Source organism: Metabacillus sp. KJ11-3, assembly GCF_055808295.1.
In genome coordinates this window covers 1,787,813-2,018,498 of sequence record NZ_CM147865.1, presented here as the reverse complement: position 1 = coordinate 2,018,498, position 230,686 = coordinate 1,787,813, and the positions used below count along the sequence as shown (strand labels likewise).

The following is a 230,686-nucleotide window of genomic DNA, read 5'->3' as shown; positions in this document are numbered from 1 at the left end:
CTGGAAAATCCATCTTTTAAGCATCTTTTGACAAACCCGATATCCTGGCCGTGATCTAAGTTGATCGCAACCTCCACGCTTGCTGCATTTGCCATCTCAATGATTGGCTGTGTCAGAAGTTTGCTGCCTAAGTGGGCCATCAGATGATCTTGAAGTAAATCAATGATAATCGGTGCCCTTAATTCCTGAGCTGCATCGATCACAGCTTTAGCCGTTTCCAAGTTAAAACAGTTAATCGCCATGACCGCATATTTGCCGGTATTTGCACGAGAAAGCATGCCTTTCATTGATACATACATAATTATCGCTTCCAATCTATTAAATTGTTATTTTTATATCTGAAAGATCCATCTCTTCTTCCTCTGTCATATCCTCGGCCAATTCATTTGCAGGTTCTTTCTTCCATAAAAACAACATGACACCGGTAACAACCGATCCAATCAGTAATGCTAATAGGAAAAGGAATGGATGTGTCATTGCTGGTACGATAAACAATCCACCTGATGGAACAGGTGATCCCACACCCCACATCATCGAGAATCCGCCACCGATTGCAGCACCAGTGGTACAAGAAACAACAACTCTTACGATATCCACAGCAGCAATAGGAATGACACCTTCTGTAATCATACACACTCCCATCGGAAATGCGATTTTAATGTTGTCTTCTTCCGATTTGGTGTAACGCTTTTTCCGAAGTGCTTTTGATAAAACCCAGGATATCGCAACTCCGAACGGAGGTACCATAGAAGCTAGAATTTTTACTGCTTCAGGTTCATAAATCCCCTCGAGTAAAAGCCCATCGGCAAACAGTGAAGCCACTTTATTAACCGGTCCCCCAAAATCAAATGCTGCCATTCCACCTAAAATAGCTCCAAAAACGAATCTCATCGACCCTTGCATACTTGTTAAAAAGGAAGTTAATCCATCTGTTGCCCATACAATTGGAACTCCAAGGATAAAGAACATCAGTAACCCGACCACAATACTGGAAATCAGCGGAATAATCATCATTGGCATTAAGCCCTCTGCCCATTTTGGTACTTTTAAATGTTTCTTCAGGAACAAAACAAAGTAACCTACGATAAATCCACCCAGCATACCGCCTAAGAATCCGGCCCCTATTGCATTTGCAATAAGCCCCATTAAGAGCCCCGGAGCGATACCCGGCCGATCAGCTATCGAGTAGGCAATCGCACCTGCAATAACAGGAGCCAGCAACCCCATTCCAATAACACCTAAAGACACAAGTGCTGATGGAATTGAATAAGCTTCCTGATAATTTTCAATGACCGTTCCACCGGTTAAATTTCCAATCGCAATTAGTAGTCCTGATGCGACAACAAGCGGTAACATAAAGGATATAGCGGTTAAAGCATGCTTCTTAATTTGAAGTTTTTTTAACATATAACAGACCTCCCTTATTGTTGTGTGTTCAGTTCAGCCTCAATCTTTTTGTATAATTGCTTCGGTGCCTTGATCGCAATATTTGTTGAGATTTCAATGATTTTCTTACCTTTAAAACGTTCCTTCCCGCTAACTTTGATATCAGCAGCGATTATGACCAAATCTGCTGCCGCAATTTCCTCTTTTGTTAACTCGTCTTCGATACCAATTGTTCCTTGTGTTTCGATCCGAACTTTATGCCCGAACTCATGCCCTGCTTTAATTAGTTTTTCTTTGGCGATATACGTATGGGCAATACCGGATGTACAAGCAGAGATTCCAACAATATTCATATCATTTCCCCCTAATTATGTTTGGATAATAGATGTAAAAACTCTTTTTTTGTTTTCAATGTTTGAAACTGTTCAATGGTTTCTTCATCTGATAATAAGACGGCTACCTTCTGAAGCAATTTTATATGTGTTGTCGTTTTATCTGAGTTTTTTACCGCAAATAAAATGATAAGATTGATAGGATTTCCATCCATAGACTCCCATTCCACAGGCTTCTTTGTTCTTCCAATCGCAATAGATGTCTTCAAAACGTAATCTGACTTCCCATGAGGAATGGCGATCCCTTTCTCTAAACCTGTAACTCCCTCATTTTCACGGTACATCACATCCTGAATAAACCCATCTTCATCACTAATGCAACCGTTTACAAATAGGAGGTTTGTTAGTTCCTTGATGACTTCTATCTTCGATGTTGCTTGTAAATCCAATTGAATGAGCTCTTCTGATACAACTTTACTAAAATCTAATTCTTCCATCTTTATTTCCAATCTAGGAGCCTCCTTTTCTACTGATTAGGTTTGGGATAAAATCACTTGTTGTTTGTAATAATTTTTTATAAATTCATCGATCTTGTACTTATCCTCATCGTTTAAAATAGGACTGACAAGAATCGTTGGTTTATCAATAATACTGTGAGTTTTGACTGTGGATATCACAAGTTCAATATCGTCATAGTCACTTTGTTTAATCCGCTGTTGAGCGATAATCTTTTTCACAAGGATATTCGGAAAGCTTTTCTTGATTTTCCCGCTTAACAAATGAGAAGTGCCAATGCCACTTGTACACTCGATAAGGATTGGAATCTTATTTGCAAATCGTTCATCATAAGAAATTTGAAAATAAAGTGTGATATAGCCAATTTCTTCATCTGTCAATTCTTTATCGTAGATTTCATCTTTAATTAGTTCTTCTGTGCTGTGTTTGACCAAGTTGAATATATTGGAAAAATTCGTTTTAATAGATTTTAAGATCGGGTTAATAATGTAAATGTGATGATCCAGACGATATACCATACTGTGAAGATGCAGGGTCAAACGCTCTATTAAATCATCATCCTCTATAAACTGATAGCCACTGTTTTCAGTCACTTTTAAAATTAACTGTTGTGCAAGTATCTCAACTTTTTTATTCATGATCTTTTCAGTATCTTGATTTAATAATAAACGTGAATTGAGTTTATAGGCTTTTAAAATATAATAAAGATGATAAATTTCAGTTTTCCTTAACTGAATGGAATAACATGATTCAAGTTTTTCAACAAGACTCATCGTTATATCATAGATGGGTGAGTGTTGGTCCATTTCTTCATAAATCTTTTCTTTTTTAGTTACAGGTTGAACATTATTCGTGTGTTTTTCAATAACGGAAAGAAGTGAACAAAACAAAGTTAAATAGTATGGCTGATCTAATACCAAGTCATGGTCCACTTGTATTTCATGCAGTATCTCTTTAATTTTACTCAGGCTTTTGTTTATGACTTTGATATTCCGGATCGAATCAGGTATATCATATTGATTAAACGGATCTCCTGATTGTTTCAAATAACTTTCTATAATAACTGACATGATCCGATAGATAGAAAGTTGATTTCCTTTCAAACAAGTGCCGTCATTTTTTCTAGATAAACGTAAGCTATACGGGTTAATTTTGTTTTCAATATGCTTAAAATCATTCATAATGGAGCTTTGACTAACAAAGTAACGTTCTGATATTTTCTGGATGGATGTTTTACATGGTGTAATAGAAAGGAGAAATAGTAATAAATTTAGACGTCTTTCCTCGGGATGTTCAATTTGATCTTCTTCATTCCATTTCCTTTCCGTAACCTCTTCCAGGCAGTATCCGGAATTCTCTTTTTTCTTATTTTATACTGGGAAGAAGCCATGTCTAATAACTCCTGCATATCCCGGTAAATCGTTTTAGCTGATACAGAAAGCTCCGAAGCCAATTCAGCAGCTGTAACATATCGACTCTCCTTTCGCAGAATTTCAATGATTTTACTCTTACGATCATTCAAGAAATTCTCACCTCATTTCGTCCTTGCTATGATCTTATCTTATCAGCGTGTAAACGCATACACAATTACAAAAATGGTTTGGGATTTGTGTCCGTATTGGTGTGGGGGTGGGATAATTTTTATAACAATATTTTTATGTAAGTATCTTCACTTTGATTTTATAGGAATTTATAATATATTTTAGAGGACAAAAATTGGACAAACATGGATATGGTACAAATCGCTAGAAGACAGGTGCACCATATATTTTTGATCAAGTTGAGTGTTCGAAATGTAAAGCTTGTGTTTGAAGAGTATCACCTGCGGAAGAGAAAGGGTGGGAATGAAATATAATGCAGAACAATAGAACTTTTTGGAAGAATTACTTAGCAAATGCACAGTTTGAGTTATCGATTGCAGACAAAACAAAGGTACCTCTAACATGGAACGAAATCAATTACGTACCAGACTTTAATAAAATCTATTTTATTTTGGATGGAGAGGGATTCTTAGAAATCAATGGTCAGAGGTATTTTCCACAGCCTGGAGAGTTATATCTTTTACCTGCCGAAACGAAACAATCCTATGGTGTAGTAAATGAAAACACCTTTTTAAAATATTGGTGTCATTTTACTGCAAAGCTAGGTGAATTACACTTATTTCATATTCTAAAGGCACCTGTATGTATTAAATCTACCAACAAACAAGAATTACAAACGATTTTTAAACAACTTATTTATCATTCAAGACAGGATTCCCTTTCAAGTGAATTTCGAGTGCATGCTTTACTATTACAATTGATTGCCAACATTCTAGAACATTATGAAATAGAGAGATTAGCGATTAACGATCATCCTTCATTCCAAAAAATGAATAGTGTGCTAAATTTTATTGAAACTAATTTGGATGGAAATGTCACAATTGAACAATTGGCTCAAATTGCAAATTTCCACCCAAACTATTTCATCAAAGTATTTAAAGAGTTTACTAGCTATTCACCCATTCAATATATAAATCGTCGTCGAATGGAGAAGGCGAAGCATTTATTAACAACAACTGATTCTACCATATCAAACATTGCTGACACATTAGGTATTGAGGTTGCCTATTTTTCAAGGCTGTTTCGTGAATATACCGGTTTTACTGCAACTGCCTATCGTGACATGGTGATGAAGTCTTCTGACATTCTTCGGCTTACGGATAAAATGTATTAACCTTGGTTGTTGTTGGACACCAACGACTATTAAATAAAAATTTAATCAATACATCTTTTGCTTCTTCTGTATTTATATAACGTAATGCTTCTGCTGCATGAGCACGTACATAACGGTTTTCATCGTTCAATGCAATCTCCAACTGAGGAATGGCCTTCTCTGCCGAAGCTCTAAGACGTGATAAGGATAGACCTGCCATAAATCTAACTTGGACATCCTCATCCTGTAAGCAATGACAAAGTCCTTCGACTACATCATCTGTTGGTTGTTGAATCATCCCTAACGCTTCAACAACAGCATTGCGTACCTTTTCAGAAGGATGTTTCAGCAATTTATTAAGAGCAGGTACAGCTTCCTTTGCCTGTTCGCGCTGTTCTCCAAGTGCAAAAATAGTGTGTATTACTGTCTCCTCCCGGCGGCTTTCCAAATTACCAATTAATCCAGGTATTACTTCTTTACTCGAAACTGATAAGCCATAGGCTGCAAGACGAGATACCTTGATATTTTCACTTTGAATGGCATCAGATAATTCCTCATGCATCCCTCTTCTGGCAAGCTCATACGCTGCATTTAGTGCGATTGGTTCAAACTGATCCTGCAATTCCATCGTTAACTCTTTTATACTTGCTTCGTTGTTTGATTTTATAACAGAAATACTGCCAGTTTTTCCAGATAACCAATTCCAAGTTTCCTCCCACATCACATCATGTTCTGCAAAAGGTGAATTCACTGTTTGTGGTTTTCTCCACGCAGTTTCAGCAGTATTCCAGCTCGGTGCTTCAGGTGCTATTGTTCTCATAAACTCAAATTTTAACATGTAACGTGGCTTCCCTAACAAATTGGGTGTGGAGCGATGCCATATATCGTAATGAATGAGTGCAAATGTTCCTGCATTTCCACTCGCTAATACTTCTGTTTCCATTTCATCCGCATCAAATACGCGAGATTCATAATTTTGCGTTCCAGGCATAATTCCAGTTGGTCCTAATTCCACTGGGGTATCTTGGGGGAAATACATAATCATCGCCCACCAAGGATGGTGGTTCCTCATTCGTTCATAGCCCCAATAGCTGTCCTTATGCCAGCCACCTGGAGTTGAAACCGCATTAAAATGTCCATGTCTGTGGGCATGGAGCATATAATCCGGACCAAGTACACTTGTTAATGCACCTGTTATAACCGGGTGCTGAAATACACGTTGTAGCTCTGGTACACGAGGTAATAAATTATTACCTGGATTTCCCTCTTCCTCATAAACATGATTTAAGCTTTCCATTAGCTTATTATGAAAGTCCTTTGAAAAATCGGTATTAAGAATTAAGAATCCATCTGTAATAAACTTTCGCATTTGCTCATCTGTTAATAATAACGGTGAATTTGCTGCCATTTATAACTATTACCTCCTTTTTTTATCTCCATTTGAGTATAAAATATTAATCTATGGACCAACAGTCACAAAACTAAGTATTATTTGTAGAATATTAAGAATATTATTCAGGCGTATTTCAAGCTTCCTACCTGATAATTTACTCACCTTATCAAAAATAGAAAAAGGACACATTTTCATGTGTCCCATAAAATAGCACCAGCACCACCTGCGCTGATTACTAATTATGATTGTTTTAATTTTGATACTAGTTCAGAATTGATTGATTTACTTTTTTCTTCTACAAACGTATTTGTTAATGCACCAAGATTTTCAATTTCAACTGTTACTTTATCACCTGGTTGAAGATACACTTGTTTGTCTTACGGATAGGCCTAGCACGACGCCTTCAGGTGTACCTGTTAAAATAAGATCTCCTGTTTCTAATGTCATATGTTGTGAAATATAGCTTACAATTTCAGCTACTGTAAAAATCATATCTGATGTATTTGAATTTTGTCTTACTTCACCGTTTACAATTGTTTTTAAGTTTAAATTTTGCGGGTCAGCAATTTCATCTGCTGAAACTAAATATGGTCCTACTGGACTAAAGTCATCACATGTTTTTCAAAAGCACCCATTGTGGTGTTTTTAATTGAAGATCACGTGCCGACAAATCATTAACTATACAATATCCAAAGACATGATTAAGGGCATTTTCTTTTGAAACATATTTTGCCTTTTGTCCAATGACAACACCTAGTTCAACCTCATAATCTAGTTTTTAGTTAATTTGGGAACAGCTATATTTGCGCATTGACCTGTTAATGTGTCATTATCTGAAATTCCAGCTTGTTTTAATTCTTTTAACTTTTCAGGATTACCCGCAAGAGATTTCATCAAATCTTTCCTAACTTTATTAAATTCCCTTCGCAATTGAGCTTTTTCATTTGGATTTCTTTTGTTAAAAGTAACCTTTTCTGTTTTTACATTTGGCAGTGTGACATCTTCACCCTTTAATTTACCGATAAAATCAGGACGAACATCCGTCGTTTCAACACCCTTTGTAACAACCCCCACAAAATCTCCTGAACCATTAGTACTACCAATATTCTTCCCAAAAGAAAACCTCGAAACAACCTCTTCAATCCTCTTCTTAATTTCCTGAGAATTCATCACATTGGACAGTATCGGCTTTACCCCATCTACCCCAGCATACGCAAAATTCATATTCTGATTTCCAAAGTGAACCTGCATGCCATCTCTTACTTCATCATATACATACACCGCACCAGACTTCGTTTTTGTCGCTAGTTTATGCATCTGGTTAAGTGTTTCCTCTTTTACTAGTTTACCATTTTTTACGAGTGCTGGCACGAATGGTGAAGCGACTAAAGAAGCTCCTAAAATACTATTATATAAACTCGCTTGTCTTTGAACATCTGTTAGTTCATTCCCAAACATATCTTTTCCTGTGATATATTCACTAAGTCCGTTTGCGGAAGCGAGACCGTAGATTCCTAGTTCTGCTTTTTGGAGATTTGAGAACGTGCTGGTTGTTTTGTACACACTTAGTGCTTGTTCGGCGGAATTCATTCCTTTGGCGGTTTTGATGATCGTACTTCCACCCTTGAGTATTCTTCCTCCCCAGCCGACAACCGGGATGAATCCTGCGGCCCCCATGGCGCCAACTGCTACTCGTTGGCCTTCTGATAGTACTTCGCCGGTAACGGGATCAACGCCATCTTTTGCTCGGCGAAAATCGTAATAACCTGATGCTACTCCTGCGAACGTTTTGATGGTATCCCATGCTTTTTCATATATCGGACGGTTTTCTATTTCTTCGGCCTTTTTTAACTCTTCTCTAATCTTTTCCTGTTCTTCTTTGAATGAAAGGTAGTCATCAGCGTATTGCTGGAATTCATCTGAAAGTTGATAGGCTTCACTTGCTTTATATGCTTGGGCATTAAAGTTGATCGGATAAATTGTGTTGCCTTGCGCTGTTGCTTCTAATAGTTGTTGAAAAAGAGCGCCAATATGGAATTCAACACTTTCTGATACCTTGTATTCTTCTAATAATTGCTCATCCAATGCATCAACGTCCTTGATGGTGTTTTCTCTCTTTTTCTTTGCATCATCCATTGCATTGTTGAAATCATCTGTTGAAAATGCTTCGAGAGAAATAATATCTTCAATGCCATCAAAAATTTTCTATAGATCCTCTCGTTGACTTTCCACCATAAACGAAAACAAGGCTTCTGCAACTTCAATTTGGGTTTGAAAACCCTTTGATTTCAAGCATAAAATTTAATACAAAAAACACTTGTTGTCTTTTCGGACAATCAAGTGCTTTACTGAGAACTTTAAAAATTGTATTACTAGATAATTAGTGTTTAGTTGTCGTTCTATTTCTTATTTTCTCTCATCTAACTTTTGCTTTAAATATTCAGCAATTTCAGTTTGACCAAATTCTCTAGCATATTCATAAGCATCCATATTCTTCATACTTTCTCCAGTATAACGTACTGAAATATCTATTCCAGAATCAACTAATAACTCAACTACTTCTTTATGCCCACCATAAATTGCTCCAAACAATGGATTCCTTTTAGCTAAGCTCTCATCTAATTCTGCGCCAGACTCTATTAGATATTTTACTATTTCCAATTGTCCTGCTCCTGCTGCCAAATTTAATGCCGAAGCATCAAAAGTACCACCTTTGGCATCAATATCTATACCTTTATCGATTAGAAATTTAACTATTTCAAAGTGTCCTTGCTTTGCAGCTACGTGTAACCAAGTACCGAATGCAGTCATTGTATTTAATATTTCTTTATCATCTCCTATTAATTCCTGGACTTCCTTTAAATCCCCTAACTTAATGGCACTCCTTATTGCTTTGTTTAAACTTTTTTTATCCAAAACATTCCCTCCACAATTTAAATTATCTTCTACTCGCTAATACACCCAATTCTTCCAGGGCTTCAACAATATCCTCAAAGTCACCACCCTCAGCTTCCACAGTCTTTAAATGATTCACCACATTCTCCAAAGCGTCCAAACTATGTTGCCCTATTACAGCATTTGGTGCCCAAACTAGGTTCTCCTTACCAATAATTGGGTCTATACCATACCTTCTTAATAATTCTTGACCCTCATGGACAAGTTGTTGTTGGGCTTCACCAAGACCTTTTTTAAATAGAATATGATGTGCATGTGGATTGATCATTCCTGCAGGTGGATCACCAACTAACTTTCTAAGATACTTACCAAAATCAATCTTCATTAAAGCTTCATTATATTCTTTAGTAATGCCTAATTCAGACATTTTTTTACTTATCTCCGAAATCTCATCTACACTAAATCTGTTATTTTGAATAGCATTTTTCAGCTTATTCATCTTAACATTATCCACTTTCCCGTTCACAATTATATCATCAAGGTAATCATTTACGGTATAAACCGTACCCTTAGCAAAAGAAAACCTCGAAATAGTCTCTTCAATTCTATTTCTAACTTCCTTTGAGTTCATTACATTGGACAGTAGTGGTTTTATTCCATCTGCCCCCGCGTAAGCAAAATTCATATTCTGATTTCCAAAAAGAACCTGCATGCCACCTCTTACTTCATCATAGACATACCGCGCACTAGCTTTCGTATTTGTCGCTAGTTTATGTAACTGGTTAAGTGTTTCCTCTTTTACTAGTTTACCATTTTTTACTAAAGATGGCACGAATGGTGAAGCGACTAAAGAGGCTCCTAATATACTATTATATAAACTCGCTTGTCTTTGAACATCTGTTAGCTCATTCCCAAACATATCTTTCCCTGTGATATATTCACTAAGTCCGTTTGCGGAAGCGAGACCGTAGATTCCTAGTTCTGCTTTTTGAAGATTTGAGAACGTGCTGGTTGTTTTGTAAACACTTAGTGCTTGTTCGGCGGTATTCATTCCTTTAGCCGTTTTGATGATTGCACTTCCACCCTTTAGTATTCTTCCACCCCATCCTACAACCGGGATGAATCCTGCGGTTGCCATGGCGCCAGCGGCTACTCGTTGGCCTTCTGTTAGTTCTTCGCCGGTTACGGGGTCAACGCCATCTTTTGCACGGCGAAAATCGTAATATCCAGATGCTTCTCCCGCAAAGGTTTTGATGGTATCCCACGCTTTTTCATATATCGGACGGTTTTCTAATTCTTCTGCCTTTTTTAACTCTTCTCTAATTTTTTCCTGCTCTTCTTTAAATGAGAGGTAGTCATCTGCGTATTGCTGGACCTCATCTGAAAGTTGATAAGCTTCACTAGCTTTATATGCTCGAGCATTAAAGTTTATTGGTGAAATTGTGTTACCTTGTGCTGTTGCTTCTAACAGTTTTTGAAAAAGAGCACCAATATGAAATTCTGCACTTTCTGAAACCTTGTATTCCTCAAGTAATTGCTGATCCAATGCATCAACATCCTTGATGGTGTTTTCTCTCTTTTTCTTTGCATCCTCCATGGCGGTATTAAAATCATCCGTTGAAAAAGCTTCGAGAGAAATAATATCGTCAATTCCATCAAAAATTTTCTGTAGATCCTTCCGTTGACTCTCCACCATTGCGATATTATTAGAAGCATGGATGGATAAATCACTTTCAAGGAAGTTGACGTCTACCACTGTATCACCGGATAAATCAACATCCGATATTACTCCGGACACTCCATTTAGAAAAGCAATTTGCATGTCAATTAAACGCAGCAAGGCTTCTGCCACGTCAACTTGGGCCTGATAAAACCCTTTTATGGCCTCTGCTCCTTTACCTTGCAGGGCGTCATCCAACTGAGTAATATCAGTAAATTCCTTTTTTAACGTGTCAATTTTATCCCGAAAATCTGTGTACACTTTCGCCCTATCTTCCATTGATTCTATTAATGTCTTTGTTTCTAATACTTTCAAGTCGCCATCATCCCTCACTTCCTGGTTTTTTATGTATAATCATGACTAGTGAGTTAGTATCGTTTTATATTCGTCTTTGATCGAAATGTCACACTTATTACATATAACATATTTATCCATTTAAGTGGATAATTTCATATAAATGTAAATGAAATCGAAACTTTTTACTTACATAGCTTTTTGTAACCAGGAAATAAATCACATATTAAACATAATAAAACCAGTGATATAGTACTAAGATAAAGGGAAATCACTAAGAATATGAGGACTCTAGGGAGTGTATTAAAAAATGGACTGTGTATCCCATTTTTCAATAGAAATAATAAAAATAAACATCATATTTTCTCACACAAAATTAACAAGGGACTTAGAATGGTGAAGGTGTTTGAACCGAATACTTTAGCGATTAAGGTGTTTACTAATATTAGGGAGATATACAAGTTGGCTTTTAACAATAATCTTGCCATTCATTACATACGTGCATGCAATAGCACCCTTGCCTTTTTCAGTAGCAATAGAAGTATCACAATATATGTATAAAACGTCATTACTCAAATACTATTCGTATATCCATTCCTTTTTATCCTCTTGTATTCGGTGAGCATACTTCCCCCAGAAATTTAGTTTTCCCACCTGAGCATTAGAAGATCTACTTTTACTGTTCATTTCACACCTCTTTTTAAAGATTACTCATTTTTGCTTGGTGCTGCTGCTTCCTGCTCATTATTCTTCTATTCATTGTGATCACATAAAGTTAGTTCTATATTCTTACAAATTTAATAGCACCATAGAATTACCGTCCCTAAATAAAATAGGAAAATAAAAAGGATAAAACCCAAAACATTTGAAAGTTCTAGGTCAAATATTTAAAGAGGTGGTTGTCGTTAAATAGTTTTTCAGGTTCAAAGAATGCAACTTAACTTATGATCTTCTGATGCTCAAAGCAATATACTTTACCATTAAACTTTTTATTGGATAAACAAAATGTCTTTACTTTATCTGATACATTTTTATTAAGTTTCATGGTTGTCTCCTCTATACTAATAACTAATTTATAAATTATGGAATAAAAAGTAGAGCTCATGAGTTTTATCGACTCATGAGCTCTATTTTTAAGTATTTTATTTTACTATAAAAACAACACGAAAAATTCAAGTCTTTGATAATGACTTACTTCAAGGAATAATATGATTCTCTTCTAGAAATCTTTTCGAGTAAAAAGATTTAAGTTAATGCAAAAAATATCATCAAAAATAAAAGGGGTATGCTCATTACTCTCTTCTACTAATTGGATCCTTAAGGTAATTAAGTTTAAAAATTTATTGATATTAAAAATAATAAGATCAACTGTTCGATTTTTTTAATTTGTAATTTTTATGATTCACAATAGTTTTAAGCGGTTCATTTTTTTCTTTTGACATGCCGTAATCGACCATAACAGAATTTTCCCTGATCCCTGATACGACTCCTTCAAAGGTTTCACCCTCGCGTTTAAAAGAAATTACATCACCAATTTTTGCAGTCGCCATTTCCATCACCTCGCATTTATAATGTCCAAAAAGGGCGAAGAAATACAGAAACAGTTTCTTACATCTTGTAATGAAAATCGAGATATTCTTTCTTTACCAATATAAAATTTTAAGATTCCGGGTATCATATGGACATATACTTTCTCCATTGTTATTTTCTAATAATTCATTAATATTATATACAGATCCCCTATAAATAACTTATTTTGTATAACTGAGAGAAAAAAGGATAAAAAAGAAGGGAACCTCAAAGATTAGTTCAATGAGGGTCCTCTTCTTATAAACTAATAATTCGTCTACTGGTGGTCAGGGTCTAACTAAATTCTAATTACAACCATTTAGTTACTCTAGCAGTTTGATAGGTACATGATGCAATGAAAAGAAATAACTGTAAAAGTAATATCTTATTTTATTGGGGCAGATCTAACCTTTACTCTCTACCTTTAGTGCGCTGATTTATTGCATCGATATCATAAGGATAGCTAACAAACAATTCACTCGCTTTATTTAAACGTTCTAGTTGATCATTTGTTAAAGACCAGCCAGCAGAACCTAAGTTAGCTTCAAGTTGTTCCATTGTACGTGCTCCGATAATTGGGGCCGTAACACCGCGGCTGTTTAGAAGCCAGTTGATTGCTGCCTGAGCTGGAGTCTTTCCCGCTTCTTCTGCAACATTATATAACGTATCTAACAAATTCCATGTGAAATCGTTATTGTACTTATCCCATGTCTCACTATAGCCTTTTTCTTCAGCAACAGATATCCGAGATTTTTCTGGTGGCTTGACCATGTCTCGTGTAAACTTACCGCTTAGCCATCCTCCGCGAAGTGGACTCCATGGGATCACGCCCAGTCCCTCATTTTCACAAACATCAATTAATTCGTACTCGGTAGCGCGACATAGCAAATTATATTGAGGTTGTAGGCAAACAAACTGTTCCCACCCTTTTTGGTGACTTAAGTCTATTGCTTTTTGAAGCTGCCAGCCTTTAAAGTTACTTGCTCCAATGTATCGAACAAGGCCTTCACGAACTAGATCATTTAATGTACTTAACGTTTCTTCTAAAGGTGTTCGAGGATCCCATGCGTGAACCTGATAAAGATCGATGTAATCGGTTCCAAGTCGGCGTAGACTTTCTTTAACACCAGAGATAATATGTTTTCTGCTTAGCCCTACATCATTCGGCCCTTCCCCCATAGGGAAACGAACCTTTGTTGCAATAACATAATCATCACGATTTTGGTTGTTTAGCCACTTACCGACGATTTCTTCTGAAACACCACGAGTATAGACATCAGCAGTATCTATAAAATTTCCGCCTTCTTCAACATACCGGTCTAATATACTGAAACTATCTTTTTCACTCGTTTCACGACCTAATGTCATCGTCCCAAGACAAAGCTCACTTACTTGTAAACCCGTTTTCCCTAGATAGCGATATTCCATTGAATCACCACTCCTAATATAATAGTTAATGTAAAACCCAATTTTTTCAAAAAGATGCCAAAACTGGAATGAATGCCAGTTGGTTCACCCTTTTACCAAATAGGTACAAATCCATCAATTTCTCTTAAAATGGCTTCGATTTCAGTTAATACATCATTAGAAAGTTCAACTTCAGCGGCTTTCGCATTTTCAATTACCTGTTCCGGGCGGCTTGCTCCGACAATTGCAGAACTAACACCAGGCTGTCTTAATATCCAGGCAACGGCTAATTGGGATAATTTAATTCCTAAATCATTTGCAATTCCTTCCAAGCGGGCAACTCGTCCTAAAACATCATCATTTAAGTAGCTTTTAATCCAACGATTGATGTTATCATTGGCTGCACGAGTGTTGGAAGGGATATCCTGACCTGGTTTATATTTACCAGTAAGAATTCCTTGGGCTAAAGGTGAAAAGACAACTTGTCCAATCCCTTCTTTTTCAGAAACTGGTAAAACCTCTTTTTCGATATAGCGTACAAGCATGTTATAGATTGGTTGATTTGAAACGAGTGGTCGTAGATTTTTTTCCTTTGTTATATGTACAGCATCCGTAATCTGTGCTGCTGTCCATTCACTAACACCGTAATATAAGATTTTTCCTTGCTGAACTAAATCATCTAATGCACGTAATGTTTCTTCTGTTGGTGTTTCTTCATCAAATCTATGACATTGATAAAGATCAAGATAATCAACACCTAATCGTTTTAAGCTAGCATCGCATTGCTCCATGATGTGCTTTCGTGAAAGACCTCGATCATTCGGACCATCTCCCATAGGAAAAAACACTTTTGTTGCAAGCACATAGCTTTCTCTAGAATAAGATTTAAGGGCTTCACCAACCACTTTTTCAGCCTCGCCTCGATTGTATGCGTTTGCAGTGTCAAAAAAATTAATACCAAGCTCATAAGCCTGATGAATACAATCAATAGCGTTTTGGTTCCCTACTGTATCTCCATAAGTTAGCCAGCTACCAAGTCCAATTTCACTAACTTTTAACCCACTATTCCCTAAACGACGATATTTCATTTTGAATCACTCCTGCTATGATTTTAGTTTATTTTCGAAAAATTGTTTCAAGAAAATGGACGAGTTATCTATTATATGATTATATTTTTTTGATAAGACTGAGCACGATCAGTGAGAACCATTTGTTTTTATGTAAAAGATTAGAAGAGATATTTCCTTTTACAAAACTTTAATTCTTTTTTACTTCGATTCCTGCTAATTCTTCATACAATTTTATTACTGCACTCATATCTTCGCCCCCATAACCTTTAGCTCTTGCCATTTGAAACATTTCTTTTACTAAGGATAATACTGGGGTAGGTAGTTCAAGTTCTTTTGCAACATCAGCTGCTAATCCTAAATCTTTATAAATAAGATCAGTCTTAAAGTTAGGTGAGAAATCTCTGTTCAATACTTTCGGGCCTTTATTTACCATCATTCCGCTACTAGCACCACCACCACTGACGACTTTAATAAATAGCTCAGGATCGACCCCAGATTTTGCTGCCATCGTTATGGCTTCTGAGAAAGACAATAGATTAATAGCACCCATCGTATTATTAGCTAGTTTTGTATATGAACCTGATCCAGTTTCCCCCATATAATAAGATTGTTTCCCCATTATATAAAATAGAGGCTCACACTTTTCATAAATTTCTTTCTTTCCACCAACCATAAAAGTTAGAATACCTTCAATTGCTTGAGGTTCACTGCCTGTAACAGGTGCATCTAACATTTCAATACCCTCGATTAAAAGGTTTTCTGCTATTTTTTTAGTTGTATTCGGCGAAATTGTACTGCTATCGATAACAATTAAGCCAGGGTGTGCTCCTTTAATAATACCTTTTTCACCTAAAATAACCTCTTCAACAGCCTGATCCGCAGTTAGCATAGTAAAAACAATTTCGCTTTTTTTCGCAACTTCTTCAGGTGAGGATACAATGAATGCGCCTTCTTTTTCAAGGACTTCAGCTTTATTTTTCGTACGATTATACGCAATAACTTCATAGCCATTTTTTAATAAATGACCAGCCATTGGAAGACCCATTGTACCTAAACCGATAAAGCCAATTTTTTTCATTTCATTATCCTCCTTGTATTATTGTATTAAATTAACAAAGTTCTATTTTTAGTATAAAATGTAACGCTATTCATTTAAAGTACTGAAATATTTTTGATATAATAATAAATCAGTTACTTACTATAAAATTTATAGGAACTTTACTCAGGGTGTGTAGGGAATTCTTAAAAACACGGGGACGGATCCACTGTTTCCTTTGGTAAACTTTTTGAAACATACGAACCGTCACGGTGTTTCTCCTAGCTTTTGTCGTTCATCCGCCTTATGAACGACAGTAAAGCCTTTATTTTCCTCGCTTTTATTGTCTCCAACATTATAAAGAGCCTACCATCCAACTTGCTTGCCCCAATCATACTATCAAAGCTGCCACAGAAATAAACGCTATTCTTTTTACCAAGCTCCATTTCCTTTCATATTTTCAAACAAAAATCAAATACTCTCTTGTTTCAACCCATCAATGATGTTCTCTTTTTTAATTTTTTGAATCGAGTAAAGCATAGACAATCCAACAATGATGAACATAATGACAATGACAAATGCCACACTCATCCATGGGATCGCAAACCCGTATTCAAACGTTTGGCGTAGTCCAAGGTACATCAAATACATGATGATTCCGCTAATGGGGAGTCCGTATGTTAGTGCTTTCATTCCATAAAAGATACTCTCGTAGTTTATCATTTTATTGAAGCCTTTTGGTGTCATCCCTACTGAACGTAGCATAGCGAATTCTCGTTTACGGAGGGAAATGCTTGTTGAGATGGTATTAAAAATATTGGCTATAGATATTAACGAGATTAATGTGATAAATCCGTATGTGAAGACTGACAACAAAAGGACCATTTGCTCTTGTTCTTGTCTTCTTTCATATACGTTATAAGCATACATATTTGATGATAGTGCATCATCCAATACTTTCTGTGTGCCAATTGGGTCAGATGAATTCATATACAAATATGGTTGAACTTCACTTTTTAGCTGCTTATTTGTTCCGATTATTTTGTCGAGCGTTTTTTGTGTGACAATAAGATCAATTCCACCGACGCTTGCTGTTTGGACGCCCATTGGAACTTGGTCTGTTAATCCAGCAATTTTTACCGTGTTTAAAAATTCTTGATTTCCATTACCTTCATAATCCATCGTAACTAAATCAAGCATCTGACCAACTTCGCTAAAAATCGTTTTTGATACAATGATTTTACCGGTTTCGGGATCTTCATATGATGTTTTTTCTATAACAATCGCACTAGGCTGATCGACATTTTCCAGTATGTCATGATCTGCTCCAATTCGATTTGCATATTCTTGAAAACTATCAGTATCTAGTGCATGTATCGTTGCGTAATAAGGATATTTTCCGTCCTTAAGACTAGAATTGTCCTCTTTAACGAAGTCACGTACTTCTTTTGATGCCATTTTTACATCGATCATCGCATTCACATTCACTTCATTTAGCAATATTGAATCCGTAACATAGTCAATGTTTCTAAGCGGTCTTAGTTCCTCTATGCTTATCCCGGATCCATGAACCTGGATATCGTAGCTAACATCGCCTTGAGCTAGCTCTAGTGATTTTTTAATATTGTCTGTGAAAAATGAAACCGCTAAAAATAAGACAATACTAATAACCAATGAAAACACAGTTGCTTGATATCTGCGTTTATTTCGTTTTAAGTTTTTAAGACCTATTTCAGCTTCTATCCCGAACAAACGGCGAACAAACTTAGACGTTTTCACTGCTTTTTGCGTTAATTTCACATCCTGCGTTTGACGAATTGCATCGATTGCTGACACTTTTGAAGCTCTTTTAGCAGGGTAAAACGTTGAGATGAAAATCGTTACGACAGAAACAATACAAGCGACCATTATAGAAGCTGGCGTCACAATGACCTCTAGATTTACCGATGTATTAAGTGCATCGTGTAGATACGCATTAATAAAGGCAAATGTGACCATCATTCCACCAATTCCAGAAAGTAAGCCAAGAGGAATACTAATAGCTCCGATGATGAACCCTTCAAAAAATACAGAATTACGTTTTTGTTTTTTCGTAGCCCCAACACTCGAGAGCATTCCCAAATGTCTAGATCGTTCAGAAACACTTATCGCAAATGCATTATAAATGAGTGCCACTGAACCAACAATAATAACAAGCATGATGATTCCCAAAAGTGTGAACAATGTGATAAATAAGTTTTCATTTTTCGTTACGCCATAAAATCGAAGTAATTCCGTATTATAACTAATTGTTTCAATGTTTATATTATGTTGTTTAGCAAGTTCTTCCGCATGCTTAAATAGTGACCTTTTCACCTTTTTTACATTAACGACTGCATCTACTTTTTCAGCATTGCTTACTACACTTTTATCGATATAGCTTATGATTGTATAGCCTGGTGCCCATGAAGGCTCCCATTTTGGTCGTTTAATCTTACCAACGATGGTAAAGGTTTCTGTTGATTGAATCTTGAGATCTTCCGCTACTCCATTTTCATCTATTGTTAAACCATACGATTGATCTAATCCCTCTTCTTGATTGTTACTAACACGAGTTCCAATATCAAGAGTAAGCTTGTCACCAATTTCATACTTTACTTTCGCATTTTTTTCAATCTCATTAGAAATCACTACCTCGTTTTCAGCATGAGGTAGACGTCCTTCCGATACCTCAATCGGAAATTGCTTGAATGCAGTTGTGTCATATTTTTTTATAAACAAATAGGGCTTACTATCATTTTCAGAATCTGGTAAGTGTGCATATCCAACGTCTTTTGATAGCATGATCTTTTCGGTTTCATGATCCTTTTCAATGGCTTTTAGTTGTTCTTTATTTACGTCCTTATATTTAACATGCCATTCACCATTTTGTGCGATATTCTCGCGAACCGTTAAGTTCAAAAACGATACACCTAGTGTTGCAACCGCTGTAATCATAGCAACCGATATGATTACACCTATAATGGTTACGAGTGTTCTTCGTTTATTTTCTTTAAGATGTCGAATCGTAAGTTTGTTGATAATGTTCATGGACGGATCACCTCATCCTTAGCAACCCTTCCATCTTCAATGGAAATGACACGATCCGCTTGTAGAGCAATACGTTCATCATGTGTAATAACGATCAGTGTCTGGTTAAACGTTTTATTGAACATTTTTAAAAGCTCAATAATCTCCGCACTGTTCTTACTATCTAAATTGCCAGTTGGTTCATCTGCTAACATAATGGCCGGATTACTGATAAGAGCCCGTCCGATTGAAACGCGCTGTTGCTGACCACCAGAAAGCTGGTTAGGTAAATGAGTTAATCGATGTTCTAATCCTAATGTTGTGACGATGTTTTTCATTTGCACTGGATCGACTTTATGCTCATCCAGCAGCATTGGGAGAGTAATATTTTCCTCTACTGTTAAAATCGGAATCAAATTGTAAAACTGATAAATAAGTCCGATTTGTCTTCTTCTAAAAATTGCAAGTTGCGTTTCATCCAGGTCATAAATATCTGTTGAATTAATGAAAACCTTCCCGCTTGAAGGTCGATCAACACCTCCAAGAAGATGTAGCAGCGTCGACTTCCCTGAACCTGAAGGACCAATAATCGCAACAAACTCCCCTTTTTTCACTGAAAATGAAACATTATCAAGTGCTTTAACCGCTGTATCACTCTTGCCATATACCTTAGACAGATTTTCAATTTGTAAAATATTCATTTTCTTTTTCCTCCATATATCAATCTTACATTTAGTTTATCTGTCTAATATGACAATAAAGTGACTAGCAAAGTGACAATTTATTCACATTAAAGGGACAGGCGGTCAGGTCCGTTGCCCCTTTAAATAACCTGTTTATAAAATTTAATAATAAATTGTGTTCCTTTTCCAACTTCACTTTTTACTTCAATATCACCTTGCTGACTTTTGATGATGCTATATGACATTGCAAGGCCAATTCCAACGCTGTCTTCACCAGCATTTTTTCCTTTATAAAACCGTTTGAATAGATAAGGCAATTCTTCCTTTAGAATTCCCTTGCCATTATCAGTAAGAAGTATCTCGGTAAATAATGCGTTTTCAGTAAACGATATGGTCAACTTTCCGCCTTGCTGTGTATGCTCCACACTGTTTTTCAAAATATTGAGTATCGCCTCAGCTGTCCAGTTGAAGTCACCAATAAACGATACTTCTTGATCGCCTATTACCTCTATAGTTTGCTGCTTAATATCCATCGGGATTAAAACAGGTTGAATAGCCCTTTCAATTAACTCGGAAATAAAAATCGTGTCTTTTTTAAAAGGAACCGTTCCAGCGTCAATTTTCGAGAGTTTTAATAAAGAAGATACAAGCCAATCAATTCTTTCTAGCTGAACTCGTATGTTATTGGTGAACTCTTCTCGTTTTCCTTCATCAAGCTTTGCGTCACCTAAAAGATCAGCCATCACCATCATCGATGTTAATGGGGTTTTAAGTTGGTGCGAGATATCTGAAATGGCATTCGTTAACTTCACTTTATCCTGCTGTAACAGTGAACGATGCTCAGATAGCATTAACGTTACTTTATAAATATCACTTTTTAAAATACTAAGTTCACCTTCATAATTATCACGAAGATCAAGTGTATAGTCACCACTTGAGATTTTACGTAAATATCCCGACAGCATTTCAATTTCACGGTATCTCCATTTTGTAAAAAGTAGGCTACAGGTAATGAGCAGAACGGAGGTTAGAAAAACCAATAAAGCTGCTTCTACGCCCGAAATAAGAAAGTACGTAACCACAGTAGATACTATCGTAATAAAAAGTAACGCTAGTAGAAAAATTTGAATCTCTCTGTTTCGTAGCATCCTAGTCACCAACCTTATAGCCCATACCACGTATCGTTTTTATAATGGTTGGATTTTGCGGTTCATCTTCTAGCTTTTCACGTAATCTTTTTATGTAAACCGTTAATGTATTATCATTGACAAATTCACCTGCTACATCCCAAATTCGATCAAGCAATTGAGTTCTGGTGAGAACCTGTCCAACATGGTTCCCAAAGATTAGAAGAAGACGATATTCCAATGCAGTGAGCAGCACCTCCACCCCATTTTTATACACCTTGCCTTCTAATGTATTGATGCGGATGTTTTTGATATCAATGATATTTTTTGACTGTGCTGTTGCTTGCTTATTGTATCGACGTAACACTGACTTAATTCTAGAAAGCAATTCTCGTATTCGAAACGGCTTCGTAATATAATCATCAGCCCCCATATCAAGTCCCATCACTACATTGACTTCATCATCCAAGGCTGTTAAAAAGATAACCGGCTTATCTGAGCTTTTCTTCACCAACTCACATAGCTCATAGCCACTTCCATCTGGTAAAGACAAATCAAACAAGCACAAATCAATATCATGTAGCTGCTGCATAATCACTTTATTTGCCTGTTCAGTATTGTAGCAAACAACAGTTTCGAACTCCTCCTGCTTTAATGAGTAATCTAGACCCATTGCAATTGTTTTATCATCCTCGACAAGTAATATTTTCATATCTAACACCTTTTCTTGATTAGTTTCAATCTTTATTATTTAAAAACTGAACTATTTTTTAACGATACTCACGTCTTTGTTTTTTCTATTCCTTACTTCTTCCATCTTCTGATAAAAGCTTTCCTCTAAATCAATGTCGAAGTAATTAGCAAATTTAGTGATGTAGGCAAGACAATCAGCAAATTCATTCCCGAGTTCATTTTTTACGCTAGCCTTCGCCATTTCAAATGCTTTCTCTTCATCCATTCCCTCATTAATAAGTGTATTCGTCATATTAAAAGCTTTACGTAATTCCTCAGCTATCTCAGCAACCTCAGTGGTTAGTAGCATGTAATTATTTAATAGAGAAGCTTTTGTTCTTTCATAATGATCCGTTTTGACTTCCCAATTCATCTCGTTTTGATATTGCTTTGAAAACTCTTGTAGTTTTTTCATCTCTGTTATCCCTCTTTTGTTATTGTGTATTAGTATGATTATATAACTTATTATCATTGTAATATAGAATAAGTTACTTTCACCGCTATACTAGCTGATCGCTATAGATGGTCTTTTTTAATAAGAAAAAACACTTTATTCTTATTATTTCTAAGAAGAATGAAGTGTCCTTTAACTATTCACTAAACGCTTAGCTCAACCTTAAAACCCACTACAAACATTTGTTCTTACGCTAGTTTTAATTTTTTAAACATATGAACCGTCCCGGTGTTTCACCGGTGTTTCATTCTATCTTTCTGTTCATCATTATTTTTTGATTTTAAAAATAAAATACCGCTCACTACTATACAAGAGTAGGAGCGGATTTCAATGTTATACCGATTTAGTTTTAAAGCCTTTGTTTAGTTATATTAAGGAACTCCGAAACTTTCTTCTTTAACTCATCTAAATTAGGAGAGTTCACAGCAAGGAAATTCCACAATTTATTAAGAATATCAGTTGAATTAATTCGAGATACATCTTGTTTTATAGCTTGAGTTTCGGAATCGTCAGCAGGCACTTTGTGATCAATTAAATAGTTAATATCTTTTTTCCTTTGATTCTTAAAACTCTCCTCTTCTAACTGTTTGAATGCATCTGTCATTTGGAACACCTCCAACATTTTTTGTTGTATATCTTTTGAAACAATTGTGTTTGTTAACCCTATTATAGCACCGATTATATATCCGCGGTCTTCTTTTAATTTACTAGCTAATTCAACTGATTGCAAAGCCCTATTTTCTCTTTTTTCTTTTGTACCCATTAATGGACTTAAAATGAGGTTTACTTTATCTGTATCTGTTAAGGGTTCATCAGTTTCAACCTTTTGATAAAGGTGATTAAAGACATTATCCCCATCAATCTTATCAAGATATATATGCTCTACATTATATGAAAAAGAACCAGCTTCGATGTTGCTTTTAGGATTTCCTGTTTTAGGTCCGTATATTACTACAGTACGAATTTTGACATTATCATCCACGGAATCCCTAACCAATTCATATAGTCTTGCATCATAAATCAAGAAACGCGAGAGGTCTGTTTTTTTATTAGTTGTTTGAAATTCAAGGTGTAGAAAACTTTTATCTTTTAATCGAAATACCATATCCATTTGATTTTCTTGAATGTCAATGATGGGTTGTTCCGTATCTATTAATGTATCAATTTCTTCACTGTTAATATCAAGAGCCTTGAGCCCTCCTTCTTTAAATACGGAAGTTATGTTTTTGAATACAATATCATAGTTATTATGCGGAATCTTTATTTCTCCCATTCTATTCTCCCTTCATTGCGCCCATACCAAAGTAATGATCAAATAATTTAAACATATCAAAATCTACTTACAATATATTTTTGTTCGCCCTCGGTACCAAATAAGACGGCATTTCTTCATGCAACTCCCAAACAAAGCTCACTGGCTTGCTGCCAGAGTGTTTCACATAATCAACTAATCCTAGAAAGATAAAGGATGATGTTAAACCATGTTCTTTTTTGTATTCTCTTACAAACAGTGCTAACTTGTGCCCATTTCTCTTATGAGTGCGGTAACGGTTTGCTGTTTCGCTTTCTTCTGCTACCTTTGATTGAGTTTGCCAATGGAACAATGTTTCGTTAATCGCATAGTCATCATAAAGAGTTGATGGAGAAAAATCTTTTTCTGATTTGTTAAGAGTTGTGAAGAAAACATCTAGATTTTTCTCTTTAAAATGCTTAACACCTTCTCTAAAAGATGGACTAGCAGATTCATTGAAGTATCCTAATGCTGCTAATACTTGTGCTGTCGAATATCGACTGTGAACGGTTAAAGGACAAGGAAAATCAAATTCATTTTCAATTTCCATTGTTTCAAGCGATGAGTATAAGTACTCAAGAATTTCTACTATTTCATTTTTAAACTCATTGATAGAAAGTATAGCCCTCAGCCCGTCCTCTATAGAAGAAAATCCTTCCTTTTGAGGATGATGCTGATAAAAGCTATAATAAAACATCGATAGCATGAGTCTTTCTTCTTCTGTTTTTGCAGTTTCACCATTTATATAACGTATATAAAATTTGATTAATTTCGCTGAGTTAAGATGAAATAAATTCGATAACCGACTTGTGATGAATTTTTCATTTTCAACCTCAAAGTCCTCTTTAACGCCAGCATGTACCATGAAGCGAGCAAAACTACGATCCCTACTCTTCCCGAAAAAGTCATAAAGTGATAGATTGTAATGCTTTAGAAAATTAGTTAGCTTTAGCTTTAATCCAGTATCTTCTTCAAAATATTTCATCTTTGATAGTAAATTCACCTTAGTGTTCGCACTAGATTTAATATTCCTTAGGATGTATTCCTTTGCTTGTTTCTCCAACTGTACGAAGCACCCTTTAGGAAGATTAAAGAATCCATTTTCAACATAATGCTCAATTGAATGTTTTGTTTTTCCTAAGAGAGCTCTGAATTTTTCTTCAAAGTTATACTCTTTATGAGCTTGTCCAATGAAGTCTAAAACGGTTAAACAATCCTTCCCCTCAGCTAGACGAAGTCCCCTACCAAGCTGTTGTAAAAAGACAGTTAAGCTTTCTGTAGGTCTTAAAAATAAAATGGTATTAACATCAGGAATATCAACACCCTCATTATATAAATCCACTACAAATATAAATTTAATCTCACCTTTTGTAAGCATATCCTGAGCATCATTACGTACCGTGTGACTAACATTTCCATGTAGTGCGATAGAAGGAATACCAGATTTATTAAAATACTCAGCCATATATTTTGCATGTTCCACTGAGACACAAAAACCTAGACCTTTAACATCGTCAATGGATGTAACATACTTATAAATACTTGTTATGATTTGATTGCTTCTCATATCATTAGCCGTATAAACATTCTCTAGCTCTTTTATATCGTACCCTTTCCTGCTCCACTTTAACTTGGATAAGTCCACAGTATCACTCACACAAAAGTACTGAAAAGGGGATAATAATTTCTGGTTGACCGCTTCTGTTAAACGCATTTCAGCTGCAATTGTATGATCAAAATAATGCAGAATATCTTTCCCATCCATTCGCTCAGGGGTTGCTGTTAGCCCAAGTAAGATCTTAGGGGTGTAATGATTAAGAAGTCTTTGATAGGACTCAGCTGCTGCATGATGAAATTCATCAACAATAATATAATCATAAAAATCACTTGTTGTTTTTTCATATAACTTCTTACTGTTAAAGCTTTGAATACTTGTAAATAAAGTATCTAGTGAAGATGGTACATGGTTCCCTACAAGCATTTCACCAAAATTAGGGTCTTTTAAAATGCCTCGAAAGGTATCTAAGCTTTGTTTTAAAATTTCCTCACGGTGTGCAACAAATAAAAATCTTGCTCTATTTTGATTACTCGTATAAAATCGTTTAAAATCAAATGCTGATATAACTGTCTTTCCAACCCCGGTTGCTGCGACAACGAGATTTTTAAACCGACCAAACACCTTACGTTCAACCTCTAATTTTTCAAGAATTTCTTTTTGGTAATGAAATGGTCTTATATCAAAGACAAAATGCATATCTTTCTCATTTGTTTGTTTTTTAGATAATGCTTTCCTTAGCAACTCCTGATCGTGTTTATTCTCGTGATCAAAAAGTTGAAATTCTTTATCATTCCAATAGCTTTCAAATGTAGCTTCAAATTTTCTCACGATATCAAATGAATCCTTCTCGGTCACTTTCAAATTCCACTCTAGCCCTGAAGTTAACGCAGGATTCGATAAATTAGAAGAACCGATATAAGCCGTTGTAAATCCTGTATCCCGTTTAAAAAGATAGGCCTTCGCATGAAGTCTAGTCCGTTCAACATCATACGATACCTTAATGACTGTATTTGAAAGTTTACTCAATTCTTCAATCGCTTTAAAATCAGTCGCTTCCATATATGATGTCGTAATTACCCTTAATGCTCCACCTCTATCTGTAAATTCCTTCAATTCTTCAATGATGCACCTGACTCCACTCCACTTAATAAAAGAAACAAGCATATCGATTTGATTTGAGGTTAGGATCTCTTTCTTTAACTCCCCAAACATATTTGGTTCATAATTTGATCCAGTGAATAAGGAGCTTTGAGAAATTGGTGTGACTGGGCGAACAACTTCATTCTTTCGGATACTTTTTATTGAGTTAAGGCGAGAATAGATGGAAGTAAGAACCTCACCTTCTTCCTCGATTTGAAGGCTTTTGAACTCTTCATCATCTAGCTTGATACTAAGAAGGTCAATTATTTCATTACATACTTTTATTTGTTGAAGTAACGCTTCAGAGTCTTCACTTTGATTTTCTCTAAGGTATTTTAGTGCTTTTCTTGTAATGGTTGATATGTATGATGAAAGAACTTTTCTTGCTTCCTCAACGTCGAGCTTTTCTTTTCCTAGTTCAAAAGTATTATAATCTAATTCAATTAGTTTGTTTTTAAGTTTTTTGTTTATTATTTCTTCGTAGATTCCTTGTTTGAGCATGGGGGCACCTCGGATAAAAATACTTATTATCCTTATTTTAGCAGAAACTGTTTTATTTAATCTGATTTTATTGAAGATAAACTCAAATTCTTAATCAATAGCTATAGTTACAATTGAGTGAAGGGTAAAAGAGGTAAACTCTCTTTTCTTTGTGGGCTTTATAAATGAAAGTGATAAATAAAAATACTATAAATGCAGGACAGAGTACCTAATATGGTACCCTGCATAGGTGTTTGATACTGGTGGTCGGGGTTGAAAACAACTTAGAAATATTATTGTTATAATGTTTTACTCAATGCGTGTGTAAAATTTGTGTAAAATCCAACACACTTAACATTAATTTTTAATAGTAAAGTAGATATCCTTGTAAATATAAAAGGATATCCCTATTTATCATTTTAGCACCTAAACACGGTACTATTTATTTTTTAATTTAATAGAAAATCAAGCATAGACGTTCTTCTTTTGTACATTTTTAATCCTATAACAGAAAATAATCAGTTATACTTAGGTAAAAAAATCATTATTGAAGTGATTTTAAATTAGTTCAACAACTTTTAAATAAAAACTATTTTTTTCTCACCAGTTTTATTATTGATATACCAATACTGTCCGTTATATAGATTAAGTAATGTATCAAAATTGTTGATTTCAAAAAATATTAAAGATGGATCTTTTACAATTTCTTCATAGCTTATATGAACTCTCCCTCTCCCTTTTACAAATATTTCCTTTAGTAGATAGGGAAATATCTCCTCACTTAGTTTTAATCTATTTGAAAATATATATTCTTTATGATTTTCTGATTCCACAGTCTCGAATATTCCAAAATAATACAATGATTTAAAGAAACTACTTACACTTCTGCGAATAACATCACGATCACCATATTCTCGTTTAATATAAGTAATAAATTTTGAAACTTCGATTGTATCCAATAAATCATAACGAGATGAGATTAATTTAATTATTTCTTGTATTACTTCCACCTTTGAGATGATTATTGCCAAATACAATGGTTTTATTTTATCGAAAGAGATTGATTTAGATAACTGCACTAAGGAATCTTCACATACGGTTTTTCTAGCAGTTCCTTTTCCTGTAAAAGTAATGAAATATCTAACAATATTAGTTCGAGCTTTCCTTCTCGCTTCTTTCCCAGATACTTGCCAAGCTATCGAATCGAAAATAGCATTAAAATCCGATATTGGCATTTCAGGTTTCCACTGTTCATGTAATTCATATACCCATTCAGGTCTGATCGGTCGATCATAACCTATCACTTGTTAATCACCTCAATAAAAGGAACAATCATTTCTTCTAAAGTTAACCCACCATGAGAAATTTCATATGATTTCTCCTTAGTAAACAGTTCCTTATTATTTGTATAAACTGGAAAGACATTATCAGGTAATAAATTGGTCATCAGCATATTTAAATCTCGTTTTTGAGCAAAATCTTCAGCAATATTCTGTTTATCAAAAAGTACACATCTTTTGGCGTATGATTCAATTAAATCTTTTGGGGGTTTAATCCCATTTCCAATACCATCAATATTACCATGATCTGATGTAATATAAATTTTATAACCCTTTGACATAAGGATACTGAGTAATTCAACCAGTTTACTATTTTCAAGGTAAGAACGAATAGAATCATAAAAAAATTTCTTTCCATTTTTAATATCTTTTGCTGAATGCATTAAGTCATCAATAAAATTTATTACTATACCAAAGACTTCATTTTTACTATCAGCAATTTCTCTAATTTTAGACAAATCTTGGGTTAATTTTGTATTTAAATACTCAATTCTTTTAGGTCTTACACCTTTATTGGTCCAGTATTGTTCCCAATGTTTTTTTTCCATATTTGTTGTATATATTGAGTCTTCAAAATATCGTGGTAACTTACCAGAAAACAATGATTGCCTTGATATAGATGTAACAGTTGGTGCAATCGCATAACATCTGTTGTCATTAAATTCTATATTACAATGCCTATAAATAAAATCTTTTACAATGAACCATTGGTCTAACGCCATTCCATCTAAAACTAATAGTGCCGTTTTTTGTTTTTCTTTCCTATTTTTGTCAATAAATTGATTAACTTTAGCTAAACTAATCGGTCCTTTATTATCTGAAAAGAAAGAGATAGCCGAGTAAGATTTTTTAAGAAAGTCCAAAAATTTTATGTTTATTTCTTTTCGTATACTTTCGAAGTTTTCTTTTATACCTTTATACTTCTCTGTAGGTAAGGATGTTACTTGATATACAATTTGTGAAAACTCATATCCCCTGTTGAGCCAATCTCTTAAAGTAAAATCATTATTATCGTTTACAACTTTTTCAAGTTGCTCTATTTTCAAGTGCAACGAATACAAATCAATGGTATTGTCTTCATTTACCTTAGAATAAGAATTTCTATTTGTTGTTATACCTATTGAAATTAATTTGTAGTCGTCCCTAAGGTTAATTAATTCAATCTCCTGTTCATAAGATATATTGTACTTCTTAACAAAACCTTCTTCAAATAGGTTATCCATTACAAAAAATAATTCAAGAGATTTAAAATCGATTATCGGATTGTAATCATCTTTAAAATGTAATATCCCTTCTACATATTTATACCATTGGTCTTGAAGCCACAAATAAAAATAACTTTTATTTTCAAACGCTTCGTGCAAATCGATAACAAATCCCGTCTTATGATTTATTAAGGCATTTATTAATTCTTCCTGTAGCTCTAAAGGGATTGCCACAGATGCATAATGTTTTTCAATCAACATTTTAACAATGTTTTCATTGCTATTGATTGCAAATGGATCTATATTAAACACACTACGTAAAAGAAAATGTATAGTTTCTTTTGGAGATTTTTGGAATGACTTATTCTGCTCTCTTAATTTTTGTTGCGCAGCAAAAAGTTTTTGATAAAATATTTTATCTAGCTTTTGTAGAACTACATAGTTCAACAAAGGAAAGATATCCGCTAAACTTAAACGAATTTCTTTACTCTTCACTACAATATCATAGGGTAAATACTCAGAATCCTTGAAACTTTGTACAATTATAACTGTTTGTGTTTTCAGTCCATTATCCCAGTGATTTCTATAACTTTCTTCAAATTCATATCTAAATGATACCTCCTTTGAAAAGTTTAAGATATCATACTTTCTTTGCTGAAGTTGGCTAATCAAATAGTCATCGTGCATCAGATTATCTTGATCAATAACAACCACACTCTGATAATCATATATTTCAATAAATTTATTTATAATAATATCCTGCCATTTCTGCATAACATCACCCAAAAGTAACAGCAGCAACTTGTTGAAGTTCTAGGTGAGGTACTAACGTTGCTCTCTGTATTATTTTTTCAATTTCTTGTTCATAATTTTTTTCTAATTCATTGAGTTTACTTTTCCTAATGTTATCAATAGCTACTTTGTTCACACTTTTAATTTGGTTCTCATGGTAACTTTTTAACCTTACTTTTTCTTGGATTAGTTGATTTTCCCAAATTACTAATTCCTCACTTAATAAATTATTAGCCATTACATAGGCTTCTTTATAAGCAATGGTTTTTGAATGATTAATATCCATTAAATTGAGATCAACCTTATGTTCACCTATTCGTTCATTAGAAATTCTAATTAATAATTCTGAAATTTCACGTTGGTACATTCCAAATTCATCAATAAAAATTGATAAATTCTCTTTCTTTCGAAAATCAACCTTATTCTCAATTGTTAGCGAAAACATTACCCAAATACCACCTTGATTATATAATCGGGTATCATCTGTTTTAATTTTCAAACTACAAACGTTCCCCGAAATGTATAAACTTTTATCATCTAGGATACCTTTAATAAGTGGATGGTTATAATTTAAAAATTCATAGCTTTCTTCTTTGGTTGCAAGATTACGTTCAAACACAACATTTTTATATTTTTTATTTACACCTGATTCACTTACTTCAAAGAAGTAAACTCTTTCCTTTTTAGAATACTGATTCATTCTTTTTCCTTGAAGAAGTAAATAATTATTTAACAATGTTTTTGTATGTTCCTCAGTTAGTTTAATTACTTTATCTTTATAATTGTTATAGTTTTCTTTAACTTGAGGTAATAACATTTCGTCTTTATTTAAAATTTCTATTGCTTTTTCATATATTTGCAGTGCTATACTTTCTAACTCTTTCGCCTCTTTTTCCCGTTTTACTACAGCGTCAATATATAACTTTTCAAAATTAAAATCATCTTGTAATGTAGACAAAATATCTGACAACTTATCATCACCAAACTGGTCGCTAATAATGTTTAATTTTTCTTCCAAAATATTTCTTACTTTTTCTTCAACAGTGTCTTTAATTATAAAATTAAAAACTAAAACATTATGTTTTTGACCAATTCTATCTAGTCTTCCAATGCGTTGTTCTAATTTCATCGGATTCCAAGGTAGGTCATAATTTACTATCACATGGCAAAACTGTAGGTTTATCCCTTCTCCTCCAGCATCAGTTGAAATGAGAAATTGAGCATTCCCTTTGAAAACATTTCTGGAATTCATCTTTTCCTCAGTATTCATCTTTCCATTTAAAATCATAGTTGAATACCCACATGTTTCTAGTACTTCTTTTATATAATATTGTGTCTCAACAAACTCGGTAAAAATTAAAAATTTAGTGCTAGGATTATTCTCTCTTCTGCATATTTCATCGATAATGTCTAAAAGGCATCTTATTTTTGAATCATGTCTTGAAAAACTAGCTGTTTTTGCTAAGTTAACCAAATTCTCTAATAATAGGATTTCAGATTGAAGGCCTTCACTGTTATATACACCTGATATATTATTCTCTAATTCTAATAAAACAGTTTGTGCATCTTTTTCCAAAGCCTCTTCCTCGTCAAAGCTTTCTTCAATTATAAATTGGTTATTTGAAAACAGATTAAACTTTATTTCTTTTAATTTATCTAATCTTGATTGAAGAGCTTTTAAAGTTGCTCTGCTACTACTGGAAACTAGTCTTTGAAAGAGTATCATTAGAAAACCAAAAGCACGATCATTCATACCAATTGATAAATTATAGTTTTTTGAAACATAATCAGTCACTGAATTGTATAATTCTATCTCAGCCAAATCATCATATCTATCTCTGATAATTGGATATACATCAGTTATTCTTTGTTTAAATAATCTTTTCCCATTCTGGTCTACTACAGCACGTTTTTTATTTCGTATAATATATTCACTTATATTTTGTGGATTAATATCTTTTATATTTGAAAAGGCAAAGGGATCAAGTAATTTCAATAGGTGAAAAAATCTAACTGCATCACCTTGATGAGGTGTAGCAGATAATAATATAAAAATAGGGGTAACCTCTCCTAAAGCTTTACCTATTTTGTAACGAGCTGTTTCAGATCCATCACTCCCTTTGCTTAACTTATGTGCTTCATCAAATATTACAACATCCCAATCTGCTGCAATAACCATTTCAAAAACAAATTTGTTATGTCTTTTCCGTCTTTCAATTTCTTTTTCACTTAATGATGGTGAGGTTAGTGATTTAGGTTTAATAAAATCCAATGATGTAATCACCATATTAAATTTTGTCCAAATATTCGATTCTTTTCCATGTAAATCTTGTATTGATTCAAACATCGGCTTATCTATAACAACAAATTCTTCATTAAATTTATGAAGTAATTCTTCTTTCCACTGAGTTGTTAATCCCGATGGGGTAACTATTAATACCCTTTTAGCTAAACCTCTTAATTTTAACTCTTCAACTATCAATGCAGCTTCTATTGTTTTTCCTAACCCAACTTCATCAGCAATTAGACATCGTGTTCGCATTTTATTTAGAACAAAATCTACAGTTAAAATTTGATGTGGCAAAGGGGTTATTCTAAAATTCCCTGCAGAAATTACCCCTTTTGCAGTCATCAGCGAATCAATTTCATTTTTACTTTTTTTAAGAATAAAAGACGGAAAATTATCATAGTTTTGTTTACTCAAACGTTCAAAAGGATCTTGTAGCTTTAATACATCATTTTCAGGAAATCGAATTACCTCATTCGTTTCAGTAAAAAAAACATCTACATAGTTTTGGTTAAAAAACGACTGTTTTCCTATTAATTTTCCTATACCTTTTTCATTTTGACGTTTGATAATAACCAAATCATCTGTTTGCATCCTTCCCCCTCCTTATTCTATTTAATACCCCTCAATTTTTGACTCAGCAATTTCAATATAATCAAAAATTTCTGTACTACTATCAATTACGTTTTGCGGTAATCTTTTACCTACCTTTAAAATTTCATCAAATCGTTTTGACATGTAACATTCTGTAAAGCCTACAATGACCGCTTCTTTCCTAACACTCTTTAATTTTTTATTTGATTTAGATGCAAGTTCAAGAATTAAATCAAATTCTTTTAATAACCTTTTTTGTCTTCTTTTTTCAATATCTTTTCTTTCTAGGATTAAAGGTCTCCGATATAAACCATTCTCTGTAATAAAGTTTTCTTCAAGTAAATCCTTTAATTCAGGTATTTTGTCATCGTTAGTTAACAAAGCCTTTGTATAACCCAGGTAGATATCATTATATGATTTTGGCTCATCAAGAAAACTATTCACCCATACAATTGCTGTTCTCTCATCCATTATGAAAAAGGAACCTTTTTCAAGATCTTCCTTATCTACTTTTATTATTTGCTTATTGTTTTCATACTCTTGTATCTCTTCTTCTGTAAACCAATAACCATCTCTCTCATAAAAGAATTGCTCTAGCAAATTATAGAAATCATTAGAATTCATATTTATTTCGAAACCATGTTGTATATAGTATGCGAGCATTTTTGAATATAACATTTGACTTGTTCTCTCAACATTTTTCTCCACTCTAATGAATGAGAGGTGCTGCTCAACAAATTCTTTTTCAAAGCCTAAGCCTAACTTAGTAAGAAATCTTTCTACGAAATCTCCTGCAGGTTTATAAGCATTTATGACTAAATCATTTTTTACAGACCCTGGAGAGGCGAGTTGTTTAAATGTACCTGATCCTTTATCTAGAACCGCTACCTGAGCTACAATAAATCCTGCTTTTACTATGGCCTCCTGTATTGCATTCCAAATACTGGCACTTTTATTATGAAACTCTATTGTTATCCATCTTTTTGGCTTTAATATTCGGAAGTATTCCCTAAAGGCACTACACATTAATCTATAGTAATCATCACGGTTTTTATTTTGAGATCTATTAACAATAGCCTCTTCTTTATTGTTTGTAAAAACCTTTAGCCAACCTTCATTAATAAAATTTAATTCTGAATACATCAGATTCCTTCCAAAAGGGGGTCTGAGAAAATGTAGTCTATTGAATTTTCAGGAATATTAATTAAATTTGTACAGGATTGAGTAGAAATCCTATAGTTATTGGCTATACTGTTTCCTTTTAAATTTTCAGCTTCGACAACTCTTTTTATTTTTCTCAATAGCACATCAAAGACATTCTTTTCTTGAATTACATCAGAGATAGTAAGTGTACCTGGTTGTCCACCTCCACCTCCAAAATATGATTGCTTTTTATTTAAATAGTTCTGTACTGATAAAAAGCTCCACATTAGCTTAATTTTGTATTCATATTCTTCAATTTTGTTTATTTTGTTCCATATAGCACTAAGAGCCAGCAATGTTCGTTTGTAATAAAAATGATCTATTGCATAAACTCCAAGATGCTGTTTGGGGACATACATATCTCCCCAGCCTCTTCCTTTAAACATGATCTTCTCAGTAGGATACCAATAGGGAATTTCAGTATTCTCAATTTTATTCCACAGGGTCTCATCGTAACTATTTACCCTTCTTTTATATTTCTTCTTTCCATTTTTGACATATGCTACAACCATTTTTTGTAGGATACTGCCATGATTATCTCGAATTTGCGTAATATCATTTTTAGTTAAATTTGCATTGCAGGTTGGACAATTAAATTCTTTTAATATTTCCTCATTTTCATTAACTGCTAAATCCCAAAATGTATTTTGTGCTGAACAATAGTTACATTCATAAATATCACTCCATACAGTAAATATTATCTCAGATTTGGATTGATCATCCTCTCTAGTCTCATATAACCATGACAATTCGTTTTTCACTTCATTAATTAACTTAACGGCTAATTTATTAAATTTTGCAGTATCTAAATTTAACAAGTATCCATTACCAATGAAAGTTGCGTATGGACTTAGATCACTTATAATAGCTTTTCTGTTTAGTGTAGTTGCTGCAAGTGCTGTCATACCAGTACCAGAAAAACCGTCAAAAATTAAGTCTCCTTCTTCTGTATAGTGTTCAATAAATTTCTGTATTGCTTTGTATGGGACCTTAGTATGGTACGAATGAGCTTGATACAATTTATCATTTCTACCCTCGCTAATGTCTCCTACGTATGGATTTTTATGGTAATCATCACTATCGCCGTTATATTTTTTTCCGATTTTATCTACGAAATCTTTTAGAAACATATTTGGATACGCAGTATAAAATGGAGAGTTAGATAGGGAGAGAATATTATCATCTTCTCCCAATGGGAAACCATCAATATTTCTTGCTTTATCCAAAATACTATTATCAATGTCATTTAAGTAAGACATTCTGTCTCTCTCCTTCAACAATACGTATACGTACTTTATCATTTTCTTGACCTTGAATAAGATCATGTTTAAATTCAAGAAAAACTTCATCCAAATCCTCTATGGTAAGCACGCTCGATTTTTGTACTAATCTTTTAGTAAATTCATTTATATTAAAATCAATTTTCTTTAAATCAGATGCTAACTCTAATAGAGCAGGTATAAGGAATTCATTTAATGGTACTGTTAGTTCCTTTTGATTTATAAGGTTCTTTATTACCTCTTTAAATTCTGCTTTTGATAATAGCTCAATTTTATCTTTTAATACTTCTAATTCGGCCATTAAACTCTTTTCCCACTTTTTCCATATAGTTTCCACAGACTCAACTTGATTATTAATAAGATGTCCCATACCTTCCTTTTCTGAAAACTGTAGGGGGAAACGGCAATTTGGACAAGTGACATTTGTTTTAAGAGATTCAACATCAAATGTCAAACATTTTTGCTGATTTAATGCATTTATTTTTAAAACGATTGTATTAAATTCCTGTGGTGAAAAGAATGGTAGACTCTTCAATTGGCTTAAAGAGCGATATTTTTCACTTCGTGTAAGTTGTTCAAGAATACCCCAGTTTATGTTATTACCTACTGCATTCTCATGTGCGATATAATAAATTCTAGAATATTTCTCTTTAAATTGGATGAATTTACCTTTTAATGGTCTTCTGTAATCCTCTTTTAACAACTTATTAATGTCTTGATATATTTCCTTTTGTTCATTTTCGATTACTTCTAATTCAAGTATTTTCGAGTTATCAACAAAAGGACTTAATTTAGACAATTCCTGGTGTACTTGTCTTTGATAATCCAAGCCATTTTTTATTTCTTCAAATTCATTAACTAGCATAGTAAAACTGACAATTAACTTTACTGAGTTCTCAATCTTACTTATATCTATTTCATTTTCTCTTATCTTATTTAAATCAGTCACTTTTCTAATCTCATTTAAGGTTAGTAAATAAGGTTCAATGGCAAAGATGTCATTTGCACGTTCTCTTAAATCCGTCCATGGAAGTTCAGGAAGATTACTTTCATGATATCGATTCAAGTTATTTTTAATTAGATTTATTTCTTGATTTAATTGTACTATTCTGCTGTTTAGTTGTCTTACAGCTTCAATTCGGGTATTCTTATTCTTTAATAAAGCACTTTGAAGTTCTAATGCCTCAAACACTTTACTAATTACAACAATATTAAGTTCTTTCTCTTCCTCAATATACCTTACATTTTCAAAAAACTGTAAATTACCTTTGAATTCTTTACTAAAATCATTAGCATAAAGTCTTGCTCCACCATTTTTAACGAAATTAATTTCGCCATTATATAACAATGAAACAAGTAAGAAAAAAACTAATTCTCTTTGTAAACCAAAAGGTTTCTTTGATAAATTTTCAATAATTTGTTCTAGTTGTGTCATCTCACCATTTTTTGAATTTGTACGTACTACTTCAAGGATAAATTGAAGATATTCAGAACTATCAGTTGCTATTTTACCGTCTTTTTGAGCTTGAAAACTAGTTAAATAACTTAAAGTATTATCGTCAATTCCAAATAAAGAGGTTACCTTATCTAAATTTGTGATCGAGCGTGCTATTTCACTGCCTATGTTTTGTAAAGTAATATCTCTTTTAAACACTGGGTACTTAGGATATAAGTCCTTAAAGTAGTCTCCAAAATAATATGACTTAAAGTGCTCAAGTACTTCTAGAACATGATCAAAACGACTCACAGGTAAATCTCGTAGGAATTCTTTTTTCCAGCGTGTATAGCGTATCCTTTTGAGATAAGTAATTGAAGATAATTATTATAAAAAAGGTGTATCTCTTTAGTTTGTATTCCTTTTAAATCTTGTCTAAATACACCATCACTAATTAAAGCTTCTGTTGCAGAAATGCTTTTGAGTTTTTGGAGTAAATCCTCACTAAACTCAACTCCAATAATTAGCTCGTCATTAACTGTTTGTTTAGTATCGTGGTTAGCAAACGGTGAATGTAGAATCAATTTATAATCTCTTCTAATTCCATCCTTATCCTTTGTCGGGAAAATTGAAGGTCCACTATTTCTTTGACCTATAATAATATATCCTTGCCGATAACTTCTCCTACTTGACCAAAATGTTGTGTCCTCATAAACTGATGGAAATGATTTATCATATTGTTTTTTCTCGTCAAGACCTAAGTGACCTACAATGAGTTTTTTAAAGGTTTCTTTCCAATCATCAATATCTTGTTTTTCTATTTTCTTTTCTATTAAGACGTCAAAATCCTGAACTTTATTAATATTAATAAAAAAGTAATCACTTTCTTTATCATGATCAATAAACTGCCCATTTGTTATTTTTATTACATTGTAAAGAATTCGACGAACATTATCTTCTGTCATCTCTTCACTGATAATTGTTCTACTAACAGGTTTGATAAATAAAGTATTTGCAAGTTCCTGAACAGTTGCTCCATTCAAATGAGTTTTTGACATCATTTTTAATACAGCTAATGCCTTTATTATTTTTATTGCTGGTTCTTTTAATCGATCTTCCATTACGTCCATCTTGGAATGTAGTGTTTTAACAATCGATACAATTTCTGAAACATCATCTAAATTTCTAATTTCATGGGTTTCTTCAATTAAATCGTAAATTCTATCATACGTTATAAAATATGGTACCTCTTTTTCAAGGCTTTCTTTTACATTCTTTGAAGAAAAATGGATTATTCCCCGATTTTCAAAATAAGGGAGTTGCTCAAATACATTAATTACATATGGATGAATTGGATAAAGATTTATATATTTTTCAATTTCTGCACCAAAGTTTGTAAAATATTGCTGAAACTCTTTAAGAGTTTCTTCTAATTCAATTCTTTGGTTCCCGTTCTTAGATACAATTCGCTGAGATATAACGCGATTAATATCTTCTTTTGTTATAGTTATATCGACATAGCGCTCACTGATTCTGGCTATATTTTTTGCTTGTTCAATATACTTTGGATCGGTAAACACATGTTCCTGCATAGCTCCAATATATAGAAAATCATATTCTTGTGATGCTTCTCCTATTTCCCTCAAAAAGTTTAAATCATAAGTCATGTCATTTTTATCTTTTTGTTTTAGAAAATCGGAAATTTCGTCAACTACAACTAATAATCCTAATTCAGGATTTTCCTCTTTTACTTGATCCACAATCCACCCAATATTTTTTTTATTATCATAATGAGTTTCTAGGTCAATATCATCAATATCTATGTCATACTTTTCCTCTAGTTGTCGTTGAACGTTATCGTAAAAAATTTTACGCAAAGGTACTTCTTTTGCTGCAGGACATTCAAATTTAACAACAACAAATTCTCTCTCAAATTTTAGAGATGCCTCCTTTACATCTGGATCTGAGATTAAGTTTCTTGTTTCTTTTTTTCTAATAATGCTGAAATAAATGCTAGGAAGTGCGATTTACCAGTTCCATAATTACCAATTACGTTGAATGATTTATGTGTATCACCATTTAAAAGTTCAAACATATAAAGTAAATGACTTTTTATTTTGTCTGAAATAACATACTTGGAAACAATAGTTTCCTCTTGTTGCTTTTTTCGTATTTTTATTACTTCTTCAACTTCTTCAAAATTTATCAAATCACGAATTTTCTTTACCATAATAATTTACTCCTCCATGTTAATTACAGTTAATCCCGAAACGTCCATCAATTTATAGTCATTTCTATCCAAAGTCGAATATTCTATCTTATCACCTTTTAATTTTCCCGGAAGAGAAAGAATGATTATCTTATCTCTTGCCAAATTTTTAAATACCTCAACAGGATTTAAACTAGCGACTTCATTTGAAAACAATAATTCAATATTATCAACTAAAATAATTGAATCCTTTATTTCATCAAATATTTCTTTTATTACATCTTGTGATTGAGTAACATAAGAATCTTCCTTTATTTGCAATAGTTTCTTACTTAGAGTTAAGTTCAAATTAATGTACTTATACTTAAATTCCTCTGAAACGTTTTTCATGAGGTGTGTTTTCCCTGTTTTGAAACCACCAGAGATTATAATTAATTTAAAATGGTCATTACTTGCACCCTTAATGGCTTTTGACAGCCTCTCTATTTTCAAAAAAGCCATCTCCTCTTGTTAAGATTTTTTATATAGTAATTAAAATTCCCCTATATACTATTTTACAATATTTTGATGGGTAAATTAGTTTTAATCACAAAAGTAATGATGATGTTAACGTAAATAAGGACATTTTTGAATTAAAAATAAAAAAACCAAATAGAAATTCAATTCCTATACTTTAAAAGGATTTCCAGTAATAACAGAAGGAAACAATTATTGATAAAAAATAATGTTTTTATAAAACCTTTTGTATATCATTTTATTATTTACGCGGTGAACTTTTATTCTTTAAAACCTTCTGCTATAATCCTAATTTCCCCACTTTCAGCTGCTCTAATTAAGTGATGTTTATAAACATTTATCTTTTGTTCAACTAATGGTTCTCTATTTCTATAAACATACTTCTTCTTTAGAATTCGTTTTTTCTGATTATAGTAGAGTACTAATCTTATAAGGGGGAAGTCCTTATTTGTATTAAACCAACGAATTTTAAAGGATGTCACATCTTCCCATTCCTCAACTGTTAACATTTGAGAAAGGATTCTTAATTGTTTTAAATTGAAATCAGGATTAAGTCTTATCTCTCTTTCTAGCAATAACGTTGGTTCACCAATTGAAGGATCCTTTTTGAATTTAAGGCTGTTATCTTCTTTAATGTAGTTTTCCAAATCCATAAAACGAATTAAAGGAAATAATTCTCTAAATGACTTTTCATAATTTCTAACATTAACATCTAATCCTATATTTTGAAGAATAAATTGCCGAACTTTATCAGAAATCTCCGCTATGTCGTTACCAATAGGATAAATCTTTTGATGAATATTTTTTAATAATTGCCCTAATTCTTTCCTTTCATTTCGAATAGAATGAAAGTTCTCAAATGTATTGATTATGTAATGTTCTTTTATATATATAGTCCCTAATGACTGAATTAGCAAGGCCCTTACATCTTCTCTAGAAGTATCCAGAATGTTATTTTCACTATATTTAACAATTGCGTTTACCATTTGAAGGCATTCATCTACTAATTCTTCTCCTGATAAGAAATTTTCACCTAGTTTCTGTTTTAACTTAAACAAAAAGCCAGAAGATATTGTCAGATTTTTTATTAGCACATCAGAATCGACAATTTCTAAATACTGTTGAGATGTGATTCCACTAATAAATTTATTGGTAAATCTCCTCATACGTCTTTGAAGTTGATCTCTTATATCCTTTGGTATCTCATCATATTGTCTTTTTAATGTTGGTTCTTCTGTTTTTTTACCGGTAATCTCAATAGAATCACCAGATGTTTTATAAAAGTCATTTAACATGATTGAAATCAAGCTTCCAATAACATCAACACTTCCAATTGAACCATACATTTGTATTTTTTCTTCACCGATGTAATAATCTTCTTTGTTGTCACTGACACCGACCTCTGTTTGCCCTAGTTCGGCTTGTTCGTGTATTGAATTCAACCTGTTTCGACTTTGCTCAGATTGTTCCAAATCGTGTTCATTTAAGATCAACCTGTTATGTAAATCATCCAATAATGCCATGATATTATGGTAGTCTTCTAGATATGGATCCTTAGACAGATTGGAGTAAACAGATTGATTCATGTTATTAAACGTATTATGTAAAGATAGTGAATCGTGTAACCATCCTGTAATTAAGATACATTTGTTCTCGAAATATCCTTCCAAAGTTATTATCGAACTTACATGGATATCACTTTTATTAAAGGAATAGGTAAATAAAGTTCCACTTGTATGAATGAGAACCCCTATTTCTTTTTCTAATTTAATTATTTCTATTGGTATACTAGATTTTATCTTAACTATTATTTTATTATCTTTGGCAATTCCATCGATAAATTGTAATCTCTCATCACCCGATTGATGATCATCTGGTTCATCAGATTCCATCGTTCCAAAACTATCTGGTAGAGGTATAGGCAAATCAGTTATTGAAATACTGTTCGTAAAAAAGCTTCCAAATTCCCCCTTATACCCACTCTCAACAACAATTGCTTCTGCATTCCCACCATTCATAAATGATTTCAATAAAGCCTGACGACTACAGTTTGCACTTCCATAAACCATTACTTCCTCATTTTCACCAATGAATCGAAATACCTTACCATGATACCTCTTGTTTTCATCTTCCAAAAACACAGCTTTGAATAATGATATATTAGGTTCATAATCTTTATGACGTGGAAAATTGGTGTTTTGGTCTTGTAAATATATTTTTATTTTGTCTGGCTTATATAGCTCATTCCACTTAGTAAATACAGATAATGATTGATCAAAATATGGGACAAAACACTCTATTTCTTTGACTTTTTTTGGTAATAGGCTATTCAATTGAGTTTGCAAAGATATTTCATGATTAAATAACAAAGTACTCTGTCTATTAATTTCATTCCCTATGTACGAAAATTCTTTAACCTTCGAAAATAATTCTTGCGATAACATGTTATCTTGTTTTTGATGTAATGATTGAAATAACCTAAATGCAGCCTGGATCTCTGCTAAACCTTCAATATCCACTTTTTCCTCATAAGTAAACTTATTAAATAACTCATAATTTGTAATGAAACCAGCAGGCGTCAGATTCCCGCTGCCAATCAGGACTTTTGCTTTTGTTTCACCCAAAAGAAGAAAAACCTTAGGATGAAAAGCTTGATTTGTTTCAATTCCTTTGACGATATAACCTTTACCTAATTCTGTAATATTCGGTTTTGTGATGGCTTCAATTAGGTTTTTCTGATCAATAAACAGACCAATATAGGTACAATTATTTTCTAATAAGTGCCTAAGAATCATTTTTTCAAAGAAAACTAGGTCAGTTGAAAAGGTAGTAAATAACGCGACTTTAAATCCTGGCTCACTTAATTCGTCAATTAAATTAATTCGTTCCATTTAACATCACCTGACCTAAAGATGTAACTTCGTATTTCCCCTTGTGTTCCTTTATAAGCCCTAAATCCTCTAAGATTGATAGACCTTGATTTACTCGAAAAGTATTAAAAACTGGTCTGTCATCTTTAATAAAATGAAGCTTCCCATCATTTTCAATAAAATGATATGTTTCATTTTTTGTGGTAATCATTTTATTTAATGCAACCTTCTGATGCTGTTCTAAAATAAAATATCGAAGAATATACCTAATAAAATCCCTAATCGTTTTGTCCTTGTAGGACTCCACGAATAAATCCCAGACTTTAAATGAAATACTGTCTCTCCCACCTAGTTCTAATAGCTTATTATGTATCATCTCAAAGTCATTTCTATTTTGCAGACGGTAACCCACTTCTAGCATAACAATTATAGGTTTGTATATATGATATTTACTATCTTTTTGGTCCATCCCCATTTTTTCTATCGCATCTTTGCGAACTTCTTGTGGTAGAGGTATTTGGCTGATTAACTCTGTCACAGGCAACGAGAGGTCATATCCCTGATTTTCTAATTCTGTCAGTAACGTAGTAATTAATTCAGCTGTTGTTACAACTTTTCTAGACATTCTATCTAATAAATAAGACCAGATAGTGTCTAAACTAAATGTAAAAAACTGTCTTGCCTGATAAATCTCCCATCCAACTGCCACCCCTTGGAGTTCTTTAGGGACAATGAGTTGTTTATGATAATACCCGTCATACATTATTTCCTGAAAATAACTAAAAGACAGTTTTCTATCATTTGATTGTTTAATAATAGTCATATAGTAAAGAAATGACTGTTTTCTAAGTTCATGTCTTGGCTGTTTAGTTTCATTAGGCATAAAGAGTTCTCTTAGTAGTTTGTAATCTTTGCTATTGGCATCTTTCAATCTATCAAGTGAGGCAACCTGGCCATACTCCATTAAAACTGATCTTGGCACTCGATTGTTTGTTAATCTATACTTTTGATAGTACTTTGTACCTTGGATAGATTGCTCAAATGCTTCAGCCAACTGTATCCCTGATGGTTTTGTCACTCTATCAATTTGAACCCCTTGGGCTTCATCGCCAACCATTGTTACGCCTACTATTTTCATTACATTTCGATATGTTCCATATCCACCAAAACTATCTTTCACATATTCATAGAATGGTTCAAAGCTATCTTGTGGTTTCTTCCAAACATCAATTCCCTTCGTACTTCCAATAACACCACTAGTTGTTACTCCTCGCTCCTCTGCCTCTGCAATGTTAGCTAAAATAAAGAACCATTCTTGCTTTTTCAAATATTGTTTGAAGTTTTTTATCGTTTTTTCCATTGGAACATGTTGAATAAAATCATGGAGTACCCATGAAAAAAAGCCCAATACCTAGCTCTAGGTGTAATACTTGTAACCCCTGACTGTAAATGATCTGCTATTGAAATTCCAACTGAACGAATTCCTAAGTGATCCTCACCAGCAATATTTCTGACACTGGAGGTTGTATACTTCGGACCCTTATTCCTAATAAGTGACATATATTTTTCCTCCAAATACTCTAATAATTTTTTTATTAATAAATCTATTTGATGTATTAAATCTTGGAATTGGTATAAATTACCCATTTAATTAAGTTTATCATTTAAGTTATTTATTCTCATTATTATATTTCAAGGAAAAGCAGTTTCTAAGAGTATAATTTTAAATTATTTGCAATCTCCAAACAAAAAAAGATCCACCCGACGATCCCTGTGGAAGAGTGATTCGGGTGGATACTGCCTATATCCCACAGTGAACGCCTTCACTGCTAACTATATTATAACGGAAAATATTATTTGTGGATATTTTTTACATCATCGTTCTAATGACATTTTATAAAAGCTTCCTGTACCCCCTGACCAATTCGACACCTACCTTGCTTTCAATTAATCTCATTTTATAGAGTTGCTAACTCTAAATAACAACTAAGAAGGTGAAGCATTTTGAAATGCGTGAATAAAAAGAACATATTCCCGAAATTTAGAGATGACCTTGATAAGAGAAGTAGAAATGTAGTGTTTAAAAACCTCGCTAAGATTATTGAAGCGGAGTATCCTAAATTATATGAGGAGGTAGTATATATGATTGATAGAAATATAGATAAAAAAGCTTTAATTGATAAAGTAAGCCTTCTTGTAAGCATCTATAAAGTAAATGAAGAATTTGAAGAGAGATTATTCCATACCATACTAACTCATTTTGAAACCATCTATGATGAAAATGGCGAACCAAGAATATAATATTATTTGTTATTTATTTCATCAAATAGACTAGCAATTAAGACTATATTTCTCCCTTAATACCGTATATTACCATTATCATTAAGGTCAAGTATTGTATATAATTTAATTATATTCATTTCTTTTAATCTTTTATTCTCATTTCTATCAAAAGATAGGATGTATCGTTGCTGCTATGCAGTAAAACTGGACAAGTCCTGTATGTAAACCTAGGCTAACCATGCCAAAAAATGCAAATGCATGATTGTAAGATTAATCTTAAAAGTCGATAACAGCCATATAGGCCTGTGTAAAGACTAGTGTAACCTACTCAACGAACTGAGTGTGTTTACCTATGTCCTTATACAGGCCTTTTTGTTTTTTGAAAAAGAGGAGTTTAGCTAATAACCATATTTATTGGGAATTAAGAGGATGATAAGACAAGTCATCCTCTTTGTTGTACATCGGATCCATAATCTATGAGGACCTTAAATAGATTGAAGGATATTAAGGTTAATGGAATTGCAGGCAGCCATTTAAATTCGAGAGCCGATCGCTTCCCTGGGCGGTTTAAAAAAAGCAGGGATCGTTTTATTGAGTGGTGCACTAATCGATACAATTTTGCACTTGGCAAAGACATTAGTCACCTGTATTTACGGGTTCATATTTGATTTGCTACGTCGATGGAAGATGATAAAAATCAACCACTTGCATTTGCAGGTGTCGACATTCGTACTTAATCACTTACAAATATATAAACTGAGATAGATTTTATAGATTACTAATTTATCAATGGTTCTCCCTGGAAGTTGCCATGAGTTAGACATGAAATCAGTCATTTTGTCAGTGGGTTAAGTATGCACTTTTTTAAAAATAATGGAAATGGAGCTGAAAATAATGCAAATAAAAAATGAAGTAATACAAATACCGGTTGAGGAAATTAGAGAGCATAAAAACAACTTTTCGCTATTCTCACCTCTAACTGATCATTTATACAATGAACTTAAAGAAAATATCAGAGTGCATGGGATTTTTCAACCATTACTGATTACAGAGGAGTCAATGTTATTATGCGGTCATAATAGATTAAGAATTGCAAAAGACTTAAATTATCCCACTGTCTCTTGCAAAGTGGTTCAAGGTAGTACAGCAGAACTAGTACAATTTATGATTGTAGATAATTCCTTGCGACGTGGGACGGAGAAGAACATTCTACGATTAATTGAACAGGCTTATCAGCTGTCCCTAACTGGGATAATACGGGATGGAGCCAATACTATGGGAATCAGCAAATCAAAATTCGAGCGATATAGAAAATATCCAACTTAAGTGATGAATTTAAGGATTTACTGGGGTGTAATAAGTTAACAATGGGGGCTGGGTATGAACTTGCTACAAAAGATTTGGAAACTCAGAAAAAATATTATCTTCAGTTAGCCCATTTACCTAAGATCACTGAAAATCATGTCAGATATATTAAAGAAGATTCTCATGTGAAAGAAGCACAGTCATGGATGGCCTTGAAGAAGAAGATTCAAAAGCAAAACAAGAAGTATTTATCGGAAATAGAAAATCTCTGCCATCAATTTAGGGATAGTGAAAGCATAAATGATGCACAGGATATCATTAAACTATTAACAACACTAATAACGAACTACCAACTACAGGAGGATTAAACATGTCACAGAAACGCAACTGGAAACTTACCGCAAAAGAGCAAGCCTTTTTTAATAATCTATGGAGTCAGATAGTGGCAATTTTTAATTACACTAATCATCAACAAGGTTACAGAGGAACCGAAAGATATAGAAATGGGCTAAGGGCTTTTTGTAAACATCTTGCTATTAAATACCGACCTCAAAACTTCAGAAACTTACAAGATAAGCATCTTATTAGCTTTATTGAAGAATCTATCGCAGCTGGAGTAGATATATCAACATTAAAGACCGATCTATCTGCAATCAGGAAGCTTCACAAACTTATTCCTAAAACAAGGTATCAGCTAACAATTGGAAATGATTTGTTGGGTGTTGAAAAACGAGCGAAAAAACAAATAGATCGTGCTTGGAATGAAAAAGAGTACAATACCGCTATTAATCTAGCACTTTTAATGAATCGAAATGATGTTGTGTGGTCTCTTAAGCTAGCTAGGAATTGTGGTGTCCGATTAGAAGAATGTACTGCTTTGACTAAAACTCAACTTAAAGAAGCTTTAGCTCAAGGATTTTTATCCTTGAGAAATACTAAGAACGGAATATTAAGAGATATTCCTCTCGATTCAGAAGCTAAATTGATAATCTCTAACATTTTAAAAGAAGCATCATATGAAAGAGTTTTTGTTCACCATGGACGCAATCATATGCAAGCTAAGAAAAGTATTCAAAATTGGATTATCAATAATCGTTCTAAATTTACAGAGGAGAGTGAACCAGTACAAAGCCAATTGGATAGTAATAATGATTATATCGTACAATCAAAACTAACATACCATGGCCTCCGCCATTCTTTTGCCAGAGAAAGATATCAAGAATTTATTGGTAAAGGTTTTTTACGCCAAACGTCTCGTAAACTAGTAGCTGAACAATTAGGCCATGGACGAGATGATGTAACTCGAATTTATCTTGGGCCGAATTCTGATCCTGATAATGATTAATATAAATTCCCCCTCCTATTACGGAGGCCACTGAAAAACTTACGTTTTTTATTTTTGTATTCTCAATTCAATACAAAAAGGCAATTTGCCGTCTTATTTTTTGACGGCAAATTGCCTTTTTCCTTTCCTTTTTCTTATTCTTTTTCACTAAGGAGTTTTAAGATTCGCTTGAGATTTACTGCAAATATTGCAGTGGCTCCTTGAATTTCCATGCCGAATAGACCCGCAGATGATGCCGTTTCAAACCCGTGTCTATGTTTTAACTCACTATTTTTTGCTTCAATTTTATAACGAGAGCGTGCAAGTTCTTTGAACTCTTCACTGTTTTGAAATTCTTCTTGTTCCTTATGCTCAGTCGATTTTATTGAAACAGAATATGTTTTGCTTTTTGCCCCTTCTTTATAACAGCCATCACGGAAAGGACATACTTTACATTTTTTTATATCAAAGTAATACGTATCTCTCTGATTTTTACCCTGAGCTTTCTTCCCTGTTCGTGCTTTACGTACTGCCATATGACCTGCTTTACAAACATACATACCTGCATCTTTATTAAACTCAAATTCATCCTCTTTCGCAAGTCCACCTTGTGTAATCTGAGGATTAAGTTTAGATACTAGTTGAAATTTTTCTTTTTTTGCATACTGGATATTTTCTTTTTCTGAATAAGCTGTATCACCAATGATTCTATCTATTGCCATCCCTGATTCGTTACTTTTTTCAACTAGATCTTTTAGGTATTTTCCATCACTTTTCTCCCCAGTAGTAACAATCGCAGCTGTAATAATTCGCTCATCACTCATAGCTATATGTGTTTTAAATCCAAAGAAAGAAGAATCAACTGTTTTGTGTCCTACACGTGCATCTGGGTCATTCGAATAGCTTAGTTGTTCTGCATAATCCTCTACAACTTCTTTTAGTACATTTAATTTTTCTTTGACAGCAGGAATCTCGGCAATTTGTGGTTCGGTTTCAACAACAGTAATGACTCGACGACAATAATCCAATTCATCATTTACTTCGTTAGAAGTCGTTTTTGGCGGAAACTTTTCTTTTATTGATTCATCTATTTGATATACTGCTTTTCGGACATTTTTTGATTTTTCTTGTAGAAACTCTTTCGGTGATTTTTGGTTATAACGTGCTTTTGTATGTGTTGCATCCACGATAATGGTTTTACTTTTAATAATCTCTTTTTCTAGAGCAATCTCAACGGTTTTGCCAATAAGCATATCTAATAAACCCACATCTTTAAGACGGAGTTTCCGGAATTTCGTTAAAGAGCTTGGATCAATAACTGAATCCTCTGGCGCCATTTCGAGAAAATATTTAAATGACATATCGTATTTGGAGCGCTCTACAACATCAACATCTGACAAATCATAGATTGATTTAAGAAGTAAATATTTGAACATACGTATTGGGGAAACGGCATTACGACCATTATCAAGGCAATATTTTGTTTTCAATTCTTCTATTATGAATGTAAAATCTACTAGCTCATTAATTTTACGAAGCATATTATCTTTTGGCACAACCATATCGTACAAAGCCATGAAAGGGCTTAGGGTAAGAGATTCTTGATTTGAAATCATGTGGATACCACCTACATACATTTGATACAAATATTATAAAGGAAAAAGGCAGTTAAAAGTTCTATTGATTGAACTTTTAACTGCCTTTTAAATATGGACTTTTTCAGTGGCCTCCTATTACGAGGGGGTTTCTGTATAAGAAAAATAAAATTCTAAAAGATTAATATCATTTTTTGCTGTGTTATACTTCGTTAGTTGTAGAAAAATAGAGGGCATTATACCATAATTGCGCCCTTTAACTGAAGACTCGATTTCAAGATAATCTTAAAAGACAATAATAATGTCCTACACTATTGCCCCCTATAGTATATAGCATAATGTTTCACAAACTCGTTTTGAAGTGAATTAGATACTAGATCATAATATAAGAATATACGCAATAATTACACTATAAAATTGGAATTTATCGTGCTATTTGGATTTATTAGCTGCTGCTACTTCCTCTCTGATCTTCTCTACTAACATTCCAATATTATCTCTATAATTATCTAGCCGATCAAATAATGTATCAGATTCCAATCTTGGAACAGCTTTTCTCCCATAGCTTATTGTAGCAATTTCCCATTCTAATTCACCAATCTTTTTATGTAGAAAATCAAATTCTTCTTTGTATAATTTTAATTTATGAGTGAGTTTCTTTTCCAAATTATTCACCTTTCTTTCAAATCGATAAAATCCTATTATTCAGTAGAATAAACAATTACTAGTCAATAATTGTCATGCTGTGACATTAAATAGTATATAGGGTTTTATTTAAGTACCATAAACGGCAACTTTATTATCACCCTACATGAGATTTATTTCAATATTCTTTACTCCATTTAATGGCCCTATTGCTTAATTATGAGTTAAAGTGTGCTCTTCAACTAGTATACACACCGGTTAATTCACAAGGAACAGTTTGAAAAATAAATCCTAAATCGAGTTCAAGTTCTTGGATTATTCAGTTTTTGTTTTCACTCTTAGAATAACACTCAATATCCCCTACCCCCCAGCAAATTTTCCAGTCTACTAAATCAATATTACTATAAATACATAAGCTATTTACCTTTTCACATCAAAAAAATTTCCATAAATTAGCCCAAAGAGTTTTCTAATATTCTACCGATAACCAAGTATCATTGATAAATATTTTTCAACTAGGAGGTGAACAGAATGACAACTATCTTTCAAGAAAATCAAAGTGAAAATCAACTTTTCTACCATCAAAAGGAATGGAGTTATGTTCAATCACTATCAGTTAATATAAACATCCCTGTTCCTGCAGATAGCGTCATAATTTCTAAAATCGAATTACAAGAACTGAAAAAAATTCAGTTAGCAGGAGTCTACTGGTCAATGAAAGATCTTGAAAATAGAGTGAATAGAAAAAGTGAATGGATCAAAGAACATATCCTTTATCCTTCACGTTTCCGTAAATTACTGGATGCACAAAATGGTGGATTTGTATTCTATCCACGAAGTAAGGGACAAACTTGGTCATTTCAAGCATCAAAAATGGCAAAGTTTTTAGATGAAAACTTTGACCGAATTTTTTCTTAAAGACTATTAATATACACAACTACCAAGCACACCTTTTTACCGTGCTTGGTTAACCCCCAAACAACATTAGAAAGGTGACATCATAGAATGGCAAGTATACAAAAACGGGGTAAAACCTATCAATTTACCGTGAGTCACACGGTTAACGGTGTAGCGAAGCCGATAAGAAAAGGTGGATTCAAAACCAAAAAGGAAGCACAAATTGCAGCAGCAGAAATCGAGGCAAATTTAGCAAAAGGTATTTTACCGCATTTGAAGCAAATGCCATTTGATGAGTATTTTGAAAAATGGATGACACTTTATAAATCTAATTTAACAAATACCACTAAACTTCATTACGATTATACGTATAGAGTTATTAAAGTATATTTTGGTAGCAAACCACTTCAGGAAATCAAACGCCATGACTACCAGCTTTTTTTAAATAACTTTGGAGCTAATAAGGCTAAAGAAACTGTTGAGAAAGTGAATATCCATATTCGATCATGCGTACAGGATGCAATTGAAGAGCAAATTATCCTCCATGATTTCACAAGAAAAGCTGTACTCACCTGGAGCAATCCTGCGAAGAAGCCAGAAGAAAAGCATTTAAATTATTTTGAAACTAAAAGATTGCTTAAAGTCAACTATAGTTTGTTAGAGAAAGGACTAGGTTATTATTTAATTCTATTAGGATTAACTTCTGGAGCAAGGTTTGGCGAGTTAGTGGGATTGACTAGAAAAGATTTCGACTTTAAAAACAACACAATAACCATCAACAAAACCTGGGGTTATGCGAAAAGACATCCTGAAGGTTTCGGTCCAACGAAAAATGAAGCATCCAACCGTACAATCAAGTTAAATAAAAAGACAATGAATGCATTTAGAATACTTTTCGAGACAGTAACACCAAATCTGTATGGATTAGTGTTTTATGCACCAGAGTCCAAGTACAGAGTAATTAGCAACACCAATGCAAACAAGCTCCTACAAAAACCTTACAAGAACTTAGTATCAATCCAATCACTATGCATGGTTTAAGACACACTCATGCAAGTGTTCTATTATATAGGAAAGTAGACATTAATTATGTAAGTGAGCGTTTGGGACATAGCACTATAGAAACGACTTATAAGCACTATTCTCACGTGCTTAAGGAACTACGGGAGGAAGAGGAGAAACTGACGATTGATACCTTTGAGAATATGTAGGTTCAGTTGAAATCGAAATTGATGTGCTTTATGATATATGAAAGGTGTCGGTGTGAAAACACCTGGCATCATTCTTAGTCATCCGTAGTATGTGGTGACTAATTAAATACGTGTAAGAAAAAAGCAACTCATACTACTTAGCGGGCAGGGTGAGTTGCTTTTAAAATAATCCAGAGGGATTCTTACAAATCTAATAATATTCTATATACACATCACATTGATAGGTGTTTTTTGCAAAAAGTTACTAAGTTAGTGACTACTATTAATCTAAAAGAAAAGGAATTACCGTAAAAGACTTTTAGTCTAAAATTACATAATTATTAAGTTTTATATTACATTAATAATTATGAGTAGTGCATTGAGATAGCTTTGAACCTATTATTTTTTCTAATTGACTTAACAAACTATTGAGTTCCACCTGTTCTTTCCACCCTACCGGTCGTACTGGTAGGCTAGCAGAACTAAGCAATGAACCCCAATTACCATTTCTATCAAAATCTATTAATTTTTCTTCATCCATATCATACTTGTTTTTTTCCATTTGTCCTATTGTAGTAACGCCCATATTCTTAAGAACTCTTCCTGACTCGATATATACATTACACTCTTGTGCACTATTAGAAAGAGAACTGAGATTAAATGCTGGATGAGATAAATTACTGCTTCCAACCATCGCAGATAATGGTAAATAACTTCCATCTTTTTTATATTTTAACTTAAGGGCAACCTTGGAATGCCATTTATACCTTCCTATTGGATTTGGAAAATGCCAATAAAACAATCTTATAACCATAGAACTACCGAATTCACTTACAAAATCTTGATATACGTTTTCATACCTACAACAATGACAGCAGCTAGCGCTTCCAGTACCGTTATAATAATTGGTACATTTATTAAAATACCCACCAATTAATATTATTTTTTTCTTTGATTCCTCAAGGTTTAAGAAGCCCTGTTTAATAGAATCCTTTAAATCAGTATCCACTCCAATATTCTCTCCAAAATAACCATAACTAAGGACTAAAATTTCTCCTGGCAATGAACACAAGTGTAATAAATAATCTCTAAAACTATTCCCTATAACCGCTGGGTTCCTTAGTAAAATCCTTGTAGCCACAAATCTCACCAAATTCTTGTTTAATTTATATTTTCAAACTGCCTATTATATATTTTTTATCCATTATTATATTAACATCTTTAACTAAAATTAAAAACATTATGTTAATTCCAACTACAATTTTAGTTAAAATACTATATTCTATTTTTTATTAGATAAGATAGTATATTTGGACATAAAATATGGGTCTGTGGGGGACAGGTCTCTTGGCCCAAGCCAATGTGAAATCGGTGGATGATTTTTCTGTCCCCACGTCCCTTCTTCATAATATGATAGTAGGACTTGGTATCGATTCTATTACCATGTATGGTTTAAGGCACAGTTATGCTAGTGTCCTATTATATAAAAAAGACGATATTAACTGTGCAAGTGAGCGATTTGGCCACACAATATCAAAACAACTCATAAGTACTAATCTCATGTTATTAAAGAACTGCGGGAAGAAGAAGAAAAGCAGCCTGTTAATACATTTCAGTATTTGTATGCTCAGAGAATACTGTGAGCTATCATAACACTGGAAATTTTAAATATTTACAAAACTAATTATTTTTGACATTTATTGTTTATCCAATATAGGTACCCCTGAACCAGTCAATAATTCGTAAAGTTGTGAGATTTCCTTTTGCTTTTGTATTATGTTCTTTAGTTTACCAAAATAGAGAACCTCTCTTTTACTACTAAAAGTAAAAATAACTCGCTCTTTTGCTCGTGAAAGAGCAACAAAAAAAGCCTTTTTGTCGGAGTCTGATTGTGTTCTAAAGCTCCAGAAAGCCCCATCTTCTAATCCAAGAAAAATAACAGTGTTATACTCTAAACCTTTACTTTTATGAATAGTCATAATAGGGATGCTAAATTCCCCTAACACATCTTTTAGTGTTGTTTCCCAATCATTATGTTTAATTAGTGATAAATGTAAGATGTTTGTCGTTCTATTAATTAGATCATCTAAATAACCATTCTTTCTGTACTTAGGAAAAAATGATTTTAATTTACTCTCATCAATAAAGCTAATAATAACCTTCAATAAATTGTTAATTTCTTCCTCTTTATCTTTACTATTTTTTACTTCTTCTAATAGTTTTCCTACGACTATTAAAAAGTTTGAAAGAGAATTTTCTAGATTAACTAATTTGTCAATGTCTATATTATTACCAGATCCTTTAATTTGGATAATGCTTTCAATTGTATCCATCCATATCTTTGGCTTATTTCCAGGTAGTGATAATAAAATAATATTAAATAATAATTCTATAATTTCTTCTGACAAGATTTCTTGATACTCTTTTTCTATCCTTGCATTAATGCCTAATGAATCTAAAGCATTTATCAACTCTTTAGCATAGATATGCTCTTGCTGTTTTACAATCACACAAAAATCCCTTGGTATTAAATCATCATTTTCCATCCAAGTTTTTATAGAATTAGCAACTATACTAGCTTCGTTAAGATGATCACTAAAATTCCAAACCTCACATACACCATCTAAATCTTTCCATTCTCCCGATACCTGTACATTAACATGTTTAGAGCTGATATTTTGTGATAAGATATTCTGTATTTGTACTAATTTCGGTGCAGATCGAAAGTTTTTTAATAGACGTTTTTCTACTGAATTAAAATCACTATTGAATATAGTAAAAGCATCATTGAGTGCACCTGCCCACCCCATAATTCTCTGCTTTTCATCACCAACTGATGTAATAGAAACGTCAGAGTTCTCAAATATTGTTTTTAATAGGCTATATTGTATGTTAGTAGTATCTTGAAATTCATCTATGAAAACATGTGTATACGTTGCTCTTATTGCTTTGATAATTAGAGGATTAGTTCTTAATAGATACTCAGATAACCTTGATATCATAGGGAAAGTGAGAAAGCTATTTAAATTCGCTTTGCCATTTACCAATACCTCCCAAGTTTTATAAACTATCCAGGAATAAAGATCATCCTCAATCAAGTGAATTGGGAGCTTATCTTCCACCAATTTTTTAGACAATACTCTTAGGTTATATTCATATTGCCAGTTTGGGTAATAAGGGTTGGTTTCAGTTATATAGGATTTAATAATAGAATTTAAGTCTGTTTCTTTAAATAATATATCGTAGTCACTTTTAGGCCTATATTGCCGTGGTAACGCCATAATAAATTGGTCTAGTATACTCTTTGCAAATGAGTCAAAAGTTCTTGACTCAAATCTAGATGATCTGGATATCCCATACCGATTTCTAACTCTATCTTCAAGATTTTTTGCAGCATCAACTTTAAAGCTTATAGCGAGAATTTTGTGAGGTGCTTTGCATTGTCCTGTTTCAAACAAATAACCAGCTTTTTGTGCTAATAGTTCTGTTTTACCCGCTCCTGGTCCTGCTATAACCGAAACATTCCCTTTTTCTTTTATAGCTTCCATTGCCGCATCTTCGAGTATTATCCCATCTGAAGGAACCCATTCAATTGGATTAATGTAAGCCATGTTAATACTCCCTATCATCGCTTAGAATTTTTAAAGTTTTTTCAGCCAATTTACTTAATTCAGCAGGAAGGTTTTCAAGTAATTCTTCATTAGTTATATCTGCTAATGCTTCAATATGAGTACTCGGTTTACCCCTACCCAAAAATAAAGAGTTGTACCAAATCATTAATTTGTGCTCTTCGGGTGAATATGTTGTTCCTGTTGCCTCGTCACTTTTTAAAGTTGCCTGGACTGAACTATTTAACTTTCTAACATATTCTTCAGTCATTTCATCAGGTATTCTTGGTCCATGAGGCATAGTTGACTTATATCTGTCTTCGTATAATTTAAGCATTGAAAAATCTAAATCTAACGGGTACGAGAAATAGACATTATTTTCTTCTAATTTTCGTATCCATATATCCATATTTTTTATATCATCAACTTTTTGATTATGAAAAGTTTCAAGGTCCTCTGTCGAATAAGTAAATGAAGTTCCATCAATAATTACATTTAATATATTTTCTGGATCATGACCGTTTAGTATCAACTGTTTTAAAGCATATTTTATTCTACCCCATCCACCACCTTGTCTTTCCCTATCTAAATCTAATAAGGTAAGGTGTCGGATAGATAATTGATTTAATAACTTCCACATGTGATTTACATGTTTTCCTCCAAGAGGGACGAATGAGATACTAGTTTCATCCGGATAAATGTCATACGCGCTAAGGATTTTAGGCAAGACAATCTCTTCACTGTCCCCCTCACCTAAGATTACAAGCTTGGCGAAATATAATTCAGGATATGCTTTAATCGCTTCTTTAATATATGTAAAAGCCTCACTTGTTTTATCTGGAAGTGTTATTTTGTTAACTATTGAGTTTCCATTATTAATTTGTATATGTCTAATCATTTCTGGTTCAATTCTTTTAATAATTGAAGAGTTATGTGAAGAAAATACTACTTGTGAATTAGAATTTTTAGAAATAGCATTTAAATTGCTCACAACTCTACCAAGTAAATGTGGTGAGACGTGGTTTTCTGGTTCTTCTACAGCTAATATGGTCAATGCAGGCTTATTTTCACTCTCTATACTTTGTTCTACTTCAAGTAGCGAGGATACCAAAGTAAGATAAAATAATGACCTTAATCCATCACCAAGTTCAGATATAGTTGATACTTTACCATCTTCATTTGGTGAAAAATGTACTTCAACCTTTTTTAGAATTGTTGATAAATCGGTACTATTAAATACTAAATTAGCATTTTGATATCTATTCTCTTTATGATATTTGGTCCATTCATTATTAAGTGTGTCTGTAACATTTGAAATACCAGAAACACTACTGAATAATTCTATAACCGGTTTCATTTTTTCCTGGATATCATCATTTATAGTATCTGGCCAATCAACATTTTTAAGAATTCTCCACAATAATGTACCCGTTGCATTTTTTAATTGATTCACCGGATCACGCATTGCAGGAACATAGATCAATTGTATAGAATTTCTTTGATGTAATGGAACTGGGTGAAGTGCATCTTTCTCATCTTGTCCCTCAGGAACCGTAACATAATAGATATCTTGTTCAATATTTCCTTCAGGCGTTTGACCCTGTATCCACTTTCCAATCAGACGAATTCGAATATAAGGTATTTCATTAGGTCCATCTACCACCATTTGTCTAAAAAAAGGTGGTACCCCTTCATTAGCTGAGCTTGAATCATCTTTTAGCTCTTCGAATTCAATTCTAGCCTCTATAGTCAGGTTAATCTCCTTAATACTATCCGGGTTAGAATCATAAGGGATGTGAAAGTCACTCTTAACAAGATTTCTTTCAGTATTTTTCTGTCCAAATAGTCTTAATAATGAACTTAACAAAGCAGTTTTCCCAGTACTATTACCACCAATTAATCCTGTTAAACTATCAAACGGTATACATTGAGCTTCATTACCAAAAGATCTAAAATTCCTTACTGTTACACTAGTTAATTTGATACCAATCCCTCCAGTCTCTTTCGTTAATTCTATCATACCAAATTATTCCTATATATTGTTTCTTTGTGACTATCGTATCACTTCAAAAAATTGATACATAAACCTAAAAAGTAATCTCATCTAACTTAAAGCAGTAAATGAAAGTTCTTGTGTAAAAAATGTGTAAAATCAATTCAAAATCTACCTTTTCCACTTGGTTTCCTCAAAAACAAAAAACACTCACAAATATTGATAAATCAACATTTGTGAGTGTTTTATCGTTATTAAAATTAACTCGTTTTGATCTAAAGATACCGGTGGTCGGGTATTTCTGTCTATAAAGCAGGTTAGAAAAATCTTCAATAGTCCTGTTAATAAATAATTTTAATTTGTTCCACCAAAAATTGTTCCATTAATTATTTCTTCTAAATTTGAAGCATTCAGCTTAAAAATATCTCCTCCCTCTGATGCCTCACCATCCCAAGTCAAAACATATACTTCTGCATCACATAAATACTCTTCCATATTTCTTACAAGTAAAGCATTATATTCACCAAACAACTTCATTTTACAAACTGCTATTGCATCTATTGTTTTTATCTCATCTGTATCAAAATCATCTCTATTTAATACATCTATTAGGTTATTAGCCAAGATCATTTCATCTAAAGAGTCTACAGTTTGTTCAATATCATCTACATTCCATTCAATAATTTCCATTTTTCAATTCCCCTTTAACTTTCTTTTTTACACAATTGTTTGAGAAGCAAAACAATAAATAAATTTGATTATAGTTGTTGTATTTTACTTTTCTAATTCAGTAAAACATCAGGCTAGTTTCCATTCAACTTCTATTCCAATGCCCTCCGCAGGCTTTGCGTCAAACCAGACATCCCAGTATCTACTTCTATTTTATCACTAATAATATTTCTTTTGAATTTGTACTCGCTAATAGTCTTCATGATATTTATATCAAAAAAATTTTAAATTTTTTCTCTGTACGTTAATAGGAAGATAAATTATTTTAATCTCCCTTTTTAAATCTACTTGAATATACTCAGTTGGATACTCAAAGTCATAAAACAGCCATATTTTATATGGAGCTTTTGAATTTAGTAGTTTGTCAACCGATTTTTTTCTGGCAGTAGAATCTATTTCAATTACAACTTCTACTCCATTACTTCCATGCCAAGCTACATCAATTTTGCCGTTTCTTTCAATTCCTTTTCTCTCAATAAAATACTCCTTTTGACCATGAAGACCGTACTGTTTAGCTAACATAACTAATTCATCTTGAACGATATTATGAAGCAGTTACTTTTGTCCTTTAAACACCCCACCTGATTCCTGATTAAAGGAATTCATAATTTCTTTAAAGACTTTTGTTATGTCTTTTGTTAGGGTGATTTCTTCTAAATCTTTGATTTCTCCCCAATAAAACATGTACTTCTCCTTTTTCTATTAAATGATCAATTCCTTTTTTCTCCCTTATTATTGTACAAATTCTTATCAGCCTTATAAAACAATTAATCCATGACTCCCTTGAATTACTTGAAAATTCATATCCAAAGAACATTTTGATCCTTATTTTTGAACCACTTATATTTTATTTATCTAATGTTTTTAAAGATGAGCCGATAAGCTATATAGAACACCAAAAGTTCAGTTCGTAATAAAAATATGTGTAGCACATAAAAATGCAGTACCCAACTAAAATAGAAATTCAAAAAAGCAGGTAATCTTTTTTATCTCTCAATATCACTATTTAATAACGACTTAAGTTTCCCAATATAAAATCCTCTATATAAAAACCTGTTTACTACATCTTCTTAACCATGCAAAGAAATAAAGCTATACCCTACATGGTTTACAATTAATTCATTTGTATTAGGGTGTGAAAGAAACAGAGGTTCAACTCCTCTATGAAGTTGATCAGACGTTGACTGTCCTCTATACTTTGGCTGAATGATTTCTAAATGTAAATATAATCGATTTAATATGCAATAAGCACTTTATCATTGATGATGCACGTACAATATCTTTCCAAAGCTGTTTACATTTCCCAATAGCCCAACTATACTTCTATTTATAAATCGGTATAATGAACTGTTTTGTACCTTGAAGAAATTTTAGAAAATTTGTTTCGGATGCTTTCACCGCTTTATCCCCTCTTAAATTTCAAACAATCTGTTAAGAAAAGCAAAAGAAATACCTTTTCCTTCTTTTTTATAATGTGCTTTTACAATAGTCGTTGCAAATAACGATTCTATCAGGTTTCCAATTTTTATATCAGAATCTGGTTTATCAAGTTCTAAATCACCAATCCAAAGTAATTTTGATTTTCTATCATCAGAATTCCTAACATAATATCCAAAATGATTTAAGGAATAGTATATTTTTTCCCAATTAATTTTAGGGATACCGACAGCATTAAATTTCAATTCATAAAAGGGATAAAGAGCCTTACTCTCAGTTCGTAAGTATTTATGTACCCCATATTGGGTAGTTGCTTTTTGCTTCCCCTTCCCAATATCTAAAACTATAAATCTTGATTTGCCATCTTTAAAAGTTGGCTTGTTTCCTCTATAGCCAATTGAACCCAAGTATAATTCACAAGGGATAGGTTGGAAAGAATCTTTTGTATATAATAAATAATCCAAGATATACCCTTGCCAAGCAGCGTCTTTTGTTTTAATAACCCACCTGGCTTCAGAATCTGGTTTCCGAATAACCCTAACAATTCCATCAAACATCGTTCTATCAAATTGCAATCTTAAAATCATATCCTTAAATTGATCAGCAACCAATTGATTAGCTTCGTTATCATCACTTAATTCTGGACTTGCATCAATCGGATTAAAAAATTGATACGATGTATAAGGAACTCCAAATGGTGAAGTTTCATTTAGATATTCTTGAAAATTCATTGTTTTAACGTCTTTTGCTCTTTTATGCAACTTTTCAGAGAAGAACATTTGATCGAGCAAGTCACTGTTTTTTGTTTGTAAGTATGAGTAAATATCATTGACTAATATCTCTTTCCATTCAATGTTCTTTTGATTGCAGAGTGATTGTATAGATGGTGGTATTACTTGCCCGATTAAAACCCCTCGTATTTCACCATCATAAGATTTCTTTAGTTTGTGAATATAATCCCCTATTTGGTCTACATGCTCTTTTTGAACAATATCTTTCTTTAACTCAACTAACAATAGCCTACCCATTTTATCTCTAAAGGTTAAATCTGTTCTACGATGCTCTAATTGTTGTTGCCTTCCTAAAAGAGTAAGACCAGTTTCAATCAATTCAGGATGTAACACCAAAATATCTTCAATTTCCTTTTCAGATAAAACTTGCATCTCATTCCCCACCTTAAAAAGCAATCGGCTCTAAATCATCAATACTTTCATTTCCAAAATCATTCCACCCGGAAACAACTTCATCATTTGCTAAATCCGATTTAAACCAAAGTAGATCTTCGCATCTGCCAGGGGTAAACAAACTTTGTCTGCTTGTGATGTTATCTCGAACTATTAATCTCGCTGCAGCTCCATATTCTCCATTCCATTTAAGCAACGTGTACCTTTTTTAACCTTCTTGTATCTCACTAAATTTATGTTTATATAAAGAGACAGTTCTTCAACCATTAAAAGTCTTTTGTTTGGAATTAAAGGACATAGGTGATAATAGTCATTCTTCTTTGCATGCTTTTTGCCGACTGTATTGATCTTTGATTCTACTATCATTTCTCTCCATAATTCTTTGGTAAGTTGAAGGGTTTTCAATCGTTTTTCCCGCTTGACTCCCGATCCAAGCAGAAGCCATGGATGCTTGCCCAATTCATTTAGCGATACTAATGACTCATTAATATCGTACTCACCAGATGATACGAGCTCTTCGAATGTATCAATAGCATTTTCAGATTTAGTATTTTTGAAGATTGAATAAATTATAGGTATGAAACCTTCCTGAAATAAGCTGTTTCTTTTCATGAATTTTTTCGATGAATGCAATTAATTGCTCCATCGTTGGATCCTTTGTTGTTATCCATCCACTCGCTGAACCTACCAAATCAAGTGATAAATTAAATCTTTATCAAGTATGGCTGATCCTGGATTAAGTAAGAGACAAGCTCTAGTTTTTTTCCTTCTATTTATATATTGATTTCAATATTAATAGGCCTGAATGCCAAATTTAAGCAACTTCTTAGGCAATACATCATCCAAGTTTTTGATATCATCATCGTTCAACTCTATTAAATTAAATCCATATTTCTGATAAATTTTTATCTTTTCTTGTTTTCTATCCTTATACTTTTCGTCATTCTCCAAACCCCAAAACTCAATATAAACCTTTCCAACAGGTAAGTAAAAGTCACAGTAAACATCTTCTTCAACTGGAAGTTTTCTCTCAAAAGCATGTACTATCTCGGACATGTAAAGCCAATTGTCAATTAACATCTCAGCTCTTGAACGTACATAATGTCCATCAGCTGTTCTAAGCTTTGCTTCAAACTTTTCTCTAAACCCAATATTAGATTGATTATTCTCAGGTTTCTCTTCTGTAGATGTTTCACCTTGTATCTCTTTCATTGAATTGATAATACTTTTTTTAGATAGAATACCTGGATTCCAGCAAACATAGGGAATCCCTGTCTTATCATATTCAAATTGCTCTCCGCCCATTAGCTTACCAAGTGGAGTAACTAACCATCCCTTTACCCCTTTTTGGATTAAACCTAGTTCCGATAGAATAGGATTAATTCTAAACTTTGAAATTCCAAAGTGACTCCCTAAAGCAGTTGAGGTTACGAGTTTTGGATTAAGGTTTCCTGTTTTGAAAATGGAATCATTTTTGAAATCTTCGCACCAAGCAATATAAGTCCCAAATTTAGGGTGGGATTTTACAAGTCCTCCCTTTTCTTTCCCTTTATCAGTTAGAATCCAGTTTTCTTCTTTTCTTATTACTAATCCACTCTCTGACAACAATTGAAAAACTTCCTTTGCAGGTAGTTGTATTTCCTTAGAGAGGGCTGTTGTTGATAAATATTTTTTGGTCATTACAATCACCCTATTTATAAATTTCTTGTTATTTATATTATCGGTGATATTCCCAATTTTTTTAATTTTTGTTAATTGGAACTTATAAATGGCTTATAAATTATCCCTATATATTTACTACTTAATACAATTTTAAATACTAATTATTTAGGCAACCATATTGAATCAAACCCATTCTTAATCGAATAATCATAAAGCATAATAATCTTTTTTGACTGATAATTATTCATTAAAGTCATAATGGAAGAATCCTCCTGTATATCACTTAATGCTTGATTCCTATCAATAATTAATTCTAAATAGCTTCTCGTCGGTAACTTATCACTTTTCGAACTGTTACATGTATGACAAGCTAATACGAGATTCCATATATGATCTGACTGAACAAATGACCAAGGAATGAAGTGATCAACGTGTGTTTCTCTCTTGCTATTGGATAATTTCTTACCACAATAGAAGCAATCCGCTTGAAAATAAGTTAACAAAATTTTTTCAAAAGGTTTTAGCGAGGATCGTTTTGCAATGCTCTCTACTTTTCCTAAAAGATAATTAATGCTTGGCACTTCATTTAGTTGTTCAATCATGGCTGCCATATGGTAATTTGTCAGGTTCACAATTAGTCTTTGATAGTTCAGCATAAACGCGTGAACAGAAGGGTTAAGTTTTAGGACCTCTTTTTTATGATCAAATGCATAAAAGCTTAACTAGCTTCACCTGTAATGAATCATCGATTTTATCAAAAACCATTTTAGAGGGAATGCCATTTTTGATTTGTTCCTCTTTAATAATTGAAACCACTCTAGCTGTTTTTCCTCTGTTTTGGTTTAACAAGTTGTGATGGACAATTAAGTTCCAATAGATCTTAGTAAACGAGTAAGCTAATTGATCGTAAGTTAATTCAAATTCTTCATTTATTTGATACAAATTTTCTATTAACGCTTTAATGAGTGCATATTTGTATGTAGACGATTTGACAGATTTGCTTGATAAAACGATGGTGTATATTCTCCATATGTCCTCATCAGTTAGGTACGTCTCTTTTAGCTCACCGATTTTTAATTTATGGCTCAATACCTTTCCTCCTGAATCTAATCTTCCACATCAATCAGGAAAATTTTTTCCTGAAAACCTCCACGCTTTATTTGTTTTGCTTTGCGAATTTCTTCTACTGCTTCAAAATTAGACCCATGAACAACCGCCAGACTATGTATGATTTCCAACACATCTGCTAGTTCCTCTAGTGCTTGTTCGGCTGTATTCGTTTCGTGATATTCACTAATTTCTTCATCTAATTTTGTTCTTAACTCTTTTATATATTCAGCTTCATTTAATTGTTTTGTTCGGAATTCCTTTCCTGATGAATTTATGATCTCAGGTATTTTGTCTCGGACAAGTTTGTTGTAAATTGGCATAGATCCCATTCCTTTTTGTGCAATTTAAACTATTCTTTCTACCCATTCCTTAAAAATCTTATTACTTTCCCCAGGCGAGAAACAAAACGCCCCCATCCTATACCTCTCATGAAACCCACCATCATAAAAATCCTTATCACTCGGCATATAACACTCCGTAGGGGTCAAAATATAAACCTCTTTCACAACCCTCATATCATCATCTCTTGCTAAAATCCCATCCCTATATTTATGCATCTCCCCAAGCGCCATTGGAAGATTAGCAGGAATACGGTATTTAGGGTCCATGACATAAAGCTGATTCTGATAATCAATAACGATATCAGGGATCATTCTTTGCGTGTATGAGTAGTATGGGTTTGTATTTGATTGAATAATCTTCTGGTAGATTACCTTTCCACCATTATTAAGCTTTATCACACTTTCTTTGTTTTCAGCCAAACGTAAGAAATGGTAGCCGTCCTTTTTGGTGAATAACTCAGCAGTATCATTTAGTTATCCAAGTTCACGTAGGGTACGAATGATCTGCATGAAGCACCACATTTCATATAATAGGTACGTGTCTTTTAAACTTAACTTTTGTTCGATATCAAAAGTAATCGTTTTAAACTGATAAAGTGACTGAAACCATTGGTACCAAAGTCTGTAAACGGGATGCTTCCGAAACACTTGAGTTATTTTTACAGGTCCTGTATGAGGTCTTAGACCTTGTAGGAACTCTGCTTTTTTCCATAGACTGATCCAGTCCAGATATTGAGTAGCTTTCTTTTGAATATCAAGATCATTTATAAATTTGTAGGTTTTTAGTAGTGACTCTAGCTCATTAAGCTGTAAGAGAATGACTCGATTTTCGTACACATTATATGTTTCTTCTACTTTTGTTGTTTGGATGTGGCTTGGTAGCTTTGTTGGTGTTCCACCAAAGCTTTCTCCATACCGTTCCAACCATGCGATGCTTCTTGGTGTCACAGACTTTACACGTTCACGTCTCATTAATACTTCTTCTTTGCGCAGATTTCGTAACGGATGTGCTTCGATTTTTTGAAAGGTGTTTCTTAGTTTGTATATGGATGATTCAATATACATCCACTGTAACATGGAGCATTCTCTTGTGAATCCGCTCGTAGATATATTCGTTTCTAATCCAGATTGTTGAAAGCAAATGCTTGCTTCTTTTAATAACTCATCTAAAATGCATTGGTATTGCTGCTCGGTTAGCTTCCGATGATCGGTATACACATAGTTTTCAATCGTATCTTCTGCTTCTTGAGTGCTGAGTGTAAATGAAACAATTCCACTTTGAAAGGGAGTTTCAAAGACTCCTTCCCAGCCTTCATGTGTTTTGGTCATTGGTATGGAAAGGTGCTGCATTCTAAATTGAAATGTTCCCTTTGATCGTGTTTTCCATCGATAGATTTTTGCTTCTTCAAGATAGATTTTATTTAGAGCTACCCAGTTTTTTTGATATTCATCCCATACGGTTATGTTAACGCCAGAATTGAGTGGAGCCATATCGCTCTAATTCCTCTCTCATGCGTTCTATATGTTTATAAGCTTGAGCTTTCTCGCCAAACTGTTGGAAAAATAAGTTTTCTAGGGTGTCCAATAAGTCTGTAATACGTTCATCCCCTCTAATTTTAGGGATGACCTTTTCAGCTATAACACGATCTAGTGCAACTAAATGCTCCATTCGCAGCTCCTCTGGCAACATACTGTTCTTATACAATTTGCGAATCACTTCATTCATTGTTCGATAACCGAAGTGTAGGTCGTATGTTGTAAGATGTCGATGGATCGTTAATAATAAATCCCATTCTGTCTGGACCGTTTTCTTGAATTTTTCTTCTAAACGATCCCAGAAGCTTGAAAAGTCAACATCTGAAAGAGTCATAACAAAGGAGCGATCAAGTACTTTGTCCGAAATACTATGGGTTGTTTCATCAACGTTTATTGTCCCAATGACATAGAAGTTGTGCGGGATTTCAATCGTTTTTGGCACATCCTTTAGATCATCTATTTTGTGCAGCTGAATTGGTTTTCTTGATTCAACCGCACTTAAATAGTCGCTTAAATAATACTTCACACGAGCTAGGTTCATTTCATCTAAGACACTGAAGTGAGGCTTGTCTTTTTCTTCATTCGCCTGCAGCAACATATCTAAAAACTCAGTTCTCATGTATCGTTTTTCAAAAGAACTATAATAGCCAAATAGCGATGTTGCATCCATCCAATCTGGTCGGACTGGAACGATTTTTAAGTATGGATTTTCCTCGCTATAATCAAGTCCGTAGACAGCATTGGCAAATACACGGCATAGTTGTGTTTTACCTGTACCGGAAATTCCACTTAAGATGACAAAATGTTTGTCGTCTAGGCTTGTTAGGTTTAAGTAGAAATCTCTTATAATATCGAGTGAGAACGTGAAACCACTTTGTTCGACAAGGTCCAGGATGCTGGCGAAGTCGAAGGAACTCTCCAATTCTGGATCAAACTCTTCGTCCTCTTCTTCAGAAGGTTCAGGTGCTTGAACTCCCTTTGGAAAGGTTAGAAACTCAGTTGTATCAGCAAAAATAGCTGCTGCTGTTACAAGGCGTTCTTTTATTGTTGAAATAGGTTCCGTAAAGCCTTCGTCAACTCCTTTATATGTTCCAACATAAAAAGAATTTGCAGCACTTAAGTTATAGTTATGATTTCTTAATTCTTTTACTGAAATTTCCTGATAGATTTGATTTTCATTGTTTTGGTTATACTTGCCACGATGATAAAAAGCCTTTTTAATATACCAATCAAAATTTGTTTGATTCGCAAGTTTACGGATTCGATGAAAAATCTGACCGTAATTGCCAATAAATATTCCAATAGATTCATGCGGATCACGAGTAAAGTATCCAATATGTCCTTCTGTAATTAATTGATCTTGATCATATATGTAAAACATTTGCTTATAATCATTGGTTTTTACCTTTTTTACTTCTTCCTCAATGATGACTTGATATGATTTGGAGAAAAGTTCTATGTTAAAAGGAGCTGTTCCTTCTTGGATTCTCTTAATCAATAACATCGCATGACTATGCTCAGCTGCTTCTTTTTCTAGAACGCTACGCACCGGGGTTAATTTTTGATATGTATCCCAAAGCTGATCAACAACTTCCTCTTCTTCTATCAACCCCTCCAGCGGTACAATTTTTCCGAAGTAAATGGTGGGCTTTCTTTTATTTTTTATGTACTGCCAAATTCTATCATTAAACTCATTTTTATCGATAAAGTTCTTTTTCTCTTCAATCGTAAAGATTTGAAGATCATCATCTAGCTCCTCTACCATTCTCTCAAGTTCATGAATCTGTGATCGTTTCGATAAAACCCAAAATGGATAAAAATCAGAGCTCATCATCATGCGGATTTCACGTGATGCTAAATGGAACTCAAGTTTTAGGATAAATAATGGACTTTCATATAATTTCTCATCAATTAATTCCACGAAGCCCTTGTTTCCGTAGTGCTGTTTCTTTTCTGCGTATTTAGGATTTTTTGAATCTGTAATCGTCGTTTTAATTGTTTGTTCATGTGTATGTATTTTTAATTGAAGTAAATAAGAATCACGTTCACTGTATTTTGCGATAAAAGAGTCCATGAGTCGTCTTGCTAATGGCTGGACTTCATCTAGGATTCTTTGGTTTCTTAAGGTTGTATCTTCTATGTTCATTATTTCAACTAGATTGTTTGCTTGTATCATGATTGTCACTTCCTTAAATAGTAAGAATATACCTATTACTATTTTAATACATAAAATTCAGATTTTTAACTAAATATGAAGGTTTTTGTCAAATCCAATTTTTATTGGCTAATGGATATGTAGGACAAATTCCAAACTTTCAAATACGAAAATAATGATAGTGAATCCTTATTACTTTGTATTCATACCTTTTCAATCTCTTATACTTTCGCGACTTGCATTTTCCATTCCATCCGTTGTAATGACGAATAATACTTTATCCGCTCGTACATCATCACTTGTATAAAATGACATCAAATTTACTACTACTAGACAAAGTTTATCCTGCGGCAGACAGCAATTCGTCTGTTCAACTTCATTTAGCTTTAAAGCAATGGCTGTTTTCTTTTTAGGAGAGTGCTCGGCTTCATTTCGTATTTTTGAAAACAAGCGACGACGATCAATATTCGCCCGTTTATAGGTCTCAACGTCCGTCATCCCTCTTTCACAAATCAGCCGTAACAAACGTTCCGAAAATGACTCATCAAGCTCTTCTACTAAATGTACTTAGTAAAAGTGCCTGTCACCACCCGTAGTTTGTCGATATGTTTCGACATACTTCGGGCAGTGACAGGCACCTTTATTATTAACCTATCGAATAAAGCCTTCAAATCCCTCAAATGAATTTAAAAACGTGTGAGCTTTCCCAAACTGAATAACTCTATAATCTTGGGCACGAGCAACTTGCTTATGTTTAGCAATTTCCACTCCCACAATTAAGGTTTTTTCTGTCAGTTGTAAAATCCTATCATTTTGTTTAAAATTCATGTTGAGTCCTCATTGGTCTATTGTCCTTTTGCTGCGCAGCTTTGGACACCTCGTATCATACCAAGGGGACTTTTTTTATTCAAACCTCATTTTGCTTTATTACAGGAATGCTTTCTTATTTTATGAAAAAGGGAACCGTATTTTCATACAGATCCCTGTTCCTTTTCAAATTAAATTATTATCTATCTACTATTATCTTTTCTCATTAATCCAAACAATCATTTCTCCTGGTTCACGGTTACACCATGCATAGTAAGGTACAGCCTTAATTTGAACAGGTGTAGTTTGATCAGAAACAGGACGATACAAACTATTCCAGTCAGCCTCTACAATTCGTTCAGCTTCACAAGAAATGACAACAACACCATCAAGTAAGTCTGGAACAAATTCTGCCGTTAATTCAGCATCTCTTGGTAAGAAGAAACCATGTAGATTTTCATCATTATCTACTTGCTCAAGGCAATAAACAATTGGTCCACGTTGTAATGCCACTTTTCCAACATTTTGACGGACCTGAGGGTTTGATTGGATACGTTCAATGACCATCGGGAATACGAGCTCTACTGTATCTTCTGCTTTCCAATTACGGTTAATGTACACATAGCCATTCTTTAACAATGGAATATGATCAAATCCTTCTCCATTAATTTTCACAGTTGCTCCTTTTGCCCAACCTGGAATACGTAATGCTAATGTGAAAACTTGCTCTTTTTCAGGATTGATTTGGATAGACACTTTTCCGTCCCATGGGTAATCTGTTTTTTGAATAACTTGGACTTGCGTTCCATCCACTTCAACTGTTGTTTCGTTACCCATATAAAGATGCACAAATAATTCTGTTTCCTTTTGAGAGTAGATATAATGGCCAATTGAGGCAATTAATCTAGCTAAGTTAGGTGGGCAACAAGCACATCCGAACCATGGCTGTCTCACTGCTTTAACATGCTTTTTATCGTTTCGCTTTTCACTTGCCTCTGGTAAAACTTCAAGTGGATTCACATAGAAGAACTTTTTGCCGTCTAAATCCATTCCACTAATTGTTCCATTATATAATGCAGTTTCCATGACATCAGCATATTTACTATTGGCTTCAAGGTTAAGCATGCGATTTGCCCAAAATACTAACGCAATAGATGCACATGTTTCAGTATAAGAAAGGTCATTTGGCAGATCATAATCAAACGAGAATGCCTCTCCGAATACCATTGAACCAATGCCACCTGTTACATACATTTGTTTTTGAGTAACATTCTCCCATAGTCTTTCAGATGCTTTCTTTAGTTCCTCATCGCCGATTTTTGCAGCAAGATCAGCCATTGCAGTATACATATATGTAGCACGAACCGCATGCCCTACCGCTTTGTCTTGTTCTCTTACAGGTTGATGTGCCTGATGATATGCATAATCGTTATTAAACCAAAACGGTCTTTCATCTTCTCTGTTCTTTTTTTCAATATCAAAGTAATGCGGTTGTTTACCACGCTCATCGATAAAGTATTTACTTAGATTTAAATACTTTTCGTTATTAGTTACTTCATATAATTTGACTAAGGCAAGCTCTATTTCCTGATGCCCAGGGTAGCCTTTTAACTTCTCTTCTTCTGGTCCAAAAACAGTATCAATGTAGTCAGCATAACGAGACATAATATCAAGGAATTCTCTTTTACCTGTTGCTTTGAAATAAGCAACTGCCGCTTCTATTAGATGTCCAGCACAATAGAGCTCATGATTATCCCTGACATTTGTCCAGCGTTTGTTTGGTTCCTTAACTGTATAATATGTGTTAAGATACCCATCTTCTCCTTGCGCTCTACCTAGTAACGCAATCACTTCATCAGCTGTTCTTTCTAGTTCTTCATTTGGGTGGTTTTCCAAACTAAATGCGACTGCTTCTAGCCACTTTGCTACATCACTATCCTGGAACACCATTCCATAGTACTCACCTTCAGTTTCTCCCGCTGCAATTTTAAAATTTTCAATTGCATGACTTGGTGATGCACCTGGGATTCGATCGTTCAATGCTTCCCATTGATAAGGAATCACTTGATCGCGTACAACTTCTAAATAATGTCCCCAAAATTTGTCTGTGATTTGAGTTTTATTTGCCTTGTTTTCAATTGTTTTTTTCATAAGCTTTCATCTCTCCTAACAAATATTTTTTTAGATAACGATTGATAGCGATTACATCAATATAAGAATAGCAGTTTCAACTAAAGTAGTCGGTAGAATAAACAAACAATAGGTGGACAAAAATGACTTTTTGAATCTACTAATCAATCTCTATTCTTGATAACCTGACACTCCAGGATAGACTTGATTCCAATTTCTTGCTGTATGGATGAGATACTTAGCCCCATGCCCATTTTTATCAATTGTATCTGATACAACTGATAACGTTGGGATTAACTCTGGAACCTCTCTTTCCCATGGTAACCCGCTTTGGTTCCATGCAAATTCATGGATACCACCGGATCCCATGCGCTGGGGCTGGATATGCAAGATAATGGGTTTGCCTGCAGTATCGATAAAGCGCATGGCCATGACCAGCAGGATAACCTAATTCATGGAAAATAGAGAATACACCCCAGAGCACATCATAACTGTTTTCTCCAAACAATAGTAAATCAGGATGATTTTTTTTCATCTCCTGCGCCCACTTAACTAAGCCCTCATAAGGTGAGTAATGTGGATCATTTGCCCAAAAGATGCTGATATCTAAAAAGATTCCATCTACACCAATGGTTTCTACTAGATAGTTAGATTTATCAATCATATGCTGAAGAAAGCCAGGGTGGCCCATATTCGCTAGCATACAATTATTTTCAGTTGATAGATCGTAATCCCAATCAACCCAGTCACATCTTTTCTCAAGGCCCCAGGAATCTCGTGTTACGGCATCTTCTAGACCAAGTTTCCTCATCGTCTCAATGTTTGCATTATTTGCTCCTAGCATAGGTACAACCCTCACACCAAGTTCGTGTGCTCTATTCACAAAACTCTTAAGCCCTTCTTCTCCTCCCATCCGTTTACTAGGCTCGTATTCCGGATAGTTATTATAATATCTTCCATCCCAACCAGGGAGAAAAGCGAGGACTTCTTTTCCATCAATTTCATTCGCAATCCATTCCAACCGCTTCTCCATATCGGAAAAAGTATTGAACACATGTCCTGTCCAGTGTTCACCATGAAGAATTGTTACCAGTTTAATATCTTTTAACCACTCGGGCGTATCCTTTCTCTGGTGAAAAGGCACTAAACCAAAGTTTTGTTCCAAGTCATTGCATCTTTCTAGAATGATCTCATTCTCATTCTGTGTGAAGCCTATATGCCATGGTGGCATTTCAATCTCATTGGAACGATAACGTTTGTCTTCCTCATGCGACAAGTCTAGTATTTGTGTTTGAAGATATGGATCATAATGGCTAGCAAAGCCTTTTAATCTAAGTTTGTCATCCTTTGATAATGCAAACCATTTATTGTTCGCTTGATCTTCGACAAATACAAGCGGCATCTTCATCGAAGTTGGATAATGTTTTGCTTTTATATCTCGTTTGTAGCTATTTCGTTCAATCACTTCTTTTTTATTTTGATCAAATTGAATAGACTGTAAATTAATACCTAGTACCTGCACTAGCATTGATTTACAACGTTCCGTTGAATGCGAACCCTTCGCATGAACAACATACCTTCCATCTTTTTCAACCGTTATTTCTACTTCTATTTTACCGTCTGCTTTTTCTTGATTTCCAGCCCAAGACAGGCCATCTGCCTTTAGAGATACGAGGTTCGCTTCTTTACTCACGGTTACTTTATCAGGGTCTGGTGCATAGACATTATTTTCAGTAAATAACCTGACAGCAAATTGTAGTTGCTTTAATTGAATAAGCGTATCTCCAAAATCATAACCAATTGTGTACATAGAAAGCCTCCGATCTTCCTTGAAAAATTTAAAGGTATTAATTCATAACCATCGAATAGTTAATAAAAACTAGATTGAGAGTATATATCTCTTTTAAAAAATAAATCCTTACATATAAAGGTGGGAAAAGGATGACAATGTTTTTAAAGACTTCAATTCACACCCCGATTGAGTTTATCTCAGGTGGGTATTTTATGTCCGAAACACCTTGGATTCACTCAAAACGTAATATTGATAGCTTTGAAATCATTATTGGCGTCAACAAAACTCTATATATGGAGCAAGGTGAGTATAAATATGAAGTCAATCCAGGTGATGTTTTACTCATTCTTCCTCATCAACCACATGGAGGTTTTGCCACGTGTGAGGAAAAGGTATCCTTTTACTGGTTCCATTTTTTATGTTCAGATAACTTCACACTAATTGATGAAGCAACAATGAATGAAGAGATTGCAAAATTACGCAGAAATCCTAATTATTACAAATCTAATACATATATCTACATTCCTATGTTCTTTACACCAGCAAGTATTGACCGGATTAATATCATGTTTAGACAATTATTACATGTCTATCGATCAAACTATTATACGTATCATAGTGGGCACTATTTAGTCACCTCACTACTCATTGAAGTAACAGAGCAAATCATTTCAAATTTTAACTTCAATTCTTCTTCCGTTATAGCTGATACTAATTTAAATAAAATTATGGAGTGGACAAGAATCCATGCTTTAGAGAACATTACTGTTACCGAAATAGCTGATAAATTCAATTATAATCGCGAATATTTATCTCGTTATTTCAAGAAAGGTACAGGTATGACATTAATTGAATATATTAACCTACTAAAGATCTCAAAAGCCAAGGATTATCTTTCTAGTACGAATGACTCTATAAAGGAAATCGCATATAATGTTGGTGTCCAAGATGAAAAGTATTTTATGAAATTATTCAAAAAATACGAGAAAATGACACCAACAGAATATCGCGAATCCTATTTTCGGACGAAAATGAATAAACAATAATTTATTACTCACCTTTTATGCCCGATAGAGTAACACCTTTAATAAACGCATCCTGAGCAAGCAAGAAAACAAGGATCACAGGTAATACGCTAATTACCGTACCAGCCATTAGTACTGGCCAGTCTGTTGCATACATTCCTTGCATGGATGCTAATCCTAAAGGAAGTGTCATTTTACTTTGGGTATTAATATAAACGAGTGGACTAAAAAAATCATTCCAAGCGCCCATAAATACAAAGATTCCTAGGGTTGCCATTGCTGGCTTTGTTAACGGAACAAATATACGCCAATAAATACCGAATGGAGTACAACCATCAATTCTGGCTGCTTCTTCTAATGACTTTGGAATAGATAAGAAGAACTGTCTCATTAAAAACGTTCCAAATGCACTAACCAATCCTGGTAAAATTAAGGCTGCATGTGTATCAACTAATCCATAAAAACGCATAATGACAAAGTTAGGAATCATTGTTACTTGTGTTGGAATCATTAAGGTTGCAATATACAAGCCAAATAATAAATCACGACCTTTAAAATTTAATCTTGCAAAAACAAAGCCTGCCATAGAGCTAGTTAACAATTGTGAAATAACGATTACACCAGTTACTTTTAAGCTATTTAGAAAATAAGTCATAAATGGAAAACGATCAGATATTCTTAAGTAATTGTCCCATCTGATTTCTTCTCCAAACAAGGTAGGTGGAAAGACAAATACTTCGCTCAAATCTTTTAATGAAGTACTAACCATCCAAACAAACGGGAATAACATCATAATCGCACCTAGCCCCAGAAATAGATGGGCCAATAAGTTTCGGTAATTAAATACCTTTCTCCTTTTTAAGTTTAGTCTTTTATTGGGACTAATTTTCACAGGTGAAACACTCAATGAATCCTGTGGTGTTGATTTACTCATTCATATCCCCCCTTTTTTATACCTCTCTTCTCTTTTGCAATGTAAACTGTATTAATGTGAAGGCAAGAACTAAAAAGAATAAAATATAAGCCATCGCGCTAGCATAGCCCATTTGAAAATACTCAAAACCGTTTTGATATAAATAATGGACAAGAACAGATGTAGATCGTGCTGGGCCTCCTTGTGTTAATAAGAAAACCGCATCAAATACTTGGAATGACCCTATGATTGCCATAACTGTAACGAAAAATGTTGTTGGTCTTAATAACGGGACAGTGATGTGAATAAACTTTTTAAACCATGTTGCCCCATCAATTTCAGCTGCTTCATAATAGGATTCCGATATCCCTTGAATACCCGCTAAGAAAATTAACATATTAAAGCCTAAGCCCTTCCAAATACTCGTAATCATTACTGCTGGCATCGCCCATTTTGTATCACTTAACCAGCTAGGACCATCAATTCCAAAAAGACTTAAAATGAAATTTAGCAAACCATATTCAGGGTTATAAATCCACTGCCAAATGACAGCCACTGCAACCATAGAAGAAATAACTGGTAAAAAGTAAGCAGCTCGATAAAACTTAATAAATCTTATCTTCTGATTCAGGGCAACAGCTAGAAAGAGAGAGATAATAATCCCAATTGGAACTGTCACAGCTGTAAAATATAATGTATTCCACAACACTTTTATAAAGGTTTCGTCCTTAAAAAGTTTGAAATAATTTTCGAAACCAACCCATTTTATAGGAGTTAGTAAATCCCAACTTGTAAAACTAAGAAGAAATGATGCAACTACAGGGAAAAGAACAAAAATAAAGAATCCAAGAATACTTGGTAGCAGCAAGATAAACGCCCATGGACCATCCTTATGTAATAGTGTTTTAAGTTTTTGCTTCAAATTTATCCCCCCTTAATCTATAGAAGAAGTATGCAGGTATAATCTGAGTTTAATCTATTAAATCATCATCATACACCTGCATAATCTGAACATTCAGTCTATTTAGCGAACTCTTCGTTCACTCTTCTCTCGATGTTCGCTAAGATATCCTCCGACGGCTGTCCATCATACCAGAATTTATCCAACTCTTCGATCATGATATCGTCAATCTGATTCAACTTGTTGATTGCAAATGGATCAACGGCTGCATTTTGGAAATAAGGGACTAACTCTTTAAATTCTTTAGGGTGTACGTCTGCATTAAACCATTTTTCAATTCCTTCTTCTGTATAAAGAGAAGTTCTATTAGGCATCCATAGACCTGAACTAATTAAGTCAGTTTGATACTCTTCTGAGGATAGAAACTTAATAAACTCCCATGCTTCTTCAGGATGTTTTGTATTGGCCGATGCAGAGTGAAGGTGTGCCTGGCCAGTGGTACTAGCTACATCAAACTTAGGTAATGCAGCAATGCCAACAGGGAAGTCCATTTGTGCAAGTTGTTGTAGTGCCCATGAACCTTCAATCAGCATTCCAATTTTACCTGTTTGAAGCATTTGTGAAGCACTCATACCAGACTCCTCTAACAATTTTGCTTCTGGACTATAACCATTTTGTTTAACAGTTAAGATTGCTTCTAACACTTCTTTTGTTTGTGGTGAATTTATTGTTGTTGCAGTGAAATCATCATTAAAAACAGATCCTTCATTTTCAAGGATTCCTGCTATTGTATTTGCAAATGTTTCAAAGCCATAAGTTCCAAATTGTGTTACCTTATCTCCATCTTTAACAGTTAATTGTGCAGCAGCTTTTGTAAACTCATCCCATGTCCATGCCTCATCAGGGTTACTTGGTGGGTAAGAAATACCTGCTTGATCAAATAAATCCTTGTTGTAATACAAGACAGGAGATACTGTACAGCTACTCACTCCATAAATGCTTCCATCAATTGACATTATTCCACCAGATGAGGGGATAAAATCGTCTATGTCTAACTCATTTTCAAAGTACTGAGTTAAATCAAGTAAAACACCGCGTTCCTGGAAAGAACGGTAGTCACTAGCTCCTAAGAAGAATACATCGGGAGCTGCGTCACCAGCCATCATCGTTAGTAATTTAGATGCGTATTGATCACCTGGTACTGGTGTATACTCAACTTTAATATTTGGATGAGCCTCTTCAAATTTTGCAATCCCTTTTTTTACACTTTCAGTTTCCAGTGGACTTGCTTCCCATCCCATAAACTTTAGAGTTACTACTCCATCCTTACTTCCTCCACCAGATGAACTCTCTTTTGACTGACACCCTGCTAGAATTAAAGAAAACACCATGGCCATCACAAAAAGCAATTTTATCCACTTCCTCATCTTACATACCTCCCCTTTTATTAATTGTTGAAAATTTTTATTATAACTTTCAACGAACCATTGCGATTCGTGAAGGTTCTACCATTGTCCTTAAAACTAGTCTCTAAATTAAATCCGTTACCTAATTTGTAAGCGCTTTATTTCGATAGTTTTATATTATCACCTCGACCTTAACTTGTAAGTGGACTTAAAATAACAATAGGTGTACAAAAATGACTTTTGTTAGCTTTAAGATAAATTACTTTAATAAAATATTAATCTTCGTTAAGTTCCCTTTCATGTTTTCCTAAAGATAAATAAAGGGACGATTCTCTGGCAACAAACGTTGTATTCAGAGAACAGTCCCCTTGAAAATATATTAAGCTACTAACTCAGGTATCTGATTTATACAATTGATAATTAAAATTTACTGTTTGCTACATGTCTTAATTAATGCTCCTTTAACTCAAAATAAAGATAATATGCGTTTTGAAATAAAAAGTGCAATGAGTGCAAGCGGTGCTTGTAATACAAATTCTATTAGAAAATAGCTAAGAAGTCTTTTTTTAGTCATTAATCTTTCAGTAATAAGAACTTTGGCTGTAAAAAAAGAATAAGGATACAAAATAAAGATGGATGTAATAATGCCTGGAACGTATTCTTTGAAGAAAATAAATTGTAAGAAATGACCAATACCATTTGCCAAAAGAATTCCAGGTACTAAAAATGCAAGGTAAGTAGTTGGATTCATGCCCATAAACCTTTTAACAAAAAATGCTTTATAACATCCTATTGAAGCAAAAATCCATAGTAGAATAAATGCAAATGAAAACTCCAAAATTGTTATACTAAAAGATAGTATGTTTGATTTTTCTTCAATAAATTTTTCTACTGTTATGATTTCTTCAAGATCATGAATGAAATATAGGAGTGGAAAAAGTAATAATATTTTTTAAACTTTGATCCATCTTCTTCGTTAAAGTTTCCCATGTTTTCCTCCTCTTTGATTAGGTTTATTATTCGACATGGAGGAAACCCTTTTAAATTCGTATCTTTTTCTGATTTTTACTTTAACATCAAAAGGCAAATCTCCTTCTCGAAGATTAGCCTTGTTTACTTGAATAAGGAGTATGTTGTACAACTCTACCTTAATGCTTCTATGAAAGTAGGCAATTGAAGTTTTAATCCTCAAAGATCTGTGGGACATAGCGAAAATTTTCCCGGGTATTCCCACCCAATTCTTAATAACATTTTTAATACTCAGAGTATTTTGTCTTACTCCCATACGCTTTCTCTACTGGATATTTCTCATTATTCTTTTGGATTTTTTGTTCGATAGCTTCCACAAGATCGATTCCTGTTTCATTTGCAAATAATAAAGAATAAATGACAATATCAGCTAGTTCATCCTTTATATTTTCTGCGTTTTTTTCAACAGCTTCTTCACTTGTTTTCCATTGGAAATTCTCAAGTAATTCACTTGCTTCCAATGAGATTGATAACGCCAAATCTTTAGGATTATGAAACTGTTGCCAATCACGCTCATCTCTAAAAGCTACTACCATATCTGTTAATCGTTTGAGTTCACTCATATTTTCACCTTCCTTCTTTTTGAAAATTTAGAAGTTGGTTTCGTAATGCTTCATCACTAGCATATAAATATAGCCCTTTTATGCCTCGCTTCATTAGAATATTGACTGAATTTAAGATAATTCGTTCTTTTGCTGCATCTACATTATCGATACCTTCTGTTCCTGTAAAAGCTCCAATATCTTTATATGCATCTATATTAACGACCAATTGACCTTTATCTTCATCGTAAGTTATTGAAGGACCTAATATTACTCCAACATAATTTAAGTCAAACCCTTGAATCGTATAAATTGAACCTGCTTCTTCTACAGTGGATTCTCTTTCTGCCCATGTGTATTTACTATCTGTTATATTCCATGGAATTTGGTAACTGCCACTATCTTCCTTAATATAATAAATGTCTCCATCTTTCTTGTGTATATAATCGAACGTAGATACAACACGACTCAAACCAAAGCGTGAATTCTTCTTTTTAATCTCTTCATGCATTTCTTTTAGAGATCCATATACTTTAAATTCATAATTTTCGTCAACAGGAAGTGGTAATAGTCGTTTTTGTTTGAATTCATTTATCCATTCAATAACTTGATCATTTGCTTGCATACGGAATTGATTTGATAACTCATAAAATTCAGCATGTCCACTTTTTGAAATCAAATTTTCTAGTGTAATCTCCTGCCACAAACTTTTTAACTTTAATACCTGATCCGCGTCATATACCATTACAACTACTTTTGCTAGCTTTAGTAATTCTTCTAACTGATTTTGATCATGAAAATTATTGTATGTATCGGATCGTGTTAAGAGTAGGTGTGCTTCATCAACTAATATGATATCTGCTTTACTATCTTTTTTCTTTAGTTGATTAATCAACGGTGTAGGCTTAACAAAATTTTTTGCTTTTAAATACTTTAATTGAGACGCAATACCTTTATATGTTTTTATCATCTCTTCGTGGTTTACTACTAAATAATTTTCAGTATTATGAAACGGTGAAGATGCCTCTTTCGTGTATTCCTGTATTGTATTAAATATAGAACTTAATACTACACTTTTTCCAACGCCTGCTTCTCCCCTTACAACAAACAAGCTACCATATTCACTTCGCTCGGATTGAACCTGTTTCTCACAAAATTGTATAACCTTCTCTTTTAAATCTAATTGTTCTAATGATAACTCTTTAAAAGGTGACAATTTAAAGATATCCTTATTTTCAATTACATGTTGTTCATGTGTAACAACACCTTTTGTAACAAGTTCCTTCCAAATATCTTTAAAAATCATTTGTTCAAAATATGGTTTATTATGATAATTATGAGAAAATTCATTCGTCGTTTTACTTTTATTTTGAAGCTTGTACCGTTCATCACCTAAAAAGTAATTGATTAGCTTTGTTTCTAAATGAAATGTCGCAGAACGATTAAATTTATCATGTTTAATTAGATGCATTTGATTCAGTTTTTGCCGCTCAGATTTCTTCAAATGGGCACGCATTCGTTTTTTAAAATATACTGTCTCACCGATATATGCTTCTTTAGCATTATTCAATAAATAAATGACTGGATAATTTACATATGATTCCCGGTTATTAAGTTGATTTATGCTATCTTCTCCAAATGGCCACGAAACAATTTCTACCTCTGACATATATACCACCTTGATATTTTTTCTAAAATAACATTTCTAAACGCAATGAAAAGATTGCCAAAAGTGGCAAGGCATTGTTAATTATATCACTTTTAGACTAGTAACACTCTTTCTGATCACCAATTATATACCTTTTATACCAATTAATAGTGGAATATATTGGAACTACTTAGATTAAATAACTCCTTTTTTGATACTACTGTGTTTAATCCTAGAATTCACTATGTATACCTCAAAGGAATGGTCGAAACCGATGATACAAATTCTTACTCGATTGTTCGCGTATTCAAGGATTCATTGTAAGTTGATGGTTATGGACGTGAAACAAAACGTTTTTAAAAATACAATAGTAGGAAGTAAAGCAAGGGGTGGCTTTTTTGCTTCCTCTAAGGAAGTCAAAAGCCACCCCTCTATCTCTGCCGCATATTAACACCAGCATGAATAAGAGCTTACTGAAGCAATTCCACACCTGACTTCATATCGAATGAAGTTAATATACAGATCGTTGATGCCTGTTAATTTTCTATCATTGATGTGATACTTTATAACTTAGGATGAAAAGTTGCTATACTATTTACAAGTATTAAACATTTCCTTTCTCTTTTTCCTTTGATGTTTCATCACCTGTTACTTCATCGACAATTTCTTTAGTTGATGAGCGAAATTCTCTTAATGTTTTGATTCTGTCAACTTTGCAATTGATCCTTGTTTAGGAAAATCATATACCCATGAGTCCCAATAAACGAATAATACATTACTTGCTATGCCTGTATTTACTTTTCAAACATCTAGTCTTTGGTTATAATAATAATAGAGAAATCATAAACTAAAAAAAACTGTTCGGTGCTCGAACACCAAACAGTCATACAATAGCTGGGTTCCCATCAAGGGGATCAGCGATGTTGGTAAATAACTCACCCAATCGCCGTGCAAAAGCTCAAGGGTGGGTTATTTTTTGTCTTTGTCTCTAAATGATATGATCGACAACACCAAACTAGTAAATGCAATCATCAGCATTAACGTTTGAAATACTGTCATCATAAGCATCACCCCCTTTCCTTGCAGGGTAACGCTGACCACCCTTGAGTTACCTAACTATTGTCATTCTATTATATCACAGCTATAGAACGTACGTTTCTATTTGGTCAAATTGTTTAATAAATGAGATTTTACCTTAATCATCATTTTATTGATTATTTTATAAGTAATACTTAGTAAGTTTATAAAATTTATTTATAATATTATTAATTTTTTTCAGTTACTTTCTTTAAGTGTTTAAATTACTTGAAATTTTAATAAGTAGTCAATAGAAATAAAAAAGACCGTCTAGTTTTAAACACTAAACAGTCTCAAAAAACTCTTTTACATTACTTAGGTCTGTACCTAATCAATTATTGGAATCTAAAAATCTTTTTTATTATTTATTAGTAAGCGCATACATAAAGTATTATAATAAAAAGAGAGATTACCTTATGTTAATTACAATCAAAGAATTATTGACTGTTGCAAAAGAAAATCAATTTGCTGTTGGAGCGTTTAATGTTGCAGATAGTACATTTCTAACACTTATATCAGTAATATTTTCACAAAACAAACCCACATCTAGACACTTCACAATTCTAATCTCACAAATATACCAAACTTAGAACCTCTCACAAGATTTCATAAAAATATCTGTTAAAAATTCACTTTATTTGAGGAGTTGTTTTATATGGCTAATTTACAAACAAAGGATTACCGGGCAATTGTAACGAATATGCTTGCTGATACAGGAATTATCTTAACTCAAGCTGAACAAGAAGCGATTGAGATAGCTGACTTCGGTTTAAATAATCTGGAAATAACGGGACTGCAATTGGTTACTTATGTGAATACCGAACGTTATTGTGCGAAAGACTTAGTATTATTTCCACATCAAACATGTCCGGAACATCTTCATCCACCTAGAAAAAATGGAGATCCCGGCAAATTAGAAACGTTTCGATGCCGCAGGGGAACCGTTTATCTCTATGTAGAAGGAGAACCTACAGTGTCACCGATAACATCTCCTCCTGCAGAAGATTTCAAATACTATACGGTATTCCATGAAGTTGTATTGCATCCTGGTGAACAATACACTATCCCGGAAAATACGAAGCACTGGTTTAAAGCGGGAGAAGAAGGAGCTATTGTCTCTGAATTTTCATCTAATAGTGAGGATGAGACAGATATTTTTACTGATCCGAGAATAAAACGAATTCCAGAATAATAGTCCTTTTATATTTATTTGGAAAGTAAATGTTAATCCTAAAAAAGTAACATTCTAAAAAACCAGCGAATATAGAATCCGCTGGTTTTTTGATTTCTTGTTTTTTAGTGTTATTGTAAATTAAAGAAAACTTGTCCACCTAACATTTCCTCATACCGAAGTTGTGCCTTTTCTCCTGTTTTCACTAAGCCGGATATATACCCTTCTTTTTCACTTCCTACGTACATTTCAAAACTAAAATCGGGTTCAGTTGTTCCAATTATATCACCACTATAAATATCTCCATTCTCGCTTACCATGGTAAAATTCATGATTCCGTCAATATGGAATGCCAAATCTTCTGTTGCAGATTCAACAAATTTTACTTTTGTTTTTGCTAATACCCACTCATATCCTTCTGGAGCAGCTTCATTGTATTCATTCATAGATACTAATTTTTTATATGCTGCATCACCGCGATCTACTTCTACAATTGTCAGGTCGAATTTAATTGGGAAAGAGTCACCTTCATCATTGTATAACTCATCGTCAACTGTTGCTGTTTTTTTGAAAGGAACAGGATAGGAACGAGATCCTAATTTTGATTCAGTTTCTTCTTTATTCTCTGGTTCCTCTGATTCTTCTGATGCATTAGTTTGTTGTTTTTCTTCTTCATCAACAGTGATATCTTTCGTATCTTGACCACACCCTCCAAGTAAAGAGAGTAACAATACGACGAAGATAAATAGGTTTTTTTCTTTTTATTCAACTTGCTTCCTCCTTCAATTTATAGAATATGTATGTTATTCTGTTTCCTCTTCTTCCAAATCATCAGGATATACAATTTCATCAAAAACTTCATTGGTAGCTTCGTCTTTCAAAGATATGGTTACTTTGTATTTATCAGGATCAACGCCATTATAGAGTTGATAGTACATACCTGACAGGCCTAAACCAAATGCAGCGAAACCGTCCATGCTATTCTCATAGTCGCCTTTATTAACCAATAGAGTAAACTCCGTAAACGAATCATTATATGTAACATCTTTGATTGATACGTAATCTTCACTATTTTTCGTTTCCTCAACTGTTTCCAGTATGCCTTTCCTTAATTCTTCCATCATTTCTTTATGTTTAGCTTTTGACATTTTATAAGTAAGTGAGCCATCTTCATTTTTGGTGACTTCCTTTATTCCCTCTTTTTTTGCATCTGCTATAACAGTGTCAATGTCTTCACCCTCAAACATGGAAGCAGGTAATGTAACTTCAACATTTAAAAGGCCTTTTTCAACATCGACCGCTCCTTCATCTGTTTGTTCTTCTTTTTGTTGACCGGACTCTTCACCTTTACCAGCGGTATTTTCTTGTTCATTATTTCCACAAGCTGCAAGTAATGAGATCATAAATACAATAAATAAGTAGCCAAATCTTTTCATACAGGTTCCTCCTGAGTTACTTTTTGTCTTATCCCTTACTATTACACTCTCTTACATGAGGTATTTATAGCAATAATTCCCAACTAATTATAACTTCTTCTGATATCTTCTTAGCCCTTTACCATCTCCTCCAACATCTCTCCCAAATCCTCCATCGTATGCTTCATCCGATCCAGCCGAACTGTTTGAACCTCAATAAACTTTTTCGGAAAGGAATCAGGTACTATCCATCTAGGCAAATCACCTTCCTCGTTTGTTTGAGGATAAAGTAGTAGGCACCGTTCGGCTGATTTGTATGTTGTGATATAGGCATACATTTGATAAATATCACCTTGTTTGTAATTTCTTTTCCCATTTACAATGACACTTTTCCATTTTGTATCAATGATGATTTTCGCTTCTTGTTCTCTTGTTTCAATAACAAAGTCCGGTTTTAAGAGAATGTTGTCTCTTCCTGTATCAGCATTTTGCAGCAGTTTTTTTGCTGTATACTGAAGCTTCACTTCGTAAGAGGTTGTGACGAGCATTCGTTTTAGTACTTCTCCAATGTATGTTTCGTATAAATCGTTCATTTTAAATAAGAAAGAAAAGGCGATTTGTTGATTTTGCTGACTGCTCATGGATGTTGATTGTATAATGGCTTTGGCCAGTTGCAATGCTTTTTCATAGTGTGTATTTTGACGATTGAGTTGCATTTGTTCTACCTTTTCCTTTGGTATAAAGCAATCCTCCACATCTTCCAACATGGCGAGGCCGTTCATTAAACTTATTTTTAACGGTGAATGATGGACATAGCGAAAGACAATGTTCAATGCTGCTTTTAGGACCTGATTCAGGAAAATATTTGGTGTTAGTTCATCAAATTCACAAAATGCATTTGCTGACCTTTTTACGTTATGGCGGATATGGTCTGAAACAAGCAGTCTTCCTTTTAAGGTTAAAATGTTTTCTACTCTCCCTTGATATTCACGATACATTCCTCGGTTTAGGGTTTTCATTAATTCAACAATATACAGCCTTGCAAGAATATGGAGCAGATCTACTTTTTCAAACTGACTTAATGTTTGTTCTGTTAGTTCAACCGGCAGTTTTTTCGCAACCGATAACATGTTTAACAGTGCTCTCCTGTTTAAGGCTTCGTCATGTTGATTTAAATCGATCTTAGGCAAAATTTCTATTCTTACGGTCTTGAGTTGGATGACGCCGACAAGGTTAATAAATCGTATTTTTTGATGAGCATACTCGATGACATTTTCACCTTTATATGTATTTTCCAAATAGTGAAGAAGGTGGTCCCACTCTGTTTCAGTAAGACCGTTTGTCATTTCTTCGTTACAGAAAATCCAGTCGTATGCTTCTCTTATGATCACTTGTTTCATTCATATATTCCTTTGATGTCTTCTACCGTAAGATTTGTTTTCACATGATATTTATCAGGAAGATCCATGGCTGTATAAGATGATCGTTTGAATAATGCCTCTATATCAATTTGTTCTTTATAGATAATGCAGGTATCTGTCTCACTTTTTCCCACTCCGCCAAGTACCATCGCAATTTTTTCCCAATCGTCATAAAAATACTCTTTTAGAAGCGGGATGATTTTGTTTTGCATCGTTGTCATAATATCTTCAACTGTTTGAACCCGGTTAAAATAAGCATGTCCGATCATATGGTCCCGGCTGTATAAAACTTCAATTCGTTGATTCATTCGATGAAGGAGTGATGGTAAATCGATATCTTCAACGATAGGTAAAATATGATAAATCGGCATTACTTCTTCAAATGAGAACCTTCTGCGTAATGCTGTGTCAAGCAAGGCAATTGAGCGATCAGCTGTATTCATTGTTCCCAGAATATAAAGGTTAGGAGGTAGAACAAACGTCTCTCCTGAATATGGTAAATGAATACGTGTCTCATTTTCTTTTGTTAAACGTTTATCGTCTTCTATTAAAGTAATTAATTCGCCAAACACTTTTGATATATTGGCACGGTTAATTTCATCAATAATCATGACATATCGATTTGCTTGAGAGAAATCAAATTCCTCGTTATGTAGTAGTGCATGAAGCACACGCTGTTTTCTTGCTTCATATTCACTTGCTTCAACCAGATTTTGCAATCCGGCATATAGTGCATCAATGACTACTTTTTTAAACATTCCATCTGTGGGAACAAATTTTCCTTCCTGATCTGAACGTAAACCTTCAATAAAATCTTCATAAGAATATGATTGATGAAATGTTACAAATTGAATTTGTTCTTTTTGCTGGTATGTTTTAAACAGTTGTTTTAGATCACCGAGTTGATCTACCAGCTCATCTGCATGCTTATTATAGATAATTTCCATAGATTTTGAGGCTAGTTGATAGGTTTTTCCTGTTCCTGGTGGTCCATATAGAATAATGTTGGGATTTTGATAAAGTAGTTCTTCTTCATAGTCTGGTGTTACTTCTTCTGTTATGATCTCTTTTTGATTTTCCACTTTTGCTGTCTCCGTTTCCGTTTTAAATAGTAAGTGAAGTCCTTGTGGAGATAATTGCTCCATTTTTCTATGGACTGGTTTTAGCTGTTCTAACATCATTTTAGGTTGTAATGTAAGTAGTTTCGTGATGTTAATCCAAACTGTTTTACCTTTTAGAGAAGGTTCGCCTAATGGTAAAATGCTTGTTTGTTCTGGTACTTCTTCTTCTTTCATCCAGACGTTTTCAACGCTTGCGATCCAGCCAACTTCTTTGGTTGAACGGTCACATATGTATAATTTCGTCTTCTCAAGTGTAACTAACGTTTTCAAGTTCAGTTCATCTGTCTCAACCATCGCTACAACCGAATCAGTGGTTAGCTGCTGTTCAATTTTCGTGATGGTGTCAGTATCTAAATAAGAGAATAATTCACTATCAATTCGTAATGTTTCGGCACGACCGATCATCGAAAAGTATCTGTCCAGTTTTCTCACTTCTTTTTGCTTTAAAGGAGGATGTAATTCATTTACCTCTTTTTCAATTAGTTTTTGCACGATAATGTCATATGTATAGTAAGCAAGATCTTTCTTACGTTCTGTATCCGGGAATGAACGATATGATTCAAGCAAGTCATTGTATTCTTCGCTTTTGTTTAAAATATGTTTGTTGATACTTCGTTCAAATTTATAGGCAACAACAAACTCATCTGGAAATTGTATATTTTTTATAATTGAAAATAAATGGACAAAATGGCCGTGTAAATCTGTTGCCAATTTCACTTTTTCAATCACTTGACGGTAGTCCTGCTCTTCTTTTGATACATTAAATAACGTTACTAGATTCACTCTTGTCTGAGTGAAATTATTAATAAAATTGTTCGTTCTGACGATGGAATCAATTGATTTAATAAACGTACTTAAATCATCGATATCATTTTCTGTGAATATTTCCGAAGAACTTTTTATTTTACCTATGACTCTCGTAAACGCTGCTTTTGTTTCATCGTCCCAGTTCGTATCATTGACACGGTCATAATAGTCTTTATGGAACTTACCTTCTTTTTCATATTCTTGTTCAAATAGATCCCGATGATTTGTTAAGATCTCATCTAATGTAATTCCTTTATATTTATTAATGATGGCTTGAATTCTGTCCATTTACTCAGCTCTCCCAGTTGTTATAGTTTTGAGTTATGTTTCCTATGAAATTTCTATTATGTAATATTTTCGTTGATCCTCCAGGCTTTCCCACGTAAAATCGTGTCTTTTCGACAGGGTTACTAATTCCACGTTTTTATTCATTCCTGTTGGTTTGTATACGTCGCCGTAGAGTGAAAATTCGTTTCTAAAATGCTTATAAATTCCTTGTGTTAGTTTTCCTTCATAAAATAGTTTATCAGATACGAATACTACAGCTGCCGTCTTCGTGAATCCTCTGTCTTTTACTTCTTCCATGAATTTAACATCTTTTACAAAGGAATACATTTGTTCCGGATACTGGCCATTGGTAGGAAATTTCAGCTCGATCGCATATTTCTCGTTCATTTCTTCATTGAAAATGGAGATGTCAATTTCCTTTTTTATCGTGTTTGTATCTGGTGTGAAAAACGATATATTTCTTTCAAACTGAACTTTATAATCTGAAAGGGCATTTCGCAAATAGATTCCAAGCTCATGTTGAAGACTAAATTCGTTGTATAATTCCAGTTTGGTTTTTTCTGCATATTTGAAAAAGTCGGTTATGTATTGAGATAGGCTTAACATGTTGATCAGTCCTCCTATACTTTATTTTTATTACGTTACTCTAATTATAAACAACAGGGTATACCATTTTTGGCACACCCTATTCTTTGTATGTTGCAGCCATTTTCTCGATTTCTTCATTTATTTCTTGTACTAATGATGTTGGTGATAAGACTGTTAACCTTGATTTCGTGTTTCATACGTACCTGGTATTTACAGGTAAGAACTATGATTTTGGTTACTCATTTCATAAATAAAAATTAATGAAATGGGACAGATCACCTGTCCCTATGTCCCTTATGCTAAGAATCCTTCCGCACAATCCCCACTATTTTACTGGATGGAATAGTCGGGTCATGTTGAACAACCAATGCTTTTGAGAATCGCTTTAGGTAGGATTCTTCGTGTGATTTTGGTGTAAGGATGATTAATTTTCTTTGTAATTGCTGTACGTATAAGTCAAATACCTTTAATTTACGGTTTTCGTCTAAAGCACTGTCGAATTCATCTAATACAATGAATCCTGGCTTGAAGGAGAGGTTTTGTAGCAGGGCTAACGCGAATAGTAGTGAACTAAGTGACTCTTCTCCTCCTGATACACCTTTTCCGACCTTACCGCCACGAGCCTTTGTACTGACATCCTCCATTGTACCTCGGTGGCCTTCTTTTCTAGCTTTAATGAATAGCTTAAAGTGTATTCTCCCTCTTTTATCCTCGAACGATTCCCAATCTACTTCTCCTTCAAATTGAAAGCGATTCATATAAGCTTGAAATCTTCTGCGAATTTCCAAGACTCTCATATTAATAGTTGTTTCTAGCTTGTCCTTTAGCTGCTCTGCTCGCTCCCGATCCTGCTCAAGTAAAATATTCGTACGCTTATATTCATTGTCCAATCGTTCAAACTCTTGCTTAACAGCTTCATAGTTTTCTGGTGCTGCAGGGTCAATATCTGTCTCTCTTCTAGCATTGTCAAACATTATTTTTCCGTTCTCCCGTTGATTTTTCAAGCTTGCCTTTGATGGCAGCTGGCCAGGGAGTTGTTCATCAGCGATTTCGGAATAAACTTGTGGAACGAGAACTTTCATGTCCGTTATTTCTTGTATATAGCCTACAATCTGCTGTGCTGTCGAATCCCTCTCTTCCGTTTTATTTTCCAGCTGATTGGCGACTCTCTTCAGATCGTTATTAGACGACTCAATGTCATCATTAAGCTGTTCTTCATTCCTCTTTAATTTTTTCGTTTTACGTTCCAGCTTATCTAAATCATCCTCTAGTCCTTCTTGAACAATACCATGTTGTACATATTGTTCGTTCAACATCTTCAAATGGTCCTGGATCTTTAGTAGGAGATCATACTTCCCCTTCATTTTCCCAAGTTCATTGTAAAAATTCTCTTCTTCTTTTAAAACACTCTGTTTATTTTGGATGGAAATCAAATGAACCTTGAGGTTTGTCTTTTTTTGATCAAGCTCTTCTAACATTCTCTCCATTTCTACTAACCTTTTTTTCTCGCCCTCTAATCGTTTGCTACGACTTTCACGCTCATAGTCCATGGCCATAAATGCTTCAGCTTCTCTTACAAACTGAATAATCCGGCTGAGCTCCTGAATTTTCTTCATGTTGGTGCTAATCAGCTCGTCTAGTTCTGCTAATCTGGATTCATTAATAAAGATAAGCTTGTCAACCTCTTGCTTTCTCATTATCAATGCTTTCTGGCTTAATATATAGCGATCTTTCTCCTGTGATCCGCGAATCCCCATCACATCATATAGACTGCCATTATGGATCTTAAATGGACCATTTTTGAAAAATTGTTCAACCCACCAAAGTGCTTTAATCGCATGTGGTATATCCTCATTCTTAATGCCTTCCTTTATTTTTAGATGTAGCTCAGGTAACGCATCTATAGAACGATCTGGTACGATATCCATCAATGGGACATGGTAAAGATCATTTGGTGGGTTTAACTCTTTTCCTTGGAAAAAGATTGTATATTTAATTGCCTGAAAAAGTTGTTCATCATTTAGCTGTGCCTGTTCATCCAATTCAACCAATTCACGTAGCGGAAAGGCTTTGATATTTCGCTTACGTAAATAGGTGGTGGACTCATTTTGACGTTGAGAGAGAGCACGATTTTCTAGTAAAGAGAGCTTTTCTTTTTTAAGCTCATCAACTTTATTCAGTAATGTGAGATGCTCGTTTTTAAGGGATACATTCTCATCTTCTAGCTTCTTAATCGTCGTCGAAACCTCATGACTACTTTTATAGTCTGCTAATCTTTTACTATGCTCTTCGTATAATCTTTTGTCTAATTGTACTTGATGGTCTAATCTTGTTATCTCAGTAAGCAAATCAAAATGTGACCTTTTCAGCTGTTTATGCTGCTCTTCTACTTCAGCTAATTGAGAGCTCGTTTTATCAATTTCCTTACCAATTTGACTGAGCTGCTCCTGTACTTCTTTTTCCGTACGAGTAATTTGATTCTTCCGCTTCGTTAAATAAGCAAGTTCGTTTTCTAGTCGCTCGATGGACTGTTTTGTATTGTGAATTTCAGCATGATATTCTTTCCTTAATTTCTCAGTTTCTTCTAGCTTCGTTTCTATCTGTTCTTTTTCCTTTAGTAATGTGTCCATCTGCTCCTTCAAGTTTATTTTCGCTTCTTGCTTAGAGAGGATGGCTTCCTTAACTTCTTCAAGTTGTGCGGAAAGCTCTTCAATTACTCCTTCTAAACTATTTCTCTTTTTTTCAAAGTAGCTTCTAATAAAATAAGAGCCTCCGTATACTGCTTTGCTCCACTTGTAAGACGCTCTTGATTGCTTTTAAATCGCTCTAAATCATTCTTTTTTATTTGGAGCTCTAATCGTTTATTATCAACACTATATTTCGCTGTCCTAAGAGTTTCGGTTGTTTCCTTTAGTTTTTCAATACTTTCTTCCCATTCGCGCTGTGTTTGATCAATTCCGTGCATCTCGCTAAAAATTCGAAATCGTTCTTCTGGATCCATGACGGCAAATTGATTAACCTCTTGTTGGTACCAAATCAAATAATAGGCATCAGGGTCGATTTTATATTTGTGGTGTAGACTTTGCTTATAAGCAGAAAAATTTAATTGCCGATCACCTGATGTATATTTATCGGTATGCTCCCATTGATCAATTTCCTCACCAGTTGAGATCGAATATTCTTTTTTTATCGGTTGTCCTGGCTCTTGAACCATTCTTAATGTAAATTGAATGAATGTGGCAGCATCAATTTTCACCTGTCCTTCATTTTTAAACACAAGAGAAATTTGGGCTTTCCAGGTTTGATCACTTAATAGATTCCGAGATTTTAATCCTCCCACATCTACTTTGGATGAATATAGTACGGCCCCCAAGCAATACGTAATTGTCGACTTTCCTGAGCCGTTTGGACCTGTAATCATAATATGTTCGTCTCTTCCGGATAAATCAATCTGTTCCGGCCGATAATCACGAATACCTGAAAATGACACTCTCCAAGGTATCATTGAGTTTCTCCTTTCTTATACAAATTGTAACGCTTGAAAAATTTCAATACTTCCTCTTTGTTCAACTGATTCGACTGACTGAATTCTATTGTTCTGCGCAAGAATGAATCTGAAAATAGATGCACTCCGATAGCTGTCAGCTGAAAAGCTCGCTCAGATGAATTCGTTTCATAATCTTCTATCGCACCAATTTTCTTTAAAGGATCTATATTAACAAGAACCCTTTGGTTTGCTTTTTTCGTTTCATGGCCGAGGGCATCTAGTAATTGGTCAAATAGAGTAAATTCATGCTGCAAAACCTCTTGCTGGTAAAACATATAAAGTAAAATCGCTAAGCTTTCTCTTGATAAGGTGTTACGCGCAGATTGAGCAGATACCCTCATTAACACTACGACTTGATCACGCTTTTCATCATAAATCAATTGAAAATAACGACTGACTGCTTGATTGACTCTTGTCATGAAAGAGGTAAACTGCTCGTCATCTCCTGAAATACCAAGCTGTTTTTCTACCTCTTTACGAGATAAGCCGAAATTTCCAGAGCGAATTGAAGCCGATGAAGAGAAAAGAATATTCATAAACGTTAGCTCCTCTTCCTGAGTTAAAATACCCCTAATTGACTGCATGACATTTAATGGATTAACATTAATCTCTTCAATAGCCTCATTCGGATTTTTCGTCTTTTTTGCCTTCTCTTCTCCGTTTAACAATGTCTGATCTATCTCCATCCTTCATCCACTCCCATTTTTTATCGAAAACCTTACGTTCTCTCTTTTGTTCATCCTTTGTTATCGTGACTTTTTTATTCCCAACTAACGCTGAAACAGCTGTTAAAGCATTAATCGCATCACTCCACTGATCAGTCGTTGCTTCAATGATTACTTGCTCTAAAGGTGCTTCCTCCTGTACTTCAAAAAACGCTTCAATTGCTTTCGTATCAATCATGTTCTTCGTTAACAGCCAGTTAGTTTCTCCCATTAAGCTCTCCAGTTCTTCCTCTGACATTTCCTCGGTAGCATATTCTGGCTCTGCCTCTTCTTCCTTAATCGGATCAACTACTGGTTCATATGTCTCTAAATACTCAATCGCATCATCGATAGCAAATGAGGATAAAGGTGCAGCGAACTTCACAGGAATCCATAATCCGTCAATTGCCTCGTCCTCATATTGATTTTGCTCCATAAAGCTTAATAGTTGATGAGCATTAGGAATATCGGAATCAAGAGGAGGATCAAACATATTCGAGATGAAGGCACGGACTTTTTCAGGCTGAATAGTCGAGGTTAATGGTGTCTTTTGCATATTTGTGAACTTTACATATTTGTTGATCATCCCTAAGCTGAGATTCGTTCCTTCTGCCAGAACAGCGGTCCCTCTTTGCATTAAATCTGTTAGCACTAAGCTATCCTCAACTGTTTGAAATTGTCTATATCGTTCCTCAAGCTTGATTTCTAAATCCTTCATTAATTTGTGAATAATCTCCAGCTGAGGTAAAGCATTACGATCTGCAAGCAGTTCAAGTTCTCGCTCTCGTAATAGAGCAATCGCATTCTGCACATTTCGAATCATACTCGCAATTTTGTTTCCTCCTGAGATTCCGTTATCATCATAGGCTTCACTTATATCTGCATCACGTCTAGCCTGAAATAATGCTCGTCCGATATCATCGTTCATATAATAGGCAAGAGAATCATTGGCAAGGCGAATTAACGCATCCATCATCCGCTTTCCAACATCGCGCATTTTTATCCGTCTCGTTTGTTTGGAAATCCAATTATTTTTCACTAAAACATTGATAATTTGCTCCACTCTTTTTTTCGAAGGTGGCTCTAGATCATCATAACGATTCCGATAACGGTAATAGATCGTATCTATATTTTCAATCGGAGCATCCAATCCAAGAGCTTCTTCATTTAATAGTTGAATAAGTCTTAAAAATCTAAGAATTTCACCTGGCGTTTGAAAAAAATTTTGTGTTCCTAAATCACTTAAAACGCCTCCTAATGAAGAAATATCCTTCATAGACTGCATAATTTCCGGTGCTGATTCCGTTGATTTAAAAATTGAGATTAAGCCAGAATCCAGCTTTTCCACTGCTCCTCACCTCCCAATATTTGTTCTTGCTCCATTTTGTTATGCACTAAAAATTTCGTTAAAGTTTGCTCATACTGATCCCTGTCGACAGTCACTTGCTGGTCTGGTAACACCCATTTAATACCGAACTTGTTATATTGGTATACTACTCTGTGTATTTCTTTTGAAATGTGTAATCCGTCTAAATCGTAGTCACACCATATCATTATCTGTTCAACTTTGCTGTTAGATAAGATTTGTGAAATAGCGTTTTTGTGAGCGGAACGTAAATGCCCGTCAATGCATAAGATGAGTGAATTCGTTTCTTGCAAAAACTGCCCTGCGGCCATACGGGTCAGGATCGCACGGTTCTCAACCAACCAAAGTGTCTTCGCTTTTGTTTTATATGCTTCCGTCGCAATCGCTAAATGGGTTAAGGCATGAATTGCTCCCCAGTGATAAACAGCATACTTTCCGCTTAATTCCCCAGCAAAAAAGACCGGTGTAATTTGACCAAGACTTATTAAGCCTAGCTCATCCACCGGAATATTCGTCCATTTCTCTAAATGGTCGAGAAACTCTTGCTTATAGAAATCAAACTGCTTTGAACCGCCGATTGTTTGAAAATAGGCGGCTCCAATTTCCTTCCAGTCAAATTCCTCCTTCTGTAAAGATAATTGACAAAATGCGTGAACGAAGTGTAAATATTTTAGTCTTTTCCGCAATGGCCATGCTTTTGTAAAATAAAGAGATGAGTTTAATTCATTAGTTTTGATCTGATTGATCACCTTAGAGATGTTTTGCATCCCAAGATTTCTTTGGTGCTTATCGCTTTTGGACCCGCATATTGTTATGAGGTCGCTCTTAATGTTTAAAAATTCATTATGCGTTTGTTCCAGCTTTTGTTGAAGTTTTACCTGTTCATAATGATACAAACGAAACCCCATCCGATAATGGGATGTGCGCACCGTTTTTTCATCTTTCTCAAATCTTACTTCCTTTATAATCCAGCCTTGCTCTAGCCATTTAAAGGTCAGGCGCCCACGATCATCAAGGCTGACTTTTTTTCTAGGCGTAAAAGCAATACCCTCCAATTCCTGATCGATGAGCATTTCCTCTTTTTGTGGAGTTTGTATTGATAATATTAAGAGACCTAGAACTCGATAGGTTCTTTCAGAACGCTTGATCATTTTTACTTCTGTTAAAACATTCTCATTAGTAGGTTGTATCCACTCTAGCTCCTCCCCACTTTTAAGAATGAAATCTTTAATATATTTTAAGAGTGAATCTTCTATCATACCGATACCTCGTTTATTATTAGATATTCTTATTCTACCAAATTAATTGGATATTAGTTTAAGGGATCATTTGTATTTTTGGGGAAATGATGGTTTTAAAACAAGTGGACAGTTCTCTTGTTTCTAAACACAAGAACCATCCCTTTGTTTACCTTTGTTTCAGAGGAAATATCAATTTTTATTTTCACTAATTTTTTTAACAGCCCCATCCGCACCGTTCTCAAGCAGTGGTGTTTCTACCTCTGCACCTGAATGGTCTTCATTGCACTTTGGGGATTAATTTTGATTTAAGAAAGTAGGTCTCACCTGTTAAAATTGATTCGCACGTATGGATGGAGGCGAATTTTTTTCTGTTTTTATGGATTGGTTGGAACGCAATGGTAAAACGGTTACCTCTGTTTATTAAATGAGACTTTTTAGTTTGTATAACAGATTTCCCATTAACTTTTATTGTAATTTTAGAAAACAAGTCTACTATACTAATTGCCCTTGACTTCATTAATTAATCATTGGTTTATCCTTATACCTCAATATTTAAGTATCGGAATTCACTTTCCTGTGTTGGAAACTTTGAATAGTTTCTCCAACTTAATTCGTATGTACCTTTTAAATCAATTGCATTTTCCCTTCCGGATTTTGTTCCAGTTGATGCCTCTTTTTTCCACCGTAGTATTCCAGCAATTTTTCTACCCTCATATAACTGAAAATCCTTGTCTACAGAGTCATGTTTTATTGGTTTTTCCCAGTAACGATGATCATTGGTTAATAGAATTGAAAATCCAGTCCGATGTTCATAATCAATACAAAACGGTTCCAAACTCTTAACGTCTTTTAGAAAGTCATATCTACCTTGATCTTGAGCACCGTGATTTTTCAAATCAAATTGGGAACCGTCAATAGTAACAGAAAGTTTTTTAGTTTTATGTTTTAGTTGAATTAAAATCTCTTTGTCTCGGTCTTTAATCCATAGATCAATTTTTGTTCCATTTATTATTTTATTCGCTTCACACTTCATACCTTTGCTTTGTATAATCTGTAAAAGTGATTCTTGAAAGTCTTTTTCCGATCTAAAAAGAGCTCTTTGACTAGATAGTGTTTCTATTATAGTTTCAAGATTAAACATTATTTTCATCCTTCCTTTTATCCTTAGAGAAAGTCATTTTATTGTATGTATCCTCATTATAAACAACATGGTATACCATTTTTGGCACACCCTAGTGTTTATATGTCGCAGCCATTTTCTCGATTTCTTCGTTTATTTCTTGAACTAATGATGTTGGTGATAAGACTTTTACATAGCTTCCCCAGCCAAGAATCCATCCTTTTAAGCCCATGCTTTGTTTTGCTTTTGCCTTTAAAATGAAGGTGTTGTTTTCACCTTTTCGGATATCAGCATCAATACCAAATTTATCAATGACACCATTTAAAACAAGTTGATTTAACGTGAATTGTAAGGTGATCCATTGGTCTTCTCCACCAAACATGTGAAAAGAATTATGTACATATGTGCTGATGTCTTGTTGTTTTTTAACAAAGCGATTTTCGGTAACAATGACATTTCGCATGCGGTCCAGACGATAATTTCGAGGATTACTTTCTGGGCTTTGATCAATATCTTCACCGATTAAATAGTAAAAATCCGACTCCCAAATTAACGCAAATGGTTTAATTTGATAGTTTTTAGCATTGTGGCGTAATTGGAATTGTTTATGTATATCAAAGTCACCATATTGGAATGTAATCATTTTGCTTTCTGAAATGGCTTTATGGATTTTATCAATATGCAATTTAATTAATTGATAGTCTTGATTAATGGACTGCTGGTATACAATTGGATCTGGCAGCGTTTTGGCCACATGCTTACTCGTTAATTTCTTGACGTTTTTCACAATGTTCTTTTTCTCTTCTTCTGTAATGAAACGTGCTGATAAAATTGGGTCAATAAGCAATCGAAGCTGATAGCTTTCGAATAGCCGGTCTTGATGGCTATAATAGATTTCACCATATTTTTCGACGTTTTCGATGATATCAAAGCCTGTTGCCCTTAATGTTTGGATATATCTTTTTACTGTTTTTGCATCTGCTGTGCATTCCGGAATTTCTATTTTTAGCTTTTCTACTAATTCTTTAATGGAAAACTGTTTGTTTTCGTCTGTATCTCGAAGAAAGATTTCTTTTAAGGCTAGTAATCTTCTACCTGTTTTTGCTTCACTCACATGATCACTCCATAATTTGGTTAATAGTTACCTATCATTTGGTTACTCATTTTCATAAGGAAAAATCAGGAATTGGGACAGATCACCTGTCCCCATGTCCCTCATTGATAAAGAAAAGCTCCGTGTTTTTTACTTTTTCGCCTGTTATTTGTTCCCAGGCATTTTTGTAGAATAGGAGCTGGTCTTGGTAGTAGTTCCGTAGCTGGGCAAAGTCGGCTTTGTCTACCGGGTTGTCTGTTTTGTAGTCGACAATGGTCCATTCTCCGTTTATTTTATAGATCAGGTCGATGATTCCTTTTACTTTGTATGGATGTTTTTCTCCATTTGGTGACTGAATGAGTTTGTACAATGGGTCTTCACTGTCCACTTGAAGCATGAAAGGAACTTCCGGTAGTACATTGTCAGCGATTTGTAAGTCTGCCCAGATTGGCAAGTTTTTAAATGTTTCTATGATTTGGTTTATTTCTTCTGCTTTTTCGGCTGGAACTTTGTACGTTTTTAATAAAGAAGAAATATAATTTGTCACGTCATGACCTTTGACAACTTTTTCAAGCACATGATGGACAATGGTTCCCCAGTCTTTTCCGCCGCCAGCTTCTCTTTCGATGGAGACTACGCTGGAGTAGTCTTTGTCTTTTGTTGGTGACCAGTAGTCAAATGATCGTTGTTTGCGATGTTCGAGCCATCTTGTCATGCCGACTGTTTTCGCCTGGTAGTCTTGTAATGAAATTTCCTCGATTTCTTCTTGTGTACTTTCGATTATCTCATCAAGACTCACAAATTCTTCAATATTACTTATTTCAAATAATGTGTTCCAAGGGTTTTTCTTGTCATTCTTTGCACTGTAACTGCTTATGATCGCTTTTTCGGCGCGTGTTGCTGCTACATACAGAATGCGAAGCTCTTCTTCGACTAAATAACGCAGTTCCTCCTGCTTAAAGGTATCCCAATTGATTGGCAGAGCCAAGTCTTTTGATTGAAAGCCGTTGCGGATCGAAAAAGAAAAATAGCCTTTTGATGCATCATCTTCTCGTTTAATATGTTGAAATAAAAACGATTCTTGGGAAACAAGTTTTGCCGGATGGGCTAAAAAGACAATCGGTGCTTCTAATCCTTTTGCTTTATGCACATTCATCACTCTTACACTATTGGCATCTTCTTCAATATTAAGAACCGTTGTTTTGTTATGAATGCTTTCCATTAGAAGCTGACATATTTGTTTATATGTTGATGTACCAGTTGATTCTTGATGACGAATATGCTCAATCACCTGAAGTAAGCTTTTGTAAGCACGTTTATTGCGGCCATTTTTAATGAGCAACGGATAAAACCCCACATCGTCAATCATTTTTTCAATTGCAATGGTAGGTGAAAAAGTGCGGACCCACTTTTGATAGGTTGTTAGCTTTGTTAAGGCACTTGCAAACTTCTCCTTCAATGGTTCTGATAAACCTTCAGTAACATCACTATAAATAGAGAAAATTCCACCGGCTTTTTTCCATTGATATAATTCATTGTCACTAAATCCAAAGAAGACTCCACGTAACGTCGCAAGAAGAGCCACTGTATCTGTTGGATCAACAAAGGTTTGCAGTAAAATGCTGAGTTCTTGAAACTCTCTTGTTTCGCCAATGATGACTTCACCACTAATGCTGACAGAAATTCCACTGTCTTCAAGTGTTTGTGCATATGTCGCCATTCCGTCATTGTATCTAGTTAAGACCATGAAATCACGAGGGTTGTAACCTTGTTGAAGCAATGATGAGATTGCCTTGGTGATGTTGCGGGCATCTTCTGCAATAACTTCATCTTTCTTTGAAAAATCTGCTGATACTGTTAAAGACTTAATACCTGATAGACCTTTCCCATCATCTTCGTGAAACGAATTTAACGGTCGGTATGCTGCTTGATAGACTGTTTCCTGTTCAGGTAAGTGCTGAACAAATACACTGTTCAATTTATTCGTTACCGTGTCCACCGTTCTAAAGTTCATCGTTAATTGCAGGACTTCTCCACCATGTTCTTCTATTAATTGCTTTACACGGTTATATGTATCAATATCGGCACGGCGGAAGCGGTAAATTGCCTGCTTAGGATCACCCACAACGAACAATGATCCTGTTTTAGGTGTACATTTTGTCCACACTTTTTCATCCAAATCCGTGCTTGTTAAGTAAAACATCATTTCCGCTTGAATCGGATCTGTATCTTGAAATTCATCCACTAACAGATGAGTATATTTTTCTTGAAAATACCCTCTTACTTCTGCATTGTCTTTTAAAAGTGTTGTGGTATGTAGCAATAAATCTTGAAAGTTTAATAGTGATCTTTCCTTTTTCAAGTTGCTATACATGCTAGTGGCTTCTTGCAAAAACGAAACAACTTTAGGATGACAATACTCTTTCCACTGTTGTAGAAGTGGTAGAATCGTTGTCTCTACATACTCTGTTAGTTTTTCTTTATAAAATTTTGCATCTTCCTTTGAGTGCCAACGATTTAGTGTTACGTTTAGCTTTTTATTAAACAATTCAAATTGAGCAATGATGTCTCGATTGTTTGATGGATTAATAAAACGTTGCTTTTGCAGGGCAGTGATGATGATTTTCTGTAATGCATCATACCCCTTTGGCGGTTCTTCTTCAGGTACGGATCGAATCGCCTCTTTTACGATATTCATTAATGAATGATACGCAGATTGTAAATCAGGCTTTTCAATTTCTTCTGTCACCCATTCAACATCTGTATATTGTCTCATTTGACAGAGACTCTCGTATAAGTCATCCACTTTTATTCCAAGTTCGTTTATTTCAGCCAGTAGAGGAGACTGGTCTGTTTGAGCTTTTTGGAGAAATAACTGCCAGGATTCTTCTAGTAATTGTATATCGTCGGCTTCTTCCATTTCTTTGAATGAAATATCTAAGGATGCTTCGATTGGCCGTTCACGCAAAAGCTTTGCACAAAAGGAATGAACCGTTCCTAAAAAACAACGGTCGATATTTTGCAGGGCTGTTTCTAAACGATCTTTAATAACTGCATCTTTCTCCATTTTCCAGACAGCTTCAAGCTTAGATTGGAAGCGCATTTTCAATTCATCTGCTGCTTTTCGAGTGAAGGTTATTGCGACAATGTGTTTGATGTTACATGTGTTCGTATAAATGAGTTGTACCATTCGTTCAACAAGGCTTGTTGTTTTTCCCGAACCTGCTCCTGCTTCGACAAGAACATTAGTATTCAGTTCATGTTTGATTTTATCCCGAGCGGCCTGATCAATTACTTTATTAGTCATGTGCGCGTACCCCCAAAAATTGACGTAAAGGTTCATATGTTTTGTCACTTCTCTTGGCACTTAGTGTTTCCTCGTCATAGAAGTGTCGTTGACAAACAGATTTATAGTTGCAAAATTTACAGTCATTTTCATCATCAGTCATCGTGAAAATCCCTTGTGAGACTAACTCAATTAAATTTTCCAGCAGCGTTAATCCTTGTGTACGAACTGTCTCATCCTGCTTACGTACAAAACGTTGAGCAAGCCCTTTAACTGTTGGAAAATAGTAAGCACTTTCCTCGACTGCACCAGTTTTTAGCTGAAGATGCTGTTCAATTGCTAAGGCATAGACAAAATGCTGGAGCTGTCGGCCTCCTTTGAACATTCCATTCGTACTATAGCCGTATGTGCTTCCCGTTTTATAATCGACAATATGATATGTACCAGAGCTTGTTTCATCAACACGGTCAATTTTTCCGGCAATCTTCATGCTTTGACCTGATGGTAACGTTATTTCGGCTGCTTCAAATTCACCAACACCAAATGTGTACTCAAAATGGAGAGGTTTGTAGCTTTCACAATGCTGCTCTTCTTCTTTTAAGAAGATTCTGCAGCATTCGATAATGTCAGCTGATTCTAGTTCATACACCCGCTCATTCGGTGGCTGAGAAATTTCACGTTGCACTTGGATATGTTCGTTTGCAATCACCAGAATGGTTTCTTCATGATGAATAAAAGATGGCTTTGCTTCAATTGATTGCAATGTTTTATAAAATGTTTCAAAAACGCTATGTAATAAGCTGCCACGAGTTGCAGCGTCCAACCATTTATTAGGGTTAAAAGCTATTTCTTCAATCGGTCGAACTCCTAACACTTCACTTAAAAAGTAGGAATAAGGGCATTTCGCAAGTGTTTCTAATCGACCTGCTGTCATGGAACGTTCTTGATTGATACGTGGATCAAACATAGCTTGATCGATGCTAATTTTCCCGTCAAATTCCGTAAACATCATTTCTTCACGTGCGTTCATTGCTTTGATTCCTGACTCTAAGTGATAAAAATGGGATAAAACATCACCCTTTACGTTCACTTTTTGTTCTGCGGTGACTTTTTGTGCCCAATAATCCTGTTCATTTATAAGCTCTTCAGCAACATAGGAAGATGGAAGTTTGGCTACATCTTTAAAATCTGCGTCATGGTGCCCACTTGTCATTCTGTAGGCTTGTAAAAAGACATGTGCGGGATGAACAACCCGGTTATCGGTTACAGCAAAATTACAATAACTTAGTGATACATGTCCCTCTTGTTGTGCAAGTAATTGAACGAGATGATAAAGATTTTCTTGACTTTTATGTTCGTTAACATTCAAGCCTTTACCTAAACGATTCCTTTCCGTATCAAGTAGTAGTGGGTTTTCGTTGACACTACCGGGAAATTTCCGACTATCCAGACCAACTATATAAGCAAAATGGCGTGCTTCATATATTCCACGTTCGTAAGAAGTAACATGGAGATGACCCGGCTTGGCACTTGACTTTAGTACATTAATACTTAGTAATAAATCTTTCATCTTTTCAAAAACTTTAAAACGTGTCAACGTTTCATCACAATATGGTAATAATTTTTCAACTTCTTCAAGCAGTTCTGTTTTCGCAACTTGATCAGCGGCTGAAGATGTTCGGCAATAATGTTTGAGTACATAGGCAATTGCTTGTAAACATTCTCGATAATTCAACTCATTTTTATAGTCAGGTAAGTTTTTTAACAATTTTACAAACCATTTTTGCATAGTGATTAATTGATTCATTTTTTCTTGATAATATTCTGCCTTTTCTTCATCTGTTGCTTCATGTTGTTTTAGTTCAAGGCGGTTTATTTCTTCCGTCAACTGACTTATGTAACGCTTTTTATCCCAACCAATACTTGCATCGCGAAGAATCCTTGTCATTTTCACACCTGATGGCATGTCTTCCTCCAGATTTAGCAGGCCTTCATGTATTAAATCAAGAAACACATTGACACTATAATTTGATGACATCCACTGTAATATCCCTGCTATTAACCGTCCTGGACGAGTTGTTAAAACTGGTAAACCTTCGCCAAATGTAATCGGGAGTTCGGTTTTTTGTGATAAATGGTAAAAGTGAGTTACGTACGGTTCACGATTCGTGTAATAAACCACATGCTTATCAAGTTTCGCTTGGGATTCTTTTATTTTATAGAGAATCTGCTTTATTTCCACTTCCTCAGTTTTAGCTGTAAAAAGAGTGACATTTTCTGTCTCTACTTTGTGTTCCAAGTCATAAAGATAGCTTAATGGAGTAGGTTCTCCCCATTTAATCGACCGAAGATTTGACCTTTCCGGTACATTCACACCTAACACTTTCTGCAGAGGCAATTTATATGTATGGTCTGGTAATAGTGTATAGAGAAATTCTTCTTCTAATTGAGATAAAGATAGATTCGATTGAAGAATATAAACCCGATTTGCTGTTTTGATTGCATATTGTGTTGCCAATCGAAGAGTTTCGGCATAATCTGTCATTTGATATGTATGTAAGAATACTTCATATTGTGATAGTAACAATTTCATATCTTTCCCTTTATCTGCTGTCAGAAAATCGTCAGTGTTTAAAGTATCACTCGTATACCCAGCCATTCGGAGTGTATGGAGTATCTGATACATCGCGCGACTAAATGAGGATGTTATTTCCATATTTTTAAAATATGTTAATGAATGATTTTCTTTTAATTGAGATAGAATGGTATACACGAATTGAGATCCAATCGTATCAGTAACTACTTCTTTTTGATTAGGGTGGTGAAGTTCGATTAATTCTTCGGCGAGATCTGTTACTGTTTTAAAGGTTACATTTATGGCCCTGTGTCCGAGATCTGTAAATGCCTCTAAAATATGTGCACCTACTGTATAAGAATCAACAAGAATTATTTTTTCTTGGTAAGGAAATTTCGTATTAATAGTAACTAATTCTTTCATCAATGAATTCATTCTACTTCCTCCTTTTACAAGTTCCCCTATTATTTTACACTTTTTCCATCCCTTTATGGTAGGTTTGTCTTGTGATGAATGATCTATTATTGAATAGGCTTTAAATATCCAGTTTATTCATGGGTTGTTATTCCTGATTTTAGTATAAACAAAAGGGTGTACCAGTTTTGGCACACCCTTTTAACGAAGGAATGTAAAAGGGGTGCAAATCACATAGTGTTCAGCACCTCTCTTTTGATTTACATCAACAATTATTGAGTCTTATTACCTGAATTTAATGTAGAAAGTAGCATCCTTTTATTAAAGATTACATCTACCATTACTAAATGACTTATAAAAAAGCTAGCTCATTTGAGGTGATTGGTCCAATCAATCGATCATTATGTTCATAGTATTTAGTAAATTAAACAGAAAGTGGTGTTATATTTGGGATTAAGGCATGTAAATTGTAATGTAGTTTCTGCGAATATCAATACCTTTCAATCTGGACCATGTGTTGGTCAGGAAGTAGTGTTATATGAAGCAGAAACTAGTTCTGTAAATGTCGGCGCAGTACTTAGTTTTTCAAATTTTTCCGATTGTCCAGTAACATTCAGAGTATTTGATGAAAATGATGAAGAAGTGTTAGCAATTACCCCAGAACCAAATGGGTCAACTAGCCGTTCATTCTCTTCAGTACAATTAGTAACTGCAACCTTTTCTGATAATCCAAGTTCCTTTGGTAATGCTATAATGTCCGGTACATTGTTCTATTGCGTATGTTGTCAATAATTGTTTATGTATTTGATTTCTCTTGATTACTAACAATCTGAATTTAATATTTTTATCGTAATATGTTTAGTTTCCTATTTTAGAAGCGTCCAGAATTTTTATGCAGGACGCTTTGTTTCTAATCGGACATTACATAGTTTCAATCAAGTCACAAATATCTGTAGGAGATATTTCTGATAAAACCTACCATCTAAAATTCTATCAACTTCGACAAGAAATGATGATAACTGGCACCCAATCCAAATACTTTGTCAAATTATTTGGAAGCGTTTTCCTTGCACTTCTTCCTATTACTATGTAAAACTAGTTTTGTAAGTGTAATATTTTGACACTTATTTTTCTTGTGTCGACCATTACATAATACAAATCATGAGGAGGAATAGCATGAGCCAATTAGTAGTTCAATTAAGAGAAAGAGTAGAAAAGTTTCTGAATGGAAAGAAGCAGCTCTTTATTAATGGAGAGTTTGTGGAAAGTGTTTCGCAAAAAACATTTGAGACATATAACCCGGCTACAGGTGAAGTGCTAGCACATGTATTTGAAGCAGGACCTGAGGACATCGATTTAGCAGTTAAAGCTGCTCGCAAAGCCTTTGATGAAGGTCCATGGTCTAAGATGGGAACTGCTGAGAGAAGCCGCTTAATGTACAAGCTGGCAGATTTAATGGAAGAACATAAAGATGATTTAGCTCAATTAGAAACATTAGATAATGGTAAACCAATTAGAGAAACAACGAATGCTGATATTCCTTTAGCTATAGAACATATGCGTTATTACGCAGGCTGGACCACAAAGATCGTCGGTCAAACAATTCCAGTCAATGGACCGTATTTTAACTTTACCCGTCATGAGGCTGTTGGTGTAGTCGGACAAATTATCCCTTGGAACTTCCCATTATTAATGGCAATGTGGAAGCTGGGCGCTGCTTTGGCAACTGGCTGTACAGTTGTATTAAAGCCTGCAGAACAAACACCTTTATCTGCATTATACTTAGCAGAATTAGCTCAAGAAGCTGGGTTCCCGGCAGGAGTACTTAATATTGTTCCTGGTTTTGGTGAGACGGCAGGTCAGCCGCTTGTCGACCATCCACAAGTAGATAAAATTGCCTTCACAGGATCAACTGAAGTTGGAAAATTAATTATGGAAAAGGCCGCTAAAACGCTAAAACGAGTCACACTTGAATTAGGCGGAAAATCTCCGAACATCATTTTACCTGATGCTGACCTTACACAAGCCATTCCAGGTGCATTAAACGGGGTTATGTTTAACCAGGGGCAGGTTTGCTGTGCTGGATCCCGCGTGTTCGTTCAAAAGAAACAATTCGATAATGTAGTGGCTGATATGGTGAGTCATGCAGAAAAAATCAAGCAAGGCTCAGGAATCCACGCTGATACAGAAATTGGTCCACTTGTTTCAACAGAACAACAAAACCGTGTATTAGGCTATATTGAAAAAGGTGTAAGTGAAGGTGCTGAACTATTAGTAGGTGGATCAAAACCGTATGAAGAAGGTTACTTCGTCTCTCCTACTATTTTCGCAAATGTGAATGATGACATGACAATTGCGAAAGAAGAAATCTTTGGTCCTGTTATTTCAGCTATGCCTTATGATGATATAGATGATCTGATTGCTCGTGCAAATAATAGTGAGTATGGACTTGCTGCAGGAGTTTGGACAAGGGATGTGGCAAAAGCCCACTATATTGCGGAAAACCTTCGTGCAGGAACAGTGTGGGTAAACTGCTACAATGTCTTTGATGCAGCATCACCATTTGGCGGTTACAAGCAATCGGGTATTGGCCGTGAAATGGGATCTTACGCATTGAACAACTACACTGAAGTTAAGAGCGTTTGGATTTCTAAGAAATAAGCTACTGAATTTCTTGGTATCTCTAACACAATGACTTTTCAACATAGATATCTTTGGTTATAATAATAGTGGATTTGAATAAAATAAGAGACTGTTCGGTGCTGTAACACCAAACAGTCGTACAATAGCAGGTTCCCTACAAGGGAGTCAGCGTTTTAAGGTAAAGGGCTCACCCTATTGAACTCCAACGTTCAAGGGTGGGTTATTTTTTGTAGGTTTAAAATAGATAAATTGGCAGCTAGAAGATGACTCGAGGTAGAGGCCAATATTAAGTCTAAAGTATAAGGGCAACTACGCACCACGCTTCGCCTTTCAGTGCTCGCCATTCGGCGAGTTTTGTTTATATCTCTAAAAGATATGATTGACCACACCAAACTTGCAAATGCAATCATAAGCATTAGCGTTTGAAATACTGTCAACATAAGCATCATCCCTTTTCTACGGGGTAACGCTGACCAACCTTGAGTTTACCTTACTATCGCCTTCTATTATCCCACAAAACAGAACGTTTGTTTTGTTCTCTTCGAGTTTCAGTGCCCACTTAACGCAGTCTTCCAATTTCTTCAAATTATTGTAATTCACATATTCAATATTGCTTTGCTAGTAGATTTACTTTACATAGTTACAAAGCTTACCTATATTCTCCACTTCAACTACTACTGTATCCCCAGATTTCATTGGACAACTCCCTGAAGGTGATCCAGTAGCTAGAACATCGCCTGGCTCAAGTGTCATAACTTGTGAAATCCAACTGATGAGATAAGGAATTGAAAGTGTCATTTGATTCGTATTGCCATCTTGTACTACTTTTCCATTTAAGGTTGTAACAATTCTTAGATTGGTTGGGTCGATCCCTGTTACAATGTATGGACCCAAAGGGCCGAATGTATCGAAACCTTTGCCTCTTGTAAATTGAGGATCTGATTTAGTAAGGTCTCTTGCTGTCACATCGTTAAAAATAGTACAGCCAAAAAGATAATCTAATGCCTCTTCTTCTTTTATATTTTTGCCCCGTTTTCCAATTATAAGGGCTACTTCCCCCTCCATTTCTACCTGTTCGGTTAAGGTAGTGGGAGGAAGAATGATTTCCCCCTGATCCGGTATGATTGAGGAAGAAGGTTTTAAAAACAGAAATGGTTCACGAAGGTTAGCCGTTCCCCCAGTCTCTTTTGCGTGTCCAGCATATGTCCAGCCAAAATTGACAATTTTCGATGGGGATACTGGTTCTACTATCTTTACTTCATTATATTTAACCCTTACTCCATCATACTTTAGCTCATTGTTAACAATTTGTGTAAAATCACTAGACAATTGTACTATATCATCACCTTCAATAATTCCATAATACTCTTTCTCACAATGTAGATAACGTACAATCGTTTGTGTTTTTTGTAATGTCTTCATTTATCAAAATAACCCCTTTACTCAATTTAAACATGTTTACGGTTTAATTTATTTTATCCTTATTTTTAGCTATTTCTAGGTAACCAATGACTATGACCATTTTCATTTTCAAGCTTTCTAAAAAGGGGACAATTTAAAGATTCCTTCTCTTTATGGAGTGAAAAAGCATTGAGGATTCCTCAATACTCTTTACTAAAAGACTTAATGATCATTTAATTAAAATGTTTGTTGAATCTGTCCTTCGCCTTGTTTCTGTTTGACGTACCAGATAAATTTCCCTGTATAGCCATATATAATTGCTAGGGCAATTGAGACAAAGCTTAACCACATAAATGGAACATAAGCAAAGGTAGAAACACCTAGAATACCAGCCATGAAGATTCCGTTGTCCGTCCAAGGAATCATTCCAGAGGTTAATGTCCCCCCGACTTCTGTGTTTCGAGCTAATACCCTTCGGTCAATGTTTAAGTTGTCATAGCTTTCTCCCATAATTTTAGGAGTCAAAATTAATGAAACATACATAGCGCAACCAAAAATCTTCGCAAAAAATGCAACAATTATAGTGGATAATGTTACATTTCCAGCTGATGTTAAGAAACTCTGAAACTTGGAAACAATCACTTTTAGAACTCCTAAATGCTCAAGAAGACCACCAAAACCTAATCCAAATATAATGACAGCGACTGAAGCAAGCATTCCTTCTATTCCACCACGGTTCAGAAGTTTATCCATAAACTCAACTCCTGTGTTAATAGAAAAACCATTATAAGCAGTACCAACAGCATCGGGGACATTCATGCCTTGGAACACAACTGCCCAGATAGCCCCAAGAAGAGCCCCTATAGCAATAGAAGGAACAGAAGGTTTTTTCATAGCAAGCATCACAATAACAAATATAGCAGGTATTACCATCCAAATTTGAATATTGAATGTATCAAGAATTGCTGACTTTAAAAATTCTACTTTTTCTAAATCTGTGCTATCGCCACCATATATAAATCCTGCTACAGTAAAAAGAATTGCTGTAATAAGGTAGGCAGGAATGTCTAGATATAACATGGCACGTACGTGTGCAATAACTTCTACTTTTGAAAGGGAAGCAGCAAGGACAGTACTGTCAGAAAGTGGAGATAGCTTATCACCAAAGTATGCTCCTGAAAGAACTGCTCCCGCTACTAGAGGAAGAGGCATACCTAATCCTTCTCCAATTGCCATCATAGCGATTCCAGCTGTTCCCACCGTTCCCCATGATGTACCTGTAGCTAAAGAAGTGATGGAGCAGACAATTAATGTTGCTAATAAGAAAATACTTGGATGGATAAATTCCAATCCATAATAAATTAGCGTTGGTACGACTCCTCCTGCAATCCATGTCCCGATAAGAGCACCGACTGCAAGAAGTATCAATATTGCCTCAAGTCCGTTTGAGATTCCTGTCGTTATGGCTTTCTGCAGCTCATCATATCGGTACCCTAATCTTAATCCAAGTAAAATCACAAGAAACCACGAAATAAACAGTGCCAACTGTATGGGTAAATCGAAAAAGGCAGTAAACGAAAAAACAATGACAAGAAACAACCCTAATGTACAAACAATTTCTAAAATAGATGGTAATCGTACATTTTTCACTTCTATTCCTCCAATAACAAATTATTATGTATCCTCTTAAAATAGATATTTTCTTGTACGTAGCCCGCTTTCAAGATCATGCTAGTTGTATTGAGATATTGTTTACTCTCGATCAAAAAGTGAGACCCCTGCAATTCCTGGATTTGTCATTTCGTATGGATTTAAAATCAAATCAAGCTCTTCCTCTGTTAGCACATCATATTGAAGGCAAAGCTCCCTTACAGATTTCCCCTTCAAAATGGCTTCCCTAGCAATTCGAGAGACTACTTCGTAGCCTAAATGAGGATTAACAGCTGTAATAATACCGACACTCTTTTCTACGTATTTCCTCATTCTATCTTCATTTGCTTCGATGCCTATTAAACAGTAATCTGTAAAGCTTTTAAAACCATTTCTCATAATACTGATAGATTGTAATAAGTTAAATACAAGTACAGGTTCCATTACGTTTAACTCTAACTGACCAGCTTCAGAGGCCAGACAAATTGTATGGTCATTTCCTATCACTTGGAAGGCAATTTGGTTAATTAACTCTGGCATGACTGGATTGACTTTTCCCGGCATAATAGAGGATCCAGGCTGGCGCGCCGGCAAACTAATTTCTCCTAGTCCTGCCCGAGGTCCGGATGCCATTAACCGAAGATCGTTTGCAATTTTTGACATGTTCATCATACACACCTTTAATGCAGCAGATACCTCTGTATAAGCATCTGTATTTTGTGTTGCATCAACAAGATGCTCTGCACCAACGATCGGAAACCCACTAATATCTGCTAAGTAGCTTACAACATATTTAATATACTTAGGGTCTGCATTTAATCCTGTCCCTACAGCTGTAGCTCCCATATTAACCTCATATAAATGCGTACGTGTTTGTTCAATTCGCTTAATATCTCGTTCTAGTACTCGACTATATGCCTCAAATTCTTGACCAAGGCGAATGGGTACAGCATCTTGGAGGTGAGTACGTCCCATTTTTATAACATGGTCAAATTGTTTAGCTTTGCTTTTAAAAGCCTGCAACATGTCGTTCATCGTATCAAGAAGCTGTTTTAATAAGTTAAGTGTTGCGATATGAATAGCTGTTGGAAACACATCATTTGTAGACTGTGACATATTCACATGAGAGTTTGGACTCAAGTGTCCATATTCACCTTTATGATGGCCGAGTAGCTCTAGAGCACGATTGGCAATAACTTCATTTGTGTTCATGTTCATAGAGGTACCTGCACCGCCCTGTATGGGGTCAATAATGAAATACTCGTGCCATTTCCCTTCCAGAATTTCATCTGAAGCTTGAACAATGACTTCACCGATTCCACTATATAAACGTTTTGTTTCCATATTGGCTAATGCAGCTGCTTTTTTTATCATAGCTAGGGCGTTGATCATCTCTTCATGTATTCTGTATCCTGTAATAGGGAAATTCTCTATTGCGCGTAACGTTTGTATTCCGTAATATACATGTTCCGGAATTTCCTTTTCACCAAGAAAATCACGTTCCGTTCTATACCTTTGACCAGTTTCTCTTATCATTTCTATCAATACCCCACTCTCATTTACTAATTGAATAATAGAATCATATTTTTACCTTTTTATAAAACTACCCAATTATTTTCCTGAATTTGTAAATCATTTGCTACAGGTGTTTCCATTATTTTTTTCACTTGTTCCAAATTACTTGTCTTACCTAATGCCCACATTAATTTAGGGACGATAGCTTCTGTGTTCATATCTCTTGAAGAAATAATGAGTTTTTTGGATATTTTTCTTCCAACTTCATACCTTTGTAAGTCGGTCCCTTCCTCAAGGCACTGAGTTGTAATCACTACTGCAACCCCAGCTTCTATGAGTTCATTTATTTTTGGAAGTAAATTTCTCTTTTCAAATGGAATACCACCATTTCCGTAACTTTCTATTACTACACCTCGATAAGAGTGTTTAATATAATCGAAAATATCTGGGGTTATTCCTGGAAAAAGCTTCAGTAAAAGGACATTACTACAAATTGAGGTATCTAATTTTAATAACCCGTTCTGTTTTACCGGGGTATTCCCTAAATAGGTAACATCAGAACCCTCTATACGAGCGATGTAAGGACAGTTGATACTCTTGAAAGCGTTATTACTTTTTGATTTTACTTTGACCGCTCGAGTGCCACTAATCACCTTTCCATCAAAAACAACATAAACTCCGCTAATACTCTCACAAGCAAACCTAATTGCATTCATCATATTTTTCCTTGCATCAGTTTCCCCAAAACTAATAGGAACCATAGATCCCGTTACGATTACTGGCTTTGCTAGATTTTGTAGTATATAGGAGAGTGCTGATGAAGTATAACCTAACGTATCCGTTCCATGGGTAATAACAAACCCATCATACTGGTCATATTTGTTATAAATAGTTTGTGCAATTTCCACCCAGTATTCAGGCTGCATATTTGTACTATCCACATTCATTAACACCATACTATGAAGCAATAATTCCTCTTTATATTCCGGTAAATAACCAATGATATCTTGATCTGATATTCCTGGTGTGAGACCATTTTCACCTTCAACTGAAGCGATTGTACCACCAGTAGTTAATAAAAGAATTCTTTTCATAATTCCACCTCTTACATAAGTAATTTCTTTTTCCCTGTGAGTCATAACCATTTAAAGGATGGTTATCGGACTCGTATTGAGAACTTTTAGTAAAAATAAACATTTTTGTTTGCGATTCGCGAACCAAAGGACATAGATATCCAATTTTTTCAATCATTTTAGAAATACATTTTGAGAGGAAGAACACTTTGAAGCCAAAGGAACTAGCCCCTCTTGTTTTAAGATCTAAAGAATCGTTATTTTTTCATATTATGTGGTGTAATGTCATAAGCAATAGGTTTTGCCATGATGTTCTTCACTATTTCAGTATCGTTTGACTGGCCTAGTGCCCACATTAATTTTGGAATAATTGCTTCAGTATTCATATCCCGTGTACGAATGATCATGTTATCAGACACTTTCCTGCCAACTTGGTAAAGCCCTAGGTCCTCACCTTCTTCAAGTACTTGGGTTGTAAACACCATTGTAATACCAGATGCAATCAGTTCATGTATTTTCTCAACTAGACTTCTCTCTTGAAAAGGGATTCCCCCGGTTCCAAAACTTTCAATAACGACACCTTTGTATAAGTTCTTTATATAGTCAAAAAGTTCAGGTTTCGTTCCAGGATGCAGCTTTAACAAAAAGACATCTGGACAGATAGAAGAGTTAAATTTCATTCTCTTACCTTTTGTTGAAGGAATTTTCATTTGATATGTAACTTCAGAATGATTCACACGAGCAATATAGGGGAAATTAATACTTTCAAAAGCATCATAGCTTTTCGTCCTTAATTTGACTGTTCTTGTCCCGATAATCACCAGTCCATTAAAAACAGTAAAAACACCACCAATTTCTTCACACGCAAACCGAACAGCATCACTAATATTTTTCTTAGCATCTGTACGCTTATAATTAATTGGAATTTGAGAACCTGTTATCACAACTGGCTTCGCAAGATTTTGTAGCATGTACGAAATGGCTGCTGACGTATATGCCATAGTATCTGTTCCATGAGTGATAACAAATCCATCATACGTATCATAATGTTCATTAACAGCTTCTGCTACCTTAACCCAAGATTCTGGTTGCATATTTGTACTGTCAATATTCATTAGGTTTTTACATTCTACTTTATATCTAATATGTTGTTCAGGTAAATAACTGGCAATTTCCTCAGCAGGGATTTCTGGATATAAACCCTCTTTCCCTAATACAGATGCAATCGAACCTCCAGTAGTTAACAATAGGATTTTTTTCATATGCACTCCTCCTTCTAAAAGACCTTTTTTTCCTGTATTTTATCACATATAATTACTTTTTCGAGGTATTCATTATCTTTACTTTTTCTTGAAGCAAAGAACATAAGGCAGTTTTAGAGTAAACTAAGATTACTAGATTGTTTTCTAGGTATAAAAACGAATAAAGTTCACTATTTTATGTCTAAGATTATGTAAATATATAATTTTATGAAGCTAAAGAAACTCTTTTTTGAATTCGCTTCCAATTAAACGTTCCAAAGTAAAAATTCGCGTTTCGAGAACTTATAATTAAATTCTAGAGAATTATCAGGAAAATTACAAGAGTTTTTATTCAATTCGCGAACATTTTATGTTTTACACATGCAAGCTTATTATAAATAATGTTATAATAAAGGGAATTATTTTGGAGGATATGAAAAATGTTAAATCGATTAGCTGAATTACGAAAAAGTAGAAAGTGGTCAATGCAATATATAGCCGACCAGCTAGAAATTGCCAAAAGTACATATGCAGGATACGAGTCTGGTTATCGCGAGCCATCACTTGATACGACAAAAAAGATTGCAGAATTATTTAAAACATCCGTTGACTATTTATTAGAAAAAACAGATGATCCGCACTTTCCCCCACTACAAGCGAAGGAAAATTCCCCTGTGGAATTAACAGATCAAACTCAGTTGGCTAACATTCAGCTGGCAATCGATGAAAAAATCTTATCTCCTGAAGAACTTTATCATTTTATTGCATTTATACGAGCAAAACGTGAAATTGAGAAAAATGGAATTTGAATGATGTTTTGTCTTTTTTATTCCTTTAAGCAGCCTCTTGACCTCTCAAATGCTGCTGTCATTCACGATTGACCCTAACATAGCGCGTATCATCGACATCAAAAATGATCGTATCCATTCAAATAAGCCCCCTCATATTATGATGTTAATAACTTGAGTTAGTAACTTGATGATGAGTAAATCCTCTAAAAATTTCACACTTCTCACTTTCAGTGTGTATTCAATCTTATTTTTCAAATTAGTTAACGAAGAAATTGGTTTGATTTCCAAAGGGAGTAAAACCTGGACAACTCAATAACGAGGAAACATGAACTACTTTTATTGAATATTTAGGGAGAGATCCCCAATGGCTGCATGATCAAAAAAAAGGAAAATCTGCCACTTGATGATATTAACCTTGTGACTGTAGATCAGTTGGTCATATAAAGATTTGTTTGTATAAGTAAAACAAATCTAGAACTTTTCGATATGTGTCCTAAAATATGTTGTTCTTTTTATAGCAAAAAAAACACTTCGCTCTTCCTACGAAAAACGAATGGAAAATATCAAGCTCTAGTTCTCTATACATTTAGTTCACACCAACGTTCATAAACATATCCAAATCATCTTTTGTATTCGTAATGCTTTCTAAACCAAAGTTTTCTACTAAGAAGTTTGTGACATTTGGTGATAGAAATGCTGGTAATGTCGGCCCAACATGAATGTTTTTCACACCTAGATAAAGGAGTGATAAAAATACGATGACGGCTTTTTGCTCATACCAGGCGATATTATAAGACAATGGAAGATCGTTAACACTCTCCAAACCAAATACATCCTTTAGTTTTAATGCTGTCATAACAAGTGAGTAAGAATCATTACATTGACCATCATCAAGGACTCTTAGAATACCATTGATATCACCCAAATCAAGCTTGTTGTATCTATATTTGCACAACCAGCTGTTAAGATGATGGTATCCTTAGGAAGTTCTTCTGCAAACTCTTTATAATATGTTCTACTTTTATCGCGTCCATCACATCAACTGAAGTTGGAAAGCTCATTATGGGGGAGGCTGCGAAAACGTTAAAACGTATCACACTTGAATTAGATGGAAAATCATCATTTTACCTGATGCTGATCTTACACAAGCCATTCCTGGTGCATTAAACGGAGTTATGTTTAACCAGGGACAAGTTTGCTGCGCTGGATCCCGAGTGTTCGTTCAATAGAAACAATTCGATAATGTCGTGGCAGACATGGTAAGTCACGCAGAAAAAATAAAACAAGGATCAGGAATCCACGCAGATACGGAAATTGGTCCACTTGTTTCAACAGAACAACAAAACCAGGGATTTTTCCGTTTCATGATGGACCCTTATTAAAACGACAAAATGAATGAAATTAAAAAAAGACACGAGCCCGGTATTTAGCCTTGCTCGTGTCTAGGAAACTGCTTGGGGTATTCGTGTCTAACTTTTGTCATCCGTTCAAAAACGCTACTGCATTTTTAGGTCGACCTTCAGCTAGGTACAAAATTCCTTTATGTTAATCATTATAAAGTTAGTTAATCCACTCTACAACATCTTCCATAGCACGACGCGTTTTCGGGCGTGCCGGATCTTCTTCGCGATAGCCGAAAGCAACCATAGCTGATACAGCAAGCTTGCCATCTTCAAGAAGTCCTTCCTTCTCCAAGATCTCATTTACTTTGTCATAACTAAAGCCTTCAATTGGACAAGAGTCAATACCGATTTGTGCGGCAGCTGTCATCATATTGCCTAGCGCAATATATGTTTGCTTGCTCGCCCAATCAAACAATGCCCGGTCGCTTTCAAACAGACGTTGATCTTCTTCTTGAAAGCTTCTATATCTCGGTTTTAGTGTCTCAAGTAAATCATCAGGCATCTGCTTCACATGCTTTTGCAACTGCTGGACATACTCAGAATCAAATCTTACATCTGTACGTGCAAGAATAATAACAAAATGGCTTGCAGTCGGCAGTTGTCCTTGGGCACCCCATGAAACCTCTTTTAGCTTTTCTCGAAACTCCTTGTTTTGTACAACAAGGAATTTCCACGGCTCATATCCAACCGAACTTGGAGACAAACGGCCTGTTTCTAAAATGAAGCTAAAATCTTCTTCGGAAATTTTCTTCGTCGGGTTAAATACCTTGGTTGCATGGCGAAAATTGAATGCAGCAAGGATTTCTTGTTTTTTAGTGTCATGATTGCTCATGGTGAAATCATCTTCTTTCTTCATAGATTACAAAAACCTGTTTTGTTCAAGACATATTGTATATAATTTAGGTTATATTTATCAAAGAATTAGCTCTACCTTTCAAACTACACTCTTTACTTTTCTTCCTCCAGAAGTTGTTTTTCTACACTTTCACCGGCCTTGAGCCGTCCCCTCGTTTCACAATCATCTATCTGTTTTATAGAAAGTTAATATGATAAAAGTACCAGTGATCGTTGTTATCATTGAGGTGCTTAATTAGGATTGATCTTTTTGATTGAAGAAAGATATTTAGAGGGATAGGAAAATGGTTTCGACGGAGAAGTTAGTAATAAGTAATCGTGTAAACTGCTACAATGTATTTGATGGCTGCATTACCATTTGGCGATTACAAGCAATCGGGAATCTGCTGTAAAATGGGATCTTACGCTTTAAACAACTCAAAGGAAGTTAAGAGTGTCTGGATTTCTAAGAAATATTCATCTGAATTACTTTAGAAAATGGCAATGTTCCTTTAAACATTGCCATTTCATACAAAATTGGACACACTCGATCGTTAAGAGTGAATATTTTTAGTCTTTCACAGAGTCTATTCACTTTAACTGACAAAATCTTTTTCTTCACCAAGTGAAGGCTCTTAGGTATCACTTGTGTTTTCTATTACTTTCGACAGTAACTGCGGTTTCTTGATCTGCTAGGCTTGTTTCTAAATTTGTCGTTACATTCTCAGCTTGAATAGTGAATATAGTGGTTCCTACTTCTACTCTATCTCCTTCGGAAAAGAAGATTTTCTTGACCACTCCTGTTACCGGCGCAGTCAATTCCGCATTGAATTTATCTGTTAGAACTTCTACTACCGGTTGATCCTTTGTTATTAGCTCCCCTTCTTTAATCATCCACTCGATAATTTCTACTTCATACATACCTTCCCCTAAATCAGGTAGTTTAAATTCTATCATGTGTCTCCTCCTTTGTTCGCTCGTTGTATTAATATAAAACCGTTTCCTTTATCCCTTGTTCCACACGTTCGATCGTCGGTAAATAGGCATCTTCTACAGAAAACTGCGGAACCGGTATATCAAATCCCGTTACCCGCTTAACTGGTGCTTTTAGATGAAACAGAGCTTCATCGTTAATTAGTGAAATAATTTCTGCACCTAATCCAGCTGTCTTATGGGCTTCATGAACAACTACTGCACGACCTGTTTTCTTTATGGATTGTACGATCGTGTCCTTATCAAGTGGATAAAGAGTGCGAAGATCGATAACTTCACACTTCCAACCTTTTTCTTGTTCGATCTTTTTCGCAGTATTCAACGCTACTTTGACCATAGCACCCCACGCAAAGATCGTTAAATCGCTTCCTTCTTGCACGACTTTCGCTTGACCAATTGGTATTCGATACATTTCTTCAGGAACTTCTTCTTTAAAAGCACGATACAATTTGGTGGGTTCCAAAAAGATGATGGGATCTGGATCTTCCATGGCGGAAATGAGAAGTCCTTTCGCATCAAATGGATTGCTTGGTGCAACTACTTTTAAACCGGGAGTATGTGCAAAAAAGGTTTCTACACTTTCTGAGTGAAGTTCAGGTCCTCTTATTCCAGCACCATATGGTGTACGGATAACGAGAGGCACTTCAAACTGTCCGCGTGTTCGATATCTCATTCGAGCAGCATGTGAAACAATCTGTTCAAATCCAGGATAAATAAAAGCAAGGAATTGAATTTCAACCACAGGAATCATTCCGCTAAGGGCCATTCCTATTGCAGAGCCGATAATTCCAGCCTCAGACAAAGGCGTATCTACTACCCTGTTTGATCCATATTTCTCAAGTAACCCTTCCGTTGCTCGAAAAACCCCGCCATTTACTCCAATATCTTCTCCTAAGAGAATCACCCGGTCATCCTGGGCAAGCTTTTGATCCATTGCTTCCACAATAGCTTGGATCATCGTTAAATTTCGGCTCATCACTTCTTCACACCCTTTTTTAAGGTTTGTTTCAATTCCTCCTGCTGCTCATGAATGTACCATGGCGTTTGGGCATATACATGATTAAACATATCTAGTGGATCAGCTTTAGGATAACTTTCTGCTTTATGTATATGGGTATCAATCTGATCGTCGATTTGCTTTAACAATCGCTCCTCCTGTTCCTCACTCCAAAGCCCATTTGTATGCAAAAATGTTTTAAGACGATTAATTGGATCGTAATGATCCCTCCAAAGTTTTGAGACATCTTCCTGATCACGATACTTTTTCGGATCATCTGCTGTAGTATGAGCTCCATAACGGAAAGTAATTGCTTCAATCAAGGTAGGACCTTCACCTTTGAGACCTCTTTCTATAGCGTCCTTTACCGTTAACCAAACGGCAAAGACGTCATTTCCATCTACACGAACACCTTTAATATCATACGCTGCAGCACGTTGGGCTATCGTCTTAGAGGAAGACTGTTTTTCAAAAGGTACGCTGATAGCATAACCGTTATTTTGACAGAAAAAGATGGTTGGGGTTTTATATATACCCGCAAAATTCAATGCCTCATGAAAATCTCCTTCTGAAGTAGCGCCATCACCAAAGTACGCAATACTTACATCCTGTTCATCTTTAAGTTTGCTTGTCCAAGCAGTACCTACAGCATGAACCATTTGAGTAGCAATAGGAACTGTAGGGGGCATAATCCGTTTTCCTTTTGGACAGATTGAACCTTCTACATGCCCCATCCAATATAAGAAAACACGATACATATCCTGCCCATGAACGATCGCTGCTGCATGATCGCGATAGGTAGGAAACATCCAATCTCTTGGTGATAAAGCTAAGGCACTTCCAACTTGGGATGCTTCCTGTCCTTCGAAAGGTGCATAGGTCCCCATTCTCCCTTGTCGTTGCAATTTAACTGACTTTCGATCAAACGCTCTTGCCAATAGCATATTTTCATACATTTTGAGCATAAGAGATTGGTCAATTTTCCCCTCAATTGATTCAGTTGTCTTCCCATCTGGAGATAATACCTGGTACATTCCTAATTCATTATTATTTTGCTCTGTCAATGGTTCCGGCTTCAAAAACGCCTTTTCTATAACATTTATCGTCATATTAACTCTCCTCTTTGGATAGATTTATATAGCAAAATTACCAAAGTTAATAAAATAATTTGTTAATATAGTAAATAGCTAAATTAAAATATGTCCATATTCTCAATAGATACGACAGAAATCGCCTCTTCAGATAACTTATTGGAGCACACTGCACCTACATGAAAATCATCTAGATTGAATACCTGAAAACAATATTTTTTTGACATTTGATTCCCCTCATGCATTTGTATTTCGTTTGGAAGAATGCAAAATCTAAATGAATTAAGTGGAATAGATAATCCTTTTCCTTCTGCTTTCACATAACTTTCTTTCAATGTCCATAGTTTATAGAAATGGTTTAATTGTTGTTCTTTTGGTTGGTTTACTATATCCATATACTCACTGCTTGTAAAAAACGCTTTTGCAACATCTAGATCGTTCGTTTTCATTATTTCTACATCAATGCCAATAGGAGCATCGCTAACTCCACACACAACCCAATCCCCTGAGTGAGCTAAATTAAAATGAATTTTTTCAACGTTTTTTAGCAGTGGTTTACCAAAACGATTCTTAGTAAACTGTACCTGTTCACGCGTAATTCCGAAGTCTTTCTTCAAAGAATGTCGGAGTAAGACTTCTGCCATGATTGAACGTTTTTTATCTTCTTCATAGTAGAATTTCTTTATCTTTTCTCTTCTTTCAGTAGAAATGATTTTTTCAAGTTGTTGGGATACACCTATATCAACATGTTCGGTTATTTTCATTGCATATTTACATATCATTAATTTTCTCCATCTTCATCATGTTGAATCAATTTAAATGATTCAACATGATGATTGCCAGGTGGTTTGTATAGAAAGCTTTCAAAATAAGTAACTAGTCGGCTTTAAGAGTCCCTTTCGAAATTTCCCATATGAGCTTTATTCAAATGCAGCCGAAAAACTAGAAGCCATTTTCCACTAACCACTTCATGATGGTTTCTTCTCTTCTCTTAATATCACCAAGGTTTGGATCGTATTTACGCATTTTCTTCTGTGCAACAATACTTCCATCTACCATAAACAATACTCTTTCCGTTTTGGCTGCCACTTTAGCATCATGCGTAACGAGCATGATTGTTGTCCCTTTCCTATTAATCTCTGCCAGAATGGCCATAATGTCTGCGGAGGATTTGGAATCTAACGCTCCGGTTGGTTCGTCTCCAAATAGAATATCTGGATCATTGATCAATGCTCTGCAGATTGCAACTCTCTGCAGCTGTCCGCCTGAGCCTTGCGTGATTAGATTATCAGCAAGCTTTTCAATTCCCGTCATTTCCATCAGTTTTTTTGCTTTTTGATAGACAGCATTTTTATCTGCCTCTTTTGATACAAGAGCAGGAAACATCACATTGTCAATCAATGATAAATTTTTCAATAAATTAATATCTTGAAAGATAAATCCCATGTTCTTCAAACGAAGCTGTGCCAGTTCTTCTTCCTTCATGCTGCCGATTTCACGGCCGTTAAATGTCACACTGCCGGAAGTAATTCGATCCATTCCACTTACATTATTGAGCAATGTGGATTTCCCGCTTCCGGACGGTCCCATAACCGATATGAATTCACCTTCTTCTATATCCAGGTTGACATCCTTCAAAATATGAAGCTCATGATCTTTCCCTAATACTACTTTTTTGTTCATATTTTTTGCTTCTACTATATTGCTCATCGATAGTCCACTTTTTGCTTCTACTAAATTTCTCATCGATATTCCTCCCATGCAAAATATTAAGATCAAAGTCTATGTCCTCAGAGGATCCTGGGTGTTTTTTCAGGGTAAACAGCTGGTGTTGATACACAGGAAATTTCTTTTGTATTAGCAGAAATGCCTCCTACTAGTAGTTTTTTTAGTCCTGTTAACCTCTTAAAGCGACAGATATATCATCTTTTACGGCTATCTTACATGACATAACGATCGTCAAACCAACGAATAATATCAGCGCTAACGGACAAAGCAGCCAAGTCTGCCATATAATATGGACAAATTCAATTTTTGCCGCTCCCATAGAGGACATGGCCATACTTACCAGAAACTCCCCTAATAAATTCGACAACAGTACGCCAAGTATGATTCCCAGTACAAGGACCATCATTGTTCCTGCCATATATTGATGACTAATTTGCTTTGATGTTAATCCGACACTTCGCATAATGGCGTTCTGAGACATATCCTTTGATAATAGCATTCGAAGGAATAATGCAGTGATTAAGACAGCTATGATGATCGCGATGGCGATTCCTCCTATCACTACGTTACCCATCTGCTCGATGATATTTCCAAGCGTCTGCTGTGTATATTCACTGATATCATTTACCTGAGCCGAGCTATAAGCATTCTTGTAGTAGTCCATTTTCTCAAGTTTATCAACACCAGGAGCCAAATTCAGGCTCACAATATACCAAAGAACAGCCTCTTCATTTACACCAAGACTCGTATGACCCTTTGCTGTTTTACCGCCATTTGTAATATCTTGATAAATGCCCGTTACTTTCAATGTCTTTTCTGTCTCGCCAGCCTTTACTACTACTTCATCTCCCACTTTCTTGTTCAATCCATCTGCTCCCGCATTTGCATAGGAAAGTGAAATTTCCCCTTCAGCTTCTGGTGCTCTGCCTTCCAAATAGGTTAATGGGAATACGGAAAAATCCCCCGTTTCAATATTCATATAGTCCCAGGAACCTTCCGTATTTTTGACCTGAAAGGAGCTTGTGATATAGGCAGCATGCTTTTCAATATCTGAATCATTCTTCAGTTCGTCCTGAAGTTTTTGAAAATCTTCTGTAATCGTATCTGTCTTTCGTAAATCGATTCGCAAGTCGGATTTTCCTATTCCCATGTAGGTGGAAAATTCCGGTGAATTCATGGTGTTATAAATATTTATAGGAAGGATAACAATAAATGTACATACGATAAAAATAACAAACAGCAGCCTATATAATTTGAATCGTTTCCATACATCTCTCATTCCCATGTAAATATTGGTGCTGAAAAACGTGTTCTTAAGCAGTGGAAAACTGTATGTTTTGTTCTTTCCGCTCTCCAAAGCATCTTTCCTTAAAGCTTCCACCGCAGAAATCTTGTCGATTCTTTTCAGTACTTTTTTGCAGTAAAACACAATCATGAAATAGACAAATAACGGCGCGATAAGAGATAGTATATATTTTAAGTCTCCTGATAAATCTGAAGATATATAAAGTCTCATATTCCCATTAAATAGATTTACTACTGCAAAGGACATGAGATAGCCTATTATACCGGCAGCTATTGACATCACTCTGTATTTGTTCAGATAGATCTTTTTTATATCCTTCTTGGATATTCCGATTGCTTTCATTACACCGATTTCTCTTATATCTTCATCAATTGTTGCCAAAAACGTAAGTCTGATACAGAGCGAAGCAATAATCATCAGCAGAATACTGATCAGTATGATGACCATTGCGACTGCAGCGTCTGACATGGCATTAAATAGTAGAAATATTTTCCCGCCGACAGTAGGTCCATTTGCTGGAAGACCTGATTCGATATAAGCAGTCTGAACAGCAGAAGAATCCCCATTTTCATTCAACTTAAATTCGATAAGATATTCCAGTTCCATATCCTCGATTTCAAGCATTTCATTATAATCATTCTGATTGATCACAAACCGTTTCGAAGAAGTAAGAGACGAGTTCATTTCATAATCTCTTGCATAATCTGAAATGACAAACAATTTCTCGTACTCTCCACTTATCACCTTAATCGTATCCCCTATTTCTAAGTCATACTGTTCCATAAAATAGATGGGAACTGCAACGAATCCTTCCTCTATATCCAGCTTTTCATTATCCAGATCCAAAATGAAATCAAATTTCTCATTTTGTACAACAAATGAGATATCCTGGACCGTTCCAGCCATCGTTTGATTATCACCGAAATGAATATTATTTCCATCCAAAGTCAGAAGAGTCATCGTTTCCTGCATTGCTATATGCTCATAATGTTCTTCTGTAAATTGATCGATTTCTGTCTGGTCATATTCTCCTGCATGCATCTGCGTGATGTCTGCTGGTACTGCTCGTTCTTGTAGTTCAGACATCGACTGAATGAGATTTGCAATATTATTAATGGCACTTGCTGCCAAAATAACGGCCATTGTTATAAATACAAATACTGCTGTTGTGACAATTTTGTTCCTGATGAAATCATTCTTTACAATTTTCAAAAACATAATATAATCCTCCCTGCTGCATGCTTTTATCGAATGTTCTCATCATTAAATTGATTGTTCTGCCTGTATACTTTTTTCTACTCCCTTTTGGGCTTCCATTTCACGGATTTTCTTTGATTTAGATACAATTAGTGCAGTGATGATGAGACCAAGTCCTGCAATAATGATTAAAAATCCGATTCCTCTTGTTTCACCAGTTCCAATAATTTTCCCAACACTTTCCGAAAGAAATCCACCTTCTACCAGTGCCGGATTAAATACATAATCTGCAAGCACACCTGCAACAACATAAGCAATGACAAATCCAATTTGTGAAATTAAAGATATAAGGCCCCACGCTCTACCTTGTTTATCATTATCGATGGATTTTCTTATAAGAACGTCGATACATGCCGTCGCATATGGAAGCGAAGCAAAGAATAAAAATCCTGATATAATAATGACTGGAATGCTTGTTGTTGCACCAAAACCTGCCATCGTAATACCAGACACAATAAAACTTCCCACCATAACATTTACATAATTTTTCTTTAAGATTCCACTGCCAATCATGATACTGGACACAAGCATTCCGCACGCAACAACGGTCTGCAGAATTCCTGTTGTTTGCTCACTGGTAATGGATAAGATCATTGGTTTTGACAGTACCTGTATAATTCCCATATAAAACATTAATAGGGAAACAAGTACAATTAACAGCATGACTCCTTTAGATTCGACAATGATCTGCCAACCTTCTTTTAGGTCCTTGAAAAAATCCATATCTTTCTTATCCTGTGACTTTACCGCCAGAGATTTTCTTACGGAAAAGACTGCGGCAACCGTAACGACAAAAGTCAGAATGTCTATGATAAGAATCACTTCCATACTGGATACTGCCAGAATTAAACCAGCAATAACTGGTGAAATCAAAAACTTGGAAGAGGATGCAATTTGAACCATTCCACTCGCTTTTGTATATTCATCCTCTGTTAGTAAATCCGTAATCGTGGCTTTATATGCCGGATCTAACAATGCTGAAAATACGGAGCTAAATCCCATACAAAGACAGATTTGCCACACCTGAATATCCCCTGTGAGCATAAGCACCAGCATAATAACAAGCCCAACCCCTGATACTATATCCCCCAGTATCATAAGGAGTCGTCTATCAAATCGATCTGCAAGGACCCCTGCAGCAGGTGCTAATAAAATCATTGGCAGCAGCGCAGCCATTTCTACCATTGCGACATCCATCGCTGAATGTGTCATCTGCCACACATATACGCCAAGACCAAATGCTGTCAAACCAGAACCGATGTTTGATATTAGTTCCCCTAGCCAAATGATGAGAAATTTGTTAAATCCAGCTTCCATTTTTACTACGTTCACGATTTAGGATCACCTCTATACAGTTTTTATTTCTCCATGTTTTTTCGATATGGCCTTCTTTTTGCAAGTCTGAACATTTTGAAATAATTTTACATTTTTACTATAAATTATCTATCACCTGTTTTTAAGCTTCCCAGGTCTGATGCGTGAATACGACCTGGGATGTATTGCTTTCTACTAATCTTTTACATTCATTGCATATAAATCCATAATCTGATAGATGTGTGGTACGATTTCCTCTGCTTTATTATGGATGAACATATGCTCTGCATCTTTAATCGAGATAAGATTAAAATCCTGAACCAGATAATCTTTCCACATCATGGCAGCACTAATACTCTCTGCCTTGTCGTTTTCTCCCCAAAACAAATGTGTTTCAATATCAATTTTTTTGTAAGCAGCTTTTGCAGAAGTTTCTAAGACCCCATAATCTGAACGAAATATCGGAAGCATAATTTTCATTAACTCCTGATTATTCAAAACAGCCTCCGGCATACCGCCATATACTTGTATTTGTTTAATTAAATCTTCATCACTTAATTTGCTGTATCGTTTATTTACAAATCTGGAAGGTGCAGCAGATCCGGATAAAATCAATTTTTTCGGCAGGATTTGATCGTGTTTGTGAATCATTCTTTCTAATAGGAAATAAGCCACAATGCCACCCATACTATGTCCGAAAAATACACTTCCTGAATGAATAATCTTTGATATATCCTGATAATAAACTGAGATAAGTTCATTCACATCACTGATTAATCCAAGTTCAGAACCCAAATGTCCAGGCGGATTCGCCACCCATATTTCAACATCTTCCGTTATTGCATGAACGATATCATTGAATGAATTCACATATCCCCCTAGATATGGGAAACAAATCAGTTGTCCTTTACTACCTTCTCTTAATCTAGTAAATGTTTTTAATTCCATCATGATATCTCCCAACTATTCTGTATCCTTACGCTTTAACTTCAACATAATCCGGTAGAACTTGAAGCTTCTGTTCAATGTTTCTCTTTTTCATAATGAAATGTACAGCGACAACAGATAGAACAAAAAATGCAATCTGTAAAAGTTGAACTGGTGCATTAAAATGATAAAACTCAAGTCTAGCTCCTGACGAAATCAGCCAGAATAAAATGACATAATAGAGCAGGTTTCCATTTGTTGCATTGTACATATAGCTGACAAATACGTGAAAAATCATAATCTGAATCACGTATAACGGAAAAATTGCTGCCATTTCAAAAGAGGAAATTACAAAACCTGGTAATACATAAATGCCAAAAATAAGTCCTGTCAGCAGACCTGCTTTTATATTACTGTTATATTTTTTCTGAAAGTATGGCAGTAAAAAACCAATCCATCCAAGCACACCACCAAGAATACCAGCTTCTTCAAAGAGATTTTTCACAACTTCTATCACCATCTGATTAAAAGTCAATGTCTTTTCCGGCACATCAATACCAAATGCAATGGAACCATAATGAACACTCACCCAATACAAAAGAGCCATACCAATAACGATTGGGAACCAGATTAAATCCTTTTTACTAGGGATAAACTTACTAAAAAGATCTTTAATGGCTTGGAATCCACCCATTAATCCATATACGACAACACCTGCAATGGATGGAGAATATAGTGCGATCATCACCATTGGATTTGTAAATGAAGCATCTCCAAAAATATTTGCAAAGAAATCATTAAAAATCATAAATAAAGATGCAAGACCCCAGCAAAAAGCAAATGTTATGGTTAAATAAATAGTAAAATACTTATTTTTCATTATGATTCCCTCCCGTTATACGTTGATTTTTTCAGCATATTTTCTAACTTCTTCTTCCTTAAGTCCTAATGTATCTTCGAATTCAATATAAAGATTGTCACTGTCATAATTTACTGTTACAGTCATCCGCGCCAAATTATTGTCTTTATTGTTTTGCACAAAGGCTTCTCTTTCTGCGTCCGTAACAAATCCTTGGAAGTTATATAGGATAAAGTCACAATATTCTTTATCAGTGTAAAAATAATTTCCAATCAGCTCATTCAGCTTTGAATACTCTGATCTAAATCGTTCATCCCCAAGTAATGTGAGAAAATTGACGGAATGATGCCTGCACATCTCAATCACTGATTCTACATATATTTTTTCTTCATTTGCGCTTATGACTGGTACAATATCCAGGAATTCTCCTACGGTATTGTAAAAATCCTTGTCTTGATAGCTTCTTGCATAATCCAGAAATGCAAAAGGTATGGTTTCTGTTTTCTTGTAATCTCTTAAAATATCCGATACTAAATCAAATGCATACCACCAAATATCTACTTGGTCCACTTCTGATAACGGAATGACCAGTTCAACTTTTCTTTTTAACTGTGCAGCATCCTCGCTCGGAGCTTCCATTACCTTGCTGTTGAATTCGCTCCATTTTTCCAGATTAAATTTGTCTATCAATTCCGTCTCAGTCATATCTGACGGACCTTGCTTTAGCACTTCTATATATTCTTGATAGCTGCGATTAGGTTCATCCTCATCGTTACTGCCCCGACCCAATTCCTTTTCTATCCCATGTTTGATAATCTCTGCGCTCATTCCATCGAACATTAAATGGTCTGCACCCCAAATTACCACATGCTTATTTGCACTTTCTTTCAGCACACACATACGCCACAAAAGTTCATTCTCTGAATACGTTTTTAGCATGATTTCATCACTTAGTCTGCGGATGATCTTTTCCCGGACACTTTCTGCGTACATGGATATATCAGTAAATGTTAGATAATTTCCAATGACCGCTTGAATTCCATCTACTTCATATTCACACCAATTCTTTTCTCCTTTTGCTTTCACCAGAGTACTATGTAGTAGCTGATGCTTAACTATTACTTTTACAATGGCGTCTCTTATTCTATTTTCCGAAGCTAAGGTAGAGATATTTGTGATAAATCCACTGTGATCTGATCCCTTTGACATATGTCCTTTTTGAATCGGTGATAAAGGAAATATTACGCTCGGTTCAGAGGCTGTCATCATTTCTGATAAACAGTCGATACCTGCAGTGATAAACCTTACCAATCCATTAATCTGTTTATCACTCAACGTAACGTCTGTTACTTTATTGTCTGTTTCTATCAATAGAAGCTTTTCTTCCACTATTGGTTCTATGGATGCTGCTATTTTTTCTACTGTTTGATACTGGAAGATTTCATTGACTTTGATTTCCACACCCTTACTGAATAATTCCTTAACTAATGCAATGGCTTTTATTGACTGTCCGCCGCGGTGGAAGAAATTATCTTTGATACCGAAATCCTCTACATCCAATATCTTTTGCATAGCTTCAAGAATTTCACTTTCTAATGGTGTTCTAGGCTCGTCTTTTACCAAAGCTTTTTTACCTGATTCTTCGGCTTTTGGAAGTGCTTTTCGATCAACCTTTCCACTAAAATTGAGTGGAAATTCTTCTAAAAGCATGTATTTAGAAGGAATCATATATTCAGGAAGTTTACTGCTTAAAGCATTCCTTACATAGTTTTCATTATACGAATCCTTCTGACGTTCATCTTTTATCGTATAATACGCCGACATATATAACGTTCCAAGATGATCCTTATCAGCCGTAACAACAGCATTTTTGATTCCATCAATACTGTTTATTTGTCTCTCCACTTCTCCAAGCTCAACTCTGAATCCTCTCAGTTTGATTTGGAAATCCATACGACCTAAAAATACTAGTTCTCTATTACTGTTCCACATCACCCTGTCACCGGTGCAGTACACTCTTTCTCCGTCTGCTGCATCAAGTGAAATGAATTTTTCTTCCGTCAAGTCCTCTCTGTTTTGATAACCACGTCCAATTCCATCCCCGCCCAAACATAGTTCACCAGCTACATTAATCGGTACCAATTGTTTCTTTTCATCCACGACATACACCGTTGTATTGGCCAAAGGATAACCGATAGGAACGATTGACACATCATCGATTTCATCGACTGGATAATAGGTTGCAAAAACTGCTGATTCAGTTGGACCATATGCATTGATCAATTTCCCTTTTCCAATTGCGTTCACGGTCTTTTGGGCATGGGTCAATGAAAGCTGTTCTCCCGCCACGATGATTTTACGAACATTCTTTAAAGACTCTGCCTTCCAGTCAACGAGCATATGGAATAATGCAGTCGAGATACAAAAGGCACTGATTTTTTTCTTATTAATAAAATCTGCAAGTAATGGGATATCAAGAGATGTTTCTCTTGGAATGATGACAAGAGTCGCTCCATTCAGCAAAGCAGAATAAATATCAAATACCGAACAGTCAAATACATAATTGGATATTTGCATGATTCTGTCATTTTTGCCAATTTCAATATAGTTTGTATTTTTTACGACACGTACGACATTTTTATGTTTGATCAGCGTTCCTTTTGGGTTACCTGTGGAACCAGATGTATAAATCATATAAATTAGATCTTCACTATGAAAAGTTTTCGGTTTATATTCTGATTCAATTCCCGTATCATTGTCTCTATCTAGTAAATTTTCTTCATCAATCAGGAATTTCTCCATATCAGAACTTACTTTTTCTATTAGAGAATGATCTGTCACAACCACTCTGCTTTTGCTGTCTTCCAGAATATAATCCAATCTCTCCTGCGGATACTTTGGATCAATCGGAACATATACTGCACCAAGCTTCATAATGCCCAACATACTTACCATCTGCATAAACCCGCGTTCCAAAAGGATTGCCACTTTATCCTGATATCCGATATTTTTCTCTGTCAGCTTCTTCGCTAACTGGTTTGCCATGTTATTTAACTGGCTGTATGAAATCGTTTCCTCCAGCCACTCAATGGCAATGGCATCCGGATGATCTCTTACACACGTTTCAAAAAGACTTAATGCGGTTTTATCTGCTGGAAAATCAGTTGCAGTCTGATTTACCGTGTCAACAAGCCATTGCCGCTCATCTTCTGTCATCATATCAATCTCTTTAAGACTTACATTTGCATCCCCCAGCATTTGTGAAATGATATAAATTAAACGATTTCCCATTAACCTAATGGTTTCTTCCTTGTACAAGGCTTTCGAATACTCAATGTCCAAGTCAAATGTCTGATTTTTTTCTTGCAAGGTGAAGCTGATATCAAATTTGGCATCGATTTCCCCATCGTTATATGGAGCTAAAGAAAGCCCTTCAATTTCTACCTCGTCCGTACCCATATTGATATAATTAAAGAGAATATCGAATAAGGGATTTCTCGATACGTTCTTAGGAATTCCCAGTTCTTCCACCAAATGATCAAACTGACAGTCCTGGTTATCATAGCTACGCACCAGTTTTTCTTTCGTATATCGCAGATAGTCTGTTATTGTTGCATTTTCATCAAGATTACTTTTAATCGCAAGCGTATTGACAAACATTCCTACGATCGATTCCAGCTTAGCATGTCTTCTTCCAGCGATTGGCGTACCGATCACGATCTCTTTTTGGTTTGTATATTTCCATAGCAAGATATTTAGGGCGGCCATCATAAACATATAAGGAGTAATCCCCAGTTCCTTAGTAAAAGCAAGAATCCTATTATTGAGGTCATCCTCAAATGTAAAGTGAACGTTCCTGCCATCAAATCTCATAACCTCTGGTCTATCATAATCGGTATAGAGATCAAGAACGGGGATACCGCCTTCAAATTCCTTTTTCCAGTAATCCAGCTGTTTTTTCACTTTTCCACTTCGGAAAAAGTCATTCTGCCATTTGGCAAAATCTTTATACTGAATGTCCAAATGTGGTAATTCTTCCTCTTGATAAATCAAAGCAATTTCTTTTAGGAGCACATCAAGGGAGCTTTGGTCTGAAATAATATGATGCATATCCAAAACCATTACATGTTCTTCTTCGTTTATACTTATAAAGGCTACTCGTAGTAATGGTGCTTCTCCCAAGTCAAAAGCTAGAATATTTTCCTGAATGGCTTCATCCAGATTCTCTTTCTCAATCGTTTGAAATTTCACGGTGAAATCCACTTTATCTTCGATGAACTGAACCACTTCTCCGTCAATCAGATCAAATCTCGTTCTAAACGCTTCATGTCTCTGGACGAGTTTAGTAAAGCAATATTGGATTTTTTCCTTATCGATTCTACCGGTTACGTTATATACCGCGGCGAAATTATACGGAATCGCATCCTCAATCAATTCATTCACTGCATACATTCGCTTCTGAGCAGAGGATGCTTCATAATATTCCTGCACTCCCAGCTTCTCGATAATATCCTCTGATTTTTGTTTTAAATGAGCATAAATATATTTTTCCATTTTTCCTAATGTGGAATGATTAAATACTTCGGACAATGGAAAATCGACTTTCAACGTCTCCTTGATTTTAGAGGATAGCCTGATCGCACTTAGAGAATCTCCTCCATTTTCAAAGAAATCATCTGCTTTTTTAATTTCCGTCATTCCAAGTGCTTCTTCCCAGAGCTCTCTCAAAACCTCCGAAGGATCACGCACTTCTTCTTCATTCCCGGGCACAGATTCTGTCAGCTTGTGTTCAGAGGAGAAATTTCGTCCTCCAAATAAAACGTCGCTGTCAAATTCCTTTTTATCGAATACATATGTAGGCAATACAACTCTTTTTAATGAAGTTTCTGCATTAACCCTGTTCCAATCAATCGTTAAACCTCTGCACCATAATTTTCCAATAAGATGATATACATTGTTACTAAATTCCTCAGCAGGGTTTTCAATCAGACAGATTACATTTTCCGGACTGACATCAGGCATACAGCGTTTTGTAATCCTATTTTCCAGTTTAGAGCTTCCAAGCTTAATGACTAATGCTTCATCAATATGCTGTTTTGCTTTTTTACCAGCTTTTCTAATAACCGGTATTTGTTTGTTTCTTACATCGTATTTTTCATACACTTCTTCGTAACTGGAAAGCTGGCCATATTTTCGAATGATATCGAGGGCATCTTTCATACTTACCGCACCTGCAGATACATAAGCTCCAAGCTCCGCAATTCCTTCTCCTGCCAAAGCAGTAGGCCGAATACCAAGATCCAACATCATCTTCACGCTGGCATAACCACTGATAAATGCTCTGTAACAGCTATCTTCTTGACCTGACCTAATTTTTTCTGCCGTTTTGATCGGGAGCATTTCTAAAACTTGTGCTACTGCACGTTCATAGCTTTTTATTACAGGATAATGACTGCCCTCTGTCTCCTCTTTCTTCCAGATCTCATTAACATCCAGTACACCGGGTAGTACCAAAACAAGATTCTGTTTACCTTTTCCAGCTCCGACAGTGCCAGAGCAGACATGGAAGGTATCAACTTCCATGTCATTTCTGCGGGCAACAATTGCTTTTCTATAGTCAAAAACTCTTCTTCCTTTTTGAAGGGTCCAGGAGGCATCCGCTAGATCGACCTCATTATGCTCATTTAAATAACGGATAACCTTTGAAGAGGTATTATCTAATGCCTCCGTGCTTTTAGCTGAGAAAGGTAAAATATATGATAGCCTCTCTTTTCGCATGTTTTTTCTTACCTCCTTATTTTGGTGCCTCTTCTAAGACAACATGTGCATTGGTTCCACCGATACCAAAGGAGCTTACTGCTGCTCTCAGTTTTCCATGATAATTTTTCAGATTCTTCACTTCTGTATTGATATAAAATGGACTGTTAGCGAGATCCAGCTTTTCATTTGGCTGATTGAAATGAATCAACGGTGGTACTTCTTTTTTATCCAGCACCAAAACGGTTTTGATAAATCCTGCCACTCCAGCTGCAGCATCAAGATGTCCGATATTTGCTTTTACGGCACCAAGTGCACAGTATCCATTTTTATACGTCCCCCATGCCTGCTTCAACGCTTCTACTTCAATCGGATCCCCCAAGGAAGTCCCGGTACCATGTGATTCCACATAATTGATATCCTCTGGGGCAATTTTAGATTTATCTAACGCCGATTTGATGACGTCACATTGTCCTTTAATACTTGGTGCAGTATAGCCAATCTTATCGATTCCATCATTGTTTACCGCAGAGCCTTTAATGACGGCATAGATATGGTCATGATCTTCTAACGCCTTCTTCAAAGGCTTGAGTAGCACAACGCCACATCCATTTCCTGGAACAGTACCTGTCGAGTCGTTTGAAAATGGTCGGCAGTGCCCATCTTTGGAAAATATCATTCCTTCATGCCACAAATATCCTTCTTTTCTTGGATAGGAAATCGATACCCCCCGGCAACAGCCATATCTGCTTCTCCATTAATGACGACTTTTGCTGCTTCGTGTATCGCAACAAGAGAAGTGGAGCATGCCGTTTGAATATTCATACTTGATCCTTTTAAATTCAACTTATAGGCAATCCTTGTTGTAAGGAAATCTTTTTCGTTATAAGTTATTGCTTCAAAGGCATCGATGATATCATCCTGACTATTGCCGAATTTCGACATCCATAAGAGGTTTGAGCCACTTCCAGCGAACATAGCAATTTTGCCGTCATATTCAAAGGAGTTATAACCTGCATGTTCCAATACTTCATACGTACACTGATGCATTAAACGAATCTGCGGGTCCATCATCTGCGCTTCCTTATCCGAATAATCAAATAAATCAGAATCGAAATATTCAACACCATCTAAATAGCCTTTAGCCCTTACATAGTTTTCTTTTTCCACTATTTCTTTCGGAATTCCGCTATTTGAAAGCTCTTCATCATCAAAGAAACGTATACTTTCTTTACCATCCATCAGATTTTGCCAGAATTCTTCGAGGTTTTCTGCATCCGGAAATCGACATGTCATTCCAATTACGGCTACATCTTCCTTCCGAATTTCTCCTGTTTCTTTCTGGATAGCTGCTTCTACTGCATTCTCAAGCTCCTCATCAAAGTCGTCATCATCAAAATAATCATGATCAAATCCAGACTCAACAGCAGATGTGTCGGTATGGCTGTCGTCATTAATACCATTTTCCTGTGCAAATGCCATAACGAAGCTTTCAATCGTTGGGTATTCAAATAGTTTCATAATAGGAATTGTCAGTCCTAATTCACTGTTTATCTTGTTATTGACCATCATCAATGCAAATGAGTTGCCGCCTGCATCAAAGAAATTATCATGGACTCCGATCATGTCTTTTTGTAATACCTCTTTCCAGATATTCAGAATGTCTCGTTCGAGTCCTGATTTTGACTGCACCTTAGCCTCAACTGCTATCTTCGCTTCTGGAATAACTAATGCTTTCTTGTTAATCTTTCCATTCGGCAGGGTCGGCATCTTATCAAGTAGGATGTATTCACCTGGAATCATGTATTGCGGCAGTCTTGACTTTAACCATTCTTTTAGCCATTGACTGTCCTGCTTCAGTTGTGTGGATCCCTTTTCCTTCAGACAGTAAAACAATCCCAAGTTTTTGGTATCGTCTGCACCTTCATACACTTTGACTACTGCAATATCTACATCTTGATGCTCTAGGGCAGCTCTTTCAATTTCACCAATCTCAATCCGATATCCTCTGATTTTAATCTGGTTATCCAGTCTTCCAGAGATTTCAACCTCGCCATTTGCAATCATCCTGCCTCTATCGCCCGTTTTATAAAGTTTGATCCCTTGTATATCTTCTACCATGGTAAACTTCTTTTCCGTTTCAAGCCTGTCATTGTAATATCCCCTTGCAAGTCCAGCTCCGGCAATACAGATTTCTCCATAAACACCATATGGCTGTAGCTGATTTTCTCCATTAAGGATAAAAATCTGTGTATTGGCAATTGGCTTTCCAATACTAATAGAATCCGATTTAGTCAGTTCTTTTGAAGTGGACCAAATGGTTGTTTCTGTAGGCCCATACATGTTATAGATGCGTGCTCCGGTTAGTGTTCTGATATCGTGAAGCAACTGAATCGGAAAATTTTCTCCACCGCTTAACACACATTTTAATTGCTTTAATGCCGGTGCAAACAACGGATTATCTACAAATGCTTTGATTCTCGATACCGTACTTAGGATATGTGTAACATCATATTGGACAATCTTCTTTGCAGCCTGTGCCGCATCCAGCTGTTCAGTTTCATCTGCCATGTATATGGAATGTCCGGTACACAACGGCACGATCGATTCGAATGCAAAGATGTCAAAAGATAATGTTGTTATACATATAACTCTGTCTTCTTCATTTTTAAATATTTGTCGATTCATACAATCATGGACAAAGTTAACGACAGATGCATGATTGACCATTACCCCTTTAGGTTTTCCGGTTGAACCGGAAGTATATAAAACATAGGCAAGGGAATCTGCCTCACATGACGTTTCAGGATTTCTCACATATCGTTCATCCTCTATTAATGCTGCACAGTCGATGCAAACCCCATCATATTCCAAGTTTTCTCTGTATTCCTTATCGACAAGCATCGCTTTTGGTCTGCTTGTCCCAATCATATGATCAATTCTTTCTTTTGGAAAATGAGAGTCAATTGGTACATATGCTGCTCCTGCCTTTAAAATCCCCAGCATTCCAACTATCAGATATTCATCTCTTTTTGTCATGATTCCAATCAAATCTTCTTGTCCAACATGTAAAGAACGTAACGTATGTGCGATCATATTTGCCTTTTGATTCAAGTCGTTGTAGGTAAATACTCTTCCATCCGAGGTAATCAAAGCTGTTTTATCCGGGTGTTTTTCTACATTTCCCTCAAACATTTCATGAAGCGTAACATCCTTCTTTCGTGCAAGCATTGTATCCTCAAACTGTCTGTAGATTAGCTCTCTTTCTGATCGTGAAAGGATATTAATCGTGCCGATCGTTTTTTCACAATCATCTAGGATACTCTCAAGAATGGTTTTGTAATTACTGAGCATTCTCTCAACCGTATCTCGGTTAAATAAATCAGTTGCATAATCAATAAAACAATCAATTTCTTTTGTTTCTCTCTGCTGCTGGCATGTTAAGACCAAATCATAGGCAGAAGTCTGTGTATCAAAATGAAATGGCTTAATTTTCATCCCTTCAATATCAAGGTCATACGTCGTCATATTTTGGTAATCAAAACATACATCAAATAGTGCATTGCGGCTAAGAGCACGGTTTATATCCAGCTGTTCAATCAAATGATCAAACTGAAAGTCCTGATTCTTAAGCGCTAGAACCGTATTTTCCTTTACTTCCTGGAAGAAATCGATAAATTTCTTGCTTGCTGCCGGCTTATTTCTCATGGCAAGCATATTGACAAACATCCCCATCGTATCTGCAACTTCGGCAGTCACTCTACCTGCTACCGGTGAGCCAACTACAATATCTTCCTGACCGGAATATCTTGCTAGCAGCACATACCATGCACTTAATAAGGTCATATACATCGTCGCACCCTTATTTTGTGCAAACTGTTCCAATCTGCTTGCAAGCTCACTGTCAATGGAAAAATACATTCTTTCTCCTGCGAAAGTCTTAATGGCAGGTCTTTCCTTATCTAGTGGGAGCTCCAGCACCGGAATATCATCTTTAAAAATACCAGTCCAGTAGTCTTTTAAATCTTTCACTTTCTCTGATGCCAGATACTGGTTCTGCCATTCTGCATAATCTTTATACTGTACTGCCAACGGTTCCAGTGAGGATACATATAAGTCATTAAAATCTCTTGTCAGGATTTCCACAGAGCTGCCATCCGCGATAATATGATGTACATCAAATAAAAGAATTGATTTGTCATCAGAAACAGTTACGAGCTTTAGTCTGCATAAAGGAGCTTTGGATAAATCAAATGGCCTCACAAAATCCTCAATTAACGCATTCATCTGCTCATCTGTTTCAATGTGCTGCTCTGTAAAACTCAATTCCATCTCAACATGATCTGCAACCATCTGTACCACTTTGTTCTCTCTTATTTCAAAAGAAGTCCTTAGTGATTCATGTCGCATCAACAGCTTCTCAGCAACTTCCCTTACCTTCTCCTCATTCAGTTTCCCTTCAATAACAGTTGCAGAAGGAAGATTGTAAGCAGTACTCGCTTGATCAAGCAGGTACAAACTGTACATCCGCTTTTGTGCAGAGGACGTATTGTAGTAAGATGCTTTTGCTACTGGTACAATTTTTTGCTTATCTGTAGAACTGTTGGTTAGAGTCTTCATAAATGCATTCAATTTCTTCGGTGTGGTATATTTAAAGATCTCTGATACGGCAACGTTTATTCCAGTTTTACTTTCGATTTCAGTAGACAGACTTACCGCTTTTAACGAGTCTCCGCCGAGCTCGAAGAAATCCTCGTCTTTCAAAACCTCTTCAAATCCTAGAACAGACTTATATGCATCAATAATGTTATCCTCAAGGGATACTGCTTTCTCAAGCGTTACTGCTGCTTGTTCCGAAACTTCTAAGACTTTCTCCAAATCCTTTTGAGTTCCTGCGTTTTCTCCATTCAGGGAAATCTTAATCGGATATGGTTTTTTCTCAAAATGATAGACTGGAAGTGAAATTCTGTTTTTCACCTTGTCCCCCATCATTTTTTTCCAGTCAAGTTCGATTCCTGCACACCATGCAATCCCCAGCTTTGCATAGGCAAATTCCAAATCGTTGTCTTTTTCGACTGGATGTCGAATAATATTCAGGAATGTCTGACCTTTTTTTCTGTCTTTATGCTGAAGTGCAAAGGTACATAAGGATCTTCCTGCGCCTACCTCGATAAATACAGCATTCTCTTCATCCAGGATTACTTCAAGATTCTTGTCAAATTGCACTGGATGAATAATATGTTCTGCCCAATATGTTGCGGTATTCATTTCATTCTCTTCCACCCACGTCCCGGTCACATTCGAAACAATCGGAACAGATGGATTATTCATGTTCAATTCTTTCAGAAATTCTCCAAATTCGATTGCAGCATCCTGCATCATATAGGTATGAAAGGCATGAGAGGTTTTAAGTACTGTCGCCTTGAATCCTTTTTCTGTCACGATTTTTTTAAACTCTTCAATCTTTTCTTTTGTTCCTCCAACGACACAACGATCGGAAGTATTGTTAAGTGCTAGAGATACTCCATCAATCAGCATCTTTTTCACTTCGTCTGCACTTTTCATAACAGCAAGCATCACACCGGATTTCTGTTTCTGCATGATATCTCCACGGGCTCTGACAATTTTTACGGCATCTTTAAGACTCCATACGCCAGCAACTGCAGCCGCTGTTACCTCCCCAATACTGTGTCCGATAAAGGCTTGCGGCTTCACACCAAGTTCTATCAAAATACTAGAAAGGGCATATTCTGTTACAAATAATGCAAACTGGCTGTATCTTGTCTGATTAATCAGAGCCGGATCTGCATTTCCATAGATGACTTCAAAAAATTCCATTTGTTCCTCTTCACTTAAATAGCCCAATATCTCATCTACATAGTCACGATATCGATTTCCAATAAAACTGTCCGTTGCCTCGTATAAATCTCTGCCAATGCCTTGATACTGGCTTCCCTGACCAGAAAACATAAAGTATACGTTCTTAACTTCGTTAGCTTTCTTTGTTTCGCTCTCAAGAATATCTTCGATAAGCACATCCACATCGACATCTCTTCCAAAATCCTCATTAATGACAACGGCTTTTCTATAGTTGAAATGCTTTCTCCCTGCCATCAATGTCCAAGCTGCATCGGAACGATTGATTGTTTCAGCAGAGGCAATGTACTCAAGCGTTGATTTGATATTCTTATTCAAGGCATTTTCCGTTTTTGCAGAGAAAAGCAAAAGATTTGTTTTTTCTGGATCACTGCTGTTTCTTACGACTGGAGCTTCTTCCAATACCATATGTGCATTGGTTCCACCAACCCCAAACGAGTTGATTCCTGCCCGACGTGGAAGATTATTTTCGTTTTCCCACTGTATTCCGTGACTATTCACGACAAATGGAATCTCATCAAAATGGATTTTAGGGTTTGGAGCCTTATAATTCACGGTTCCAGGGATATATTTATTCTTTAAGCTCATTGCGACTTTTATCAGTCCAGTTACCCCTGCAGCTGTATCTGTATGTCCGACGTTTCCTTTTACAGAGCCTAAGACACAATAGCCTTTCTTATCTGTTGCAAATGCTTTGGTCAGTGATTCGACCTCAATAGGATCTCCCAATGCCGTTCCAGTACCATGTGCTTCGATATAGCCCACAGTTTCCGGATCAATTTCTGCTCGTCTATAGGCTTCTCTGATTACTTCTGCTTGTCCATCTACACTTGGTGCAGTAAAACCAGCCTTCTGGCTTCCATCATTATTGACTGCAGAACCTTTAATCACAGCGTAGATTTGGTCTCCCGCTTCTAGAGCATCTTCTAGTCTCTTCAGCACAACGATTCCCATTCCGTTTGAAAAAACCGTCCCTTTTGCTTCTGCATCAAATGGGCGACAATGGCCATCCGGTGAAAACATCATTCCATCCTGATACATATAACCGCCATCATTTGGCAGCTCAACTGTCACACCACCTGCAATCGCAATATCACATTCACCCAGCATCAGAGACTGGCCTGCGAGATGAGTCGTTACTAGTGTCGTAGAACATCCTGTAAGAGAAGAGAATACAGGTCCTTTGATATTAAACTTGTAAGCTAGTCTTGTAGCAAGGAAATGATTGGTACTCATGGTAAATGCCTGATACATATCACTGTAATTTCGAGCGTTCCCCAGCGCTTCGTTATACCACGCAAAATCATCTGAACCGCCAATAAAGATACCCATTTTTTCCTCTGTCGAGCCAGGATAATATCCTGCATCCTCCAGTGCCTCCCATGTCCCTTTATACAAAAGTCTTAACTGTGGAGACATGTGGTTTACTTCACTTGGTGTATATTCGAAAAATTCTGAATCAAAATATTCTATATCATCCACACGGCCTTTAGCTTTTACATAATTACTGTTTTGAATGTCTTCTTCGCTAACTCCGAGATTTCGCAATTCCTCATCATTGTAAAAATAGATGCTTTCTTTTTCATTTTTCAGGTTGTTCCAAAACTCATTAATGCTTGTGGCACCTGGAACATCAATAGACATGCCAATGATGGCAATATCTGAGTTAACCGCTTTTCTCTTTCTCTGAAAATATTTCTTTCTGTCTTTAATCGTCACTTTTTCATTTTTCATTAGATGCTCAGCCAAAAGCCGTATCGTCGGCAATTGGAATAAAACAGTTATGGAAAATTCCCGATCAAGTTCTTGTTTTAACTTGTTATGTACGAGAATGGAAGCCATGGAATGTCCGCCGATTTCAAAGAAATGATCATCAATTCCCACCTGGTCAATTCCTAATACATCTTTCCAGACTCCAGCAATGATGTTCTCCAGATCAGATACCGGTATTTGATCCTTTTTAACGGATTGATTTTTATATGTTGTATCTGCAATCAGGACTTTCCTGTCTATTTTTCCACTGCTGTTAACCGGAAGTTCCTTCATGAGAACAAAGTAGGATGGGATCATATAAGCAGGTACATGACTGCTTAAAAATTCTCTTAAATCTGACGCCGGTATTTCGTTTGGAGCAAGATAATAAGCACACATGAGTGGCAGCTGATTAGTTGACTGCTTTGTCACCACGACAGCTTTTACAATACCATCATACTGTGCCAGAGCATTTTCAATCTCACCCAGTTCTATACGTAATCCGCTGATTTTAACCTGAAAATCCATTCTTCCCATAAATTCAATACTTCCATCTGGAAGGAATCTGGCCAAGTCCCCTGTTTTATACATTTTCTTAAACCAGACCGGATCTTTATTTTCATCATAGAATGGATTATCACAGAATTTTTCGTTCGTAAGCTCTTCTTTATTCAAATATCCACGTGCCAGACCTACTCCGCTCAAAACTAGCTCTCCCGGCACTCCAATCATCTGCATTTGATGGTTTTCATCTACTACAAACCATCTGATTTCGTTTAAAGGATGTCCTATCGATACATTCGAAACATCTTCATATCCTTTAATTGAATAGTGTGATGCCCACATCGTACATTCTGTCGGACCGTATACATTTTCAAGCTTTACATCCAAACCGATTTGGAAGAATTTCTCGATAATATCAGGTGTTACGGCTTCGCCTCCGACAAAAACCCATTTTAACGAGTTTAATTTTTCCACATTCTTTTTCTCGTTAAATAACTCTAAGAACAAACGGAATATCGTTGGGACAAAATTAATATGTGTAACATGATATTTCTCTATATAATCCAATATCAGTTCGGGGTTCTTCTCGCCGTCATGCTCCAAGATGCACAAAGCACCTTTTCCCATAAACCAGCCAAACAGCTCTGTTCCCGAAATATCAAAGGAAAATGGAGTTTTATATAGATATACATCTCCCTCTTCAACAGGGAAACGTCTTTCCAAATCCATTGTCGTATTTACGACACTATGGTTTTCAACCATAACTCCTTTTGGCTCTCCAGTTGAACCGGAAGTATACTCGATGTACGCCAGGTCATATGGATTCAATTGAATGACCGGATTGCTGTCATCTCCTGTATATACATCACTGTCATCTACAAAGATAATTTGTTTATCTTCACAGAATTCATATTCCAGGTCTTTTGTTGTTATAAAAATGGAGATATCTGCATCCTTAAAAATATATTGTTTTCTTGATTCAGGATAATAGCTTTCAATTGGAACATACGCACATCCTGCTTTCAAAATCCCTAATATGGTAAGTACCATTTCTTTCGAACGCTTCAGCTGTACCCCGATTACTTCATTCTCTTTTCGCTTATGCTGCAAAATTTGGTGTGCAAGCTGGTTTGCATGTTTGTCGACTTCCTCATACGTCATGCTGCCACCCTCATAAATTAGTGCAGTATGATCCTTATACCTGATGACTCGTTCCTGGAAAATCTCCATAATATGCAACGGCTTATATTCAAAAAAGGAGGTTTGATTGAAATCGTCTAAGATTTTTTCTTTTTCCTTTTCCAAAAACAGATCGATGTCCTTCACAAGCACTTCAGAATGATTTGTTACAGCCTCTAACATTTTGATAAAACGTTTGCCGAGCATGTCAATCATTTCTTCTGCATAGATGTCAGACTTATACTGAATCTTAATCATGTCTCCATCAGGCATTTTATTAAGAATGACCATCATATTGCCAGGAAACGTAATCATGTCCATTTCAAATGTCTCACACTCTATGCCTTCCCATTCCGGCTGACTAAATCTGTCATAGACAAAGGAGATATCAAATATGGACTGCATCCCGGTATATACACTTGATGTAGATTCACGGGCAATTAAATTATTTGGATATCCAATATTTTTATAAGCTCCGATCATTTCCTCATACATTCCACTAATAACTTCTTTAAATGGTTTGTTCTCATCAATCCTTACTTTTAATGGAAGTGTATAAATAAAGCAACCTATTGATTCTTCATAATCAAAGCCCGGTCTGTGCGTGAACGGACTAGAAATGACAACATTCTCTTCCTTACAATACCTTCCCATAAGCGCACTAAATGCAGATAGGCAGAAAATAAATGGTGTGACTTCTTCTTGCTGAGATTTTTTTTCGATTCTATTCATAAGGTTTTTGGAAATAGGGAAAGTTTTCTCTTTCCCCTCTCCATAATTATCCTGTGCACTGGAGAAGTCCTTTGGAAAATCCAGAGCTTGCACATCACTTACCTTTTCTTTCCAATATTCTTTTTGTTGTTCATAGCTTCCATCTGCTAACTTCTTATTTTCTGCTTCAACGAACTTTAAAAATCCATCATCTACATTTACTTCTATTGTTTCATCCTTAAGGAACCTTGAATAATAGGAAAATAATTTATGAATGAAAATATCCAGGGAGACTCCGTCTGAAATAATGTGATGAAGAATCATCACAAGAACCCCTTCATCTTTCCCATTCTCAATCAGAGACACTCTAAAAAGTGGTGCCTTTGATAAATCAAATTCATACCCAATTTCTTCTTTGACCATCTCATCTATATTCTGTTTTATATTCCATTCCTTAGGAGCATCATAATAATGAATAGTAGTGTCTACTTGTTCATTAACAACCATTGCTACACTGCCGTCTGATAATTCAATATGGCTGCGCAGTGCTGCCTGTTCTTCTACCAGCATGTTTAATGCCTGTTCTAACTTCTCATGATCTAATTGATTTTTCATTTTTATAGCTGCTGAGATATTATAAATATTTTTCCCGCCTGTCTGGCATTCAAAATAGATTCCTTTTTGAATCTCTGACAATTCTATCTTTTTTCCTTGCATATTACACAGCACTCCTAAAATGGATTTTTTGTCGTTTAGGAATTAACAAAAACCTTTTACTGTGGATAAGCGCGCGATATCCAGCTCAGCCGATTACCCATAGTCCAATATTGATGGATAAGACGGTTAAAAAGGCTTGATATGCAATATCCATAATGATATTTCCTATGCTGTCTGCATCTGCTTTTTTATTCATTTTCATAACATTCCAGTGTGACCAAAGGCCGCTGATTCCGTATATATACATACCAACGATCGTTCCTAACCAGAACCCTTCCTGGAACCAGATACACATTACGCCCATGACTCCAAGTCCCAGTTGTGAAAAGCCATATTTAATCTGAAAAGGGCCACCCGGCCAGCCGATCATCTTTGCATTTTGCTTGGCAAAAATCATGTTACTTAGTAATCCTGTAATGCCTAAAATTCCAAATGTAACAACAAACTGATGAAGTAAAAGAACATAGCTAATCTGTGCAGGATCTGATGGAAATCCCTTAAAATATAAATCTACAACTGCAGTAATAATACCTAATGCCCAAAATGCTAAAAAAATCATATTTTTCTCTCCTTAACTAGTATGTTATATAAATTATTACTCTTTGAATTCAGACCTGATTTAACTAAAAAAGCCTGCTTCCTTCATTTCGTAAATCGTCCTCTTCACAGCATCTATTACATAATCCACATCTTCTTTGGAATGCTCTGTAGATAGGAAGCAGTTACGCCCCTCCCAGATATAAATCCCTTTTTCCAGCAAACCATAATAGAAAATTTCTTTATCCAAATTAACCGTAAATCGAAATAGCGAACCAAACTGATTAATATGGATATCCACCTTCTCACTGTCAAAAAATTGATTTAATTCATAGACAAATTCAGTGGCTTTCTGATTGAGAGATTCATAGATATGGTCCTTATTTTCCTTAATATATTCCAGCACGGCATTGGTAGAGGCCATCGCCATTGGATGGTGACAAAATGTTCCAGCGACAAAGGTTCTCTTGTCATCATTAGGAGGTACAGAATCATCACCAAAGTTCCACATTCCTCCATCAATACTGTCTAAAAACCTGCTCTTACCGGCTAACACGCCGATTGGCATACCGCCGCCAATCACTTTTCCGTAAGTCACGATATCTGCTTCCACGTCAAAGTATTCCTGAGCTCCGCCTGAGGCAATTCGAAAACCGGTGATAATTTCATCAAAAATTAAGGCAATATCATTTTCCTCAGTTACCTTTCTCAATTTTTGAAGGAACTCTTTTGGTTGAACATCAGGCCTTCTGCTCTGTACTGGCTCCGTTAAAACGGCTGCAATGATATCACTATGTTCTTCGATGTATTTTAGAGAATCCTCTGAAGCATAATCTAACAGGATTAAATCTTTTACTGCATGATCCGTAATCCCTGGTACTAAGGAAGTCGTTGCATGATCTGGATCATCCGAATAAGTTGGTGTCCCTAAAAATCCATCATAGGTTCCATGAAAAGCACCTGTGAAACACACAACTTTATTTTTCTTTGTAACAGCTCTTGCCACTCTGACTGCAAACATATCTGCTTCAGTTCCTGAATTACAGAAGAAAACTCTTTCGACTCCCGTTAAATCGGAAATATTCTTTGCTACCTGGCCGGTAAGTCTCCCCATTGGTCCAAGCGGCATTCCTTTTTCAACCTCAACGCTTAACGCATCTCGGACAAATTCCGGACTGTGTCCAAACATCAACACACCAAAACCCATTGTAAGATCAATCATTTCATTCCCATCGATATCCATAATCTTAGAGCCTTTTCCTTCATCTGCAATAATCTGGTACAGCATTTCTTTGTATAAAGGTCTAAATCCTGCGGAGTTTCTGTTGCTTGCATAAACATTTCTGTAGTGTTGGGTTCTGTCCTTCGATCTTTGTGTTAATGCATTCACCCGTTTCTCAATATTTTTAATATAGGTTAACTGTAGATCATCTACTTCATTCGCATGGTTGAACTCATATTTTTGGTATGGCTTGTAATAATCCCCGGACTTATTCGGGGCTGTTTTCTTCCCTTTGTCCTGCCCTTTTTGATTCTGAGCTGTCTTTTTCTTTCCTGTGGATGAACCAGAACCAGCCATCACCTTTAATATTTCATTTTGTTTCGTTATAATTTCATACTGACTGTTAAATACCTCAACAAGCATCCCAATATCCATTTTCTGACCACTGTGTAACGGCTTGTCCTCTGTATTGTTATCAGTCGTAAATATATCTTCCGAAAATAAATCGACGTCATATGTCTCGTTTGTTTCTTCCAGTGTTTCTTCTTCGTGTATTTCCTCTTCCTGAACGTCTTCAACAACACCATTATCTGCTATGTATTCTGCAATTATTTGCAAAGTATTTAGTGTTGTAAAAAATACATCTAATGGAATTTCCACCTTGTACTTTGAATGTAGCTGTTTTGCCAAGGTCAAAAGCAGGATGGAATCCAGTCCATAGGAAATAAGTTTTCTGTTTTCATCCATATCTTCTTTTTCCATGCCTGATATCATGTGAACAATGTCTTTTAATTCTTCTACAACTTGTAATACCGTTTTTTCATCTACTGCTGTTTTCATAAGTGATTCACTCCTCCTTTTTCATCTATTTCTTTGATTTTTACTTGAACATGTCTTCAAGAATCCGTTTCTGTTTCAACAGCTGTTCATTTTGTTTTTTTAATAGTTGCTCTATATCCTCCGTGCTTCTACCTGATGATTTTATTCCTAATTCTGAGCTTCCTTCTGCAGCTTGTTCTTTCCACATTGCCTTTCTTTCAAATGGATAATTAGGCAAAACTATTTTTTCTTTGTTGTAATTTTCATAGAAACTATTCCAGTCCATCTTGATTCCTTTGAGATACAATCGTTTTACAGATTCTAAAAACTGCTTATAGTCGCCTACTCCTTTTCTAAGAGAAGGCACAAAAACAGCATTTTCTTTTTGCACACACTGGCCTGCCAACCCACATAAAGTTGCATTTCCGCCAATTTCAATAAAGGTTGTAACCCCTAATTTTTCTGCTTCTAGTATTGTCTTCATAAAATAAACCGTTTTTTCAAGATGCTCCATCCAGTACACTTTATTTTCAAAAGTGTCTTTTTCTTCTACCTTGCCGGTAACACTTGAAATCATTTTGATAGTCGATTTATTGCAGACAATATGGTCCAAACTGTTTCCATATATTTCTGAGTATTCTTTCATTGCAATAGAATGATAGGGATATAAAATGCCGAGATCATTGACAAATACTCTTGCCTTTCTCTGCAAAACATTGATGACAGTATCCACTTCTTCTTTTAGACCTGAAATCGTCACATTTTTGGTTGCATTCACTGCTGCTATCGAAACATTTTGACATCCACTTTCCAAAATAGCTTCCTTCATCACTGCTTCATCAATCAGAACGCCAACCATTTTCCCATTTGGTTTCACACTTGCCATCATTCTGCTTCTCAAGGCAATCATATTCGTCGCATCCTCAAAGCTCAGCATTCCGATATAGCACGCCGCAGCATATTCTCCGACACTGTGTCCGACAACATAATCAGGTTTTATTTTCAAGGAATCCCAGACTTTTGTTAAAGAATATTCTAATGAAAAGATGACCGCCTGAGAATAAAGCGCATTTGTTAACCGTTCTTCCAGTTCACCAAACAAAGTATCTTTCACAGAAATCTCCAATATTTCTTGAAATCTTTCGTTACATCGATCAAATGTTTCCCTAAACTCTTTTGATGTTTCATAAAATTCTTTTGCTGCATCTTTATAAATGGACCCCTGACCAGTAAACATAAAGACTATTTTTTTCCTTTTACTATCTGCTTTTCCCATGTAAAATTCTCGTGCCTCTTCATTTTTCAGCACATGATCGATTTCCTTTATCATTTGCTCTTTACTGTTTCCAACCACCGCGAACCTGTATTCATTCTTATTCCTTGTTATATTGGTTGAGTAGGCAATGTCACTGAGCTTTTCCTTTGATAGACTCATATAATCCTTGATTTGAGAAACCGCATTTTCTAGTACATTTTTATTCTTAGTAGATATCGTTAATAGACTTACAGGCATATCTGGTTTTTCTTCCTGAAGCTCATCTGTTTCTTCCAAGATCAAATGCACCAATGTTCCACTGATCCCGTATGAGCTGACACCGGCTCTTCTCTTTTCCCCTTGACTCTCCCAATTCGTAAGCTTGTCTACTACTTGAATTCTCTCCCAATCAATATTGGGGTTTGGATTTTCAAAATGAATGCTTGGCGGAATCTGTTTATGTTTAAGGGAAAGCAGTACTTTAATCATGCTCGCCATTCCAGATGCAGCCTCAAGATGTCCGATATTGGATTTTACTGAGCCAACCTTTATTGGCTCTTTTCTATTTTTAAATACTTCACATATCGACTGTGTTTCGATCAAGTCACCAAGAGGTGTTCCTGTTCCATGAGCTTCAATGTAATCAACATCCTCAGCACCTAGTCCAGCCCTTTTTAAAGCTTCTGCAATGACTCTTTGTTCTGCCAGTCCGTTCGGTGCAAAAAAACCGTTGGATTTTCCATCCTGACCAACATAGATACTTTTTACCAAAGCCACAACGCTGTTCTTATCTCTTTTGGCATCACTTAGCCTTTTTAATAGAATGATTCCACAGCCTTCTCCTCTTCCGAATCCATCAGCGGCGGCATCAAATGTTTTACAACGTCCGTCTGGTGATAATGAATTGTTCTGAGATAATCCCACATACGGTTCCGGATTCAGGATGAGATTGACACCTCCAACAACAGCCAGATCACACTGTCCGCTTCTGAGACTGTCTACTGCCATGTTCATCGCTGTTAATGACGATGAACATGCAGTACTTACACTTGCTGCCGGACCTTTAAAGTCATAAAAATAAGAGAGTCGGCCCGCTGCTGAATGGGAAGATACCCCTACTAGTGAGTATCCCCCAATATCCTTCACATTCCCTGAAATCATTTCCCTATTCACGTAGTCAATGGCATCGATTCCGACAAATACTCCAGTTTTACTTCCCTTCAGTTCTTCGATATCAAGACCAGCATTCTCCATTGCTTCCCAGCTTACTTCTAGTAAAAGTTTTTGCTGTGGATCTACAGATACTGCCTCTATTGGAGATATCTCAAAGTGTACGTTGTCAAATTTCTTAATATCCTGCTCTAAAAAGGAACCATAGCGTGTATTTATTTTCCCTTTATCCTGTGTATTCTCGCTGAAGAAGGAATCGACTTGAAATCTGTCAGGTCTAACTTCCGTAACAGCATCAAATCCTTGAGATAACTTATCCCAAAATAATTCGGAATTATTAGCACCGCCGGGAAACCGGCAATTATATCCGATGATGGCAATTTCCTTTTCTTCTTTTGATATTTTTAGTTCTCCATCTAGTTCTTTGATTTTGTTAGCAGCCTTTATTAAGGCCTCTTTATATACATTGATATCGTTCGTATTCATACCACGCACCTCTCCTATACTGTCGTTAATGTATCGATTTCAGATAATAAGTCTTCTATACTTTCTACTTTTTCTTTTTCTTCTATATTTTCTTCATCGAACACCAGCACTTCGTTTAACAAATATTCCGACAGTTTCACAATTGTAGGATAGTTGAAAAATACAGATACATTAACATCAGTTCCCAGCAACTTATTAATGGCTGTACGCATGGAGAATATCATTAAAGAATCTGCTCCCTGTTCCCGAAAGGCTGCATCGACCGATAATAATTGTCCATTTTCAAATCCCATAATTTTTCCGCAGATCCCCTGGAGTTTTTCAATTAGGACATCTTCTCGTTCCTCTATTGTCAAACTTTTTAGTGTTGCCAAGAATGCATAGTCCTGCTCATTCGGTTCTGTTTGCACGTTCATTTCCTGTTTCGTTACAAGAGCTGACAAAAATTCTTTCTTTCCGGCTGCATGATCCATTGAACCTGCTAACGTATTCCAGTCAACATCCGCAATCAACAGGTTTTCGTATGGCTGATCCATAAAATCTTCGATAACCTGCTGACCTTGTTCTTTTCCGAATGTTTTCATCCCCATTCTGTCCATCGTACTTGTGACAGAGTCTTTACCTGCTGCCATTCCACTCTCACTCCATGGTCCCCAACAGAATGTAAACCCGGGAAGATTGTTCATCCCCATATATGCAGCAAAGGAATTCATGAAATGATTGGCAGATGCATAATTACCTTGTCCCATATTTCCGACAATGCTCGTAATCGAGGACAGCATCATAAAGAAATCCAATTCTTCAATCTCAACTGCATTGTAAAGATTTACCGTTCCAGCTACTTTAGGATTCAAAACTTTTTCAAAATCACTCCAGTCAAGGTCAATCAGCATTTTGTCGTTTAAAACGCCTGCTGTATGAACAACACCTTTGATTGGAGGCATAGCAGCTGTGGCCGGAGATAAAACAGCCGTGAATTCATCCACTGCTATCTGCAATTCTTCATAATCACAAACATCTCCATGAGCAATCTTTACCTGTACACCTCTGTCTATAAATGACTGTAATGCTTCCTTCGCTTTTAGCCCTGGTTCACGTCTAGATAGTAAGATAAGATTCTTAGCACCTGCTTTTACAAGTTGTTCTGCATAAACAAGACCTAATGCGCCTGTACCGCCTGTAATTAAGTATGAAGCATCTTCTTTTATGACGATTTTCTTTTTCTTATCTATTTTCTTTTTCAAATAATCATGATGAGAAATTAATCTTCCTGCATACCGATCCGTTCCTCTAATACAAATTTCCTGTACACTATCTCCTAAAACTTCATGGATAAAATCGGCATTCTCATAGAACGCAGCTTCATCACCATCAATGATTCCGCCAAACATTTCAGGATATTCGATTGCTATAACCTTTGCCAATCCCCATACAAGAGAACCTGACAGATTAAGCTTCTTCAAACCTCCAAGTTTTTGAACATCTTTCGTAACAATTTTAATTTTGCTTCCCTGTGTATAGCCTTCTTCGTTCATGACCTGAACCAGATAGTGCAACCCTTTCACAGATTCATAATTCATCTGGTCTAAAGCTTCCATTTGAATACCGTCTTTTGTTGTACAATAAATCATCGTAAGATTTTTCTTTATACCGTTTCTGCATATTTCTGCAAAAAGTTTAGACCAATCATCTTTCTTTTCCTGATTGATTACGTAGGCATTCTCATTTTCTATTTGGAATTCATTTGCCGCTACTACAGATATTGGTGTCATGTTGAATTCCTTCATTTTTTCAAGCAAAGGATTTAAAGCTGCTTTCTCATCAGCGAAAAGAATGTATTTCCTATTCTCTGGTAGTTCCTGTAAATTTGTGATGGCTTTTGTTTTCATCCAGTCTGTGTGATAGTACAATTTATTCAGATTATTCATTTCTCGTAATAAACTGTCGCTTTCTGTGATTTTAGCCATGAGATTATCAATCTTCATTAAGACTTCACCTTTTTCGTTATATACAATAACGTCTGCATAAGTGATGTCATTTTCCACAGTTGATTTTGAGTAACACCACAATTGATCGGATTCTCTATAATTAAAGGTCAGCTTTTCAAGATAGTATGGAATAACCGTTTTATTTCCTTGCTCTTCATTAACATTGGTGCGTTCTTTTAATTTTTCTAATACCAGCGCAATTCCTGTTTGGAAAATGGAATCAATCGTTCCAGGGTAAAGAACATAATCTTTAAAATACGGCACAGTTTTTAACGGTTCTACCACACAGACGCAATCATTTTCTCCGTAGCTGATGCGCTTGATTCTTCGGAAACCGTCCCCCAGCTCAAAGCCGGATTTATCCATAAAATAATAGATGCTGTCTTCGATATCCTCTTTAAATGAATGACGCTTATATTCGTCGATATCTGCATGCAATTCCGTAAATTTATAATCATTCTGCATTTGTACATTTCCTTGTGCATGCATCAGCCATTTATCATGTTTGGAATGATAATCTCTGCTGACAATACTGAATTTTGATTCGTCTCCACCTTTTTCAATACAAACTTGAACCTGCCGTTGTTCATCTTCCTTTGCCGCTAATGGAACTCTGAAATCAATTTTGCTTAATACACAGCTCTTAGCATTTCCAATTTCTTTAACAGCAGAAAGCATCATGGCCATATGGGCTGCTGCTGGTGAAATGGCTGCCTTGAAAATGACATGTTCTCTCATATAATAAGGTTCTAATGCCGTAAATTTCTTTTGGAATACAACAGAGTCACTCATATATGGAAGATCAATTCTCTGTCCAAGAATAGTGTGATAATCTTCCGTATTGATATTTTCTGATTCTCTGTCATATTTCAGTTCCATCCAATATTTATTCTTTTCATATGGATAGTTTGGAAGTTTTGCCCTTTTCCAATCTATTTTTCCTGCAAAGGTGATTTTATTCCAGTCCACATTTACACCCGCTGCATAGAGAAATGCAATTTCATTAGCCAGCTGTACTTTATCCTCTTTCTTGATGTTCAAAGATGATGCAATAACTCTTTCTTCTTCAAAAATCAATTTACAGAGCGCTGCTAATACCCTGTTGCTTCCTACTTCCAGAAGCAAATAATTTTCCTTCTTATCAATACTTGTTACCGCACCATAGAAATCGACTTTTTCTCTAATATGTCTTGTCCAATATTCGCTATCAAGGACCTGACCTTCCTCTAGTTCTTTTCCATAAAGGGCAGAAACAAATCTAACTTTTCCTGGATTGTAATTCACTTCTTTTGCGATCAACTGGAAATCTTCCAATATTGGTTCCATTAGCATCGAATGGAAGGCATGAGATACTTTTAATTCTTGTTCACGTATCCCCGAACTTGCAGCCTTAGCTGCCACTTTTTCTACATCTTCAGCGATGCCTGCGATGACACAGGATTCTTTTGCATTCCGGGCTGCAATACATACCGTTTCCTCATATTCATAAAGGAGCTTCTGCACTATCTCCTCATCAGCAAAAATCGTTGCCATTTTTCCTTTTCCTGGTGCCATATCCATAAGTCTTCCTCTAATTGAAACCAGTTTTACAGCATCTTCAAGAGTCATCATTTCTGCAACAACAGCTGCTGCATATTCGCCAATGCTGTGCCCCATAACGATCTCCGGATTTACACCATATCTCTCCCACATTTTGTATAAAGCATACTCAATAGCAAAAATTAGCGGCTGTGCATAGACCGTTTTTTCGATCACATGTGAATCTGCATTTTCTCCATAAATCAAATAAGCGATTGATTTCAACAGATATGGTTTAAACAATTTGTCACAAGTGTCAAACGCCTGTTTAAATACGTCATTTGTTTCATAGAGTAATTTCCCCATATGGATATACTGTGAGCCCTGCCCGGTAAACATAAATACCACTTTTCTGTCTTTCTGCATCATTTGAGCTCTATCAATATTTGAAACGACACCTTCTGCAAAACCATCCTTTAGATAACTTTCCATTCTATCTGCAATCATAGCGCTGTTACTGCCGCAAACGGCTAATCTGTAATCCAAATCAGCTCTGCCTGTATTGGCCGTATAAATGATGTCTTCTAATTCACTTTCAGCACATTCCTTGATTAATGAATGGTATTGTCCAACAAGTGTTTTCAAGGATTTCTCGCTTTTTGCTGAAATCTTAAGGACATAATCGATTCCATCCTGTCTTTTCGCGTCGCTCGTACGAACATCCTCATGTTTGTACTCTTCAATAATGATATGTGCGTTTGAACCCCCGAATCCAAATCCATTAATGGCTGCGGCTCTAAGACCATCCTCTTTCTTCCATGCTGTATGCTTGCTAATAACTTCCAAATTAGCCTCTTCCCAGTTAATAAATGGGTTTGGTGTATGGAAATGAAGATTAGCTGGGATCATGTCATGCTGCATCGATAATAAAACTTTAATAATGGATGCAACACCTGCCGAGGCTTCCAAATGACCAATATTGGATTTTACAGAACCAATCTTTAACAGATTATCCTGACTTCTGCCCTTTCCATAAGTTGCTCCAACTGCATCTGCTTCGATTGGGTCTCCTAGCTTTGTACCTGTACCATGCATTTCAATATAATCCACATCTAAAGGATTCATATTGGCATTCATCAATGTTTTCCGAATCAGTTTTTCCTGAGCTTCCCCGTTTGGTGCTGTTAGACCATTACTCTTACCATCCTGATTTATTCCAGTGCCACTGATTACACCAAGAATTTCATTTTGATCTTTGATCGCGTCTGATAATCTTTTCAAAATAATGACGCCGCCGCCTTCTCCTCTTCCATATCCATTTGCAGCTTCATCGAAGGCTTTACTATGTCCATCTTCAGAAATGGCTTGTAATTTTGAGAATCCAATATGTGTAGTGGGAGATTCAATTAAGTTAATTCCGGCTACAACCTGCATATCTGCTTCTCCTGCCTGCATCGCAGTACATGCTAGATGTAGCGCGGTAAGCGTTGATGAGCATGCCGTATCTACCGTGATACAAGGTCCCTCAAACCCAAACGTATAAGATACTCTTCCACATGCCGTACTCATCGTGCTTCCGGTAAGGGCATAGGCTCCGATACTTGGTAATTCACCAGAATACAATTGGGCTAAATTATATTCATTATTTGACATTCCCACATATACACCGGTATTGGTTCCGTTGTATTTGGTAATATCCATATTTGCATTTTCAAAAGCCTCCCAGGTAAGTTCGAGAACCATCCTCTGCTGCGGATCAAGCGCCGCTGCTTCCTTAGGTGAAATATTGAAAAATCTTGCATCAAATTCATCTATATTTAGATTTAAAAATCCTGCCTTTTTAGAATACATTTTTCCAGGTGCAGTCTTATCTTCATCATAATATTTTTCAAGATCCCATCTATTTTCAGGAACATCGCTAACACCTTCTTCACCGTTAACAAGCAGGTTCCAGTACTCATCAATGCTGTTTGCACCGCCTGGAAAACGGCAGCTTATTCCGACAATCGCGATTTTATCTTTTGCCTGCTCCATGTTCATGTCACCTAAACTCCTATCCTTATCTGATGCATTATCAAGCGAATAGATGTATCCAGATAATTCAGCAACTGTGAAATACCTGAAAATATCCGCAATCTGAATATTCACGTTGAATTCAGTCTTTAAATGTTCAATAAATGATGGAATATTAATAGAAACAATGCCATATTCAGAAAAAGGAGTATCATAGTCTACTACTTTTACATTGAACCGTTCTTCTATGTATTTCACAATTGTCAATAGAACTGTTCGTTTTGAATAATTTGATTTTTCAGTAATTTTTGATTGCTTTTTGCTCGTATGATTCAGCCTTTTTAAGATCGCTTCATATGCTCCAGTATTATATTTGTCAGATAATCCCCGACGAAATGCCTTTCCGCTGTTTGTTTTAGGAATATCTTCAACTGGAATGACGTCACTAATCGTTAATCCCATTTTTTCGAAAATCATGGATTTGATTTGATTTTTACATTCAATAAATTCCTGAACATCATTTTCATTATGGATATCAACATCTGCTTTTATAAAAACGATTACTTTTTCATTTTCATTCCCTTGCTTCGTTCCATTACAAACTGCGCACTGCTGATAGTTTGTATGTTGCAGACTTTTATTGATGATATCTTCAATTTGTGCACATGATATTTTCTTGCCATTGGCTACAACTAGTTCCTTTTCCCTTCCAAGAATAAAAAGATTATCTTCTCTAATAAATCCGATATCACCTGTGCGTAGCCATTTATCATCCCCAAAAACATTTTTGGTCGTTTCTTCGTCTTTGTAATAACCAGATGTGATACAAGGACCGCTTGCACAAATTTGCCCAAGATGCCCGTCTGGGAGTTCCTGAAAATCATCATCTCTGATGCTAAGCTGGACCGTTTCCAATGCTGTGCCCATTTCAAGAAATACATGGTCAGCCGTTTTAGCATCCTCGACTTCTTCGCAGTTAACTTGATCGCCAATGCCAAGCTTCTCATTTGTAATTTTGAATGATCTTGCTTTTTTTCCAGTTTTATTCGCTGTCACCATAATTGTAGCTTCTGTTAATCCATACAACGGATAAACCTTGTCTATGGAAAATCCATATTTATTAACTGCATCACAAAAATCTTTATATAGTGCGTAACCTACCGATTCTCCGCCGAGAAACATGCTATCAACGCATGATAGATCCCATTGATAATTTTTCTCCGAATTCATATAAACATTATGAAAATGTTTTAAGGCAAATGGTAGTGAACCAATTCTGGTTGCACGATATTCATGAATCATTTCCGTCCAAATTAAAGGCTGATTCATGTACAATTTGGCAGGGATGATACATTGTTCAGCACCTGCCATTAATGGAACAAGATGGAAGATAACCACTCCATAACAATGTGTTAATGGCGCCCATGATAAAAATCTGTCATTTTTATTGATAGAATAATGTTTAACAAAACCATATACATTGGCTGCCACATTGGATTTCTTTATGATGACACCTTTTGGCATACCTGTTGTTCCAGAAGAATACAAAACATATAAAATATCATCTGGAGAAGTCTGACATTCAGCGTCCAGTTGATCAGGACATTTTAAAATATCATCATAGAAATTTTGCAGGTTTATTACTTGCGTATTACTAGTCTCCTGTGTATAATTGTCACTAATAATTATTGGATGATCTGCCTGCTCCAATACATGTGATAAAAGACTATCTACAATCGTATTTTTACTTGGATCTATTGGTACCGCAATGTAACCGCCTATTGCACAAGCCCAGAAGGAATATAGAAAAAGTTCAGGATTCTCACATCTAATAATCACTTCTGCTTGCCTGGCTACCCCATGATTTTCGAAAACTTTAGAAACATAGTAACTTCTATTCCATAATTCTTTGTAGGATATAAACTTTTTTTCATCTTTTGAATGTACAACCGTGATGCCTTTATCTGACTTGCCCAGCTCTCTAAGTACCGTAAGTACATCATCTGCTTTATTCATATACATTGCCACCTCCGCAATAAAGTTATCTATAAAACTGACTATTCCTTATAAAACTTTCCTGAACTCAATGATAAGAACAAGTTTCTCACATCACATGCACTCTTAATCACATACACATGGCTGTTGCCATATTATAAATCGTATTCTTTTGCATCTCGTTCGTACCTGAGTAAATACTGCTCGCAAGAGCATCTCTTAGTTCTTTCTCCATCCCGCATTCTTTTGTATAACCGTATGCTCCAAAAATCTGCATTGCATCTCTACACGTTTTAATATAATTTTCACTTACGAAAAGCTTAAATATAGAGGTTTCTAGATAGGCAGATTTTTTTTGATCTTTTAACCAAGCAATCTTATATAACATCAATCTTGCCATTTCAATGCTAACTTCCATTTCTGCAATTTTATGCGAGATTGCTCTGATTCTCTCCAATTCGTTTTCCGAATTGTTTCCGATCATTTGCCTGTTTGATGCATTCTTCCATGATTCTCTGCATAACTCCAACATGAGGTGCAAATTCAAAACATCTTTCCCATTCAAGCGCACCTGTCATACTAGAGCTTCCAAAATTTAAGTTACCAAGAATATTTTCTTTTGGTACTCTAACATTGTCTAAAATAAGTTCACTTGTTGGACATGCATTAAGCCCCATCTTTTCAATATCTTTCCCTGTACTTACTCCTTCAAAATTCCGCTCCACTACAAAAGCTGTAATCTTCTTATCCGGAGCTTCCTTTGTTACTGCGAAAACAATAAAGATATCTGCAATTGGACCATTCGAAATAAACAGCTTAGTTCCGTTCAGTATAAAATCTTCTTCATCCTCAACCGCATTCATAACCATCGAAAACGCATCTGAACCTGCTTCAGCCTCTGTAATAGCAATTGCACCTATCCTTTTCCCTTTAACCATATCAGGAAGATATTTCTCTTTAAGTTCTTTTGCGCCAAATATATTGATAAGATTTTGACATACCCATATATGATTGTTGATTGTGAAAATAAACCCATTATTTTTACAAGCGTATCCAAGGCTTTCAAAGCAAAAAGCTGCAGTTGTATAACTTTCTCCAAGACCTCCGTATTCTTTATCTATGGTTAATCCCAATAGGTTAAAATCGCTGACTTTTTCCCACATATCCATAGAAAATTCTTCAGTATATCTACTGTCATTTAGATTTTCTCGCGCGAAATCAATAATTCTTTGTCTGTATTCTTTCTGTTCCTTTGTTACAGAAAAATCCATTAATATTCCCTTCCTTCACAAACCAAATTTACGTAATCTGGTATTGTTCTTTCATACGTCATATCTGCCTCAAAAATGACTAAATCGCCGTCTTTACTGGTTTCTTTAAAACCATTGAATTTGTATGTAACATACATCATTCGGTTTCTATCTGTTGGGATAAATTGAGCTTGTAATGTTTTATTGTTTTTCTTCGCTTCATTAATCAAATAATTCATAAACACAGAGCCAACACCTTTTGACATTACCCTGCAGGACATTAGAAGTAGCTTCAAATTCCATATTTCATCCTTTTTCTCAACAAGAGCCAGCCCAATTTTTCCATATGTACCAAATTTATCATCAAGCTGTGCAACAAAAACTTCGTAATCATCTGCATCGATAAACGTTTTTAGTTCATCATAAGAATAAATGTATCCAGTAGAATTTAACTGATTTGTCCTTACCGTAAGCTCTTCTGCCCTTTGAAGGTCTTCGTCCTTTGCCTTGTCAATTTTGAAAACCATATTGAGAGTAGTTAAGAATTCTTCTTTTGTACCTGTATACTTTTGCTCATCCTGATTTCTGCTAATATCATTTTGGTACATTTTTCTTCTATTTTTTGAATCATTAGTGATGAATTTAGGCTTCATTCTCTCCATATCAGGAATTTTATCAACATCTTCTGCATCTATACATAAAACCTCTGGATGGCTAAATAAAACCTCTTCCCTTTCAAACGGCTGATCATCCACAAAGCCCAACGTATCTATGCCAATATTGATGCTTTTTGCAATCTGAGCAACTGCTTCTGATTTACTGTTCCAGCTAATTTGCGGATAAATAAAATAATCCCACAAACCAAACTCCTCCAGTTTTTCTTTCGCCAGATCATAGTCATTTTTACTACTGATTGACTGTAAGATCCCTCTTTTATCCAGTTCTTTTATGACAGCAATAACATTTTCTTTTAATTGTACATGGTCGTCTTCAATCAGCACTCCGTCCCATACGGTATTGTCTAAATCCCATACAACACACTTTATTTTTGGCCTAGTCATAACTTTTTGCTCAGTCATACTGTTACCCCTCAATTATTTCCAATGTTATTTTGTTTTCAATTAAGGCTACAATTGAATTGATATCTTTAAAATTGTCCAAATCTAATTCTGTATTATCGATAGAAATGTCGAATTCTTTTTCGATATAACTGACCAAATTCATGGCAAACAACGAATTTACTAATCCTTTTTCAAAAATATTATCTGTATCCTCGATTTCATTTACATTCACAAACTTTGATAAAAATACCTTTATTGTTTCTTTTACTCCCATATTATTCACCTCTATAATCCTCCCTTGTAGTTGTTTAGTAATGATAAAAACCTTTACCAGCTTTTCTTCCGGTAAATCCTGCAAATACCATCTGTTTCATAAGCGGACATGCTCTGAATTTCGAATCTTCATAGTGCTCATAAAGGATCTTTAAAGAATCCAACACTGTATCGACTCCAATTAAATCAGCTGTTTCAAGCGGTCCCATCTTATGCCCAAAGGCATTTTTAAAAATGTTATCAATCTGATCTGCTGTCGCAACTCCCTCATACACTAATGCAGCTGCTTCATTCATAAATAAATGGGATAAACGATTAGAGACAAATCCTGCGCTATCATTAACAATTTCAATTTCGATCCCTACGTCTTTTAGCAAACGACTACTATTCTGAACTGTCTCCTCAGACGTATTCCATCCCTTAATAACCTCTGCAAAATTTTTCATTGGTACTGGATTCATAAAATGTACACCAATTACTTTATCCGCTCTCTTGGTATAGGAACCGATAAGTGTAATAGGAATGCATGATGTATTGACCAAATAAATACATTTTTCCTGGCAAACCTTCTCTAAATTTATAAACACGCTTTCTTTCGTTTTGATATCCTCATTTACATTTTCAATAATGAAATCCATGTTTTCTAACTCATCAAAACCCGAGACAATTTTGATATTCGAAACAATTTCTTCAGCATCAATGGCTTTGTTAAACATACTAGTAATTTTTATATTTTTTTGAATATCACTTCGTGCTGTATCAAGAACCTCTGAATTATTGTCGTATAAAAAAACGTCATGGTTATACTGTGCAAACCTTTGTGCAACACCTTTCCCCATCACCCCTGCACCTATTACTCCTATTTTCATAAAAAACCCCCTACTCACAACTAAGTGCTTAGTAAAATAGTTTCTCCTATCAGACTAATGGTGTAGAATATTAGCCTTATTTTTAAAATGATTTAACTTGGTTAATTTTTACATATTTCCTTCCGTCTTTTTTTCGAAAGACAAGTAATAGAATGGGAAATAAGCCTGTGAGACAAATTGGAACCCATTTATTCACCTTTTCCACTCCTTATTTTTTCTGTTTTCCAAAAACTCTTATTTTTCTACCTGTTTCAACATTAGCACAAAGTACCTATTTCTAATATTGGGAATTATGTGATAATCTTTCCTTGATTCAGCAGTAGTTTCTGCCTAAACTTTCCCAAGTTGGAAAAAGGAGGAAAACCGAATGATTGGTAGAAAAATATCTTTTTTTAGAACTCAAAAAATATGACACAGGAGGAATTATGCAGTGGAATATGTTCAACATCCTATTTAAGTAAAATTGAAAACAATAAAACCATTCCAAGTGTAGAAGTACTTGATCTCCTTTGCAAAAGATTAGAGATTCGACTAGAGGATATAAATGAAGAAGACGAAAATGCCTTTGGAAGTAAACTAGATCAATGGCTTAAAATTTTGATTAAACAACAAATTGATGAAGCAAACAAACAGTTCAAAGATATTCAAATACAAGTAATAAATATTGAAAATCCCCAACTTCTTCTAAAATACGACATGCTGCAAAACTTTCATGTCTTTATCACGGAGGAAAATCAGACTGAGTTTTCAATTTTTATAAAAAACTTTACAAAACTTAAACAAACTTTTAATAATGAATTAAACTTTCTATTCTATTATTTAAACGGTATGAAGAATGAAGCAGATAATAAATTAGAAGAGGCTAGTAGCAGTTTGGAGAATTCTTTATATTATCTAAAATTGCTAGTGGATAAGGAGGATATCGAAGCACATCTATATTACAGACTTGCTCTTGTATACAGTAAAATGCACAAAACCTTTTTCGCTTATGAAAATGCCAATAAAAGTCTTGAAATTGTCAGCAAACAATTTGAGTATGATCTCACATTAAAAATATTAATTCTGTTAGCGATTAACAAAGCTAGAGTTTCCCAGTTTGATGAAGCCATAGACACCTACGAAAAAGCATTAGACATTGCGGAAAAATTACATAACAATAATATAATCGGCATTATTTATCATAATATGGGATACTTGGAAATGGAGTTAAACAAACCAGGTCAAGCGATAAAGTTTTTTGAAAAAAGCTTACTCTATCTGTCTGAAGATGATTATGATAAGTTGGTCAAAACCTATTTTTGTTTAGCAAAAGAATACATCAACCTGGGTAAAAAAGATGAAATTGATATTTATATAAATAAAGGATTTGAAATCTCTCAAAAATATGGATTAAAAGATTACTTCTTTCACTTTAAAATTCTTGATTTGAATCGAAAAGACAGTTTACATAAACACCTAGATTTTTTAAAAAATGAAGTTATCCCTTTCTTTACTGAATCCTCCTCTTGGAATTACGTCGCAGAATATTCAGAGTTAATGTCTAAGCAATTATTTCAACAATTAAAATATAAAGATGGAAGTAAATTTTTAGGTATTGCAAATGAAGCTCGTAAAAAAATGACCTAATATATTAATGGAGGGAAATTAAATGAAGTATTCAGTACAGACATTCATCATTTTACCAAGGGATCTTTCCTTACCTAACGCTGTCACACCAATAGTAAAATCACATGAAATTTATCCTGATTCCCCTTTTCATAATTATTTCCAACATAGTGAATAATTTAGTATCACATTGTATTTACCCGCTTAATTTTTTATCAAACTTTAAAGGCCTGATTAATTGAAATAGAGTATTAATTAATTATCAACAAATGAAATATCTTGTATAATGCCAGCCATATACGTTTTCCCTTTTCAGGGTTATTTTAACAATTATTTATTTTCCTTTCTATACATCCAGAGTCTAAATTATTTATCAGTCTTAAGCCTTAGCGAATAATAAAAATATAAAATTATTCCCTATGTTTTATATCTCATGGAGATGAACTTGGTAGAAAATACTGGTGATTGAACCCTACACCTAACTTTAGAATTCAGTATCATAGTTTGTGATTTCACAAGAATGAACAGCTGTAAAAAAGCTATCCCATGTTAATTACAAGTGTTTGTTCCCAGATATCTTTATTAAACCGAAATCATTCTTAATTGAATAATCATAGAAAATAATAGTACTCTCGGACTTATTATTTCTTATAAGAATTCCTGAAAAATAGCTTTATAATTCTTTAAAATTTATTATGTTACAACATGTAGGAAAGCGATTCAGCAAAAAAAAGTGTTGCCATCTCAGGGTAGAAAGGTCGCCAATTGGCGACCTAGCCCCCACAGAACCTGGCGTGCAGATTTCCCACACCTGACTCTTTTAGAAATTGTTCACATTCCTGCGTACACCTTTTTTGCTTCGTAATTGCTAATGATGAATTCATCCTCTTTATAATAGATTACAAAAAACAGGATTGTACAAGATATAGAGTATATAATTTAGCTTACTCTTAACAAAGAATTAGCCTACAATCAACCTATTCTCTCATTAATCTTCTTCCTCTAAAATTAGCTTTGCTTCATTTTCAGAAGTCTTGAACCGTCCCATGCTTCACAGCCCATACTTCTTGATTTTAAGATATAGCGTATTTCGACTAATCTTCAACATCCTCGCAGCTTTGCTTATATTCCATCCAGCAGATGTTAGTGCTTGGATGATGGCCTCTTTTTCTGTCTGTACGAGTGAAGACGCTCTTTTTTCTTCAATTGTTAATTGCTGAGTTCGCTGTTCATAAACATCTTCAAAGTGTAAATCATCCGCCTTAATCTCGTTTCCTACGGCCAAAAAGGAGGCTTGGATGAGGACACTTTTAAGTTCTCTGATATTTCCTGGCCAATGGTAGTCGAGGATCTTTTGTTTTGCTTCATCCGATAACGTGACTGATGAAAAGTCTAATGTATGAATGACATGTTCGGCTAATTCAAGGATGTCGGTTCTGTCTTTCAGTGGCGGGAGGGTAATAAAAATTCCCTTTAGCCGGTAGTACAAGTCCTCTCGAAAACGCCCTGCTTTCATTTCTTCACGTAGGTTTTTGTTTGTAGCCGCGATAACCCTTGTGTTAACCTGGATGACTTTGACACCGCCGACTCGTGTAACAATATTTTCTTGTAAGACACGGAGTAAAGCCGCTTGGGCCTTTAAGGACATATCGCCAATTTCGTCAAGAAAGATAGTTCCGCCGTTTGCTGCTTCAAATTTGCCTGGAGATCCTTTGTGATTCGCTCCAGTAAATGCCCCCCTTTCGTAGCCAAATAATTCACTTTCGATTAGATTTTCCGGGATCGCGCTACAATTCACAGCGACAAATGGTTTCCCGAATCGTGAGCCATTGCTATGTAATGATTGTGCAATAAGTTCCTTTCCTGTACCACTTTTCCCGTAAATAATGACAGGGTAATCAAAAACAGCCGCTTTTGTTATCATATTTCGAACCTTTTCTATTTTGGGACACGAGCCAATGATATCTGAGGTGCTGTATAGTTTTTTTGCCGTCTCGTCCTTCTTGTTGGCTTTGTTTAACGAAACAACGGAGCTGTAAACTTTTTGAAATTGATCAGAGATGACCTCAACCGAGTACCCTTGTGCAACATGAAACTCATCCCCGATGCAATTCTCTCCTAAGATAAAACGGGCTTTTTGATTGGCGCGAATAATCGTATTTTCACTGTCAACGGTAAGAAGCGGAACGGTTGATAATTTTGATGTTACCTCAAGTTCTTTTAGAGCTAACACATGTTCTTGCTTCGTCTGGTCAAGAAGCAGCCGGGTCTGTATAGTTTCAGCAATCATTGATGTTAAGGAAATTGTAAAAGGGTGATACCTCTCTTTTTTTGCACTAATATTAACCGCACCAATTAACTCGCCATTTGGAGAATAAATGGGACTTGCTGCACAGGTAAGAAAGTGATTTTTCACGTAGAAATGGTGCTCAGCGTGCGTAATGATTGATTTTTTTTCGTAGATCGCGAGTCCCATCGCATTGGTTCCTTTTCTTTTTTCAGACCAATTGGAACCAACCGGCAAATAATCTATCGTCTCATTTCGATCCAGATGGCCTACTTTGTGAATAATGGTTCCATTTCGATCAACAATCACCGTGACGAGTCCTTGTGAGTGAATAGCAGGATAAAGGTTTTCAAAAATAAATGTTGCGTGTCGAATCATCGACTGATTTTCAGTTAGTACCTCCTCTAATGCACTACCAGTTAAAATTGAGTCATCCATAGAGTCGGAGGGTGAAAGTCCAAAGTTTTGACAACGCTTCCAAGAACGGTCAATTATATCAACCCGCTCAACAAGGTTCCCTTGTAGCATTTGCTTGTCCCCCTTTAAATAGTAACGGTTTCTCTAAGTCTATTATACTACTGGGGTAAATATTTCCAAGTTTAAATGAACAACCGTCCTAAAATAGGACAGTTGTTGTTCAGAAATTAAACAGATTTAATACCTGTACATTATAAAAAGTGGCTCTAAATAAAAAGTTTGGAGCTTGGCACGCTTCTTGCACTATATAAAGTGAACCACCTAACATTTATCTCAAGGGGGAATTGCAAAATGAGTGGAAACAGAGCAGTCGCGTATATAAAACCAGGTAAGGTGGAAATACAGGACATAGGCTATCCCGATTTGGTGTTAAGAGATGGCCCTGGTGTTAATCCACTGAATGTTGGTCGTAAATGTAACCATGGTGTCATTTTAAAAGTGGTCACAACGAATATTTGTGGAAGCGATCAACATATGGTGCGCGGAAGAACGACCGCTCCAACTGGACTTATACTTGGACATGAAATTACAGGTGAAGTCATTGAAGTTGGAAGTGATGTTGAGTTCATTAAAAAAGGCGATCTCGTATCTGTGCCATTTAATATTGCTTGTGGACGCTGTCGTAGTTGTAAAGAGCGTGACACTCATATTTGTGAAAATGTAAATCCTGATCGTCCGGGTTCAGCGTATGGCTATGTTGATATGGGCGGATGGGTCGGAGGTCAGTCCGAATATGTGATGGTTCCGTATGCTGATTTCCAGTTATTAAAATTCCCTGATAAAGATCAGGCAATGGAAAAAATAAAAGATTTAACTATGCTCTCAGATATTTTCCCAACAGGTTATCATGGTGCAGTCAGTGCCGGAGTCAAACCAGGTTCGACGGTTTATATTGCGGGAGCAGGTCCGGTTGGGTTAGCAGCAGCACACTCAGCTCAATTACTCGGTGCCGCTGTCGTCATTGTCGGTGATCTGAACGCGGAGCGTCTTCAACAAGCAAAAAGTTTTGGATGTGAAAATGTAAACCTTCGTGAACATCCGGATCTTGGAGAGCAAATCGAACAAATTTTAGGGGTTCCTGAGGTCGACTGTGCCGTTGACTGCGTGGGATTTGAAGCATCAGGACATGGAGCAAATGCAGGCGAATCGCCCGCAACCGTACTTAATTCAATTATGACCGTAACACGTGCCGGCGGGAGACTTGGTATTCCAGGGCTTTATGTAACTGGGGATCCTGGTGGAATTGATGAAGATGCACGAATCGGGACATTAAAGGTGCGTCTTGGTCTTGGTTGGGCAAAAGCACATACCTTTGTAACCGGACAAACACCTGTGATGAAATACCACCGTGACTTAATGCAAGCGATTTTAAGTGGTAGAGCACAAATTGCAAAAGCCGTAAATGCAACGGTTATTTCTTTAGAAGAAGCGCCAAGAGGATACCAAGAGTTTGATCAAGGTGCAGCGAGAAAGTATGTCATTGACCCTCATGGACTTGTAAAATAAGAGGAGGTCTGTCACATGGAACCCCCAGTTCTGTTCAAACGATGTGTAGCTGAAGGTATTGGTACTGCTTTACTCGTACTCATTGGTGCTGGAACAGCGGCGTTTAATGGGGTCATCACAGCAAGTAATAATGCGGCGACAACGCTTGCGGATATCGGCGTGATAAGTGTTGCCTTTGCGATTGTCGTCATGGCGATGATTTTTACAATTGGAAGAATCTCTGGTTGTCATATTAATCCTGCCGTTACAATTGGTTTAGCAGTCACCGGTCACTTTGCTTGGAAAGAGGTTCCCGCCTACCTCCTCGCTCAGTGTGTTGGCGGTATCATCGGTGCTATGGCGATTGCTGCTGTTCTTGGAATGGATGGTATCCACCTTGGTGGGTTAGGTGCAACAACACTTGGTTCGAGTACAGGCTATATACAGGGGATGGTTGTGGAAGCGATCGCAGCATTTGTTCTTATGTTTGTGATTATGGGGATTGCTGTTGATTCGAACGCCCCTGGAAACTGGGCAGGTCTTGTGATTGGATTGACTGTTGGAGGACTGATCATGTTAACAGCTGGGGCAACTGGTGCTTCTTTTAACCCAGCTAGGACATTTGGTCCCTATGTGATGAGTAGTTTAGCAGGTGGTACGATCAGTTGGGCACAGTTCCCGATTTATGTGATTGGACCGATTATCGGTGCGATAGGTGGAGCTGTTGCTTATAAAGGTTTAACGACAACAAAGCAGCAGATGGTGGGAACTGACCAGCACTCTGTTAAAGGATGAATCGTTAAAGTGTTTGAGGACTGTTGGACGCTTCGAGCCTGGTGATAAAATACCGTTTAAAATTAGCCAGTTTTAGTAAAAGCAAAATTTCAAGTTAATACTTAAAGCTAATGAATTCTTCTTTTGAAGGGAAAACCAATGTGGTTTTCCCTATTATTACGCTACTAATGCTGCCATTCTTATTTTGACTGCTATTAAAGCTAATTTACCTGCATAGACACACCTCCCCCTTAGCTTGTAATAGACCATGAAACCTTTTGAACTCCGTATTTCTCCTTCCATGGAAATGGAAGCTCCTTTTCTATGAACTTCTCAGTTTTTGAAACTAAGTAAAATTCTGCAAGAATTCTTATAGCCCTATTTTAGATACACTCATCCCTTTGTTGGCATTCCTTACATTTTTAATATAAGTATTTATAACCTCCCTTATGGTTACTTCTATGTTTATGCTTGTCCCAATTGCTGGTTTAGTCATGGCAACTCCCTCCCTTAGGAATATATACACGGGCAATACGGCTTTGCTTAACAAACATGTAATAGAACCTAAATTCCTTTTTTACATTCACTCAATAAAGGCTTAAATTCCGTCTGTTAGCATCAAATAGTAATCAAAATTTTATAAGGAGGTAATGAATGGTGGTTGGATTAAAAGGGATAAAAAGCAGGAAATGGACTTTACTCAATGTAATAGCAGTGGTTTTGCTAGTTTTAGGCTTTAGCAATAACACGTTTGCCTTTGGACATGGTAAACCGGTAAACCTTAAAGTAATGTCCTTCAATATGCACCATGCTGTAGGTGAAGACAATGTATTAGACTTGGAACGAATTGCTAAAATCATCGAAGAATCCAACACAGATATCGTTGGCTTACAAGAGGTGGACAACCATTGGTCTAGCCGTAGTGATTTTCAAGACCAGGCAAAATTATTGGCAGAGCGTCTTGGCATGTTTTATACGTATGCAGCAAATCTTGACAATGAACCTCTAAATGATGGAGACGAACGTCGTCAATATGGCACTGCTATTTTAAGCAAATATCCAATACTATCATCTGAAAATCATTCCTTAACAAAAATCGGAAACACGGAGCAGCGCGGTCTATTGGAAGCAACAATCAATGTGAAGGGAAACCATTTGCATGTGTATAACACCCACTTGGCGTTAACACCTGCTGAACGCGAAATCCAAATCAATGAGCTTGTAGAAATTGCAAACCAATCAGCAGGACCAAAAGTGATTGTAGGAGATTTAAATGCAACTCCAGAAAGCAATGAAATGAAAGCCATGTATGCTCATTACCTTGATGTTTTTGCCGATCAGCCGACTGCTTTTACTTATTCTGCTGAAAATCCTACAAAGCGTATCGATTATATCTTTACATCAAATGACATCGAAACAGTGAGTGCTGAAGTCATTCAAAGCTTGGCTTCAGACCATCTTCCAATCACAGCTGAAATTGTGTTGGACCGTGAGCAGCCATTTTTGAATGGAAATAACTAATGATGACTGGTGATAAAGAAAGGAGAATCTTTATGATGAATGAGCAAAAAGAAAGAAAAGTACATAGAAACAAATTGAAGTTTTTAACGGCGGCGGCTGTACTTGGGATGGCCCTTACAGGTGCTACATCTGCATTTGCTAAAAACGAAGAAAAGCCAAAACTCGAATTTGGAATTGTTCCGGATGCCCAGTATTGTGACTGCGAAATAAATGGTACGCGCTACTATACGAATTCATTGGACAAGCTGATGGAAGCCGCTCAAACATTTAACAGTCAAGAGGTCGATTTCACTGTTCAAACAGGTGATTTAATCGACAGAAACCTTTCCAGCTTTTCAAGTATTCTACCAATCTACAACACTATCGAAGGCCCGAAGTATCATGTCCTTGGCAACCATGACTTCCCTGTGACAACCGACGAAGTGGTTGACATACTCGGCATGAAGAACCAATATTATGACTTCAAATTCAAAAACTGGCGCTTTGTTGTGCTTGATACCAATGATCTTAGCCTTTACGCGAACCCGGTAGATTCAGAAAAATACCAACAAGCCCAAGATATGTACAATTCGTTAAAGGCTACTAATGAAATCAATGCTCAAACATGGAATGGCGGGGTCAGCGAGGAACAGTTAACATGGCTTCGCGGAGTCCTGGAAAAAGCGTCACAAAGACAAGAAAAAGTTGTCGTATTGTCCCACATGCCTGTGTACCCTGAAAATAACCACAATGTTTGGAATGATGAAGCAGTCATCGCAGAACTAGAAGCATCCGGAAATGTTGTTGCTTATTTCAACGGACATAACCACGCAGGCAATTATGGAGTGAAAAACGGAATTCACTATGTAAACCTCAAAGGAATGGTCGAAACCGATGACACAAACTCCTACTCAATCGTTCGCGTATACAAGGATCGATTGGAAGTCGATGGTTTTGGACGTGAAATAGATCGGATATTAAAAATACAATCGTAAAACAAAGGGACAGTTCTTTTGCTCCATGATTGAAAACAAAAGAATCGTCCCTATTTCTACGTATTAGCCTACCAAAAATAGAGGGACGATGTACCTGTCCCCGTGTCCCATTGCAGAGTGTTAAAAACTAATATTTAGATATAAAAAGGACCCTCTCTTACTATTAAAGAAGGTCCCTTTTACTATCTAATCTACTAATGCCATGAACACCACAGATTGTGATGGGATCAATTCATTTTGCAGGTCTGTTCTGTTTGTTATTTTATGGTAACTAGAAAACGATTCCTAACCAGTCTGTAACTTTATTTTATCAATAATTGCTGAAAAATAATTCCTCACAGATCCCTTTTTGTTTCTAGGTCCATTAGAGGTATTGTCTATAGTTTGACCATCGTCAAACAGTTCTAACACTTCAGTTCCAAGCCTGCTATCTCTTGAAACATCCATTAGTTCAGGGGAGTAAATTTGTTTTCCATCCATAATACTGCGGATCGAGCAGATTAACTTCTTGCTTGGATTATCCTTTAATAAATAACCATTTACACCAGCTTTTAGTGCACGGTCTATATAACCATTCCTAGCAAATGTAGTTAAAATGATTACCTTGCATCCCGCTGGCATTAATGCTTCAGCTGCCTCAAGTCCGCTCATTTTAGGCATCTCTATATCCATGATACAAATATCAGGCTGCAATCGGTACACAAGAGTAATAGCCTCTTCCCCATTCCTAGCCCGACCAACCACTTCCATATCCTCTTCCAAATTAAGAAGGGAACCTATTACCCCTAACAGCATCTCCTGATCCTCAGCAATGACAATTCGAATCATTTTAGTTCTCTCCTTGTGAAAGCTACTATTAAGCAGAAACTCCCCATTAATAATGGGGAGCTCTATTTAGTATAGTTACAATTCAGGTTTTATTTGAACAGAAACTCTTTTTTTAGCTAACGCTTTAACGTCTTTAAAGCTTACGAAATTCTTAGTTTTTTCATCCCATAAACGGAAACGGAGCGACTTTAAACTTGTAGCAAGTGTAATGGTTGGTACGTTTTGTAAGGGAGTTGTATTATTATGCGCTTCTTCTAATTTATAGTTTGGGACTCTAGGGCTTAAATGATGAACATGGTGATAACCAATATTTCCAGTCAAGAATTGAATAAATTTTGGAAGCTTATAGAAGGAACTTCCCTCCACAGCTGCCTTTACATATTCCCATTCACTATTTTCCTCAAAATAAGAATCTTCAAAAGTGTGCTGAACGTAAAACAGCCAAATGCCTAGTGACCCTGATAGCAAGAAAATAGATCCTTGAACTAAAATCACCGACTGCCACCCAACTGTCCAGCAGAGTATTCCAATTAATGCAACGAATAAAACGTTCGTCAAATAAGTATTCAAGCGTTCCTTCCTTCTGGCCCCTTTGCGATTAAATCTATTTTTTAGAAGGAAAACATAGATTGGCCCCAACCCAAACATAACGAGAGGATTACGATAAAAACGATATGTTAAACGAAGTCTAAGCGGTGCTGCCAAATACTCATCCACTGTAAGTGTCCAAATATCTCCTGTACCACGCTTATCCAGATTACCACTTGTAGCGTGATGAATAGAATGCTCATGCCCCCATTGATCAAACGGGAATAAAGTTAATACACCCATAGCTGTTCCAACTATTCGATTGACGCGACGGCTTTTAAAAAAGGAATGATGGGTGCAATCATGAAAAATAATAAAGACTCTTACCAAAAACCCAGCTGCTAACACTATTGGCACTAATGCTAACCAATATGAAACGGACAGACATATATAGGCAAGATACCATAATGTAATAAATGGAACGATTGTATTAATGATCTGCCATGTACTCTTCATTGTTGTTGTTTTTTCAAATGGAGCAACTTGTTTTCTTAAAGTTTTCGTATTTTGTAAGTTCATTTTATTTGAAATTTCCTTCCTTGTTATGTGTGCTAAAGTGAATGATACACGAAAAATAATGGACTTGTAAGTAGCATGTATCATGTACATGGTATGATACTTGTCATATACCATTAAGCTAAAAGGGAAAATATATTCATTATCCGTATAAAATTCAAAATAAAAGATGATTTGTTTGATGTTTCAAGTATAATGAACGATATTCAGATTTTGCATATGATGATTTTTTTAAGAGAATCCTATACGTAAATCGGATAATACTAAAAAAGAGGTTAATTTATGAGTAAAAAAAGTTTTGAGGATTATCAGTTAAGCAATGAAATAAAAAGAGCACTTGCAGTGTTAAAATATGAAACCCCCACAGAGGTTCAAAATGAAGTAATACCATTAGCATTGGAAAATCAAGATCTTGTCGTTAAATCTCAAACAGGTAGCGGCAAGACCGCATCCTTTGGTATACCTATCTGCGAAATGGTTAAATGGGAAGAAAAAAAGCCACAGGCATTAATTCTTACTCCTACAAGGGAGCTTGCTGTTCAAGTTCGAGAGGATATAACGAATATTGGAAGGTTAAAGCGGATTAAAGCAATGGCCGTTTATGGAAAAGAGCCTTTTACGAAACAAAAAGAAGAATTGAAACAAAAAAATCATGTTGTGGTCGGTACACCCGGACGTGTCCTTGACCATATCGAACGAGGAACCCTTGTTTTAGACCAAGTTAAGTATCTTATCATTGATGAAGCTGATGAAATGCTTAATATGGGATTTATTGACGATGTGGAAACAATAATAAAGGAGCTACCTTTAGACAGAGTAACGATGGTTTTTTCTGCAACATTGCCTGAAGATGTAGAAAATCTCTGCCACAAATATATGAAAAATCCTACTAATATCGAAATTGCAGCAACTGCGATAACCACAGATAGTATTGAACACCAATTAATTGAAGTTAATGAGGGAGATAAGATTTCACTTCTTAAAAGCGTTACAATCGTTGAAAACCCTGAGAGCTGTATCATTTTCTGCAGAACTAAAGAAAACGTAGATACAGTGTATACCGAATTGGAAAGATCGCAATATTCTTGTGAAAAAATCCATGGAGGTTTAGAGCAAGAGGAACGGTTTGCTGTGATGGATGGTTTTAAAATGGGGAATTTCCGTTATCTTGTCGCAACCGATGTTGCCGCAAGAGGAATTGATATTGATAATGTAACACTTGTTATCAATTATGACACTCCAATGGAAAAAGAGAGCTATGTCCACCGAACAGGAAGAACCGGTCGTGCCGGTAATAAAGGAAAAGCCATTACATTTGCGACCACTTTTGAAGAGAAATTTATAAAAGCAATAGAAAAGTACATTGGCTTTGAAATACCTGTAAAGGAAGCTCCTACAAATCAGGAAGTTGCTAAAGGAACAGCCGCTTTCGAAGAAAAAATGAGTGGACGCAGGATCGTGAAGAACAATAAAACTGCTCGAATTAACCAAGATATTATTAAACTTCATTTCAGTGGTGGAAAAAAGAAGAAGATTCGAGCTGTAGATTTTGTCGGAACTATAGCGAAAATTCCTGGAGTAACAGCAGATGATATTGGTATTATTACGATCCATGATAATATGTCATACGTTGATATTCTTAATGGAAAAGGATCACTTGTTTTACAAGCAATGGAAAATGCAACAATCAAAGGTAAGAAACTAAAAGTGAGCAAAGCAATTAAATAATTTAATCAATGTAGCTGAAGAAAATACCAACTAAATAAAATAAGGGAAGTGATGAAATATTTAAATCACTTCCCTGTTTTTTATTTAGCTGTACATAACATTTTAATACATCCTTTGCTTCTAAACATTTCAGCGCCTTTTCTTCATTCATAAAAGCAATCCCTTTTCGTTATAAGCTAGTAGTTTCCTAAAATCACTTTACTAAGGATAGAAGCCCCTCTATGGAGTCAATCGTGCTTGAATAGGAAAACAGAGGGACAATGTACCTGTCCCCGTGTCCCACATTTAGTAATCCGTCTCCAGTCGTAACTTCACCCGATCTGCGATTAAGTGGTAGTTTGAGTAATGGACAGGGATTGATTGTTCGTTATAGATAATTTTGTCTACTAAAATGATCGGTGTCATTCTATTGACTTCTAGGTGCTTTTGTACCTCTTCTGTTGGATGGACAAATTCAAGATCTTTACATACTTTTTTGAACTTTATTCCATATTCGTCGTTAATAATTTTAAAGGTTGAACACGCTGATGTTATTTTATTCTCAATTGAGGGGTAAAGTGCTGTTGGAAAATAGGCATAATCCAAGCTTAAAATCTGGTCATTTCGATAGACTTTTCTCACCAATTCAATGTACTCATCAAATTTATTGTCAAATTTATGATTAATATGGGGAGTACCCTTTATTTTTTCCATTGATAGTATGTCTTTTTTTATAAAATCACTCTTTGTCGTCAAGCCTTCGGTGTATCCCTGAAAATGTAAAAGGTGAATTTCTTTACGAACTGTATTCACAAATGTACCTTTTCCCCGAATAATTTGAAGCACACCTTCGTCTACTAATTCTTTGATTGCACGACGAATGGATATTCTACTGGCTTTAAAAATGTCACATAATTCCGCTTCAGTCGGAATTTGATCACCTTGGTTTAGCTGATTTGATTCAATATATTGTTTAATACCGGTCATAATTTCTTCATATAGATAATTTTGAATTTGATCGCGGTTACTCATTACGTTCGCTCCTATATGTTTAACGTTACCATTCATTATACATTAACTTTGGATAGTCGTTAAACTTTTTGTCTTTCTTTTGGGTAACCGAATCCACCGTATTCTTGGCAGGTTTTTTCAGCAGAGCTTGTTCCTTTCGCAATCGCCACTTCTATGTCATCCCCACTCATATAAGAAGTTAAGAAGCCAGCGATTAAGCTGTCACCTGCACCCATTGTGTCAACCACATCAATTTTCTTTACCTTCTGCTCATAAATCTCTCCATTTTTTATGAAAATCGCCGGCCTTCCTCCCCTTGTCAATCCAATGATTTCAAATTGAAAAGTACTTAAATCTTTAATGAAATGTTCGATCTCTTCCTCTGAAAGCTCTGCAGCTGAGAAAAATGCATAAGAAATATATGGAGCAATCGATTCAATATAAGGTAGGTCCTTCCTATTTGAAAAATCATACGATATTTTTGACACTTGTGACAATTTAGGTAGTTCACTTTCCATGGAGGAATAGCAGCTTACATGGCTTAAATCAAAGGTTTTTATATAATCCAGCTCTTCTTGAACGAGCTGAATTTTAAATCGATGCTGTACAGTATTTTTGGGTCCGCCTACAAATACTCGGTCATGATCTTCTGTTAATGTCACTTGCGGCTGTCCTGTTATACCATATACGTCGCGGGAAAAACGATAATCGATGCCTTCTTGGCTTAACACATCTTTAATATGATCCGCAGGCTCATCATTCCCAAATATCCCAATATATGAAACTTCACTTGCCCCATTACGTTTGGCATTTACGGCTACATTGACACAATTACCACCGGGATAGTATTTATTTTGATCCAAGTAGCAGTCTACTACGTTATCACCGATTGTGATTAGTTTCATAAGTCATCATCCTTTCACAGATCCTTCTGCAAGACCTCTAACCAAATATTTTTGTAAGAAGATAAGTAGAACAATCATTGGGACTGTTGCAATCACCATACCAGATAGTAATACTCCCCAGTCTGTGCGGAGAGCATCTCGAAAGACCATTAAACCTGATGGGATCGTTTTTAATTCACTGGAATTTATGAAAACGGTAGCGAATAAGAATTCATTCCAAGCGAAATATGCGGTTAAGATAACTGATGTTACGACAATAGGTAATGATATTGGCAAATAAATACGCCAATAAATACCAAATTCCGTACACCCATCCATCAAAGCTGATTCAGATAACTCTTTAGGTACTGTTAAAAAGAAAGCCCGAATCAATATAATCGTTAAAGGTAGTCGATATGCTACATAGGTCAAAATAAGTGCCCAATGTGTATCTAATAAGTTTGTGATGGTTAAGATTTCAAATAAGGGGATTAAGGCAACTTGTGGGTTCATCATTAACCCGCCAATAATAAATAAGAGTGACGCGTCAATCCATCGATTTTTATATCTGGATAGTACGAACGCAGCCATCGATCCTATTATAACAGTTAAAATAATTGTTAAAGCGGTTACATAAACACTATTGATAAAATAACTCGAAATTCCTTTCGACCATGCCAAGGAGTAGTTTTCAAATTTCCATTCTGTTGGTAAAGCCCACACATTACTGTAGATTTCCTGATAACTTTTAAATGATGAGATCAACATCCAAAATAGTGGATAGAGAATGATAACCGCAAAACTTAGCAAACCAAGCAGGACGATATTTTTAGTGATTCTTGTTTGCACAGGGATTTTCATTTTATTTGTAGGAAGGGTACTCGGAAATGTTGACTTCTTTATATTTGTTTTTAACATGTCTAACAATCCTCCTTCCCTGTTCTCGATACTTTGATCTGTATTAGCGCAAATACAGCAGATAGCAAGAAGATAAGAGTTGCCAGCGTTGATGCATAACCCATGTCATCTTTAATGAAGCCTGTTTGATACATGTGAACCGCTAATGTGATGGAACTATTTCCCGGCCCGCCATTTGTGAGAATGTAAGGTTCATTAAATACTAGAATCGACCCTGTCACAGTAACCAATAAGTTAACAAACATCGCTTCTTTTACTTGTGGCACCGTTACACTAAAGAATCTTCGTATTTTTCCAGCACCATCTATCTCTGCAGCTTCATATAAATCCTTTGGAATTTTCTGAATCGCAACAATGAACAACATCGTAATGAGCCCGATACTTTGCCATTGGGACATAGCGATCACACTATAGATGGCAGTAGTTGAATTACCTAACCACGGCTTTGCAAAGTGATCTAATCCAACGAGTTCTAGAAAACTATTTAATAACCCAATTTGGGGATTATAGACAAATCCAAATAATAAGGCAATAACAGAGATTGAAATCATAACCGGCATAAAATAAATAACCCGTAAAGCAGGAGCGAAGCGTCTAAAAAATTTATCCTCTAAAATAGCAGCTAGTACTAATGCAAAGAAAACTTGCAGTAACACGGAAATAATGGCGTATTTGACATTGTTGTTTAATGCAATGAAGACGACCTCATCAACAAGTAATTCTTTTATTTTACTCAAACCAACAAACTCTTTCGACTGAGAAAATACACTAAATTCAAAAAAGCTATTATAGAAGTTTTGAATAAGTGGTATGTAAATAAATAGTCCTAAAAATAAAATGGTCGGTAACATGAATAAGATTGGTGTTATTTTCGCCTTTTTTAGCTTCATTTCAAACCCCCCGCCCTTATTTTAAAGAATTGCCCTAACCTTTCATATCTTAGTTAGGGCAATTCTTTTCTTTAACAAGTAAGTACGTATAAAATTTTCTACTTATTGTAGGTGTATAGCTACAGTGCCTAGCCCCTTGAGGGCATAGGTCAATTTGGAATTGAAGGCAAAAATCTCCGTCTATTCCAAATTGACTTATTTGCCCGAGGTTGATCAAGGCGCTTGCGCTTTTCTTATTGGTTACGTAGTTTAGCAGCAGCCTCCTGTACTTTTTTCATAATTTCTTCTGGTGTCGTTTGACCGGTTGCTAATTCTTGACCACCTCGCATGAAAATATCAGCAATTGTTATATCCACTGCATTATCAAACCAAGGAGTCGAATCTGTTGCATCCAAAATAATTTGATAGGCTTCCAGACTTGTTGGATTGGAGGTTTCTTCCGTTACTCCTCCTTTAATCGCGTTCAACTGTCCATCAGCTTTCGTAAATGCTTTAGCCGTTTCTTCTGAAGTCAGGAATTTTAAAAACTCTACGGCTTCAGGTGGAGCGTTTTTACTTAACATCCACCCTTCTGGTGCACCAGTAAGGGATTTCGGTCTTCCTTCTCCATCTTCAACAGCCGGGAAATTAAAGAACCCAAACTCCACATCGCCAGCTTCTTCTACATATCCAACCTCTGCAAATTGCATATAAAGAACTGGAACTTCACCAGCCGCAAACATATTTCGAGCTGCTTCATGATCAATAGCTGTTGATACTTCACCCATGTAAGTGATTAACTCTTTAAAAATTTCCAGCCCGCGAATATATCCAGGATCTGTATATTCACCCGTCTCGATATTGTAGTCTTTAAGAAGGACATCATTTTCTATGACTCTATCAAAAATCGTACCTAAGTAATGAGAAATTGCCCAACCATTTGTTAAACCTTCTACAACTGGTGTTTCATATCCGGCTTCCTTAAGCTGATCTAACGCATTGATGAGTTCTTCATATGACTCTGGAACCGCTATATTATGTTCTTCAAATATCTGTTTGTTATAAAAGAACGCTTTACCATCAACAGTGAACGGTATACCATATGTTACATCATCAAACGTAAATCCGGCATATTGGGACTCGATAATATTTCCTGACCATTCTGTATCCTCCACCATGATGTCATTTAGCTCCATAATACGTCCGGAACTTACTAGATTTGCGGCAAATGTATCCGACCATGAGGTGAAAACATCAGGAAGATCATCATTTGAAACAAGTACTCTAATTTTTTCTTTAAAAGAATCATTTAAAACAGAATCAACATTAATTTTCACATTCGGATGCAGCTTTTCAAATTCTGCAATTTTTTCATCATAAAATGATTTTCTAGGTTCATTCGGCCATCTATGAAAGAAATCAATCATCACTTGATCACCATCTGATGCATCGCCATTGCTTTCATTGGAGGAAGAACATGCTGCTAAAAACATAGAGCTAGCTAAAATAATAACTAAAAAGCTGACTAACTTTTTCATTCATTATTTCCTCCCCGTAACCAATTTATATTCTATTAATAATCCATTTTCCACATATACCTTCTAACCGATAATGGGTGTCCAGTATGTTCAGCTAAACCATCAGCATATAAGCGTAATACAGGACCTGCTAATGCTGTACCAAAATACTCTTTAAGATCTTCGTCTACGCCACTGTAATCAAATTCTTTCACGTTAACAACCTCAACTTTTTCACTGTATTTCGTGACAAAATCAAGAGCCCGTTGATCAAGTGGTGTACTTGGTCCCTCCCCAACTACAACTAAAAATGGTACATCATAATCCGTGACTTCAAATGGTCCATGGAAATATTCTCCCGCATGAATCGCATTTGAGTGAATCCAAAGCATTTCCATTAACAAACAACTTGTGAATGAATAAGCATGATGAATATATGCTCCACTTGCCATAGTGTAAATCACTTTATCACGCTTATATTTCTTTCCAAAAGCGTCAGCTACATCCTTATGCTTTGCCTGGTTGCTTTCTATTAACTGACCTAACGTAGATAATTGTTCTACACCACGTAGGTATTTTTCTTCCCCGGTAAATTGATGAAGCAATTTAAAGAGTAACGTGTAGTACATCCCTATTTCGCCATCAATTGCATCTGAGCCATCTTTGTAATTGTAATGAATAGTATAGTCTGATTCTTGACACAGAGGAGATTCAACTTCCATTGAAATCGCAACAGTTAAGGCACCTTGTTCTCTAGCATATGTAGCAGCTCCAACTGTTTCCGGTGTTGTACCTGAATGAGATCTTAGTATAACAAGGCTGTTTTCACCCAATGCTTTTGGAGCACGATGAATAAATTCATTTGACGTATAAACAAAGCTTGGTATATCAGTATCCTTCGTAATAAAATAATCTCCAAGCGAAAGCGCTGCCATTGATCCGCCACATGCAACAAAAAAAATGTTTTTAATTTCCTTCCCTTTCATAGCCCCGATAACGTTTTCAATTTGTTCTACATGATCTTTTTTCATCCTTTACCTCTCCCCTCAAGTTTTACCTTAGATTAATAGTGTAATTTTCGTCTTCACCTACCACTCTAAGATACTATGATGTCATATAACATCATCTATAAGGTTATAGTACATCATATGATGTCATAGGTCAACGGTTTGTTAATAATTTTCTGATAACTTTTTTAAGAACCATATGAGATGTTCTAAGAAAGCCTACTCTCATTCATAAGAAAAAGCATGTGTCTGAAGAGGAGTTAAAATGATTGAGGATGAAAAATTCACAAAAAATACAGCTACATATAATTAGCTGTCATTGAACAAGATCAGATTTAGTTCTTTTTTAAAAATAAAAAACGACAAGTTCACAGAGTACTTGCCGAGTCCTTACCTATATTGGTCCACTTTAACTGAAAATGTTAACATCTTACTGCCAGAGTTTTTTTAGCTAATGTATGTACGTTAAATAATAAATCCGCTGTATACCATTCCTATATTAATGATGAAATGAAAAATAATACTCGGATAGATGCTGTTTGTTTTAAGTGTGATGATTGCGTATATGACACCAGCAACTGAAATCAACAAACTGAGGGGAATTGAAAAACCAATGGCAAGATGGAGAAGTCCAAAACCAACACTTGTAATCAAGATAGCAAACCATCTCGATGTGTTTTCATTAATAGCCGAAAGCATAACCCCTCTCCAAATAACTTCCTCAAAAACTGCGTTTATCAGCGAAAAAAATAGACAAAACCAGAAAAGCGATGCGATATAATCGACATCTTTTTGAACAATAAAATATAAATATACCATTCCATTAACTACTATTCCAATTATCCAAAACCAAAATATATTAATCTTATGAAACGGCAAAATAATCGGATGTTTCCAATCAGGTCTTGCATGATACCAAGACACTTTTTTCTTATAGAGAAGTAAATGAAATGAGATTCCTATTAGGATCACAATAAGCAAAAGTCGATTAACAATAATCTTGAATTCCTTTGAAATGGTCAACGTGTCAATGAAATGATTCGAAACGATAAATATGACAAAACTAATTAAAAAGGAAAACAATAGAGATGTGATAAATCGTTTTTCCTTATTTGTCATAAACAAAAAGAGGAATCCAATAAATACAAAAGACGAAAAACCTACTTGATGATATGAAATAGATATAATTCCTATAAAAAACAAAGCCGCAATCACAACTAACATAAACATCCCCCCTTTCAGCCTTCATTTTAAATTTTAACATAAATATCCAGGTGGGACAGAGGGACAGGTCAATTGGACCGCCATTTATAAAAATAGTGAATTTAGGAATACATAATATGTATTTTCCACTAAATTCACTGCGAAAAAAATCCCCCGCTTAATAACGATGCGGGGAATTTCTTTCGGCTAATATAAATTTTTCTCAGATTTATAACAAATATAGACCTTCTCTTTATTTTAATTCTTTTTTTGAGAACGACGTTCAAATCACGTTCAATCCCTTTTTCCAACTCCGATCATTTCCTTCCCACTTCGAAGTGTTATGATTTATTATTTAGGTAGATTCATATAAGGAAAATAAGGATATTTCACAAGAGTGTCTGGATTATAATCAGGTTTAATCATATATGTAGTATTCGTCGTTAGCTTTGGAGATAAACTTACATTACCCGAACCATCATAATACATTGGTTTTGCCTGCTCTTTGCTCATGTTTATTAACTCCTTTTAAATTATTTTCCTTGCCACCTCTAGAGTGATGAGGACCTACTCCGACCATCATATATCTCCTCACTCCTATAGATCTATTATACTACCTAACGATAAGTCATATATCCTGTTTTCCTAAGGAAAATTTTTTTATTTATGTATCTATTTTCTTAACTTCAATCTTTAAACACCGGACCTTATTTAAATATAAATAATCCAGATTTAAACAAAATTTAAAGATAGTCATGTAACATTTATCTTAGGGAATCTAAAGATTATTTTTTTAAAAAAGGAGAAAGTTGAGGATAAAAATGACATTTTTAAAAAGCTGTATTTTATTTATAGCAGTACTTTCTTTTACTGCTTTTATATCAGGTTGTGGAAAAGGCGAAGCCATAGATAACGCGGATCAATATATTTCACCTGTGAAACTAATGGATATTCCGGATGATGTTGAAATTATAGGGCTGGGAGAAGCGACACATGGGAATGTTGAATTTCAAGAGTTAAAACAAGAGGTCTTTGAAACGTTAATGAAAAAGGAAAATGTTCGCGTCTTTATCTTAGAGGGGGATTTCGGAGGCGGTCAGCAGATTAACAATTTTATAGTGAATGGTGAAGGTACAGCTGAGGAAGCTGTAAATACACTTGATTATCGTATTTATAATACCGAACAAATGATTGATCTAGTTCAATGGATGCATGATTATAATGAATCGGTAAAAGAGGATGAAAAAATTCGTTTTTATGGGAATGATATGCAGCGCTATGACTTCACTAAAAAGGAGCTGCTCGATTATTTTGCTGTTGTAAATAAGGACACCGCAACTAAGTATGAAGAGCAATTGAAACATGTTTCCAACGAAACCATGCGTGAATTAACAACGGAACAATTAGAAAAAGTAGATCAGACGATCAATGGGATCATACAAGACTTACAATCAAATAAAGCAATTTACTTAGAACATTCGTCTCCAGAAGACTTTGCGTTTGCCACAGCTAATGCACAAAATATGAGGCAGCGTACACAGCTGTTTTTAAATGATAAAGATTACACACATCTTCGTGATCAATATTTAGCTGAAAACTTACAATGGATTATTGAATTTGAAAAAGAACGTGGAAATAAGAAGGTATTCTTCACTGGACATAATGGCCATGTCGAAAAAACATCTGCCTCCCCTGCCGGCTATAAATCGATGGGACATTATGTAGATGAGGTATTTGGAGAAAAGTATTTTGCAATTGGTACTGACTTTATCAACAGCAAATTTCAAGCAAAGAACGGCGGTTCTATCGAACGAAAGATCTTTACGCTAGAAAGTCATAATGATGTAGTCGATGCATTCAGTGACGTTGAGCAAAATATCTTTTATGTTGATTTTGAAAAGAGTCGTGAGTCAGATGATTTGTCGACGATCCTTTCAAAGAAACAAAAAATGGCGAATATAGGGGACGAATTTCGCACTTGGTATTCGTTTTTAAAGATGTTTTATACGATTGAAATGGTGCCTGATCAGGCTTATGACGGTATCATCATAGTAAAGAAAGCAACACCAACTAAAGTGATCGAGTGAAACTAGATGGAGAAAAACCTTTTTCTTTCGTTCTACTACTATCTTTATTCATCCTCATTCAATTCTTAATAAAATTTAAAAAACTGAGGAACGGTTCAAATGATTTATCTTTTAACAAGAGAACCGTTCCTCTGTTTTATCATTTTCGTGAACGATCATGCTAAATACGCTTAAATCTTCTTCCACTTCGATTATTTACTACCGCCTCACTTATTATCATCTCATCAATCAACCCTGCCGCAATATGAAATTTACAAGAAACTTTCTCCATACCCAATGTCGAATTTTATCTCTTTATCAGGAATCCCCTAACATCCCCAATATCTTTCATCAGTGGCAGTTTTAAATCCAACTTTTTATTAGAAATAACAAGGAAAATTTACTCAAAGAGAGAATAATGTATTGATGTAAGTGTTTTCATCATTATAGACATAGGGAGATGGAATAAAATGAAACAGACTGTTTACATAACAGGTGCTGACAGAGGATTAGGTCTAGCTTTAACAGAGGTTTTTCTAAAATCAAATTTTAAAGTATTTGCTGGTCGTTATATGAAAGATTGGACAGAGCTTGATGACTTGAAAAAGGAATTTGGCGAGGATTTAGACATTGTTTCATTAGATGTTACCGATCAGAAATCTGTGGATGAGATCGCAAATTATATTGAAAATGAAGCTGGTCAACTAGATATTCTGATTAATAATGCAGCCATGTACAAAGACCGTTCCGAAGATATATTTGGGGAGTTCAATTACGAGGATATGATGAAGCTTTTTGATACGAATGTATTTGGACCACTTCGTGTTTCAAAATCTGTTGTGCCGTTATTAATGAAAGGAAATCGTAAAATATTAGCGAATATTTCCTCAGAAGCTGCTAGCTTAACAGATTCTTGGCGAAAAAAAGAATATGGCTATTGTATGTCCAAGTCAGCTTTAAACATGCAATTAACGATATTACAAAATCAATTAGCGGATTTTGGAGTCAAGGTTTTAGCATTCCATCCAGGATATGTAAGAACGTATATATTCGGTGAGTTTAATCCAGATGCAACTCTCGATGCAATTGAATCGGCAACTGGAATCAAAGAGCAAATATTAAAGGCTCCTGCAATTGAAGAACATATGTACATTGATTATCAAGGGAATAAATTGAACTGGTAAGGGTGATATAAACGATGGTAAACATAGTAGCGTTATTAGGAGATTATTGGCATAATGCAGATGATGCAAAGGCTGGATTAGAGTCAGCAATAGAACGACTTGCAAACAAGGAAGTAAATCTTCAATTCATCACGCATGAAGAGGTTTCAAACGCCCTTGATGAAAAGCCTGACTTATTCATCAATGCTAAAATGGATCAATTAAATCCCAAAGATGAACGCGTGTTCACTTGGCTAACGGATGAATTGGATAAAAAGATTGTCAAATATGTGGAAGATGGGGGAAATATCTTAGTATGGCATGCCGGTTCAGCAGGATATGAGCCTGATAGCAACTACATTCAGATGTTGAGAGGATATTTTGAGTATCACCCACCAGGGCTTCAGGATGTTACCTACATGTTGAATGAAAATGAAAAAAGTGGAGAGAATACTTTTTCCCTTTCCGATGAGCAGTATTTTGTCCAGTGTGATGTAGAAAATACAGAAGTAGACCTTTGGAGTACAGGTGTAGATGGCGATTCCATCGCTGGCTGGAAACATTCCTATGGAAAAGGAAGGGTTTGCTGTTTTACTCCAGCTCATACGAAAGATGGAATGTTAAATGAAAACGTCTCAAAATTATTAGCAGAAAAAATTAATTGGACGATATCTAACTAAACACTGGATCGGAGGGACAGGTAAATTGTCCCTCCTCCCATCCAATATGTGTTATCCAAACTAGTGGTGGCTTTAGCTTTTTACACAAGAAATGCATCACGTCTATCCTTCTTATCTTAATGAATTAAAGGATAATACTAGCCTTTTTACTTTTTGCAGAGTTAATCGTAATTAATCTAAAAGAAAGAGGAGCTGCTTCTAAATACTTGCAGCTCCTCTCCTAATATGAAGTACAAATTTTACTAAATCGCAGCTTCTTTATGTATAACCGATTTAATACTCCACTCCAATGGTGAATAGTTCCCATCTGGACGGTTTAAGTTTATTCTCTCTGTTAGTGGAGTGGTCCGATTACACATGAAACGAGGAACACCTGAATGATTCTGTGATGCAGCGTGGTATAAAAACGGATGACATAAAATGACATCACCAGGGTTTCCGGTGGTTTCCACGACCTGAAGCTTGATTCCATCTTCATCAATATACGGATTTTCCATGAATTTCTCTATCCGATCCTGTTCAATATTATCACCCTGTCGCTCATTAGATGCAGTTAATTCGGAGAACCACGGGTGCTGCTCATTCAGAGTACGAATGCCGTCTCCAAGTTCAATTCCGTCTGGTTGCTTGGAGAGAAATTTTGCAACCACCTTATGTGAGCCTTCTGCTACTAGCGTGCCCCCACCTTGTTTTCCTATTTCAGAGAATAAATTCAAGCAAAGCAGTCCTTGTTCCGGACTGTCAATATAATGACGAAAATGAATACCATCCCAATGCCAGCCAGTATTCGCTACATTCCATGGTTTGTCAGCACCTTGAGAAAAATTAACTGGCCACCATCCATAGCCAACCTTCTTCTCAGTCTCACCATATACTGTCCTGTTCGCCCATCGCCCCTCACCGACAAGATCTTCTATTGCATCTGCTAATCTTTTTGTATTACATTTCTGAAATTCATCATGTTCATAGTTTTCATTTAGTTGTACCATTTCTTCCGTCCAAGTCGATCGATCATTCTTTAGTACTCCTCGTTTTTCAACATTCTCCCAAACAATTTTTTGGGCTTCCAACGCCACTTCTTTAGGAAAAGCTTGTTCAACCTTTACCCAACCTAATTCGATGAACTGATTGACTTGTTCTTGATTTAATACCTTATATTTTGTCAATTTATATCCCCCTTACTTTTAAGTTTGAACAGGTCCAAATAAATGAAGTGCTTACAACAATTGAGTAACGATCGTTTTATATATCATGCAGACATTATGTTGAACTTAGTTTACATAATATTATTCTTGTTTACTTAAAGGCTACACATCAATGTACACAAAAAGTCAATATAGAACCAGTTGTACAAAACCTTACTCCCTCACTCTACCTTCAACAACCTTTGCAAACTCATCAAGGGTCGTTGAATATTTAACATAAAGACGCGGTAAAAGATAAAGTTCATCTTTATATCCCATTTTCGTATATAATTCAGGAGTTGTTGTGAGCCCATACGAATAATACTTTTTAGTTTCTGCAATAACCTTTTCGTTTGTATTGCCGTATGGGTATGAAAGGGCAATGACAGGTTCTCTTGTTATTTTTTGAATCTTATCTTTAGATCTTTTTAGTTCTTCTTCAAATCCGTTTATTTTCGTTAAATCTGGATGTGTTGCCGTATGAGATTGAATGGACATGATACCTGAATCGGCCATCATTTTTATTTCCGCTTCCGATAATCGATTTGATCGTCCAATAAAATCAGAAATAACAAAAATCGTTCCCGTTGGTTTAAAGTGTTCATTTGTTAGATTTTGAAGGATTTTAAATGCATGTAAATTATTTTTGTATCCGTCATCAAAGGTAATAAAAATAGGCTTTTTCACATTCTCAATGTCTTTCCACCTATCAAACGTTAACAAAGTAAAGCCGTGATCTCGTAAATAAATCATTTGTTTCTCAAAGTTTTGCGGGGTTACATATAATTCTTTTGAACCACTGCCTTTAAACTCGTCGATTGAATGATAAATTAATATTGGGACTTTTCGTTGAGCATGAGTTTTTGATGGAAGCATAATGATGAAACAACAAAGAAAAAATATTGTAATGGCTTTCATGGAATTCCTCACCTTACATTCATTTATTTCCAGTTATTGTTCCTCACTATTTCTTCATTATTACTTAAACATGTTCTTCCAATCCTTTATAAACTAATTAGCTCATTAACTGTCCGCCATTGACCTCTATTATTTCTCCAGTTATATAATTAGCATATTTTGATGCTAAAAATAATATAGAACCTACAGTCTCTTCAGCGGTTCCTTCTCTTCCCATTGGGATCTGTTCTACCGCTTTTGCTCTTTGTTCTAATGTAGAATACTTATCATGGAATGGTGTTGTAATCACTCCAGGTGCAACGGCATTAACCAAAATATTATATTCAATCAAATCCTTTGCTAACCCTTTTGTTAAGGTGCTTACTCCACCTTTTGATGCTGCATATGCAATACTACCTGCGCCCCCTCCATTTTTTGCCGCGATTGAAGTAATATTAATAATTCTGCCTTTCCCTTGCTTTTTCATAAGAGGAAGCACTGCTTTGGTTACGAGATAGACAGATTTTAAATTCACATCCATAATTTGATCCCATAACTCTTCTTCTAAATCTTCTAATCTAGATCTTTTAATTAATGCACCCGCATTATTTACTAATATATCGATTTTCCCAAATTCTTGATCAATTTTTTCAACCATTGATTCCACGTGAGCTTTGTTTGAAACATCACCATGTACTAAAAAAGCTCTATTGCCTTTTGATTGAATTTCTTCGACTAAAGATTGTGCTTGGTCAATGTTACTGTTTGCATGAACAATAACCTCTGCTCCGCATTCAGAAAATTCTATCGCTGCAGATCTTCCGATACCTGTGCTGCTTCCAGTAATCCATACAACTTGACCTTTAAATGAATCCATCATAACACCTCTTTTATTTTTAGGCTGTTTTCGCAAACATTGTTGCTTTGTAATAAGTGTAGAGGTTGTTGATTTGAGCTCCAGGCTGCTCGCTTTCCTTGGGGTGGGCGGTGAGGAGCCTCCTCAACGCTTTGCGTCTGCGGGGTCTCACTTGTCCCAATGCTCACACAGGAGTCTCGCATATCCGTTCAAATCAACTCTATTTAGTTTTTCAAGTACTTATTAAAAACAACAATCTTTTAGAGAATAGCCTATTTTTAAGTAGTTGTTTGGAACAAACGCAATTAACAATGCTGCGATGATTAAAATAATGAAGAAAGGGAGTGCCTTACATCTTTTCCATTCTTTTGATGTTTTGATCGAATTTTGGATTAAGCTTAAAAAGAGAGCCTCAGAGCAAGAAACAACCTGAGGCTTAAGGAGTCATTTCATAGATTACATTATAAGCTTTAAGAACCCTTCACAAAAACAGTCTTAATTGACGTATAGAATTCTTTTGCTGCTTCACCTTGTTCACGAGTACCTGTACTTGAAGCCTTCATTCCTCCAAACGGTGCTTGCAGTTCAACACCAGCACTTTCCGCATTGACACGAACAAGACCTGCTTCCATATCATCGATAAAACTTAGGAAGGAACTAATATTTCTTGTAAAGATGGACGCACTTAAACCGTATTTAGAATCATTGGCCACATCAATTGCTTTTTCTAAAGAATCTACTTTCATTAACGCTAATACAGGCCCAAAAATTTCTTCTTGTGCAATGCTCATGTCAGAGTTTACATTTTCAAAGACTGCTGGACGAACAAAGAAACCTTTTTGATATTCGTCATCAGTTAGCACTTCACCGCCATAAATAAGTGAGGCGCCTTCCTGCTTACCTTTTTCGATATAGCTGCATACGGTGTTGAATTGGCTCTCACTCGCACAAGGTCCCATCCAAATACCATCTTTTAATCCATCACCAATTGTGATTTCATCGATTTTATTCAGTAGTAATTCTTTAAATTGATCATAAATATCTGCTTCGACAATGACACGACTTGTTGCCGTACATTTTTGTCCTGTAGACTTTAATCCGCCGCTTAAGACAGCATCAACAGCTAATTGTAAATCGGCATCTTTTGCTACAATTACTGGGTTTTTACCACCCATTTCAAGTTGGAATTTAATTCCTCTATCTGTTGCTGATTTAGCTACGTTTTTACCAACACCTTCTGAACCGGTAAACGTAATGCCATTAAGTAATGGATGATCGATAAGTCCTTGACCTATAACGGATCCAGAACCTGTAATGAAATTAAGAACCCCCTGCGGAAAGCCGGCTTTTGCAAAGCATTCAACAACTTTAGCAGCAGTTACTGCAGCCTCTGTAGCTGGTTTGAACACAACGGTATTTCCATACACTAACGCGGGTGCAATTTTCCAAATAGGAATAGCTACCGGGAAGTTCCATGGTGTTATAACACCAACAACACCTAGAGGAGTTCTTCTTGTAAACATAAGTGCATCAGGATCTGTTGATGGAATTGTGTCTCCATCCGAACGCATCCCTTCTCCGGCATAATAACGGAGAATCGCCACTCCTCTTGCTGTTTCCCCTTTTGCTTCTGGTAATGTTTTACCCATTTCACGAGTCATTGTTTCTGCGATATCCTCAAGGTTTTCCTCTATAATATTGGCCACTTTATAGAGCAATTGCCCGCGAGCAACTTGACCTAACTTACGCCACCCTTTTTTGGCATTATGTGCTGCATTTACGGCATTGTCTAAATCAGCATCCGAAGATTTTTGTACAAGACCTACAACCTCTTCTTTATTTGCTGGATTATAGCTCGCAATTACATCTTGATCAGATGATTGTTTCCATTCATTATTAATAAAATTCAAAAATGTTTGTGCTGCTGTTTTTGTTTGACTCACAAAAATCCACTCCCTATTAAAAAATTAATTTATTTAAATCCCATGGTGATGAATAAAATCACCTTAGTTAGCAACAGATTCTTTTTTCACTAGTTGTTTAACTGGATTTCTAAGTGTGCCAACTCCTGAGATTTCAATTTCAATGATATCCCCTTCTTTTAATGTGAATTCATTAGGTGGAACGATACAAGTTCCAGTTAACAGTACTGTGCCATCAAAGATGTCGTTATCAAGTACTAAGAATGAAACTAATTCATCAAGCTTTCTTTTTAATTGATTTACAACTGCCATTCCCTCAAACACCTTTTCATCCTGACGTAGAATGCGGCAAGTAATGGTTAATTCATATGGATCATCTACAGCATCGGCTAGTAAGATTGCCGGCCCAATTGAGCATGAATTTTTCCACATTTTTGCTTGTGGGAGATAAAGAGGATTTTCACCTTCAATATCACGGCAACTCATATCATTCCCAGCTATATACCCTAGAATTTTTCCGTCTTTATTCATAACTAATCCTAATTCTGGCTCAGGGATTTGCCAATTCGAATCTGATCGAAGATAAACTTCTTGTCCAGGACCGACTGTTCGTGCTGCTGTTGATTTAAAGAAAATTTCCGGACGTTCAGCTTCATAAACTTTATCATAAAATGTCGTAGCATCCAGTTTGCCTTCTGTTGCTTCATAGTTTCTAGCATCACGGCTTTTTTCGTATGTAACCCCAGCTGCCCATACTTCTGGTGCATCAAGCGGTGTTGTAAGAATCGTATTTTCATATTTTTCAACTGGCTCATTAGCAGCAAACTCTTGGGCAAATGCTAATACTGTCTTCCCTTGTTTCTCTGCTTCGTGAACAAAAGATATAAAATCAGGGTATGGTAAATCAAATACAAAGCTTTCATTATTAACCACTGCTAATTGAAGTGTTGCTTCATTTTTCTTATATCGGATAATTCTCATTTAAAACCCTCCTATTTTATATTATAAAACTAGGTTTTGTTATATAGATAAAAATAGGCTAAGGCCCATTTATCCTATCCTTTTATATCCATACCCTACTTACCTCATTCAAATAATTCGAAGAATAAGGATTTCTTTTCATTCTTTTCAGTTGTGAACTTACTATCAATTTTAAAAAAGATACTTGTTTAACCAAATATTACAACGCTTACATTTGTGAACTTACATAATACCACTTGTTCTATAATATAAAACAATTAATTATATTATAAAACGATAGGTTCATATTATAATATTTTGTTTTATTTTTCAATAAGAATTTCCAATTTTTAATGTAGAAACAGAATGACATACTAACATTTATCGACTCTAAACATTTCCTATTTCAAATGAATGTGTTTAGTTTGTCCAACAAATATCTCCCCTGTAACATTGATTCAATGGGTTTCTTCTAGTAACAACTTTGCGCTGATTTGTTCCAGGGTGTTATTTTTATCTCAGAAGTCTAATGACAATACTCAACTAGTAACTATCCATACCGCCAACCTTATGAAATACTCTTTTACTTATAAACATTACTAGACATCCGAGTGAACTACCTACTATGAAAGGAAATAACATTGGGGAGGTAATGAATACCGCAATCAACATAATAGTTCCCAGAAGCATAAGGATTGTAAGATGCGGATAAGACAAACTTATAATAAAAGCATATTTAACATATTCTAATTTTATTAATTTGAAATGAACAAATACAGGGAATATATAGAAAATGATCGAGAGATAAATAAAAGCAACAGATAGTAAAACAAATAATAATATTGTAAAAAGAATTCCATCCATACTTGTCAAAAAGATAAAATCAATATAAATAAAGACACCGATTAAAAGTAATAGCCAGCCTACAAAATTTGCGTCCGTAAATTCCTTCCGATAGCTTTTTATGAACGTCTGAAAAACAGAAACCTGCTCTTTCAGCAACCATTTCCGGATCACCGTAAACATAGCTGCAGTGGCAGGGAAAAAACCTAAAAAGAATAATCCCATTGCACTAAACAACATCCAGAGAAAATTAACATAGGCAAGCCGTATGGCCCATTCTCCTATAAAATTTATCTTTGATAGCATATGATCAACCATAATTATTCCACCTTTGATTACTACTTTTGCAGAATGTATTTACATATTCATTTCAAACAAAAAGAAGGAAAGAAAACTCCCTTATTTATAGGTTAAGAGAGTTTTCTGAGGTCCTACTTATTATTTAAGTTCAATGACGAGTACAGACTTTGACGGGATTGTTAAAGAAATCGTATCATTTTGAAGTTCGATCTTATCAAATACTGTTGGTTCAATCCGATGAGGTGCTTCAAAAGTATTATGTTCATTCATAGATTCTGCTGTTAAGATTCGTCCAGATGCTGTTGAAAAATGTTTTATTTCATTAAGATTACATGTTATTTCTTCTGAATGATTAGGATCAAGGTTACAGATTGAAATATGAACCTTACCTGAAATATCCTGAGAAGCAGAGACATTTAGCATTGGGAGATTATCTTCTCCATATGTATAGTCTCCAGTACTTACACTAACAGGAAGTAATGTTGCATCCTGGTGAACTTTATACATTTCAAATACATGATAGGTAGGGGTTAAAATCATGTTTTTTCCTTCTGTTAAAATCATCGCCTGTAATATATTAATCATTTGAGCAATGTTAGCCATGTGTACACGATCACAGTGTTTATTGAAAATATTTAGGTTAATACCTGCCACAAGTGCATCGCGCAGTGTATTTTGCTGGTAGAGGAATCCAGGATTTGTACCTGGCTCAACGTTAAACCAAGTTCCCCATTCATCAACGATTAAATCGACGTTTTTCTCTGGGTCATATTTATCCATAATCGCTGTATGTTTTTGAATCAGCTCTTCCATCACAAGCGTTCTTTTCATATAATCAAACCATTTTTCTTCTGTAAATACAGTTGCTGAATCATATTTTGCGCGGTTACGGGTGTAAAAATGAAGGGCAAGGCCATCCATCTCTGGTCGGTGATGTTCCCAAATATCCGTTACAACACTATCTGGGAATGGCTCCGTTCTTCCAGTCCCCTCACGCATCATCACTTCTGTCCAATGATAATCCGCCTCACTAGGACCACATGCAATTTTGTAGATTGGATGATCCTGGAAGTCCCTAACAAAGGTTTGATAGCGTCGATAAAGGTCGGCATAATATTCGACTCTCATTTTTCCTCCGCATCCCCAGTTTTCATTTCCTATCCCAAAATATTTAAGTTTCCATGGTTTATCCCTACCATTCTTTCTCCTTAAATTAGCCATAGGTGATTCCCCATCAAATGTAATGTATTCAATCCATTCTTGCATTTCCTGGACCGTTCCACTGCCGACATTTCCGCAAATATATGGTTCAGCATTTATTTGTTCACATAAATCTAAAAATTCATGGGTACCAAAGTGGTTGTTTTCTACAACTTTTCCCCAGTTATTGTTAACAATGCTCGGGCGGGATTCTCGAGGTCCAATCCCATCCTTCCAATGATATTCATCAGCAAAACATCCACCTGGCCAGCGTAAATTAGGAATGCTCAGTTTTTTTAAGGCTTCGACCACATCATTGCGAATCCCGCGTGTGTTTGGAATGGAAGAATCTTCTCCTACCCAAATTCCTTCATAGATACATCTTCCTAAATGCTCTGCAAAATGGCCGTATATGTGTTTACTGATCACTTCTTTTTTTCACTTTTGTTCACATTAATGAAAGATGTCATTTTAATATTCCACTCCATTTTAATAGATTTGTAAGATAACTTATCCTTTTACTGCACCTGCTGCAAGACTTGATATAAAGTATTTTTGGGCAAAAAGAAAAACAATAATAATAGGCAGTACAGTTAAAACTGAACCTGCAATTAATACATCATAGTTATTTCCATACGGAGAAAGTAATCCGGCTAAACCAATTGGAAGTGTTAACATTTCTTTCGTCCGTAACACAACTAATGGCCACAGAAAATTGTTCCAGCTAAATAAAGCTAATAAAATTCCCATTGCCCCATAGGCTGGTTGCATTAACGGAACCATAATTCGAAAGAAAATACCATACTCTGTACACCCATCAATTCTAGCAGCATCCATTAAATCATTAGGTAGAGATAAAGCATATTGCCTAAAGAAAAAGATGGCCAAAGGATGAATGATCATCGGTAGAATAACACCTGTATAGGTATTTACGAAACCTAGACCAATCATCATTCTAAATAATGGAAGCATTAATATTTCAAAAGGAATCATCATGATTAACAAAACTAAAAACAAAACAATACCTTGACCCTTGAATCGATACATGGCAAGGCTGTACCCAACCATTGATGAAAAGATCAATGCCAGAATAGTAGAAATACATGTGATCAACACACTGTTTTTAAACCAATGGAAATAGATACTGCCATCTGTAAATAGATACTCATAATTACCTAGACTCCATAGTTCAAATTGGGGATAGACATTCAACCCATACCTCATTAGCTCTGTTGAAGGCTTTAATGAAGCGATTGTTAATGATGCTAATGGAAAAACGGCAATAATGACAGGGATGATCATAAACAAAAATAATAATCCGGAAGCCCATTTTCCTCGACTCTTATTCTTCATTTAATTACCTCCCTTCCCACTGAAACCTGTTAGTTTTAGTTGAAGGTATCCTAAAATTCCAACGATAAGTAATAACGTTACACCAACAGCAGAGCCAAAACCTAATTGGTTATATTGAAATCCTTCTTTATACAAATAACCTACAAGTGTTAATGAAATATTTCCGGGCGAATTTACTTGCCAAAACACATAAGATTCTTCAAACATTTTATAACCAGCGAATAAAGTGATCGTTAATACATAAACAGAAACCGGTTTTAAAAATGGAAGGGTAATATGTCTGAATTTATTAAAGGTATTAGCCCCATCAATTTCAGCCGCTTCATACATTTCCTTCGGTATATTTTGTAAGCCGGTTAAGAAGTAAATCATATTAACACCCATCCATCTCCAAGTGGCCAATCCAACCATCAGGAACATAAGTGCTGCCTCATTTTGCCTCCAGGCTATAGGATCAAAGCCAAAAAAACCGATAAAAGAATTACCAAAGGCCGTATCCGATTCCGCAAAAAGCAGACGGAAAATAACACCCGCAACAATGGTAGAGGTTAAGGCCGGAATAAAGATACATGCTCTAAAAAATGTCTTGCCTTTCATTTTTTTCGAATTTAAAATGATAGCCAATAGTAGTGGCAAAGGTATTAAAATCACGATCGTCCAAAAGGTATAGATCGTTGTATTGGATAAGGCTTTATAAAAGGTTGGATTAAATAGCTTCATGTAATTATTTAACCCGATAAATTTCGTTTGGCCGGGCAGTATTTCTTGGAAACTCATGATCACAGTAGAAATCACCGGATATAAATAAAACCCACAAAAAATAAGTAAAAATGGAAACACAAGCACATATGGTGCAATTTTTTGTGAATAGAAGATATTTTTCATTGTGTTTCCTTTTCTTTTTGAGCTATTTACATTTGGAGGAGAATCTGACCTCATAAGAAAACCTCCCTTTGTTCTGTAAACAGGATAACTCATAAGGGTGCCTACCTTTTGCTGCATATTTGGGCATTCTTCCTAAAGAGCATCCTGTCTACCAATCAATTATTTTATGCTTTGTTACCTACTTCGCAATTCATCCGCAGCTTGCTTTAAGGCTTCATCGGGAGTTTGAGTTTTTTCTCTTAGTACATTGTGTAACACATTCGTTTCAATTAAATCTCTTGCTAAAGGAGTATTAGGGGTAATATTTAATGGATTGATTTCATCTTTAATTCCAAGTAACATATCAAACAAACCATCGCCAAAATATTCCGTGAATTTGTTTGCTTCTTTTAATTCTGGAGCATCCCAAACATCATGTCGTGGTGGATCAAAGCCAAGCATCGTCCATATCTTGATATTCGCTTCTTTTGATAACTTAGCAAAAGCTAAAAATTCTTTAGCTAACTGAACATCTTTTGCTTGCTTGGTTACCGCGGTCCCTGTTCCACCCATTCCTGCAGAACGGAATCCTCCTTCTTCCCAACTCGGCATCGGTTTCATGACAATATTTCCTGATTGATCAGGCATATGTTCAACAAAACGGCTTGCATACCAAGAAGGCATAATTAAAGAAGCTGCACCACCTTCATTCATGAAAGCAAAGAATTCTTCACTCTCATGTCGTGAACCAGGTGCAAGAACGGCAATCTCATCTTTATAGAGCATATCATGAATAAACTGTAATACTTCGACGTTATCTTTGTTATCTAGGATAACTTCACCATTGCTGTCGAAGAAATCAGATCCCTTTTGGCTGATCATAGGATAAAAGCTCCAAAATCCTGTGGTGAAGACCGGTGTCATCGGTTTATCTGTTTTAGCTTTAATCACTTTCCCAATTTCTACAAAATCATCCCATGTTTTAATATCATCAGGACTTACACCTGCTTCATCAAATATTTTCGTATTATAAAAGGCGACTGAAGCTCCAACATGCGTAGGTGCACCATAATACGTTCCATCAGCAGAATAAACCTCGAATCTTGATTTAACAAAGCTTTCTAACTCAGGCTCGACAATATCATTTAAGGGCTCTAATTGAATATCACCTTGTAGGAAGTTCGGAAAACGATTAACTTCAATATCTACGATATCGGGTGCTCCAACACCAGATTGTAAAGCTAGCAAAAGGTTGTTATGCATCTCATCATAAGGAAATGACTCTGCTTTTAATTGAATTTGTCGATCTGGATACGTTTCATTCCATCGTTTCGCAGCGTCTTCAAAGAATTCCACATGTAAACCCTGAAACGTCCAGTATGTTAATTCTTGTGCTCCTCCTTCACTAGTAGATTCTGACGAATTACCTGAATAGGCCCCTTTGTTGCTATTGCATCCTGCCAAAATAATGCACATGACCATCAACATGATAGAATACAGTTTGAACTTCTTACTCAAATTATTTCCCCCTTTTGATAATCTAGATGATTGAATAAGTAAAATATGGGCATCACCCCCTTAAATAACTTGAAAGCGTTTCCTATAAAGATTGAAATAAATATACTATTGTCCAGGATTTGTTATTTCATTTAATCTAGGTTTACAGGTTGATTGGCGGATTATTAATTTTGGTAAAACCTCGGATTTAGCAGGTTTCGTTTGTGTTTTTCGTAGTTTTTTAATCAGTAGTTTAGAAGATCTTTCCCCCATTTCTAGAACAGGTGTAGATATTGTCGTAAGTGGTGGATCTAGTAAATCATTCCATTCAAAATCATCAAATCCAATGACTGATATATCCTTTGGAATTTTTAATCCTTTTTCTCGTATTGCCTTTAACACTTCTAACGTTAGATTTATATTAGTCGATAAAATCGCTGTTGGTGGATTCTGAATTTCTAATAAGCGTAATGTTGTTTGTACCCCTTGTCCCTTTTCCTCTTTCATAATATTTATTAAGTGATGATCAACAGGAAAATGGTGATTTGTTAATGCTTGTTTATAGGCTTCCAATTTTTCTTGGCGAACAAGGATATTTTCAATCGGATACAGCATGATTGCAATTTGCTTATGCCCTAAATTTATTAGATAGTCTATAGCTTCTGTCGTTCCTGTTGTATTATCAACAATGACCATATCTTCTTCGATATTTTGAGGGGAACTATTTATAAATACCATTGGAAATTTGATAGATTTAAGATAAGTAAATAGTTCACTACTAGGATTAATCGTATTAATAATTAACCCGTCAACCTGCTTTCCAATTAACATTTTAATATTTTCTTCCTCTTGTTCTGGGGACGAGGATGAGTTACTAACCATTAAACTATAGCCGGTTTTCAAACATTCTTCCTGAATACCCTTAATAATTTCAGTACAAAAAGGAGACATATCCGCTATAATCAGTCCAATGATTTTTGTCTCTTTTTTTCAAACTTTGAGCCACTGAATTTGGCCGAAAGTCTAATTCTTCTATTGCTTTTAATATTTTCTGTTTCATCTCTTCTGACATATGTTTATAATTTTGATTTAATACTCTCGAAACTGAGCTTTTTGAAACACCTGCCTTTTTCGCTACATCATCTATTGTCGTCATTGACTGATCCTCCTATGGTATAAAAACGGTTTCTGAAATCGGTTTATGATAAATGGTATTTATTTAGGCAAGCTTTTATTCCATTTTTTCATTAAAAAGATCTCTCTATCATGATTTAAGTCAGCAACCTTCGAACCGTAAAATAGCTTAACTGAAGGAAAAAAATTCCACTTTGTACCTCGAATGTTAGGTATGGGTCAGAGGGACAGGTCCCTCGTCCCACCATGAATTGGAAGCCAAAAATAATTGTGGAATAAAAAAAGACTATTCAGTGCTTTTACACCAAACAGTCTTATCCATATATTTTCACAAATTGTATTGCCGTACCTTTGTATAATATGTATGATGACACAACCTGCATTACATAAGCCCATTTACCCTCTGTATCTGATAGCTAGCCCTTTTAAGAAATTTCTTGCAAAGTTATCTCCACACTCCATATAATTCTTATGCCCCTCTTTACGTAATAAAGCGCCAAGTTCACCTTTTGTAACCCGTAATCCAGCACCTGCAAAAAGATCGATCATATCCTCTGTTGTTAATGACATGGCTATTTTGACTTTTTTTAATAGGAGATTATTCACATTTTCACGGGTAAATGGGGTTGGTGCAGGTGCATCAGGCTGTCCCGGTTTTGGCCCTCTTTTGAAAATAATAAGGCCATTTAAAAATGAATCTAACATCGCATTTGTACATGATATTTGATCACTATTTTCATCGTCTTCATCAGTCTTGGTGAGGATCTGGATCACCTCTGGAACAGAAACCTCCTCTCCACCGAGTTTGAATATTTCTGCCATTTCTTTATTTTTAATTTCCAGTGCATATCTCAACCGAATTAATATATCGTTATTATCCATTTTATGATCTCCTTATTTTTTCCCAAAATCGAAATTTTGTTTATATGAATGAAAGCTGTCTCATTTTATCACACTTCTGTGAAATAAAAAATGCACTACATCATCCACTATTTTATCCTTTAATGAGAGCATCAAGATAAAGTGGAGATTAGTGCATGATGAATTTAACTATATTGAAAATGAAAATCGCTTCCAATCTTGTCATTACATTAATAAAAATACCTAATCTCAGATTCCTTCTTTTTCTTTCCATTCTACCAAATACTCATCAAGTACATTTTTTAATTCCTGACCAATACGCGAATATGCTTCATCATTTAAATTAGCAAGTGACACACGAATGGACCATTCCGGGGCCAAAAATCCTTCCCCGCTTAACAAGACAATAGCCGACTTTTCGGCCAGTCTGTACAATATATCGACCGGTTTATAATTTTCTTTCAGGTAATCCATAAATCCTTTTTCATAATGATGATGGCACCAGATTTCCAAATCAATCTCTGTGTAATAGTCTGCATCATTCGGTAAATGTTTCTTCGGTAATCCTAAACCTTCGTATAATAGATTCATTCTTCTGTGTAGGATGTCAATTGTTTTCTTCTTGTACTCATTTTTAGTATCGAGCAAAGCAAAGATTGAGAATATCGCCATTTGTACTTGTTGTGGTGTAGATAACCCAGCTGTATGGTTCATTGCTACGTCCCTGCTATCTGCTACCATTCGATCTATAAAAGGGAGATTTTCCGGATTTTGAGTAAGGGAAGCGTATCTTCTATTTAAAACAGCTTTCTCTTCTTCCGGAAGCTCATTAATCAATTTATCAAACACATTTGTCTTGTTAATCGCGATTGTACCTAATCGCCAACCTGTTACACCAAAATATTTAGAAAATGAATACACTCCGATCGTATTAAAAGGTAAATCGACCATTAGCGAGCGAAATCCTTCGACAAACGTGCCGTACACATCATCGGATATAATCATTAAATTAGGGTTATGTTGTTTTACTATTTGGATGATTTGTTCGATCGATTCTTTTTTGATTGCTACAGATGGTGGATTGCTTGGATTTACTAAAAAGAGTGCTTTGATGTCCTGATCTTTTAACTTTTCTAATTCCTCGTACGGATATTGCCATGTATGGTGTCCTTCTTCATCAATTTCAGTTGCGTTAATATTCACAAGTTCGTATTTATTGTCCGGCAGCTCCGGAATCTCTATGTATGGCGGAAAAATCGGGACCATTACTGCTACTTTAGATCCTACTGGTAACAAGTGATTTTTATATAAAGTATCAAACGTATAGCACATCGCTGCCGTTGCTCCTTCAACAGCAAATAAATCAAACGAACCACATGAAATATCTTGTCCGCACAGTTCTTGAGTTAAGAAATCATGTACAACTTTTTCGGTTCTAACAAGCATCCGGTCAGGATTAGGATAGTTATCGCCAATGATTCCATCTACTAATTCATATACCCATTCATTTGGTTCAAACTGTTTTGTTTGAATTCCGTAATCAATGATATTTTTGAGCAATGAAATTCCCGCTACGTGATTATTTTCCTTTACATATTGATTGAAACGTTCTGCTATTCCGATTCGGCTTGGCATTCCGGCTAAATCGCCTTCATCCCATACTCTTCTTGATTCTGTCACAGCAAATTGACCAAGGGCAAAAAAAGCTTCCCGGGGAGCAGCTGCAATCCAGTTTGGATTTCCGCGACCAGCATCAAGCATCGTTCTCGTTATTCTCATTTTTCCTTTAGCTAAATCAATTAGCTTGTCTTTTAATTCGAATGGACTTATTTTCTCTGACACACGATGTTCATTCTTTCGTTCACCCATCAAGATCCTCCTAATTATTCATCACGTTGAGTTGATAGTTTTTAATATCTTCAACCATTAAAATGTTTATGTATATATGAAATGAAAGTTGTGAGGGATAGACAAAGACCCTATCCACGAGTATGTTTTCCTTTTTATTGGGAATTTTATAAGGTATCTATACGTACTCAGTCATTTAAGTGTTAGGAGGTAGTCTATTTGGTTCAAACCAATCCGATTAATGTATCAGAAATAGGTTCAATTTGGCAGACCTATCAAGAAAAGACCTTGATTATGAGATTTCTGGAATACTTTATTGAAAAATCAGATGATCCACAAGCTAGAAATATATTGGGAGGGTTATGGCAGGAGCTTAATTTTTATGTAAATGAGATGGAAGAATTATTTTCTGAACAAGGTATGGTTAAACCGATTGGATTTTCAAAAGAGGATGTTTATTTAGATGCTCCTAAATTATACGATAATGGTTTTGATATTATGTTTGTTCGTATATTAAAGGAAGTGAGTATGGGACTTTACACGTTAAGTATGAATATGACTTATAATAAAAAGGTCATGTCGATTTATGAAGGACTTACAACTGTTACTCAAAAAATTTATAAGCTTTCAACCACTTATTTACTTGAAAGAGGCATTCTTGCACTTCCACCAAAAGTGACAATGCCAAAAAAGACGGAATTTATAAAAGATAAAAAATATAAAGAAGGCTTCAAGCTTTTTGGCGACAAGAGACCGTTAAATGATCTAGAAGTTGGTATTATTCATCATAACCTTGAAGTAAATAATATTGGAATGCAGCTTATTACAGGTTTTGCCCAATGTGCACAAAACAAAGAAGTTAGAAAATACTTTTCAAAAGGAAAAGAACTTGCCAAAAAACAAGTAAGTATCATGGAAAAAATTCTTTTGGAGAGTGATGTTCAACTTTCCGCCGTCTCTGGAGCAACAGTCACTACCTCCACTGTTCCTCCTTTTTCTGATAAGCTTATGATGCATTGTATCTACATCCTTAATGGATTTGGCCTTGTAGGTGCCGGAACAGGAGCTTTTTTTAGCATGAGAAATGACATTGTGATGAAAACCATGTTTATCGCAAAAGATGTTTATACCTATGCCCAAGAAGGAGTTGAAATTAAATTCAAACACGGATGGTTTGAAGAACCTCCGCAAATGGAAAACCGATCCGGAATCATTAAAGGAAGTGAATAAGTGGGACGAGGGGACAGGTTTGTTGTCCCATGGTTTGGGACAACAAACCTGTCCCTCTGTCCCTTACACGCTCCTGCTTAAGAACACTAATCGTTCTATTTCAGAGAATCCGTGTTTTTTGTAAAAGTCTTCAGCCGGTATCCCTCTGTCAGTTAGTAGTGAGATCATGCTTACTCCGTCTGATTCTAATTCTTTTATTAAGTCATTCATCATCATTGTTCCAATGCCGGAATTTTGTTTGTCAGCCACTACACACATTTCATTGATAAAAAATTCGTCTCCACTCCACCAATGTTTTAGAGTTCCGAAAAGAAATCCTATCATTTTTTCCTCATTAAAAGCGACAATCCCTTTAAAGCCGGGCGTACGTGTGAAATCTTCTAAATAATTTTTTGCCGTTTCGTTTGTCCATTCATCATTCCACGGTTCCTGATTAAAGACTTCCATAAATGTGTTCGTACATGCCAAGAGGTCCTTTTCTTCAAATAATGTTATTTTCATTTATATGTCAACTCATTTCTAATTGTAGTCGGTTTTATATTTTCAAAACTGTTTTTTCACGATATGATGCGTAAGACCATGAATGAACAACATCATTTTTATCTACTTGTTTTGGATCAAAATCGAGTTCCACATTAATTCCTTTCGTTTTAAGGTAATCATGATTGTAAATAGTGTTTGCATAACGGTCCCCGCGATCCGGAAATATAGCAGCTATTTTCGTATTTGGTTCAACAAAGCGGCTTACCCATCGGGCAACAGCATAAACGGAACCGGAAGAATTGCCGGCGAATATTTTTTCGTGTCTTGCGAGTACATGTGTAGCAGCGTACGCCTCTTGATCATTTAGCCAGTGTACCTCATCAATTAAAGTATGATCAACATTTCCGGCAACTAATGAGTTCCCAATTCCACCCTGCAGGCGGTCGGGCCTATCTGGTTGGCCAAAAATAACACTTCCCGTTGCATCAACAGCGATTATTTTACAATTTGGATTGTATTTTTTTAATTCCCGCGCTGTTCCAGAGATGGATCCTCCAGTTCCGACTGCAACGATCAAGATATCTACTTGTCCAAGATCATCAATCAACTCTTGGGCTAAACCGGTATATGATTCAGGGTTAGAGGGATTTTCATATTGTCTTAACCAATATCCATCCGGGTGTTGCTCCAACAATCTATGCAATAATTCCAAGCGGCCTCCTTGCCATCCTTGAGCTCCCATTTTATCCACCACATGCACATGACAACCTAGAGAGTGTAATTTTGCTCGAGTGATTGAATCTAATCTTGGATCTGTGACAATATGTACAGGATGGCCAAGTGAAGTACCAACCAGTGCGATTCCGCATGCCAATGTACCTGATGAACTTTCAAAAATAGGTTGGCCATCCTGTAATTCACCGGATTCCTTTGCTGCAAGAATTGCGTTCTTTGCCACTCGATCCTTCATACCAAATGGGTTCTGTAGTTCTAATTTTGCGTAAACTTCCCCAATCGACTGCTTATCAAGACGAAGTTTAACTAAAGGAGTATTACCAATGGTTTCGATAATGTTTTGATACAAGATCCTCACACCCTCAGTCATATTTTTCTTACTATTCCTAATCAGAAGCTAGGCAATCGAGATTCCACTCTTATCGTTTATTTTCTTATAAGCTCAGCGATTTGCTTTTTCTGTTCTCTTAAAATAGCTTTTTGTTGGTCAATCAATTTCTTTATTTCGAGTGGATTTGTTGAGCCTTGAGTCCTTTTTCTTGAAAGACTTTCCGAGACGCTAAAAATTTCTATTAACTGATCTTCAGTGAGTGATGATTTATACCCATACTTTTCGCATAAATCATTTAAAAGTGAAAGATCTACTTCAATTGGCTTACGATTTTGTTCATTCATGGCTACTATATATTTTCCTGATATAATTTGGGATTGACGATATGGAATTGAGCATTGCAAAGTTAGTAAATTTGCTAGAGAAAACCCTCCAAAATAATCATTTGAACACATATCATACATATGTTCTTTATTGAATTTCACCTCTTTGATCACTGCCGTATAAAGCTTAAACACACTTTTCATACAAGTGATCATCGGGTGGAAATTGCTTCCCCCTTCTTTAGCTGTCTCTACAAGATTGGTAAAGGGTGTATTACGCTGGGCATTAAGCATGTCAAAATAATAGGAATTGATATGTACGCTACGTCCCCTGATTCGTTCAAGAATCGGATAATTCTTTTTTTGCGGCATTGCTGATGATATCCCTGACATTTCGTCAGGCAAAACAAAGAATTTATATTCACTGCTGCCCCAAGTAATAAGGTCTGTGACAAATCGGCTTATTGCAGTTGCTACATTCGAACATTCTGCAGCAATTTGAAGCATCCATTCCTTTGAAGCTACACTTACTAATGCATGGGATGAATCTTGAAAACCTAGTTTACTTGCCATATCGGCTCGATTCCATTCAAGCTCCATGCCTGACATTGCTCCAGCCCCTAATGGACATTTATTCATCTCATCATAGATTTTCATCATTCTATTCAAGGACTTTTGCAGGACTTCACTAACTGCTGTAAAGTAAAAACCGACTGTAATGATTTGGGCAGATTGATAGTGGGTATAGCCTGGCATAGGAACAGACAAATGATCGTTTGATAATGTCATCACTTCTTCAATAAGTACTGTTATTTCTTCCATGATGGTCACTATATTTTCACGAGCAAACATAAGTTGTGCAGTAGCTTGTACATCATTCCTGCTTCGGTCAACATGCCAATTAGAGACAGGATGTTCCAATCGGGATTCTACATACTGTTCAATTGCAAAGCAGATGTCAGACATATTACTTTTTGGATCTGCCGTGATATTTTCTTTTGTTATTTGATTTAGCAGATTGACGATTTCAACCATCGATTCTTTACTTATCAAGCCCAATCGTTCATATTCAATCGTCATGACTTCTTCGATCTGAATATAATAAGGTAATAAATGCTTCAATTCATAATCAAATTGGGGTTTGAGTATCTCTTCATGCAATAGCTTGCTTGGAGAAGCCGAAATTCTTCCTGATAGTGTCTCTTCATGAAACAAATTATCTACTTTCAACCCATTCTCCCTCCATTCATTTCATTTGTGTCATGTCTTTATTTTTCATTTTTTGTGAATGACTTGGCTTTTGATGGACTGTACCGAATAGACGGTCCCATAAGGTAATAAAAAAACCGTAATTAGCACGATAAACCTCATGATGTCTGACATGGTACTGCCCAATTGCAAAGTAACGTGTAACCCTTCCCTTAATATTTGGGTTATGATCGACAACATTTCCAGCCAAAAATACCTCGTATAAGTAGTGAAAGACTAGTAAAATCACACCGGGTACAGGATCTATTATTGCAATGATGACAACTGGAAGTGTCAACGTGATCCAAACATCTAGTGAAGCGCGCCATGATCCGAACCAGAAGAAAAAGTTTGGCCATTCAGGGAAAAACGAATCATCATACTTTACCTTGTGATGAACAAGATGGATTTTTAACAATGGATTTTTCTTACTAGGGATATGGGCCATTCTGTGTATTACATATGAATATAAACTCCAGATTAAAAAATAAATAACCAGTTTTACTAGTAAAATCATGAGAGATTTCTCCCCGCTCTCTAAAGAAGATTAAAAATCCGAAGAAAGATAAAGACCTTCTTTAGAAAGCTAGTATTCTAAATCCAGTGCTATTTCTTTCTCCTTTATCCAGTGTCTAATGGTCATCGTTATTAGAAATGGTATATTAATTTCTCTGCGTCCATTGATTTTCTAGGAAACTAGCAATAGTCGGGTATTTGTACAAATCCATTGTATTGAGTGAATATCCGGCTTGTTGCAGCTGTTCAGCAAGCAGAATTAACTTTAGTGAGTGCCCGCCTAATTCAAAGAAATTGTGATCAAGTGTGATTTGTTGAACGCCTAATATATCTGACCAAATGGCAGCAACCTTCCTTTCTTCCTCACTTTGGGGTAATCTATCATTCTTTTTTTGTTGGATACCAAAATGAAGTTCAGTCGGAACTGGAAGCCTAGCAACATCCAATTTTCCACTTACTGTTAATGGAATTCGGTGAATCGGAACAAATGCAGCAGGAACCATATATTCTGGTAATGTTTGCTTCATATACATTTGAAGTTCGTAGACATCTGCATCCACTTCAGCTGTTTGGACGATATATGCACACAGTATTTGTTCCTTGTTTACTTCAATTGGAAGAACGACTGTTTCAAGGATATTCTTGTGATTAAGGAGACAATTTTCAATTTCACCAAGTTCAATTCGATAGCCACGTAACTTCACTTGTCGGTCTTTACGTCCTAGAAATTCAATGCTTCCATCTTCAAGCCATCTTGCAAGATCACCTGTTTTGTACAACATTCGATTTTCCTGATCCTTATCTGGTATAAAATGTTCACATGTTGTTTCTGGTTTATTTAAGTAACCTCGACCAACACCATTACCTCCAATACACAATTCGCCAAGAACACCTATAGGCTGAATCTGTCCGTCTACTCCTATTATCTTGACATTTGTACCCTTGACTGGTTTTCCGATTGGAATATTGCCTTTTTCACCATTTTTCACATTATGTGCTGTTGTCAACACTGTACATTCGGTTGGTCCGTATGCATTAACCAGTTTAAGTTCAGGGTTCATTTGGAGAGCCTTGTCTGCTAATACAGCTGATAGTGTCTCTCCTCCTGTTAATAGTTGGGTTAGGTTTTTGAATAACTCAGGTCGATGGCTTGCTACATAATGAAAAAGGGCTGTTGTCAAAATAGCTGAGTTGACCTTATATTTCTGAATGGCAGATTCTAATTTCATAGGTTCTATTAAGGTATGTTTGTCCACGAGCACCAGGGTACCGCCATTTAGTAAAGTCCCCCATATTTCGAGAGTTGATAAGTCAAAAACAACAGATGATGCCTGTAACATACAAGTTTGTGAATTGAATGTTAAATAGTCCGGATCACCTACTAAATGAATGACATTGCGCTGTTCAATCAATGTCCCTTTTGGAATTCCTGTTGTTCCCGAAGTATATAACAGATAAGCCAAATCCTCAGGTTTAGTAGAATTCGAGATGTCTAAATGTTGCTTTTCTCCCTCTAGTAATTCAGAGATTTGTAGGATAGGTATTGAGTCGTTTGTCAGGTTTTCCGTTTTATGATCAGTAAGTACTAATTTTGCCTTACTATCTTTTAAAATGTATTGAATCCGCTCATTTGGATAATCGATATCAAGTGGGACATAGGCTCCGCCTGCCTTTAAGATGGCTAAAATTGATACGATATAATCTATCCCGCGATTCATGTAAACTGCTACGAATTCATTAGGCTTTATGTTCCAATTTTTTTGGAGATCAACAGCTAACTTGTTCGATTGATGTTCCAGCTCACTGTAGGTCATCTGCCTGTCCTTATCAATTAAAGCGATCTTGTCAACATAATTGACCATTTGCTGTTCAAAAAATCCAGCTATTGTCTTTTTTTCCTCTATATTTGAAAGCTGTAAATTGAATTTGTTCAAAATAATTTGTTCTTCTTCTGCCGAGCATATCGACAATTCCTTAATAGGTTTGTTGATCTGACGTAAAGCTGATTGAAGTATATGTTTAAAACAGTGTGCGAATCGATTGATGGTATCTTCCGGATAAAACTCAGATGGATACTGCAGCTTGATCCCAAGCTTTTCCCCACTTCGACTGAATATAATCTGGATTGTTTGTTCATTTGTTTTACATGAATAGGGAGCATGTAATCCTTCAAAAGATGCCACAAAATTGATCAAAGAATTTGTTTCACCTTCTACAGATATTCCAAGCTCACTTATCAGAAAATCTAATGGAAACTGTTGGTATTCATATGCAGCAGCCAACCTTTCTCTCACTTGTAGGACCCATTCTTTGAAACTCATTTCCGGATCCATTTTGGTACGGATTGGTAAGATGCTTTCACTTGAACTCCTTTCACCTTTTGGAGGTGAACCTATTACAAAATCCTGATAGGCTGAGTATTTATATAAGCAAACGTTTAGACTGGCAAACAAAAAGCAATACCAGAGAAAGTCTGATTCTTTGCAGTATTGCGTAAGACTTTCAAATGTATCATCGACTGCATTTATTTCTACCAAACCGATTGCAGGCTGCATCGAGTTGGATGTCCTTAGTTCATCAGGTAAAAGCATGTTTGATGGCCGTTCACCTGAGAGCTGCTCCACCCAAAACTCCCTCATTTTGCCCGTCTCTTCTGTTAAAACAAACATCGTTTCCTTCCCCCTTTTTGCCATTTGAATTAAAACGAAAATGTATCGGCTAAATTTTCCCTGTATTGATCATTGTTTACAGCTTTGTCAGCATTGAGCTGGAGCTGAATAAGCGTTTTGTCTAGATCACCGTGTCCCATACTTTCTAAGAGGGTGATAAAATGTTCTTCCATTTGTTTAATCGTTTCTCTTTTGAATAACTGGGTACAGTATTCAAATGTAAAAGTGATTCTGCCTGATTCTTCTTTAGCAACTAAAATCAAATCGATGATACTTGTGTTTCGTTGTTGAAGATATGGAACAAAACGCAATCCTTCCAGGTTAATTGGTGGAATGTCCATATTTTGCAAAACAAAGATTGTATCAAATAAAGGGTTACGATTAACTGAAGGGCTAATTCCCATTTTCTCTAATAACTGTTCTAACTGATAATCTTGATTTTCAAATGCCTGGATTGTATTTTCCCTTACTTCTTGTAAAAACTGGCGCCAAGTTTTGTGTGATGAAGGATAATTACGGAGCGGCAGTGTATTCGTCACCAAACCAAACATTTGTTGAAATTCCGCTTGATTGCGCCCTGCAACGGGAGCACCAATGATCATATCTTCCGCACCTGAATATTTGTATAATAATGTATAGTAAGCAGTAAGTAATACGGTATAGAGTGTGGTGTTTTCATTTACTGCCACTTGCTTTAATCGTTCTGTTAGTCCCTCTGAAATTTGGAAATCCAACAATTTTCCTTCATACGCTTTTTCAGCTGGACGTTGAAAATCCAGCGGCAAATTCATGGTTGGGATGGTACCTTTCATGACCTCTAACCAGAATTCTTCTTGTCTTTCCCATTTTTCTGTTTTGGTAAAGGACTGTTGCCATATTGCATAATCCTTATACTGAAATTCTAATCTAGGCAGTTGACCTCCATGGAACAAAGTAACGAACTCTTTAACTAATAATCCCAAAGAAAAACCATCTGATATACTATGATGAATATCAAAGATTAGTAGATGCTTATCATCAGCTACTTCAATAAGACCGATTCTGAATAAGGGAGCTTCTGAAAGATCATATGGTTGAACGAAATTACTGATAAGATCTGATACTTGCTCCTCCGTCCCCTTGAACATTGTCAGTTCTGATTCTAGCTTTTCGATTACCTTAAACATCAGGCCGTTCTTTGTTAGGTGGTAAGACATTCTTAACGAGTCATGCCTGTCGATCAATTGTTGAAATACATTTCTCACCCGTTCAATATCCAGTTTTCCTTCCACCCAATAGATATCTGTAATGTTTTGGCTTGTATCAGAGACCCGCTTCATTTTGTCAACAATCATCATTCGTGTTTGCTGAGATGTTGCCGGGTAATACTTACGTTTCTCAACTGTTTTTACTTCTATGCCGACACTTACTTTTTCTCTACTTCGAAGCAGCTTAGCTAAATCTTTAATTGTCGGATGTAAAAACAGATCATTTAAGCCAACGTCTACATTTAATACCTTACGGAGTTTTGCTACAATCAAAGTGCCTTTTAAAGATTGCCCACCGACTGCAAAGAAATTATCGTTAACATCGATTGTTTCTACAGCTAGTACTTCCTGCCACACTTGGGCAATTCCCCGTTCTAATTCATCCTCAACTTGTTGCTTTTCAATAGGGATTGATGCAAATTCAGGCATTGGCAGTGCCTTTTTGTTAATTTTGTTATTCGCTGACAATGGCATTTTTTCTACCTGCATGTAAAGTTCAGGAACCATAAAATCTGGTAGTTGCTGCATAAGCATATTTCTCATTTTCAAAGAGGTAATCAATGATTCAGCAGTATAATAAGCACATAGTTTTGTTTCATTATTCGCTGTCTTTATCGGTATTACAACAGATTCCAGTACGTCCGGGATTCCTAATACATGCTGATTAATTTCTTCTAGTTCGATTCGATACCCTCTAATTTTCACCTGATCATCCTGTCGACCAAGGTAGATTAAATGACCGTCCGAACGCCATTTCACTAAATCTCCAGTACGGTAAACCCTTTTCCCTTGAAGTGAAGGAACAGTGATGAATTTTTCTTCTGATAAATCACTTCGATTCGCGTACCCGCTTGCTACTCCATCACCGCCTATAAACAATTCTCCTGCCACACCGACAGGTACAGGTTGAAGAAAAGGATCTAAAACATAACAGCTCGTATTTGAAATAGGTTTTCCGATTGGAATACTTCCCGTTTCGAAACCTGTTACATCATAAACACTCGTATATGTCGTATTTTCAGCTGGTCCATAGCCATTCTTTAGCTTCACAGTTGGATGATTCTGCTTAAGCAAGCGAACATGTGGAGGTGACATTACTTCACCACCGACTATAATGGTATCGAGTGTATTAAAAATTTTCGGGTCTTGATTTAGCAAGTGATTAAAGAGCGCTGTAGTAGGGACCATGAGATTGATTTTGTGTTCTAATAAATATGGTTTTAAGTTTTCGGCATCAAGGTATATTTCCTTATTTGTTAGATACAAACGTCCTCCATTTAGTAACGGTGCCCAGGCTTCAAATGTAAAAACGTCAAATCCTAATGCACAAGTTTGAAGCATTCGTGTTTGGTGATTTAATTCCACATAATTTGTTTCCTTGACAAGACGGGATATCCCCCTATTCGTCACCTTAATACCCTTTGGTCTTCCTGATGTTCCTGAAGTGAAGATCATAATCGCAGTGCTATCTGATTCAGTGGATAAGTTAAGATTGGTCTTCTCTCCTGTGTACAGCATTGGGTTTTGTAAATCAATGATCTCCAGATGATCAGGTATAGTCTGCTTGATAGCTCCTTGTACCAAAAGCCATCCGCTTCCGCTGTCTTCTAGCATATTTGAAATTCTTTGAGCAGGATAATCCGGTTCAATTGGAACATAAGCAGCTCCTGTCTTACTAACGGCAAGCATACCAACGATTAATTCCATAGATCGCTCAGCCATTATTCCAACAGCTTTTGTATTCGAGATTCCTTTAGCATGTAATGTACGAGCGAGTTGATTAGCTCTTTCATTTACTTCACGATATGTATAACTATCCCCATCGTAAAGTACAGCAGGTTGATCAGGATGAAGAGTTACCTGTTCCTCAAATAATTGAGATATTGTTTTAAGAGGAAAATCTGTTGTTGTATCATTGAATTCTTCAAGAATCTCCTTCTTCTCTTCAAAGCTCATCATTTCAAACTGATGGAGAAGTTGATCAGGAAATTCAGCAGCTTGTTTGGCCATGTTCGTAAAGTGCTGTGTGATCCTTTCTGCTGTTTGTTTTTCGAACAATTCTGCATTATACTCCAGTTTTCCAGATATCAATCCGTCTTTTTCCATTAGCTCTAAGGTAAGATCGAATTTGGCACTGCACGTCTTTAGCTCAATAGGTTTAAAGTGTAAGCCATCCATATCAACATGAGCGGTGTCCATATTTTGCAAAACAAACATGGTATCAAACAAAGGATGTCTGTCAGACGAACGATTGATCTTAAGCTTTTCGATCATCTGATCTAATGGATAATCTTGATTTTCATATGCTGCTAGTGCTGTTTGCTTCACTTCTGACAGCAATTGGCGAAATGACATCGTTCCTCTTGGTTTAAGACGAAGGGCCAGCGTATTGACAAACATCCCAATTACTGGTTCCAGCTCTGCATGCCTTCGACCGGCAATTGGTGTTCCAATGACAATGTCAGTTTGTGAAGTATATCGCTGCAGGAGGGCTGTATATAGGCTAAAAAGCACCATGAACAATGTCGCATCTTCCTCGCGAGCAGTCTCTTTCAGTTGATTGATGACAGGTTTTTCAATTTGAAAATAAACATACTTGCCAAACCCTTCGTTCTTAACAGGACGTACAAAGTCCGTTTGCAGATCTAAAACAGGAAGTTCGTCTTTGAATTGCCCCATCCAGTAACACTCTTGACTGCGAATTTCCTGCTGGTTAAATAAATCGTTTTGCCACATCACATAATCGACATATTGTACATCAACAGGCGCCAGTTCCATTCCCTTATAGAGCAGCATCATTTCCTTCATGATTATTTGAATGGAAATACCGTCCGCTATAATGTGGTGGATATCAAAAAACAGATAACAGTTATCATCAGATGTGTAAATGATTTTCACACAAAATAGTGGTGCTTGATCCAGTTGGAATGGTTTAATTAGTTGATCAATGCAGTCATGTAGTTGATCCTCTTCTGCATTTAATACATCTAACTTGAATGGAACGCTGTCTAAAATAGTTTGAGAAATATCGTTATTTTCCAGATCAGCTTCAAAAGTGGTTCTCAATGATTCATGTCGGCTGATCAGCTTCACCATCGCTTCTTCCAAACGGTTATTATCCAGTTTCCCGTCTACTTTAAATACAGTAGGAAGATTATAAGCAGTGCTTTGCGGATTGAATTGTTGCTGAATATACACTCGCCTCTGAGCAGACGAAGTCTCGTAGCATTGTTTCATTTCCATCTTGTCATTCTCCTAACTTGAAATTATTTCAGGAATCGACTGATTGATGACTGAGACCAATTCTTCTTTTCTTGTATGCAGGAAAAAATGATCCCCTTTTACCCATACAATTTTGCAATCATTGTTAGAGTGATCTCTCCACGCTAGTATATCTTCCTCACTGATGTCATCCTGCTTCCCGCTAAAAATGGTGACGGGACACTTCATTTTTTCTTTTTTGGGCATAAAATCATATGTATTCATAATACGAAGATCTGATTTAAGTACTTGTCTGAATTTTTTAGCCAGTTCAGGATGCTTCGCGATCTCATTTGGGATATCTCTACTTTGTTGAAATAACTCTCCAACCTTCTCATGAACAAGCCTGGATAAAAAGCTGTTTTTCCGTGCATTTGGGGCAGGTGCCGGGCGGCCTGAAAGAAATAAATGCCAAGGCTTTGGAAATCCCTCTTCACTTAGCAAATAATAGAGTTCATACGCCAAGACCGCCCCCATGCTATGACCAAAGATTGCATATTGTTTGTTTTTTGCATATTGCTTGATTTGGTCTGCAAGACCGTTTCTCATGCTGGTGAAATTCGAATCAAAAGGTTCGTCATATCTGGCTCCTCTACCAGCAAGTTCAAGTGGATAAACTTCAATATGATTTCCAAGTAGCTGTTTCCATTGCATATAAATGGTGGCTGAATTACCCGCATAAGGAATGCAAAACAAAATGGTTTTCATTCGTTTTCACCTCTATTCCTCCATTGATCAACAGGGGTTACGGGTGATGAGGATATACAAAAAGTCTTACCACTCACCTATAACTTCTATCTATAAAGATCTTTGAGCTGCCGGTTCCAATACCGACATTTGTCCCATGTTCATCTTAATCATGTGATCAGCAAGATGAAAATAATGATCGTCATGGGTTATAGCAATAATACATTTCCCGCTGGCTTTCATTTCCGGCAATAGGACTTCGTAAAAGAAACGACGATATTCAGGATCTTGATCTGCGGCCCATTCATCAAAAAGACAGATCGGCTTGTCCTCAAGATAGGTGATGAGGAGGGCCAGCCTTTTTTTCTGACCTGTTGATAGTTTCGTCGTACTGAATACCCCATTTTGTATCTTAAGCTTATCTTGTAAATCCAAGCGTTCCAGGTAATAATTCATTTCCATTTCCTTTGCTTGCCAATCTATTCCGTAAAAACGATCAAACAAATGATAATCTCCGAAAATAGCAGAATAGTATTGCCCTAATTCCATAGGTGAAACCGACTCTCCATTTAGGGTTATATGTCCGGCATCTGGTTCATACAACCCTGTAAGAAGCTTTGCTAGTGTTGATTTTCCACTTCCGTTCCCCCCTGTAATAAAAACAATGGTTCCACCTCGAAACTCATAATTGATCGGACCTACCTCAAAGCTTGAATGAGTTACATCATTTGCCCCATTATAGCTGTATGTCACGTCCTTCATCCTCAATTGAACAGACTCAGATTCAATAAAATTATGGCCATCAGTTGGAAGTTCCTCAAGCGAATTCAACTCTTTATTCATCTGCTTGATTCGGTCCCAGCTTACTCGAATTTGCGCAAAATGAGGCACGCTATCAAGCAGCTGGTTGACAGGACCTGTCATGTACAAAAAAACAAACACATAGTTACTTAGCATAATTTGATCCATTTGCTTAAAGATCTCTGGAAAAACAAAAACAACACAGCCAATGACCAGGACAAATAACAGTTCACCCAATACGAAAATATCAGAATACCGCAACTGGTATATATTTCGCTTTTCTTTGTAACTGTTACAGCTCTCCTGAATTCCTTTACGGAAATCACGACGTTTCTTGATGTTCAGTGTAAGCTCTTTGAACCCATTCAGCATGTCTGAGATAAAACCGAAAAAAACATTTTGCAAGTCACGAGTTTCCTCCATGATTTTGTTGGCACGGTTACCGACAACTAAATACAGAATGGCTAAAAAGACGATGATGACAATGGAAAGGAACAACGCGTATACATTCATCACACCTAGATAAAGAAAGCAAAAAACAAGTGTTATTAAGTTCGTTGCACCTGAAATCACAATTCCGATTGAACGGCTAATGACTTCAGTATCATTGTTAAGTGTTGCCTCAACACGTCCGCGTTCCATTCCTTCCAATGTTGAAAAACGTGTATTTAACAACTTATCAATTAGCTCGATTCGTTTTTCATATATAATCTCATTAGTCAGATTCACGAGCATTGCCCGAACATATCGTTGTCCGACCACATACATCAAAATGGCTATGACAAAGTAGAAAAGCAAGCCATTTGTTAAGTTGTTTGTTCGGACGATTGATTCATTAATGATAAAAATAACAAAGGCATTCCCAACACCGCTTACCACCCCAAGGACAATGGGTTTTAAAAACGATTTCTCCTTTTTCTTCGGAAAAAAGGTGAGAAGCAATGAATAAACAGCATATAAACCTCCTGCTATAATGATAAGCCAAACAGCTGTAAAAACTGTTTCTGGCATCCATACTTGGATAAACCGCCATGTCAGCTTATTAAACAAAATGTCCGGCACTTTATAAATAGCCATTGCCGCAGCTCCGAGCACAAGCAAATGAAGCAAAAGAGAGAAATAATTTCCGATCTTGTTAAAAACTCCGTGTCGATCTCCTCTAATAATGGCTTTAATCGTTGTAAGCACATGTATAAAGATAATGATGCTAATTGGCAGTAAGGCAACAATCAGTCCAACTGCAATGGAATCTACTTTTTTATATGTGTCTGACGTTAGCACTGGTGGTTCTTCCCCAATCAATTGATGAAGAATACCTTGACCAATGACCTGGGTGTAATCGGTGTTAATATTCGCTAAAACAACAACCCCGATTTCCTCTCCTGGACGCATACTAACAAACGATGAAAAAGTAGGGTTATTTCCGGCATGTGAGATCTCACCTTCACCCTTCTGAAACACATCCCATCCTGCAGCATAAGAGGAACCATTGAAATCCGGTTTGACAGTACGATTTGCTAGATGGGAAGCTTCGATCAGTGAGAAATCGAAGCTTCCATTACGTGCAGTGCCAAGTTGAATTTTAAGCCATAAAGCCATATCCCGAGCATTGCTCATAACATATCCCGCTGGTGCATTCCCTACATAAAATGGAGGTTTATATGAACGTGGATCTGTATAGCCAAATTTATATCCTGTCGCTGCTTCTTCAGGCACCCCAGGTTCTTTCAATACAAATGTACCTGTCAGTCCTAAAGGTTTAAAGATTTGTTCCCCCATATAATCGGCATAGGATTGTCCTGTCACCCTTTCAATCACAAGCCCCAGGACATCATAATTGATCGTTGCATATTCAAAGCTTTCACCAGGTTCCCTGTTTAACTGGTAATCTTCGAGGATACGTACCGTATTCTCTAAAGCATCCTCACCATAGCCGTCTGGTAGCTTTCCGATTGTCTCAAATGGAATCCCACTAGTATGATGAAGCAATTGCTCGATTGTAATCACCGCAGGTTTTCCATTAAACGTAACCTGCAGCCAAGGGATATAGTGGTCAACAGGATCGTTCAGTTTCAGCTTTCCTTCTTTCTCAAGCTTTAACACTGCAAGAGCTGTAAAGGCCTTGCTATTAGAGCCAATCTCAAAGAGAGTAGAATCTGACACTGGTGTCTTTTCTGATAGATCAGAATAACCAAATCCCTGCTGATACAATGTCTCTTTTCCCGTTACAATCGTGACAGACATGCCGGGTATTTCTGCTTTCTTCATTTGTTCCTGTACCCACTGCTCGATTTCACTGATCCGTTCAAGTGATACGTTTGGTTGAACATCTGCAATGGTGAATGCTTTTTGAGGAAATAACAGAAACAGTATCATCATAAAAAAACAGATTGTTCGTTTTTGTAAAAATGGAGAATTCAATGGTTATTCTCCCTTCCATTCACCGTAATCTTCCGGATATAATTTTTTTGTTCCATATTCTCTCTCTAAAAATCAACATCAAGTGAAAAAATGATTTTAACAAAGAGTCTTTAATTTCTTGTTCTGACACGACGTTCGACCTTTTTAAAACGAATGCCTGGGTCATGGATCGGCTCGGTTTTTTTGTTTTCAATCACTTTCGCCAAGCTGCGGATCGTGAGTGCTTCAAACATTTCCCGAAGTGAGAGCGAACATTCAAAAGTTGAATTAATTCGTGCAACAACGGCAGTTGCTTTTAAGGAATGTCCCCCTAACTCGAAGAAACTATCAGTTACACTGACCTCTTGTAGTTGTAATATCTCTCTCCAAATCTTTAAAATAACTGCTTCTGTTTCTGTTTGAGGAGCTACCAATTCCCGTGTTCGTTCCTGGATGGTTTCCTGCTTAATTAAAGCTTTTTTGTCTATTTTACCGCTGGCAGTTAACGGCATTTTCTTAACGAAGATGATCTGCTGCGGCACCATGTAATCTGGTAGCCTTTGTTTTATATCTTCTAGCAGTCCTTCAGGGTTTATTGGTATCCAGCCACCTTCTTCTTTTTTAGCCGGTAGAAAGTGTTGGAACCATACACTCGGATCCTGGTAAACTCCACATCTTTTCTCAATGTCGATCCAAACTGGTTGTAACGTATCCTTTAGGTGGTAATAGCCGGTTTTTGAGAATGTCGTATTTGTCCAATGTTCCCAATCCTCTATACTACCCTCGATACGTTGTGAGGCTTCTGCATTTTTCAAAATTTCTCCGCCTGCTTTGATATGTGTTCGTAGCCAATGATCAACAGGAAATCCATCTTCCCTAGTAAGTTGACAATATTCAGAAAATGAATGTTTAGGATATAAACTTTTACCCGTGGGACGAACGGGGAGGATGATACGCTTCAGTTTATGTCCGGCAGCAAGCTTCTTGAATGCTTCGATAAGTATGGATGCATAGCCTTGACCTTGATAGGTTTCATTAACGACACCTGCTAACACAAGTAAGGTGTCTGGCATGGTATTCTTATCCGGTTGTTCCATTCCGCGTACCAGTCCGGCATCCCATCCATCAGGCAGATCTTCAAGTGTGCCGTCCCAACTGATCGGTATTGTATTACCGACAGCCGCAATATCCCCATTTTCCAATGTTAAAGCGATCTGATAATCTGGAAATCTATGAAATAATTTCGGCCAATTTGCTACCATGATCTCATCTCCGAAGAAATAAGCCGGCCAAGCCTTGTCTATGCAGTCGATTCATCCCATCCTGTAAGTTAGGTATTTGTGAAATCGTAAACAGATTGAGCTTTTTGTTGTGATTGAATAGTTGCATTTTGTCTGCAAGCTCAACATATGCAATCAGTCCATCTTGACGTTCGTCCTTCTGATGTAAGACAGCTGAACGGCCGATTTCCGGATGCTGCATTAGCACGGTTTCTACTTCTTCTAATTCCACCCGGTTGCCGCGGACCTTTACTTGATTATCCTTTCGTCCGATATACTCGATCATTCCATCTTTCGCATAACGGACAATATCTCCTGTTTTGTAAAGTCTGCTTCCAGGTTCTTTGGAAAATGGGTGATCTATAAAGCTTTCTTCCGTTTTTATAGGATCGTTCAAGTATCCGCGGGCAAGACCATCAGATTGAATATATAACTCACCTGGAACACCGATTGGTACAATATTCAACCATTCGTCTAACACATACATCTTTGTGTTAGCGATCGGCTTTCCGATTGGTACGATATCACCTTCAAATTCCCTGTTACATTCAAATACAGCAGAATCAACAGTCACTTCAGTTGGCCCATAATGATTGCTTAATCGGCAATTGAACTGCTCCTTGAATTTGTCATGTATTTTACGTGTTAATGGTGCTCCACCACAAATGACATACCGTAAAAACGGTAACTCAGGAATGTCGTTATTCCGTCGCGCATGTATAAATTCCTCCAACATGATCGGAACAAATTGAAGAAATGCTACTTGATGTTGATAGGCCAGCTCACCTAGTGCGAGCACATTTTTTAATTCTTCCTGTTGCGGGATGACAATTTTAGCCCCTTGAGTTAATGGCCAAAATATTTCTAATAATGAAGCATCAAATGAATATGGTGTCATCATCAGGACTGAATCTTTTAATTGAAGTGGATACTCTTGTGTTAACCATGTAAAAAGATTAACAACACCCCGGTGTTCAATTTCTATTCCTTTAGGTTTATTCGTCGTACCTGATGTAAACAATACGTACGCTAGATGATGAGAGTTTATCAGGTTATTGACGTTATGTTTTGGCATTGTAGACAGTGAGAGCTGAATACGATCATATTCTAGAATTCTTCCATTGAACTCTTCTATGCCAGAGCTATTCGTGCTATTTGTAACAATGTATGATAGTGTGGCTGTCTTCGAGATTTCCAGCTTTCGTGCGTTCGGCAGCTCTGGGGTGAGGGGTACATACACAGCTCCTGCCTTCATGATGGCAAGAAGTGAAATGATCAGCTCAGCAGAATGATCGAATATGACCCCGATCTTTTCTTCCGACTTCACCCCTAGGCTAACCAAATAATGAGCAAGTTGATTTGCCCTCTCGTTTAGCTGATTGTACGTTAACGTATTCCCTTGTTTATACAAAGCAGGTATATCCGGCGTTTTTGCTGCTTGTTTTTCAATAAGTTGATGAATGCACAGCTGATTCTCGTAAGATTGTTCGGTTTTATTCCACTCAACCGTCATTTTGTGCCCCTCAATCTCATTAACCATTTGGTATTTTTTGATTGACAGATCAGGCGAAGCAATAACTTGCTGTGCCAGCAGAATGAATTGCTCGACTAAACGCTCTGCTGTCGATTTCTTAAAAAGATCACTATTATAATTCAAGTTGATTTCGATGCCATGTTCCAGCTCATCAAATGCAAATGAAAGATCAAATCGTGAGCTATCTTCAACAAAGTCAAAGATACGCGGGTTAAAGCTCAAGCCTTCAAAATGAAGTGATGTTAATAATTTCTGTTTATTATTTTGTAATCCATACATAACAGAAAATAGCTTCGAGCGTGATAGATCCCGATCTATTTTCAACTGATCGATGACGAAATTACTTGGATAAAGATGATTTTCATATGCTTCAATGGCCGTTTGTTTACTGTGCTCGGCCAACTGTGCAAATGTCATTTTCTCTGTAATCTCACAGGATAACGGAATAGCAGTAGCAAATAATCCAATCATATGCTCAAGATTGATGTCATCACGATTAACAATTGGTGACCCGACGGTGAAACGATTTTGTCCGCTGAGTCGGTGCAACTGTAAATTGAGAACCGATAGTAAAAACATATACAATGTCATGCCATTTTGCTGACAGTAGTCTTCAATCTGTTTCTGTAAATCATTGTCAATATTGGCGAGAATCGTTCCCCCATTAAACGTAACGACTGGAGGCCGCTGATAATCTGTCGGCAGCTCAAGTGGAGGCGGAACATCAGCAAATTTATTCAACCAATATTGCCGTTCTTTCTCAAGGGAGCCATCACGGATTGATGAATTCATCCATTCAGCATAATCCGTATATTCAATTTGCAGTTCAGGTAAGTCTGGTTTTCTGTCTAATGAATAAGCATTATATAGTTCGCTAAGTTCTGAAACAAGATTCATAGAAGAAGTCTCATCCCAAATAATGTGATGTGCAGCAAACATCATCAAAAATTGCTTTTGTCTATATTCCACTAATCTAACTGAAAATAATGGACCTTTTTCAAAATCAAACACTTGATTATTATGGATATATGCAACTTTTCGAATATCCTCATTCATTTCATTCTCTAGTACATGGTTCCGATTTTCATAAATGTGATTTAGTTGAAACGGTAGCTCACTTGATACGATTTGCTGAGGTACTCCGTCTGCATTTCGAAAACGGATGCGTAATGCCGAATGCCGACTTATCAGATGCTGCCATGCTTTCTCAAATGCTGCTAAATTCATTTCACCTGTAAACATTAATTCAAAGCTCACATTGTAAAACGGATTTTCTGGTTCAAGTTCGTGAAGATACCATTCAGGCAATTGAACTGGAGCCAAATCGTATACTTCTTTCTTAGGATATTGACGAATTTGATTTCTGGTTATTTTCGTATCTTGACCTGTTTCAAGATCAATAGCAGATGCGAGATCTTTAAGGACAGGAGTAACAAATATTTGCTGCAAGGCAATTGAAATGTTAAATTGATCGCGAATACGATTGACAACTTTAACTGCATTGATTGAATTACCGCCTATATGAAAAAACTGATCTTCTCTACTGATTTGATTCTGTTCCAAAATATCTTTCCAAATAAGTGAAAGCTTTTCTTCAGTAGACGTGCTCAATTCAACCGATTTAGGGTGTGTTGAGATTTCCTGCTCCGCTATTTGCAGAAGCATTTTACGGTTTATTTTCTCGCTTGTCAGCAAAGGCATTTTGTCAATCTTGATCGTGATTGCAGGTACCATATAATAAGGAAGCTTTTCCTGCAAATAGCTTCGCAGGTGGTTTGAATCCAGTTTGTGCTTGCTTGTATAAAAGGCAATGAGAATGGAATCACCGTTATGTTGTTTTTTGACAATAACGGCTGCTTCACTAACCTGCTCATGTTGATTAATGGTTGCTTCTATTTCTCCAAGCTCAATTCTAAACCCGCGTATTTTTACCTGAAAATCAATTCTGCTTGTAAACTCAAGACTTCCATCCGGTAACCAACACCCAAGGTCACCTGTCCGGTATGCTGTTTTTTCATTCTCTTGCAGTCCAAATGGGTTATCGATAAATTTTTGTTCAGTCAATTTTTGATTTTGCCAATATCCTTTACCTACCCCAATACCTGCGATCAAGATTTCCCCTTTAACCCCGATAGGAGCTAACTGATTAAATTGATCCACAATATACAAACGCATATTTGGCAGCGGTTTGCCTATTGGAATACGCATATTTTTTTGTTCATTATTTTCTTCTTTCCTCATGACATGCTGTGTGACATCATCAGAGCATTCTGTCGGACCATATGCATTAATCAATGGGATATCCGGGAACATTTCAAACCAGCTTGTCACTAACTTACTTGGGAGTTCCTCCCCATTGGTAATCATCCATCGCAATTTAGGAAGACTGCGTTCGTGCTCATTCATGCCATTAACTGTATCTAAGAATGCATATAGTAAAGATGGTACTGTTTCAATTACAGTAATATGATGTGTGCGTAAATGTTCAACTAGCAACGACTGATCACGGCCTGTTTCAAATGTAATAATGGATGTTTCTCCACCGGCAAGAAGTGCAACTAATGATTGCCAGATTGATACATCGAAGCTTATGGATGCATTTTGTCCAACAATATCCTCCTGCGTCAATTGCAAACTGTCTATTTTGCAATAGAGATGATTGATCATCCCGTTATGTCGCACGATTGCTCCCTTTGGATTGCCGGTTGAACCAGACGTATAGATCATATAGGCAGCTTGATCGGCATGTATCTCCACTTTAGGATTATCTGACGAAAAAGCTAAAATTTGTTGAACTGTAACAAGCTCGTGAGTTTTACCGAAATTCTGCATCCCATGCCCGTATATATCACGACAAACAACTGTTTCTACTTTAGCTGTGTCTAGTGCAATAACTCGTTCAATAAATGATTCTTGTGTAATTAGACATGTTGTGGCACTATCGTTCAAAACATACATCACTCGTTCGTCAGGAAGGTTTGGATCAATTGGTACATAAACCGCACCACACTTAAATATGGCTAGTAAAGATGTTAGCCAGTAAATATTACGCTCACTCATAACGGCGACAATTTCACCCGAATTGACACCTTGACTGATAAGGAAATGAGCTAATCGGTTAGCTCTTTCATTCAATTCGTTATAGGTCACCTTTTCATCTAGATAAGAAACAGCATATTGATCCGGCATTTTACGTACCTGTTCTTCAAACAACTTAGGAAACGAAGCATGTACTGGAAAATCCATTGTTAAGTGATTAAAATCATTCAAAATTTGGTTTCGTTCTTGATCTGAGAGCATGTCCATTTGACGAATTGGTCTGTTTGGATGTTCAATTGCCTGTTGAACAAGCGTTAGAAAATGATTGCCCAATCTTTCCATTGTCTCTTGCTCGAACAAGCTTGTTGCATATTGAATATACCCTTCGATCTTTCCTTCCTTTTGAAACAATTCAAAAGCAAAATCAAACGGAGAGTAACGGATTGTAGTAAGCGAATGTTCAAATGAGATCGACAAACCAGGTACTATTTCCCTCACATCTTTTTCATCGGAATGCAGGGTATGCATTTCAAAAAGAACATCATAGACTGGGTGTCTGCTGCTGTTTCGTTGTACCCCTAAATCTTCAACGATTTTATCAAAAGGATATGCTTGGTTTTCCTGGATTCCTAACACAACTTTTTTGATTTTTTTCACAAACTGATGAAATGTTTCTTCCCCTTTTACCTGATTGCGGACCGGCAGCGTATTAATAAAGCTGCCAATCACAGACTTAAGTTCAGGATGAAATCGGCCGGAGTAAGAAGTTCCGACAATGATGTCATCATTGCGGGTATATTTTGCAAGGAGCACATTCATCACTCCAAGCAAGAACATATAGACACTAACATCCATTCGTTCACACGCTTTTTTTAAGTTTGTGAGCCATTCACCTTCAATAACTAATGGAACGGCCGCTCCCTTATAGGACCTTTCTTTTTCACGTTGACGATCAAGTGGAAAGTTGAGATCAGGAAGCTCATCAGCTAGTGTATTCAACCAAAATTCCCTTTGCTCTCCAAGTTCACCTGTTGATGGGTGTAACATGCTATTATGCCAATGGGCATAATCACTATATTGAATACCCGGTTCAGGGAGCGGATTTGACATCATGTTTACATTAGCACGATACAAAGCCATTAACTCTGAAAGGATAATGTCAAGCGCCAAACCATCAGCAATGCTATGGTGTGCAACGATTAAGCATACATGTTTTTCGGCGGAAAACCTGTATAGCAATACTCTTACCAATGGCGCCTTGTCTGAGATCGAAAGGTGTAGTTAATTCTTCTTGTATCCATTGTTCTACTTGGACTTCAGGTTGATCAGCATTCACTACTTTAACGGGTACTGATATGTCTAATTTATGAAAAACCAGCTGCAAGGGCGTTCCATTTTCTTCTTTGAAACACGTGCGCAGCGATTGATGGCGATCTGTAAGATCTTGAATCGTTTTTTGAAAGATGGAAATGTCCAATTGTCCAGTAAGGGTAAAGACCGTTGAAACATTTGACATTGAACGGATCGATTCATCATTGGAATAATCAAACTGGTCCAAGAACCAAAAACGCTTTTGAGTATGAGAGACTTCATATTTATTGAAAGTTTGGTCAGTTTGTGTTTTCATCTTGTGAACTTCCTTTCCGTGCTTTTACTTGTTACTCTCGTTTCATAAAGGGGTTGCTTTTGGAATGGAACTAATCGTTTCTTTAGATTTCGGCACATTTACTTGACTATGAACATACCGGCTAAGTGAATCGATCGTATCATGTTGAAACAATATATTTGCATCCAGTTGGAGTTGGTACTTTTGTGATAATTCGTAAGCAATATCAATTCCTTGTATGGAATCCCCGCCAAAAGAAAAATAGTTTTCATGTATATCAGGCTCTTCCTCTAATTCCAATACATTGGTCCAAGTAGCCGCAACAAAACTCCTAATTTCATCTATCGATGCACTAGTGCTCGTCTGTTCAACTGGTTGTTGCATGTCATCCTGTAGTTCTTTAGAAAGCTCAAAAAAGGCAATGTTTTTTATTTCCTCTAAATCCTGACTGTTAAATCCTGTAACAAGAGTATGGCTTGAGTTTGTCCTTAGCAATTTATGAAAAGCAGCTACACCAATCTGCGGATCAAAACCTAGAATTAGTGGTGATAATCGTTTGATGTTGTGAATCATAGTTTGTTCGTTATCTTCTGTTGCGGCTTTCCCCATTCCTGTCAACTGCCAACCGCCCCATTGAATGGAAATGAAATTCCGGCCATATTGTCTTTGTTTTAAAGCATATTGATCCATAAAATAGTTCGCACTTGAATATGGACCTTGATTCGCCTCTGGTAATACCGAATCAACAGACGAAAATAAAAAGAAGAAATCGAGCATTTGATCACTCAGTAACAGATCAAGAAAAACTGTGCCATATACTTTTGCGCCATAGACTTCATGGAAGTCATCAAGAGTGGCATCTTGTAGTGATACATGCCTCCCTTTCAAACCGGCTGTGTGAATAACCCCGTCTACTCTTCCGTAAGTTGTCTTAATCTGTTCAATAACTAAACGCAAATTTTCGTAATCTGCTATATCTGTCGTGAAGTATTCTACTTTTGCTCCCATATCTGATAATTGATTTAATGAATCAAGCTGGGTTTTATTTAACTTTTCACGTTCTGTCCTTCCAAGGATCAGAAGGGTAGCATGTATGTTTGTTGCGATTGAATGACAGATTTTCATCCCAATTCCACCTGTACCACCTGTGACAATGTATATTCCGTCATTCCGGAAAGGTTCTCTCGGAGGAACCGTGATCTTTTGCCTTTGCAACTGCTTCACATAGCGAATACCACTGCGATAGGCAGATTCCTTCATTTCCTGCTCCCAAATAATCTCTTCATACATATAATCAGCTATCATCTCTGGTGTTAGTTCATACTCAGAAAAATCGATGCAATAAGTGTTTAACTGTTCATATTCCTGATTGAGATTCCGGTTAAGAGATACTGTAAAACTTTGCATCGGATTTACAGGAGGATCTCCGGATACTATTTTGTCGGCATTAAGGGTGAGTTGAAACATAAAAATCGGGTTTTCCTTTGATCTCAACCCTAACTGTTTTCCTAAATCGGACACAGGTTGTATATGGTGGTCTACTATTGAAGCGAACTGCCCAGGAAGTCTATATATCGGATCTTGACTGTTTGCAGTCTGGTTATCTTCTGGCAAACGGATATATGCACCAATTTTATGGCCGTCTTTCTCCAGTACACATAACACGTTTTCCAAATCTCGAGTGTTAAGACTATTAATCTCAAACTCTTCTTGATTTTGTTGATTAAATCGTTTACCATAGTAGATTTTCACGACTGTTAAACCGTCATTTCGTAACCTTTCAGCAAGCCTGTTTTGCAAAAGATCATTATGACCAGCAATTAAAATAGATCCATTGATTTTACGTTTTTTTCCTCTTGCTAATTCATCCGGGGTCCATACCAATTGATGGAGTAAAGGATTTTCTTCTTTTGTTTCAATCTTTGAAAAATGAGTCATCGTTTTGTTTTTATTTTTCACTTGACTCATATCAAACCAATATGATTTGCGCTCAAATGGATAGACTGGTAGTGAGATGACATTGCCGGATTGAATGGCCTCAAATGATAAATTATGTCCTGCTTGGTAAAGATGAGAAAGAGCCGTTAGAAAACCAGCCTTTCCTTTTTCTAATGGAAAGAGATCGATCTTCCCTTCATTCTGTTCTAAATAGAGCTCCTCAGATGGACATAAACCGACCGAAAGAATGGTGTCTTTGTTAATTTCTTGTCTTCTCGATGCATCATTGTCATATTTATTTATGTTTTTCACTATGTCTGCGAACGTTGTCGATCCATCGAAAATATCAGCTACTGCAGCTCCAACTCCTAATCCAGTCACGGAAAAGTTTAATCCAGTTCGGCTAAGCAGCTTTTTCATTCCAATTAAAAAGGAAAGATAACTTACTATCTGCTGTACATATTCTTGACCAGAATAATTCGCTATTTGTTTATTGAATTCTTCGACCTCTTCGCTACTTAAGAGACCTGATTGACATAACTCTGCATACAATTTTTCGGAACCCTCTTCATAATCTTGCATCAATACGGTTACAGGTTCTGGCTGTTTCGCCTCATGTATATCTGCATTTGTCATCAGCACCAGTTTGTTGCTCAATTCTGATCCATTTTGTACAACAGTTGAAAACCTGTAACGATGTTGACTGCGACGGCAATTAAGCGTGTAACTGAGATCTTTAAGGAGAAGATCATTCCTTTCTTCCAAATACGTATGAAGATCGTCGATTCTCTTTGTTAATAAATGTTCGGAAGATTCCGACACGGTAATCAGATATGGACCCTTGTCCTGAATCGTTTTCACTTCCGCAATATCTGGTGGAGTTGTTTCGAACTTTTCCAACACGACATGTACATTTGTTCCACTTAATCCAAAGGAACTAACACCTGCTCTTGCAGGGTGAGTGCTTTGTGATGTTAAAGGACGTAATTCGGTATTTACAAGGACCGGTGATTCGTCAAAATGAATAAATGAATTTAAACTGGATGCATGAAGCGTTGCCGGCATAAGATTATGTTTCAAGCTAAGAGCCGCTTTTGCCAAGCCCGCTAATCCTGCAGCACTATCCAAATGACCTATATTCGATTTAATCGATCCGAGACCGATAAATTGATTCTGATCGGTATAAGATTGGTATGCTTTTTGTATACCTTTGATTTCAATTGGATCACCAAGCTTTGTTCCGGTTCCATGTGCTTCAATATAGGAAATCGTAGATGGATCGATTCCTGCATCCTTCCACGCATGCAGCAATGTTTCCGCTTGTGCATCAGGACTAGGTGATGTGATGCCATTTGATCTGGCCCCATCCTGAACAACTGCACTTCCTTTAATAACAGAGTAGATCCTGTCATGATCATGTAAAGCCTGCTCAACTGGTTTTAGGAGTACACAGATGCACCCTTCTCCTCCAATTGTTCCATCTGCTTCATCACTAAATGGCTTGCAGCTTTCTGTTGGTGATACGATGCTAGATTCCATCGCTTCTTCACGGTTTACAGGTGCAATATCCAAATGAATACCGCCTACCATTGCCATTTCACATTCATTGTTTCTTAATGATTGAACGGCTGTGTGTAATGCCACTAAGGATGATGAACATGCCGTATCGATGACGAAAGAAGGTCCATTGAATCCAAAATGGTATGACAAGCGTCCAGCTAAATTGGCCGGAAGATTACTAGCAAACAATTCATCTATTTTTACGTCTAAATATTGATGATAAACTGGCAGCACAGCCCCCATAAAGACACCGACTGATCGATTTTTTACTTGTTCACGGGTATAACCCGCATCTTCTAAAGTATGATAGGTCGTCTCAAGCATCATTCTTTGATTAGGCTCCATATATTTGGCGATCTTTGGTGAAATGTCAAAAAACTGAGGGTCAAACTCATCAATTCCCTCTAGATAGCCGTATCGTAAATAGTTCTTTCCTTTATATCCTGTTGGATCTAATTTTTTTCTGGATTGCGGGATTTCTTTAATTGTTTCTCTGCCCTCTTTCAGCAACTCCCAGAAAGCGTCAGGTCCAGTTATGTCTGGTAATCGGATTCCTATCCCGATAATGGCGATATCTTTGTTATTCATCTCTGTTTTTGGATGATCCTTAATAGAATCAACAGTTTCGGTCCCGCTATCCTTCGTTGGCCCTGCTATATAATCTGACAATTCAGCTATCGTATGATAAGTAAAGAAATCACTTATTTCTAGTGAAATATTCGGCATTTCTTTCTTTATCCTGCTGAAGATCCTCATTAGCTGGATGGAGTTACCACCAAGTTCAAAAAAGTTAGAATGGATCCCGATACTAGGGTGGTTTAGGATACTTTTCCAAATTTCAACAAGTTTGCTGTCTAACTCATGACGTGGCAAACTATTGTCTTGGTTTCCTCGATCTTGTTCAATTTCAAATTGCTCAAGTGCTTGACGATTTATTTTTCCATTAGGTGTCTTTGGATACTCTTCAACATAGTGATAAAAGACTGGAATCATATAGTCCGGTAAAATGGATGCCAAAAATGTTCTCAGTTCACGTATTTCAGGCTTCTTGTGAGATTTCAGAAACGCACAAAGGACTGGATGATTCTGCTTGTTTCTTTGTACAACCACGACAGCATCCAAGATCAAAGGATATTGAAGCAGTGCATCTTCAATCTCACCAGGCTCAACACGGTACCCGCGAATCTTGATTTGATTATCTATGCGGCCAATATATTGAACATTCCCGTCAGGCAACCACTTTCCGGCATCACCTGTTTTGTACATTTTGACTCCAGGAATATCACTGAATGGGTTTGGAATGAACCGCTCATCCGTTCGTTCAGACTGATTCAGATAACCTTTTGATAAACCAATTCCGCTAACGCAAATTTCTCCTGGAACACCAATCGGACATAACCGGTGATCCTTATCCAAAATATAGACTTTTAAATTACTGCGGGGTTTACCAACAAGCGAGATCTCGTTGTCATCATCCCCTGCAAAATGATAGGTACAAGTTTCGACCGTTGTTTCGGCAGGTCCATATCCATTTATGATTTTTCCATGGGAATTAAGCAGCTTTTTACATTTTCTAACAAGACTTATTGGTACATATTCACTTCCTAGGGATAAGGATGTTAATGCAGGTAAAACTGGGATTTCATCCTCTTCCTCAGCCTGCTCCACCAACACGTTCATCACGACAGGAATTTCATCCAAGTTGTTAATTTTATGTTGTTTTAGATACTGTAAATACTGCTTTGCATCTTTGCGGACGTTTGGGTTAAGCAGATGCAAGGTTCCTCCTGAAACTAAAGGTGGGAAAATTTGCTGGACTGAACTATCAAACGCATAAGAGTTGGATAACAATACTTGATAACCAACTTTATGTTCGTATTCCTCCACAGCCCAAAGGACAAATTCAGTAAATGCCTGCTGATCAATCATGACTCCTTTTGGCCGTCCGGTTGATCCTGATGTATAAATGACATAGGCCATTGAAAAGTCAACGATCTTCCTATCTGTATCTTCTTGTGTACTTCTTGAATCATGGTTAAACGTTTCGCAGTTGCCATGATGGACAATAACAGTAGATGCGGCCATGCTCCCCGCCATTTCCAAGTATTGTTCAGACGTTACGATCGTTTGGACTTGGCTATTGTTTATAATATAGCGGATTCGTTCCTCAGGATAATGAGGATCTATCGGCAAATAAGCACTACCTGAACCAAGGACTCCCAAGATGGCTGTCATCATATCTGTCGACCAATCCATCAAAATGGCTACGATCGATCCTTCTCCTTCACCTTGTTGTTGAAGATGGTTTGCAAGATGTTCCGCTCTCATTGCTAACTCACGGTAAATGATTTGCTCATCTTTGTATACAACTGCCGGCAGCTCAGGTGTTGCTTGTGCTTGTTGAACAAACAATTCATAAACAGTCTTCTCCTGATTATGATAAAATGTTTCGGTTTGGTTAAATTTCTGTAAGAGTTGATTTCTCTCGTCTCCTGTCACAAGCTCTATAGATGATAACTCTTTATCAGGCTGTGTTGTGATCTGATCTAAGACGACGAAAAAGTGCTTTGCCATCTTTTGTATTGCCTGCACTGTCAAACAAATCTGCTTGATAATCAAGTTTTAATTCCGGTTTGCCTGCTAACAAAAATGAGACAGTTAATTCGTAATGATTTACTTCTGTTTCCTCATAGCCTGTAATAGTAAAACCAGTATAGTTGCCTTTTGAAAGTTGTTGATCAAGCGGATAGTTCTCAAACACCAGGAAATGATTGAAAAGTGGTTCAGACCCACTCCTTTGAACAACAGCTTGAATGTCACTAAGTGGTAAGTGTTCGACTTCTTTAAGTCGAATTAATTGCTGATGAACGTTCCGGACATAATTAACCGCTGTTAGGTCCTGTTCACTTTTCACAATAACTGGAATGGTATTGATAAATAAACCGACCATCTGCTCAACCCCGATTAACTCCTCCGGTCGTCCCGAAACGGTCAAGCCGAAAATGGCTTCATCACTGTTATTGTATCGTTGCAGCATTAGCCCCCAAGCAGCATTGATCACTGCATTTACCGTAACCCCATAGGCTTTGGAAAAGGCTTCAATCTTCGGCATGATTTCTTCCATAGACAAGGATTCATGTTGAACATTCCTGTCCAACTGCTTACTATGCGAACGGGTAGGTAATTTTGTATAAGTTGATAATGAGTTCAACTCTTGTTTCCAAAATTCACCTGCTTGGTGATGATTGTAATTTTGCAGCCATTTTATGTATGATTTATAATTAGGTTTATTCTGCATTTTTACTTTTTCGTTTTTTGAGATCTGATCATAGGCTTGGAACCATTCGCTAAGCAGGAGTCCGAGTGACCAGCCATCTAAAATGATATGGTGAAATTGCAGTAATATATGGTACTTCTCTACATCTTCTCGGCATAAAACCACTCGCAGCAACGGTCCTTTTGTTAAATCGAACCCCTTCTTTTGTTCTCGCCTTTTAATGATTTCGATTTGGTTCTCCTTTTCTGCAGCAGATAATACAGAAATGTCCTCTTCTTCAATTTTGACTGTCATCTTTTTCATGACAATTTGTACGGGCTGATTGATTTTCTCCCAGCGAAAAACAGATCTCAAGCATTCATTTTCCTGTGAAACCATTTCCAATGCCTGTTCTAATCGTTCTTTTACCACTGTTCCTTCTACCTGAAGCATCACTTGGCTAATATATAGTGGTAGACCAGGGTCTTTCAAACAATGGTATAAAATACCTTCTTGTGTTGGCGACAATGCGATAATATCTTCAATCAGGCTATTGGTCTTTTGTTGAGTCATGCTCTCCCCTCCCTTAAATGCTTTACTTCCTAGACATGCTGATGTGTGTACATGTTTTCAATCTTTCGTAGATTTCGAATGATATTTTCCACATGATCATGAATGAGAGTGATGCGAAACCACGTTTCATTGGAATGGGCCGGAATCCCAAATACATTTCCTGGAAGCACCCCGCATTTTGCTTCATGAAATAATTGGTTAAAAAAAGCATGGTCATGATCGGAATGCAGTTCAGGATTCATTTTGATAAAAAATACATTTCCAATTTTCTGGTTTACATAATCAGTGAATACATTGGACTGTGTGACAAAATCAATGAGCTGTGTTAATGCATCCTCTTGGATATCATTTGATCGTTTAATTCTTGATTGATAGTTTTGAAACAAATTCAACTCAGTCATTTTATTAAAAAGTTGTTCTCCATTTACTTGTTGACTCCAACCGAATAAACCTTGCGTAAAAAACTTCATGTCTTCAAGGATTGGTTCCTCTTTAACGATCGTTTTGTATTTAAAATATAAATTCAATGCAAAGTAAACGAGTGAATGAGTATTCAGACTGTTTTCCATCGATGAAATCATATATTTGTACTTTTCTGTAAGGCGTGGATCTCCAAACCAATATCCAGTACGATAACCGGAATAAAAAGGTGTATCCTTCGAGCATCCGTATACTTTAACAACATATTCCAAACGGTCGGTCAAATGAAAGATTTCTGTAAACCCCTCTCCCGGGGGAAGACAAGGTCTTGATAAATGTTATCTGCAATAAGAAATACTTCATTTTCCTGGCATAGCTCCACGATTTTCTTTAATTCTTCCACATTATCGCCTTCATACGTTGATTGAGCAGGATTGTTGGGATAAGTAATAACAACAGCTGCCGTTGAAGGAGAAATGACACTCTCTATCTCTTCGCAAGTTGGCAAAAAATGATTCTCTCGTTTTGTATGTACATATCGAGGCGTTACTTTCCCTTGAAGATTTGAAAGTTGGGCTGTATAGACGGTATAGTTAGGTAAAATTAAAACCACTTCCGGTTTTTCCGTCATACCTTCCTCTTGCTTGTGCTTCAAAATAGCATTAATTACACCATTCATCACATTTGTGCAGCCATTGCCACAGCCGATTCCCGCCTGATTCACTAGTTTTCTCGTAATCTCTTCCCGGCTCGGTACATGCTCGAGCAGTCTAGCTAATTCCAGTGCACGGATCAAT

At 35.9% G+C, this 230,686-nt stretch carries 168 protein-coding genes and 8 pseudogenes (2 of these 176 cut by a window edge); 26 read left to right on the top strand and 150 right to left on the bottom strand.

All coding sequences use genetic code 11. The features are described from left to right. The 7 genes and pseudogenes from AC0L8O_RS10280 to AC0L8O_RS10250 form a co-directional block, all read right to left on the bottom strand. Positions 1 to 299 carry the beginning of a class II fructose-bisphosphate aldolase gene (locus AC0L8O_RS10280; protein WP_473447858.1) on the bottom strand. The gene continues 556 nt to the left of window position 1, outside the view, so 299 of the gene's 855 nt are visible here — the first part of the coding sequence; the start codon lies at positions 297 to 299; its stop codon lies off the left edge, out of view. A gap of 19 nt (positions 300 to 318) precedes the next feature. Further along, positions 319 to 1,407: a PTS fructose transporter subunit IIC gene (locus tag AC0L8O_RS10275; protein ID WP_473447856.1), complete on the bottom strand. Its 1,089-nt coding sequence runs from the start codon at positions 1,405 to 1,407 to the stop codon at positions 319 to 321. 14 nt (positions 1,408 to 1,421) lie between these two features. After that, positions 1,422 to 1,739 (bottom strand): PTS fructose transporter subunit IIB, encoded by a 318-nt coding sequence (locus AC0L8O_RS10270; protein ID WP_026561901.1) that lies wholly within the window; start codon positions 1,737 to 1,739, stop codon positions 1,422 to 1,424. A gap of 11 nt (positions 1,740 to 1,750) precedes the next feature. Continuing rightward, entirely contained in the window at positions 1,751 to 2,221 is a 471-nt protein-coding gene (locus AC0L8O_RS10265; protein WP_473448821.1) for a PTS sugar transporter subunit IIA, read from the bottom strand. A gap of 30 nt (positions 2,222 to 2,251) precedes the next feature. Further along, a complete protein-coding gene (locus tag AC0L8O_RS10260; RefSeq protein WP_473447853.1) occupies positions 2,252 to 3,337 on the bottom strand; it encodes a BglG family transcription antiterminator in 1,086 nt (361 codons plus the stop codon). 33 nt (positions 3,338 to 3,370) lie between these two features. After that, a pseudogene (locus tag AC0L8O_RS10255) lies at positions 3,371 to 3,451 on the bottom strand (hypothetical protein); the annotation flags it as partial. A 53-nt stretch (positions 3,452 to 3,504) separates the two neighbouring features. Next, positions 3,505 to 3,756 carry an HTH domain-containing protein gene (locus AC0L8O_RS10250; protein WP_473447851.1) on the bottom strand — a complete coding sequence of 84 codons (252 nt, stop codon included), beginning with the start codon at positions 3,754 to 3,756 and terminating at the stop codon, positions 3,505 to 3,507. A 332-nt stretch (positions 3,757 to 4,088) separates the two neighbouring features. Between AC0L8O_RS10250 and AC0L8O_RS10245 the strand changes: the two genes are divergently transcribed. Next, positions 4,089 to 4,949 carry an AraC family transcriptional regulator gene (locus tag AC0L8O_RS10245; RefSeq protein ID WP_473447849.1) on the top strand — a complete coding sequence of 287 codons (861 nt, stop codon included), beginning with the start codon at positions 4,089 to 4,091 and terminating at the stop codon, positions 4,947 to 4,949. Here the strand turns inward: AC0L8O_RS10245 and AC0L8O_RS10240 are convergent. From AC0L8O_RS10240 to AC0L8O_RS10105, 28 genes and pseudogenes are all read right to left on the bottom strand, one after another. Beyond that, positions 4,930 to 6,336, bottom strand: a complete 1,407-nt coding sequence (locus tag AC0L8O_RS10240; protein ID WP_473447847.1) for a HEAT repeat domain-containing protein — start codon at positions 6,334 to 6,336, stop codon at positions 4,930 to 4,932. The two genes, AC0L8O_RS10245 and AC0L8O_RS10240, sit on opposite strands and share 20 nt — an antisense overlap. A gap of 224 nt (positions 6,337 to 6,560) precedes the next feature. After that, positions 6,561 to 7,152 (bottom strand): annotated as a pseudogene (locus tag AC0L8O_RS10235) (fumarylacetoacetate hydrolase family protein); the annotation flags it as partial. Between the two features lie 825 nt (positions 7,153 to 7,977). Beyond that, a pseudogene (locus AC0L8O_RS10230) lies at positions 7,978 to 8,499 on the bottom strand (pre-toxin TG domain-containing protein); the annotation flags it as partial. A 228-nt stretch (positions 8,500 to 8,727) separates the two neighbouring features. Beyond that, positions 8,728 to 9,237: an ankyrin repeat domain-containing protein gene (locus tag AC0L8O_RS10225; protein WP_473447844.1), complete on the bottom strand. Its 510-nt coding sequence runs from the start codon at positions 9,235 to 9,237 to the stop codon at positions 8,728 to 8,730. Between the two features lie 22 nt (positions 9,238 to 9,259). Continuing rightward, the gene (locus AC0L8O_RS10220; protein ID WP_473447842.1) at positions 9,260 to 11,251 is read right to left on the bottom strand and encodes a T7SS effector LXG polymorphic toxin; all 1,992 of its coding nucleotides are present in this window, start codon (positions 11,249 to 11,251) and stop codon (positions 9,260 to 9,262) included. A 1,343-nt stretch (positions 11,252 to 12,594) separates the two neighbouring features. Then, a complete protein-coding gene (locus AC0L8O_RS10215; RefSeq protein WP_473447840.1) occupies positions 12,595 to 12,780 on the bottom strand; it encodes a DUF2187 family protein in 186 nt (61 codons plus the stop codon). Positions 12,781 to 13,210: 430 nt separating this feature from the next. Then, positions 13,211 to 14,227: an aldo/keto reductase gene (locus AC0L8O_RS10210; RefSeq protein ID WP_473447838.1), complete on the bottom strand. Its 1,017-nt coding sequence runs from the start codon at positions 14,225 to 14,227 to the stop codon at positions 13,211 to 13,213. 92 nt (positions 14,228 to 14,319) lie between these two features. After that, the gene (locus AC0L8O_RS10205; RefSeq protein ID WP_473447836.1) at positions 14,320 to 15,294 is read right to left on the bottom strand and encodes an aldo/keto reductase family protein; all 975 of its coding nucleotides are present in this window, start codon (positions 15,292 to 15,294) and stop codon (positions 14,320 to 14,322) included. Between the two features lie 169 nt (positions 15,295 to 15,463). Next, positions 15,464 to 16,354 (bottom strand): NAD(P)-dependent oxidoreductase, encoded by an 891-nt coding sequence (locus tag AC0L8O_RS10200; RefSeq protein ID WP_473447834.1) that lies wholly within the window; start codon positions 16,352 to 16,354, stop codon positions 15,464 to 15,466. A gap of 429 nt (positions 16,355 to 16,783) precedes the next feature. After that, positions 16,784 to 19,381 carry an FtsX-like permease family protein gene (locus AC0L8O_RS10195; RefSeq protein ID WP_473447832.1) on the bottom strand — a complete coding sequence of 866 codons (2,598 nt, stop codon included), beginning with the start codon at positions 19,379 to 19,381 and terminating at the stop codon, positions 16,784 to 16,786. Beyond that, positions 19,378 to 20,061, bottom strand: a complete 684-nt coding sequence (locus AC0L8O_RS10190) for an ABC transporter ATP-binding protein (RefSeq protein WP_175639274.1) — start codon at positions 20,059 to 20,061, stop codon at positions 19,378 to 19,380. Before AC0L8O_RS10190 ends, AC0L8O_RS10195 begins: the two co-directional genes overlap by 4 nt. A gap of 122 nt (positions 20,062 to 20,183) precedes the next feature. Further along, positions 20,184 to 21,191, bottom strand: coding sequence for a sensor histidine kinase (locus AC0L8O_RS10185; protein WP_473447830.1), 1,008 nt, complete (start codon positions 21,189 to 21,191; stop codon positions 20,184 to 20,186). Between the two features lies 1 nt (position 21,192). After that, on the bottom strand, positions 21,193 to 21,882 hold the full coding sequence (locus AC0L8O_RS10180) for a response regulator transcription factor (RefSeq protein WP_473447828.1): 690 nt from the start codon (positions 21,880 to 21,882) through the stop codon (positions 21,193 to 21,195). Between the two features lie 51 nt (positions 21,883 to 21,933). Then, positions 21,934 to 22,317, bottom strand: coding sequence for a hypothetical protein (locus tag AC0L8O_RS10175; protein ID WP_473447826.1), 384 nt, complete (start codon positions 22,315 to 22,317; stop codon positions 21,934 to 21,936). A 388-nt stretch (positions 22,318 to 22,705) separates the two neighbouring features. Next, positions 22,706 to 23,629 carry an RpnC/YadD family protein gene (locus AC0L8O_RS10170; protein ID WP_473447824.1) on the bottom strand — a complete coding sequence of 308 codons (924 nt, stop codon included), beginning with the start codon at positions 23,627 to 23,629 and terminating at the stop codon, positions 22,706 to 22,708. 67 nt (positions 23,630 to 23,696) lie between these two features. Then, positions 23,697 to 26,846 carry a DEAD/DEAH box helicase gene (locus AC0L8O_RS10165; RefSeq protein ID WP_473447822.1) on the bottom strand — a complete coding sequence of 1,050 codons (3,150 nt, stop codon included), beginning with the start codon at positions 26,844 to 26,846 and terminating at the stop codon, positions 23,697 to 23,699. A 557-nt stretch (positions 26,847 to 27,403) separates the two neighbouring features. Next, positions 27,404 to 28,129: a hypothetical protein gene (locus AC0L8O_RS10160; protein ID WP_473447821.1), complete on the bottom strand. Its 726-nt coding sequence runs from the start codon at positions 28,127 to 28,129 to the stop codon at positions 27,404 to 27,406. Beyond that, positions 28,126 to 30,144, bottom strand: a complete 2,019-nt coding sequence (gene pglZ / locus AC0L8O_RS10155; protein WP_473447819.1) for a BREX-3 system phosphatase PglZ — start codon at positions 30,142 to 30,144, stop codon at positions 28,126 to 28,128. Before pglZ ends, AC0L8O_RS10160 begins: the two co-directional genes overlap by 4 nt. Before the next feature lie 4 nt (positions 30,145 to 30,148). Beyond that, positions 30,149 to 33,043 carry a helicase-related protein gene (locus AC0L8O_RS10150; protein ID WP_473447817.1) on the bottom strand — a complete coding sequence of 965 codons (2,895 nt, stop codon included), beginning with the start codon at positions 33,041 to 33,043 and terminating at the stop codon, positions 30,149 to 30,151. Positions 33,044 to 33,064: 21 nt separating this feature from the next. Then, positions 33,065 to 34,186 (bottom strand): hypothetical protein, encoded by a 1,122-nt coding sequence (locus tag AC0L8O_RS10145; protein ID WP_473447816.1) that lies wholly within the window; start codon positions 34,184 to 34,186, stop codon positions 33,065 to 33,067. Next, positions 34,186 to 35,505 carry a DNA methyltransferase gene (locus AC0L8O_RS10140; RefSeq protein ID WP_473447814.1) on the bottom strand — a complete coding sequence of 440 codons (1,320 nt, stop codon included), beginning with the start codon at positions 35,503 to 35,505 and terminating at the stop codon, positions 34,186 to 34,188. The genes AC0L8O_RS10145 and AC0L8O_RS10140 overlap by 1 nt, the downstream gene beginning before the upstream one ends. Beyond that, positions 35,489 to 37,273 (bottom strand): DUF6079 domain-containing protein, encoded by a 1,785-nt coding sequence (locus AC0L8O_RS10135; RefSeq protein WP_473447812.1) that lies wholly within the window; start codon positions 37,271 to 37,273, stop codon positions 35,489 to 35,491. Before AC0L8O_RS10135 ends, AC0L8O_RS10140 begins: the two co-directional genes overlap by 17 nt. Beyond that, on the bottom strand, positions 37,270 to 38,541 hold the full coding sequence (locus tag AC0L8O_RS10130; protein WP_473448819.1) for a DUF6079 domain-containing protein: 1,272 nt from the start codon (positions 38,539 to 38,541) through the stop codon (positions 37,270 to 37,272). Before AC0L8O_RS10130 ends, AC0L8O_RS10135 begins: the two co-directional genes overlap by 4 nt. Next, a pseudogene (locus AC0L8O_RS10125) lies at positions 38,518 to 39,191 on the bottom strand (DUF6079 family protein); the annotation flags it as partial. The gene AC0L8O_RS10130 and the pseudogene AC0L8O_RS10125, both read right to left, overlap by 24 nt. Positions 39,192 to 39,197: 6 nt before the next feature. Beyond that, the gene (gene brxF, locus AC0L8O_RS10120) at positions 39,198 to 39,662 is read right to left on the bottom strand and encodes a BREX-3 system P-loop-containing protein BrxF (protein ID WP_473447811.1); all 465 of its coding nucleotides are present in this window, start codon (positions 39,660 to 39,662) and stop codon (positions 39,198 to 39,200) included. A gap of 284 nt (positions 39,663 to 39,946) precedes the next feature. After that, positions 39,947 to 42,577 (bottom strand): hypothetical protein, encoded by a 2,631-nt coding sequence (locus AC0L8O_RS10115; protein WP_473447809.1) that lies wholly within the window; start codon positions 42,575 to 42,577, stop codon positions 39,947 to 39,949. Continuing rightward, on the bottom strand, positions 42,564 to 43,916 hold the full coding sequence (locus AC0L8O_RS10110; protein ID WP_473447808.1) for a hypothetical protein: 1,353 nt from the start codon (positions 43,914 to 43,916) through the stop codon (positions 42,564 to 42,566). Before AC0L8O_RS10110 ends, AC0L8O_RS10115 begins: the two co-directional genes overlap by 14 nt. After that, entirely contained in the window at positions 43,901 to 44,116 is a 216-nt protein-coding gene (locus AC0L8O_RS10105) for a hypothetical protein (protein WP_473447806.1), read from the bottom strand. Before AC0L8O_RS10105 ends, AC0L8O_RS10110 begins: the two co-directional genes overlap by 16 nt. A gap of 582 nt (positions 44,117 to 44,698) precedes the next feature. Here AC0L8O_RS10105 and AC0L8O_RS10100 point away from each other — a divergent pair. The 4 genes from AC0L8O_RS10100 (at position 44,699) to AC0L8O_RS10085 (ending at position 47,489) form a co-directional block, all read left to right on the top strand. Next, positions 44,699 to 44,857: a hypothetical protein gene (locus tag AC0L8O_RS10100; protein WP_473447804.1), complete on the top strand. Its 159-nt coding sequence runs from the start codon at positions 44,699 to 44,701 to the stop codon at positions 44,855 to 44,857. Between the two features lie 876 nt (positions 44,858 to 45,733). Then, positions 45,734 to 46,165, top strand: a complete 432-nt coding sequence (locus AC0L8O_RS10095) for a ParB/RepB/Spo0J family partition protein (RefSeq protein WP_473447799.1) — start codon at positions 45,734 to 45,736, stop codon at positions 46,163 to 46,165. A 41-nt stretch (positions 46,166 to 46,206) separates the two neighbouring features. Continuing rightward, complete coding sequence (locus tag AC0L8O_RS10090) at positions 46,207 to 46,512, top strand: hypothetical protein (protein ID WP_473447797.1); 306 nt, start codon at positions 46,207 to 46,209, stop codon at positions 46,510 to 46,512. 2 nt (positions 46,513 to 46,514) lie between these two features. Beyond that, a complete protein-coding gene (locus tag AC0L8O_RS10085) occupies positions 46,515 to 47,489 on the top strand; it encodes a tyrosine-type recombinase/integrase (protein ID WP_473447795.1) in 975 nt (324 codons plus the stop codon). A gap of 134 nt (positions 47,490 to 47,623) precedes the next feature. Here the strand turns inward: AC0L8O_RS10085 and AC0L8O_RS10080 are convergent, their stop codons facing one another. Both AC0L8O_RS10080 and AC0L8O_RS10075 read right to left on the bottom strand, forming a co-directional pair. Then, entirely contained in the window at positions 47,624 to 49,084 is a 1,461-nt protein-coding gene (locus tag AC0L8O_RS10080; protein WP_473447794.1) for an IS1182 family transposase, read from the bottom strand. 411 nt (positions 49,085 to 49,495) lie between these two features. Continuing rightward, a complete protein-coding gene (locus AC0L8O_RS10075; RefSeq protein ID WP_473447792.1) occupies positions 49,496 to 49,729 on the bottom strand; it encodes a hypothetical protein in 234 nt (77 codons plus the stop codon). A 510-nt stretch (positions 49,730 to 50,239) separates the two neighbouring features. Here AC0L8O_RS10075 and AC0L8O_RS10070 point away from each other — a divergent pair. The 3 genes from AC0L8O_RS10070 (at position 50,240) to AC0L8O_RS10060 (ending at position 51,816) form a co-directional block, all read left to right on the top strand. Then, positions 50,240 to 50,626: a DUF771 domain-containing protein gene (locus tag AC0L8O_RS10070; protein ID WP_473447790.1), complete on the top strand. Its 387-nt coding sequence runs from the start codon at positions 50,240 to 50,242 to the stop codon at positions 50,624 to 50,626. 87 nt (positions 50,627 to 50,713) lie between these two features. Further along, the gene (locus AC0L8O_RS10065) at positions 50,714 to 51,646 is read left to right on the top strand and encodes an Arm DNA-binding domain-containing protein (protein ID WP_473447788.1); all 933 of its coding nucleotides are present in this window, start codon (positions 50,714 to 50,716) and stop codon (positions 51,644 to 51,646) included. Next, the gene (locus AC0L8O_RS10060; protein WP_473447786.1) at positions 51,634 to 51,816 is read left to right on the top strand and encodes a tyrosine-type recombinase/integrase; all 183 of its coding nucleotides are present in this window, start codon (positions 51,634 to 51,636) and stop codon (positions 51,814 to 51,816) included. The genes AC0L8O_RS10065 and AC0L8O_RS10060 overlap by 13 nt, the downstream gene beginning before the upstream one ends. Positions 51,817 to 52,153: 337 nt before the next feature. On the opposite strand, the gene AC0L8O_RS10055 is transcribed toward AC0L8O_RS10060, so the two are convergent. The 21 genes from AC0L8O_RS10055 to AC0L8O_RS09955 form a co-directional block, all read right to left on the bottom strand. After that, positions 52,154 to 52,936 carry a hypothetical protein gene (locus tag AC0L8O_RS10055; protein WP_473447784.1) on the bottom strand — a complete coding sequence of 261 codons (783 nt, stop codon included), beginning with the start codon at positions 52,934 to 52,936 and terminating at the stop codon, positions 52,154 to 52,156. Positions 52,937 to 53,492: 556 nt separating this feature from the next. Further along, complete coding sequence (locus AC0L8O_RS10050; RefSeq protein ID WP_473447783.1) at positions 53,493 to 55,406, bottom strand: UvrD-helicase domain-containing protein; 1,914 nt, start codon at positions 55,404 to 55,406, stop codon at positions 53,493 to 53,495. A gap of 1 nt (position 55,407) precedes the next feature. Next, the gene (locus tag AC0L8O_RS10045; RefSeq protein WP_473447781.1) at positions 55,408 to 57,423 is read right to left on the bottom strand and encodes an ATP-dependent nuclease; all 2,016 of its coding nucleotides are present in this window, start codon (positions 57,421 to 57,423) and stop codon (positions 55,408 to 55,410) included. Between the two features lie 327 nt (positions 57,424 to 57,750). Next, positions 57,751 to 58,086 carry a hypothetical protein gene (locus tag AC0L8O_RS10040; protein ID WP_473447779.1) on the bottom strand — a complete coding sequence of 112 codons (336 nt, stop codon included), beginning with the start codon at positions 58,084 to 58,086 and terminating at the stop codon, positions 57,751 to 57,753. Positions 58,087 to 58,338: 252 nt separating this feature from the next. Next, entirely contained in the window at positions 58,339 to 58,647 is a 309-nt protein-coding gene (locus AC0L8O_RS10035) for a hypothetical protein (protein ID WP_473447777.1), read from the bottom strand. A gap of 33 nt (positions 58,648 to 58,680) precedes the next feature. Further along, positions 58,681 to 58,809 (bottom strand): hypothetical protein, encoded by a 129-nt coding sequence (locus tag AC0L8O_RS10030; RefSeq protein WP_473447775.1) that lies wholly within the window; start codon positions 58,807 to 58,809, stop codon positions 58,681 to 58,683. A gap of 728 nt (positions 58,810 to 59,537) precedes the next feature. Continuing rightward, on the bottom strand, positions 59,538 to 60,725 hold the full coding sequence (locus AC0L8O_RS10025) for an endonuclease NucS domain-containing protein (RefSeq protein ID WP_473447773.1): 1,188 nt from the start codon (positions 60,723 to 60,725) through the stop codon (positions 59,538 to 59,540). Positions 60,726 to 60,738: 13 nt separating this feature from the next. Next, entirely contained in the window at positions 60,739 to 60,942 is a 204-nt protein-coding gene (locus AC0L8O_RS10020) for a hypothetical protein (protein ID WP_473447771.1), read from the bottom strand. Further along, entirely contained in the window at positions 60,900 to 61,379 is a 480-nt protein-coding gene (locus AC0L8O_RS10015) for a hypothetical protein (protein WP_473447769.1), read from the bottom strand. The genes AC0L8O_RS10020 and AC0L8O_RS10015 overlap by 43 nt, the downstream gene beginning before the upstream one ends. Before the next feature lie 159 nt (positions 61,380 to 61,538). Then, entirely contained in the window at positions 61,539 to 62,426 is an 888-nt protein-coding gene (locus AC0L8O_RS10010) for a glycerol kinase (RefSeq protein ID WP_473447767.1), read from the bottom strand. 143 nt (positions 62,427 to 62,569) lie between these two features. Further along, on the bottom strand, positions 62,570 to 63,064 hold the full coding sequence (locus AC0L8O_RS10005) for an HNH endonuclease (protein ID WP_473447765.1): 495 nt from the start codon (positions 63,062 to 63,064) through the stop codon (positions 62,570 to 62,572). A gap of 46 nt (positions 63,065 to 63,110) precedes the next feature. Further along, entirely contained in the window at positions 63,111 to 63,497 is a 387-nt protein-coding gene (locus tag AC0L8O_RS10000; protein WP_473447763.1) for a hypothetical protein, read from the bottom strand. A gap of 17 nt (positions 63,498 to 63,514) precedes the next feature. Next, on the bottom strand, positions 63,515 to 63,838 hold the full coding sequence (locus tag AC0L8O_RS09995) for a nucleoside triphosphate pyrophosphohydrolase (RefSeq protein ID WP_473447762.1): 324 nt from the start codon (positions 63,836 to 63,838) through the stop codon (positions 63,515 to 63,517). A gap of 24 nt (positions 63,839 to 63,862) precedes the next feature. Next, positions 63,863 to 64,279, bottom strand: coding sequence for a nuclease domain-containing protein (locus AC0L8O_RS09990; RefSeq protein ID WP_473447760.1), 417 nt, complete (start codon positions 64,277 to 64,279; stop codon positions 63,863 to 63,865). A 54-nt stretch (positions 64,280 to 64,333) separates the two neighbouring features. Then, the gene (locus AC0L8O_RS09985) at positions 64,334 to 65,350 is read right to left on the bottom strand and encodes a DUF2357 domain-containing protein (protein WP_473447759.1); all 1,017 of its coding nucleotides are present in this window, start codon (positions 65,348 to 65,350) and stop codon (positions 64,334 to 64,336) included. Next, positions 65,325 to 67,571 (bottom strand): McrB family protein, encoded by a 2,247-nt coding sequence (locus AC0L8O_RS09980; RefSeq protein ID WP_473447757.1) that lies wholly within the window; start codon positions 67,569 to 67,571, stop codon positions 65,325 to 65,327. The genes AC0L8O_RS09985 and AC0L8O_RS09980 overlap by 26 nt, the downstream gene beginning before the upstream one ends. A 192-nt stretch (positions 67,572 to 67,763) precedes the next feature. Continuing rightward, positions 67,764 to 68,048, bottom strand: coding sequence for a hypothetical protein (locus AC0L8O_RS09975; RefSeq protein ID WP_473447755.1), 285 nt, complete (start codon positions 68,046 to 68,048; stop codon positions 67,764 to 67,766). A 153-nt stretch (positions 68,049 to 68,201) separates the two neighbouring features. Further along, positions 68,202 to 68,378 carry a hypothetical protein gene (locus AC0L8O_RS09970; protein WP_473447753.1) on the bottom strand — a complete coding sequence of 59 codons (177 nt, stop codon included), beginning with the start codon at positions 68,376 to 68,378 and terminating at the stop codon, positions 68,202 to 68,204. A 192-nt stretch (positions 68,379 to 68,570) separates the two neighbouring features. After that, positions 68,571 to 70,508, bottom strand: a complete 1,938-nt coding sequence (locus AC0L8O_RS09965) for a glycoside hydrolase family 127 protein (protein ID WP_473447751.1) — start codon at positions 70,506 to 70,508, stop codon at positions 68,571 to 68,573. A 150-nt stretch (positions 70,509 to 70,658) separates the two neighbouring features. Beyond that, positions 70,659 to 70,856, bottom strand: coding sequence for a hypothetical protein (locus tag AC0L8O_RS09960; RefSeq protein ID WP_473447749.1), 198 nt, complete (start codon positions 70,854 to 70,856; stop codon positions 70,659 to 70,661). Next, positions 70,834 to 72,297, bottom strand: coding sequence for a hypothetical protein (locus AC0L8O_RS09955; RefSeq protein ID WP_473447747.1), 1,464 nt, complete (start codon positions 72,295 to 72,297; stop codon positions 70,834 to 70,836). The genes AC0L8O_RS09960 and AC0L8O_RS09955 overlap by 23 nt, the downstream gene beginning before the upstream one ends. A gap of 131 nt (positions 72,298 to 72,428) precedes the next feature. Here AC0L8O_RS09955 and AC0L8O_RS09950 point away from each other — a divergent pair, with 131 nt between their 5' ends. Beyond that, positions 72,429 to 73,325: an AraC family transcriptional regulator gene (locus AC0L8O_RS09950; RefSeq protein ID WP_473447745.1), complete on the top strand. Its 897-nt coding sequence runs from the start codon at positions 72,429 to 72,431 to the stop codon at positions 73,323 to 73,325. A 4-nt stretch (positions 73,326 to 73,329) separates the two neighbouring features. Here the strand turns inward: AC0L8O_RS09950 and AC0L8O_RS09945 are convergent, their stop codons facing one another. The 7 genes from AC0L8O_RS09945 to AC0L8O_RS09915 all read right to left on the bottom strand — a co-directional run bounded on the left by AC0L8O_RS09945 (position 73,330) and on the right by AC0L8O_RS09915 (position 80,805). After that, the gene (locus AC0L8O_RS09945; RefSeq protein ID WP_180967976.1) at positions 73,330 to 74,238 is read right to left on the bottom strand and encodes a carbohydrate ABC transporter permease; all 909 of its coding nucleotides are present in this window, start codon (positions 74,236 to 74,238) and stop codon (positions 73,330 to 73,332) included. Between the two features lie 16 nt (positions 74,239 to 74,254). After that, positions 74,255 to 75,139, bottom strand: a complete 885-nt coding sequence (locus tag AC0L8O_RS09940) for a carbohydrate ABC transporter permease (RefSeq protein WP_102231614.1) — start codon at positions 75,137 to 75,139, stop codon at positions 74,255 to 74,257. A gap of 98 nt (positions 75,140 to 75,237) precedes the next feature. Beyond that, positions 75,238 to 76,545, bottom strand: coding sequence for an ABC transporter substrate-binding protein (locus AC0L8O_RS09935; protein WP_473447742.1), 1,308 nt, complete (start codon positions 76,543 to 76,545; stop codon positions 75,238 to 75,240). 445 nt (positions 76,546 to 76,990) lie between these two features. Next, complete coding sequence (locus AC0L8O_RS09930) at positions 76,991 to 77,404, bottom strand: HXXEE domain-containing protein (protein ID WP_235991834.1); 414 nt, start codon at positions 77,402 to 77,404, stop codon at positions 76,991 to 76,993. Between the two features lie 373 nt (positions 77,405 to 77,777). Further along, positions 77,778 to 78,116, bottom strand: a complete 339-nt coding sequence (locus tag AC0L8O_RS09925) for a nucleotide pyrophosphohydrolase (RefSeq protein ID WP_175639289.1) — start codon at positions 78,114 to 78,116, stop codon at positions 77,778 to 77,780. Positions 78,117 to 78,120: 4 nt separating this feature from the next. Then, complete coding sequence (locus tag AC0L8O_RS09920) at positions 78,121 to 79,764, bottom strand: DUF2075 domain-containing protein (RefSeq protein WP_473447740.1); 1,644 nt, start codon at positions 79,762 to 79,764, stop codon at positions 78,121 to 78,123. A 948-nt stretch (positions 79,765 to 80,712) separates the two neighbouring features. Then, positions 80,713 to 80,805, bottom strand: a complete 93-nt coding sequence (locus AC0L8O_RS09915; protein ID WP_235991744.1) for a putative holin-like toxin — start codon at positions 80,803 to 80,805, stop codon at positions 80,713 to 80,715. Between the two features lie 431 nt (positions 80,806 to 81,236). Here AC0L8O_RS09915 and AC0L8O_RS09910 point away from each other — a divergent pair. Continuing rightward, a pseudogene (locus tag AC0L8O_RS09910) lies at positions 81,237 to 81,335 on the top strand (ketose-bisphosphate aldolase); the annotation flags it as partial. A 140-nt stretch (positions 81,336 to 81,475) separates the two neighbouring features. Beyond that, entirely contained in the window at positions 81,476 to 82,012 is a 537-nt protein-coding gene (locus AC0L8O_RS09905; RefSeq protein WP_473447738.1) for a cupin domain-containing protein, read from the top strand. A gap of 110 nt (positions 82,013 to 82,122) precedes the next feature. Here AC0L8O_RS09905 and AC0L8O_RS09900 read toward each other — a convergent pair whose 3' ends face one another. The 14 genes from AC0L8O_RS09900 to AC0L8O_RS09835 form a co-directional block, all read right to left on the bottom strand. Continuing rightward, a complete protein-coding gene (locus AC0L8O_RS09900; RefSeq protein WP_473447736.1) occupies positions 82,123 to 82,722 on the bottom strand; it encodes a hypothetical protein in 600 nt (199 codons plus the stop codon). Positions 82,723 to 82,794: 72 nt separating this feature from the next. Continuing rightward, positions 82,795 to 83,427, bottom strand: a complete 633-nt coding sequence (locus AC0L8O_RS09895) for a hypothetical protein (protein WP_473447735.1) — start codon at positions 83,425 to 83,427, stop codon at positions 82,795 to 82,797. Positions 83,428 to 83,537: 110 nt separating this feature from the next. After that, the gene (locus AC0L8O_RS09890) at positions 83,538 to 84,806 is read right to left on the bottom strand and encodes an McrC family protein (RefSeq protein ID WP_473447733.1); all 1,269 of its coding nucleotides are present in this window, start codon (positions 84,804 to 84,806) and stop codon (positions 83,538 to 83,540) included. Beyond that, on the bottom strand, positions 84,803 to 87,043 hold the full coding sequence (locus tag AC0L8O_RS09885) for an McrB family protein (RefSeq protein ID WP_473447731.1): 2,241 nt from the start codon (positions 87,041 to 87,043) through the stop codon (positions 84,803 to 84,805). The genes AC0L8O_RS09890 and AC0L8O_RS09885 overlap by 4 nt, the downstream gene beginning before the upstream one ends. A 42-nt stretch (positions 87,044 to 87,085) precedes the next feature. Continuing rightward, the gene (locus AC0L8O_RS09880; RefSeq protein WP_473447729.1) at positions 87,086 to 87,649 is read right to left on the bottom strand and encodes a hypothetical protein; all 564 of its coding nucleotides are present in this window, start codon (positions 87,647 to 87,649) and stop codon (positions 87,086 to 87,088) included. Between the two features lie 281 nt (positions 87,650 to 87,930). Next, positions 87,931 to 90,261, bottom strand: coding sequence for a chromosome segregation protein SMC (locus AC0L8O_RS09875; protein WP_473447727.1), 2,331 nt, complete (start codon positions 90,259 to 90,261; stop codon positions 87,931 to 87,933). A gap of 92 nt (positions 90,262 to 90,353) precedes the next feature. Further along, on the bottom strand, positions 90,354 to 91,136 hold the full coding sequence (locus AC0L8O_RS09870) for an AAA family ATPase (RefSeq protein ID WP_473447725.1): 783 nt from the start codon (positions 91,134 to 91,136) through the stop codon (positions 90,354 to 90,356). Further along, positions 91,133 to 91,762 (bottom strand): hypothetical protein, encoded by a 630-nt coding sequence (locus tag AC0L8O_RS09865; RefSeq protein ID WP_473448816.1) that lies wholly within the window; start codon positions 91,760 to 91,762, stop codon positions 91,133 to 91,135. Before AC0L8O_RS09865 ends, AC0L8O_RS09870 begins: the two co-directional genes overlap by 4 nt. Positions 91,763 to 91,799: 37 nt before the next feature. Beyond that, positions 91,800 to 93,230, bottom strand: a complete 1,431-nt coding sequence (locus tag AC0L8O_RS09860; RefSeq protein WP_473447723.1) for a hypothetical protein — start codon at positions 93,228 to 93,230, stop codon at positions 91,800 to 91,802. Continuing rightward, on the bottom strand, positions 93,206 to 94,507 hold the full coding sequence (locus AC0L8O_RS09855; protein WP_473447721.1) for a DUF2399 domain-containing protein: 1,302 nt from the start codon (positions 94,505 to 94,507) through the stop codon (positions 93,206 to 93,208). Before AC0L8O_RS09855 ends, AC0L8O_RS09860 begins: the two co-directional genes overlap by 25 nt. A 520-nt stretch (positions 94,508 to 95,027) precedes the next feature. Then, positions 95,028 to 95,630 carry a hypothetical protein gene (locus tag AC0L8O_RS09850; protein WP_473447719.1) on the bottom strand — a complete coding sequence of 201 codons (603 nt, stop codon included), beginning with the start codon at positions 95,628 to 95,630 and terminating at the stop codon, positions 95,028 to 95,030. Positions 95,631 to 95,721: 91 nt separating this feature from the next. Further along, positions 95,722 to 96,723 (bottom strand): helix-turn-helix transcriptional regulator, encoded by a 1,002-nt coding sequence (locus AC0L8O_RS09845; RefSeq protein ID WP_473447717.1) that lies wholly within the window; start codon positions 96,721 to 96,723, stop codon positions 95,722 to 95,724. 82 nt (positions 96,724 to 96,805) lie between these two features. Next, positions 96,806 to 100,009, bottom strand: coding sequence for a UvrD-helicase domain-containing protein (locus AC0L8O_RS09840; protein WP_473447716.1), 3,204 nt, complete (start codon positions 100,007 to 100,009; stop codon positions 96,806 to 96,808). Beyond that, positions 100,002 to 102,998, bottom strand: coding sequence for a PD-(D/E)XK nuclease family protein (locus tag AC0L8O_RS09835; RefSeq protein WP_473447714.1), 2,997 nt, complete (start codon positions 102,996 to 102,998; stop codon positions 100,002 to 100,004). Before AC0L8O_RS09835 ends, AC0L8O_RS09840 begins: the two co-directional genes overlap by 8 nt. Positions 102,999 to 103,424: 426 nt before the next feature. On the opposite strand from AC0L8O_RS09835, the gene AC0L8O_RS09830 reads away from it, so the two are divergent. Then, positions 103,425 to 103,769 (top strand): hypothetical protein, encoded by a 345-nt coding sequence (locus AC0L8O_RS09830; RefSeq protein WP_102231603.1) that lies wholly within the window; start codon positions 103,425 to 103,427, stop codon positions 103,767 to 103,769. Between the two features lie 384 nt (positions 103,770 to 104,153). After that, positions 104,154 to 105,638: an aldehyde dehydrogenase family protein gene (locus tag AC0L8O_RS09825; protein ID WP_473447712.1), complete on the top strand. Its 1,485-nt coding sequence runs from the start codon at positions 104,154 to 104,156 to the stop codon at positions 105,636 to 105,638. Positions 105,639 to 105,829: 191 nt separating this feature from the next. Here the strand turns inward: AC0L8O_RS09825 and AC0L8O_RS09820 are convergent, their stop codons facing one another. The 6 genes from AC0L8O_RS09820 to AC0L8O_RS09795 form a co-directional block, all read right to left on the bottom strand. Continuing rightward, positions 105,830 to 106,030, bottom strand: a complete 201-nt coding sequence (locus tag AC0L8O_RS09820; RefSeq protein ID WP_473448814.1) for a hypothetical protein — start codon at positions 106,028 to 106,030, stop codon at positions 105,830 to 105,832. Between the two features lie 217 nt (positions 106,031 to 106,247). Continuing rightward, entirely contained in the window at positions 106,248 to 107,042 is a 795-nt protein-coding gene (locus AC0L8O_RS09815; RefSeq protein WP_473447710.1) for a fumarylacetoacetate hydrolase family protein, read from the bottom strand. Between the two features lie 216 nt (positions 107,043 to 107,258). Further along, positions 107,259 to 108,671, bottom strand: a complete 1,413-nt coding sequence (gene nhaC / locus AC0L8O_RS09810) for a Na+/H+ antiporter NhaC (RefSeq protein WP_473447709.1) — start codon at positions 108,669 to 108,671, stop codon at positions 107,259 to 107,261. A 102-nt stretch (positions 108,672 to 108,773) separates the two neighbouring features. Next, entirely contained in the window at positions 108,774 to 110,207 is a 1,434-nt protein-coding gene (gene aspA, locus AC0L8O_RS09805) for an aspartate ammonia-lyase (protein WP_473447707.1), read from the bottom strand. A gap of 59 nt (positions 110,208 to 110,266) precedes the next feature. Next, complete coding sequence (locus tag AC0L8O_RS09800; RefSeq protein WP_473447705.1) at positions 110,267 to 111,280, bottom strand: asparaginase; 1,014 nt, start codon at positions 111,278 to 111,280, stop codon at positions 110,267 to 110,269. Positions 111,281 to 111,516: 236 nt separating this feature from the next. After that, entirely contained in the window at positions 111,517 to 112,521 is a 1,005-nt protein-coding gene (locus tag AC0L8O_RS09795; protein ID WP_473447703.1) for an asparaginase, read from the bottom strand. Between the two features lie 419 nt (positions 112,522 to 112,940). On the opposite strand from AC0L8O_RS09795, the gene AC0L8O_RS09790 reads away from it, so the two are divergent. Then, positions 112,941 to 113,309, top strand: a complete 369-nt coding sequence (locus tag AC0L8O_RS09790) for a helix-turn-helix domain-containing protein (RefSeq protein ID WP_473447701.1) — start codon at positions 112,941 to 112,943, stop codon at positions 113,307 to 113,309. 568 nt (positions 113,310 to 113,877) lie between these two features. On the opposite strand, the pseudogene AC0L8O_RS09785 reads toward AC0L8O_RS09790, so the two are convergent. Beyond that, positions 113,878 to 114,329, bottom strand: a pseudogene (locus tag AC0L8O_RS09785) (hydroxylamine reductase); the annotation flags it as partial. Here AC0L8O_RS09785 and AC0L8O_RS09780 point away from each other — a divergent pair. Further along, positions 114,315 to 114,640 (top strand): annotated as a pseudogene (locus tag AC0L8O_RS09780) (aldehyde dehydrogenase family protein); the annotation flags it as partial. The pseudogenes AC0L8O_RS09785 and AC0L8O_RS09780 overlap by 15 nt on opposite strands. A 211-nt stretch (positions 114,641 to 114,851) precedes the next feature. Here AC0L8O_RS09780 and AC0L8O_RS09775 read toward each other — a convergent pair. From AC0L8O_RS09775 to AC0L8O_RS09670, 22 genes and pseudogenes are all read right to left on the bottom strand, one after another. After that, on the bottom strand, positions 114,852 to 115,526 hold the full coding sequence (locus tag AC0L8O_RS09775; RefSeq protein WP_473447699.1) for an NAD(P)H-dependent oxidoreductase: 675 nt from the start codon (positions 115,524 to 115,526) through the stop codon (positions 114,852 to 114,854). Positions 115,527 to 116,170: 644 nt separating this feature from the next. Beyond that, positions 116,171 to 116,485 (bottom strand): biotin/lipoyl-containing protein, encoded by a 315-nt coding sequence (locus AC0L8O_RS09770; RefSeq protein WP_473447698.1) that lies wholly within the window; start codon positions 116,483 to 116,485, stop codon positions 116,171 to 116,173. Positions 116,486 to 116,513: 28 nt separating this feature from the next. Further along, a complete protein-coding gene (locus AC0L8O_RS09765) occupies positions 116,514 to 117,497 on the bottom strand; it encodes an alpha-ketoacid dehydrogenase subunit beta (protein ID WP_473448812.1) in 984 nt (327 codons plus the stop codon). Beyond that, positions 117,497 to 118,552: a pyruvate dehydrogenase (acetyl-transferring) E1 component subunit alpha gene (gene pdhA, locus AC0L8O_RS09760; RefSeq protein WP_473448810.1), complete on the bottom strand. Its 1,056-nt coding sequence runs from the start codon at positions 118,550 to 118,552 to the stop codon at positions 117,497 to 117,499. Before pdhA ends, AC0L8O_RS09765 begins: the two co-directional genes overlap by 1 nt. A 158-nt stretch (positions 118,553 to 118,710) precedes the next feature. After that, positions 118,711 to 119,391: a 4'-phosphopantetheinyl transferase family protein gene (locus AC0L8O_RS09755; protein ID WP_473447696.1), complete on the bottom strand. Its 681-nt coding sequence runs from the start codon at positions 119,389 to 119,391 to the stop codon at positions 118,711 to 118,713. A 160-nt stretch (positions 119,392 to 119,551) separates the two neighbouring features. Next, positions 119,552 to 120,319 carry an ABC transporter ATP-binding protein gene (locus AC0L8O_RS09750; protein ID WP_473448807.1) on the bottom strand — a complete coding sequence of 256 codons (768 nt, stop codon included), beginning with the start codon at positions 120,317 to 120,319 and terminating at the stop codon, positions 119,552 to 119,554. Positions 120,320 to 120,506: 187 nt separating this feature from the next. Then, positions 120,507 to 122,861 (bottom strand): ABC transporter permease, encoded by a 2,355-nt coding sequence (locus tag AC0L8O_RS09745; RefSeq protein ID WP_473447693.1) that lies wholly within the window; start codon positions 122,859 to 122,861, stop codon positions 120,507 to 120,509. Positions 122,862 to 122,906: 45 nt separating this feature from the next. After that, entirely contained in the window at positions 122,907 to 124,232 is a 1,326-nt protein-coding gene (locus AC0L8O_RS09740; protein ID WP_473447691.1) for an MFS transporter, read from the bottom strand. 177 nt (positions 124,233 to 124,409) lie between these two features. Beyond that, positions 124,410 to 125,165, bottom strand: a complete 756-nt coding sequence (locus AC0L8O_RS09735) for a thioesterase II family protein (protein ID WP_473447689.1) — start codon at positions 125,163 to 125,165, stop codon at positions 124,410 to 124,412. 25 nt (positions 125,166 to 125,190) lie between these two features. Further along, positions 125,191 to 126,021, bottom strand: coding sequence for a hypothetical protein (locus AC0L8O_RS09730; protein ID WP_473447687.1), 831 nt, complete (start codon positions 126,019 to 126,021; stop codon positions 125,191 to 125,193). Positions 126,022 to 126,036: 15 nt separating this feature from the next. After that, positions 126,037 to 131,778 (bottom strand): amino acid adenylation domain-containing protein, encoded by a 5,742-nt coding sequence (locus AC0L8O_RS09725; RefSeq protein WP_473447685.1) that lies wholly within the window; start codon positions 131,776 to 131,778, stop codon positions 126,037 to 126,039. Between the two features lie 16 nt (positions 131,779 to 131,794). Continuing rightward, entirely contained in the window at positions 131,795 to 131,899 is a 105-nt protein-coding gene (locus AC0L8O_RS09720) for a ketoacyl-synthetase C-terminal extension domain-containing protein (protein WP_473448805.1), read from the bottom strand. Positions 131,900 to 132,016: 117 nt separating this feature from the next. Further along, positions 132,017 to 142,497, bottom strand: a pseudogene (locus AC0L8O_RS09715) (amino acid adenylation domain-containing protein); the annotation flags it as partial. An 85-nt stretch (positions 142,498 to 142,582) separates the two neighbouring features. Next, positions 142,583 to 143,056 (bottom strand): DUF6790 family protein, encoded by a 474-nt coding sequence (locus AC0L8O_RS09710; RefSeq protein ID WP_473447683.1) that lies wholly within the window; start codon positions 143,054 to 143,056, stop codon positions 142,583 to 142,585. A 60-nt stretch (positions 143,057 to 143,116) separates the two neighbouring features. After that, positions 143,117 to 145,096 (bottom strand): aminotransferase class III-fold pyridoxal phosphate-dependent enzyme, encoded by a 1,980-nt coding sequence (locus AC0L8O_RS09705; protein WP_473447681.1) that lies wholly within the window; start codon positions 145,094 to 145,096, stop codon positions 143,117 to 143,119. 40 nt (positions 145,097 to 145,136) lie between these two features. Continuing rightward, positions 145,137 to 147,986 (bottom strand): type I polyketide synthase, encoded by a 2,850-nt coding sequence (locus AC0L8O_RS09700; RefSeq protein WP_473447679.1) that lies wholly within the window; start codon positions 147,984 to 147,986, stop codon positions 145,137 to 145,139. Positions 147,987 to 148,000: 14 nt separating this feature from the next. Further along, positions 148,001 to 155,521, bottom strand: coding sequence for an SDR family NAD(P)-dependent oxidoreductase (locus tag AC0L8O_RS09695; protein ID WP_473447677.1), 7,521 nt, complete (start codon positions 155,519 to 155,521; stop codon positions 148,001 to 148,003). A 109-nt stretch (positions 155,522 to 155,630) separates the two neighbouring features. Then, the gene (locus tag AC0L8O_RS09690) at positions 155,631 to 155,918 is read right to left on the bottom strand and encodes an acyl-CoA dehydrogenase family protein (protein ID WP_473448802.1); all 288 of its coding nucleotides are present in this window, start codon (positions 155,916 to 155,918) and stop codon (positions 155,631 to 155,633) included. A gap of 10 nt (positions 155,919 to 155,928) precedes the next feature. Continuing rightward, a complete protein-coding gene (locus AC0L8O_RS09685; protein WP_473447675.1) occupies positions 155,929 to 156,771 on the bottom strand; it encodes an acyl-CoA dehydrogenase family protein in 843 nt (280 codons plus the stop codon). After that, a complete protein-coding gene (locus AC0L8O_RS09680; RefSeq protein ID WP_473447674.1) occupies positions 156,771 to 157,829 on the bottom strand; it encodes an HAD-IIIC family phosphatase in 1,059 nt (352 codons plus the stop codon). Before AC0L8O_RS09680 ends, AC0L8O_RS09685 begins: the two co-directional genes overlap by 1 nt. A gap of 4 nt (positions 157,830 to 157,833) precedes the next feature. Continuing rightward, the gene (locus AC0L8O_RS09675) at positions 157,834 to 158,085 is read right to left on the bottom strand and encodes an acyl carrier protein (RefSeq protein ID WP_473448800.1); all 252 of its coding nucleotides are present in this window, start codon (positions 158,083 to 158,085) and stop codon (positions 157,834 to 157,836) included. Between the two features lie 34 nt (positions 158,086 to 158,119). Continuing rightward, positions 158,120 to 158,953, bottom strand: a complete 834-nt coding sequence (locus AC0L8O_RS09670; RefSeq protein ID WP_473447672.1) for a 3-hydroxyacyl-CoA dehydrogenase family protein — start codon at positions 158,951 to 158,953, stop codon at positions 158,120 to 158,122. Positions 158,954 to 159,361: 408 nt separating this feature from the next. Here AC0L8O_RS09670 and AC0L8O_RS09665 point away from each other — a divergent pair, with 408 nt between their 5' ends. Together AC0L8O_RS09665 and AC0L8O_RS09660 are read left to right on the top strand one after the other, a co-directional pair. Further along, positions 159,362 to 160,579, top strand: coding sequence for a tetratricopeptide repeat protein (locus AC0L8O_RS09665; RefSeq protein WP_473447670.1), 1,218 nt, complete (start codon positions 159,362 to 159,364; stop codon positions 160,577 to 160,579). A gap of 22 nt (positions 160,580 to 160,601) precedes the next feature. Then, positions 160,602 to 160,736, top strand: coding sequence for a hypothetical protein (locus AC0L8O_RS09660; protein WP_473447669.1), 135 nt, complete (start codon positions 160,602 to 160,604; stop codon positions 160,734 to 160,736). 873 nt (positions 160,737 to 161,609) lie between these two features. On the opposite strand, the gene AC0L8O_RS09655 is transcribed toward AC0L8O_RS09660, so the two are convergent. Then, positions 161,610 to 163,373 (bottom strand): sigma-54-dependent Fis family transcriptional regulator, encoded by a 1,764-nt coding sequence (locus AC0L8O_RS09655; RefSeq protein ID WP_473447667.1) that lies wholly within the window; start codon positions 163,371 to 163,373, stop codon positions 161,610 to 161,612. A gap of 240 nt (positions 163,374 to 163,613) precedes the next feature. Here AC0L8O_RS09655 and fdhA point away from each other — a divergent pair, with 240 nt between their 5' ends. Further along, a complete protein-coding gene (gene fdhA, locus AC0L8O_RS09650) occupies positions 163,614 to 164,828 on the top strand; it encodes a formaldehyde dehydrogenase, glutathione-independent (RefSeq protein WP_473447665.1) in 1,215 nt (404 codons plus the stop codon). 15 nt (positions 164,829 to 164,843) lie between these two features. Next, positions 164,844 to 165,602 carry an MIP/aquaporin family protein gene (locus tag AC0L8O_RS09645; protein ID WP_473447663.1) on the top strand — a complete coding sequence of 253 codons (759 nt, stop codon included), beginning with the start codon at positions 164,844 to 164,846 and terminating at the stop codon, positions 165,600 to 165,602. A gap of 349 nt (positions 165,603 to 165,951) precedes the next feature. Here the strand turns inward: AC0L8O_RS09645 and AC0L8O_RS09640 are convergent, their stop codons facing one another. Continuing rightward, a complete protein-coding gene (locus AC0L8O_RS09640; RefSeq protein ID WP_473447661.1) occupies positions 165,952 to 166,077 on the bottom strand; it encodes a hypothetical protein in 126 nt (41 codons plus the stop codon). Between the two features lie 158 nt (positions 166,078 to 166,235). Between AC0L8O_RS09640 and AC0L8O_RS09635 the strand changes: the two genes are divergently transcribed. Together AC0L8O_RS09635 and AC0L8O_RS09630 are read left to right on the top strand one after the other, a co-directional pair. After that, positions 166,236 to 167,102, top strand: a complete 867-nt coding sequence (locus AC0L8O_RS09635; protein WP_473447659.1) for an endonuclease/exonuclease/phosphatase family protein — start codon at positions 166,236 to 166,238, stop codon at positions 167,100 to 167,102. Between the two features lie 32 nt (positions 167,103 to 167,134). Then, positions 167,135 to 168,076 carry a metallophosphoesterase gene (locus AC0L8O_RS09630; protein WP_473447658.1) on the top strand — a complete coding sequence of 314 codons (942 nt, stop codon included), beginning with the start codon at positions 167,135 to 167,137 and terminating at the stop codon, positions 168,074 to 168,076. A gap of 285 nt (positions 168,077 to 168,361) precedes the next feature. Here the strand turns inward: AC0L8O_RS09630 and AC0L8O_RS09625 are convergent, their stop codons facing one another. Both AC0L8O_RS09625 and desA read right to left on the bottom strand, forming a co-directional pair. Next, entirely contained in the window at positions 168,362 to 168,904 is a 543-nt protein-coding gene (locus AC0L8O_RS09625) for a response regulator (RefSeq protein ID WP_473447656.1), read from the bottom strand. 75 nt (positions 168,905 to 168,979) lie between these two features. After that, positions 168,980 to 170,011 (bottom strand): Delta(5) desaturase DesA, encoded by a 1,032-nt coding sequence (desA, locus tag AC0L8O_RS09620; protein ID WP_473447654.1) that lies wholly within the window; start codon positions 170,009 to 170,011, stop codon positions 168,980 to 168,982. A gap of 279 nt (positions 170,012 to 170,290) precedes the next feature. On the opposite strand from desA, the gene AC0L8O_RS09615 reads away from it, so the two are divergent. Continuing rightward, positions 170,291 to 171,736, top strand: a complete 1,446-nt coding sequence (locus AC0L8O_RS09615; protein WP_473447652.1) for a DEAD/DEAH box helicase — start codon at positions 170,291 to 170,293, stop codon at positions 171,734 to 171,736. Between the two features lies 1 nt (position 171,737). Here AC0L8O_RS09615 and AC0L8O_RS09610 read toward each other — a convergent pair whose 3' ends face one another. The 9 genes from AC0L8O_RS09610 to AC0L8O_RS09570 form a co-directional block, all read right to left on the bottom strand. Further along, a complete protein-coding gene (locus AC0L8O_RS09610; RefSeq protein ID WP_473447650.1) occupies positions 171,738 to 171,887 on the bottom strand; it encodes a hypothetical protein in 150 nt (49 codons plus the stop codon). 134 nt (positions 171,888 to 172,021) lie between these two features. Beyond that, positions 172,022 to 172,747 (bottom strand): GntR family transcriptional regulator, encoded by a 726-nt coding sequence (locus AC0L8O_RS09605; protein ID WP_473447648.1) that lies wholly within the window; start codon positions 172,745 to 172,747, stop codon positions 172,022 to 172,024. A 59-nt stretch (positions 172,748 to 172,806) separates the two neighbouring features. After that, on the bottom strand, positions 172,807 to 173,631 hold the full coding sequence (locus AC0L8O_RS09600; protein WP_473447646.1) for a PfkB family carbohydrate kinase: 825 nt from the start codon (positions 173,629 to 173,631) through the stop codon (positions 172,807 to 172,809). Positions 173,632 to 173,637: 6 nt separating this feature from the next. Next, entirely contained in the window at positions 173,638 to 174,528 is an 891-nt protein-coding gene (locus tag AC0L8O_RS09595; protein WP_473447644.1) for a carbohydrate ABC transporter permease, read from the bottom strand. A 2-nt stretch (positions 174,529 to 174,530) separates the two neighbouring features. Beyond that, the gene (locus tag AC0L8O_RS09590; RefSeq protein WP_473447642.1) at positions 174,531 to 175,418 is read right to left on the bottom strand and encodes a carbohydrate ABC transporter permease; all 888 of its coding nucleotides are present in this window, start codon (positions 175,416 to 175,418) and stop codon (positions 174,531 to 174,533) included. 233 nt (positions 175,419 to 175,651) lie between these two features. After that, on the bottom strand, positions 175,652 to 176,935 hold the full coding sequence (locus tag AC0L8O_RS09585; protein WP_473447640.1) for an ABC transporter substrate-binding protein: 1,284 nt from the start codon (positions 176,933 to 176,935) through the stop codon (positions 175,652 to 175,654). 35 nt (positions 176,936 to 176,970) lie between these two features. Next, entirely contained in the window at positions 176,971 to 177,945 is a 975-nt protein-coding gene (locus AC0L8O_RS09580) for an SIS domain-containing protein (RefSeq protein ID WP_473447639.1), read from the bottom strand. A gap of 441 nt (positions 177,946 to 178,386) precedes the next feature. Next, entirely contained in the window at positions 178,387 to 179,145 is a 759-nt protein-coding gene (locus tag AC0L8O_RS09575; RefSeq protein ID WP_473447637.1) for a lysostaphin resistance A-like protein, read from the bottom strand. Between the two features lie 330 nt (positions 179,146 to 179,475). Continuing rightward, positions 179,476 to 179,637, bottom strand: a complete 162-nt coding sequence (locus tag AC0L8O_RS09570) for a hypothetical protein (RefSeq protein WP_473447636.1) — start codon at positions 179,635 to 179,637, stop codon at positions 179,476 to 179,478. A gap of 308 nt (positions 179,638 to 179,945) precedes the next feature. Here AC0L8O_RS09570 and AC0L8O_RS09565 point away from each other — a divergent pair, with 308 nt between their 5' ends. The 3 genes from AC0L8O_RS09565 (at position 179,946) to AC0L8O_RS09555 (ending at position 183,033) form a co-directional block, all read left to right on the top strand. After that, complete coding sequence (locus tag AC0L8O_RS09565; protein WP_473447634.1) at positions 179,946 to 181,211, top strand: erythromycin esterase family protein; 1,266 nt, start codon at positions 179,946 to 179,948, stop codon at positions 181,209 to 181,211. 449 nt (positions 181,212 to 181,660) lie between these two features. After that, positions 181,661 to 182,374 (top strand): SDR family oxidoreductase, encoded by a 714-nt coding sequence (locus tag AC0L8O_RS09560; protein ID WP_473447632.1) that lies wholly within the window; start codon positions 181,661 to 181,663, stop codon positions 182,372 to 182,374. Positions 182,375 to 182,388: 14 nt separating this feature from the next. After that, positions 182,389 to 183,033, top strand: coding sequence for a ThuA domain-containing protein (locus tag AC0L8O_RS09555; RefSeq protein WP_473447630.1), 645 nt, complete (start codon positions 182,389 to 182,391; stop codon positions 183,031 to 183,033). 242 nt (positions 183,034 to 183,275) lie between these two features. Here AC0L8O_RS09555 and AC0L8O_RS09550 read toward each other — a convergent pair whose 3' ends face one another. The 14 genes from AC0L8O_RS09550 to aspD all read right to left on the bottom strand — a co-directional run bounded on the left by AC0L8O_RS09550 (position 183,276) and on the right by aspD (position 198,773). After that, on the bottom strand, positions 183,276 to 184,199 hold the full coding sequence (locus AC0L8O_RS09550; protein ID WP_473447629.1) for a phytanoyl-CoA dioxygenase family protein: 924 nt from the start codon (positions 184,197 to 184,199) through the stop codon (positions 183,276 to 183,278). 192 nt (positions 184,200 to 184,391) lie between these two features. Continuing rightward, positions 184,392 to 185,135 carry a polysaccharide deacetylase family protein gene (locus tag AC0L8O_RS09545; protein ID WP_473447627.1) on the bottom strand — a complete coding sequence of 248 codons (744 nt, stop codon included), beginning with the start codon at positions 185,133 to 185,135 and terminating at the stop codon, positions 184,392 to 184,394. A 97-nt stretch (positions 185,136 to 185,232) separates the two neighbouring features. Beyond that, on the bottom strand, positions 185,233 to 185,994 hold the full coding sequence (locus AC0L8O_RS09540; RefSeq protein WP_473447625.1) for an SDR family NAD(P)-dependent oxidoreductase: 762 nt from the start codon (positions 185,992 to 185,994) through the stop codon (positions 185,233 to 185,235). A gap of 446 nt (positions 185,995 to 186,440) precedes the next feature. Continuing rightward, positions 186,441 to 187,913: an alpha-ketoglutaric semialdehyde dehydrogenase GucD gene (gucD, locus tag AC0L8O_RS09535; RefSeq protein ID WP_473447623.1), complete on the bottom strand. Its 1,473-nt coding sequence runs from the start codon at positions 187,911 to 187,913 to the stop codon at positions 186,441 to 186,443. 63 nt (positions 187,914 to 187,976) lie between these two features. Then, complete coding sequence (locus AC0L8O_RS09530) at positions 187,977 to 188,873, bottom strand: fumarylacetoacetate hydrolase family protein (protein WP_473447621.1); 897 nt, start codon at positions 188,871 to 188,873, stop codon at positions 187,977 to 187,979. A 522-nt stretch (positions 188,874 to 189,395) separates the two neighbouring features. Next, entirely contained in the window at positions 189,396 to 190,013 is a 618-nt protein-coding gene (locus AC0L8O_RS09525; protein ID WP_473447620.1) for a YesL family protein, read from the bottom strand. Positions 190,014 to 190,133: 120 nt separating this feature from the next. Beyond that, positions 190,134 to 191,624 (bottom strand): alpha-N-arabinofuranosidase, encoded by a 1,491-nt coding sequence (locus AC0L8O_RS09520; protein ID WP_473447618.1) that lies wholly within the window; start codon positions 191,622 to 191,624, stop codon positions 190,134 to 190,136. A gap of 81 nt (positions 191,625 to 191,705) precedes the next feature. Next, complete coding sequence (locus AC0L8O_RS09515; protein ID WP_473447616.1) at positions 191,706 to 192,548, bottom strand: carbohydrate ABC transporter permease; 843 nt, start codon at positions 192,546 to 192,548, stop codon at positions 191,706 to 191,708. Further along, positions 192,549 to 193,487, bottom strand: a complete 939-nt coding sequence (locus tag AC0L8O_RS09510) for a carbohydrate ABC transporter permease (RefSeq protein ID WP_026562733.1) — start codon at positions 193,485 to 193,487, stop codon at positions 192,549 to 192,551. It abuts the gene before it with no gap. A 120-nt stretch (positions 193,488 to 193,607) separates the two neighbouring features. Further along, the gene (locus tag AC0L8O_RS09505) at positions 193,608 to 194,930 is read right to left on the bottom strand and encodes an ABC transporter substrate-binding protein (RefSeq protein WP_473447614.1); all 1,323 of its coding nucleotides are present in this window, start codon (positions 194,928 to 194,930) and stop codon (positions 193,608 to 193,610) included. Between the two features lie 105 nt (positions 194,931 to 195,035). Further along, positions 195,036 to 195,860 carry a substrate-binding domain-containing protein gene (locus AC0L8O_RS09500; protein WP_473447612.1) on the bottom strand — a complete coding sequence of 275 codons (825 nt, stop codon included), beginning with the start codon at positions 195,858 to 195,860 and terminating at the stop codon, positions 195,036 to 195,038. Beyond that, complete coding sequence (locus tag AC0L8O_RS09495) at positions 195,841 to 196,065, bottom strand: LacI family DNA-binding transcriptional regulator (protein ID WP_473447610.1); 225 nt, start codon at positions 196,063 to 196,065, stop codon at positions 195,841 to 195,843. The genes AC0L8O_RS09500 and AC0L8O_RS09495 overlap by 20 nt, the downstream gene beginning before the upstream one ends. A gap of 374 nt (positions 196,066 to 196,439) precedes the next feature. After that, positions 196,440 to 196,925 carry a YehS family protein gene (locus AC0L8O_RS09490; protein WP_473447608.1) on the bottom strand — a complete coding sequence of 162 codons (486 nt, stop codon included), beginning with the start codon at positions 196,923 to 196,925 and terminating at the stop codon, positions 196,440 to 196,442. A gap of 228 nt (positions 196,926 to 197,153) precedes the next feature. Next, positions 197,154 to 198,773: an aspartate 4-decarboxylase gene (gene aspD, locus AC0L8O_RS09485; protein ID WP_473447606.1), complete on the bottom strand. Its 1,620-nt coding sequence runs from the start codon at positions 198,771 to 198,773 to the stop codon at positions 197,154 to 197,156. 198 nt (positions 198,774 to 198,971) lie between these two features. On the opposite strand from aspD, the gene AC0L8O_RS09480 reads away from it, so the two are divergent. Beyond that, positions 198,972 to 199,982: a DUF3231 family protein gene (locus tag AC0L8O_RS09480; protein WP_473447604.1), complete on the top strand. Its 1,011-nt coding sequence runs from the start codon at positions 198,972 to 198,974 to the stop codon at positions 199,980 to 199,982. Positions 199,983 to 200,045: 63 nt separating this feature from the next. Here the strand turns inward: AC0L8O_RS09480 and AC0L8O_RS09475 are convergent, their stop codons facing one another. From AC0L8O_RS09475 to AC0L8O_RS09405, 15 genes are all read right to left on the bottom strand, one after another. Further along, positions 200,046 to 200,483, bottom strand: coding sequence for a GNAT family N-acetyltransferase (locus AC0L8O_RS09475; protein ID WP_473447602.1), 438 nt, complete (start codon positions 200,481 to 200,483; stop codon positions 200,046 to 200,048). Between the two features lie 34 nt (positions 200,484 to 200,517). Further along, complete coding sequence (locus tag AC0L8O_RS09470) at positions 200,518 to 201,552, bottom strand: PLP-dependent cysteine synthase family protein (protein WP_473448797.1); 1,035 nt, start codon at positions 201,550 to 201,552, stop codon at positions 200,518 to 200,520. A gap of 74 nt (positions 201,553 to 201,626) precedes the next feature. Next, positions 201,627 to 203,084, bottom strand: a complete 1,458-nt coding sequence (locus AC0L8O_RS09465; RefSeq protein ID WP_473447600.1) for a lyase family protein — start codon at positions 203,082 to 203,084, stop codon at positions 201,627 to 201,629. 16 nt (positions 203,085 to 203,100) lie between these two features. Beyond that, complete coding sequence (locus AC0L8O_RS09460; RefSeq protein WP_473447598.1) at positions 203,101 to 203,619, bottom strand: sterol desaturase family protein; 519 nt, start codon at positions 203,617 to 203,619, stop codon at positions 203,101 to 203,103. A 145-nt stretch (positions 203,620 to 203,764) separates the two neighbouring features. Beyond that, complete coding sequence (locus tag AC0L8O_RS09455; RefSeq protein ID WP_473447596.1) at positions 203,765 to 206,287, bottom strand: non-ribosomal peptide synthetase; 2,523 nt, start codon at positions 206,285 to 206,287, stop codon at positions 203,765 to 203,767. A gap of 29 nt (positions 206,288 to 206,316) precedes the next feature. Continuing rightward, positions 206,317 to 210,777 (bottom strand): amino acid adenylation domain-containing protein, encoded by a 4,461-nt coding sequence (locus tag AC0L8O_RS09450; protein WP_473447594.1) that lies wholly within the window; start codon positions 210,775 to 210,777, stop codon positions 206,317 to 206,319. 12 nt (positions 210,778 to 210,789) lie between these two features. Next, the gene (locus tag AC0L8O_RS09445) at positions 210,790 to 211,503 is read right to left on the bottom strand and encodes a thioesterase II family protein (protein WP_473447592.1); all 714 of its coding nucleotides are present in this window, start codon (positions 211,501 to 211,503) and stop codon (positions 210,790 to 210,792) included. Between the two features lie 90 nt (positions 211,504 to 211,593). Continuing rightward, entirely contained in the window at positions 211,594 to 214,662 is a 3,069-nt protein-coding gene (locus AC0L8O_RS09440) for a cyclic peptide export ABC transporter (RefSeq protein WP_473448794.1), read from the bottom strand. Positions 214,663 to 214,814: 152 nt separating this feature from the next. Continuing rightward, positions 214,815 to 215,945, bottom strand: a complete 1,131-nt coding sequence (locus tag AC0L8O_RS09435; protein WP_473447591.1) for a GNAT family N-acetyltransferase — start codon at positions 215,943 to 215,945, stop codon at positions 214,815 to 214,817. 4 nt (positions 215,946 to 215,949) lie between these two features. Continuing rightward, a complete protein-coding gene (locus AC0L8O_RS09430) occupies positions 215,950 to 221,775 on the bottom strand; it encodes an amino acid adenylation domain-containing protein (RefSeq protein WP_473447589.1) in 5,826 nt (1,941 codons plus the stop codon). Next, positions 221,720 to 222,163: a condensation domain-containing protein gene (locus tag AC0L8O_RS09425; RefSeq protein WP_473447587.1), complete on the bottom strand. Its 444-nt coding sequence runs from the start codon at positions 222,161 to 222,163 to the stop codon at positions 221,720 to 221,722. The genes AC0L8O_RS09430 and AC0L8O_RS09425 overlap by 56 nt, the downstream gene beginning before the upstream one ends. Before the next feature lie 42 nt (positions 222,164 to 222,205). Continuing rightward, positions 222,206 to 228,214, bottom strand: coding sequence for an amino acid adenylation domain-containing protein (locus AC0L8O_RS09420; protein WP_473447585.1), 6,009 nt, complete (start codon positions 228,212 to 228,214; stop codon positions 222,206 to 222,208). After that, positions 228,165 to 229,469, bottom strand: a complete 1,305-nt coding sequence (locus tag AC0L8O_RS09415; RefSeq protein WP_473447583.1) for a condensation domain-containing protein — start codon at positions 229,467 to 229,469, stop codon at positions 228,165 to 228,167. The genes AC0L8O_RS09420 and AC0L8O_RS09415 overlap by 50 nt, the downstream gene beginning before the upstream one ends. A gap of 29 nt (positions 229,470 to 229,498) precedes the next feature. Beyond that, on the bottom strand, positions 229,499 to 230,173 hold the full coding sequence (locus tag AC0L8O_RS09410; RefSeq protein ID WP_473447581.1) for a hypothetical protein: 675 nt from the start codon (positions 230,171 to 230,173) through the stop codon (positions 229,499 to 229,501). Next, positions 230,170 to 230,686, bottom strand: partial view of an aminotransferase class I/II-fold pyridoxal phosphate-dependent enzyme gene (locus AC0L8O_RS09405; protein WP_473447580.1) — the 3' portion only. 230 nt of this gene lie beyond the right edge of the window; only the last 517 of its 747 coding nucleotides appear in the window; its start codon lies off the right edge, out of view — the gene reads right to left on this strand; the stop codon is at positions 230,170 to 230,172. Before AC0L8O_RS09405 ends, AC0L8O_RS09410 begins: the two co-directional genes overlap by 4 nt.

Excerpts from the sequence above, each read along its gene's own strand:
- AC0L8O_RS10275 (WP_473447856.1), bottom strand. The coding sequence starts at position 1,407 with ATGTTAAAAAAACTTCAAATTAAGAAGCATGCTTTAACCGCTATATCC.
- AC0L8O_RS10270 (WP_026561901.1), bottom strand. The coding sequence starts at position 1,739 with ATGAATATTGTTGGAATCTCTGCTTGTACATCCGGTATTGCCCATACG.
- AC0L8O_RS10245 (WP_473447849.1), top strand. The coding sequence starts at position 4,089 with ATGCAGAACAATAGAACTTTTTGGAAGAATTACTTAGCAAATGCACAG.
- AC0L8O_RS10240 (WP_473447847.1), bottom strand. The coding sequence starts at position 6,336 with ATGGCAGCAAATTCACCGTTATTATTAACAGATGAGCAAATGCGAAAG.
- AC0L8O_RS10215 (WP_473447840.1), bottom strand. The coding sequence starts at position 12,780 with ATGGCGACTGCAAAAATTGGTGATGTAATTTCTTTTAAACGCGAGGGT.
- AC0L8O_RS10210 (WP_473447838.1), bottom strand. The coding sequence starts at position 14,227 with ATGGAATATCGCTATCTAGGGAAAACGGGTTTACAAGTAAGTGAGCTT.
- AC0L8O_RS10205 (WP_473447836.1), bottom strand. The coding sequence starts at position 15,294 with ATGAAATATCGTCGTTTAGGGAATAGTGGGTTAAAAGTTAGTGAAATT.
- AC0L8O_RS10200 (WP_473447834.1), bottom strand. The coding sequence starts at position 16,354 with ATGAAAAAAATTGGCTTTATCGGTTTAGGTACAATGGGTCTTCCAATG.
- AC0L8O_RS10195 (WP_473447832.1), bottom strand. The coding sequence starts at position 19,381 with ATGAACATTATCAACAAACTTACGATTCGACATCTTAAAGAAAATAAA.
- AC0L8O_RS10190 (WP_175639274.1), bottom strand. The coding sequence starts at position 20,061 with ATGAATATTTTACAAATTGAAAATCTGTCTAAGGTATATGGCAAGAGT.
- AC0L8O_RS10185 (WP_473447830.1), bottom strand. The coding sequence starts at position 21,191 with ATGCTACGAAACAGAGAGATTCAAATTTTTCTACTAGCGTTACTTTTT.
- AC0L8O_RS10180 (WP_473447828.1), bottom strand. The coding sequence starts at position 21,882 with ATGAAAATATTACTTGTCGAGGATGATAAAACAATTGCAATGGGTCTA.
- AC0L8O_RS10175 (WP_473447826.1), bottom strand. The coding sequence starts at position 22,317 with ATGAAAAAACTACAAGAGTTTTCAAAGCAATATCAAAACGAGATGAAT.
- AC0L8O_RS10170 (WP_473447824.1), bottom strand. The coding sequence starts at position 23,629 with ATGGGAGAAATAAAGATTCCGCATAATAACTATGATATTGTATTCAAA.
- AC0L8O_RS10165 (WP_473447822.1), bottom strand. The coding sequence starts at position 26,846 with ATGCTCAAACAAGGAATCTACGAAGAAATAATAAACAAAAAACTTAAA.
- pglZ (WP_473447819.1), bottom strand. The coding sequence starts at position 30,144 with ATGCAGAAATGGCAGGATATTATTATAAATAAATTTATTGAAATATAT.
- AC0L8O_RS10150 (WP_473447817.1), bottom strand. The coding sequence starts at position 33,043 with ATGCAAACAGATGATTTGGTTATTATCAAACGTCAAAATGAAAAAGGT.
- AC0L8O_RS10145 (WP_473447816.1), bottom strand. The coding sequence starts at position 34,186 with ATGTATTCAGAATTAAATTTTATTAATGAAGGTTGGCTAAAGGTTTTT.
- AC0L8O_RS10140 (WP_473447814.1), bottom strand. The coding sequence starts at position 35,505 with ATGTCTTACTTAAATGACATTGATAATAGTATTTTGGATAAAGCAAGA.
- AC0L8O_RS10115 (WP_473447809.1), bottom strand. The coding sequence starts at position 42,577 with ATGGAACGAATTAATTTAATTGACGAATTAAGTGAGCCAGGATTTAAA.
- AC0L8O_RS10110 (WP_473447808.1), bottom strand. The coding sequence starts at position 43,916 with ATGGAAAAAACGATAAAAAACTTCAAACAATATTTGAAAAAGCAAGAA.
- AC0L8O_RS10105 (WP_473447806.1), bottom strand. The coding sequence starts at position 44,116 with ATGTCACTTATTAGGAATAAGGGTCCGAAGTATACAACCTCCAGTGTC.
- AC0L8O_RS10100 (WP_473447804.1), top strand. The coding sequence starts at position 44,699 with ATGATTGATAGAAATATAGATAAAAAAGCTTTAATTGATAAAGTAAGC.
- AC0L8O_RS10095 (WP_473447799.1), top strand. The coding sequence starts at position 45,734 with ATGCAAATAAAAAATGAAGTAATACAAATACCGGTTGAGGAAATTAGA.
- AC0L8O_RS10090 (WP_473447797.1), top strand. The coding sequence starts at position 46,207 with ATGGGGGCTGGGTATGAACTTGCTACAAAAGATTTGGAAACTCAGAAA.
- AC0L8O_RS10085 (WP_473447795.1), top strand. The coding sequence starts at position 46,515 with ATGTCACAGAAACGCAACTGGAAACTTACCGCAAAAGAGCAAGCCTTT.
- AC0L8O_RS10080 (WP_473447794.1), bottom strand. The coding sequence starts at position 49,084 with ATGATTTCAAATCAAGAATCTCTTACCCTAAGCCCTTTCATGGCTTTG.
- AC0L8O_RS10070 (WP_473447790.1), top strand. The coding sequence starts at position 50,240 with ATGACAACTATCTTTCAAGAAAATCAAAGTGAAAATCAACTTTTCTAC.
- AC0L8O_RS10065 (WP_473447788.1), top strand. The coding sequence starts at position 50,714 with ATGGCAAGTATACAAAAACGGGGTAAAACCTATCAATTTACCGTGAGT.
- AC0L8O_RS10060 (WP_473447786.1), top strand. The coding sequence starts at position 51,634 with ATGCATGGTTTAAGACACACTCATGCAAGTGTTCTATTATATAGGAAA.
- AC0L8O_RS10050 (WP_473447783.1), bottom strand. The coding sequence starts at position 55,406 with ATGGCTTACATTAATCCAATTGAATGGGTTCCTTCAGATGGGATAATA.
- AC0L8O_RS10045 (WP_473447781.1), bottom strand. The coding sequence starts at position 57,423 with ATGATAGAATTAACGAAAGAGACTGGAGGGATTGGTATCAAATTAACT.
- AC0L8O_RS10040 (WP_473447779.1), bottom strand. The coding sequence starts at position 58,086 with ATGGAAATTATTGAATGGAATGTAGATGATATTGAACAAACTGTAGAC.
- AC0L8O_RS10035 (WP_473447777.1), bottom strand. The coding sequence starts at position 58,647 with ATGTTAGCTAAACAGTACGGTCTTCATGGTCAAAAGGAGTATTTTATT.
- AC0L8O_RS10030 (WP_473447775.1), bottom strand. The coding sequence starts at position 58,809 with ATGTTTTATTGGGGAGAAATCAAAGATTTAGAAGAAATCACCCTAACA.
- AC0L8O_RS10025 (WP_473447773.1), bottom strand. The coding sequence starts at position 60,725 with ATGCAAGTTTTATCTGAAAAGGAAATTGAAGATATTTTGGTGTTACAT.
- AC0L8O_RS10010 (WP_473447767.1), bottom strand. The coding sequence starts at position 62,426 with ATGACCAAAAAATATTTATCAACAACAGCCCTCTCTAAGGAAATACAA.
- AC0L8O_RS10005 (WP_473447765.1), bottom strand. The coding sequence starts at position 63,064 with ATGCTGAACTATCAAAGACTAATTGTGAACCTGACAAATTACCATATG.
- AC0L8O_RS09995 (WP_473447762.1), bottom strand. The coding sequence starts at position 63,838 with ATGCCAATTTACAACAAACTTGTCCGAGACAAAATACCTGAGATCATA.
- AC0L8O_RS09985 (WP_473447759.1), bottom strand. The coding sequence starts at position 65,350 with ATGGCTCCACTCAATTCTGGCGTTAACATAACCGTATGGGATGAATAT.
- AC0L8O_RS09980 (WP_473447757.1), bottom strand. The coding sequence starts at position 67,571 with ATGATACAAGCAAACAATCTAGTTGAAATAATGAACATAGAAGATACA.
- AC0L8O_RS09975 (WP_473447755.1), bottom strand. The coding sequence starts at position 68,048 with ATGACGGACGTTGAGACCTATAAACGGGCGAATATTGATCGTCGTCGC.
- AC0L8O_RS09970 (WP_473447753.1), bottom strand. The coding sequence starts at position 68,378 with ATGAATTTTAAACAAAATGATAGGATTTTACAACTGACAGAAAAAACC.
- AC0L8O_RS09965 (WP_473447751.1), bottom strand. The coding sequence starts at position 70,508 with ATGAAAAAAACAATTGAAAACAAGGCAAATAAAACTCAAATCACAGAC.
- AC0L8O_RS09960 (WP_473447749.1), bottom strand. The coding sequence starts at position 70,856 with ATGGGATCCGGTGGTATCCATGAATTTGCATGGAACCAAAGCGGGTTA.
- AC0L8O_RS09955 (WP_473447747.1), bottom strand. The coding sequence starts at position 72,297 with ATGTACACAATTGGTTATGATTTTGGAGATACGCTTATTCAATTAAAG.
- AC0L8O_RS09950 (WP_473447745.1), top strand. The coding sequence starts at position 72,429 with ATGACAATGTTTTTAAAGACTTCAATTCACACCCCGATTGAGTTTATC.
- AC0L8O_RS09945 (WP_180967976.1), bottom strand. The coding sequence starts at position 74,238 with ATGAGTAAATCAACACCACAGGATTCATTGAGTGTTTCACCTGTGAAA.
- AC0L8O_RS09935 (WP_473447742.1), bottom strand. The coding sequence starts at position 76,545 with ATGAGGAAGTGGATAAAATTGCTTTTTGTGATGGCCATGGTGTTTTCT.
- AC0L8O_RS09925 (WP_175639289.1), bottom strand. The coding sequence starts at position 78,116 with ATGAGTGAACTCAAACGATTAACAGATATGGTAGTAGCTTTTAGAGAT.
- AC0L8O_RS09920 (WP_473447740.1), bottom strand. The coding sequence starts at position 79,764 with ATGTCAGAGGTAGAAATTGTTTCGTGGCCATTTGGAGAAGATAGCATA.
- AC0L8O_RS09915 (WP_235991744.1), bottom strand. The coding sequence starts at position 80,805 with ATGATGACAGTATTTCAAACGTTAATGCTGATGATTGCATTTACTAGT.
- AC0L8O_RS09905 (WP_473447738.1), top strand. The coding sequence starts at position 81,476 with ATGGCTAATTTACAAACAAAGGATTACCGGGCAATTGTAACGAATATG.
- AC0L8O_RS09895 (WP_473447735.1), bottom strand. The coding sequence starts at position 83,427 with ATGAAAAGATTTGGCTACTTATTTATTGTATTTATGATCTCATTACTT.
- AC0L8O_RS09890 (WP_473447733.1), bottom strand. The coding sequence starts at position 84,806 with ATGAAACAAGTGATCATAAGAGAAGCATACGACTGGATTTTCTGTAAC.
- AC0L8O_RS09885 (WP_473447731.1), bottom strand. The coding sequence starts at position 87,043 with ATGGACAGAATTCAAGCCATCATTAATAAATATAAAGGAATTACATTA.
- AC0L8O_RS09880 (WP_473447729.1), bottom strand. The coding sequence starts at position 87,649 with ATGTTAAGCCTATCTCAATACATAACCGACTTTTTCAAATATGCAGAA.
- AC0L8O_RS09875 (WP_473447727.1), bottom strand. The coding sequence starts at position 90,261 with ATGGACACATTACTAAAGGAAAAAGAACAGATAGAAACGAAGCTAGAA.
- AC0L8O_RS09870 (WP_473447725.1), bottom strand. The coding sequence starts at position 91,136 with ATGATACCTTGGAGAGTGTCATTTTCAGGTATTCGTGATTATCGGCCG.
- AC0L8O_RS09865 (WP_473448816.1), bottom strand. The coding sequence starts at position 91,762 with ATGCAGTCAATTAGGGGTATTTTAACTCAGGAAGAGGAGCTAACGTTT.
- AC0L8O_RS09855 (WP_473447721.1), bottom strand. The coding sequence starts at position 94,507 with ATGATAGAAGATTCACTCTTAAAATATATTAAAGATTTCATTCTTAAA.
- AC0L8O_RS09850 (WP_473447719.1), bottom strand. The coding sequence starts at position 95,630 with ATGTTTAATCTTGAAACTATAATAGAAACACTATCTAGTCAAAGAGCT.
- AC0L8O_RS09840 (WP_473447716.1), bottom strand. The coding sequence starts at position 100,009 with ATGACTAATAAAGTAATTGATCAGGCCGCTCGGGATAAAATCAAACAT.
- AC0L8O_RS09835 (WP_473447714.1), bottom strand. The coding sequence starts at position 102,998 with ATGAATTCATTGATGAAAGAATTAGTTACTATTAATACGAAATTTCCT.
- AC0L8O_RS09825 (WP_473447712.1), top strand. The coding sequence starts at position 104,154 with ATGAGCCAATTAGTAGTTCAATTAAGAGAAAGAGTAGAAAAGTTTCTG.
- AC0L8O_RS09820 (WP_473448814.1), bottom strand. The coding sequence starts at position 106,030 with ATGATTGCATTTGCAAGTTTGGTGTGGTCAATCATATCTTTTAGAGAT.
- AC0L8O_RS09815 (WP_473447710.1), bottom strand. The coding sequence starts at position 107,042 with ATGAAGACATTACAAAAAACACAAACGATTGTACGTTATCTACATTGT.
- aspA (WP_473447707.1), bottom strand. The coding sequence starts at position 110,207 with ATGATAAGAGAAACTGGTCAAAGGTATAGAACGGAACGTGATTTTCTT.
- AC0L8O_RS09800 (WP_473447705.1), bottom strand. The coding sequence starts at position 111,280 with ATGAAAAGAATTCTTTTATTAACTACTGGTGGTACAATCGCTTCAGTT.
- AC0L8O_RS09795 (WP_473447703.1), bottom strand. The coding sequence starts at position 112,521 with ATGAAAAAAATCCTATTGTTAACTACTGGAGGTTCGATTGCATCTGTA.
- AC0L8O_RS09790 (WP_473447701.1), top strand. The coding sequence starts at position 112,941 with ATGTTAAATCGATTAGCTGAATTACGAAAAAGTAGAAAGTGGTCAATG.
- AC0L8O_RS09775 (WP_473447699.1), bottom strand. The coding sequence starts at position 115,526 with ATGAGCAATCATGACACTAAAAAACAAGAAATCCTTGCTGCATTCAAT.
- AC0L8O_RS09770 (WP_473447698.1), bottom strand. The coding sequence starts at position 116,485 with ATGATAGAATTTAAACTACCTGATTTAGGGGAAGGTATGTATGAAGTA.
- AC0L8O_RS09765 (WP_473448812.1), bottom strand. The coding sequence starts at position 117,497 with ATGAGCCGAAATTTAACGATGATCCAAGCTATTGTGGAAGCAATGGAT.
- pdhA (WP_473448810.1), bottom strand. The coding sequence starts at position 118,552 with ATGTACCAGGTATTATCTCCAGATGGGAAGACAACTGAATCAATTGAG.
- AC0L8O_RS09755 (WP_473447696.1), bottom strand. The coding sequence starts at position 119,391 with ATGATATGTAAATATGCAATGAAAATAACCGAACATGTTGATATAGGT.
- AC0L8O_RS09750 (WP_473448807.1), bottom strand. The coding sequence starts at position 120,319 with ATGAGCAATATAGTAGAAGCAAAAAATATGAACAAAAAAGTAGTATTA.
- AC0L8O_RS09745 (WP_473447693.1), bottom strand. The coding sequence starts at position 122,861 with ATGTTTTTGAAAATTGTAAAGAATGATTTCATCAGGAACAAAATTGTC.
- AC0L8O_RS09735 (WP_473447689.1), bottom strand. The coding sequence starts at position 125,165 with ATGATGGAATTAAAAACATTTACTAGATTAAGAGAAGGTAGTAAAGGA.
- AC0L8O_RS09730 (WP_473447687.1), bottom strand. The coding sequence starts at position 126,021 with ATGAAAAATAAGTATTTTACTATTTATTTAACCATAACATTTGCTTTT.
- AC0L8O_RS09725 (WP_473447685.1), bottom strand. The coding sequence starts at position 131,778 with ATGCGAAAAGAGAGGCTATCATATATTTTACCTTTCTCAGCTAAAAGC.
- AC0L8O_RS09710 (WP_473447683.1), bottom strand. The coding sequence starts at position 143,056 with ATGATTTTTTTAGCATTTTGGGCATTAGGTATTATTACTGCAGTTGTA.
- AC0L8O_RS09705 (WP_473447681.1), bottom strand. The coding sequence starts at position 145,096 with ATGAAAACAGCAGTAGATGAAAAAACGGTATTACAAGTTGTAGAAGAA.
- AC0L8O_RS09700 (WP_473447679.1), bottom strand. The coding sequence starts at position 147,986 with ATGAATACGAACGATATCAATGTATATAAAGAGGCCTTAATAAAGGCT.
- AC0L8O_RS09695 (WP_473447677.1), bottom strand. The coding sequence starts at position 155,521 with ATGAATAAAGCAGATGATGTACTTACGGTACTTAGAGAGCTGGGCAAG.
- AC0L8O_RS09690 (WP_473448802.1), bottom strand. The coding sequence starts at position 155,918 with ATGGAAGTTAGCATTGAAATGGCAAGATTGATGTTATATAAGATTGCT.
- AC0L8O_RS09685 (WP_473447675.1), bottom strand. The coding sequence starts at position 156,771 with ATGGATTTTTCTGTAACAAAGGAACAGAAAGAATACAGACAAAGAATT.
- AC0L8O_RS09680 (WP_473447674.1), bottom strand. The coding sequence starts at position 157,829 with ATGACTGAGCAAAAAGTTATGACTAGGCCAAAAATAAAGTGTGTTGTA.
- AC0L8O_RS09675 (WP_473448800.1), bottom strand. The coding sequence starts at position 158,085 with ATGGGAGTAAAAGAAACAATAAAGGTATTTTTATCAAAGTTTGTGAAT.
- AC0L8O_RS09670 (WP_473447672.1), bottom strand. The coding sequence starts at position 158,953 with ATGAAAATAGGAGTAATAGGTGCAGGGGTGATGGGGAAAGGTGTTGCA.
- AC0L8O_RS09665 (WP_473447670.1), top strand. The coding sequence starts at position 159,362 with ATGACACAGGAGGAATTATGCAGTGGAATATGTTCAACATCCTATTTA.
- AC0L8O_RS09660 (WP_473447669.1), top strand. The coding sequence starts at position 160,602 with ATGAAGTATTCAGTACAGACATTCATCATTTTACCAAGGGATCTTTCC.
- AC0L8O_RS09655 (WP_473447667.1), bottom strand. The coding sequence starts at position 163,373 with ATGCTACAAGGGAACCTTGTTGAGCGGGTTGATATAATTGACCGTTCT.
- fdhA (WP_473447665.1), top strand. The coding sequence starts at position 163,614 with ATGAGTGGAAACAGAGCAGTCGCGTATATAAAACCAGGTAAGGTGGAA.
- AC0L8O_RS09645 (WP_473447663.1), top strand. The coding sequence starts at position 164,844 with ATGGAACCCCCAGTTCTGTTCAAACGATGTGTAGCTGAAGGTATTGGT.
- AC0L8O_RS09640 (WP_473447661.1), bottom strand. The coding sequence starts at position 166,077 with ATGACTAAACCAGCAATTGGGACAAGCATAAACATAGAAGTAACCATA.
- AC0L8O_RS09635 (WP_473447659.1), top strand. The coding sequence starts at position 166,236 with ATGGTGGTTGGATTAAAAGGGATAAAAAGCAGGAAATGGACTTTACTC.
- AC0L8O_RS09630 (WP_473447658.1), top strand. The coding sequence starts at position 167,135 with ATGATGAATGAGCAAAAAGAAAGAAAAGTACATAGAAACAAATTGAAG.
- AC0L8O_RS09625 (WP_473447656.1), bottom strand. The coding sequence starts at position 168,904 with ATGATTCGAATTGTCATTGCTGAGGATCAGGAGATGCTGTTAGGGGTA.
- desA (WP_473447654.1), bottom strand. The coding sequence starts at position 170,011 with ATGAACTTACAAAATACGAAAACTTTAAGAAAACAAGTTGCTCCATTT.
- AC0L8O_RS09615 (WP_473447652.1), top strand. The coding sequence starts at position 170,291 with ATGAGTAAAAAAAGTTTTGAGGATTATCAGTTAAGCAATGAAATAAAA.
- AC0L8O_RS09610 (WP_473447650.1), bottom strand. The coding sequence starts at position 171,887 with ATGAATGAAGAAAAGGCGCTGAAATGTTTAGAAGCAAAGGATGTATTA.
- AC0L8O_RS09605 (WP_473447648.1), bottom strand. The coding sequence starts at position 172,747 with ATGAGTAACCGCGATCAAATTCAAAATTATCTATATGAAGAAATTATG.
- AC0L8O_RS09600 (WP_473447646.1), bottom strand. The coding sequence starts at position 173,631 with ATGAAACTAATCACAATCGGTGATAACGTAGTAGACTGCTACTTGGAT.
- AC0L8O_RS09595 (WP_473447644.1), bottom strand. The coding sequence starts at position 174,528 with ATGTTAAAAACAAATATAAAGAAGTCAACATTTCCGAGTACCCTTCCT.
- AC0L8O_RS09590 (WP_473447642.1), bottom strand. The coding sequence starts at position 175,418 with ATGAAGCTAAAAAAGGCGAAAATAACACCAATCTTATTCATGTTACCG.
- AC0L8O_RS09585 (WP_473447640.1), bottom strand. The coding sequence starts at position 176,935 with ATGAAAAAGTTAGTCAGCTTTTTAGTTATTATTTTAGCTAGCTCTATG.
- AC0L8O_RS09580 (WP_473447639.1), bottom strand. The coding sequence starts at position 177,945 with ATGAAAAAAGATCATGTAGAACAAATTGAAAACGTTATCGGGGCTATG.
- AC0L8O_RS09575 (WP_473447637.1), bottom strand. The coding sequence starts at position 179,145 with ATGTTAGTTGTGATTGCGGCTTTGTTTTTTATAGGAATTATATCTATT.
- AC0L8O_RS09570 (WP_473447636.1), bottom strand. The coding sequence starts at position 179,637 with ATGAGCAAAGAGCAGGCAAAACCAATGTATTATGATGGTTCGGGTAAT.
- AC0L8O_RS09565 (WP_473447634.1), top strand. The coding sequence starts at position 179,946 with ATGACATTTTTAAAAAGCTGTATTTTATTTATAGCAGTACTTTCTTTT.
- AC0L8O_RS09560 (WP_473447632.1), top strand. The coding sequence starts at position 181,661 with ATGAAACAGACTGTTTACATAACAGGTGCTGACAGAGGATTAGGTCTA.
- AC0L8O_RS09555 (WP_473447630.1), top strand. The coding sequence starts at position 182,389 with ATGGTAAACATAGTAGCGTTATTAGGAGATTATTGGCATAATGCAGAT.
- AC0L8O_RS09545 (WP_473447627.1), bottom strand. The coding sequence starts at position 185,135 with ATGAAAGCCATTACAATATTTTTTCTTTGTTGTTTCATCATTATGCTT.
- AC0L8O_RS09540 (WP_473447625.1), bottom strand. The coding sequence starts at position 185,994 with ATGATGGATTCATTTAAAGGTCAAGTTGTATGGATTACTGGAAGCAGC.
- AC0L8O_RS09530 (WP_473447621.1), bottom strand. The coding sequence starts at position 188,873 with ATGAGAATTATCCGATATAAGAAAAATGAAGCAACACTTCAATTAGCA.
- AC0L8O_RS09525 (WP_473447620.1), bottom strand. The coding sequence starts at position 190,013 with ATGGTTGATCATATGCTATCAAAGATAAATTTTATAGGAGAATGGGCC.
- AC0L8O_RS09515 (WP_473447616.1), bottom strand. The coding sequence starts at position 192,548 with ATGAAGAATAAGAGTCGAGGAAAATGGGCTTCCGGATTATTATTTTTG.
- AC0L8O_RS09510 (WP_026562733.1), bottom strand. The coding sequence starts at position 193,487 with ATGAGGTCAGATTCTCCTCCAAATGTAAATAGCTCAAAAAGAAAAGGA.
- AC0L8O_RS09500 (WP_473447612.1), bottom strand. The coding sequence starts at position 195,860 with ATGTCTCCTTTTTGTACTGAAATTATTAAGGGTATTCAGGAAGAATGT.
- AC0L8O_RS09495 (WP_473447610.1), bottom strand. The coding sequence starts at position 196,065 with ATGACGACAATAGATGATGTAGCGAAAAAGGCAGGTGTTTCAAAAAGC.
- AC0L8O_RS09490 (WP_473447608.1), bottom strand. The coding sequence starts at position 196,925 with ATGGATAATAACGATATATTAATTCGGTTGAGATATGCACTGGAAATT.
- aspD (WP_473447606.1), bottom strand. The coding sequence starts at position 198,773 with ATGGGTGAACGAAAGAATGAACATCGTGTGTCAGAGAAAATAAGTCCA.
- AC0L8O_RS09475 (WP_473447602.1), bottom strand. The coding sequence starts at position 200,483 with ATGAAAATAACATTATTTGAAGAAAAGGACCTCTTGGCATGTACGAAC.
- AC0L8O_RS09460 (WP_473447598.1), bottom strand. The coding sequence starts at position 203,619 with ATGATTTTACTAGTAAAACTGGTTATTTATTTTTTAATCTGGAGTTTA.
- AC0L8O_RS09455 (WP_473447596.1), bottom strand. The coding sequence starts at position 206,287 with ATGTTTGTTTTAACAGAAGAGACGGGCAAAATGAGGGAGTTTTGGGTG.
- AC0L8O_RS09450 (WP_473447594.1), bottom strand. The coding sequence starts at position 210,777 with ATGGAAATGAAACAATGCTACGAGACTTCGTCTGCTCAGAGGCGAGTG.
- AC0L8O_RS09445 (WP_473447592.1), bottom strand. The coding sequence starts at position 211,503 with ATGAAAACCATTTTGTTTTGCATTCCTTATGCGGGTAATTCAGCCACC.
- AC0L8O_RS09440 (WP_473448794.1), bottom strand. The coding sequence starts at position 214,662 with ATGATGATACTGTTTCTGTTATTTCCTCAAAAAGCATTCACCATTGCA.
- AC0L8O_RS09435 (WP_473447591.1), bottom strand. The coding sequence starts at position 215,945 with ATGGTAGCAAATTGGCCGAAATTATTTCATAGATTTCCAGATTATCAG.
- AC0L8O_RS09425 (WP_473447587.1), bottom strand. The coding sequence starts at position 222,163 with ATGAAAACACAAACTGACCAAACTTTCAATAAATATGAAGTCTCTCAT.
- AC0L8O_RS09420 (WP_473447585.1), bottom strand. The coding sequence starts at position 228,214 with ATGGCAAAGCACTTTTTCGTCGTCTTAGATCAGATCACAACACAGCCT.
- AC0L8O_RS09415 (WP_473447583.1), bottom strand. The coding sequence starts at position 229,469 with ATGACTCAACAAAAGACCAATAGCCTGATTGAAGATATTATCGCATTG.